Below are 190,888 nucleotides of genomic sequence, written 5' to 3'. Positions count from 1 at the left end.
TCTGTCGGCTGAAATGCCGATCTCACGCCAAAACGGGCAAAAACGCAGGTAAAGACAGACGGGCATCGCAATCAGCCGAGTTTCCACACAGCCTCCGGACTAAGAAGCCGTTCACTGCAGTGCCTTACTTGAAAGCTGGGCTGATACTTAATGTGCGAGCAACAAAACCATTCACGGCGACATCAAAGTATGACTTCTGAAGTTGATGTAACTCGGTTTTCGGAGGCGCAATTGCGATGTGCCCGCCTTGCGTGGATTTGTTTCAAAAATAGTTAGGGAATCGAGCTGTCTGTCGACTAGGGTGACTTATTTCGAAGCACATATTGCGTCTCGGTAAATTTAAAAACGCAACGCTTTTGGTGCGCAATATTTCTTTGGGGGTTAAGGATGACGGACATTTCAGTAATCGGCCTGGGCGCTATGGGCTCGGCACTAGCGAGAGCGCAGTTGAAGGTAGGCCGTTCAGTAACGGTTTGGAACAGGACACCGGAAAAAGCCGCTGCTCTGGTTTCTGAAGGAGCAATTGCCGCTACCACAGTTTCTGAAGCCTTATCTGCCAGTCCTGTCACGATCACCTGCGTTAAATCGCATCCGCAGACGATAGAACTGCTGACGAATGCCGCGAATGCCCTGCCGAGTAAAACCATAATTGAGCTCTCAACCGGAGGCGCCGAAGAAGCGGAAAACTTGGCGCGCCTGCTTGAAAATGCGGGCGCGAAATGGGTGTTGGGAATAATTAACGCTTATCCGCATATGATTGGAGATGGCGAAACTGTGCTCTCCGTCGTTGGAACAGATGAACAATGGGAGACGCTTGGCCCGATCATCAAAGCCATGGGCGGCAGCTCAGTCCATGTGGGTGACCAAGCTGGAATGCTGGCGGCACTTTTCGCGGGCCTTTTTACGGTTCGCCAAGGGTTTATGTGGGGTATGATCTACGGTGCGCTGGCCGCGAAAAAAGCTGGAATTCCCATGCAAACCTTCTCAGACCTTGTGCCTATTTCGATGGGAATGATGAAGCCTTACTATGATTATTTCGCTGCAACAGCACCGCAGGCTACCTATGACGATCCTCCCGCAACGATGCGGACCTATGCAGCTGCCCTGGAGGATGTTCTCGCAAGTTTTGAGGCGCTTGGCGCTCGGGATGAATTGCCTCGCCTGTTCGTTGAGATGGCGCAAAAAGGCATGGATGAAGGCCTTGAAGACAAGGCTCTCACGGCCGTCATAGATGTGCTCGCAGATAAACATTGAACGTCCCTAGAAGGCGAGAAAACAAAGATTTCAGCTTCGCGCTCTGAGTCGTCGTCCCGACCCGTTAGACCTGTAGGCCGCTTCCGGCTTGTGTCCGGCCAGTCTGCGCAGCGCACGTGGCCGCTGGCCATGATGGTAGCCACAAACCAAGTCCTAACCTGCAACTCGAACAGCACGCGTTCAGGACAAAGCTGTCATCGGTGAACCCCTCAGAGATGCAATCTTGATTGCACGCGAATGTCCAATTAACGTTTCTGAAATAATACTTTATGGCGATTTAGTAGGATATTTTGATGACACCTGATGTGCACACAGCCCGTAGCATGGCCCAAAGCCATTGCGATGCATGGACGAACCAGACGCCTGACGTTGTTGCTGGCCGTTATGCAGAGCAAGCAACCATGATCATTAACGGTGGTGACCCAATGGCGAGCCGATCCCAAATTGGCGATATGGTGGCAGGTTTCATGGCTGACTTTCCCGACCTCGTTCTTAGCCTCGACACGGTTCTCGTCGCTGATCATCATATGGTTTACGCTTGGACGTTCGAAGGTCACTACAAAGAGACTGGAAACCACGTTCGCTTCTCTGGTTGGGAAGAATGGGACTTGGATGACAATCTAAACGTGATCAAGTCGCTCGGTTGGTATGATGGTGCGGATTACGAACGCCAAGTTGCGGGAACATGACGGTATGTTAGCTCTCCCAACGTTCTGAAAGCTGCGCTTGTGACTTAGGTCCGATCTGGGCTCAGAGCCGCCATTCAACTCATTTTGTGGCGTTGCAGCATTTCTGACCTCGGGGCCAGCCCAGCCAACCATCAAATTTGCCCTCCCTTTCAGCTAACCATCAAATTTGCCCTCCCTTTCAGCCACCCGACATGGCGGCCTGTGCGCAGGCGCAGGAGGCGCGGACGGTGGTGTCGGCGCGGGCCTCGGCGAGGTCTAGGCGTTGGCGGATCAGGGGCAGTTCCACGGTGTCGCCGCGCGCGACGAGGCAGTCATGCAGGCCGCGTAGCGCCCAGATATTGTCGGGGTGCACAGTGGAGCGGCTAAGCTGACCACCAAGGCCAAGATCTTCGCGATAGGCGGCTTCGGCCTCGGCTATGTGGCCCTGTTCAAACAGCAGCGCGCCAAGGGCGTGGCGCACGGGCTGCATCCAGCCCCAAGGTTCGTCATAGGCAAGGTTGTCCTCGAGGTGCACAGCGCGGCGCAGGTGATCAAAGGCGAGGTCGTAGTTTTCCTTGCGATACTCCAGCTCGCCCAAGAGCATGTGGTGGGCAATAGCGAGCAGGTCAACCCAGGTGTTGTTATGCATCAGCCTGGTTTCGGGCACCTTAGCGCGGGCGTCTTCAAAGGCGCGCTGTTCGGCCTCGGCTTTGGTGACATTGCCGAGGGCGGCATGGGCGACGCCGCGAGCGTAGTAGGTGAAGGCGTTGAGGGTGCAGTAGAGATCAGGGTCTGTTGGCGGGGCGAGCTGGGTCAGTTCGTGCCATTTGCCAAAGCGGATCAGGATGTGTGGGTACATCGTGCAAAACGATTCAAAATAGTCTGCCATGGGCGGGGAGGTGACGCGCAGCATTTCTTCTGGGCAGGTGTCGAGAATGCCTTGGTTGGCGGCCAGGGCTGGTTCGATCTGGCCCAGAAACATCGCTCCGTAGATGACAAAATGGTAATTGTGCAGCCGGTAGCCGGTGTAGATGTTGAACGCGCCTTCACGCTCAAAATACTTCATGTCGGCTACGGTGGCGGCGGTGTTCCAGCGCACCACGTTTTCGTAATGCCCACACAGCACGTCGATATGTGTGGGCATGTGGATCAGGTGCCCGCCGTCGGGCATGAGCGTGCGCAGCGCATCGCCCGCCTTGAGCGCCTTTTCGGGAAAAGGCGACATCTCCATCAGGTGCACATAGAGGTGCAGCAGGCCGGGGTGGCGCATGGCGGCGGTGTTGTTCTGCATCGCCCGCTCCAGAAGGGCTTGGCATTCGATCGTATCGGCCCCGTCGGTGGGCACTGCGGCGGGCAGGTTCCACATGTTCCACGGGTGACGGTTCAGCAGCGCCTCAGCGAAGATAGTAGCGACGTCAAGATTGTCGGGATGGGCCTGATAGGCCGTGCGCATGGCCGCTGCAAAATCATCGTTCCAGCGCACCATGGTCTCAAGGTCGGTGATCTCGGCCTGCGGATAGCGCGAGGGCAGGGCGGCGATCAGAGCAGCCTCGGTCGGGGTGGCGCTATCGATCAGGGCTATGGCGGCCTGCGTGGCGGCATGGCTGGTGGCCAACGCCTCGGTGCGGCCCGCATCATCGAAATGCTGCCATTCCATATTGTAGTTCGGACCCGCCGCATAAGCGACGCCCCATTGAGCCATGGCGCAGCGCGGATCCTGTTCGACCGCCTTTTGAAAGCAGGTCACAGCCTCTTCGTGGTTGTAGTCGAACATCCAGTTCAGGCCACGGTTGAACCAAGTCTGAGCCTGTGCGTTGCTGGTTGTGACAGGCAGAGAATACTGCCCGAGATCATATGCGTAGCCGTCCATTCTGTGCCTCTCCCCGTGGTGCAGAGAGAGGATAGCACATGTTAGGTCGTCGCTTGACCTTGTTCGATGTGTTTCATGCGCAGCATCAGCCAGAAGCCAAATGCCGAACAGATAGTTGTGGACAGCGCAAGTGGCAAAGGTGTGCCGTCAAAGGCCAGACCGATGGGCATGGCAATGGCGGCACCGGCGATGGTGGCGATTGCGCCCATGACGCTGGCAGCGGTACCCGCCATGTGGCCCAAAGGCTCCATCGCGAGGGCGTTCAAGTTGCCGATGGTCATGCCGATAGAGAAGAAAACGGTGAGTTGCCAGAAAACAAACACATAGAACAGGGTTTCACCCAATGGCAGGATCATTGTGGCCAGCACCATGGCTGCGGCAAAGAGGATCTGTGCACCTTTGGTGACGGTAATCAGATAGCGCATCCCCAGTCGCATCACGAGGCGCGCGTTGAGAAAGCTGGCAGATCCAGAGATCAGCGCGACCCCGGCGAACCAGAGGTGGAAGTCGTGGCCATGTTCAAATGAGATATCGTAGATTTGCTGGACCGAGCTGATGACGGCAAAGAGCACGCCAAAAATCAGGCTTTGGACAAGGATGGAGATGCGCACCGCGGGGATGGCCCACATTTCAGAGACCGCTGCGATCAGGCGGGACAGAGAAAAGGGGCGCCGGTTTTCGATGGCAAGCGGTTCGGGCTGACGAATGGCGACCCAGAGCGCAGTGATGATGGAGAACACCATGAATGAGACAAAGATGCTGCGCCAGCCTGCGAAATCAATGATGACGGCGCCAAGTGCGGGGGCGAAGGCGGGAACGATGGTAAAGATCATCATGGCAAAGGACACGATACGCGCCATTTCCCGGCCTGAGAACATATCGCGGATGATGGCCATGGTTACGATGCGGGGGCCAGCGGCACCGATGCCCTGAACCATGCGCGCAATCAGCACGGTCTCTAGTGTCTGGCTGCGCCATGCCACAAAGGCACAAACGGTATAAAGCATGGCACCACCGATCAGCACAGGCTTGCGCCCAAAGCGGTCAGAGAGTGGGCCGGTAAAGAAGGTACCGATCCCCATACCCAATACAAAGCTGGTCAGGATCAGCTGTGCACGGTTGAGGTTTTCAGGGCTGAGTTCCTGGCCGATTTCGGGCAGGGCTGGCAGCATGGCATCGATTGAGAACGCGATTGTGGCAAATAACATCGCGCACATGGCGATGAATTCGGGGCGGGACATTGGTGATTTAGGGGTCGTTTGCGTGCTCATTTGGCGGTTTATCGTCTTTGTTATCGGCCTCGGGCTCTTGTGTGACCTTGTGATGTCCAAGCCGCGCAATGAGCCATTCGGTATGCGTCGCCCGTTTTTCGGCCGCTATGTGACCGATCTGCTGGATCACAAAGGCAAATATGCCAAGGCCCAGAAAAATGTAGATTGTCGTGCCAATCTTGCCCAATGTCGTGGCCGGCACAATCGATCCGTAACCTACGGTTGAAAGCGTGACAACAGAAAAGAAATAGCTGTCGACCCAGCTCCAGCCTTCGACAAAGTGAAAAAACACCGTGCCCCCGATGATAACCGGCGTGAGCAGAAGGAGCAGGGTCAGCAGTCGTTCCCAGGTGGTCATTCGGCGGCCTGTTGATCTCGCAATTCGTTGATCACCTTGGTCCAGAGTTCGGCAGGCTGTGCGCCGGGCACGGCGTGTTGATTGGCGACGATGAAAGTGGGGACCGAGCTGACACCCATTTCGCGGCTATGGGCATCGCGTTTCTGGATGGTGTCGATATCCGCATCCGAAGCGAGCAATTTGCCCACAACAGCCGCGTCCATGCCAACGCCGTCAGCGATGTCGCACAGAACCTCGCGGTCACCAATGTCGCGCCCGTCCTTGAAATAGGCGTTGAACAGGGCGTTTACGATGCCGTTCTGCTTGCCCTCGATCCCGGCCCAGTGGATCAGGCGGTGGGCATCGATGGTGTTGGGGGTGCGCTTGATCGCGGCAAAGTCGATTTCCAGCCCGTCTTCGAGCGCGTGGCGTTCGATCTCGGCATAGACACGCACGGCGTTTTCTTTGCCGCCGAACTTGCGCTCAAGATATTCGCGCCGGTCCATGCCCCCGGCGGGCATGTCGGGGTTAAGCTGGAATGGGTGCCATTCGATGGCAAAGGGGGGTGTCTCTTCGGCGGCCAGCGCCTGTTCCAGACGGGTTTTGCCGATATAGCACCAAGGGCAGATTGGGTCAGAGAGGATGTCAAGTTTGATCATGGGTCAGGCCTTGAATGTCTCGCGCAGGGCGCGGCGGCTGAGTTTGCCGTTTGGGTTGGTTGGCAGGGCGTCGCGCCGTTGAAAGAGTTTGGGCTGCTTGTAGCGGGCCAGGTTCGACGTGGCATACGCGTTCAACGCGGTTTCGTCCAGTTCATCGATGGATGTGTAAAAGGCGGCGATCATGCGCACGTCCTGTTTGATCTCGACGTCGGTGACGGCGACGGCAGTGATGCCGGGATAGCGGGACAGGGTGGCTTCTACCTCGAGCGGGGAAACCCGGTAGCCGCCGGCATTCATCATATCGTCGTCGCGCCCGGCGTAAGCAATAGCGTGTGTCTGGGCCATCACGCCCTGATCGCCGGTCAGGAACCAGCCGCCTTGATAGCGCGCAGCGGTGTCTTCGGGGGCGTTGAGATAGCCGAGCATCAGACCCGGATCGGATTTATGCACGGCAATGGTGCCTTCGGTCCCGATAGGCACTGGGCCGGTTTCGTCGACGATGGCAACGCGACGACCGGGTTGTGGGGTTCCAAGCGTCCCGTCCGGCGCCGGGTTGGCCGGGCTGGAGGAGATGAAGGTGGAACATTCCGACATGCCATAGGCCTCGTAAAGCGATGTGTTGGTGGCAGTTTTCCAATCGTCGCGGATCGTATCCGAGAGTTTCTCTCCGGCGGTGAGGCCGTGGCGCAGAGTAGGCAAGTGCAGATCTGGATGGTCGTGCAGCATTTTGCGGTACACACCGGGGGCGGCGGCAAAAATGCTGGCCTCGTGCTGTTTGAGCAACCGGGGTAATGCAGTGATGTTAACATCTGCACCGGGGATCAGGGCGGTGGCCCCAACCGACCAGGGATCCATAAGACCGGTGCCAAGCGTATAGGTCCAGTTAAAGGCCCCCGCGTGCATCAGACGGTCAGAGGCGGTAAGGCCATACCAACCCTGATGCATCATCTGGCGCGCCCAGATTGCGCGGTGCGCGTGGCACACGGCCCGTGGATTGCCCGAGGTGCCGGAGGTGTAGATGATATAAGCCATACGCTCCGGGTCGCCCATGTCATAGCTGGCGGGTGGCAGGTTGTGCATCTCTGCAAGTTGTTCCGGCAGGATCTGTGGGATGGTTGGCGTTTGCGGGCAGGCGACGGCCGGGTCGCGCAATATCGCGCGCGGGTTAAGATCTGGCAGCATTTTGTCAACTTCGCCGGACGTAAGTTGCGACGAGGTGGGGACAGGGATCAACCCGACGGCGATGGCACCAAGGTAGGCAATAGGAAATTCCACCGTATTGCCAAGGCGCATCAGCACCCGGTCGCCGGGTTTTAGTCCCAGTTCCAACAGGCCAGTCCCGGTGCCCAGCACGGCCTGTCTGAGGTCCGCATAGCTCCAACGCTGTATGCTGGAGAGCGACAACACTGCGAGCGCGGTTTTGTCGGCCTGTGCATCGGCATGGGCCAGCACATGGGCGGCCATGTTGAACGGGTTTGGGCAGGCGGAGGGCGGGCCTTGGTCAAAAAGAGATAGCATGACCCCTAGCTATTGTGGGCACCGGTCGGTTGCAAGTGGACGTGGGGTCGCGTTAGAAGCGCGGGCATGAGTGCACAGAAGTCCAAATCGATGGTCCGTATCGCACGTGAGCGTGGCGATGAAGAACATGTGGAACCGCTTGATCTTGGTATCCGCGTAAGAGAATTGCGAAAGGCGCACGGCTGGACGCTGGAACAGGCGGCCAAACAGGCCGGTTTGGCGCGTTCGACCCTCTCTAAGATCGAGAATGGTCAGATGTCACCCACTTATGAGGCTCTCAAGAAGCTGGCGGTGGGGCTGGAGATTTCGGTACCGCAGCTGTTTACTGCTGCCAAGAAGGATCAGGTGCTGGGGCGCATGTCGGTGGTCAAAACCGGTGAGGGTGTGCATCAGGCAACCACGACCTATGAGCACGAGTTGCTGGCCGAAAGTCTGCGCAAAAAAACGATGCTGCCCTATCGCGCGCGTGTTCGGGCACGGGCGATCGACGAATTCGACGGCTGGGTGCGCCATGACGGTGAAGAGTTTCTGTATGTGCTGACCGGGGTGATCCGGCTTTATACCGAGTTTTATGAACCGGTCGAAATGCGCCGCGGCGACAGCGCTTATTATGACGGCGCGATGGGGCATAATGTGGTGTCGGTCAGCGACGAGGATGCAACGATCCTGTGGGTCACGTCTTTGACGTGAAAATCCTGAACTGAGAATGTTGGCGGGGCAACTTGGTGAGTAAAACGTTTAAGCTAAGTGAACGGTTACGCGTGGCAACGGTTGCTGAAAAGGCTGGTCAGAGCCGTGCCGCATTAGAGGTTTATCAGTCGATCTTGGAGCGTTTTCCGGGGAATGCGAAGGCCAAGGCCGGTGTCAAAAGGCTGAGCGGAGGCTCAGTTGGACTAACGGTCGATGCTGAGATGGACGCGGTAGCGGCTCGCGGTCCGCAGCTAAACGCAGCTTTGGGTAGGATTTCCGGCATTAGCGATCCATTGGCAATGCCGGAGAGCGTAAAACGCGCTGCGCCGGTGGCGCGGGGGGCACACGTGCCCGACAGTTTGTCGGTCAGCCAAATGATGCGCCAAGCCGAGAGCGCCCGTGCGCAAAGGAACTATGCGGATGCTTTGGCGCTCTACCGACGCGTGTTGCAGGTCGAGCCGGAAAATGAGCAGGCAATATGGCTATTGGGCTTGGTGCATCACCAGATAGGCGAAAGTGCGGTTGCCATTTCCACGTTAGAAGGGCGCACCGGCGGAAACATTGGCGCGATCTGCACTTTGGCGCATGCATATCGCGAACAAGGCCGATACGACGAGGCCATCGCCGCATTCGAAAGCGCGTTGGAGCGCGCACCTCATGATATAGAGGCGCGCGTCGATCTTGGTGATTTGCTTGCCGCCATGGGGCGCAAGGAAGACGCTATTGCCAATTACGAGGCCGCGATTGAGTTAAAACCGGAAGCGGGGTTGCCGTATTTGCAGATTGCCGGCGTAAAAACATTTCAGTCACACGAACCGCTTGTCAAGAAGATGCAAAGCGTGGTGCAGACTGAAAAGACGCCGCTGACTGATAAGGCTCAAATTCACTTTGCTTTGGGCAAGGCGCTTGGGGACAGTGGCGCGTTAAGCGAATCCTTTGAAAACTACAGCGCCGCCAATAAGTTGATGCATGACATGCGGCCGTTTGATATGGCAGCGCATCGCGCGTTGCTGACGCAGATAAAACGCCCCTTTGAAGCCGATGGGTTCGCCCGGTTGGTGCTGCCTGAACTACGGAACAGCCCGGTTAAACCTGTTTTCATCGTCGGGATGCCGAGATCCGGCAGCAGTCTGATTGAACAGGTTCTGGACAGTCATTCTGAAGTGCACGCAGCGGGCGAAATTGGGTATCTGTCTACGATCATGCAGCGCGCAGTAAGCGAATTCGCGCAACGACCTGTCATTTTCGACAAAGCTCTGTTGCACGATATCAGGGACGCTTATCTGGGTAAGCTTCAGACTTCGACCAAGGGTGCGCGCGTCATCACAGACAAAAATCTGTTGAATTTCAGGTATCTAGGTGTCGTTCTTGCCGCGTTTCCAGAGGCGAGTGTTATCAACATGGTTCGCGACCCAATGGCGATCTGTTGGTCAATTTACCGCCATCACTTTGCAGGTGAATTGCTGTCTTTTGCCTATGATGCCAAAGACATCGCCGCGTTTTTTAACTCTTACACCGACATAATGGCGTTTTGGCGCAAGAGGTTTCCCGGACGCATCTTTGATCTGGATTATGACGCGTTTACACGCGATCCGGAGCAGGGAACAAGACATTTGCTTGATCGTTGTGGACTTGCATTTGAAACGGGGTGTCTGGATTTTCACGAAAACCGCCGGGCGGCAAATACCGCCAGCATGTCGCAAGTGCGCCAAAGAGTGTACCAAGGCAGTTCGCAGGAGTGGCGGCGATATGAAGCTTATCTGGGTGATTTGAAGGTCGCAATTGGGTACGGGCAATAGGTCGACCCATGAGAGCCGGCTTTGTCGAAAGATTGAGCCAGTCATGCGGCGGAGAAGAGTACGCCTTGTTGGAAGGCGTACTCTGCAAGATCAGTTGGGAGCCAGTCTGGCCAGCTGTTTTCGCTTGAGCACCCATGCGGCAAGGCGTTTGAGGCCAATGCCGGTGCGGAATTCGAATTCTTCGAAGTGGAAGTTGCGCGGGGTCACGCCGTGACGGCGCAGACCAGTTCGCAGCGCTTCACGCAAGGTGGTGGGGCCGCAGAATGAGACTTTGGCGCTTGCGAGGTCGCCATTGACCGCATCCGCGATCATGTCCGCCGAGAGACGTTTGCCTTCGCCGGATGCGATGACGTGCAGGTTGAAGTTGGATTTGGATTTGGCAATCTTTTCAAGCTCGTCCAGATGAGGTGCTGCGCCGCGGGATTTGACGCAGTAGAACAGGTCAACTTGCGGTGCGGATGCGTCCAGCGCGTTGGCCCAAGCCAGGAATGGGGTGATGCCGATACCGCCCGCGACCCAGACCTGACGTTTTTTACCGGCAAGGCGAAAGCGGCCAAAGGGGCCTTGAACCTGGACTTCCTGGCCAGTTTTCAGCGATTTTCCCAAGCCATAGGTGAAATCACCCAAAGCCTTGATCGTGACGCGCAGGGTGCCGTCAGGCTCAATCGCGGAAAAGCTGAACGGGTGGGGTTCGCCCTTGCCTGCGCCGGTAAATCGCAGGACGCCGAATTGACCGGGCAGGGGTTTGATACCCTTTTTGCGCGGTTTCAGAGTGATCGCCAGCGCGCCGCCGGTCTGGTCTAACGCGGCAATCTCATAGCCGCGCGAGGGGCGCAACCTTTCGGGCAAAAGCATCCAGGCATAAGCCGCGATCCCGGCGACGCAGAAGGCCCCGGTGAAGAGACCGGCAGGGTCGGACATGGCAAAGGGTTTCATGATGAACACAAAGTGAAACGCCCCAAAGGCAAAGAGTGCGCCCATGCCTTTGTGGGTCCATTTCCACAGGTGGTAGGGAATGAATGTGGCGATGGAGATGACAACGAGGATCAAAAGGCCATAGAGGCTGATCTCGCCCAGTGTTTCGGCCAGCTCGGTCAGGGCGGTTTCACGGCCCAGCCCGCGCATTTCGGCGTCGATTGTGTCGTGCAGCAGAATAGCGGCCATGGCGATGATGCCAGCCCATTTGTGTAGTACATAGACTCGGTCCAATCCGCCAAACAGCGCCTCGATACCCGGCAGGCGGGTCGAGAGGATCTGGCCCCATGCCATCAGGATAAGCGCAGCCAGCCCGAGATATTGCGAAAACAGCGCAGTCTGGTCGCTGACGTTGGGCAGGGCAAAGAGCTGGAATGCGGGAAACAAAGTGGTCCCAGCAATCAAAATCAATCCGATTGGGTTCATTGGGGGGTCCTTAGATCGCGGTTTTATGAGCGGTTTTTACAAGGTCGTCGGCCAGAAGGTCGTCGAGAAAAACGCTGAGAAGTTGCAGGCGGCCGCTGACGTCGGCCTTTTTGTAAACAGAGGCGCATTGCGCTTTGATCGTGCCCTGTTTGGTGTCGCGCAGGTCGGCCATTTCGGCGATGGAAAAACCTTTGATGGCCAGAATGGCCACTTCGCGTTCCGCGCCGGTTAGCTCCCAGTCGATAAAGCGTGTTTCCAGCACATCGCCAAACGCGCCCGAGGCAACTTTGATCTGGTCTTCCAGATGGGTGTGACGGCTGAGCAGGTGGCGCAATTCGTTGCCCGTAAAGGCGAGGCCAAAGAGCAGGGCGAGCGTGACAAGCGCCTCGAAGAGATCGCTTTCGGCAATGATATTTGGAGAGGTCGGCCAAAGCATGTCCCACGTGGTGTCCAGCAGGAAATAGGCGCAGCAGATTGCCTGCACTGCAAACAGTGACCAGAGGATTGTGGCGCGTGACATGGCTATTCTCCCTTGATGGGCAATGATGCGCCCTTTCTTAGAGGGCGCATCGACAAATTGTTAGAGCAATTTGCGCGTCATCCGCATTTTGCAACGTCGCCAAAGTGGCACGAGGTGGGATGCGGTGCGCATGAGGGCACGCTGCGTGAAGATGACGATCGGTTTAGCTGTCGGTTTCGTCCTCCTCATCTTCGTCGTCATCCTCTTCCTCGTCTTCGAGGTTGATCGCAAGAACGTCGCCGGTTTCGGGCGAAATTTCGATTTCGTATTCCTGTCCGTCCAGCATGGCCTCGACTTCGATTTCGTCGTCTTCGAACTCGATTTCCATGGATGTGTAGCCTTGGGCCTCTAGCGCGGCGAGAATATCGGTTTCGGTTGAACCAACCGTGTCACCCACGTTGATCTGCGCAAATGCCGCGCCAGGGATCAAAAGGCAGGAGAGGGCGAGAGCTTTGACGTTATCTTTCATGGTATTTCCTTTCAGGTTCTTGGGTCCCGCAGTGATTGCGGTTGACCAAACCTGAGCAGGAATGGGGCCGATATGAATTGGACTTTGGGTCGAATTCCGGCGGCTTAGGCCAAAGGTTTATGCCTTATTTTATTGAAATGTCCTGATTTTTCGGATTTTGAGCAACTCTGCGCTCTGGAGGCGGATCACTCGCGCAATTTGGCCAGAGTTGACTCAAGATCACCGTACCCGGTGAAGCGGCGTTCAAAGGCGAGGCCGAGGCGGTCTGCACATGCCTGCGCCTTTTCGGTGAGGGCCTGGTCATCAATCTGAGCCTGATAGATAAGTTTTTCGTAGTTTCCAAAATACATGTCGATCAGTTCGGGGTGCCGGTCCAGCCCCATGGGTTTCCAGATGAAGGCATCAAATTGGCGGACCAGAAAATCCGTCAGGTAAAAGGCGGTGAATTCGGTTTCCGAGATTTCGGCAAAGCGGTCGTTGCCCTCAAAGAAGCTGTAGCAATGCGGGCCTTCGACCATCTCAACACCCAGTTCAGCGCAGGTGGATTGTAATATGCCGCCCGTGCCGCAATCGGCGTAGACCACAAAAATGTCGTCATAAGAGTCGCGGTGTTTTTCGACCGCGGCGCGTACGGCACCGGGGATTTTTTTGGGGTGGATATGGAAGATCGCCGGTAGGCATGTGAGATCCATATGGTCCCAGCCATTGGCTGTCTTGAGGTCGATGATTTCACGCGCCAGCGCACCGCAGGCCAAAAGCAGGATACGGCCTTTTCCAGTGGCCTGAAGACCGTCTTTGGTGAGAGTGGTGTCGCTGGGGATCATGACGCAGGTGTCCATTTGGCGTGGTCGAGGCGATAGGTGCTGAACGGGGCCGGGCCGGGGCCCAGATCAAGGGTGCGCTCATCGATATAGACAGCGCCCAGTTTTTCGGTGGCTTTACGCGAACGGGTGTTGGCGGGATCAACATGCAGCCAGACGGCATCAAAGCTGTTGAACAGATGTGCGAACATCAGGTCTTTCATCTCGCGGTTAGCGGGGCCACCCCAATAGGCGCGCGCCAGAAAGGTAAAGCCGATGGACGCGCAGGGCGGGGATTCCGGGGTGAGGTAAAAGCTGGATGTGCCGATGATGGTTTTTCGGACGCCTTCCATTACAACAAGCGCGGTTTTTCGGGACAACAGGAAATCGAAATATGGGTCGAATACGGACCGGATATGGCGATCATGTGCCGGGTGCTGGCGCCAGATTTCAGGATCAGAGGCCGCTGCGAAGAGTGGTTCGCGGTCGAGAGACGACAAAGGCCGCAGCGTTAAACTGCGGCCCTTTAGAATGGGCTGCGGATCGCATCCGCCCCAGCTCATCCTGCCAATTGGTTGTGTTTGCGCGACACGAATTCCTTGGCGGTTTCCACCGCAACAGCCGCGTCACGGCAATATGCATCAGCACCGATGGCTTTGCCGAACTCTTCGTTCAGTGGTGCGCCACCCACGAGGACGATATAGTCATCGCGAATGCCCTGTTCGACCATCGTGTCGATCACGACCTTCATGTAAGGCATTGTGGTGGTTAGCAGGGCTGACATACCCAGGATATCAGGCTCTTCGCTTTCCAGCGCTTCGAGGTAGTTCTCAACCGGGTTGTTGATGCCCAGATCGACCACTTCGAAACCTGCGCCTTCCATCATCATGGACACGAGGTTTTTGCCGATGTCGTGAATGTCGCCTTTGACCGTGCCGATCACCATCTTGCCAACGCGAGGCGCGCCGGTTTCTGCAAGCAGCGGTTTCAGGATGAACATGCCACCCTTCATCGCGTTTGCAGCCAAGAGTACCTCAGGTACAAACAGGATACCGTCACGGAAATCTGCGCCAACGATTGTCATGCCGCCAACCAGAGCCTTGGTCAGAACATCGTATGGTTGCCATCCACGTTCCAGCAGAATGTTGACCCCTTCTTCGATCTCTTCTTTGAGACCATCGTAGAGATCATCGAACATCTGTTGGACGAGTTCTTCGTCATCAAGTTCTGACAGGATGATGTCTTCTTCTTCTTCCGACATGGCCAAGTCCTTGCTAGCCGACGCGCGCGTCTAAGTTTCGTTTTGTCCCCCCCAATTTGTCGGATTGGGACGAAATGACTGTCTGATAAACGACATAGCCGACGCTGGTTCCGACTTGTAAGTGAAAAAATGCGCCATTGCCGTGAAAGTTTTGCATGTCAATTATGGGGTTTGTTGCGCTCGTTCTCTTTTTGTTCTAAAATGCCGTATGGAGCGCAATGAAATCAACGAAATAGACGTCGGAGCGGGTGACGAACGGGGCCAACGCATCGATCCTGAACGACGTCGAGGGCGCGCGGCAATCAGCAATCGCGCCTCGCGTTACGATTTGCAGCGAGTCGAAGAGAACGACGGTTGGGACATGGCCGAGGAGCGCGCAGTGTTTCGCACCAGCGTCGCGTTGGAAGAACCGCGCAGCGTGATCTCGCGCAATACCTCGCCGGACCTGCCATTTGATCGGTCGGTCAACCCTTATCGCGGGTGCGAACACGGGTGCATTTATTGTTTCGCGCGCCCGACGCATAGCTATCTTGGCTATTCGGCGGGGTTGGATTTTGAGACACGGCTGGTGGCCAAACCGAACGCGCCAGAGGTTCTGGCGCGCGAGCTGAGGCGCAAAGGGTATCGCGTGGCGCCAATTGCGTTGGGCACAAATACCGATCCTTATCAACCGCTTGAGCGGGATCACGAGATTATGCGGCAAGTGTTGCAGGTGCTGCGCGACTTTCGCCATCCGGTACAGATCACCACCAAAGGTACATTGATCGAGCGCGATCTCGACATCCTGTCCGAGATGGCAGATTTGGGATTGGTGCAGGTGGGCGTGTCGGTGACGACGCTGGACAATCGTTTGTCGCGCCTGATGGAACCCCGAGTGCCAATGCCGTCGCGACGTTTGGCGACAATGCGCAAGTTGAGTGAGGCAGGTGTTCCTGTGCGTCTTATGATGTCGCCGGTCGTGCCGTCGATCACGGATCATGAGGTCGAGGCAATTGTTGGCGCGAGCGCCGAGGCTGGCGCGCAGGCGATGAATTGGATCATGCTGCGATTGCCGCTGGAGGTGTCGGAGCTGTTTCAGGAATGGCTGGAGAGCCATTTTCCAGACCGGGCGGCGCGGGTCATGGCGCGGGTGCGAGAGATGCATGGCGGGCAGGATTATGACGCCCAGTTTGGGCGGCGGATGCGCGGCGAGGGGCACTATGCCGAGATGATCGCCCACCGGGTCAAGCTGGCACAGCGCCGGTTTGGTCTGGCGCGAGACATGCCGCGTATGCGGTGCGATCTGTTTGCGCCGCCGCTTGGGACAGCGCAACAGCCGAGTTTGTTCGACTGACGTAAGCCAGATGGCGCATTCAGGCGTTGGCGGTTGTTGGATCGATCATAGTTTTGACTGGCGTGATTGTGGTAGCCGGAAACCCGCTGAGTTCGGCATGTTTGCGAATGTCCGCTTCGCTCTTCGCGAGGTAGACGCAGAACGTTTTGTTGCCCGCGACATAAGAATGCTGCCACTGAATGTTGGGAGAAAGCCGAGCCAGAACGTCATTGGATTTGCCTGCTGCGCCACAGAGTTCGGCTTGTGTCATATCGCCAATGCCGGGTAGGTCGCGTTCGATGATGTATTTCTGCATGTTAAACTCCATAAGAAAAACTTTCGGTAATGAATCTTTTTAGCGTATATTTGCAGGACATTCTCGTCAGTTTACGTTTCTCTTTGGAAAGAAAACCTTGTTTCGATGAAGGTGTCACATCTAAATGCATGGCGCGCGGTTGAGGCTGTTTTGCGTCTTGGGAGCGTGTCCGAAGCGGCGCAAGAACAAGGTGTGACCACCGCAGCGATCGGCGCGCGTATTCGTGAGCTGGAACGCCGTTTGGACCGGCCATTGTTTCGCAGAGAGGGGCGAGGGCTGGTGCCATTGGCGCAGACACGTGACGTTGCGGGCCGCCTGAGCGACGCGATGCACGCCATCGCTAATGTTCAGGATACCTTGTCCGTTAATGCGCGTGGCCGCCGGATTGCCCTAGCGGTCACGCAGACCTTTGCCGAGAACTGGTTGCCGCGTCACATGCCAAGCCTGATGGCGCGTCTTTCTGGTGTTGATTTGCGACTGGATACAAGCTGGGATGTTGTGGATCTGGCGCAATGTGGGTTCGACTTTGCGATCCGATACATGGGCGAAGCGGGTCCGGCGTATGGCCAAGTTACGTTGTTACCTAGCGGAGTTGTGCCGGTATGCACCCCGAGCTTTGCGAAACGGTATGGGTTGCGCCCGGGGTGTGAGACTTTGGACGGTATTCCAGTTGCACATATCGACGTCCCCACGTCTGATCCCGATTGGTGCAACTGGGACCAATGGAGCCTGCGTACTGGTATCGCACTAGGTGATGCGAAGGAGGCTCATTTTACCTTGTCTGGAAGCGGCTTGCGCGTTGCGTCGTCTGGTATGGGATTGGTTCTGGGTGGGATATCCGAAATGTTTCACGAACTTTCGGAGGGGCGTTTGGTGATGCCATTTGGCCCAAAAACCCATGTGACGGGTCAATATTGGCACAAGCTAATCTGGCCGAGAGACCGGCATCACGGTCCGTTGCAGCGTCAGTTTATTGATTGGATAACAGAGCAATCTCGCGCGGACAGGCGCGTGATGCAGGACGTTTTTGAGTGGGCCTGCTGACGCAAGATTATCCGCGGCGGCGGGACCGGCGGCGTTCGCGCACAGGGGCAACATCGTCGCCGGTGCCGTCATTGGCAGATGAAAACGCGCCCAGAGATGCGGTGATCTGTTCGAGACTTGGGCGCACACCACGTGGGCGGTTTTCCAGCGCATCCCGCATCGAAGACAGGTGTTCGGCCATAGTGCCACAGCAGCCGCCGATAATGGTCGCGCCGCAATCGCGTGCCATAACCGCATAGTCTGCCATCAATTCTGGCGTGCCATCATAATGAATGTGGCCATCGACATATTTTGGAATGCCCGCGTTGCCCTTGGCAATGATCGGAGTTTCGGTGCCTTGGGCGGAGAAGCCCAGAACGGTGCGCAGCAGATCAGCAGAGCCGGTGCCGCAGTTTGCACCAAATCCCATGGGCGGGTTGGGCAGATCCTGAACCATTTGTACCATATCGGCGGATGTCACACCCATCATGGTACGACCGGCGGTGTCAAAGCTCATCGTGCCGCACCAAGGCATGTCGGCGCGGGCAAAAGCTTCGGCGGCGGCACGGTATTCTTCGGGTGCGGAGATTGTTTCAAGCCACAACACGTCGGCGCCACCTTCCTTAAGGCCTTCGGCCTGTTCGTGGAAGATTTCGACAGCGTCGGCGTGGCTGAGGGAACCGACGGGTTCCATGATTTCACCGGTTGGGCCGACCGACCCGGCCACGATGACAGGGCGACCAGCAGCGTCAGCCACTTCGCGTCCAAGTTCGGCCGATTTGCGCGAAAGTTCATGGGCGCGGTTGGCTGCATTGTGCAGTTTCAAGCGCGCGCTATTGCCACCAAAGGAGTTGGTCAGGAAAATATCAGACCCTGCATCTACGGCAAGTTTATAGAGTTTTTTGATCTTTTCGGGCTGTTCGTCATTCCACATTTCGGGCGCATCACCCGAGCTGAGACCCATGTTGAACAGGTTGGTTCCGGTCGCGCCGTCGGCCAAAAGCCAATCGCGGGTTTCCAACAATTTGGACAGTGCATTGGTCATAGCGCGCTCCTCGGAATTTCGTGGGGATTATTGTTTTAGGATCGCCGTTTCGCACGGGGGGATTGTGAAGGCAAATGCATATTCCGCAGAATGATTATGAGTTTTGCGCATGTTGGCACGTTTGCGGTGGAGTGGTGGTCGCGACCAGCTGGGTCGGACGGTGGACGGCCAGCGACAGATCAGCGATGGCGCTGACCAGATGCAGATTGGTCGGTGCCGCCATGTAAAGAGGTGCCCAGCGCGGGGCAAAACAGGACTTGAACTGTCTCAATCCGGGGCCGCCGCCGCGCGTAAACACTTGTTTTCGGACGGTGTTTTTGACTGACTTGGCTTCGGACGGGCGCGCCGGAGCGGCGGCAAGCGACACACGTGGTATGGCCAGCATTGCGGCGTCTGAGATGGCGCTTTGAACGAGTAGGTGGGTGGTACCGTCCGGCGCATCAGGAACCACGCGGATCAGGTCGAGGCACCATTCAGGTTCGGATGTATGAAAGCTGACAAAGCCGAGGAGGCGAGCGCCAATATAGGCGCAATAGACACGCTGGCGCGCAACGTAACCCTTTTCAAGCCGTCCCATTGTCAAGCCGCGCGCAATACCATGGCGCGCCTCCCACAGCAGTGAGACCCGCTGCATTTCACCAAAGGGAAGCGGCCCGCGAACGCGGACAGGTTCGACGCCTGCCTTTTGTGCATGGCGCAGTTTGCGGCGCAATTGCCGATAAGGCGGGCCGGTCAGGCTGTGCCGGTTGGGGTCAACAAATGCCTCGTCGGCGATATGGATCACAGACCACGCTGCCGTGCGGGCCAGCGCGGCCTGTCGGGCGGAAATTTTATAGGCGCATGGCACGCGGTTTTGAGCGCGCGCAGCGGTTTGCAGTGGCGCGCAAAGTTTGTCCAAGGTGCCAATGCAGGGGTCAAAAAGCATTGTGAGTGTCTGGGTGGTGCGCAACACGCCGCAAGTGCCGTTGTGGTGGCGAAACATGGTGCCCTGACTTTGTGCCAGTACACCAAGTTCGGCGCGGCCTGGCGTAAACTTTGAGATGTCACCAAGAAAAGTTTGCTGCTCTGGTTGAGCGGCGTGCGGTTGCGTTGTGCGTTTTCCGGTAAGATTGATCAGCAAGGTAACCCCTGCCAACAATGCTGGCAGCGCATAATAAATGGCGCGAAAGCCGAGGATGCCGGCCATAACCTCTGGTGCTGGCACGGCGGGCAAGAGCGCAATCATGCTCAGCTCAAACGGGCCGACGCCGCCGGGCGTGCCGCTGAGGATCGCGGCGCCAAGTGCGATCAGGAAGACGGGCAGCAAGGTTGCGAAGGATAAATCAAGTGTGGCGGGCATAAGGAGGTGCAGCGCAAGTGCTGCAAAGACTGTATCGAGCAGGCAATAGGCGAGGATGGCGGCAATCGCGGGCAGGGTGGGAAGCTGGATTAACAGGTTTCTAAGGCGCAATGTTGGGGTGATCATGGCACGTCCGATCAAGAACAGGGCAGCGCCGAGAATGGCCCAGACCACGAGGTCAGGCACGAGGCGAACAGGTTGAAACATCACGCATACCGAGATCACCACTGCCAGCGCGCCCAAAAAGGTGAGAGCAACAAACGCTGAAACCCGGGCGGCCTGCGCAATTGACAGGTCGGGCATCAGCCGCCAGCGCACAAAGCTGCCCACGAGGGGCCCAGCACCCAGCGTTTGACCCAGCGCAATGGCAATCGCGCCGGTATACATAGCGCGCCCCTGCGCGCGGGAGAGCCCGAAATGGCGCAGTGCAATCACGTCATAGCGCGCAACGGCCAGAAAACTGAGACAAGTACAGAGGATTGCGCCAAGCCAATGCAAGGGCGGTACTTGGGCAAGGCTGTGCGTGACAGTTGCGATGTTCAGCCCGTCAAGTTGTCGCATCAGTATGACGCAGCAAATCCCCCCAAGGATCAGAGGCCAAACAAGGCGCGCGGCACCAATAATGCGGCGGCCGGGGCGCGCCATTGCGCGACCAGCGGATGGTATATTCATGGATGTCTCCCAACTCCGAACCCGAGGATCAGTTTGGGACGTCAGGGTTTCGAGGCCCTTAACAGAGACAATTGAACATAAATAAACCCATTTGGGTCAGGGTGTTGATGCCGTTGGTTGAACAAAAAAACGCGCGGGCCGGAGCCTGCGCGTTTTGTATGTCAGCCTGTCGGAGAAACGATCAGGTTTCGTTCATCAACTGTTCGCGCGCCATTGCCAGAAATTCAGCGCGTTTGGCCCGGATCACGTCGCCGTCGACCTTGCCATCAAGGTCGCCTGCCACTTTGCGGATAACATCCTCGTGCCCGGCTTCTTCGAAATCTGCTATCACGACGGTTTTGGCATAGGCATCTGCGTCGTCGCCGGTTTTGCCAAGCTGTTCGGCCACCCAGAGGCCCAGCAGCTTGTTGCAGCGTGCTTCTGCTTTGAATTTCATTTCCTCGTCATGGGCAAATTTGTTTTCGAAAGCGTTTTCGCGGTCGTCAAAGGTGGTCATGGTCCTGAGGTCCCTTGCAGGTGTTTCTGTTACATCAGATATGCCCTTTGCAAGCAGATGCCGCAAGGGGGGCTGGTGCGCTTGCGACAATGGCGCCCATCCAGTAAGAGGGCGCATGTTTTCCGGGACTCACTCCCGGGTGAGAAGGAATGACAGCCATGGCGCGCGGCAAAAAAATCTATGAAGGCAAAGCCAAAATCCTGTTCGAAGGCCCCGAGCCGGGCACGATTGTGCAGTATTTCAAGGATGACGCGACCGCGTTTAACGCCGAAAAGAAAGACGTGATTGATGGCAAGGGCGTGTTGAACAACCGCCTGAGCGAGTATTTCATGACCGGTCTGACGCAGATTGGCGTACCGACTCATTTTCTAAAACGACTGAACATGCGCGAGCAGCTGGTGCGGTCCTGTGAGATTATTCCGCTGGAAGTGATCGTGCGCAACTTTGCCGCTGGCACGATGAGCAAACGATTGGGGATCGAAGAAGGTACGCAATTGCCACGCCCGATCGTGGAATATTGCTACAAGGATGACAGCCTTGGTGATCCGCTGGTATCAGAAGAGCATATCGCGGCTTTTGGCTGGGCGAGCCAGCAGGATATGGATGACATTCTGGGCCTCGCGCTGCGGGTGAATGACTTTATGTCGGGTGTGATGTTTGGTGTCGGGATCAAGCTGATCGATTTCAAGATCGAGATTGGCCGTGTCTATGAAGGCGACTTCCAGCGTTTGGTTGTGGCCGATGAGATTAGCCCTGACAGCTGTCGTTTGTGGGACATTGAGACCAACCAGAAGCTGGACAAAGACGTGTTCCGCCGAGATCTGGGCAGCCTGACAGATGCCTATGCCGAAGTGGCGCGGCGTTTGGGTGTCCTTCCCAAAACGGGCGGACATCCTAAGCCGACTTTGGTGAACTAAGGCGCTGGGGACGCAGGCGGTGTGCCAATTGGCACATGGTGTGCAGTAAGTATTTTTGGCGAGATGAAGCCGGGGTGCGGCTTTGTCTTCTATCCGGAGAGACAGAAAATGAAAGCACGTGTGTACGTGATGTTGAAAAATGGTGTTCTGGACCCGCAGGGCGAGGCTGTGCGTCACGCGCTCGGGAGCCTTGGGTTTGATGGCGTCGAGGGCGTGCGTCAGGGCAAGGTGATTGAGCTGGATCTGGCTGAGGGCACGACCGAGGCGACAGTGAACGAGATGTGCGAGAAGCTGTTGGCCAACACGGTCATCGAGAGTTATCGCGTCGAACTTGGCTGATATTTGATCTTTTTGTTGCAAGACCGGGTTGCAAGAATTGGGGCGACGCCCTAGCCTTTGAACTGTTTTCAAAGGGCTTGGGGGTCGTTTCATGATCCGGCATGCCGGATTGGTTCTTGTGTTTCTGGGTGTTGCGCTGTTTGGCGCGGCGCCTTTTGTGCGGGCGCAGGATGCGCAGCACAACCCTTTGGCGCTGGCCGATGAGAGCCATCGCGCGGCGGCGGATGCGGGTGATCCTTATGCCGCGTATAGCTATGTGTATCCGATCTTTCTTAATTCGCGCATGAGCGAAGCGACCATCCGCGCGGTTTTGCCGTATTTGGAAATTGCCTATGAAGGCTGGCGCAATGGCACGGACGAAGAACAGGTTTATGCCGCTTATGCCGCGCGCCAGATCGGGCAATCGCTGTCGAATATTTCGGATCACGCTGATGCGTTGAATTGGCTGAGCCGGTGTATCCGTATTGTGCTGCCTAATCTGACCTCGCCCGAGAACGAGGTGCAGCTTGCCTTGTGTTACGAGGATATGGCGATTGCGCTGCAAGCGCTGGAGCGCCATGGCGATAGCCTGCCGTATCTGGGTCTGGCGCGGCGATTGTATCGGGCCAATATCGGCAAGATGCCGGAAATGGAATTTTCGGTCGCAAATACGTTGCTGAACGAGGGTGTGGGGCTGGATGGGTTGAAACGCTTTCGCGAGGCGATTGGCGTTTACGAAGATGCGCTGGAGCTGTTTGAGGCAGTTGACCATCCGAGGGCGGCGATTTCGGCGGCCTATGTCGCCAATAATGTTGGCGTGACTTATTGGAAGCTGAAGGAATATCAATCCGCCGAAGCCTGGATCAAGCGCGCCCTGCCGGTGATTGAAGAGATGGACGGGCCATTGGCCGACACAACCGGCAAGGCGCGGATGAATATTGGTATCGTGATTTCCGAAGAGGGTCGCTATGACGAGGCGATACAGTGGGGCATGTCGGCCATGCCTTATATCGCCGCTAATCGCGTTCAATCCCTTGGCGATCAGAGATGGATGTTCGAAATGTTCTCGCGCGCTTTCGCGGCCAAGGGGCAGCGCGAGCGGGCGATATTCTTTGGCAAGATGGCGGTAAACGCGCAACAGGAGCTGCGGGCGCGTAATGCGTCGCTGAGTGACAGCGGCACCGAGGCGTTGCGGGCCGAGTGGCGCCGACTTTATCGGGATCTGGCGGATTTGTTGATTGAAGCGGGGCGCATCAGCGAGGCACAGGCCGTTTTGAACATGGAAAAGGAGGAAGAGGTTTTTGAGTTTCTGCGCCGCGATGGCGATGCGGGGCTGGAGAGCACGAGGGCCATTCTGACCGATGAGGAATTGAGCGCGGAGGCCAAGCTGGCTGCGCTGGCGGGGATTCCGATCGAGGCCGAACAGGAGCTGCGCGCGCTTTACACCAAGCTGGACAACGGAACGGCAACCGAGGCCGAAGAGGATCAGCTGTTCCTGTTGGAAGACGCGTTGCAGGTAGCAACGGAACAGTTTGATGCGGCGGTGGAGGCGTTTCTGGTTCAGGTCGAGGACGAGGCTGAGCGCGCTGGATTGGAGCAACAGTTTGACGCGGTTGGGGCTTATCAGGATGTGCTGGCTGGGTTGGACCGGTCAACGGCCATATTGCAGGTGGCAGCGTTGGATGAAGCGGTGCATCTGTTCCTGACACTGCCAGGAGTGACGCTGCACGAAGAGGTGGCTGTGACCAAGGGAACTCTGGCGCGGCAGGTGCTGGAGGCGTTGCAGCTGATCGAAGAGCAAAGCCCGGAGGCCGAGGCGGCGTTGGGGCTGTTGCACGATCAAGTGTTCGCCCCGGTGCGCAATGCGCTGGAAGATGCCCAAGTTGAGGTGGTTATGCTGAACCTTGAGGGGTTCTTGCGTTATGTGCCCTTTGCAGCATTACATGATGGCGAAGGGTATCTGGTAGAACGCTTTGCATTTTCGCTGTATTCACCCGCGGTGCCAACACAGTTTGGCCGTGGTGCGCGGGATGCGGACAAGGCCGCCGGGTTTGGCGTGACGCAGGCCCATCCGGGGTTTTCACCGTTGCCAGGTGTCGCCAATGAGATCGAAACGATTTTTGCGGCCAGTGATGGGCAGGGCGTATTGCTAGGCGATGCGGTGCTGGACGAAGGGTTTGATACGCGGTCACTGCGCAAGGTTTTGGCGCGCAAACCGGGGATTTTGCACATTGCCAGTCACTTTGCCTTGATGCCGGGTCAAGAGGACGACTCCTTTCTTTTGTTGGGGGATGGTAGCCACCTGAGCCTAAGTGAGATCCGCGAAAAGCGGGCATTCCGGTTTCGCGGTGTCGATCTGCTGACCTTGTCGGCCTGTCAGACGGCGCGGGGCGGAGATGGGTCCGAGATTGATGGGTTTGGCGCGACGGCGCAGTTGAACGGCGCGAGTGCTGTGATGGCGTCGCTATGGCCAGTGGCGGATGCGGCGACGCCGATCCTGATGCAGGATTTTTATCGCGGTATGATCGATGACGGGTTTGACAAGGCCGAGGCGCTGCGCCGTGCACAGGTAGCGATGTTGAACGGTGATGCCACCGGCACGGGGGCGACGCGGGCGGCCGAAGCAATGGATGAGGATTTTGGCGACATCGGTTTTGCCCATCCCTATTTCTGGTCGGCATTTGTGCTGATGGGCAATTGGCTCTGATTTCGGGGTGGATTGCGCGGGCCAGATGGGCTAGGGGAGGCGCAAATCAGCCACCGGTTTGTGGCAGAGACCTAGGAGAGCCATAATGCGCGCAGCTGTCATCGTATTTCCCGGATCAAACTGTGACCGTGACCTTGCCGTGGCGTTTGAGCGCGCGGGCATGGATGTGACCATGGTCTGGCACAAAGACACCGACCTGCCCGAAGGGTTGGACATTGTGGGCGTGCCCGGCGGTTTCTCGTTTGGCGATTATCTGCGCTGTGGTGCGATTGCAGCCAATTCGCCGATCTGTAAGTCGCTGATCGCCCATACCGAGCGCGGTGGTTACGCACTTGGTGTTTGCAACGGATTTCAAGTGCTGGCTGAGACGGGCATTCTGCCCGGTGCGCTGCGTCGCAATGCGGGGCTGAAGTATATTTGCCGGACTGTTGGGCTTAAGGTGGAAAACAGCGACACCGCGTTTACGGGCGGATATGAAACCGGTCAGGTGATCGACATTCCAATCGCGCACCATGATGGCAACTATTTTGTGACCGACGAAAAGCTGGCGCAGCTGCGCGATGAGGGACGGATTGCGTTCACTTATACCGATAACCCTAATGGCTCGGTTGCGGATATTGCGGGTGTCGTTTCCAAGAACGGTCGGGTCCTGGGCATGATGCCGCACCCAGAGCGGGCGGCGGATGATGGGCATGGCGGCACCGACGGGGTGGCAATGTTCCGCTCGTTGATGGACCAGTTGGCCACTGCCTGACTTGAGGCACGAGGCAGGGGCGCGTAACCTTGGCGCCATGACTGCACCCTCCACACAAGATCCGGACCTGCCCCGTCCCAGCGCTGCCAGTTGGCGCGCGCGGTTGGCGTTGACGGTCCTGTGCGTGCTGGCAGGGCTGACGATCTGGATCACCAACAGCCTGTTGACGGATCGTTTTACGCAGAACACCAGTAATCGGGCCGAGCTGCGGCTGGCGCTTTATTCGGGGAACCTATTGTCGGAATTGCGGCGCAATGCGATTGTGCCCCAGTTGCTGGCAAAAGACCCGGAATTGATTGGCGCGCTGACCACGGGCGACTTTTCGCAATCAACAGCACGTCTGATTTCCTTTGTCGAAGAGATCGGCGCGGCGTCGCTGGTGTTGCTGGACGAAGGCGGGCGCGCAGTGGCAGCGACGGACCGCACGCGATTAGGCACAAATTACCGTAGTGAGAGCTTTTTTGTTGAGGCGTTGAGGTCGAACGCGACGTTGTTTTTTGTCTCCGAAGACGCAACAGGCAGCAATCGGTTCACCTATTCGCGGCGCATAGATGATCAGAGCCAATCGATCGGTGTGATTGTGGTTGAGGTGGATCTGCACAAGTTTGAAAGGGCTTGGGCCGGTATTTCAGATGCGGTCTATGTTTCGGACAGTCAGGGCACGAGTATGTTGGCCTCGGAACCGCGCTGGCGCGGGTTGACTGAAGAGGCGGCATTGGTGCGCCAGCCGGCACAGGGCGCAATTGAGCGGGCGATTCAGGCAACGGCGGACTGGGCGCAATTGCCGGGGGATACCTATTTTCAGGGCGAAGCGGTGATGCGCAAGGATGTGCGTATTCCGTTTCGGGGTTGGCGCATGACGTCGTTCACCAGCTACAACAGTGTGCGCGAAAAGGTGAACGCGGTTCTTGCGTTGGAGATCATGGGATTCGCCATTCTGTTGGCGCTGGCCTTTTACCTGCTGAGTCGTAAAAGCGCGGTCCGCATGGCGTTGTTCCAGCGAGAATCGGTAGAGCTTCGCGCGCTGAACATGCGTTTGCAGCGAGAAATTGCCGAACGCGAGCGGATGCAGCAGAGCCTCGAAGTCGCTGAGCAGAGCCTTGCGCAGAGTTCCAAGCTGGCAGCCTTGGGCGAGATGTCGGCGGCGGTGAGCCACGAGTTGAACCAGCCGCTGGCGGCGATGAAAACCTATCTGGCGGGAGCCGGGCTGTTATTGCGACGCAACCGCCCGGACGAGGCGCTGTCTTCGTTTCAGCGGATAGACGATCTGATCGAACGCATGGGCGCGATCACCAAGCAGTTGAAATCATATGCACGCAAGGGTGGTGACGATTTTGCGCCGGTTGATATGGGCGGTGCGCTGGCGTCAGCCTTGTCGATGATGGAACCGCAATTGCGCCAGCGTCACGTTCAGATCAGCCGGATCGTTCCCGAAGCGCCGGTGAGCGTGATGGGAGACCGGGTGCGCATTGAACAGGTGATGATCAACCTGCTGCGCAACGCGCTGGATGCGACCGAAGGCTTGGATGATCCCGAGATTGACGTAATTTTGGCCGCTGGTGAGACCGCGATCCTTACGGTGCGCGACAATGGTCCGGGTATTGAGAATCTGGACGAATTGTTCGAGCCGTTTTTCACCACCAAGCAGCCCGGCGACGGTGTTGGGCTTGGCCTCGCGATTTCGTCGGGGATTGTAAACGATCTTGGCGGGCGCCTGACGGCGCGCAATGGGCATGACAGGGGGGCTGTTTTCGAAGTGCAGCTGCCCATTTTGAATGAAGATGTAGAAGCAGCGGAGTAAACGTGTGGCTCAGGGTATGAAGATCGCCATTGTCGATGATGAACAGGATATGCGTCAATCGATCAGCCAGTGGCTGGCCTTGTCCGGTTATGACACCGAGACATTTGCGAGCGCTGAAGATGCGCTTAAGGGGCTGGGAGCGGATTATCCGGGGATTGTAATCACCGATATCCGGATGCCGGGTATGGACGGGATGCAGTTCCTGAAAAAGCTGATGGGGGCCGACAGCGCCTTGCCGGTGATCATGATCACGGGGCATGGTGATGTGCCCATGGCAGTCGAGGCAATGCGTGTTGGTGCGTATGATTTCCTTGAAAAGCCGTTTAACCCGGATCGCATGACGCAGCTGGCCAAGAAGGCCACGTCGATGCGTCGTTTGACGCTGGACAACCGTGCGTTGCGGCGCGAGCTGAGCGATGGCGGGCAGATCATCAAGAAACTGATTGGGGCCAGCCCGGTGATGGAACGTCTTAAGGAAGACATTCTTGATCTAGGGCAGGCTGACGGGCATGTGCTGATCGATGGGGAAACCGGCACGGGCAAAACGCTTGTTGCCCATGCGCTGCACGCGGTTGGCAGCCGTGCGGGCAAGAAGTTTGTGCTGGTAAGCTGTGGCGCGTTTGAAGAAGATGCGCTGTCGCGACGGTTGTTTGGGCCAATGATGCCTGAGGACAGCCAGTTGCCCGCCGTTGAGGAAGCGCGCGGCGGCACGCTGTTGCTGGAAGACATCGAGACGCTGAGCGACGGGTTGCAGGCGAAGTTGCTAAACGTGATCAACGAGCAGGGCACCCCGTCAGAAACGCGGATCGTGGCGATTTGCAATATGCAGGAACAGGACCGCACCTGCGAAGATGCTCTGCGGTCTGATTTGTACTACCGGTTGGCGGCTCTGCGCATCACGGTGCCACCTTTGCGCCAACGGGGCGAGGACATCCTGACGCTATTTACGAGGTTGAGCGAGCAGTTTGCCGATGAATACGGCTGTGAAGCACCGCAGGTCAGCGCACAAGAGGCCGCACAGCTGTTGCAGGCGCCATGGCCGGGCAACGTGCGTCAGTTGATCAATCTTGCAGAACGAGCGGTGCTGCAATCGCGTCGTGGCGGCGGTACAATTGCGTCGCTGCTTATGTCGGATCACGAGGAAATGCAGCCGGTTATGACCACCGAGGGCAAGCCGCTGAAGGAATATGTCGAGGCATTTGAGCGGATGCTGATCGACAACACCATGCGCCGCCATCGCGGATCGATAGCCAATGTCATGGAGGAGCTTTGCCTGCCGCGTCGGACGTTGAACGAGAAGATGGCCAAATATGGCCTGCAACGCGCGGATTACCTCTAAATCTAATTAGATTTCGCCATGTAGGAAAACGTGACTGACAAAACAGGGTCGTGGGATTGAGTTCCACTGCCTTGTTTGTCATTGGAGCAGGTAGGTTGCACCGCCATCAGGAGGCCCGCGCGATGACACTGCCTGCTGCATTCTTGTTTGATATGGATGGTTTGCTGCTCGACTCTGAGCGCGTGATGATGAAGGTCTTTCTCGAGTTAACCGATGGGTTGGCTCTGGATCACGAGGCGTCGACCGTATTTTTTCTGAACCTTGTTGGCACGTCCAGCGCAGAAACGGACAGGCGTCTTGTTGATTTCCTGCCGAAAGAAGTCAAACAGGACTGGTTTTTGGCTGAGTTTCGCAATCGATATGACGTCCAATCGCAAAAGGGTATCCCGCTGAGGCCACATGCCATGGAAGTTGTGCGCCACTTGCACATGTTGGGTGGGCGGATGGCGGTTGTCACGTCTACCAAAGGTGTTCTTGCGCGTAGAAAGCTGGAAAAAGCAGGGTTGCTGGCGATGCTTGTTCATGTACGGGCAGGCGACGAAGTGCGTGCGAACAAACCAGACCCGGCCCCCTATATTCAGGCGGCTGAGGCGTTGAATGTGCACCCTGCGGATTGTATCGCATTTGAGGATAGTGATGCGGGCATTACCGCAGCAAGAGCGGCCGGATGTCGTGGATTTCAAATACCAGACCTGCGCCCACCCGAACAGCCATTTCCTGATTTGGGACAAGAGGTTGTCCCAGACTTGCGCGCAGCGCTTGACCGGCTCGGTCTTTGGGCTTGATCTTTGGACAGGCACCCCGCTTTGCGGGCGGTTCATCGGCGCCGTAACGTTTCCCCATTGTAATTTGTCCCTCGCTGGTCTTATGTAGACATATGGTAGGCATGTTAGCGCCTGACCAGATGAGTTTCGCTGAAGCGGTACGCCGAGGGCCACAAGGCCGGGCGCTGTTTCAGACCGATTATGTCCTTGCGGTTGCAGGGACAGAGAGACGCCCGATCCGCACGTCGGAGGGCATGTAACAGGCGCAGATCCACGGGATTTCCGGGTTGGCTGCGTCGGAGAAGAAACGCGATGAAGCGCGCGAACAGATTGACAGACCGAGCAGAGGCCGTACGCGGCCCACTCGGTCGCGCGCATTGCTTCGCACAGACAAGACACCCCACGCAAAACCTCCTCAACGCCCCACCGGGGCGCGGACGATTGCGCAGGTGCATACGGATAACATGGCTAAGAAAATGCTCATTGATGCCACCCACGCGGAAGAGACCCGCGTTGTGGTGGTCGACGGAAACAAGGTTGAGGAATTCGACTTTGAATCTGAAAATAAACGCCAACTAGCAGGAAACATCTATCTCGCCAAAGTGACGCGCGTCGAGCCGTCTTTGCAGGCAGCTTTTGTTGATTATGGCGGAAACCGTCATGGTTTCCTGGCGTTTTCGGAAATTCACCCCGATTACTATCAGATCCCTGTCGCAGACCGTGAAGCGCTGTTGGAAGAAGAACGCGCCTATGCCGAGGCGATGAAGGCGCGTGACGAAGAAGACGAAAAACCCAAATCGCGCTTGCGATCCCGGTCTCGCTCTCGTTCGAAGAAGCCAAAAGACGGGGCAGCAACCGAGGTTGTGGCGGACACAAATGCAGAACAGACTGCTGATGTGATCGAGACACCTCAGGATGTTGACGTTGCTGAGGCGCAAAACATCTCGGGTATGGAAACCATTGATCTGGGAGATGTGGATTCGGAAGATGCCGAAGGCCTGTCGCCTATGGAATTGGTGACGGAAACACCGGTTGAGGAACCCACAGAAGCGGGAGAGGAAGCCGAAACAGACGCACAGCCAGTTGAAGAAGATGCTCCGCAAGAAGAACCAGAGAATGCCGCTGCCGATGCACCAGATGAAGCACCTGTAACCGAGACACCGAAGGAAGAAGTCGCGGCAGATGTGAGTGAGGCGTCAGGCGACGAATCGCAAGACGATGCTATTGCGGTTAAAGAGGCTGAAGACACGGTGCCAGCAAGTGACGGCGACGATACGCCTGAAGGTGGGAAAACCATCGCGGCCAACACCGACTCTGATGATCCGGTGGCGACAAAGGACCCGGAAACAGGCGAAGAGACCGTTACCGAAGGTGGCGAGGCCGTCTCGAAGGATGTTTCGAGCGAAGATGCATCTGCGGAAGACGGCGCGGCTGACGCTGAGCCGGTGGAAGAAGCCCAGACAGAAGACGCTCCGGTTGTCGAAGAAACCCCGGCAGTGGAAGCACCTGCTGAAGAAACCCCGGTAGCGGACGCCCCGGCAGTGGAGGAAACTGCTGAGGCAGCAAAAGCAGAGGACGCACCAGCGAAAGAAGCAGAGGCATCTGAAGCAGATAGCGCCGACGCGGATAACGATATCGAGGACGATGGCACCGAAGCCCCGGAAGCGGATGACGAACCGCGCGCCAAGGGCTCCAAAGCGTCGGCCAAGGACGAGAGCATCGAGTCGGTTGCCGATGAAGATGACAGCGAGGATATCCGTCCTCCGCGCAAACCCCGCCCGCGCCGCTACAAAATCCAGGAAGTGATCAAGGTGCGCCAGATCATGCTGGTGCAGGTGGTCAAGGAAGAACGCGGCAACAAGGGTGCTGCGCTGACGACATACCTGTCGCTGGCCGGTCGTTATTGCGTGCTGATGCCAAACACGGCACGCGGTGGTGGCATTTCGCGCAAGATCACCAATGCCGCCGACCGCAAAAAGCTTAAGGAAATTGCAGGCGAGATTGAAGTGCCGCAAGGCGCCGGCCTGATCGTGCGCACGGCAGGTGCCAAGCGCACCAAGACCGAGATCAAGCGCGATTATGACTATCTCAAACGCATGTGGGAGCAGATCCGCGAGCTGACGTTGAAATCCATCGCGCCCGCAAAGATCTATGAAGAAGGCGATCTGATAAAACGGTCGATCCGCGACCTATATAACCGTGAGATTGACGAAGTGCATGTGGAAGGCGAACGCGGCTATCGCATCGCCAAGGACTTCATGAAAATGATCATGCCGTCCCATGCCAAGAATGTGAAACACTATACCGAAGCGCTGCCGCTATTTGCGCGCTATCAGGTGGAAACCTATCTGTCGGGCATGTTCAACCCGACGGTCCAGCTCAAGTCGGGCGGGTATATCGTGATTGGTGTGACCGAAGCGCTCGTGGCCATTGATGTGAACTCTGGTCGGGCTACCAAGGAAGGCTCGATCGAAGATACTGCGCTCAAGACGAACCTGGAGGCCGCTGAAGAAGTGGCGCGCCAGCTGCGTTTGCGTGACCTTGCCGGTCTGATCGTGATCGACTTTATCGACATGGACGAGCGCAAGAACAACGCCGCCGTCGAAAAGCGCATGAAGGACAAGCTCAAGACTGATCGCGCCCGCATTCAGGTGGGACGGATCAGCGGCTTTGGCCTGATGGAAATGAGCCGCCAGCGTTTGCGCCCCGGCATGATTGAGGCCACGACGCAGCCGTGTCCGGCCTGTCATGGTACTGGCCTGATCCGGTCGGATGACAACCTTGCGCTGTCGATCCTGCGTCAGATCGAGGAAGAAGGCACACGTCGTCGCAGCCGTGAGGTTCTGGTGAAATGTCCGGTGGCGATCGCCAACTACATCATGAACCAGAAACGCGAACATGTGGCCCAGATCGAAGGGCGCTATGGCCTGTCGGTGCGGATCGAAGGCGAACCGCATCTGGTGTCGCCCGACTTTACGCTTGAAAAGTTCAAGACAGCGACCCGCGTCGTTGCCGAAGTGACGACGCCGGTTGTGTCAGTTGATACGTCGATCATGGATGAGATTGACGAGTTGGAAACTGTCGAAGCTGCGCCGGAACCCACGCCAGAGGCTGTCGAAGAAGAGGCAAAGCCCAAAAAGCGCCGTCGTCGTCGTCGTCGTCGGGGAAAATCGTCGGGCGATCAGGAAAATGGATCAGAGTTCGGTTCAGATAGCGGGTCTGAGACGGATGCGGAGACTGGCGATGCCAAGCTTGCAGACGCGCCTGCGGAAGCGTCTGAGGCATCTGAACAGAGTGGTGAAGAAAAGAGCGAGGACAAGCCCAAGCGATCACGCCGTTCGCGCAGCCGGTCTCGGTCCAAGAAACCTCGTGAGGGTGAAGTAGGCGAAGCGGAAACTTCGGCTGAAACGGCAGAAGCGCCTGTGGCTGAGCCTGCGGCGGAACCGGTTGAAGCAGTGGCCGCAGAGGCGGATGCCGAACCGGTTGCTGAGCCAATTGTTGAGCCAGTGGTCGAGGAGACCGTCGAAGCAGAGCCGATGGCTGAAACCGTTGCAGAATCTGTGACTGAGGATTTGGCTCCGGATGCTCCGGTGGAGGAGATTCAGGCAGAGGAAACTCTGGTCGAAGACGCGGCCCCGGAAGCGGAGCCTGTTTTGGAAACCGTGGCTGAGGCTGCACCAGAGCCTGAGGCACCGGCAGAACCACCCAAGCCGAAAAAGCGCGGCTGGTGGTCGATGGGTCGCTAAGAACGAGATCAGGCGCCGGGGCATGTCCCCGGCGTTTTCATTTTGAAGCGTGCAAAATTCTAGGCTTTCTCAACAGTAAAGATCAGCTGTCCGCTCTCTTCGCTCATCCCGATTAGCGTATGTCCGGCTTCATTACAGAAATGCGGAACGTCGACGATGGCAGCGGGATCATCGGCCACCAGACGGATGCGCGTGCCACTGGGCAGCGGCATCATGCGTTTGCGCAGGCGCAGGACGGGCAGGGGGCAGAGCAAGCCACGGGCGTCGATTTCGTGATCCATGTCAATGACATATTCGCGCGAAAATGGCTTGTCCACAGGGATGTGTACTCGCGTGACCGACAAGGTCGGTGACGAGGCCGAAGCAATGCGCTAAGGGAAAGGCATGTTCGGAATCGATATCATAGACGCAGGCCTGATCCCTGCCATGGTGGTTGCGCTGTTTGCTGGTGTGATCTCTTTTTTGTCGCCCTGTGTTCTACCAATTGTACCGCCCTATCTGGCTTATATGAGCGGTATGAGCATGTCGGAGCTGACCGATGAGCAGGCCGCCCGCCGCAAGGCTATTTTGGCGGCGTTGTTCTTTGTCATGGGGCTGTCGACCGTGTTCCTGTTTCTTGGGTTTACGGCATCCGCGTTTGGCGCTTTTTTTCTGCAAAACCAGACACTTTTCGCGCAAATCTCAGGTGTTGTGGTGATCGTGTTTGGCTTGCATTTCCTGGGCGTGTTCCGCATTCCATTTCTGGATCGCGAGGCCCGGATTGAGGCGGGCGATTCTGGTGGGTCGGTCTTTGGCGCTTACATCTTGGGTCTGGCCTTTGCCTTTGGCTGGACACCCTGCATTGGCCCCCAGTTGGGTGCGATCCTGTCGCTAGCTGCCGGAGAGGCGTCTGTGGCGCGTGGCACATTGCTGCTGGGTGTCTATGCTGCCGGGCTTGGAATACCGTTTCTGTTGGCTGCGATGTTCCTGACGCGCGCAATGGGTGTTATGAACAAGCTCAAGCGCCATATGGGTCTGATCGAGAAGATTATGGGTGGGTTGCTGCTGTTTGTTGGCGTGATGCTGGTGACGGGCGCGTTCTCAACCTTCAGCTTTTGGCTGCTTGAGACATTCCCGGCCTTGGCAACGCTCGGTTAGCGGCATAATCTTGCCCCAGATTAAGGGTAGTCTGCCAGCACAGAAAGGGCAGGCAAATGGGCAAGAACGGGCAAATTTCCGTAAAACGGCGCCGGGTGTTTTACATTCCCGGCTATGACCCCATTCATCCGCGCCGCTACCGCGAGCTGTACCGCAAGGAGGGCGCAGCGCAGGCTGAGATTTCCGGTTACGATATTGCTTTGGCTGCGAAAAAGCCGGGGTCTGGGCCGTATGGCTGGCATGTGAATGCCGCCATAGACGGGACAGAGACCGAAGTCGACGTAGAGGTTTTGTTCTGGTCGGATATTGTGCGCTCTAGCATGGAGCAGAGCATTTTTGCCACCTACATGCAGCTGGCGCGCACGGCGTGGATTTATATTGGTAGCGGGTCGATGGCGCGGTTGATGCGATTGCGCAAAGGGCCCGTCATTGCGGCACTTTATCCGTTGTTCTTTATGGTTGGTACATTAGCGTTGGCGCTGTTGCTGGCGTGGTGGATTGCCAAGGCGGTCGCGTTGTTTCTTCCGGCGTGGATGGGGCTGATCGGGCTGGCGGTGGTGCCTGCGATCCTCATGTGGATCCGCAAGAAGGACAACGTATTCTACGCCTATTACTTGTTACATGATTATGCGTATCAGGCGGCGTTCAAGGGAACATATCATCCTGAACTCGAGGCGCGGTTGGCGGAGTTTGGGGAGCGAGTGGCCGCTGCGTTGGAAGATGACGTGGACGAGGTGCTGCTTGTGGGTCATTCCTGCGGTGCGCATCTGGCGGTGTCGATCCTGTCGGATTTGATCCGCGATGGCCGAGTGCCTGAGGGGAGACCAGCGCTTTCGCTGTTGTCATTGGGGCAAGTGGTGCCGATGGTCACGTTCCTGCCCGAGGCGTATCGACTGCGCAGTGATCTGGCATTTTTATCAACACGACAAGAGGTTACGTGGGTTGATGTAACCGCGCCGGGTGATGGCTGTGCCTTTGCGTTGTGCGATCCGGTGTCGGTTTCCGTGAAGGAGCCGGAAGGGAAACGGTGGCCGCTGGTGATTTCGGCGGCTTTCACCAAAACTCTGAGTCCGGAGCGGTGGGCCGAGCTACGTTGGCGGTTTTTTCGGCTGCATTTTCAGTATCTGTGCGCGTTTGATCGCCCCGGTGATTACGACTATTTTCGAATTACCGCCGGGTCGCAAACATTGGGGGAACGGTTTTCAGGGCGCAGTGCGTCGAAGTCCAGAATTGAGAAAACAGTTAATAAATTCAGTGAATTATCACCATGACCTTGCCACCTAAACCGCCGTCGCGAGCGGATAAGGTTTCGCTTCGTCAATATGCCAAGCTGTTTCGCAAGGACATCCTGTCGGCGCAACCTGCTCGGCTTTATCGGGCATGGATGGCCGAGTTCCGCACGCCGTTTTTCCGGTCATACATGTTGAACCAGCCGGATCTGGTGAAGACGGTTCTAAAGGAACGGCCGGATGATTTCCCGAAATCGGATCGGATCGGCGAAGGGTTGCGTCCGCTTTTGGGGGAGTCTGTGTTCCTGACAAATGGGGAGACATGGAAGCGGCAACGGCGGATTATTGACCCGGCGTTTGAGGGCGGACGGCTGCGCGATACATTTCCGGCGATGTGGGCAGCCAGCGAAGCGGCGGTAGCGCGGCTAGAGAAGTACGATGGGGAAGTTGTTGAAATCGAAGGGGAAACCAGTCACGCGGCGGCGGATGTGATTTTCCGAACTTTGTTTTCAATCCCAATTGAGCATGAAATCGCGGCCCAGGTTTTTGACCAGTTTCGCACTTATCAACGTAGTCAGCCGATCCTCAATCTGGCGGCATTTCTGCCACTGCCCCGTTGGATGCCGCGGTTCTTTCGCAAAGATACCAAGGCCACTGCCAAGGCCATTCGAGATCTGATCACGCGGCTGACTGATGAACGGATGCGGGCCATTGAGGACGGGAGTGCGCCTGACGATCTGGCAACTAAGATTATGACCACGCATGATCCAAAGACGGGTGAAAAATTCACGTCTGAGGAGATGGTGGATCAGGTTGCGATCTTTTTTCTGGCGGGGCATGAGACCAGTGCTTCGGCGCTGGCATGGGCGCTGTATTTGGTGGCATTGTTCCCCGAATGGCAGGAGAAGATCGCGGCGGAAGCGATTGATTTAGATGAAGATTTCTCGAAAATTAGCCGGTTGAAAATCAGCCGGGATGTGTTTCGCGAAACGTTGAGATTATACCCGCCAGTGCCGATGATGGTGCGGGAATCGACCTGTCCGGAACGGTTTCGCGATCGCGATATCAAACCCGGTGCGCAGATGGTTTTGTCGCCATGGCACCTGCATCGACATGAGCGATTGTGGGATAATCCGGATGGGTTTGACCCAAATAGATGGCACACTGAGAACGGAAAAACCTGTATGCGAGAAGCGTTTATGCCGTTTTCTTCAGGTTCACGTGTGTGCACGGGCGCGGGGTTTGCGATGGTCGAGGGGCCGCTGATCCTGTCGATGATATTGCGACGGTTTCGGGTGGTGCCGGTGGGACCAGCGCCGGTGCCGGTTGCCTATTTGACGGTGCGGTCCAAGGATGGAATTCGGCTTCGGCTGGAGCGGCGATAAACGGGCAAAATGCAACGTCGGTATTGCGTCGGTATTACGTCGGTGTCGCGTCAGTTACATATTCGCGCGGAGCGGGCAGGAAAAATGCCCGGCACAGGATGCCGGGCATTTGTTTATTTCAGAGATTTCGCGGCAGCTAAATGTCCACTTTATCCAACCAAACCGCCGTCTTCGCGGGTGACGGCGATGATGGCTGAACGTGGAACCGAGGTACCACCTTCGGGCCAGCTGCTGTTGCCGTATTCGCCGGGGTGCTGGATGCCGACAAACATGGTGCGACGATCTGGCGACCATGTGAGGCCGGTGACTTCGCATTCGTTTGGACCGACCAGGAAGCGGCGGATTTCGCCCGTGGCTGGGTCGCCCGCAAGCATCTGATTGTTGCCGTGGCCTTCGAAGTCGCCTTCGTTACCATAGTTGCCATCGGTCTGGATCCACAACAGGCCGTTGCCGTCGAACTTGATGCCATCGGGCGAGTTGAACATGTTGTTGGCCGTGACGTTCTCAGATCCTGCCTTGTCATCGGAGTGCACAACCGGGTTGCCGGCCAGAACATAAAGATCCCAAGTGAAGCCAGATGCGGCGTGGTCGGCGTTTTCAGGCCACCAGCGCACGATCTGACCGTATTTGTTAGCCTCGCGTGGGTTTGGACCACCAACAGGTGTTTCATCACCTCCGGCATTGGTTTTGACGCCGCGGTTCTTGTTGTTTGTCAGCGCGCAATAGATTTCCGCTTTGTTCGGGTTGGCGGTGATCCATTCGGGGCGGTCCATGGTGGTTGCACCCACGGTAGAACCGGCCAGACGGGCGTAGACACAGATTTCCGCAGATGAAGCCATGCCTGTTGTTTCCGGGGTCAGGTCAAGCCATTCGCCAGTGCCGTTGTCGTTGAACTTGGCCACAGACAGGGTGCCTTTTTCCAACAGTTCGTTTGTGTCGGCGCCCGGTGCATAAACACCATCGGAGACAAAGCGATACATGAATTCGCCGCGCTCATCGTCGCCCATGTAAACCACGATGCGGCCGTCATTGTTGACCACAACTTCGGCATTTTCGTGCTTGAAACGTCCCAGAGCGGTCAGCTTGCGTGGGGTCGAGGTGGGATCAGTTGGGTCGATTTCAACGACATAACCGGCACGGTTGGGTTCATTGGGGTTTTTGGCGACGTCGAAACGGTCGTCGATCTTGGCCCAGCTATAGCCCCAGTCCTTGGAAGAGACGCCGTAACGCTTTAGCTCGGCCGACACTTCGTGCGCTTCGTCAGCGGCAGAGAAGTAACCGTTGAAGTTTTCCTCGCACGCCAGATAAGTGCCCCACGGGGTCTGGCCATTGCCGCAGTTGTTCCAGGTGCCTTTGGTCATGGTGCCGGTGGGATCTGCATCGGTTTTTATGAGGTCGTGACCTGCTGCCGGGCCGGTTAGGGCCATGTCGGTCTGGGGCGTGATGCGACGGTTATAGGGGCTGTTTTTGACAACGGCCCAAGCGCCGTTCACTTGGGCGACTTCCATGACCGATACACCATGGGCCATCATGCCCTTGGCGATCTCGTCCTGATCTTCGAGACGGTTTTCACCGGTGACGGACAGGATGGAGCGGTTGGTGTATTCGTTATTGGCAACCAGCAGCATTTTGTCCTCAAAGGCGAAGATGTCCATGCCGTCATTGTTGTCGCCAAAGGCGCGTTCCTGACTGGCGGCGGTGCCGCGTGTGGCGTGGTCAAATTCCGGCGCGTCCGAGAACAAGGGATCGCCCCAGCGTACAACGATATCGGCCTTGTAACCCGCAGGAAGCGAAATGCCGTCTGCGGTGGATGTTGGGATGGCGTCATAAGCAAAACGGCTGGTGGCAGCACGCGCGGATTGGGGCACAAGTGCGCCACCCAGGGTGGCGAAGCTGCCCATGGCGAGTACACCGCCAAGGAAGCCGCGGCGCGACAGCGCGGATTCGACGACACGGTCAAAGTCGGTTGTTTCGGGGCGGGGGTTGTGGGCCTCATCGTAGTCGTCAAACGAGAGGTTGTGGTCGTCTTTCATTGCGCGCTCCAGAGCTGGCTATTCTAGTATTTGATGTGTTCCAATTTTGGGAACCCGGCCTAGTTGCTCTGATTCTATGACAACCGTGTGACTGATGGTGACGCAAATCGTAAAAGCGCTTGCACGAATATGTGAGCGGCCCTAGGTTTGATATAACACGATAATCGAAAGGGCGTGAATGATGGCGCCCAAGCGTCCCGAAGGTGCGGGCGCATTCCTGAAACCGGTCGAAAGCCCCGCGCCAAAACCGCCCGATCCCAGTGCGCTTTATGCTGCGCTGGATCTGGGAACAAATAGCTGCCGCATGTTGATTGCCCAACCAAAGGGCAATCAGTTCCATGTGGTTGATAGTTTTTCCAAATCTGTCCAGTTGGGGTCAGGATTGGAGTCCACGGGGCGGTTGTCTCGGGGGTCAATGCGGCGCACCATTCAGGCGCTGCGAATTTGTCAGCAGAAACTCAAACGTCACAAGGTGCAGCGGATGCGGCTGGTGGCGACAGAGGCGTGCCGACGGGCGAAAAACTCGGCAGAATTTATCCGGCAGGTGCGGCGCGAAGCGGGCATTCAGCTTGAGATCATCGAGACCGAGGAAGAGGCGCGGTTGGCGGTGATTTCCTGTGCGCCGCTGGTCAGCACCAAGACGGAACAGCTGTTGGTGGTAGATATTGGCGGCGGGTCGACCGAGCTTGTGTGGATTGATCTGAGCAAGGTGCCCAAGCTGGACCGGCCCCGCGCGATTATGCGCCTGCATAGCGGGTTTCAGAAGACCGATAGCCCGTTTCCGGCGGCCAAGGTGGTGGACTGGATTTCGGTACCGCTGGGCGTGGCGACATTGCGGGATCAGTTCCGCGATGTGGAGGATGATTCCGCGCGGTTTGCGCTGATGAGCTGGTTCTTTGAGGAGAATTTGGCTGAGTTTGCGCCCTATAAAGATCTGCCGCCCAGCGAAGGGTTTCAGATTGTTGGCACCAGCGGCACGGTGACCACGGTGGCGGCGAGCCATCTGGGGTTGCGTCGCTATGACCGGACCAAGGTGGACGGATTGCGCATGACCAGCGCGCAGATTGATAAGGTGATCCGGGGCTATCTGGATCTGGGCCCCAAGGGGCGGCGGATGGATCCACGGATCGGGCAGGATCGTCAGGCGCTGATCATGTCGGGCTCTGCGATTTTGCAGGCATTGTTGCGGGTCTGGCCGACGGATCGGTTGTCAGTCGCGGATCGCGGGCTGCGCGAAGGGTTGCTCTATGCGCAAATGAGCCGCGATGGGGTGCTGGAAGACGGTCCGTTTTAAGGATATAGCCTGCGGAAACTGGAATTGGCGGCCCCGCATATGTGGTGCCGCGACGGGTGAGATGATGGCGAAGAAACCAAGCGGTAAGAATACTTCGGGACGTGGGCGGCGGGATCTGACGGTTAAGGTCAAGACTGCGCGCGGGCGCAAGCTGAGCTCGACGTTGTGGTTGCAGCGACAGTTGAACGACCCCTATGTGGCGCGCGCGCAGGCCGAGGGCTATCGCGGGCGGGCGGCGTTCAAGATCATGGAGCTGGACGACAAGTTCCGGTTTCTGGTGCCCGGTGCGCGGGTGGTCGACCTTGGCTGTGCGCCCGGTGGCTGGTGCCAGGTGGCTGTGCCGCGCGTGAACGCGCTGGGGGAGAAATCGGGCAAGAAGGTTGGCACCATTCTGGGTGTGGATTTGCAAGAGGTCGAGGCGATCGCGGGATGCGAGCTTTACCAATTGGATTTCATGGATGACGGGGCGGACGACAAGGTTAAGGAATGGCTAGGCGGCAAAGCGGATGTTGTGATGAGCGACATGGCGGCGTCAAGCTCGGGTCACAAGCAGACCGACCACCTGAAAATCATGTCACTTTGCGAGGCGGCGGCCTATTTCTCGTTTGATGTGCTGGACGAGGGGGGCACGTTTGTTGCCAAGGTTCTGGCTGGGGGTGCAGAAGGTGAATTGCAGAAACTGCTTAAGCAGAAATTCACCAAGGTTTCCAATGTAAAACCGCCTGCGTCACGCTCGGATAGTTCTGAGAAATTTGTTGTTGCGCAAGGGTTTAGGGGTAACTCTTAAACCTTGCGACGCAGACTGGCGGTGGCCAGCGCCTTTAAGTGCTCTGTGACCAGCGTATTGGGCTCACGCTCGGGCGCGTGCGCGGCGCGGTCATGGGCGACGTTTTCCTGACGGATCAGTTCAAAAAGGCGGGCGTGTCGCGTGGTCGGCACCAGCGCGCTGGACGGCACATGTTGCAAGGCAGGCTCCATTAGCAGCGTGTCCCCGAGGTGGGTTGCGAGCAATAGGGACACGTAGGTGACCCTGCGGTGCAGAGGTGGCAGCAGTTTTACCGAATTAAGGTGATTTTGGGGATTTGCAGGGTGACAAGTGTGGTGTCAGGTAGGGCGAAAGATTTGCATTTCCTTGCCGGCGCAAAAGTCCGGCCGGGGAGCAGTGATCGTACCACAAGAAAACCTGGTAAAGACGTAGCATATCAGTTTACGAGATTTTCCACCTTGTGAACCCTTGGTTTTGTTCATGCAGAAATGCCCCGGAACACCGCTTGATTAACGGGGACAACTTAGGTCGGATGTCCGGAATGAAGCGGAAGTTCAGTCTCTTAATGTTGAGAGATATGCGATGACCGCCGCTCTGTCGCTTTCGCTTTCGAATCCGAACATAATTTTCGTGGTCCCCGGAACATATTGATAGGGGCTTGCAATGTAATTATTCAACGTATCCTCATCCCAAACCGAATCTAATTCATGCAAGAAACTCGAATATGTGAAATTGGGATCTGATGCGATGGGCCGTCCCAATACTCCCCAGAGATTTGGACCATTCTTGCCGGGCTCCTTCGATGGCGAAGGCGCACCGTGGCAACTTTCGCAGCCTTTCACAATCTCTGCCCCTGTTGCCAAATCAGCGTTCTCAATCAATCCAGAGATGGATGGCAGAGTTATACGTCGCGGCGCGCCTGCTTCTATCAAGAGCTCTGCAACTTCCTTATGTCCACCTCGGAGCGCCTGATGCAGTGGAGTGGCAATATATTGTTCATAGTTGGCCGGGTCGGCACCTGCTTTGATAAGTAACTTGACCACTTCGATGTGGCCATATCCCGCCGCGTGGTGAAGGGCTGTACCGACTGTATAAGCGCCGTCATCCTGAAAGAAGAAGATTGTTGGATCTGCACCGCGTGCGAGGAGTTCTTGCACCAAGTCCACATGCCCAAATTTTGCGGCGACAAACAAGGGCGTTACACCGGGTGCGCTTGTCATACTGGTGCTGCGAATTTCAAGCGGCACGCCCTTGTTCAATTCCGCAACAACGCCTTCGATGTTTCCTCTTTTGGCGTGAAGGTGAATGATTTCAGCGGAAGCTTTCGCAAGCGGAATGAGCAACAAGAGACTGGCAAATGCAATCAATCGGAACATGAAAACCTCTTTGTGCATACAGAAAATTCTATACCTGCTGCCTGCTTCTCGCAAGTGTTGCTACAGGAGGGTCCGACAATGACGTTTGATTTGCATGAACTGCACACCTGACGCAAAAACACTGGCGACAGAGGGCTCGGTGCGGCCATTCTCTTCTTCTGCAAGGGGATCTGGGCCTAGCGAGCTCTCACCCTGTCGGGCTTTCCGCGCTTGGACGCCTTTGGCGAGGGTATTTTGGAACATTGAGAACACATGCGCGTGTGCCGCCGGGTTAGCGCAGTTCGTCAGCCGTGTCGTTGCCTGCGTTTTTCCAGCGGTTGTGGGTCCACATCCATTGTTCCGGGTGATTGCGGACCTCGGCGGCGAGGTGATCGTTAAGCGCTTGGGTCATTTCGGCGGCTGTGGTGTGCGGGATCGGAGCGCCAGCGGTGATGGTGAAGCTGTTATCGGGGTTGCGGATACCATAGCCGGGGATGACCAGTGCGTCGTATTTCAGAGCCATTTCAGCTGCGGACAGAGCGGTGCGCGCGGGTTTGTCCATGAAAGACAGGATAGGCGCGCTGTTGATGCGTTGATCCAGCACAATTGCCACCATCCCACCCGAACGCAGGTGTTTGACCATTTCAGAGAGGCCACGGCGGCTTTGTTCGAACATGGGAAAACCGTTGGCCGACATCGCATCCACGTAATGGGCATTAAAGGCGGGATTGCGCATGGGTTTGTAGAGCGCACCAAGGGTGAAACCCATATCCTGCATTGAGTAGCGCGCGGCCACGTATGAGCCGATATGACCGGTTATGATCATCACGCCGCGCCCAGTGGCCTGTGCCTCTTGCAGCGCGGGCACACCGGGGCCGGTGAGCTGGTTGGTTTTGCAGTGTTCTTTGAGGTCGGCGTGGGAATAGATCTCCATCACCGAGCGGCCCATGTGATAGGGCACCTCGCGAGTGAGGCGTTTGACCTCATCGGCGGGCAGCTCTGGCATGGCGAGGGCGAGGTTGTTGCGGATGCGGCGGCGAGAGCCGGTTAGTGGGGCGAGTATGTTGCTGGTCAATTTGCCGGTCAGGTGCAGGCGTGTTTCCAGCGGCAGGGCCAGCATCATGCGCAGAAAACCGCGAAAGAAGAGGTCTGTCAGGCGATGTCCCAGTTTGGGTTTGGGTGCGGTCATGACGAGGGCCCGTGTAGAAAAAGGGTGTTTTTCACATTGGAAAGACGCCGTTTAGGTAATGACGCCTTGGGTGTGATGCAAGCGCTTTGAGGTTGCAACGCGCGGGGGGGGGCTTTTAACTGGGAAGGCGCGTAAGTGAACAAAGAGACCGGGCGATACATGGTTGATGACGCAGAATGGCAGCTTGTCCTGATCCTTTGGGGGACAAAATACGGTGTTGGCGAGGTGAACCACCTGATCGAGACCGTACGGGCCAGTGCAAGCCGGCCGTTTCGCACCGTTTTGATCACAGATCGTGAACGGCAGGGGTTGGAAACGGGTGTGGTACAGCGCCGGTTTCCGGATTTTTTCCTGCGCGAAGAGATGCGCGGCGGCGGGTGTCAGGCCAAGCTGGTGATGTATGAGGCCGGGGTTGTGCCGGATGATCTGCCAGCGATTTTCATGGATATCGACACGGTTGTGTTTGGCGACATGGCACGGTTTCTGGATTTGCCGAAGAGCGACAAGGCGGTGGTGCTGTTTCAGAGCGCCGTTTTACCGATTGGGCCGCTTGGGCGGCTGGCGTGGCGGATGACTGACAAGCGCAAATATGCGCGTGGCAATTCGTCGATCGTGGTGTTTCACCCGCGTGAATGCGGTCATATCGCTCAGACATTCCGTAAGTTGCAGGCAGAGCATGGTGATTTTGGCGTGCGCCCGATGATTGCCGATGAGCGGTTCATGAGCTGGTGCGCGCAAGAGCATTTGCAGGCCATTCCACGCCGTATGGCGGTAAAGTTCCCTACCGAGTTCATGTTGCACTGGCCGTGGTTGATCCGGCTGCGTGCGGCGATGCCTTGGGTGCGGGCGCGGTGGGCCGGGTTGATTGCGGTGACCTTGCCGGGGGTTGAGGTCAAGAGACAGGTTCTGTTGGAGATGGAAGAGGGCGGTGAAGTGGTTGACCGCAAGGGTCGCAAGCTGATCTGGTCAGAAAAGGCCATTGGCCCGATGAAGGCGCGCTTGATCGCCTATTACACCGCGCTGGTGGCGCGAGAAGGAGACTGAGAGATGATCCTGGGGCATATCGGGGCACGCAAGGGCTCCAAAGGGGTTATTCGCAAGAATTTCAGAGACTTGTGCGGTAAACCGTTGATTGACTGGTCGCTGGATCAACTGTTGGAACATCCGATGGTCGACGGGGTCGTCGTGTCGACGGATGACGAAGAGATTTATGACCATGCGGTGGCGAAGGGTGCACTGGACATTGGCTTGCGCCCGGCGCATTTGGCCACGGATGAGGCGCCTAAATGGGGCGTTTGGCAACATGCGTTGGATGCGGGCGAGGCCGCGTTGGGCCAACCGGTGAGCGCATTTCTGGATCTGGATTGCACGTCGCCGTTGCGCGCGCCTGAGGATATCACCGGGGCGTTGCGCCTGTTTGCAGACGAGCGCCCGGACATGGTGATGAGCGTGTGCGAGGCGCGCAAGAACCCCTATTTCAACCTGGTGGAGCCGGATGAAACCGGAGCGTTGCATGTCAGCAAACCGCTGCCCGGCGGGGTTTGGGCCCGGCAGGCCGCGCCGACGGTGTATGAGCACGCGGCGAGCACCTATGTGGTTGATCCAAATTATCTGCGCCGCGCAGAAACGATCTACGAAGGCCGGGTGATCCCGTTCGAGATGCTGCCAGAGCGCTGCATCGACATCGATTCCCCGTTGGATTTCAAGATGGTGGAGTTCCTGATGAACGACCACCTGAACAACAATCAAGGGCAGTGACATGACGCAGAACCTGAGCGAGCGTACGATTTTTATCACCGGATCCGGGGGCGTTCTGGGCTCGACTTATGTGCGGCGGATGCTAGAGGCAGGGGCCAAGGTTGTGGCCACCGATCTGGAAGGCGCGCGGGCGGATCAGTTGGTTGAGGCACACGGCGACAATCCGGATTTTGGGTTTTACCACATGGATGTGGGCGACGAAGAGCAGGTCACGTCGATCTTTCAGCGTGTGATGGCGGACGGGTGGAAACCCAATGTGGTGCTGAACAATGCGGCCATCACTGGCGAGATGCTGATGGGGGCGGGCAAGCCGTTTCCGGATTTTGCCGACACCAGCGTGCATGATTTTGAGCGAACCATGCGCACCAACTTGACTGGGGCCTTTATGGTCGCGCGCCAGATGGATCGCGATATTGTCGGCAAGTGGCCTAGTGCGCTGGTGAATGTGGCGTCGATGTACGCGCTGAATGGCGCGCATCACCCGATTTATGAAGGGATGCCGTTCAAGAATTTCTCGGCTTACGGTGTGAGCAAGGCAGGCATCCACGGGCTGACTGTGTGGCTGGCGGGTTATTGGGCCAAACGGGATGCGACGGTGAACACGATTTCGCCGGGGGCGGTGTTCAACGGGCATTCCGAAGAGTTCCAGAAACGTGTTGGCGGGCTGATCATGCAGGACCGCATGGCGCAACCCGATGAGATTGCTGACGTGATGCTTTTCCTGTGCAGCCCGCAAGCCGGGCACATGACCGGGCAGATGGTGAATGTTGACGGAGGTTTCTCGGCGTGGTGATTGCGGTCATTGGCGCGGGCTCGATCGGCAAGCGGCATTTTGCGAACCTTGACGCTTTGGGAGAACGGGCCGAGCTGATTGGGTGGCGCGGGTTTGATCGGGCGGCATTTGAGGCGCGGGGCGATATCGAGGCGGTGGTGATTGCCACTTCGACGCCAATCCGGCTTGAGTTGATCAAGATGTGCGCCGCCAACGGTTGGCCGTTTTATGCAGAAAAGCCACTGGCATGGCGGGAGGCACAAGCGCAAGCGATCCATGATGCGGGCGCGCCGGTGGCGGCGCGGTCGATGGTCGGGTTCATGATGCGCTATCATCCGGCTGTGGTGGCCTTGGCAGAGCGCGGGCTGGAGCAGGTTTATCGGTTTTCATTTGAGATCGGTCATGACGTGCGCCAATGGCGCGAGAACTGGTCGTTTGCCGGGAGTTATGCGGCCGAGCCCGAAGGTGGTGGTGTGTTGTTGGACCTGTGTCACGAGATCGATATGGGTGTGGCCCTGTTTCCTGACGCCGGTTTGGTGTCGGTGGATGCTGTAGGGCATGGCGATTTTCCGGGCGTCGATTTTGCCACGCAGTTGGCTTTGGCGGGGGGCGGGGCCGTTGGATCGGTGAGCATGGATTATGTCAGCCCGGTCTCGGTGCGCCGGGCGAGTTTGCGCGGGCAGAGCGAGATCATTGATCTTGATTTCTTGGCACCCGAGATGCGGATTGCGGACGCGACGGGTGAAACTGTTGAGCGGTTTGAGTTTGAGCGCAACGACATGTTCATGGGCGCAATGCGCGACTTTCTGGCGCTGATGCGGGAGCAGGAGACATCCGGCAATCCGTTGCTGCCCCGTTTTGACCGGATGCGCGCAAGCAGCCTGATGATCGCACGTGCCTGGGAGGCGCGGCGGATTTCGGGAACTGTCGATATGGACGTGTGCTGACACCCACGTTGCCGGGTTTGCAACGCTCTGGCCTCTTCACCGGAAAACATCGTTTTCGTAGGGGCGATGGCACATGAAGAGAATATGGCACCTGGCATTTGGGGTCGCGACCCTGCGCCCGTCTTTTAGTTGCCAAATCCGTATTTTAATGTCTGCAACGAGCCCAAAGCAGAGGTGATCCAGCGTTTTCCTTCGCTGATGCAGCAAAGAAATTGCTCTAAGTCGTCAGCTGCCTTGCGGCAGTAAGAGCGGCCGTTCGTATCGGGCTCGGTGAAATCTGGAGAACCTAGGACCCAGATGCGGGCTTGCTAATTATTCGGCGCAGGTTCCACTGTTTTTACAAATTTTGCACCGACGTCATTTCAATGTGGAGACAGCGTTGGTTGTCACTGGGCGAACACTTGCGCGCTGCCCGACCAAGACCTGCCAGAGATTTGCCAACTGACTCAAACGCTTTTTACGCAGTAGTTTTTCTGCTTTGCGTTCGTGAGGGGTGGCGGTTTGATATTTTGCGGCTGTGTGGCTCAGAAGTTCGGTGTGTGGCATCAAGGTCATTTGGTCGGCTCCTCGTTTTTGGTTTGGCTCAGCATCGCGCGAGACAGCAGCCTTTGCTTGAGGACAACCTTTAGAAACCCCTGTGATTTTGCTGATTTTGCGCTTAGGGCTTGTTTAAACCTCATCTCCATGTTCCGATTGCTCATGCAATTTTCATTTGCCGACTGTATTCTGGATGACGTTGCCCATGTATTGAAACGGGAAGGTACTGAGGTTTTGGTCGAACCACAGGTGTTCGACCTGCTTGCCCTGTTGGCGAGCAATCCGGGGCGCCTGATCGACAAGGACGAGATCATCGCGCAGGTCTGGCAAGGGCGGATCATATCCGACAGCGCGATCAGCGCCCGCATCGCAGCGGCGCGCAAAGCGGTAGGGGATGATGGCAAGACTCAGGCCATCATTCGAACCGTCGCCCGGCGCGGGTTACAGATGGTGGCAGACGTCAACGTTTGTGAAGAGACGCTTCAAGAGTCACCGGTGGCCGACGAAATACAGCGCATTCGCTATGTACGCTTGCCGTCTGGGCATTCAATGGCCTATGCGGTCACTGGCTCAGGCCCGCCTGTCATTATGGTTGAAACCCAGAGCACCGATCTGGAAGCGGAATGGCAGCTTTCATTTGAGCGAACTCGATTTCAGAAAATTGCACAGCACAGCACTTTGATCCGGTACGATCCCGTCGGAGTAGGCCAATCCGAACGAACATCCGATCGGCTGACAATTTCGGAAAAAGCCGAAGAGATTGGTTGGCTCGCTGATGCAATGGGAATCGAGAAATTTGCGCTCTATTCTCATTCTGGCGGCTGCATGTCGGCACTGCATTTCGCATCCCAGAATCCCGAGCGTGTTTCGCGATTGGTTATGTTAGGAGGCTACGTAGATGGGCGCGCCATTCGCGACGGTGCTTCCGAAAGTGCCAGTGAGCCATTACGGGCCTTGATCAAAGAAGGTTGGGCTCTGCCTGACAGCGGATTGTTGCATGCAATGATGATGAGTTATCAGCCAGAAGGGCCTCTTGAGTCTGTAAAAGCCTATGCTCGAATGATGCAGAATGGCTCGTCCGCCGAACTGGAAGTTCGCCGCCGCGATATCATCAACACCCATTCCAGTGCGGCTTTACTGCATCTGGTCACTTGCCCGACTCTTATCCTGCATTCCCGCCACGACAGTGTGCACCTGCTGAGCGAAGCGAAGAAGTTGGCAGCCGGTATTTCCGGGGCGGAATTGGTGGTTTTGGATTCTTCCAATCACATCCCGTGGCTGGGCAATCCGGCATTTGAAACCTTGCAATCTGTGTTGACTACATTTCTTTCGGAATAACAGATTTTGTTTCAAACGAGGACGATCAGGATACAAAACGGCCGCATTGACCCGCAAGTGAGACGCCTGACATTCGCGCAGCGGAAGGGAGGATTGGATTTGGAGCAATTTGGCCGAGTTCAATAACCGCTTTTTCGCGGCCGCACTGTGTTGCCAAGGCTTGCTCAGCGATAAAACCGTCGCGTAAGGGCATCTTTCGGTGCAAGAGCATCAGGCGGGTTCGACCGCAAACCGGTCCTACCTGCGGTTTTTGCCTGTGTTTGTCCTGGGTTTACGCGCTTCCGTTGGGCGCGAAAGCTGGTTGTGAAATTGGAAAGCTGGTTCTCAGGTCTGGTCGTGGAAGGCTTTTTGCAGCCCCTGTGTCCAAAACCCTTCGTCCGAGAGCAATTCGACAAACCGATCTGCGGCGCGACCCTCGCCAAAGCCGGTATGGGGCGCGTGGCGCTTGCCCCATTGATTGGTCAGGAAATCGGCAATGCAGGCGCGGTCGGTAGCGTCGCAGGAAAAGACCGATTGCGATTGCGCGCGATTTGTCTGACGAGTGCCAATGTCAAGCGAGGGCAGGCCGAGGAACGGCGCCTCGCGTACACCGGCGGATGAGTTGCCAATCATGCAGGCGGCGTTTTTCATTAACTCGGAAAAATGGTTGAACCGCATGGATGGGTATTGGCGGAACCGGTCGGCGGGCAGATCGGCAAGCGTCGCAAAGATGTCGTCAGAGCCGGGATCGTTATTAGGGGCAATCACGATGAAATTCTTGCCTGATGCGTCGAGTTCACCAAACAGCGCGCGCGCCTGATCACCCATACTGGCCTGTTCGGATGTGACCGGGTGGAAAACCACGATCCCGAAATTATCGAACGGGATGTCGTAATGCTCTTTGACCTCGGCCAATGTCACACCGCTGTTGTCGGCGTGAAAATCAAGCTCGGGGGAGCCGATCACATGCACCGCGCCTTCGGGTTCACCCATGGCCATCACACGACGTTTCGCATCCTGCGAGGAAACAAAGTGATGGCTGGCGAGCTTGGTGTTGCAATGGCGGTAGATTTCATCAATCGTGCCAGAGACTTCGCCGCCCTCGATATGGGCACAGGGGATGTAGTTGGTGGCCGCCACTAGGGCACCGGCCAGCGCCTCGATCCGGTCGCCGTGCACAACCACAAGGTCGGGGCGGGTTTCGGTCGCGTAGTCAGAAAAGCCGACAACGGTTTTGGCCAATATAATGTCTTGCGGATCGCCGGGACGCTGGTTGAGGTATTCGTGCACAGTGATGCCGGGCAAGCGATGCACCTCGATCTTGGTGCGCCCGTAACGGTCAAGCATATGCATCCCGGTGACAAAGAATGACACGTCAAACCCCGCATCGCGTAGCGCCACAGCAAGTGGTTTGAGCTTGCCAAAATCGGCGCGCGTGCCGGTCAGGAAGAGGATTGTTTTGGTCATAATGTGTCCCGCTCTGAACCCAGAACCACAGCAGTATCAATGCGCAAGGTTATTTTCAATGTTGTGGTCAGAGGAAATCGGGCTGGGCTGAGGCAATAGAAAAAACACGGAACTTACGTGCCTGAGTGCCGCCGCAACGATCGAAATTTGTTGCTTTGTCTATTATGATCTCTCGGTGAGCGATGTTGAGCGCGCTTTTGGCCAGAATGCCGCGGGGTGGCCTTTCAGCGAACGCCGTAAGCTTTTGTGGGAATATGCGATAGTCGAAGTTAAATTTCGCACAAGCGCCCATACGCAGGGAGCTCGATTGTAAACTCTATACTATTTTAGTTTTTATCCGGCGAAAGCGCGGGGGGCGAGACGGGAGGCACCCAGACCAGACGCCCCTTTTGCTTGGTTATTCCGATGCAGGAGCGGCGCTGTCGAACGCCTTGGTAAAGCCGCTCAGGGACATGGTGGCGGAAACGAGTTGGTCCGGAGCGATGGCCGGAATGACAGAAAGCGTTGCTGCATTGCCTTTTTTCATGGCGTCGACATCGGCCTGCGACAGCCCAATGCGGGCGAAACACCCGACCTGATTGCAGAAGGAAAACGGGTATTTTGTGGCGTTGGTGCCATCCACGGCCATGGTCAGCTGGCCGGTCAAAAGCGTTTCCAGGGGCACCACGATAGTCGCGCCTGCAACTGCCTCGCCTGCGGGGTCCTTAAGTTTGAAAAGCGTGACTTCGATCACGGCGTTGCCGGATTGGTCGCGCAAAAGCTGGTACATGCGGCAGGGACGAGGCTCGGGGCCAGCGGCGGCGCATTGCAGATCCCAGTCACCGATAATTTCAGACGTGGCCTCTTGCGTGGGCGCGGCGGCCGGGGCGGCAGGTGCCTCTTCCACTTTTTGCCCCATGGAGAGCGAGCCATCGGACAAGGACCCAACCCCCTGAGAAAGCGCGGGCAATCCAGCCATTGATACGACAAAAGAAAGAACGAGGGTTTGAAATTTGGGCATCACAATATCCGTGCTGTGTTTGCTTTTAGGATCGATTACCACGCCTTGCGGGGATTGTCAGGCCGGACCTGACGGGAACTGATCAAATCCTTGCAATATTAGGCGTGAATTAATTGAAAAACGGACAAAAGAAAAAGGGGCCAAGAAGGCCCCTTTTTCGTCTTTTCACTCCCCGTCGGACTGGCCGACTTATTCATTGCCGAAAAGCTACGAGTAATTGAACTAAGCGTCAACAGCAAAAATCCGGCTCCTTGCTGATTTTGCTCAAAAAAAATGGCCGTGCACCTGGCACGGCCCAGTCTGACAGGGAGGAAGTCATCCACAGCCAAGGAGGATATGGCCGCAGAATACACATCAGACTGGCAGAGAAAGGTTAAGAATGTATTCTAGGGCCGTAACGGTCATTCACGATTGGGAGCGATGACATATGGACGGCAAGGTCTTTGTAGGTGGCGGTGGTGAAGAATATGCTGAAAAACAAGGGCTTACCCTGAAATATGCCAATCGGCACGGGCTTATTGCGGGGGCAACTGGCACCGGCAAGACGGTTACATTGCAAATTCTGGCCGAGGGATTTTCGGCGGCTGGGGTGCCGGTTTTCCTGTCCGACGTAAAGGGTGATCTTTCGGGATTGGCGGCGTCGGGCAGTGCCGGGTTCAAATTACACGACGCTTTCACGTCGCGTGCGCAGAAAATTGGGTTTGATGATTACGCCTATGCACCATTTCCGGTCACGTTCTGGGATTTATTTGGAGATCAGGGCCATCCGGTGCGCACGACTGTTGCGGAAATGGGCCCGCTGTTGTTTGCGCGCCTGTTGGAATTGAGCGAGGCACAGGAAGGTATTCTCAATATCGCCTTCCGCCTGTCGGATGAACAGGGGTTGCCGTTGCTGGACCTTAAGGATCTGCAATCGCTGCTGGTGTGGGTTGGGGAAAACCGGGCTGAGCTGGCGTTGCGCTATGGCAATATTTCGGTGAACTCGATTGGTGCGATTCAGCGGCGTCTTTTGGTTCTGGAAAACCAAGGGGCCAACAAGCTGTTTGGGGAACCGGCGTTGGAACTGAGTGATCTGATGCGCACCACGGCGGATGGTCGCGGGCAGATCAACATTCTGGCTGCGGACAAGCTGATGGCGGCGCCACGCCTTTATGCGACGTTCCTGTTGTGGCTGTTGTCGGAGCTGTTTGAGGAGCTGCCCGAGGTGGGTGATCCCGACAAGCCTAAGCTGGTGTTCTTTTTCGACGAGGCGCATCTGTTGTTTGAGGATGCACCGAAGGCCTTGGTGGACAAGGTTGAACAGGTCGCGCGGTTGATCCGCTCCAAGGGGGTGGGTGTGTATTTTGTGACGCAGAACCCGGATGACATTCCCGAGGATATTCTGGGTCAGCTGGGCAACAGGGTGCAACACGCGCTGCGCGCCTTTACCGCGCGTGACCGCAGCGCGCTGCGCCTGGCGGCGCAGACCTATCGCGAAAACCCGCGCTTTGACACCGAAGAGGCCATTCGCGAAGTAGGCGTGGGCGAGGCGGTGACATCTATGCTGATGAAAAAGGGGGTGCCGGGGATCGTGGAACGAACCTTGATCCGGCCACCCAGTTCACAGTTGGGCCCATTGGACGGAGCAGCGCGAACGCAGGCGATGAATACTTCCCCTGTGGCGGGAAAATACGAGGCCGAGGTAGATCGACGCTCGGCTTACGAAATCCTGCGCGAACGGGCGGCCAAAGCGGCAGAGGCCGCAGAGGTGGCGGAACAACAGGAAGAGGAGCAGGATACGGCCCGGCGCGAGTTTAGCGCGGCGCGGCGCTATTCGGGGTCACGCGTGAGCCGATCCAGCTCGCGTTCGATGCGTATCCGGGCCGATGACAGTTTCGGTGCCGCCATGGGTAAGATGGTGATGAAGGAGCTGTCTGGCACCACAGGACGTCGCATGGTGCGTGGCATATTGGGCGGGTTGTTCAAGGGGCGATAACCCCCGTTTGGGGAATTCACGAAACCGTGATAGAGTTCACTGAGCCAAGGGGATTTTGCCCTCTTGGCGGATAACCTGATTGCTCCAAATACCTTCATGACTTGCCGCATAGTTGCAGGTTCTATTGATTTTCAGCACGCGATATTTGGCGTGGGGCAGTGGGAAAAACGTCGATCGCCGCTGGGAATGCGTGACATCAGGGAGGATCGTCACATGCCCCATTATATGTTCCAGGCGAGCTACAATAGCGACGCCATGAAAGCCATGATGGCCAACCCACAAGATCGCGAGGCCCCGGCGCGGGCGTTGATAGAGTCGGCAGGTGGTTCGCTGATTTCGATGTATTTTGCGATGGGCAAAGAGGATATTGTCGCAATCGTTGAAGCGCCTGATGACGAAACTGTTGCTGCTGTTTCGATGATCATTGGCGCCTCGGGTGCGTTTTCGTCTGGATCAACAACCAAACTGATGACACCGGCTCAGGCACTCAAGGCGATGGAAATGGCCCAGAAAGGGGCCGCGGCTTACTCACCGCCCGGCGGATAAAAGCTTGTGACTGCTGTTTCAGTGGTCCTGTAACACGCGCGCCCATTGGGCGTGCGTTTTTGATATATTCGTCCGGGTCTATTTCTCAGGGATCAATCCACGCGGGCTGAATCGCAGCACGAGCAACAGGATCACACCCATCGTGAGCAGCCGCATATGCGCGGCGCTGTTCAAGAGATGAATGCGCAACCCGCTGTCCTCGGCCATGCCGCTGGTGATCGTTTCCATCAGCCAAAGGCCAATTGGTTCCACCTGAATCCAGAAGAACCAGATCAGGAATCCACCAAGCACGGCGCCGAGATTGCTGCCCGAGCCACCTACAATCACCATCACCCAGATAAGGAACGTATAGCGCAATGGCTGGTAGGTACCGGGTGTCAGCTGACCGTCCAGCGTGGTCATCATGGCTCCGGCAATGCCGCAAACCGCAGAGCCCAGCACAAAGATTTGCAAATGGCGGCGGGTGACATCCTTGCCCATGGCTTCTGCGGCGACCTCGTTATCACGGATGGCGCGCATCATGCGGCCCCACGGAGATCTCAATGCGGCTTGAGCCATGATCAGAATGAGGATCAAAACCACCGAGAACAGCAGGGCGTAGTTGAGTTTCACGAAAAGAGTTGAGGCCGTGACCGGGTCTAGGCCAAACCCCTGTGCGCTATCGACAAACGACTGCGAGTTTTGCAGGTCAATCTCATAAGGCACGGGGCGCGGCAGGCCGTTGACGTTTTTGACACCGCGCGCCAGCCAGTCTTCGTTTTTCATCACAGCAATGATGATTTCGGCAATACCCAATGTGGCAATGGCCAGATAGTCGGAGCGCAGGCCCAATGCGGTTTTGCCGATCAACCACGCCGCGCCGGCGGCAAGTAAGCCGCCAAAGGGCCATGCAAATAGCACCGGCAGGCCAAGGCCGCCAAGATAGCCCGTGGCAGCAGGGTCCACCGCTTCGACAGCGGCGACACCGGGATCAAAGATAGCCCGGTAGAGGAAAAAGCCGCCAATCAGGATGACCAGCAATATGAGGTTGCGAGTACGCCCTGCCGCCAGACGTTGTTGCGCCATCACGGCGGCAACGATGGTACCCGCGCCAGCCAACAGCCCAACGATCACTCGCGTTCCGCCTGCGGCCCAAGCTTCGCCAACGGGCGCCATGGATGTGAGCACCACAGCCAGACCTCCGAGTGCTACAAAGCCCATGACACCAACGTTGAACAGCCCGGCAAAACCCCATTGCAGGTTCACCCCCAGCGCCATGATGGCCGAAATCAGCCCCATATTGAGAATGGTCAACGCCGAGTTCCAGCTTTGCATGAACCCGGTCAGGATGATCAGCGCGCCAACTATTGCGAACAAAAGCGTGTTTTTCATGATGTCGCTCATATCGATTTCCCCTGAAAGAGACCGGTTGGCTTAAACAGGAGCACCACGATCAGGATGACAAAGCTCACGGCGAATTTGTAGTCGGTGCTGAGCAGTTGCACGAGGCCCGAGGGTTCGAGTGGTTCTGGCATCAGGTAAACGAGCACTTTTTTCCATGCGTAGGTGATTGTCACTTCGGAGAAGGCAATCACAAAGCCGCCTGCGATCGCGCCCAGGGGGCTGCCCAGACCGCCGACAATGGCGCTGGCAAAGATCGGCAGGAGCAGTTGGAAATAGACAAAAGGTTTGAAGGTTTTATCAAGCCCGTAGAGCACGCCCGCCGTAGTGGCCAGAGCGGCCACGATCAACCACGTGTACATGACCACGCGCTCGGGGTTGATACCTGACAGCAGGGCGAGGTCTTCGTTATCGGAATAAGCGCGCATGGATTTGCCGGTGCGGGTGCGGTTGAGGAACCAAAAGAGTAGCGCCACGGCGATGATCGCAACCACCACGGTCAGACCTTGGGTGGTCTTGATCGCCAACCCTTCGCGCAGGCCGGTCATCGCCTTGAATTCGCGCACCGAGATGATGAAGCGTTCACCATCTGCAAATTTCTGATCATTGGGGCCAATGATAAAGCGCACCAATCCATTCAGGATGAACATCACACCCATGGACACGATCACAAGGATCACCGGTTTGGCCTTTTGCTCTCGGTAGAACCGATAGACCACGCGGTCGGTGATCAGCACCAGCGCCATGGTGCCGAGGATGGCAAAGGGCAGGGCGAGCAGGGCGGTTGGCAGGGGGCCAAAGCTGACGCCCATGCCTTGCAAGGCCCAAGTGACCAGCACCGCAATCATGGCGCCAAAGGCCATTGTGTCGCCATGGGCAAAGTTTGAGAACCGCAGGATGCCGTAGATCAACGTCACGCCAAGCGCGCCAAGGGCAAGTTGGCTGCCATAGGCGATTGCGGGGATTAGAACGAAATTGGAAAGTGCCACGATGGCATTGAGGAAATCCATCAGCGGGCCTCTTGGTTTGTTATTGTCATGTGGCGCATTGGGTCATCCTTCTACACATGTCCCGCGATAGACCAGATGTTCTTTGCCGTTCTTGGCCGCGATATTGGGGGTAGAGATCAGGTAAGAGAAGCTGTCATCCTCGTAGATGCGCAGCTGGTGATCATCTTCGTTGACGCGGAAAATCAGGGTCAACACGCGGTTCAGGCTAAGATAGGTGCTTTCGTGTTTCGGGCCGTCGTCCAGCTGTACGGTGGCTTTGTATTCGTCCAGCGCGGCGATTATGACGCGGCTGGTTGAGGGGGTGCAGGTTTCAGGGACACCTGCGCAGATTTCAGCAACCGCGCAGTAGGGTTCTGCCGCAAAGGCAGGGGCGCTGAGCAATACCGCCGCAAACATCCAGCCGAGGCGCCGGGTCATGACCGCAGGCCGCCACGCATCACCGGGCCGTCCGCAGGCACGGAGTCGCGCAGTTTTGCCGATGAATTTGACAGGACGGCCCAATCTCATCCTCCCAAGAAACTCTTGCGGACTTCCGGGTCTTCCAGAAGTGCTTTGCCGGTGCCGGAATAGGCGTTGCGACCCTGTACCAAAACATATCCTTTGTCCGCGATTTCAAGCGCTTGGCGGGCGTTTTGTTCAACCATCAGGATGGGAATTCCGGTGCGGGAGACCTCGATAATGCGGTCAAACAGTTCGTCCATCACGATGGGGCTGACGCCTGCGGTCGGTTCGTCCAGCATGAGAACCTTGGGCTGAGTCATCAGCGCGCGGCCCACGGCGACCTGTTGGCGCTGGCCACCAGAGAGTTCACCTGCGGGCTGATTGCGTTTGTCGCCCAAGATCGGGAAAAGCTCGTAGACCTGCTGGATCGTCTCGGAAAAATCGTCCTTGCGGATGAAGGCGCCCATTTCGAGGTTCTCTTCGACGGTCATCGAGGTGAAGATATTGTTGGTCTGGGGCACAAAGCCCATACCTTTGACTACGCGGTCCTGCGGCGACAAGTTAGTGATATCTTCGCCATCCAGCCGTACCGAGCCCTGACGCAGATCAAGCATCCCAAAGACCGCCTTCATGGCGGTGGATTTGCCCGCGCCATTGGGGCCGACGATCACGGCAATTTCGCCGGGATCCACCGCAATTGTGCAGTCATGCAGAATGTCAGGGCCAGACTTGCCGTAGCCACCGGTCATGCTGTCGCCGACGAGGAATGCGTTCCGGGTCTGCATTTCCTTGCCCGTCCCGACGGCCGGGGTCATGGTGCCGGTGCCCTTGGGGTTGGTGATAGAGGCGTCTTTGTTGCCGCGGTCGTCATAGGCTCCGTTGCTCATGCACATCCCCAGTTTGTCGCGCTTGATTTCATGATGCCCTCCTAGGACAGGATGCAGTTGCCCAGGTACTGACGTGGGACGAGGCTGCGACCGTCAACGGCGTTTTCGCTGTGCACAGCGTCGCCATTGTCGGTCAGAATGGTGGTTGTCGTGGTGCCGCCAGAGATTGGGCGTTCCAGCACCGTGATGGCGCGGTCGCCGATGATCAGGTCAAAGTCGCTGAGCGGATTGCCCGCGATACGGCTGACCGCGTTGGTTTCTATGTTGATCTTGAAGCGGATGTCTTCGCCTGCGTGATTGCATTTGGTGTTGGGGTCACACACCCAGTCAAAATAGCAGCGGAAGATGTGTTCTTCGGCCTGGGCGGCCAATGGTGCGAGTGCCAGTAGGGCTGTGGTGAGCAGGGGTTTCATACGCCGAGCTTGTCCTTGTTTTTCAAACCTGTGCCCAGATATGCCTCTATCACCTGTTCATTGGCCTTGATCTCGGCGAGGGTGCCTTCGGCCAGAACTTTGCCCTCGGCCATACAGATGACGGGGCCGCAGATTTTGCCGATGAAATCCATGTCATGTTCGATCACCACAAAGGTGTAGCCGCGCTCCTGATTGAGCCGCATAATTGTGTCGCCGATGGTCATGAGCAAGGTGCGGTTTACGCCTGCGCCAACCTCGTCAAGAAAGACGATTTTGGCGTCGACCATCATGGTGCGGCCGAGTTCAAGCAGTTTTTTCTGACCGCCTGAAACCTGACCCGCCTTGTGATCGGCAAGATGTTCAATTGTAAGGAACTCCAGCACCTCGTCGGCTTTGGCGCGCAGGGCGCGTTCCTCGTCTGCGATGCGTTTGCGGCCAAACCATGTGTTCCAGAGCGCCTCTCCGCTTTGGCCGCCGGGTACCATCATTAGGTTCTCGCGGCAGGTCATGGACGAGAATTCATGCGCGATCTGGAAGGTGCGCAGAAGACCTTTGTGAAACAGTTCGTGGGGTGGCAGGCCAGTGATGTCTTCGCTTGCCATCGACACTGTGCCGGAAGTTGGTTCAAGAACGCCTGCTATCACGTTGAAAAGGGTGGTTTTTCCAGCACCATTTGGGCCAATCAGGCCGGTGATCGAACCCTGTTCAATCTCAAGGGAGGCGCCATCAACTGCGCGAAATCCGCCAAAGTGACGGTGCAGGTTCTCGACCTTGATCATTCAATTGTCCCCCATAGAGTCGCCAGTTTGCGCGAAATTTTGCGCGCTCTATAGCGAAAAAGCAGCCCGGGCAAGCCGGACTGCTTGTGTTTTCGTCAAGTCGTAGCGATCAGCGGTACTTTGCCGTGGTGATCTTGCCACCTTCGATAACAATTTCGCGGTAACCGCCAGCCGCTTCGCCGCCACCGATCAGTTCAACACCGGTTGCACCGACATAGTCAATTTCACCGCCATTCGCGAGGATTTCGAGACCTTTTGCCAGCTCGCCAGTGCCGATCTGTTCGCCGGGTGCATTGGCCACGTCCATGATCTTGGCGGCATAGTCGCCGGGCTCTGATGAACCAGCGGCCTGCATGGCCAGCATGATCAGGGCTGCGGCGTCATAGCTTTCGCCGATGTAGGGGCCGGAGCTGTCGTAGCTGTCGGACGCGATGCCTTCGAGGATTGCAGTAGTGTCAGAGGATTCCGCGCCGGGAACGGTGCCAACGGACCCTTCGATTTCGTCACCAAACGCTTCTTCGAGCGATGCGCCGATCATGCCGTCGGGCAGAGCGAACATGTCAAATGCGCCAGTGTCGAGCGAGGCACGGATGATACCAGCACCACCTTGGTCAACGTAGCCAGCCACGATCAGAAGATCACCACCAGCTGAGGCGAGTGCTGCAACTTCGGCAGAATAGTCGGCTTTGCCGTCTTCGTGAGCGGTGGTTGCGGTGACTTCGCCGCCATTTGCCTGGAAGGCCGCAGAGATCGCGTCAGCCAGACCTTTACCATAGTCGTTGTTTGTATAGGTGATCGCCGCCGAGGTGATGCCTTTTTCTTTGAGCACGTCTGCCAGAACCTGACCCTGACGGGCATCAGATGGCGAGGTGCGGAAGAACATGCCGTTGTCTTCTGCCGAAGACAGCGCAGGCGAGGTGGCGGAGGGCGAGATCATCACGACGCCGTTTGGCACGGCCACGTTTGCCAGAATCGCGCCGGTCACACCGGAGCAATCTGCGCCGACAATACCCTTGACGCCGTCAGATGTGATCAGGCGTTCAGCAGCCGCTGTTGCAGCACCCGCGTCAACACAAGTTGAGTCACCACGAACCGGAGTCACGGTCATGCCGCCCAGAAGTTTGCCAGAGTCGCTCACTTCTTTCATGGCGAATTCGCCACCAGCCGCCATGGCCGGGGTTAGCGATTCAATTGGGCCGGTAAAGCCCATGATCACACCCAGTTTAACTTCATCAGCAGACGCAGCACCGGCGAGCAAGGCACCTGCGGCGGTGGCCATTAGGAATTTTTTCATTTGTTTTCTCCCATTATGGTTCTTTTTTCCTGCTTGGAGCCTATGCGCGGGATTTTAAAAAGAAAAGGGGTGAACTGACTGGAATTTGATCACGTAACCCCCTCACTTGCAGAGCGGCCATGATAGGGTCGTGACAGTTGTGATTTGTGGGAGAACGTCATTGATTATGCGCCTGATCGCCAGCCTTGCTCTGATGCTGTCGGCAAGTTTTGCCACGGCACAGTCAATTTCAACGTCACAGGGCCGCGTGGCTGTGGACGCGATGGCTGAAGGGTTAAAGAAACCGTGGTCATTTGGGTTTCTGCCGTCGGGTGATGTTTTGATCACCGAGCGTGACGGGGTGATGAAGAGGCTGGACAGCGCAGGCAAGGTGCACCGGGTGAGCGGTGTGCCAAAGGTGGTGGCGCAAGGGCAAGGTGGGTTGTTGGACGTATTGGTGCCGCGTGATTTTGCACAAACGCGGCAGATTTTCCTGACGCTGGCACATAAGCAAAGCGGAGGTGCGGGCACGGCGGTGGCGCGGGCGCGGTTGTCGGAGGATGGTGGTCGGCTAAGTAATGTTCGGGTGATTTTTGAGATCACGCGGGGCAGCAGTGGCGGGCGGCATTTTGGCTCTCGGTTGGTTGAGGGGCGGGACGGCACGCTGTATGTCACGGTCGGGGATCGGGGCGACCGGCCATCGGCGCAGGATCTGGGGCGGCATAATGGCTCTGTCCTGAGGATTACAAAATCGGGGCAGGTGGCGTCTGGCAACCCGTTTGTGGGCCGCGCGGGCGCAGAGCCTGAAATCTGGTCTTATGGGCATCGCAATCCACAAGGGATGGCCATGGATTTGAGTGGTGGTTTGTGGGCGGTGGAACATGGCGCCAAAGGCGGGGACGAGGTGAACCGGGTGCGCAAAGGGGCCAATTTTGGTTGGCCAGTCATTTCCTATGGCGAGCACTATAGCGGCGGCAAAATTGGCGAGGGCACGTCAAAATCGGGAATGGAACAACCCGCGTATTATTGGGACCCGTCGATCGCGCCGTCGGGCATGATGATTTATTCAGGCAAAATGTGGCCCAATTGGCGCGGGCATATTTTTATCGGCAGTCTGAAATTCGACTACATCTCAAGGATGTCTGGTAACACACTGAAAGAGCGTGAGAAAATAAAATCAAACCGCACCAAAAGGGTGCGCGATGTTCGAGAAGCGCCTGATGGAAGCATTTGGTTTCTGTCTGAAGACCGCGGCGCTCTTTACCGGATGCGCCCGTCTGGTTAACGTCAGCGGGAAGCGAATTCGTTTTGCCAATTTCAGGAGAGCCGATGTTGCGCCCCAAAATTTACGCCTTGTCCGTTGCCTTGTCTGTCGCGCTGTTTGCACCTCAGGTCGGGATGGCCCAGACAAATGACACGTCTAGCGACGCTGAAAGCGCAGAGACAGATGAGGCCGCGACGCAGCCATTGACGATTGAGCGGCGCACCAATCAGCGCACATCGTTCAACGAAGGGCTGGCGCAATTCAATGAGTTTATCATGCAAGGCCAGCTGGGCGAGGCGATTGCGTTTCTCCGGCCTGATATTGAGTTGGGCCAAGACGAAATCGCCACGTTGGACGCGCAGTTAACCGAGCTTTATTCTGACGTCTTCACCGGGCAGGACACGGTACGGTCAGAATCGCTCAAAGGTGGGTTCCGCCAAGAGATGCTGGCCTATTGGACTGACAAGGGTGAGTATTTCTATGTTTATGTGCTGATGCATTCGCAAAACGACAGCCGCCGGGTGCTGCATATTGAATACAACACCGAGTTTCATTCGGTTTTCAGTCTGTTCTAAAGAGACTAGGCCAACGTCAGATAGACAGACGCGCCGCGTGGCTGCCGCGTTCGCGGTAGGGCGTGGTCTCGTAATGCGAACGGTAGCATTTTGAGAAGTGGCTGGGTGAGGCAAAGCCACAGGCCAGCGCTACGTTGATCACGCTCATATCGGTTTGCATCAACAGGTTACGGGCCTTTTGCAGCCGCAGTTCCATGTAATATCGCTTGGGCGAGCGGTTGAGATATCGGCGGAACAGGCGTTCGAGTTGGCGTGTTGAAAGGCCCACCTCTTTGGCCAGTATCGACGGGCTTATCGGCTCTTCTATGTTGGCTTCCATCATCTGGATGACCATCGAGAGTTTGGGATGGCGCACACCAATGCGGGTTGGCACGCTGAGGCGTTGGGAATCCTGATCGGTGCGGATTGAGCTGTAGATTTGCTGATCCGCGACCCAATTGGCCACGTCTTCACCCAGATCGTCAGCGATCAGCTGTAAAAACAGGTCAATCGAAGACGTGCCGCCAGCGGTGGTCATGCGGTTGCCATCGATGGTGAATACCGACTTGGACAGATCGACCTCTTCGAACTCCTCGATAAAGCTGTCCTGATTTTCCCAGTGGATCGTGGCCTTTTTACCGTCCAGCAATCCCGCCTTGGCCAAGGTGTAGGAGGCGGTGCACAAGCCACCGATCTGCAGGCCCTTGCGGGCCTCACGACGCAGCCAGTTCAGCATTCTTTTGGAGGTTGCGACCTGAATATCGATGCCGCCGCAAATCATAACGGTGTCATCGCGGTGCAGTTCGTTTAAACCGGTGTCTGGTTTGAAGGTGGTATTGGTGGAACACTTCACCACCTCGCCATTTTCTGTCGCGAGTTGCCATTCGTAATAATCCCACCCCAACCGGCGGTTGGCCAAACGCAGACAATCGATCGCAGACGCAAACGACAAAAGCGTGAAATTTTCGAGCATTACGAAAACGAACCTACGGGATTTGTTGTCCGTGGTTTCGGCCTGTCGGGTAGCCTTGAGCGACATGCTTTTCTTCCTTTTGCGCCTGACGTTCGAGTCGGGAGCGTCTTGGTGGGTAGATGATTTTAGCGCTGATTATACGCGGCGCGTCAAGGCCGCATATTTCAACTCTGGTCCTCGCTCAAGAGCTTTTGTATAAGGGCCGCTCAACCTGTCCAATCGGAGTAAAGACAATGGCAGAATGGCAAAAATCTGACTGGCGCAATAAGCCCCGGATTCAGATGCCTGACTATACGGATCTTAACGCGCTGAACGCCGTCGAGGCGAAGCTCGCAAGCTATCCGCCGCTGGTCTTTGCCGGGGAAGCGCGCTCGCTCAAGCAGAAGCTGGGAGCCGCATCTCGTGGCGAAGCGTTTTTGTTGCAAGGTGGCGATTGCGCCGAGAGCTTTGAGCAATTCAGCGCGGACGGGATTCGCGACACATTCAAGGTAATGTTGCAGATGGCGGTGGTGCTGACCTATGGCGCCAAGGTGCCTGTGGTTAAAGTGGGCCGCATGGCCGGCCAGTTTGCCAAGCCGCGTTCGGCCCCTACAGAGACCGTCGATGGCGTGGAATTGCCGAGCTATCGCGGTGATATCATCAACGAGCTGGCCTTTACCTCAGGTTCGCGCATTCCGGATCCGTCCAAGATGCTGCAAGCCTACACACAGGCGGCAGCGACGCTGAACCTGTTGCGGGCTTTTTCGACCGGGGGTTATGCGGATGTGCATCAGGTGCATTCGTGGACGTTGGGTTTCACCGAAGGTGAAAACGCGGCCAAATACCGGGATATGGCGAATCGCATTTCAAACACGCTCGACTTCATGAAGGCGGCTGGGCTGGACAGCGATTCAAACCACGCACTGCGCACGGTGGATTTCTACACCAGCCACGAGTCGTTGTTGCTGGAGTATGAAGAGGCTCTGACACGCCTGGATTCGACTTCGGGCAAGTGGCTTGCCGGGTCAGGTCATATGATCTGGATCGGGGATCGTACCCGTCAGCCGGATGGCGCACATGTGGAATTTGCACGTGGCGTGCAGAACCCGATTGGTCTGAAATGCGGTCCAACGACCACAGCTGAAGATCTGAAGGTGCTGATGGCCAAGCTGAACCCCGAAAACGAAGCCGGGCGTCTGACGCTGATCGCGCGTTTTGGGGCGGGCAATGTGGGTGAGCACCTGCCACGCCTGATCAAAACGGTTCAGGAAGAGGGCGCAAACGTGCTTTGGACCTGTGATCCGATGCATGGCAACACCATCAAGTCGGCCACCGGTTACAAAACGCGGCCATTTGAGAGTGTGCTGCGCGAGGTGCGCGACTTCTTTGGTGTGCACAAGGCCGAGGGCACTGTGCCTGGTGGCGTGCATTTCGAGATGACCGGCCAGGACGTGACCGAGTGTACCGGTGGTGTGCGCGCGGTGACCGAAGAGGATCTGTCGGATCGTTACCATACCGCGTGTGATCCGCGTCTCAACGCATCGCAGTCGCTGGAGCTTGCGTTCCTGGTAGCGGAAGAGCTGTCGAGCCTGCGGGATATCCGGACGGCGGCGGCAGTTTAAGTTTCTGCGATAAGCTGCTCTTAAAAAACAAAAAAGGCGGGGTGCCATGTCCAGTGGGCCCCGCCTTTTCTTTGACAGATCGGTTCTCCTATCTGCCGGTGATTACACCCTTCTGAGTGTTATCCGTCCGTCACGACCAACCGTAGATGTGGATGCCGGGTTGGTTTGGTGACGGGGACAATTGCTGCTGCTTCAGGCGCTTTTGGCGTCAATGTCCGCTTTTCTTCGCCGCTGTCGATCTGACGCAGGAAGCTGCCTGTCATATCAAGTTTTGCCGGACCGCGCCCAACGTGCCCTTCGACCACGATCGCGCCAAGCGCGCGGGTCACGGTGCCGTTGTCACCCCGCAAGGGTAACAAGAGCATCTGGGCGTCCAGCCCCGGACGGCCAAATTGCCCATCGGCACGCAGGCGCAGGCTGGCTGTCGCGGGGCCTTCGAAGACGTCTTTGAGCGACCGGCGGAACGCCTCACGGGTTTCAGTGGATATCAGGGCGGACACCGGCATTCCGCGCATTTCCATACCCATCAGGTCCGACAGGGTTTGTCCGGCCACGCGGAATTTGGCCATGCCCGGCGCGATTTGTTCCAGTATAAAGGAGTGTTTCAGCGCCCGTTGAATGCCGCGCGGGTCTACATCGGAACGATAGGGCAGTTTGCCGTTGTCGCGTAATGCGTCCCAATAGGCCTGCACCTCACCCAGCACAGGATGGCTGCGCAGGTCCGTAATATTTGATTTGTTTCCCCGTAAAATGGCCACACCACTCACCCTTACCGTTTATACATCCCCAAAAAACGGTCTCTACCGGCGTCTTAACCTTTGGACCATCTTTCTTACCACCTCGTTAATATGACAAATTTTCCCCAAAATGGGAGAAAATACGCCTCAATTGGTTAACTCATCGGTGTTATGGCCGCGCGGTTTGCTTGCTCTTGCTGTGTAAAACCCCCTAGATACTGACAGAATTTGAAGTAGGAGAGGCGTCATGCTGAACTCGATGACCGGATTTGCCGCGCTTAAGGGTGCGCACGACGCCTATAGCTGGACTTGGGATATGCGCGGGGTCAATGCCAAGGGGCTGGATATCCGCCTACGAGTGCCCGACTGGATCGAGGGGTTGGAACCGGCCGTTCGTACCGGGATTGGTCAGGCGCTGAATCGTGGGTCGGTCAGCCTTGGGTTGCGGGTGCAACGCGACGAGAGCCAGGGCACGTTGGCGTTGAACAAGGTCCAGCTGACCTCGGTGCTCAATGCATTGAACGAGGCCGAAACATTGGCGGCAGAGCAGGGGATTGCCCTGTCGGCATCGCGCAGCGTGGATATTCTGGGATTTCGCGGAGTTATGGAAACGGCCTCTGAGGAGCAGGACATCCCGGCGTTGCGCGCGGCGTTGACGGCGCAATTGCCGGAGTTGCTAAGCGCCTTTGTGGACATGCGCCAGACCGAGGGCAAAGCGCTGGAGGCTGTGCTGAGCGACCAGTTGAGCGAGATTGAGCGCCTGACGGCGGCGGCAACGACGGCGGCAGAGGCGCGGCGCGCCGAGGCGGCAGAGACGTTGCGAGCAAATCTGGCGCGGGTGATGGAGAACACAGATGGCGCAGATGAGGCGCGGGTGGCACAGGAGCTGGCAATCCTTGCGGTCAAGGCGGATGTCACCGAAGAGCTGGACCGGCTGCGCGCCCATGTTGAGGCCGTCAGAGAGCTGTTGGCCAAGGGCAGCCCTGTGGGGCGCAAGCTGGATTTTCTGATGCAGGAGTTCAACCGCGAGGCCAATACGCTGTGTTCCAAGGCGCAATCTGTCGCGCTGACTCGGATCGGGCTGGACCTCAAGACGGTGATCGATCAAATGCGCGAACAAGTTCAGAACGTGGAATAAATCATGACATCAAGACGTGGCCTTTTGATCATTTTGTCTTCGCCTTCGGGTGCTGGAAAGTCGACGTTGTCCAAGCAGTTGCGCGCCTGGGATCCGACAATCGCGTTTTCAGTGTCTGCCACGACGCGCCCCCCCCGTCCCGGTGAGGTGGACGGGCAGGATTACCGGTTCATGAGCGAGACGGATTTCAAACGTGACGTGACCAACGGCGATATGCTGGAACACGCACACGTGTTTGGGAATTTCTATGGATCCCCTAAGGGGCCGGTGAAATCGGCCATTGAGGGCGGGCAGGACGTGTTGTTTGACATTGACTGGCAGGGCGCACAGCAGGTCCGTAATTCGGATCTGGGGCAGCATACTTTGTCGATCTTTATTCTGCCGCCGTCGATCACCGAGCTGCACCGACGTCTGGTTAGCCGTGCGCAGGACAGCGAAGAGGTGATTACCAAACGGATGCAGAAAAGCTGGGACGAGATTAGCCATTGGGGCAGTTATGACCATGTGTTGATCAACGATGATCTGGACACCACTGAGGCTGATCTGATCTCTATCGTCACCGCCACCCGTTTGCGCCGTATTCAACAGCCCGCGCTGGTGGATCACGTGCGAAAACTGCAAGCTGAGTTTGAGGACATGCAATGACCGTTTATGCACTGGACAATATCAGTCCCAAAGTTGCCGATACCGCGTGGATTGCGCCGGATGCCAATGTGATTGGGAATGTGGTGCTGGAAGACAAAAGCTCAGTATGGTTTGGGTGCACGCTGCGCGGGGATAACGAGGCGATCGTGATTGGTGCCGGCACTAATGTTCAGGAAAATACGGTGATGCACACCGATCCGGGCTGTCCGCTGACCATCGCGCCGGGGTGCACGATTGGGCATAAGGCGATGCTTCATGGCTGTACGATTGGCGAGAACACTTTGATCGGGATTGGCGCGATCATTCTGAACGGGGCCAAGATTGGCAAAAACTGTCTTATCGGGGCAGGGGCGTTGATCACCGAGAACAAGGAAATCCCCGATGGGAGTCTTGTGATGGGCGCACCGGGCAAAGTGGTGCGCACCTTGGATGAGTCGGCAATCGGCGGCCTGCGCCGTAGTGCGCGACATTATCAGGAAAACGCGGCGCGGTTTGCCAATGGAATGCAGCCGGTAACTACCTATTGATCGGTGATTATTGGCGCAGACGTGTGATGTCTTCATGAAACTGTCACGTCGGCAGGATTTGTGTCCGAATAATGAGTCGGCGGTGATCGGTCCTGAGGAAAAGACAGTATGATGACACAAGACGGTTTTGATAATTCTTATCTGGATGCGATTCCGTTGCCTGCCGTGTTTGTTGGCGTTGATGGACGTGTTCGAGGCGCGAATGAACGGGCGGTGTCTTTGCAGCCGCGTGCACGTCAGGATTTGCCGTTTATCCTGGTGTTTCGCCAGCCGGGTCTGAACACAGCCGTGGAAAACTGTCTGGAGACGCGGGCAAGACAGCGGGCTGTTTATTATCAGAGCGAAGGCCCACAGGAGCATCGGTTTGATGTGACCTGTGGCTATGTCGACGGTGGAATGGGGCGCGGTGTGCTGGTGTGTTTCCGTGATGTAACCGAGTTGCGCCAGCTGGACCAAATACGCCGCGATTTTGTTGCCAATGTCAGTCACGAGCTGCGTACGCCGCTGACGGCGATACTTGGGTTTATTGAGACCATTCAAGGGCCTGCGCGTAATGACCCGGAGGCACAAACGCGGTTTCTGGCAACGATGGCGGGCGAGGCCAGCCGAATGAACCGGCTTGTTGGGGATTTGTTGTCGCTAAGCAAAGTGGAAGAAAATTCGCGCCTGCGGCCCACGGATCAGGTGGATATTGGAGGATTGCTGAATTCGGTTGTGCGTAACCTGACGCCCTTGGCAGAAGAGGCGGGATGTCGGCTGTTGCTGAGCGGGCCGGACGAGGCGGTGCACATTCCGGCGGATGCCGATCAGTTGACCCAAGTGTTCACAAACCTTGCCGAGAACGCGGTGAAATATGGCGGGCAGGGCACGGATGTCAAAGTGACACTTACGGAGGTGCACCGGGACAGTGCGTTGCGTGGTCCCGCGGTAGTGGTGAGCGTTGCGGATAATGGGCCGGGCATTGATCCGGTGCATATTCCGCGCCTGACAGAGCGTTTTTACAGAATCGATTCCCACCGCTCACGCGAGATGGGCGGTACGGGGTTGGGCCTTGCGATTGTGAAACACATCGTGAATCGCCACCGTGGGCGTATGTCGATCACAAGTGAGCTGGGTAAAGGCAGCAGTTTTCAGGTGGTTTTGCCAAAAAAGTGACGGAATTTGTGTCTCGGTCCAGCGTTGTCATAAAAGCGTTACATACCTGTCACAAAAGCTTAGCCAGCACGACTTAGGTCACGCTCCAAGACTGCTAAACAGCAGTCAGGATAAAATGGAGAATTACATATGTCCGTCAAACTGACCGCTTCCGCTCTGGCCATTGCTGCCGTTGCCGCCACCTCTGCTGCTGCTCGCGACCAGGTTCAGGTTGCTGGGTCTTCGACCGTTCTGCCTTATGCCTCGATCGTTGCCGAAGCGTTTGGCGAAAACTTTGATTTCCCAACACCGGTTGTTGAATCGGGCGGCTCATCCGCTGGCCTTAAGCGCTTTTGCCAAGGTGTCGGCACCGAGCACACAGACGTTGCAAACGCATCGCGCAAGATCCGCGAAAAAGAGATCAAGGCCTGTGCCGAAAATGGCGTGACCGAAATTATCGAAGTCCGCATCGGTTATGATGGCATCGTATTTGCCAGCCAGTACGAAGGCCCGGCCTATAACGCCTTTACGCAGTCTGACATCTTTAATGCGCTGGCGCCCAAGGTGATGGTTGACGGCAAGCTGGTCGACAACCCTCACAAAAAATGGTCCGATTTTAACTCTGACCTGCCAAGCGAAGACATTCTCGCGTTTATCCCCGGCACCAAGCACGGCACACGTGAAGTGTTTGAAGAGAAAGTTGTTGCAGCGGGCTGTGAGGCCACTGGCGCCATGGAAGCCATGATCGCGGGCGGTATGTCCGAAGACGACGCGGAAGACGCATGTCTGGCAGTAATGTCTGACGGTCGCGCCGTAGACATCGATGGCGACTACACCGAGACGCTGGCGTCGATCGACGCGAATGCAAACGGCATCGGCGTGTTTGGCCTCGCATTTTACGAGAACAACACCGACAAGCTGAAAGTGGCAACGATGGCAGGTGTTGAACCCACCACCGAAACCATTTCGACCGGTGAATACCCAGTGTCGCGCCCATTGTTCTTTTACGTCAAGAAAGCGCATATCGGTGTGATCCCCGGTCTGAAAGAATATGCTGAGTTCTTTGTGGCAGACGAGATCGCAGGCCCCGATGGCCCGCTGGCTGAGTACGGTCTGGTATCTGACCCCGCTCTGGTCGAGACACAGGACGCAATTGCGGACGAAAAAATCATGGGCGGCGATAGCTAAGCCCAACTGCACGATCCTGATCGGGATCGGCTGACAAGATCAGAGGCGGCGCTTGTTGCCGCCTCTTTTTTCACTCTTGATGCGTCGAGAAATCTCTGGGGGACCGATGTCCGTTTTCTGGCTTTGTATGATTGTGCTGGCGATTTGTGTTGTCGGCTTTCTGTTTGGACGGACCCGCGCGCTGAGCAGTGCAGCGGGTGAAGCGCGTCAGTTGCATTCTCTGCCGAATTACTACGGCTGGAATGTGGCCATGAAAGTGGTGGTCCCCGCATTTGGATTGATGGCGGTCTGGTTGATCGCTCAACCCATCGTTCTGGAAAGTCGCGTGGCGGGTATGATCCCGCAAAGCGAGATCAAGGAAGGGTCTTCGGTTGGCCTTGTGATGGCCGAAGTGCGCCGCGCTGCATCTGGTCTTGAAAACGCAGTTGCCTCGGGAGCGCTTGAGGCGGGGCTGGCGCGGGATCCGGAGGCGGATCCGGCGATGATCAGCGAACGCCTGAAAGAGGCGGGACAGGTTGTGACGGCCGAGATCACGCAAACCATTCTTCAGGCCGCACAAGCGTTTAGCGCGATGAGCGCGACTGCCAACTGGGTTATGACGGTGTTGGTCATTGCCATTGCACTGGGCGCTGCCGCGATGGCAGTGCGTCAGAGTGACAAAGAGTACAAGGCGCGCAACGCAGTTGAGCAGGGCATTCTGGCGCTATTGATTGCGGCCGCGTCGGTGGCCATTTTGACCACGATTGGCATTGTGCTGTCGCTGATATTCAACACGGCCGAGTTCTTTCGGCTCTATCCGGCGCTTGATTTCTTTACGCTGTTGGAATGGGCACCGTCCTTTTCGGGCCGGGGTGGGACATCGCAGCTGGGCATTCTGCCGCTGCTTTGGGGTACGTTGTATATCTCGTTCATTGCCCTGTTGGTGGCGGTTCCGCTGGGGCTGTTTGCCGCGATCTACCTGTCTGAATATGCCACGCCCCGCGTGCGTGGCATAGCCAAGCCACTCTTGGAAATCCTCGCTGGGATCCCGACCATCGTTTACGGTCTGTTCGCGTTGTTGACGATTGGGCCGATGTTGGTGTCGGTGTTTGGTCAGGACGGGCTGGGCTGGATGAGTGGCGGGCGTGCGGTGATGACCGCCGGGATCGCCATGGGGATCATGCTGATCCCGTTTGTAAGCTCCCTTTCGGATGACATCATTAACGCCGTCCCGCAAGCGATGCGCGACGGATCGTACGGTTTGGGTGCGACACAGTCGGAAACCATCAAACAGGTGATCCTGCCCGCCGCACTGCCGGGCATTGTGGGGGCCATCCTGCTGGCCGCGAGCCGCGCGATTGGTGAGACAATGATCGTGGTTATGGGGGCAGGGGCCGCCGCGCGCCTGTCGCTGAACCCGTTTGAGGCCATGACCACCGTGACCGCCAAGATCGTCAGCCAGTTGACCGGCGACAGTGACTTTGCCTCACCTGAGGCGCTGGTCGCCTTTGCGCTGGGGATCAGCCTGTTTGTTATCACTTTGGGCCTGAATGTCTTTGCCCTTTATATCGTTCGCAAATACCGGGAGCAGTACGAATGACCGATGCAAGCCTTCCTAATGGTGGTGCAAAATCGCGCCACGGCTCGCTGACTTCGGTTGATGCGCGCACCAAAAAACGCAACACCGCCGAAAAACGGTTTCGCGCCTATGGGGTTGTTGCTATCGCGACGGGGATCCTGTTTCTGATGGTACTGCTTTATGCGATCATCACCAGCGGCGCGGGTGCGTTTCAACAGACCTTTATCAAGGTGCCGGTCTATCTGGATCCGGCCAAGCTGGACAAAAAGGGCGAGCGCAACATTGACGACATCAAGAAGGTGTCGACCTTTGGCTATAACCCGTTGATCCAAAACGCCGTTCTCAAGGCGGTTGAAGATGCCGGTATCGAGACGCCGCTGAAAAAGTCCAAGGACATGAAGGCGTTGATTTCGGCCTCGGCGGCGGCGCAGGTGCGCAGTTCAGTGATCGAGAATCCGGCGCTGATTGGTCAGACGGTGGACTTCAAGTTCCTCGCCTCAAGCCGGGTGGATGGCTACCTCAAGGACCGCGTGAAGCGGGAAGATTTGGCGCGGGACAAGAATATTGATGCCGAACACCTCGACATCGTCGACGGTCTGATGGAGGCGGGAGTTCTCAAAAAGACCTTTAACCCGGCCTTTATCTTTGGCGCGGATGCCTCTGAAAGCCGGGCCGAGCAAGCCGGGATCGGCGTGTCGATGATTGGCTCGTTTTTCATGATGCTGGTGGTGCTGTTTCTGGCGTTGCCGATTGGGGTGGCTGCCTCGATCTATCTGGAAGAGTTTGCGCCAAAGAACCGTTGGACTGACCTGATTGAGGTGAACATTTCAAACCTCGCCGCGGTGCCGTCGATTGTGTTTGGTATTCTGGGTCTGGCCGTGTTCATTCAGTTCATCCACCTGCCGCAATCCGCGCCATTGGTGGGTGGTCTGGTGCTGACACTGATGACGTTGCCAACGATCATTATCTCGACGCGCGCTTCGCTGAAATCCGTGCCGCCGTCGATCCGCGACGCGGCGTTGGGGGTAGGGGCATCCAAAATGCAGTCGGTGTTTCACCACGTGCTGCCGCTGGCCGCGCCCGGTATTCTGACCGGCACGATCATTGGTCTGGCGCAGGCGCTTGGGGAAACCGCGCCATTGCTGCTGATTGGGATGGTAGGTTATATCGCGTCGAATGCACCGGACGGCATTGCCAGTGGCCTGCTTGACCCGAATTCGGCCATGCCGGCGCAGATTTATGAATGGGCCAAGCGCGCCGACCCGGCCTATTACGAACGCGCCTGGGGTGGGATCATCATTCTCTTGATCTTCCTCGTAACGATGAACACTCTCGCAGTTTTCCTGCGTCGCCGGTTTGAACGCCGCTGGTAAACCAAGGACAGTAATCCATGTATGATGCACCAAACACGCTGGGGGACACCGTGGACCAGACAGAAACCAAAATATCCGCACGCAATGTGCAGGTTTTCTATGGGGACAACCACGCCATCAAGGACGTGAATGTCGACATTGAAAACAAATCAGTCACCGCCTTTATCGGCCCGTCGGGCTGTGGCAAGTCGACGTTCCTACGTTGTATCAATCGGATGAATGACACGATTGATATCTGCCGGGTTGAAGGCGACATCCTTTTGGATGGAGAAGACATATGTGACAAGAAGGTCGACCCGGTGCAGTTGCGCGCCAAGGTGGGGATGGTGTTTCAGAAACCCAACCCGTTCCCCAAGTCGATCTATGACAACGTGGCCTATGGCCCACGCATTCACGGGCTGGCCAAGAACAAGGCCGATCTTGATGAAATCGTTGAGAAATCTCTGCGACGCGGGGCGATCTGGAACGAAGTCAAAGACCGGCTTCATGCGCCGGGCACCGGGTTGTCGGGCGGTCAACAACAGCGCCTGTGTATTGCGCGCGCGATTGCGACCGAGCCAGAAGTACTGTTGATGGACGAGCCGTGTTCAGCGCTGGACCCGATTGCTACCGCACAGGTGGAAGAGTTGATTGACGAGCTGCGCCATCAATATGCGTTGGTGATCGTGACCCACTCGATGCAACAGGCCGCACGGGTGAGCCAGAAAACAGCGTTTTTCCACCTGGGCAACCTTGTGGAATATGGCGACACCTCGCAAATTTTTACCAACCCGAAAGATGAGCGCACAGAAAGCTACATCACCGGGCGGATCGGGTAACAGGAGACGGACCAATGAACGAGCAACATATCGTTACGGGCTTTGACCGCGACCTGGAGGCGATCCAGGCGCAGGTCATGAAAATGGGTGGACTGGTCGAGGCGGCCATTCTGGATGCCTCGAAGTCCTTAAAAAATCAGGACGAAGAGCTGGCCGAGCAGGTACGCAGCGCGGACAAGCAAATTGATGAGCTTGAGCTGTTGATCAACGACGAATGTGCCACGGTACTTGCCTTGCGCGCGCCGACGGCGGTGGATCTGCGGGTGGTCCTGTCGGTAATGAAAATTGCCGGCAACCTTGAGCGGATTGGCGACTATGCCAAGAACATGGCCAAGCGCACAACGGTTCTGGTGCATATGACGCCAGTTGATGGCGCGCGCGGCGCGTTGCGGCGTATGGCGCGCGAAGTGCAGCTGATGCTGAATGACGTGCTGGACGCCTATATTCAGCGTGACGCGGAGCTTGCGCAGAATGTACTGGAGCGCGACAAAGAAATTGATCAGATGTACAATGCGCTTTTCCGTGAGTTCCTGACGTTCATGATGGAAGACCCGCGCCACATCTCGCCGTGTATGCACCTGCATTTCATTGCAAAGAATACCGAGCGCATGGGCGACCATGTAACCTCGATCGCTGAGCAGGTGATTTACCTTGTCACCGGCGAGTTCCCGGACGAGGCGCGCCCAAAGGCGACCAAATACGAAGTCGACTGATCCAGACATTTTTCGGAGCAAGATGGCCATGGCCAACGATCTTCCTACTGTTCTTGTTGTTGAGGACGAACCGGCACAACGCGAGGTGCTGGCCTATAATCTGAAGGCCGAAGGGTTTGCGGTCGAGACAGCGGCGGATGGCGACGAGGCGCTGCTGCTGGTCGAAGAAGTGAACCCCGATGTGATTGTGCTCGATTGGATGCTGCCGGGTATATCGGGCATTGAGATCTGTCGCCGTCTGAAGACCCGAACCGCCACAATGGGTGTTCCGGTGATTATGCTGTCGGCGCGCAGCGAAGAAGTGGACCGGGTGAGGGGCCTTGAAACCGGAGCGGATGACTATGTGGTCAAACCGTATTCGGTGATGGAACTGATGGCGCGTGTGCGCAACCAGTTGCGCCGCGTACGCCCGGCTGCTGTGGGGCAGCGGCTGGAGTATCAGGATATCTTGCTGGACGCTGAAACCCATCGGGTGACCCGTCAGGACAAACCACTGAAACTGGGCCCGACAGAGTTCCGGTTGCTGACAACGTTCATGGAAAAGCCCGGACGGGTCTGGAGCCGAGAGCAATTGCTGGATCGTGTCTGGGGCCGCGACATCTATGTCGACAGCCGCACAGTGGATGTTCATATTGGACGACTGCGCAAAGCGTTGTGTTCGCAAGGCGGAGACGATCCGTTGCGTACCGTGCGCGGTGCAGGATATGCTCTGGGGTGAAATTGTTTTAGGTAAATAAAACAAAATATTATGCATTTATCTTAACGCAAATCTCCTTGCGGTATTCAACACAAAAGCATGAATGCGTATTGCCTGTTGGCTGCGTGTACATAATACGCATAATGATGATTATGTTAAATATACCTTACGCTTAGAACGAAAGCTGGCCAGCCTTTGCGTTTTGCACCGAGGTTAGCTAGGTGCACTGGTGTTCAGTGTCACCCGGTGTAACCTCAAAGGCTGAACAGCTCATTCGCGCCAAAGTACGGCACTGAAAAGTAGATCCTTATCAGGCCATTCAGCCCTGCAAGAGAGTCTCGATGCGCCGCAAGGTCTTTGTCCAGAATAACGCGAACGTTTCGCTGACCCGCAGAATAATTTGGTTCGGGCTAAAATACAGCACCCGATGTGGCAGAGAAATCCAGATGCTGGTCAAAAACGCATCGGTCAGACCTGATGATACCGTGACATGAAAATTCCTCGAGGCGCTGAAAGTGGCGTGTTTCCCTTAGACAAACAGGGATTGTGTGACGGCGTTGGGTTTCTTTGGGTCGACCTGTGTGAACCTCGTAAACCGGAGATGCGGCCGCGGCGTTGGCTCGGAAAATCTAGTAGACTTTATCGTGTGGAAAAAATTTGCGGGCCATCTCACGAAGAACTTAAGCAAGCAACTTCGAACGCCGTTGAATTGCTGGCTCTGTCGGGTAGGATAATCCCCTACCCCGTTGGCCCACTTGGCGTGATTGCTGAAGGCACTTATGCCGACATTCTGCTGGTCGATTGTAACCCGGTCGAAGATGCGATGATCATGACAGGCTACAAAAACGACTTTGATCTGATCATGAAAGACGGCGTGATCTACAAAAACACACTCGACCGAGTGTCGCATGGGGTGACAGAAAATCGGCGCACCGCGCAGCGATTTTCGAAACCACAGGAGGAGAATAAATGATTGTATATAAAAGAATTTTTACGGCGGTAAGCGTTGTTGCCCTCTCGGTGTCCGCGTCCTTTGCGCAGGATGGCCCTGCTCAAACCTTGTTCACCAATGTGCATGTTTTTGACGGGATTAGCGAAGACCGTATCGAAAACGCCAGTGTTCTGGTCGAGGGTAATCTGATCAAGCAAGTTTCGATCGGCGCAATTGACGCGCCCGGCGCGACAGTTATCGATGGCGGTGGGCGCACGCTGATGCCCGGGCTGATCGACAGCCATGTTCACCTGAACCTGACTGGGCTGTTCACAAGCTTTGGCGGTGCGGAGTACGCCAATTGGGACGGTGTGGGAGCAATGGCGGTCGCAAATGCGCGCGACTATCTGATGGATGGTTACACGACGGTTCGGGATGCCTGTGGCCAAGGCGATGAAATGAAGAAACTTATTGATCAGGGTATCCTTGCCGGTCCGCGGATTTATCCGAGTGGTGCATGCATCGGTCCGCAATCCGGTCACACCGACTGGCGCAGCCCCCGTGCTCGAGCTGAGGGCGGCCCAGTCGCTCAGGTAGAGCAACTCAATCTTGCAGTCGTTGCAGATGGAGTAGACGAAATCAGAGCGGCTGCACGACGGAACCTCAGCTATGGGGCCACTCAGATTAAACTCACGGTTGGCGGCGGCGTCTCTTCAGAATTGGACCCGCTTTGGTCCATCGGTTACGGTGTGGAAGAGATCAAGGCAGCTGTAGAGGTCGCTGCATTTTATGACACTTACGCCTTCACACACGCTTACACGGACGAGACCGTCCAAATGGCTTTGGATGCTGGCGTGAAGGTCATTGAACACGGCCAGATGGTCACCGAGGAAACCGTGAAACGCATGGCCGATGAAGGAGTATTCTGGTCCCTCAACACCGCTGGTTTCTCTCCGATCTTGTTTGAACATCCCAACTTTGCAAAGGGCACTCCGGCAGGCGACAAACTGACAATTGCGCAGGACCAAAGCAAAGATCTCATCGCGCTGGTCAAGAAGTACAAGCCCAAAGTCGTGCACAACGTTGATACAGTTCTGTCAACGATCGATCAGGGGCGCGCGCATCGCGATTTCGAAAAGTATCAGTTTGCCGACTGGTTCGGTAATCATGCAATGCTGGTTTCTGCAACTTCGACGGCGGGCGAGTTGGCCCAGCTAACGGGGCAACGCAATCCTTATCCTGAAAAACTGGGAGTGATTGAAGCAGGAGCTTATGCCGATATCTTGATTGTTGATGGAAACCCACTGGAAGACCTTTCTGTTCTGGGCGCCCAGTCAAAGTGGTTTGACGCAGAGCCCCGCGAAGAAGGTTTCGACACCATCCGCGTCATTATGAAAGACGGCAAATTCTACAAGAACACGCTGGGCTAACCGGCTTTCGGGGCGGGTCGATCCCCGCCCCGAATCTCCTTTACCCACCGATCTAACTCGCACTTTCCATTCCAGATGCCCCCACCTTTATCTGTGCATACGCTCTCATTCGTTTTGGCGACGGGGTATTGGATGATTTCCAGGTGATCGAAAATATGAGCCGCGCGGCGTCCGCATCAGGATCAAGCGCGCTCTGCAAAACTCTCGGTCAAATTGCGTCGCAGAATACCTAAATGCGGAGAGATCAGAATTTTAAACAACCAAAGACAAATTTGATCTAGGCTGATTTTGCAACCATCTGAAAACAAGGGAGAGGCCCATGCGGCTCGTGGCAAAAGGTTTCGCAGTATTGGGCATCGTTGCCGTAGTCTTGGTCTGTTTTGCTTGGCTCCTCCTGTCGTCAGCCTTGTTCTCATCCATGAGGACAGCTTTCATTGAGAACCTGATAGCCAAAAACCTAGGCCAGCCGGTTTTGATAGAAGATGGGGTGCAAATAGGCATTGGTAAAAACCTTGCAGTGTCCGCGGGCAGCTTGCGTCTTCCGAGCGCAGCAGTGGATGGCGTTGACCTCGCTGTCATAAACACATTGGATTTCGATGTTTCAGTCAAGAACTTGTGGAATGGTCGCTTATCTCTCAGCGGCTTCACAGTGTCTGGCGTTCATCTCAATCTCCTTACGGATGAGAATGGCACATCCACTTGGCAGGGAATGCCCCCACAAACGGGCGGCCCATCGAACCCTTCCAAGACACCTGAGGCTATGACCCGCAAAATACTCTCAGATCAAAAAATTGATGTGGCCGACGTAACAGTCCTTTACCAAAATGCCATAAACGGTCTGGATTTGGATCTGAAACTTTCGGAACTGACTGGGAACAGTGGAAACGCCAGCCAAGACGCTTCTTTTTTTGGAGCGGGATCATTGAATGGCGAACCCTACGAAGTGCAGGGCCGTTTTCCATCTGATGCCCCATTCCAGGTGCTGGTCGAGTTTGAGCATTTCTCTATCGCCGCAAATCAAGTCGCTGAAGTCAGCGAAATGGAAGTAAAGACAGCGATTGAGATTGGCGAACTTGGGCAGTTGCAAAATGTACTGAAGCTGAACCGCGTTTTAGAGGGGACTGGAAGTATCAGTGCAACCTATAGGATCAAGGACGACGTAGCGCGCATCGATGATGTTGATGTAGGCGTTCAGCTGGCTGGAGGTCAAAGCCTTGCTGTGACAGGGCACATCGGTGAGCTTGGAAACCCGGCCGATGTTTCACTCGCGACTCGCATCAGACTTTATCCCGAAGATGCGGAACCCGCACCGACTGAAAAACGGAAGGATCTCAAACTCATTGCTGTTGATATGGTGATCGACAGCGTACCGGGGGAAACCCCGCAGCGCCAAATGGTCATAAAAACCAATGGATTTACCCTGGATACCTCTGGCGAAGGACCACCACCAATTGCATTTTCGGGGATATCCAGAACACCAAATGGAGCCTTGCGCGTCGGCAACGTCAATCTGCGTATCGGGGTCCCCTCGAATCCGATCATCATTTTGAATGGATCCGTCGAGGACGCATTACAGGTACAAGGTATTTCGGCAGAGGGTGTATTGGACATTCCGGCAAGCAGTTTGATTTCGCCAGAGCTGTTGGGGCCGGATGATCAACTTGGAAAGTTTTCGGGCGTCTTCCACATAAATGGAGACCTCAACCAGCTTTCCCTGACCGATTTGGACGGTGAAACAAGCGAAACAGATATCTGGAGCCTCGATGTTCATGGAACGGTGAGCAACGTTCTCAAGTTTGAGGACATAGATTTAGGAATTGAAGTCAACGTGCCTTCTGGAGCCGAACTTCTACAAGCCCTGTCGCTGGAGCCGGTACAAACCGGGCCAGCCAGTTTTGCGGTCAATTTGCGCAGTCAAGGGGCAGATTGGAATGCGGACGCTGACGTTTCCGTTGCTGACTCAGCCCTTAAATTTTCCGCCGACCTTGATGATGCCACGACCAACCCTGTGTTGTTGGGAAGCATCGAAAGCGACTTGATCAAAATTGAACAAATTCGCACAATCATTCTGGCCGCAATGCAATTAAGAAATCTTGGGAACTCGGACACGGGCGATACAGCTCCTGAAGAAGTCGTAAACGCCCAGAATGACGAAACCTCTGGCCCGTTGCGCGATGTGTCACTCAAACCGATCGGACGTTCCGTTCTCTTGTCGGGCCTAAACATGGATATCGGCGTTGACCTACGCAAAATCGAAGGTGCCAAAGGCATCAGCAGCTTACAAAGCGAACTTACGCTGGACGAAAGCGATCTAAGAGTTGGACCTTTGGAGTTTGAGTACGGAGGCGGGCATTTCCACGTAAATGGGCACATGGACCTAAATGATGATGCACATCGTCTTGCCTTGTCTGGCAAAGCGGGAGGCTGGCAACTGGATGATATCTTGCACAGCCTGAACTTTCAAAAAGGCGCAAGCGGCACAATTCATGCCGATTTCGACCTTACCGGCGGGACGGAGACCGTCAAAGATTTTGTGCGATCTATGGCGGGAGATGTTACGGTTTCGCTCTATGATGGGTCCATTGAAACCCAACTTCTCGACCTAGCCGGTCTGGGGCTATTGCCATGGGTTTTTTCTAAAGAAAAACAAAAAGTTGCGCCCATCGTATGTTTGCGTGCGCCGTTTAGTGTCTCTAACGGAAGTATCTCAACCAAAACGACCACGCTGGAAACCGATCAGGTGCAAGTAGTTGTTTTTGGACAGGTAAATTTGACCAGCAAAGAACTGGACTTGAGCTTGCAGCCCCGTAAAATTGGAGATCCGCTGTCCAGGAGCCCTTGGCCGGCGACAATAAAGGGGCCACTGGCCGACCCAAAGATCAAAGTCAAAGACGGGCCGAAGCGGCTTAAGCGGTCAGATGGTGCGGACCAAATGCCTGCCGAAAGGCAGCTCTGCGTTCCTGACATTTTGCAACTTCAGTGAGTTGAACGGCAATCGTAACGGAATGGCTTTGCCTGAATTGCCCTCGGCGAGCGCTGTATCAAGATGCATTCGGTAGCAAGCATTCATGTGGCAATCGTATGCCCGATAGAGCTGACGCCGACGATAAGCGCAAACGGTGAGCTGACTTTGGGAATCGCAGAGGCGAGTTACGGGCCAAATGTGATTGGCCCGTGCGCTTTGAAGCGGAACTTGGCGCGCAACAAGCGGATAGTCATTGTTAATTAACGGATACTGACATACGACCAAAGTATTGCACTCTCAGACCTTCAATCCGTTGTAGACAGTCAATTAACCTTTCAGATACTGAGAGCCACCGGACACAGAGATTACTCGATCGCAACGCGCACTAAAATTGACTATTGGTTGGGTATGCAAACCACACTTGATTACATTGAAGCCATAATGAATGTCTCTAGCCTTGAGGCTTTGTGGGACATGCATGTTCTGCGCATGAGCGAATATGGGTTTGACAAGATCATCTACGGCTATACCAATTTTCGCGTTGGGCAATCGCTTGGCGATGTCGAGGATTTCTTCATTCTTTCCAATCACCCACGGGACTACCTTGATCGGTTTTTGGGCGACGGGTTGTATTTTCACGGGCCGATGATGGAATGGACACTGGACAATTCCGGCGCCCAAAGCTGGAGCCTCGTGCAGAACGCTGTTGATCGTGGTAACCTGACACCGATGCAGCGCAAAGTGTATGATGTTAACCGTCAATTTGGGCTGGTTGCCGGTTACACGATCAGCTTTCCGGCGGTGTCGTCGCGGACCAAGGGAGCGATCTCTTTGGGGGCTCGCGCAGGGTTGAGCCAAGCCGATGTGGATGATATTTGGCGCTATGATGGGCGCGATATCGAGCTTATCAACAACATAGCTCATCTCAAGATACACTCCCTTCCCTATACCTACCCAGAGCGCGCGCTGACCAAACGGCAGCGAGAGGTTCTGGAATGGGTTGGCGATGGCAAGACTATTCAAGATATTGCAACATTGATCGGTCGCAAACCTGCAACAGTGGAAAAGCACCTGCGACTCGCCCGTGATGCAATGAATGTCGAAACAACGGCGCAAGCACTTCTCAAAGCATCGTTCATGCATCAGATATATCAATCCGATACGACCACTTGACGCAGATCAGCGTCAAAAGTATGGTAAACCCGACTTGTTATGTTGGGGTAAATTTTAGCATATTAGGGTTGTTCCGTGAGTGGTGGCTTTGGCCTTGGAACATATTCGGTGCTTATCTCTGCTATAGAGGAGCTCTTGGTGCTGACCGGTAATCAATCCGGACGTCAGCGCGCACCTATTTTGGTGTGTTAGCTGACACCTTTATTCGGTCTCCCCCATCCCCATGTAATGGAGGCCGCGAAAAAGGGGCGGCGTCGCATTTATTGCGGCGCAGTTTATTTTGTTGGACGGCAATATCAGTTACATGAAATGCGCGCTCTTATTCTTTGATTAAAAAAAGAAAAGGCCGTTCGTGATCTTTCACGAACGGCCCAAACTTTCGTCAAAAAAGAAATTAGCCTTGAGCTGCCTTTGCAACTTCTGCTGCAAAATCTTCTTCTTTTTTCTCGATGCCTTCGCCAACTTCCATGCGGACGTAGCCAACGATTTCGGCGCCCGCTTCCTTTGCCGCTGCTTCAACGGTCAGGTCAGGGTTGATCACGAAGTCCTGACCCAGCAGGGTCACTTCGGCGAGAAACTTTTTCATGCGGCCGATGATCATCTTTTCGATCACCTGCTCGGGCTTGCCGGATTCACGCGCGATCTCGATCTGAACGTTACGCTCTTTCTCGACGATGGCTGGGTCCAGAACCTCTTCGGACAGTGCCTGTGGGTTGGCTGCTGCGATGTGCATGGCAACCTGCTTGCCAAACGCTTCGTCGCCGCCTTTCAGCGCCACAAGAACACCGATTTTACCCATGCCTGCGGTGGCCGGGTTGTGGACGTAGGACACAACAGTGTCGCCCTCGGCCACGGCCATGCGGCGCACGGACATGTTTTCGCCAATGGTGGCAACCGCGTCGGTGACAACTTCTGAAACGGTTTTACCGCCCATGTCAGCCACCAACAGCGCGTCGGTGTCAGCCACGGTCAGGGCCACGTCAGCGATACCGCCAACCATCGCCTGGAAATCCGCGTTTTTACCAACAAAGTCGGTTTCAGAGTTCACTTCTACGGCAACGCCCTTGTTGCCTTCAACTTTAACGGCCACGAGACCTTCGGCTGCGATGCGGCCGGATTTCTTGGCGGCTTTGGCGAGACCTTTGGTGCGCAGCCAATCGATTGCTGCTTCCTGGTCGCCATCTGTTTCGGTCAGGGCTTTTTTTGCATCCATCATGCCTGCGCCGGTCATTTCGCGCAGTTCTTTGACCATAGCTGCTGTGATCGCCATCTTGGCTCTCCTCGTCAAAAAATTGGGTCCGGGGGCGGGACTACCCTGCCCCCGTATCAGAATTATTACGCTTCTGCTGGTGCGTCGGCGGCAGGTGCAGCTTCTTCGGCCACAACTTCTTCGACTGGTGCTTCTTCAAAAGCACCCAGATCAACACCGGCAGCACCCATCTGAGCGGTCATGCCGTCCAGAGCAGCGCGCGCCATCAGGTCGCAGAACAGCGAGATCGCACGAGCGGCGTCGTCGTTTCCGGGGATGATGTAATCAACACCATCAGGCGAGCAGTTGGTGTCAACCACGGCCACAACCGGGATACCCAGCTTGTTGGCTTCGGCAACGGCCAGTGCTTCTTTTTTGACGTCGATAACAAAGATCAGGTCAGGAACGCCGCCCATGTCACGGATACCGCCCAGCGAAGCCTGAAGTTTGGTCTGGTCACGTTCCATGCCCAGACGCTCTTTCTTGGTCAGGCCTTCTGCGCCGCCTTCCATCTTTTCGTCGATCTCTTTCAGACGGTTGATGGATTGCGAAACGGTTTTCCAGTTGGTGAGCGTGCCGCCCAACCAGCGGTGGTTCATGTAGTACTGCGCCGATTTTTCGGCAGCGTCTGCGATCGGGCCTGCGGCCTGACGCTTGGTACCAACGAACAGAACACGGCCGCCCTTTGCGACGGTTTCACGAACAGCGTTCAGAGCCGCGTCCAGCATTGGAACGGTCTGTGTCAGGTCCATGATGTGGATGCCGTTGCGCGATCCGTAGATGAACGGACCCATGCGAGGGTTCCAACGCTGTGTCTGGTGACCAAAGTGTACGCCTGCTTCCAGCAGCTGGCGCATGGAGAACTCAGGAAGAGCCATGCTTGTATTTCCTTTTCCGGTTTACGCCTTGGCGGAGCTGAGTGATCCCGAATGAATTCGGGACAACCGGCGGACCGACAGGGATGTCTCCCCTGCCCAAGCCCAAACCCCGCCTGCGGGTTTGAATGGCGCGCGTATAGTAGAAAGGGTTTACATGTGCAAGCGTCTAATGCGCCTGCTGATGCATATTGCTTCAACGGCCGATCAGGCGCCGACTTAACCTATGTGTTCCAGCATCGGCTCGCGCACCACATGTTCGCAATATGCGGCCAGCGCCTTGCGGTTTTCAAAGTCGCGCACGGCCACGGGGGTATGGTAGGTCAGCACCACCCTGCCCTGTCTGGACGCGGCCAGAACGTGCAACAGATGCCGGCCAAAATCCATGTCACCCCACCAGCCGTAAAACCGTTTATCCTGATGTTTGGGTGCGTGGTAGATCACTGTGACGGGTTGAACATTTAGTTTGTCGCGTAATTCAGGCGCAAAAAAAGCCGCAAAGAGAGTTGGCTTAAAGGGCAGCACGCGGGTGGAATCGGTGCTGGTGCCTTCGGGAAAAAATAACAGCTTGTGCCCGGCCAGCAGACGCTCTTCGAACACGGTTTTTTGGGTGCGGGCTTCTTTTGGGTCTCGCTTGATAAACACCGTTCCGGTGGCGCGGGCCAGCCAACCGATGCCGGGCCAGTTGGCCACCTCGGCTTTGCTGACAAAATAGATGCGTTTGCGCGCATTCAGCGCAAAGATGTCCAGCCATGACGAGTGATTAGCCACGACCGCGCCGCGTTCGGTCATCAATGTGCCCGTGCTGGAAAAGCCAAAGCCCATAATGCGAAATGCGTTGCGACAGACAAATTGGGTGATGAAGGGCGTCCATGGACGTTGTACGCCAAACAGAGGCCGTTCGATCAGACGCACCAGCAGCAGAATCCCCAGGCAACCAAAGACCAACGTGGCGAGGGTAAGGCCACGCAATACCACGCGCACCCAGCCCACGGCAGTGATTTTGGGCATCTCAGGGTAGAGTTCTGGTGCATCCCACGGCAGGCTCACAACGCACGACCCTTGGTATAGAGTGCCTTGTTCTTGGCGTTCATCCGCTGGGTGTCCATGATCAGGCAGACGTCGGTAGTATTGAACGGTCTGTCAATATACGCGCCCTCGCCCACAAATCCACCCAAGCGCAGGTATGCTTTGATCAATGCAGGCACTTGCAGCATTGCGGCACGCCTGTCGATGTCCGGCTCTGGGACCAAGTCCATGCGCTGGAAGTGCGTGTCCTGAGCACGCACCCGCAGATCGCTTGGCGCAAGGTGGCGTGAATGCAGCAGCGAGAGAGGTTGCGCCAGTGCGTCAATGTCAGTGCCGTGAAAACTGGCCACACCGAACAGAACTTCGATCTCGTGATCAGCCACATAATCTGCAAGACCATTCCAGAGGTGGAACATGGCCGCTCCGCCGCGATAGTCTTTGTCCAAACAGGAACGGCCCAATTCCAACAGCTTGCGCCCACTGGTCTTGAGCACGGTGAGGTCATACTCGTCTTCGGAATAGAACTGTCCGGCGCGATTGGCTGGTTCCTGACGCAACAATCTGTATACCCCGACCACACGGTCAATTTTGGCTACGTCCAGTGCGTTGTCGATCAGGATAAGGTGGTCAAAAAACGGGTCAAAGCGGTCACGTTCCAGTCGGGTATCGTGATCCACCAAGGCCCCGGAGCCGCCAAGTTCCTCGACAAATACCCTATATCGCAGACGCTGTGCCGCTTGCAATTCGACCTCGGTTTCAACGAGTTTCAGTTGGAAGTCTGGCTCGGGTCTGGTCATGCGATCCGCCGGGTTTGTCAAGTGTGGGCCTTTTAACAGGGAAAGCGGTAAAGGCAACTGCGCACTCAAGTCGAATTGCTTGACCTTTTGGTCAAGAACAACCTAAAGACGTGTGCACGAAATATTAATCTCTTTACAGCTCACTGACCGGAAATAACATCACACGGGTCCCATCAATGACTACTTTGCCAGCCTCGCGAAAATTCACCGTCACCTTGCCACCGATATTGGATTGCACCTGGCCAATGCCCCAGTCATCTTGGTCTGGATGCTTTACGAGCATGCCCGGTTCCAGAAATGAGTTCAAATCATCCATTGCCTTACCTGTTGCTGGAGGGTCGTTACGTGACCAATAGTACGGAATTCGCCGCATTGGTAGGGTCGCGCATTTGTCATGATCTGATCAGCCCGGTTGGGGCCATTGGCAATGGTCTTGAGCTTATGGGAATGACCGGGGCATCAAATGGGCCAGAGCTGGAGCTGATTTCGGAAAGTGTTGAAAATGCCAATGCGCGCATTCGGTTTTTCCGAATTGCCTTTGGCGCGCCGGGAGAAGGCCAGATGGTAGGGGCATCCGAGATACGCTCAGTTCTGTCGGCAATGTCCAAGGGTGCGCGGTTTCAAACAGAATGGACAGAGAACGGAGACGTCAATCGCCCGGTGCTGCGTATGGTTTTTCTGGCCATTCTCTGCGCCGAAACCGCGTTAACCTATGGCGGAACACTGACCGTTCGCAACAGCGCGGGAGAGTGGGTTCTGGATGGGCGCGCGCATAAGATACGTGTGGAACCCACCTTGTGGGAGCCGCTGTCTGTGCTGCGTGCGCCAGCTGACATTACGCCTGCGCATGTGCAATTCGGGTTATTGCCGCTTGTTGCGCAAGAAACGGGTTACAAGATCTCGTTTGACAGCCGGGACGATCAGCTTACTTTGCGTCTACAGAAACTTTCTTAAAAAATCCGACAATGAAAACAAATCGTTGTCGGATTTTCTTAATGTTTTTCTTAGCTACGAGTAGTGCCGTTGCCTTCGACCAGATATTTGAAGCTGGTCAACTGAGCCGCGCCGACTGGGCCGCGGGCGTGCATTTTTCCGGTGGCGATCCCGATCTCGGCGCCCATGCCAAATTCACCGCCGTCGGCAAACTGGGTTGAGGCGTTGCGCATGAGGATTGCGCTGTCCAGACGCTGAAAGAACCGCGCGGCGGTATCGTCATTATCGGTCAGGATACAGTCGGTGTGGTTGGAGCCAAATTCACGGATATGAGCGATCGCACCGTCGACATCACTGACCACGCGGGCGGCGATATCCATGTCGAGGTATTCTTTGCCCCAATCCTCTGAAGTGGCTGGAATCGTGCCTTCGATAAATTGCAAACGCTCATCTGCGTGAACGGTCACACCTGTGTCGATTAGCGCGCCAATCACCGCGCGCCCCAGCGTGTCGATAAGGCTTTCATGGATCAACAAACATTCCGCCGCGCCGCAAATTCCAGTGCGCCGGGTTTTTGCATTGAGGATTACATCCAGCGCCTTTTGCGGGTCGGCCTCGGCGTCGACATAAATATGCACGATACCCTCAAGATGGGCGAAAACCGGCACGCGCGCTTCGCTTTGGACAAGGCCAACCAAGCCTTTACCACCGCGGGGCACGATCACATCCACGGTGTCGACCATGGTCAAAAGTTCCTGAACCGCCGCACGGTCGCGCGTGGGGATCAGTTGCACAGATGTTTCTGGCAACCCGGCAGCTTTGAGACCTTCGACAAAACAGGCATGAATGGCGCTGGAGGAATGAAAGCTCTCTGAGCCGCCACGCAGGATCACCGCATTACCGGATTTCAGACACAGCGCACCCGCATCTGCCGTCACGTTGGGGCGGCTTTCGTAGATCACGCCAATCACACCCAGCGGGGTGCGCACGCGTTTAATATTGAGGCCGGTGGGGCGATCCCATTCAGTGATCACTTCGCCAACAGGATCATCCTGATCTGCAACAGCGCGAAGGCCATCAACGATACCCTGTATTCGCGCTTCGTCCAGCATCAGGCGGTCCATCATTGCGTCAGACAACCCCTTGTCGCGGCCAAATTCCATATCCTTGGCATTGGCGGCGATGATCTCGGCGCGGCGTGCCCAGACGGCATCGGCGGCTGCGTTCAAGGCAAGTGTCTTAGTCTCTGCCGGGGCAAACCCCAACTCTGCGCTTGCGGCTTTGGCATTCGCGCCAATGTCTGCCATCAGGGCGGGGATATCTGCGATGTCTTTCATCGGGTCAGTCCTTTGAGTTGGAGGTGGTTTTCAGATTTTAGCAAGATGACTGTCAGAGCGCCATATCATCGCGATGAATGAGAGCTGTGCGCCCCGGATGTCCCAGAATGTCTTCGATGCTGGAGGAGTGGCACCCTTTGATCGCGCGGGCCTCGTCAGCGGAATAGGCGGAGAGCCCCTGCCCCAGCTTATGCCCGTCCGGGTCCAGAATGGCCACCGGATCACCGCGCAGAAAGATGCCGGACACGCCCCGCACTCCGGCGCTGAGCAGGCTGTTGCCCTTGCTGAGCGCACGGGCGGCCCCTGGATCAACCGTGATCTCGCCCTTGGGCTTCATCGAGCTGATCCAGCGTTTGCGCGCCTGTTGCGGCGTGCCGTGCGCGGTGAACCACGTGGCATTTGCCCCGTTTTCCAGTGCAGAAAGCGGGCGCAGGACGCTGCCTTCGGTGATGGCCATGGCGCAACCGCCAGCGGTGGCGGATTTGGCTGCGAACAGCTTGGTGATCATACCCCCTTTGGAGAGGCCGCTTGTGCCCTCGCCCGCCATGGCTTCAATATCGGGTGTGATTGTGTCGATGACGTCATAGCGATGCGCGTCGGGGTTGGTCATGGGGTTGTCAGTGTAAAATCCATCAACATCCGAGAGCAGGATCAGGCGGTCAGCGCCTGTGGTCAGCGCAACTTGGGCAGCAAGCCGATCGTTGTCTCCATAGCGGATTTCATCCGTCGCGACAGTGTCGTTTTCGTTCACGATGGGCACTACGCCAAAGCCGATCAGCGCCTCAAGCGTGGCGCGTGAATTGAGGTAACGGCGGCGATTGGCGCTGTCCTCCAATGTGACAAGAACCTGTGCGGTCTTTATGTCGTGCGGCGCCAGAACCTCTTCATAGGCGCGCGCAAGGCGGATCTGACCCACAGCGGCCGCCGCCTGAGATTGCTCCAGCGGTAAATCATTGAGCGGCAAGCCCAGAACACCACGCCCCAGCGCGATCGAGCCGGAAGAGACCAATACCACATCAGTACCGCGCGACTTGAGCATAGCCACATCTGCGGCCAGCGCCATCAGCCAGTCACGACGCAAATCGCCACTGGTCCGGTCGACCAACAAGGCCGACCCGATTTTGATCACAACGCGCTTTGCCCCTTTTAGGGTTGCCACGCCTCGTCCTCCTCGTCGGTGATTTGATAACGCAGGCGATCTTCGTCAATTTCACGACGCAGGGCGCGCAGCACGTCCACGGTGCCCTCTGTCGAGGCCCCGGACATCAGCAGAACAGGGTGGCCGGTCACGGCCTCCAGCTCTTCCTTTAGGAAGGTGCGTTCTTCGGCGTCCAGAGAATCGATCTTGTTGAGCACGGTAACACGCGGTTTCTCAGCAAGGATTTCGGCGTAGTTCTGAATTTCACGCACGATTGTGGCGTAGTCCTCCAGCAGTGTGCCAGAGGTGCCGTCAACCAGATGCAGAAGCACCGCGCAGCGTTCCACGTGCCCCAGAAACAGGTCACCAAGCCCCCTGCCCTCGGACGCACCTTCGATCAGGCCGGGAATGTCCGCGACGACAAATTCCACGCCATCGACACCAACAACTCCGAGATTGGGGTGCAGCGTCGTAAACGGGTAATCGGCAATCTTGGGACGCGCATTTGACGTGGCCGCAAGGAAGGTGGATTTGCCAGCGTTTGGCATTCCCAACAGTCCTACGTCCGCGATCAGCTTGAGCCGCAGCCAAATGGTACGCTCGACACCTTCCTGACCGGGGTTGGCCCGGCGCGGGGCCTGGTTGGTCGATGATTTAAAATGCAGGTTGCCAAAGCCGCCATTGCCGCCCTTGGCCAACAACACGCGCTGGCCAACTTCGGTCAGGTCGGCAATTACGGTTTCCTGATCTTCGTCGAGAATTTCAGTGCCTACGGCGACGCGCAGCACAATGTCGTCGCCACTGGCGCCGGTACGCTGTTGACCACGACCGGGCTGACCGCTTTTGGCAAAGAAATGTTGCTGATAGCGAAAGTCGATCAGCGTATTCAGGCCGTCAACAGCCTCGGCCCAGACCGAGCCGCCATTGCCGCCATCCCCGCCATCGGGTCCACCATATTCAATGTATTTTTCACGGCGAAAGGACACGCAGCCGCCACCACCACCGCCCGAACGGATGTAGACCTTTGCAAGGTCGAGAAATTTCATAGCTCATACATCCTTTTCAGCGCTCGCGTGCCGCGTGATAACGCGGCACGTCCGGCGGCTCAATTCATTTTCCGCCCAAGTTGAGCGTATAGGTCCAGGTGGGCACAGTTGCATCGCGCGCCACCGAGAAGCTTTCGGCGTCCCCTAGATACTGAAAACCGCAATTTGTCAGTACACGGGCCGAAGCCGGGTTGTCCTGCAAAACACTGGCAAAGAGTGCGCGGTTGTTCAGCGGATTGGCGTCGATCAACGCGCGTACGGCGTTTGAAGCAAGCCCTGTGTTCCAGAACGCTTTGCCAACCCAATAGCTGACTTCGCTGACGCCGCCCTCAAGGCGTTTCAGGCCGATAAGGCCCATGATTTCCGGCTGGCCCTCGATGCTGCCATCCATCGCCCAGACGTCTTCGTCCCGGTTTTCTGCCTGCACGCGGGCTATGAATGCCTCAATCGCGCCAGGTGGCAGTGGGTGCGGAATCGACGATGTCATGCGGGCCAGCTCCTCTTGGCCTGCATAGAATTCGATTAATCCTTGGTCAGAGCGACGCAGCGGACGCAGAACAAAGCGTTCCGTTTCAATTATCGGCTGGTTCACGATCATATCCAGTTTCATGCGTGTCCTCCTCAAAACACAACATAAAGAACCGAAGCCACGGTTAACGCGGCCAGAGTTCTCATTAAATATCGTTCCGCAGGACGTCCTGCGACAAGGCGGGCGATCCGGTCACCGGCAAGGGTCCAGATCGGGTGAAATAGCGTTTGGCAGGCCAGCAAACAGATGGCGATTGTTGCCGTTGCCTGCAAGGTGGGTGTTTCCGGACTCACAAAATTGGTAAAACCCGTGACAATCATCGCCCACGCCTTGGGGTTTAGCGGATGCACCCAAAGACCGGCGACAAAACCCGGCGCGGTTTCCACAGTAGCCCCGGCAGGATCAAGGCGAAGGTTCGCGACCTTCCAGGCCAGCCAGCAGATATAGAGCGCAGAGGCCCATTTCAGGGCCTCAAATAGACCCGGAACAGTGTCGGCAAGGCTCATTAAGCCATAGCCAACGGGCCAGATCACCAGTTGTTTGCCAAGCGCAACGCCAGCCACAAACGGCAATGCTGCGCGAAACCCAAACCGGGCCCCCGTTGCCAGCAACGCCATGTTCGCCGGGCCGGGTGTGCCCACCTGGCTCGCCGCGAAGACGCTAAAACTGACAATGGCGACGCTCATGGCATGTCTCGCTAAATTGTGTTCAATGAAAAAAGAAAGAGGGACCGGCTTGCTGCCGATCCCCCTTTTGTTCGAAAACCTTTAAGGTCGGCTTACTCAGCGGCCTCCGCCACTGGGAGAACCGAAATAAAGGTACGGCCCTTGAGGCCTTTGTGGAACTTTACGTTGCCGTCAACGGTTGCAAAGATGGTGTGATCTTTGCCCATGCCAACGCCTTCGCCCGGCCACATTTTTGTGCCGCGCTGACGCAGGATGATGTTGCCGGAGATGACGTTTTCGCCACCGTATTTTTTCACGCCAAGGCGGCGACCTGCGGAGTCGCGACCGTTACGGGAACTACCACCAGCTTTTTTATGTGCCATATCGTTGTTCTCCTAATCTCGGGGCCTTAGTTGGCCAGTTCCTTGGCTTGCTCAACCCAGCCTTCACGCTCGATACGGCCTTTGAACGACAGTTTTTCGTCGAAATCAGCAATATCGGCTTCGGTCCAGGCAGCGATCTGGGCAAACGATGTCACGCCAGCCGCCAGCAGTTTCTTCTCAAGTGCAGGGCCAACGCCCGACAGCTTTTTCAGATCATCCGCGCCAGCAGGTGCTTCGGCTGTATCAGCCTTCGCAGCTTTCTTTGGTGCGGCTTTCTTGGCAGGAGCAGCAGCTTCTACAGCAGCGCCCGAAACCGAGCCAGAGCCGATCGCAGCTTTGACACCGGATGCATCCGCGCCAGAGGCCAGAATGTCGGTGATTTTGATCAGAGTCAGTTTCTGACGGTGACCAACGGTACGCTTGGAGCTGTGCTTACGACGACGTTTGACAAACTTGATCAGCTTTTCGCCTTTGATCTGGTCGATCACGTCGGCCTGTACGCCGGCACCTTCGACGAACGGAGCGCCAACAACGGTGCTCTCACCGCCCAGCATCAGAACGTCGTTAAATTGAACTTTTTCGCCAGCGTCTGCAGCCAGTCGTTCGACACGCAGGATATCACCTGCCTGTACCTTGTACTGTTTGCCGCCGGTCTTCAGGACTGCGAACATGTCCTCTTTCCTTTGATCTTACCGCGTTCTGTGGCCCCCTTGCGGGTGTTTCGGCCAGATTTTGCAATCATGGCCACCTCGAACAGCGCGCCCTTTTCGGGCTGTGTTACAACAAAACACGGCGCAAAGCACATGCCCCACGCCGAGATGCGCGCTTATCGGTTGGATTTAGGGGGAAGTCAAGAGGTAGTCGCGTCATTCGCAGCGTGAAATTGACTGCACCCGGTTTATAGCATCCACTCTACCGGCAACAAGCGCACAATTGCCGCAAGGGTGCGTTGCAGCAGGCTGGTGTGGGGGTCTTGGTCGAACTGAATTGTGGTGCCGTCGGGTTGGTATTCGGTCCAGATCATGGAGCCATTGTTAATCGTCACACGATAGGCAAATCCGGGCTTATCTAACTGCGCGGCCAGTGACTGTGCCAATGTCGGGCTTTCGATCAGAAGGCCCATTTCGGTGTTGAGTCGTGCCGAGCGCGGGTCGAGGTTGTAAGAACCAATCAGTACACGTTTGCCGTCGATGCCAAAGACCTTGGCGTGCAAGCCAGAGGCCGACCCGGCCAGCACTTCGGGCAGGCTGCGGGTTTTGTGCTCTTCGCGCAGGGCGCGTAGTTCCAGCAGTTCAACTCCGCTTTCAAGCAGACCAGGACGATAGCGTGCATAAGCTGCGTGCACCGGCATAACGTCGGTGGCATCCATCGAGTTGGTCAAAACGCGCGTTTTCACACCAGACCGCGCAAGACCCTCGAGAATGTCGCGCCCACCCTGCCCCGGAATGAAGTATGCCGACACGATATCCAGCGACACTTCGGCCTGTGTGGCAAGCGCAGCAAGTTGGGTGCCCATAAGGTCTGCATCGTCGGCCTGGCCCAAGCCCAAGGCGGGATCATCGACCAAGAGCTGAACATCGCTCCATTCAAAGGTCATGTTGCGCGCTGCAATCTGTTCGACAATCTCGTTCTGCTCGATGGCTTTTTGGTACCCGGCCCCCAAGGCGCTGTTACGAGCCGCGTCTGCGCGCTGTTTTATGGTTTCGCTCGTTGCTGCTGGCAGAATCAACGCCGCGTCATATGCCGATCCGCTGTTCCAATAACTGTCAAATGAGCCGGACACCTCGGTCACTATGGGGCCTATCGCGATGGTGTCGACATCAAGGTAATGCGTGCCTGCACCATAGTCGAAATAGATGTCACCGATGTTGCGCCCACCGACAATGGTGGCCACACCGTCGACTGTCATGGACTTATTATGCATCCTCCGATTGAGGCGCGGAAAATCAAAGGCGTAAGACAGGAGTTTTGGGGAACGCAATGTAAATGGATTAAATATCCGCACTTCAGCGGCGGCCATTGCATCCAGCTCGGCGATCACATCATCCATGCCGGGAATGCCGTTATCGTCCACCAAAAGGCGTACACGCACGCCACGTTCGGCGGCTGCGCGCAACTCTTCCAATAGCATCAAGCCGGTGACATCATCCTGCCAGATGTAATATTGCGCATCGATGGACGAAACCGCCTGCCGCGCCAATATGGCCCGTGCGGCAAAAGCCAGGCGCCCGTTGCCCAATGGGTGCACCCCATCCAGCCCCGAATGTGTTTCAAGCGCGGGTTTGATGGTTTGTCCAAGCGGGCCATCCCAATCGGGCGGCAATGCCCGGCCTTCGGTTGCAAAATTCTGTTCGGGTAACGGATAGATCAGGCGCGCGCTGAAAATGGCGGCGGTACCAAGCAGAACCAGAAAGATGGTCCATCTGACAAAGCGCATATCGCCTCCATTACCTTGTTTTGGTTGCAAGACACTCTGTCAGAAAGATCAGGGGTTTCAAGCGGCTCGTTTTGATCAAGTAGATCTCAATTGACACCGCGGCGCGTAATCGGAGTGCGGACGCCAGAAATAGAGGGGTCGTCCATCAGAGTTCCTGCTCTGGCTGGACCTGTCCCATTCGCAGCGCAAGCGCCTCAAACCGGTTCGACATCACCTCAAAATGCACGGCATTCATCAGTTCATAAACTGTCATCATGTCCGGGTGTTCAAGCGCCTCGGTGTAGGCGATTAGTTCATCAAGCGAGAAATCCTGATAGGTGTAAGCAGCATTTTCCAGAGACGAAATCTCGGCCTGTTCTGCCACTTCGTCGGCATTTTCGGCCAAGGCGGCACGTAGCCCCTGCTCGTCCACCGAAAGGCTGACCACGCCGGCATAAGATGCTGCCAGAATGAAACGCACCTGAATTTCTGTCATCGCCTGAAGGCCGACATTCTGAGGGTCAATTGCGGTACTCATACGTTTGAAAAGGTCAATGCGCGGATCGTCGTTGGCCTGCATTTCTGCAATGAGCCGCGCGCCTTCGGTGTATTTTTCTTCGTCATCAGCTAAATGGGCGGCATTTTCGACCTCGACCAATCGCTGCCCGAGATCCGAGGCGTAGAAAGCCGCGGCATGGGCCAGTAAATCCTCTTCCAGAGTTGCCTCAAGAATATCGGTGGCCCGGTCTCTCATGAATTCGGGGTCAAAAACGGAACGGGCCAGCAAGGTCCACTGGCTACCAAAGTCACCTTCTTCAAGCCCGAGCATATTGGGCGCTGCGGTGGCGGTTGTGGCAATCGAGTCGATGGCAACGTCAAAACCGGTGACTTGTAGAAAAGCCTCAACCTGTTCGCGATCAGCCGCCCGCGCTTGTGTTGTCAAAAAGCTCAGAAAAAGGGCCATCAGACTGGCCGTCAGAGCGGGGAAAAGCGCCTGTGCGCCGAGTTTGGAAAAAGAAATCATACGCATGAGACCAAGCTAATCACTTTCGGGCGCAAAACAATGCAAAACACTCTTGCGCCCCCTATCAAACCCCATTAAACGACGCCCTCACCATGACCATGGTTTATGCGGACGGAGAGGTGCCGGAGTGGTCGAACGGGGCGGTCTCGAAAACCGTTGTCCCTTCACGGGGACCCAGGGTTCGAATCCCTGTCTCTCCGCCACATTACCCCGCGATCAGCAGACATTTTGCACGGAAGTTCACAGTGTCCTTAGCGATAGATGCGCTACTTAAATGCGCTGCGTGTCCTGTTCCGTTAAGAAATATTCAATTTCCGCCTTTGCAAGCATGACTGTAGCGGCAAAAGCCTCTTTCGACAGGGCTTAATCAGTTTGGAAAAGCCTTTCGTTAGCTAACAATAGGCAAGATAGTTTTCCTATCCAATTCTGCTGTTCTGTAGGTGCTCCATGAACAATCTAAGCGGCATCATGGAACGGTATTCGCGCGGAAAGTAAAAAAAGATACCAGGGGTCGCGCCCAATTGTTTTTCAAGGATTGGAACCAGAGTTCCTGCTTGGATTTCTTGCGCGACATACCCCTGAAAAGTTTGGATCAGCCCCAAGCCCTGTTTAGCGAGATCGACGGAGGAAGGTAGCGTATTGGTCACCAATGTGCCTTTTACATCGACAGTAAATCCCCCGCCTGCCGCTTCAAAATCCCAAGGAGCGATACGACCTGATGATTGGAACCGGTAGCGAATACAATTGTGGTTCAACAGATCCTTAGGGCTTTGAGGCGTGCCGTGAATCGCGAAATACTCAGGACTTCCCACGACGGAAAGAGGGAGCGGCTGGGTCAATCGGACAGCGACCATATCCTGTGCTATGCGATCGCCCAACCGAAAACCGGCGTGAAGCTCCTCTCCCAGAATATCCGACAGAGCGTCAGTGAGCGACAGTTCCACCTCGATTTCGGGGTAAGCGGCGCAAAATTTCTTAAAAACCGGGCCGACAAACAAGTGGTAGACAAATTCCGGCAACGCCAGTTTCAGGGTGCCTCGCGCCGCGTGCCCGGTCGTGCGCGCGCTTTGTACGGCTTCGCCAAGCTGATCAAAAGCGGGGCCGGCACCCCGGATCAATGCGCGCCCTGCTTCGGTCAGGCTAACTGACCTTGTCGTGCGGATGAACAAGGCAGTGCCGAGCTGATCTTCTAGGGATTTCAACTGTTGACTGACAGTGGATGGCTTGACCCCCAGTACATCAGCCGCAGCGCGAAGGCTGCCATGACGCGCGATGGCGGTGAACACTTCAAGCGTGGCTAATGGCAATCGCATGGTAGATCCCGATTTGTTTATTATTCGATATCATAAATGAAAGTAGTGGAGAAAGGGTCAATTATCACAATTTGACGAATGAACTAAATGTGTCTCATCACAGTATCGCCTGTTCATAAAGGACCAACTTATGACCATCATTTCTCTGCAAAATATCCCAAGCCGTAAGGGCGTTGTCAGCCGTTCTGTTTCCTTTGAAAACAACGGAAACACGCTGAAGCGCACTCTTTACACCCCAGAGACATCCGAAGGCGCGTTGCCTGCGGTGATCGTTACCGGTGCCTGGACCACAGTAAAAGAACAGATGGCAGGTACATATGCCCGCGAATTGGCCGCCCATGGCTTTGCCGCGCTGGCCTTTGACTTTACCGGATGGGGCGAAAGCGGTGGCGCACCCCGTTATGTTGAAGATCCGGTTGTGAAAACCTCCGACATTCACGCGGCTGCGGACTTCCTCAACTCTCTGGACGAAGTCGATAGCGCTCGCATCTCTGGGCTGGGCGTCTGCGCATCGTCGGGCTATATGGCCGATGCCGTGGCTGACAATGACAAAATGCAGAAAGTTGCTCTTGTGGCTCCTTGGTTGCACGACGCGGCAATGGCCGAAGGCATTTATGGTGGACCAGAAATGGCCGCGAGCCTGATCGCAGCTTCGGAAGCCAAAGACGCAGCGGACACCGTGTTGCTGGGCGCCTCGGCGACCGATGAGAACAGCGTTATGTATCAGGCGCCCTACTACACCGAAGAAGATCGGGGTCTGATCCCAGCTTATGACAACAAGTTCTCGGTTGCGTCGTGGAAGCCTTGGTTGACTTATGATTCTCAGGCCAGCGCGGACCGTTTGTCCAAGCCAATGCTGATGGTGGGTTCGCCCTCAATCGCATTGCTCGCCGGTGCCACAGCTTACGAAGCCCGCACCAAAGCGCCGCTTGAAAAACTTTGGCTGGGCGACGACGTGACCCAGTTCGATTTCTACGACCGCAAAGATGCCGTGACCACGGCTGTCGACGCTGTAGCCGGCATCTTGAACGCGTAATTTTTCAACCATCCGGTGGGGTCAAAAAAACACCCACCCAGAAAAGGACTATGACATGACAAAAGACTTCAACGACAGCGCACCAGACACCACCAACCGCCGCGCCTTTTTGACCGGAGGTGGCTTGGCCCTGGCTTCCGCTGTCGCCGCGGGTGCCGCCACTGCTAACACATCTGACACCGAACTTTCTGGTCAGGCAAACCCAAACGGCCGTTTTTCCGGCAAAGTTGTGGCGATCACTGGCGGCAACTCGGGTATCGGAAAAGCAACCGCCGAGGCGTTTGCTATGGAAGGCGCAAAAGTGTTCATCACCGCACGTCGCGATGCACTGGGTAAGGAAGTTGAATCTGCGATCCGCGCCAAGGGTGGCGACGTCACCTGGATGGTGACTGACGTACGTGAAGCCGCGCAGGTCGAGCGTTTCATAAATGCTGTAGTTGAACAGGGTGGAAAGCTGGACGTGCTGTTCAATAACGCCGGTATTTTCATGACCCCGGCATTGGTAGAAGACATCTCGGTTGAAAACTTTCAGGACATGATGGCCACCAATGTCGAAGGTGTCTTTTACGGTATGAAATACGCGTTGCCACAGATGAAAAAGCAAGGTGGCGGCTCGATCGTGAATATGGCTTCGGTTGCTGCCCATCGTGGCTTTGGCTTTACTGGCCACTACAGTGCCTCCAAGCACGCGGTGCGTGGCCTGACCAAAGCAGCGGCAAAAGTCTCGGCCAAAGACAACATCCGCGTCAACTCGATTTCACCTCTCGCGGTTGATACGCCGATGTTGGAAGAAAGCTTTTCTTATCAAGGCGTAACTTACGAACAAATGGCCCCCAACTTCGTCACTCCACGCATTATGGACGCGCATGAAATGGCTGTGGGCGTGATGTTCCTGGCCTCGGACGAAGCCAGCGCCATCAACGGCATGGATCTGGACGCCACAGGCGGCCAACTGGCCTAATAGTAGGCTGCCCGGCCCCAACGTAGGGCCGGGCAACGACCCTGAGGAATGATAATGACACAAGAAATCACGAACGCTGTTCAGCGCTTCTTTTCGGCGGTCGACGGGCGCGACTGGCAGGCCGTTGAGGCGCTGATGAGCAGTCCATTTCACCTAGACTATTCCAGCTTTGGCGCAGGGCCAGCCGCGGAATTGACGCCAGCGGATATTCTGACGGGCTGGCGCACGGTTTTGCCCGGGTTCGATGCCACCCAGCACCACCTTGGTCCGCTCGATATCCAGATCACTGGCAACACCGCAAAGGTGAAGGCCACGGTTATTGCCACCCACTTTATCGCAGGTGTTGAAAATGGAGATACTTGGACAGTGCATGGTGACTATGTTTTGCGACTGATCGACGACGGCGAATGGAAGCTGTCTGCGAACACCTTCAATTTTAGATTTCTGACCGGAAACACCGAACTCCCTGCGCTTGCCCAATCGCGCGCCGCCACCTGAAGTTAAGGAAATTGGCAATGAAAAACTATCTGACTGCCGCCATTTTCTTTGTTGGCACAACCTCCATCGCTGTTGCTGAAATCTCTGACGAGCAACAGGTTCTGAACACGATCAACAATGTGGGCTATTACGCTGACCAGTTGAACTGGGAGGCCGTTGCAGACCAATTTCACCCCAAAGGTGCCGTTCTGGACTATGCGTCTTATGCCAACGCGTCGGCAGGAACCTCTGCCGATCTGCCCACCTTGTTGCCGGAGCAAATTGTAGGCGCTTGGCAGACGGTTTTACCGGGCTATGACCGCACACACCATCTGATGGGCACTGAAAGCGTACAGGTTAAGGGCGACGTCGCCACCACGACCGCCAATGTTTATGCCACACATATTCTGGAAAACGAAGGCGAGGATATCTGGGTATTCATCGGTGACTACCAGCACGAGCTGGTAAAAACTGACGACGGTTGGAAAATCACCTTCATGCGGGCCAACTTGCGTGCCCAGCTTGGCAACGAAAACTTGCCAACCCTCGCAACAGAACGTGTCGCCGCAGGCGGCAATTAATTCGGTCAGAGGTAGATCCCATGCTTAAACAAAGTCTTATTGCACTGGCCATTCTTGCGCAGCCTGTTCTTGCAGAGGATCTGCCGACCGCCATTACGTGTTACGAATCCAGCACCAACGCCAAAGATATCGACGCGTATATGGCGTGTTTTACGCAAGATGCCGAGATGATCGATGTTTCGCGGACGTTCAATGGTCAGGACGCGATCCGCGCCTGGGCCCTGCGCGAGGTAATTCCACAGGGCGAGAATTTTGCCCATCGCAAGATTCTTGAATCCGATAGCGGCTATGCCAAGACCGAGGTGAATTGGCTGAGCTGGGTGGTTCACTATTCTTATTGGTGGGATGCCGAAGGCAAGATCACCACCATGTCCCTACAGTACGCAAACTAAGGAGGCCATCATGAAACGTGCACTTGTGACTGGTGGCAACCGCGGCATCGGCATGGCTATCGCCAGCAAACTGGTTGATCATGGCCATGATGTGGTGATTGGATCGCGTGATTTGGCAGCTGGTGAAAAGGTCGCCAACAAGCTTGGTGCCACCGCCGTCGAACTTGACCTGTCCGACCCTCAATCCATTGCCCAAGCTGCGAAACAGGCTGGGCCGGTTGATATCCTCGTGAATAATGCGGTCATTCTTGGCTCCGGCAGCCTGTTAAACGACCCGAAGGATTTTGCCGACAGCATGGCCATCATGGTGCATGGCCCCTATCTGTTGATGCATCATCTGACCCCTCATATGGTCTCTCAGAGGTTTGGTCGGGTCGTGAATGTTTCGTCCGGTTGGGGCGCATTTTCAGATGGAGTGGCCGGTCCGGCGGGATATGGCGTTGCAAAGGCTGCGTTGAATGCGTTGACGGTGGCCACCGCTCGGACACTTCCAAACAGCGTCAAAGTCAACGCGATGTGCCCGGGATGGGTACGCACCCGCATGGGCGGAATGGGGGCCAGCCGCTCGCCTGACCAAGGTGCGGACACCGCCATTTGGCTCGCCACCCTTCCGGCCTCCGGGCCCACTGGCGGCTTTTTCAGAGACCGTAACCCCATCAACTGGTAGTACACATGACAGATACTTATCAACAGATCGTCCGCGCTTTCATCGCGGATTGGTTCTCTCGTTTTGATCGGTTGGAGCCGATTGACGCCTTTCTGCCGGACCTGCATCCCCAAGTGGACTGGGACATGATGGATGTGGATCGCTCACTCTTTGGTCATGACCGTGTGCGCGCTTGGTACGTTGGCGTGTTGCAGACTTTGAAAGCGCCGACGGAACATCATGTCAGTGACATAGAAGTCGGTGACGGGGAAGCTTCCTTTAACGTTCTCTTTCGCGCCAAAACCTATGATGGCGCCACCATACAAGCCAATGTGCACGAACGTTGGTGCTTTGACATCCGCGCCGATGGCCGTCCCCTAATCACAAAATACACCGCACAAATGATCGAAGACACAGACAAATGAAAACCCTCGTACTGACGGCCCACACTGATCTGGGCAACTCACGCATCAACCGCACTTGGTTTAACGCGCTGTCTGAAGCTGATAGCGTGACCACCCGCGACCTCACGGCCGTTGGAGGGGCGGAGATGCTTTTTGATATTGAAGCGGAACAAGCGTTGCTTTTGGCGCACGATCGTATCGTGTTCCAGTTTCCATTCTATTGGTACTCTGCACCCGCCGTATTAAAAGCCTGGACGGACCAGGTGCTCAGCTACGGCTTCGCACATGGACCTGGCGGTGACGCGCTAGAAGGGCACGAGTTTCTAATTCTTGTTTCCACCGGAGGCCCGGCGGACAGCTATCACGCCGGAGGCTATAACAGTTATTCGATGGATGAGTTTCTGAAACCGTTCCAGCAGACCGCCAATCTCACCGGAATGGTCTATCTGCGCCCCTTCGTTTTTCATGGTATGGCGTTGGCGACAGATGAGCAAATCGAGGAAAGCATTCCAGCAATGTTGGCCCACCTGACCGACCCAGAGTTGGATCCGCGGGTGAAAAAGGCGCGGCTTTTGAAGTTGCTGGAAGGCGATGCCGCGAAAACCGCTGAGAATAGCTTGACCATGTCGACGAGCGCGGCCCCCACGTAGAATATTCTTTTGAACTGCGGCCATTCCAGCAATATTTTGAGAATGGCCGCCTTCCACTGTTTCGAACCAATACCGCATTCCAAATGGGCGTCTGGTTAGCGCGCATTTGTGAAACGGTCATAAAAGAGACAGTGAAAGACTGTTTCACAAATGATGGTTGGGGCTGATGGTGACCGCGCCGATGTCACTATGGCACTGTGATTGAATGGCAGAACACATGTGATCCTCCATCTCTTGAGAAAAAGCACTGTAGGATGAGTTTCATCGGTTGGCCATTTGGAACTCTGTTGCTGGATCAGACCGAGCGGGTAATACCGCCGTCGACACGGATGTTTTGGCCAGTGATATAAGCACCGCCTTCCGAGGCTAAAAAGGCGACAGTCGCCGCAATTTCCTCGTAAGATTTTCCGTAACGTTCCATTGGAATTTTCGCCATGAAATCAGGGTTTTCAGGCAGGCTATTAATGAAACCCGGCAACACGTTATTCATGCGCACATTGTCGGCCGCGTATTTGTCCGCAAACAGTTTGGAATAGGCCGCAAGGCCCGCTCGCATCACACCCGAGGTCGGAAAAACCGGGTCGGGTTCAAACGCGGCGAAGGTTGAGATGTTGATGATTGTGCCGGATTTCTGTTCAATCATGATAGGAGCTACAATTCGGGTGGCACGCACCGAATTCAAGAAATAGACTTCCATGCCTTCATGCCAGTCGTCGTCGCTTATCTCGAGAATAGGCGCGCGCGGGCCATGCCCAGCTGAATTGACCAGCACATCCACGCGGCCCCATTTCTCCATGGTCGCATCGACCAACCTTTGCATGTCTTCGCTGGATTTGTTGGTGCCGGTCAAACCGATGCCGCCGAGTTTTTTTGCCAAGGCTTCGCCTTTTCCAGACGATGACAGGATGGCCACGTTAAAACCGTCGGCGGCCAAACGGCGGGCACTATCGGCACCCATTCCGCTACCGCCGCCCATGATGATTGCAACTTTTTGTTCGGCCATTTTTGTTTTCCTCAAATGCACGAGTGTTTTGTCTGCTTTCAACATGGGACATTGTCGTTGGTTTGACTAATCAGTTATTCTGTCTTTAACGTGTAGAATTCCTACAGTCTAAAAGGAGATTTCATGCGTGACATACCCCCTCTCAATTCATTGAAGGCCTTTGAGGCGTCTGGTCGGCATCTAAATTTTCGTTTGGCAGCAGAAGAATTGGGGGTCACTCAAGGAGCCGTCGCACAACACGTCCGATCCCTTGAAAAAATGTTGAAAATCAAGCTATTCGAGAGGATGCCACGAGGGCTGTCTCTGACCAACGAAGGGCGGCGCTATCTGCCACCACTGCGCCGAGCCTTTGACATGATAGCCGAGGCCACCGAAAACCTTGCGCCAAGAGATGCTGTCGTCACGATAAGCGCAACACCATCGTTTGCAACAAGATGGCTGGTGCCGCGCCTGGGTGATTTCGCTGCTGAATTTCCAGATATACGGATCCGGCTGGATGCCTCGAACGCCTTGGCAAACTTTCAGAACGACGGGATCGACATTGCTATTCGGCAAGGTAAGCCGCCTTTTGGGCCGGGTCTTGTTGCTGATGCGTTATTCGACACCCGGATCATCGTTGTTTGTCATCCCGATTTGCTGGTGGGCCCCTACCCGATCCGGTCGCCAGAGGATTTGCGCCATCATATTCTGTTGGAAGACGCACATGGCCAATGGCCTGTGTTTCTTGAGGCCGCTCTTGGCGATGCCCGGATGCCGGATATCAAAACCATGAACTTCAGCCAAACGTCGTTGGCCATTGATGCGGCAATTGCGCGGCAAGGCGTAGCGCTGACCAATCCGGCGCTGGTAGACGACGATTTGCGCGAAAACCGGTTGTGCCAACCATTTTCGTTTTCTCTGGAAACGAACGAAGGGTTTTATGTTGTCTCGCCTCGGGAGCCCCGCAATCCGTTTTTGGTTTCCATCGTCGGAGAATGGTTGCGGAAGCAGAGCTGATCTCGGATTGGATCGCCAGTTAACCTGGCTTTGGCGACCCGGACTGCCACAATTTCGCAGACTGTTTTTCGGACGTAACGCAACTTCCTTTTTTGAAAAAGCAATGCATCTGCGCGTTTAAGTCACGTAATTGAACGTTCTTACCGCAGGGCTTCACAGCTTTTTGTGGCTGAGACTGTTTTCGCTCGTTTCAGGCATTTGAAAACGCGACGCCGCCGTCGACGATAATGACCTGACCGGTGATCATGCGGCTCATATCAGAGGCAAGGAACAGCACGCTGCCAACAATATCCTCCGGGACCAGCGCGGTGGGAATGCATTGTTGTTTAAGGTGTTCCTGCACGCTTTCGGGTGTGAGCCAGAGTTCTTGTTGGCGCGGGGTTATAACCATGCCAGGCGCGACGGTGTTTACCCGAATTCCATGCGTCCCCAGCTCTCGGGCAAACCCGCGCGAGAGAGAGGTGATTGCGGCGTTTGATGCGGTGTAGATTGGAAATCCACCCAGTCCCATCATATAGGCCACCGACGAAAAATTTATGATCGCGCCACCGCGAGCGGCGCGCATTGCAGGCATAACTGCCTGACAGGCAAAGAAATATGACTTCAGATTGATGTCACTCGACCATTTCCAGAATGCTTCGTCCACGTCCTCGGTGGCATGGCGGCTATCATTTGCGGCGTTGTTGACCAGCACCTCGATCTCTCCATGCGCCGCTGACGCTTGCCCGATCGCGTCGCGCAAACCATCAGTGTCGGTGATATCGCAGGGAATAAAGAGCGGACGCTCGCCGTGCTTGGTGGCCATTTCTTCGACAAAGGGCGTCGCGTCTGTTCGCTGAACAAACGCGACCTTGGCGCCTTGTCGCAAGAACCCCTCGCTCAATGCGGCGCCGATGCCTGAGCCACCGCCGGTGATAAACACCGATTTCCCGGCCAGATCTGGCAAAACCGCCACAGGTTCTGGGCGGCTTGTGCCCCCCCAATCCTGCATCAGCCCAGTTTGACCCACGCGCCGTTTCGCGCGGATGACGTGACACATGCGTTGACAAAATGCATACCCTGAAGCCCTTCGGTGATACCGGGCAGGTCCTTGCCGTCGGCTGTGCCACGGATCAGCGCGGCGGCGTCAGAGTAAATGTTGGCAAATCCCTCAAGATAGCCTTCGGGATGACCACCGGGGGTGCGGGTCAGGTGCGCCACACTATTGGACATGCCAGCCCCACCGCGCGTGAGCAACCGGGTCGGCTCGCCAAACGGGGTAAAGGCCATGACGTTTGGATTTTCCTGAGCCCATTCCAAGCCGCCCTTGCTGCCATAGACCCTGATCCGCAAACCGTTTTCATTGCCTGGTGCAACCTGACTGCACCACAGCATTCCGCGCGCGCCGCCCTCAAAGCGCAGCATGACATGGGCATTATCATCAAGGGCGCGGCCAGACACAAAGGACTGAATGTCAGCTGCCAGACTGTCCGGGGTCAGTTGGGTGATGAAACAGGCAAGGTTAAACGCGTGCGTGCCGATATCCCCGGTTGAACCACCCGCCCCCGAACGTGTCGGGTCTGTGCGCCAAGCAGCCTGTTTGTTGTCGTCATCTGCGGCTTCGGTCAGCCAATCCTGAGGGTATTCGACCTGCACAACGCGTAGTTCACCCAGATCACCCGCTGCCACCATCTCGCGCGCTTGGCGCACAAGAGGGTAGCCAGTGTAGTTGTGGGTCAGAATGAACTTGGCATCGGACTTTTCCACGGCGGCTGCAAACTTGCGCGCGTCTGCCAGCGTTGACGTTAGGGGTTTGTCGCAGATCACATGAATGCCGCGCTTGAGGAACTCGCGCGCGGCGGCAAAATGAACGTGGTTTGGCGTGACAATCGAAACGGCCTCGATCCCATCCTTAAGGCGCGCCTCGCGGATCGCCATGGCCTTAAAGTCATCATATGTCCGGTCAGCGGCCAGCCCCAACGCCACGCCCGAGGCTTGGGCCTTTTCGGGCGTGGATGACAGGGCCCCAGCGACCAGTTGATATTCTCCATCAATGCGTGCGGCGATGCGGTGCACCGCGCCGATAAAGGCGTCATTGCCGCCGCCCACCATGCCCAATCTGATTGGTGCCATGTCGTTCTCCTCCGTAGGGGGCCGCCCCCCGTTTTCTTCATACTAGCTTAAGTCAGCTGATCCCAAGCATCCGGCGATTGGCTGCTTCGTCGGTGCCGCCGCCGGCAAAATCATCAAACGCGCGTTCGGTGACACGAATAATGTGATCGTTGACAAACTGCGCACCTTCTCTGGCCCCGTCCTCTGGGTGTTTCAGACAGCATTCCCATTCGACCACGGCCCAGCCATCAAAATCATTGGCGGCCATTTTCGAAAAGACGGCGGCAAAATCGACCTGTCCATCGCCTAACGAGCGGAACCGCCCTGCCCGATCGACCCATGATTGGTAGCCCGAATAAACGCCCTGCCGCCCGGTTGGATTGAATTCTGCATCTTTGACGTGGAACATTTTGATGCGGTCTTTGTAGATGTCGATATTATCAAGATAATCAAGGCATTGCAGCACATAGTGGCTGGGATCGTAGAGCATGTTGCAACGGGCATGACCGTCCAGACGATCAAGGAACATCTCAAACGTTACACCGTCATGCAGGTCTTCGCCTGGATGGATTTCATAGCATACATCGACACCCATATCCTCGGCGTGATCAAGGATTGGCTTCCAACGGCTGGCCAACTCGTCAAAGGCGGTTTCGATCAGTCCGGCGGGCCGCTGTGGCCAAGGGTAGATAAAGGGCCAGGCCAGCGCACCGGAAAAGGTTGCATGTTCTGTGATGCCAAGGTTTTTGGAGGCACTTAGTGCCAGTTTGACTTGCTCAACTGCCCACGCCTGACGGGCCGTTGGGTTGCCGCGCACCTCTTCGGCAGCAAAGCCGTCAAACGCCTCGTCATAGGCCGGGTGTACCGCGACCAGCTGGCCTTGCAGGTGGGTCGACAATTCGGTGATCTCAACGCCATTCTCTCGGGCGACGCCGGTGATTTCGTCGCAATAGGTGGTAGAACTGGCCGCCTTTTCCAAATCAAATATCCGCCCGTCCCAGCTTGGGATCTGCACCCCCTTGTAACCGCACTCAGCCGCCCATTTTGTAATGCTGTCCCATGAGTTAAATGGCGCTTCGTCCCCCGCAAACTGCGCTAGAAACAGCGCCGGACCCTTGATCGTTTTCATCTTTATCTCCCAGTTATGTGTTTTGTTTCAGTCCTACCGCATCCAAAGAAGTGCGGATATGGCGAAACCCCTCGCGGTAAACGTCTTCGGGGCTTTCGGCGAAATCGCGCCAGACTTTGGTCGCGGCGGCCAAATCTGGTAGCCCACGGCCAAAGCTCTCGATTGTCAGCCAGCCATCATATCCGATGTCGCGTATGGCCGCGAAGGTTTCATCCCATGGAATATTGCCGCGCCCCGGCACGCCTCGGTCGTTTTCTGAAATATGAATGTGAGAGACATGAACCGCATTGCGAACAAGCGCACCAATAGGATCGGCTTCCTCGATATTGGCGTGAAACGTGTCATACATGGCGCAAATTCTTGGGTGATTTATCTCATCCAGATGGGCACAAAGTGCATCCATTGTGTTCACCAGATAGCATTCAAACCGGTTCAGCGCCTCAAGCCCAACGGTGATCCCCAAAGATGCGGCATGATCGCCAATCTCGCGCTGACATTCGATCGAATACGCAAATTCCGTTGCCGTCGGGCCGGTTCCCGTGAAATGCCCAAGAGTGGAATGAAGTGGCCCGCTGACCTGGGTCGCGCCAAGAGCTGCGGTGTTGTCGAGCGCCCATTTCATGTAATCGACACCTGCTTGTCGCTCGCTCCTTTGGGGCGAAATCAAGTTCATTGCCGGATCCCCAATCGCGGTAACGGCGGTGCGCTCAAGACCGATATCATCTAGTAAATTCGCAAGATCTTTGTAGTCGTTTTCCACGCCTTCAAACACTGGAATTTCGACCCCGTCAAATCCCGTATCGCGTATGTCGCGCAGCAACGCCTCGAATGTTGGATCGATTTTTGTCGCCCACAGGAACATGCACATTCCGATTTTCAACGGATCCCCTCCTAAAATGCATATCTCGCAAAATACGCAATCTGGTATTACCAATTAGTATCCTGCGTTCGTCTTTATGTCACGAAAAACCTATCCATGCTACCCGCGTCAACGGTGAAACACCTCGAATTTTGCTGCATAACTGTAAGATTACTTGGTGTTTTGGCGTTTTTTGCATCGGGGCTTGACCCGATAGGAACTTATCGTCAATCTGGTCTAACCAGTTTGCCGGTGGATTCGAGCGCTGAAATGGATCGGGTTACGCCAGCTTGTTTGCCGAGGAGGGGCACATGCATCTTTCAACACACAACTGGATGCGGGCAGAGCCGTTGGAAACAACCGTGCGCCGGATCAAGCAATATGGATACGAAAGCATCGAGATTTCGGGCGAGCCCGAGCAGTATGATGTGGGCGACACACGGGCGTTGCTCAAGGACACAGGGATGCGGTGTTGGGGGGCGGTGACGCTGATGCTGGAGGAGCGCAATCTGGCCGCGCGAGACGAAGGCCAGCGCGCCGCGTCGATCCAGTACGTTAAGGACGTAATCACCATGGTGTCTGATCTTGATGGAGAGATCATCACGCTGGTGCCCGCCACTGTCGGCAAGGTGGTACCAGATGGCACACCCGAAGAAGAATGGGCCTGGATGGTTGAGGCAACCAAAGAATGCTTCGATCATGGCTGGGCCAAGGGTGTCAAAATCGCCATTGAACCCTTGAACCGGTTTGAAACCTATTTCTTCAATCGGTGCGCGCAGGCGCTCGCCCTTGCAGATGCCGTGTCACCGCATTGCGGCGTGTGTCTGGATGCCTTCCATCTAAATATCGAAGAGGAAGACATGTATGATGCGATCCGTCTGGCCGGAGATCGCCTGTTTGATTTCCACGTTGCCGACAATAACCGGTTCGCCGCTGGTCTTGGCTCGCTGGATTGGCCCAAAATTGTCGCAACGTTGAAAGAGGTCGGATATGACGGCGCATTGACCAACGAGTTTGTGGCGCCTGTCGACAGAACCCCGGCGGCCCCCTACCCCGATATGGTCGAAACCGATCCGGTCGATATTTCGCCTGAACAGCTCAAGTTCATTGAAGACCACGGATCGAGCGTGCTCTCAGAGAAATTCTATGCCGATCAGATGCGGATCACCGCAGAAACGCTTTTGCCGTTGATGAAGTAACGCTCTTTCAGCGGATAAGACCCCCGGCGCTTTCTCTCCCAAAGCGCTGGGGCGAAAGGAAAAATATGCGTGTCAAATCTGTTCAGGCCTGGTGGATCCAGTTTCCGATTGAAACCCTGCGCCAACATGTGAGCGACTTTGGTCGCTTAACCACCTTTGACGCCGCCATTGTTCGGATCGAAACCGATGACGGGTTGATCGGCTGGGGAGAAGGCAAAAACGCCGCCGGAAGCGCCGGGTTTTACGGCACGCTTGTCCATATGATCAATACCGAGTTTGGGCCGAAAATCATAGGTCGTGATCCGGCAGATGTGACATTTATCTGGGAAGATCTTTACAATGGCGTGCGCGCGGATAAGGCAAAGGCGCACGGGCATTCGATGCCCGATCTGGCGCGTCGCGGTTTGAGCGTTGCGGCAATCAGCGCGATCGATATCGCGCTTTGGGATATCCTTGGAAAATCGCAAGGCGCACCGGTCTGGAAGCTGTTGGGCGGACGCAAGGCCGACCGCCTGCCTGCCTATGCTTCTGGTGGTTGGGAAAGTGCTGAGCATATTGGCGAACAGTTGACCTCTTACATCGACAAAGGCGGGTTTCGCGCCGTCAAAATGCGTGTCGGTGCGATGGATGCCAATCCGCACGCCTCTGCGGAACGGGTTAAGGCGGCACGACGCGCAATTGGACCTGATGTTGAGCTAATGGTCGACGCACATGGGACATTCTCGGTTGGCACAGCGCGGCGTTTTGCCGAAATGGTGCGCGATTGTGATCTGGCGTGGTTCGAGGAACCTATTAGCGGTGACGACAAACAGGGTATGGCCGAGCTCAGGGCTTCGACCCGGATCCCAATTGCCGCAGGTGAATCCGAGGCAACCCGGTTTGATTTCCGGGATCTAGCAACACTGCGCGCGGTAGACATATTCCAGCCCGATCCGGGCTATGCCGGTGGCATCACGGAATGTATGCGCATTGGCACACTTGCAAGCACATTCAACCTTGGGTTTGCGCCGCACTTATGGGCGGGCGCGCCGTGCTTTTTTGCAGGCTTGCATATTTGCGCGGCCAGCCCGGCCAGCTTCACCGTCGAATACTCGCTGGGCGCTAATCCAATGATCCATGATCTGGCTGAGGAAACGGTTGCGGTAAGTGACGGAATGATCCAAATACCGGAAACTCCCGGCTTGGGTTTGAGTATCAGTGACAAGACCATAAAGGATTTTGCGGTTCAGGGATGACGCTTCAGGAAAAAACATTTCTTCCCGCTCTTGCGGTATACCTTTTTTCAGCGGCCAAGGAATCCGGTGGGAAGGCACCTTCTGAGCGTGAGTTGGCCGAGCATTTTTCAGTAAGTCGCGGGCAGGTACGCGAAGCGCTTGCCATTCTTGAGGCCATGCAGGTTATCGAGCGACGCGCTAAATCGGGGATCTACCTTCAGCCAGAGAACTGGGGGCTCGAAACCATGGCGTTTTACGCCCGCGCCGGGATCGCACTGGAGCCGCAGCAGATTTTTGAAGCGGTGGAAGTGCGCCGTATCCACGAAACATCAGCCGCAGAAATGGCGGCAGAGCGGGCGACGGATGAAAACTTTGAGCGGATCCGCGATATCCTGTCGCGCTCAGAGGCCAAGATTGCTGTCGGTGAGGGGCTTGAAGAGCTAGATCACGAATTTCACCTCGAGATCGTGCGCGCGACGCAAAACTCGGTGTTTCTCAAGATTTGCACGTCGTTTTACGCGCTGAGCGAACAACGCTTGAAGCTGTATTTCAACACGGTTGAACGCAGCCAGAAATCTCATATGGATCACTGTCAGATCTTTGATGCGTTGGTTGCGCGCGACGCGCGGTTGTCCAAAGCTTTGATGAACTCTCACTTGCGCGGAGCCGCCAGTTACTGGAGCGAGATTTTGGAGAGCTCGCAGGAACAGGGCTGAGCGGATGCGGATTTTTTCGACGCATTCCCTGGATCCCGGCGTGACACAAGACCTGCGCGATCTAGGCGACTATTCCATTGCTAAGTCCCCTACTCCGGCGGACATTATGCAGGGTAGCCAAGGCGCGGATATCATTGTGGTGCGCGCGCCAATTGATCCCGCGATCATCCGGCGCGAGCCGCAACTGCGGGCCTTGGTTCGGCACGGGGCCGGGCTTGACATGATCCCGGTTGAGGTGGCGACAGCAGTTGGTGCATTGGTTGCCAATGTGCCCGGCGCAAATGCCGTGACGGTTGCAGAGCATGTCATTTGGTCAGCGCTATCGCTGCTCAGACGCAACCCGGAAGTGACAGTTGATCTGCACCGCAACGGGTGGGAGGCCGGCCGGCAACATTCCGTTTCTGGGCGCGAATTAAGCGGCAAGACGCTGGGTATTATTGGGTTTGGCAATATCGGCCGCCAGATCGAGAAGATCGCCACACATGGCTTTGCCATGAACGTTGTTGCAGCAACACGGACACCTGCACGCCTGCCCCCTTCGGTACCCGCAGTATCAATAATCGAACTGTTGCAAGTGTCTGATGTTGTGGCTTTAACTTGCCCGTTGACCGATGAGACGCGGGGGTTGATTGATGCTGCCGCCGTGCAAAATATGAAACCACGAAGCATATTGGTAAATGTTTCGCGTGGGCCGGTGGTGGACGAGACTGCCCTGATTGACGGTTTGCAGTCCGGGCATCTGGGTGGAGCTGCACTGGATGTGTTTTCCACACAGCCACTGGCGCGCGATCATCCTTTCATGTCGCTCAACAATGTGATTTTGACACCCCATATGGCAGGAATTACCGAAGAAAGTATGCGCCGCATGGGCGAAGGAGTGGTGAAAGAAGTTCGCCGGATCATCTCGGGCGAACTTCCTGAAAATTTTTGCAACCCCGAGGTCGAAAGCGCCTATCGGGCAAAGTTTGGCTAGGCCGATACCGCGAGGTTGATCCCGGTTCCGCGATCAAACATCAGCACCTTCTCGGGTTTCCATCCAAAGCGTACGCTGTCATCCAGTTTCACTGACATTTGCGCGGGCACAGTTGCGTGTAACCGGTTTTGCCCCACATCCAGTGTCAGGATTTTGATCACACCATGATCCTCGATGTCAAACACACGTCCCTCGACAGGCGCACCGGATTCGAGTGTCACATCCTCGGGGCGAATACCAAAGGTTAGCTCTCTGCCGTCCTTACCGCTGTTCGCGACCACCGGCAGAGTAAACGCGCCGGCCCCAATTTGCGCGCTACCTGCCGACAATTGGCCGTCCAACAGGTTCATCGGCGGCGAGCCAACCGCGCGGGCGACAAAGGTGTTCACCGGGTTAGAATAAACTTCGGCGGGTGTGCCAACCTGGACCAGCTTGCCCCTGTTTAAAACCCCGATCTTGTCACCCATCGACATGGCCTCAACCTGATCGTGGGTTACAAACAGAAACGTCGCGCCCAGCTCATTATGCAGCTTTTTCAACTCCACCCGCAGCACTTCGCGCAGCTTGGCGTCCAGCGCTGAAAGCGGTTCATCCATCAAAAAGACCCGCGGTTCGCGCACAATCGCACGGCCAATCGAAACGCGCTGCATCTCACCCCCGGAAAGGCGCTCGACCTTGCGATCCAATAACGGGGTGATGTGCAGTGTTTCCGCAGCCTGATCAACGCGTTGCTTGATCTGTTCCTGGGTCATATTGCGGATTTTTGATTTCAGCGGGAATTCCAGATTTCCACGAACGGTCAAACGTGGGTAAAGCGAATATTGTTGCAACACCAACGCCACATCTCGTTCAGCGGCATTCCAGTCAGCAACATTCTGACCATCAATTAACACTTGGCCTTCATTGGGTTTTTCCAACCCGGCAATGATGCGCAACGTAGTTGTTTTTCCCGCACCCGTCTGGCCCAGAAGAACGAAAAACTCGCCGTCTTCTATCGTCAGGTCCAGCCCGCGCAGCGCTTTGTTTACGCCAAAGGTTTTGGAGATATTCTGAAGCTTAATCTGTGACATCAGTTTGTCCCTCTGAGTGCCTGCCCGCTGTCGCGGTCAAAGAAATGCGCCTGTAGCGGGTCAAGTCCGACCCAGACTTTTTGACCTTCGCTCTTGATGAAGCCGGCCTCGGTGCGGGATCGCAAAACAGTATCGCCAACCCGAACATCCACGATGTCGTGGCTGCCAAGTGGTTCGACATTTGTGGTTTCCACTTCGATGGCGCCGTGGGCCGCGTCATGGCTGAGCAGAACCGCCTCGGGGCGGATCCCAAGCGAGAGTGGCGCGCCATTCAGATGGCTCACCACTTGCCCCGGAAATTGAAACCCTTGCTCGTTTCCACCGATCACCACACGGGCATCGCCACTTAGGGCGACATCAGTAACGTTCATCACCGGGCTGCCGACAAACTGAGCCACAAAAAGGTTAGCGGGGCGCAGATACACTTCCTCGGGCGCGCCGATCTGTTGCAGAATACCGTCATTCATAATGACAATGCGGTCCGCCAGCGACATCGCTTCGATCTGGTCATGGGTGACATAAACCGAGGTCGAGCCGCGCGAGATGTGCAGACGCTTAATCTCGGCCCGCATTTGTTCGCGCAGCTTGGCATCCAGCGCACCAATCGGCTCATCCATCAACAGCGCCTTGGGGCGGCGCACCAAGGCACGGCCAATCGCCACCCGCTGCATATCACCGCCAGAAAGCGCAGAAGGTTTGCGGTTCAACAGCGGTCCGATTTGTAAAATATCGGCCACTTCCTTAACCGCGGCCTCGCGATCACTGGTGTTCATCCGCACGGCACGCAGAGGGAAGGCGATGTTTTCGTAAACACTCATATGCGGATAAAGCGAGAAGCTCTGGAACACGAAGGCAATATCACGATCAGATGCTTTCTTGTCCTGCACTTCCGCTCCGTCGATCAGGATCTGCCCGGATGTGACACTTTCCAGCCCGGCAATAGAGCGCAGCGTCGTGGTTTTACCACAGCCGGATTCACCCAGCATCACCACAAATTCTCCATCAGCAATGGTCATGCTGACGTCTTTGAGCACCTCGACCGGACCAAAGAACTTGCCAATATTTCGTATTTCAATTTCAGCCATCAGACCAAATCCTCTGGTTCATCATCCGCGACCTCTGGTTCGGGCGGAATTTTGGATGTGATCATGAACGAAACCAGCCCCGTTAATGTCAGGATCAGGCCGTTGTTATGCAGCCAGAAACTCCAGGGTTGGCAAAGGGCGATGATACCAAAGATCATCAGGCCCTGCGCGCCCGGTTCGAAGTATTTTTTGTTGAGCTGTTTAAAGGTCATTTGCGGATCGCTCCGAAGGACATGCCGCGCAGGAGATGGTTCCTGAGCAGGAAAGTGAAGATTGCAACCGGCAACAGGAAGAGAAATGTCCCGGCTGCAATCACCGTCCAGTCAGGCAAGCCTGACCCAACTTGGCTCGGGATAAACGGAGGTGCGGTTTGCGCCTTGCGGTTGGTCATGATCAGCGCAAACGCATACTCGTTCCAGGCTGTGATGAAACAGAATACCGCTGTTGCTGCGATGCCGGTCATCGCTTCGGGGAGCACGATCTTGAAGAAGGCCTGAATACGGGTATAGCCATCGACCAGCGCCGCCTCTTCGTATTCTCGCGGGATCTCGTCGATGAACCCTTTCATGATCCAGACCGAGAACGACAGGTTGAACGCCGTGTACAGGATTATCAGCCCCAGATGCGTGTCGTTTAGCCCCACCGTTCGATACATCAGGAACATCGGGATCGCGACCACAACAGGTGGCAGCATCCTTGTCGACAAGATGAAGAACAGCAGGTCGTCTTCCCCTTTCACCTTGAAGCGTGAAAACCCGTAGGCCGTAAGCGTGCCCATACTGACCGCAAGCGCGGTTGAGATTATCGAGACAATCAGCGAATTGCGGAACCTCTTGCCATAACCCGAGGGTCTGACTTTCTTGGTTTTTCCGGACCGCACCACCTTTTCGCCGCCATCCAGAACCATTTGCTCCCACCAGGGGGCCGCATCGTAGGTTTCCTGATCTACCGGCTGGCGCAGTTGAGAGCGTTTGACAAACAGCTTAACAAAGGGCGCAATTGTCGGCTCGAACACCACTGTCGGAGGGATGGTCGTGGCGAGGTTGCGCGGCTTAAACGCGGTTGACGTGATCCAGTAGATCGGAGCCAGCATGACAACCAGAGCCACCAATACAGCCGCGATTGCCGCCCGGTTGACCCAGACTTCGCGTTGAGAACGAACAGCGGCCATCTCAGCGCTCCTTCACTTTGTTTAGGTATTTCACGTAGATCATGGTGATCCCCACGACCATAACGAGCACGATGTAGGCGAATGCCGAAGACAGCCCGGTCTGCCATTCAAGGAACGCCATCTTGTAAAGGCGGATCGCGATCAGCTCGGTTGTTGGCTGGCTCGACAGGATGTAGGCCAGATCAAACGTCTTAAACGCTTCCATCGTGCGGAAAATGATCGCGATCATCAGGATCGGTGCGACCAGCGGGAGCGTGATGCGGAAAAATGTGTAAAACGTGCCCGCCCTGTCAATCTCGGCCGCCTCATAGAGGTGCTTGGGAACCGCCGAGAGACCGGCAAGCGACAGCAGCATGACAAAGGGTGACCACATCCAGATATCGGTGATGGCCACGGCCCACAGCGCCATATCCGGGTTGGCGAGCCATTCGAACTTACCAAGGCCGAGCGAGTGATTGATGATGCCAAAGTTGGGATCGTATAGCAGCTTCCAAAACAGGCCGACGACGGCCATGGACAGCATCATAGGCAGTAGCAAAAGGGTGGTGATCAACCCCTTGAACGGCATGTAACGGTTCAAGAGCAAGGCCAGCCCAAACCCGACAATCACCTGACCGCTGACCGAGATCAGCACGTATTTGGCGGTAATGGTGAAATTGCGCCAGATGAATTCGTTGGTCAGCAGGTACGAGTAGTTCTCAAGCCCGACCCAGTTTGCAGGCGCGTTTGTCGACGCCCTAAAATCGGTAAAGCTGGTGTAAAGCGAGAACAGCAAGGGGAAAATATTGAAGATGATGAGGAAAGCAATCGTTGGAAAAATAAACAAATTCCTGATCGATTTGTCGCTCAACCCTCGTGCAGCGGAATGTCCGGCGCGTGGTTCGCTATGTGTCATGACGTCTACCTGTGCCACTGGCCCGGTCCCGTTGTTTTTTTATGTGAGTTGAAATCTGATGGTCCGGGGGCCGCATTGTGCCCCCGGAAAGTGGTCGGTTATTGGGTCCGGCCATATTTCTTGAACGTAGCAGCCCAATCTGCGGCCAGAGCATCAAGCGTCTCCTGTGCTGTTCCTTCATCGCCCACGATGAATGGATACAAACGCTGGTTTGCTGCGGTCAGAAGCTCTGCAAATTCAGGCACGGCCCAGAAGTCCTTGACCTTGAACATGGTCTGATAAAAGGCCTCGTTATAGGGCGTTGCCTGACGGAACTCTTCGCTTTCCAGCGTGGCGGCGTGTGCGGTGTAGCCACCCAGCTCTGCCCAACGTTTTTGGACATCTTCCCGAATGAACCACTCAAGAAACGCGAAAGATTCTTCCTGATTGTCCGAGTAGCTCACGACGGAGATACCCTGCCCGCCCAGTGCTGCGTGCTGAGCACCAGTTGGTCCTGCCGGATTGGCAAAAAAGCCGGTATTGGCCGCATGCGGGTTAGTGGCCTCGTTCAAGAGCGCCGGGAAGAACGCGAAATAGTTCATCGACATGGCCGCAAGGCCTTCGGTGATCGCTTGGTTGTTCTCGACGAAGAAGGTTTTGGCCCAACCCGGAGGTGTATAGCCGTAGAGCTTTTTGTAGTCCTCTAGTGCCTGAACGGCTTGAGGCGAATTCAGGATGCCTTCGACCTCATAGGTTTCGAAGTCGCCCAGTTCTGCGCCGTATGAGAAAATTGCGTTCTCGACGCCCATAACCAACGCGTCATACGAGTTGTCAGTGTAGATCGCGACACCGTAGCGGTCTTCGTCTGGACGGTGAAAGAATTCTGCCATGTCCAGTAGCTGGGCCCATGTAGCTGGCGGCGCGAGATCATAGCCATACTTGGCCTTAAAGGCTTCCATTTCGGCGGGATCTTCAAACCAGTCTTTGCGGTAGGACCAGCCAACCGCGTCACCTTCGGCTGGGATCGACCAGTATTTGCCCGAGTTGCCCGGATATTCCGCGTAATACTTGACTGTCGCAGGCGCCATCACGCCACCGACATTATGCTCGGCAAAGAAATCGGTCATCTCGACATAGTGCCCGCCTTCAGACGCCGCGCCCAACCACTGGCTGTCGCCGACAATCATGTCATAGGCAGACCCGCGCGCATTGAACTCGGTAAAGGCTTTGGTCTGAAAGTCCGACCACGGCGTGGTCTCGACTGTGACCGAAATTCCAGTTTCTTCTTCATATTCATTTACGAGTTCCTGCAAGAAGTTCGCTGGATCCCATTCCGCCCAGAAGATCACGAGATCCTCCGCGTTTGCGGCTGTTACAGCCATTGTGGACATTGCCACACCAGCGAACAGGCCTTTCAGTTTGGTAGACATTTGTAACTTCCTCCCAGTTTTATGTCTGTTTGTCCGACACGACTGGTCGGACCATTCACAAAGAAGCGGGCGATTATTCTTTTATTATTCTCCCGCGTCACCTCATTTTGGTACTACCAGTTTTAGCCATGTGTCAACAAAAATAACTATTCGCACATTTTTCGAAGCAAATTTAAAACCTTAAAATACAATAAGTTAAAAATACTCAACGCAAGAACTTTGTCAAAATGAGTTACAAGGTTGCAAAAAATTCGATCCAAAAATTAAAACAATGCTACTATTCTGGTATGGCCAGATTGCAGATTCGAAATTCAGGTATCTTCCAGCGTCACTCGCGTCAGCGCCTCGGCTGCCCAGACGACCACGTCTTCGGCCTGTGCACCATCAAGGCCACAAATGTCATTCAGAACGGTCAGCGCCTCAACACCAAACAGAACGGCAAGCACCTGCGACAGTCGTTCTTTTTCTACCGATGGCGGAACGCCTTCAAGCGCACGCCCTATCAGCTCCATACGATGCCCACGGATCGGCGCATTGTCGTCTGCTTGGCTTCCCGCCGCTCCCGCTTCGAGCTCGACACGCAGAGCCGCCTTAAAGGTTGCTTCGTTGCGCACGATACGAGGAAAGGAAAACCGGATCAGATCACTGACCCGCGCGTCAGCTGCGGTCAGCTCGGAACGCCATTCCAAAATGGGCCCCAATGTTTCCCCTACAACGGCGCGCACCATCGCTTCCTTGGTTGGGAAGTACCGATAGGCGGTCGAACGCGAAACCTCCGCCGCTTCCGCCACCTCGCTCACCGACGGCGACAACCCGTCCTGCATCATGTGCCGTGCAGTGGTCAGCATCAGCTTGCGGGTTCTGGCGCGGGCCCCTTTCAGTGGGGCTGGGTCGCTTTGTTGACGTGGTACGTTCATGTCAATATGGTACGGCAGTCTCATAATGATATCAATATCCCATTTTTGGACACTGCACGAGACCCGGTTTTCGCAAGAGGAACAATCAGTTGACCGCGATATATGTTGTAGGAACAGCAGACACCAAGGGCGACGAACTCGCGTATTTACGTGCGATTCTCGAACCAAGTGGCACACCGATTAAGGTGGTGGATGTCGGCATTCGCAGGCCCAATTGCGCCGTGGATATCACCGCACAAGAGGTTGGCGCGGCGATGCCGAACTTTGATTCTTCGGTCTTTGAGAGCGACGACCGCGGCGCAGCTGTAAGCGCCATGAGTACGGCATTTTCCGCATTCTGCACCATGCACAAGGAAGACATCGCCGGAATACTTGGCATTGGGGGCGGCGGTGGGACGTCCATCATTTCCGCCGGTCTGCGCGCCCTGCCCTACGGCATTCCCAAGATGATTGTTTCAACTCTGGCGTCGGGCGATACATCTGCCTTTGTCGGAGTTTCTGACACGATCATGGTGCCTGCGATCACAGATCTGGCTGGGCTAAATAGAGTCAGTCGCCAGGTTTTGCACAATGCGGCTCATGGATTACTGGGAATGGTGCATAACCCTGCACCTGTGACCAAAGACACGAAGCAAGCCGTCGGGCTTTCTATGTTTGGCGTCACGACACCCTGCGTCACACATGTCGCCGACCTGATCGCGGGCACTGTCGATCCTCTTATTTTTCATGCCACGGGGACAGGCGGGCAAACGATGGAGCGGCTGGCCGAAGAAGGCAGTCTGTGTGGTTTGATCGACGTGACCCTAACTGAGCTTTGCGACTTTCGGGTGGGCGGCGTGTTGCCTTGTCTTCCTGAAAGGCTTGATGTGGTGGCGCGCGGGCAAATCCCTTGGGTGGGTGCCCCCGGCGCGCTGGACATGGTCAACTTCTGGGCACCAGACACGGTTCCGGCAATTTTTGCGGACCGAAAATTCTATCACCACAATCCGAATGTCACACTGATGCGGACAACCCCGGCTGAGAATGCCGATTTTGGCCGGTGGATCGGGGAAAAGCTGAATGCCTGTGGGGGGCGAGTTACCCTATTGATACCAGAAAAGGGCGTCTCTATGCTCGATATTGAAGGCGGAGAATTTTGGTGGCCCGAGGCAAACGCCGCCCTCTTCAACGCATTGGAAGACACCATCCAAATCACCAAATCACGGCAGGTCACACGCCTGCCTTATCACATCAACGACCCAGAATTTGCCGCCGCCTTGGCCGCAACATTCCAGAAGCTCACTGAGGACTGAACATGCCAGCCATTGCCCGCGCCACAATCCTGAAAAACTTACAAGCCTTGATCGATGACGGTCGCCCGATCATCGGAGGGGGTGCTGGAACAGGTCTTTCGGCCAAATCAGAGGAAGCCGGTGGGATTGATTTGATTATCATATATAATTCAGGGCGTTACCGGATGGCTGGGCGTGGTTCTGCTGCCGGTCTGTTGGCCTATGGCAACGCCAATGAGATCGTCAAGGAGATGGCGGTCGAGGTATTGCCGGTCGTGCAGCGCACCCCGGTTCTGGCCGGTGTCAATGGAACCGATCCTTTTGTGCTGATGCCCCAATTTCTGGCCGAGCTAAAGGCGATGGGGTTTTCCGGTGTCCAGAATTTCCCAACGATCGGCCTATTTGACGGCGCAATGCGTCAGAGCTTTGAAGAAACCGGCATGGGATACGCGCTCGAGGTCGACATGATCGCACAGGCGCACACGCTTGACCTTTTGACCACACCCTATGTGTTTACCCCCGACGAGGCCGTCGCCATGACCAAGGCGGGCGCAGATATCATTGTCGCCCACATGGGTGTGACCACCGGCGGCACCATTGGTGCCACATCCGCCAAAACGCTGGACGATTGCGTGGTGGAAATTGATGCGATTTCGGCAGCGGCACGTTCTGTACGTGAAGACGTTATTATCCTGTGCCATGGCGGCCCGATCTCGATGCCCGACGATGCAGCCTATGTTCTGGCGCACTGCGACCGATGCCATGGTTTCTATGGCGCAAGCTCGGCCGAGCGACTACCCGCTGAAGTGGCCATTCACGAGCAAATTCAAACCTTTAAATCCATTTCCATGCAGGGGAGCTGACATGCCTGACACAGACACCTTCTTTAACTATCCCAATGATGTGGACAATTATGGGTTTGATTGGGGGCGGCTGGCGGTCACGCTGGCCCCACAGGTGAACGGGGCCAAAACGTTCTCAGCAGCCGTAGTACATGTGCCCCCCGGCAAAGGTCATGACCGGCATAATCACCCCGGTTCAGAGGAGATTATATTTATCGTTAAGGGCACAGGCGCCCAGATGGTCGAAGACGAAAACGGTGTACCACACACAAAAACTGTGGGCCCCGGTTGTACCGTTTTTATTCCCGAAAGCAGGTTTCATTCGACCCTGAACACTGGTGACGAGCCGATGGAAATTTTTGTAGTCTACTCACCCGCAGGCCCCGAAGAACTTTTAAAAGAACTCCCTGATTTCCACGTTATCCCTAAATCCGCCCTCGGAGGTTGACCATGTCCTACCATCTTGCCAGCTCAGTTGAAGATCTGCCTTACAGCTTCGCCCATCTTGATGATCTTATGGAAGCGGCGGGGCTTGATGTTTTGATGATCACGTCAAAGCACAATGTGAAATACCTGTTGGGCGGGCATCAGTTCATCTTTTTCACGGCGATGGATGCCATCGGTCACAGCCGGTATTTGCCGTATCTTTTGTATTTCAAAGGTGCTGTCGACAAGACCGGCTATGTTGGCAATGTCATGGAGGCGGGCGAGCATCGGAACCACCCGTTCTGGGTGCCGCATTTTATGCCTGCCAGCTGGGGATCAACGGATGCAACACAAGCCGCTTTGGCACATCTCAAGGAGATGGGGGTTGCATCACCGAGGATTGGTCTTGAGCGCGCGTTTATACCGTCAGATGCGCATGACATGATTGTCGACGCCTACCCCAACGCAATGCTGTCAGACGCTGGCGATATTTTGGAAACTCTGCGCGCGATCAAATCTGAAAAGGAACTGACGCTGCTGCGCCGTGCGTCAGACGGTATTACCGACGCGATGCAGGCAACCATGGCTGCAACGCGCGCAGGCGACAGCAAGACCGACATCATCGAGCGTTTGCGCCGCGAAGAGACAAACCGCGGTCTGGCCTTTGACTATTGCTTGTTGACCCTTGGCAGCAGCCACAACCGGGCCGCCGGTCCGCAAACGCTGGCCGAGGGTGAAATCATCTCGATGGATTCAGGTGGAAACTTGCACGGATACATCGGTGATATCTGCCGCATGGGCATCCTGGGAGAGCCGGATAGCGAACTGAACGACTTGCTGAACGAAGTCGAAACCGTCCAACAAGCCGCCTTTGGTAAGGTGCGTGCAGGCACCACGGCTGGTGATGTTATCGCCTATGCGCAATCCGTGATGCAGGCAAACCCCAACAGCGCCTGCACAGATTTCTTTGGGCACGGCATGGGGTTAATCAGTCATGAGGCACCATTCATCATGACCAACCACCCGGTGCGTTATGATGGCACCGACGCAGACAAGCCCCTGCAAACGGGCATGGTTCTCTCGTTGGAAACCACGATGCTGCACCCTACACGTGGTTTCATCAAACTCGAAGACACCGTCACCGTGACAGACACCGGATATGAGATGTTTGGCACCACGGGGCGTGGCTGGAACGCTGTTGGTTCTGCTTCTGTTTGAATAATGCACACAGGTGTTTGCGCTGTGTCAAATCTTTAGGGCCTCCCACGGTGGGGCCCTGCCAATTTCCGTAATTAGGAAATCCATAAAGACCCGCACTTTGGGCGAAACCACGTTGGATTTCGGGTAGATCAGCCAGAGAACATTCGCCTCTGCGCCTTCGTAATCCGGCAGCACGCGCACCAGATCTCCGGTGCGGAGTTCTTCGTGCACGCTCCAGAGCGCGTTTAGCGATATTCCCGCTCCTGCCAGGGTGGCCTGTTTCTGGCTAAGGCCGTCATCCATGATCAACTGGCCTTGCGCGGCACCGGGGTTGAAAGTCGCCGTTTCACCAGAGCTCGATTTTAGTGGCCGCGCCCCCGGATGCCGAAACGCAATAAGCTTGTGGCTGGTCAGGTCGGAAGGTGTTTCAGGCGTGCCTTGCGCATCCAGATAGGCAGGCGCGGCGCACAGGATTCGCGTATCATCCGCCAGCTTGCGCCCCTTGAGGCTGGTATCCACCAAAGGCGCGTTGCGCAGCGCAAGGTCATAGCTGCCCTCGATCAGGTCAAACTGAACATCCGACAGTTTAAGGTCCAATGTAATGTCCGGATACTGATCCAGAAACTTTGGCAGGATCGGTGCGATATAAATCTGCGCAAAACTGCTGGGCGCGGCAAAACGCAGGGTGCCGCTGATATGCGTCGCACCCTTTCCCAATGCAGCAAGCGCCGCATCCTCTTGGGCTATCATCTCTCGTGCAAAGGGCAGAAAATCGGCACCTTCCAAGGACAGAGAAACCTTGCGTGTTGTGCGGTGCAACAGCTCGGCACCGACACTGTGTTCCAGCTTTGCCAATTTGGCGCTGGACACGGCAGGCGCCATACCCAGTTCGCGCCCGGCTGCGCTGATATTCAGCATATCAGCGGCCAGAATGAACAGGCGCAACCCGTCTGTGTCGATACTCATTATATTCGAAACCCGAATTTTTATTCCCGACATAGGTCGTTTATTCGCTGAATGCCAGCATATATGTCTAGCTTCATCGAAGGACGCAACATTCAGGAGCGCAGCCAGATGGCACGCACAGCCACAGTCAACTACCATGTTCATAAAGCCGAACGCCAAGCGTTTGAGCTGGACGCGGGTGGTGTCGTTGGAACTTTGATCTCACCCGAACTTGCACCGACACATGTGCACCTGACTGATCTGCGCGGGTCGGCAAGTGACGTTCGATTTGAACAGGACGCGGTCGAGTTCGTGACCCTGCCAAGTTCGGTGAATGCGTTCACCTCAGACCATTGGCAAAAGACCTATGACCGCGAGCTGACGCAGTTTCTGACAAATCGGTTGAACACCCGCGAGGTCGTGATCTTTGACCACACCATGCGCGAGGATAACCCAGATGCGACCCGTAAACCGGCGCGCAATGTGCACAGCGACTATAGTGAAGATGGTGCAAAACAGCGGTTGGTTAGCCTGCTTGGTGCGGATCGGGCCAAGGAATGGAGCGACGGCCACTATGCCTTCATTAACATTTGGCGACCGGTTGAGGCAGTAATCAACAGCGCACCACTCGGGTTTGTGCGACCCTCAACCGTCGATCCGACAGACTGGATTTTGCTCGACCTGATCTATCCCGATCGCAAAGGCCAATTCATGGGGCTTGCCGGCAACCCCGGCCATGAATGGCTGTATCAGTCCAAAATGACGCCGCAAGAGATTGCGTTCTTTAACATTTATGACAATCGCGGGCTGCCTTCGATTGCGCTTAGCGCGCTGGACATGGTCGAGGACCCGAACGTCACCACCATTCGCAAGAGCATCGAAAGCCGCACGCTGGTACGTTACTAATCGGAGGGAAGTATGTTGGCGAATACACAATCCGGGTCATTTGCCCCGATCAACCGGGCGTATAATCAGGTCTATCAACCCAATCGTCTGAGCATCGGACTTGTCCTGCCGCTCGAGGCGTATTCGGTTGGCGCCACACCTACCATGTGCAACCACATTCAGGCCGCGCAATTGGCGGAAACTTTGGGTTTCACAGCACTTTGGCTGCGTGACGTGCCGTTTAATGTGCCAAGCTTTGGCGATCCCGGTCAGATGTATGATCCGTTTGTGTACTTAGGCACATTGGCGGCGGTGACGGAAAAGATCGCGCTTGGCACGGCCAGTATCATCCTGCCTTTGCGCCATCCCGCCCATGTGGCAAAGGCGGCCGCGACGGTGGATGTTCTGTCTGATGGCCGGTTGCTGCTGGGCGTCGCATCTGGCGACCGGACAGAAGAATACCCCGCAATGGCGCAAAGCTACCCGGATCGAGGAGAGCGGTTTCGCGACAGTGTGGCCTATATCCGCGCAGTTGGTGCGCCCTACCCTCAGCACACAAGCGCGCATGGGGATCTGTCCGGTGGTATCGACCTGTTGCCCAAACCCAATGGGCCCCGCCTGCCCTTGCTGATCACCGGTGGCAGCCAGCAAACACCTGAATGGGTGGCCCAAAACGGCGATGGCTGGATGACCTATCCGCGCGATGCAACCTCGCAAGGGCACGTGATTGGCGACTATCGCGCGCGTCTTGTGGCGGTGGGACAACCAGACAAACCTGTGATGCAGTCGCTATACGTCGATCTTCTGGACACCGCAGATGCACCGGCGCGTCCGATCCACTTGGGCTTTCAATCCGGCACACATTTCCTGCGCCGTTACCTCCAAGAGATTGAGTCACTTGGTGTAAACCACGTGGCCCTCAATCTGCGTTTTAACGGCGGGTCAATTGACTCCACACTCAAACGGTTGGCGGATGATCTGCTGCCCGATTTTTCTTAAGGGAAATCCATCAATGACCAAGACCATTCTTATCACCGGCGCGACCGACGGTATCGGCCTGCTAACGGCGCAAAAACTGGCGGCTGACGGGCATCACGTATTGCTGCACGGGCGCAGTGTGGCCAAGCTGCAAGCGGCGGCCAAGCAGGTTGGCGGCAATGTCGAGACATTCAACGCTGATCTGTCTGACATGTGCGCGGTGACATCGCTTGCCACCGATATCCGCGCCAAACACGACCATATTGACGTACTGATCAACAATGCCGGGGTTTTGAAAGCGCCGCAATCCGTGCTCGAAAACGGGCTCGATATTCGCTTTGTGGTTAACGCGTTTGCCCCCTACCTGCTGACACAGCTGCTCTTACCAATCCTGCCTGCGGATGGCCGGGTGGTGAACCTGTCCTCAGCGGCACAGGCTCCGGTCGATATCAACGCCATGCATGGTAAAACACGCCTGTCGGATATGGATGCCTACGCCCAAAGCAAGCTGGCCATCACAATCTGGACCCGCGAATGGGCCAAAGAGTTGCCAAATGGGCCGGCCATGATCGCAGTCAATCCCGGTTCCCTGCTTGCCTCAAAAATGGTGAAAGAAGGGTTTGGCGTTGCGGGAAGTGACCTCAGCCAAGGCGCAGATATTCTGATCGACGCAGCGCTTAGTCAACGGTTCGCACAGGCGTCGGGCGCGTATTTTGACAATGACGCCGCCGCGTTTGCCAACCCGCATAGCGCGGCGCTGAGTGCCAAGCACAGCAGCGACGTAATGGCGGCAATCAAAGCCTTCGCTCAGCAACACACATAAACAGGCACAAATCTCAATCAGCAATACGTACTTCCTCGCATCCGTGATGCCGAGGACCAAGAAAGGACTGCCCAATGAAATACGATAACTTTCAAACCTTTGACGTTCACGTTGAAAACGCCATTGCTACGGTGACCTTTGATTTCGGGACTGTAAACGTGCAGGGTCAGCAAATGCTGGCTGATCTCAACAGCCTTGCCATGCGGCTTGAGCGGGACAGCAACACCAAGGTTGTTGTGTTCCAATCCGCCAACCCGGAAATCTGGGTCTGCCATTACGATACGGAATTGCTCAAGGATATGTCGACTGAGGCTGTGTCACGTGAGGACGCGCAATTGCTGGACTTGCAGGTGGTTTGCGAACGCCTCAGCAAGGTGCCGCAAGCCACCATTGCCAAGCTCGAAGGGTTCGCACGCGGCGGTGGCCACGAGCTCGCGCTGGCGCTGGACATGCGGTTTGCCGCGCGTGGCAAGTTCAAGTTCATGCAGATGGAAGTTGGCATGGGCATTCTGCCCTGTGGTGGCGGCGCGGCGCGTATGGCGCGTCAGACCGGTTTGGGCCGGGCGCTGGAAATCATCCTCAGCGCGCAGGATTATGATGCGGACGACGCCGAACGCATGGGCACAATCAACAAGGCACTGGAGCCGGATGAGATCGGACCCTATGTCGACGCGCTCGCACAGCGCATTGCGCAATTTCCGGCCGCCTCCATCAACGCATGTAAACAAATGGTCTATGAATCCATCGACAAACCGATTGATGCAGCACTCAAGGCAGAGGCGTATTGGCTCTATCAAGCCACCAGCAAAACCCCTGCCATCAAACGTTTTACCATCGCAGATGAGCAAGGGCTGGAGCATGACATCGAAAACCAGCGCAACTGGAATGAACTGGTCATGAAGGTTCAGGACATCAACGATTGAGCCTCGATCGACAAACACGGGCTGCTCTGGTGAGTGGCCCGTTTTGTATCAGATGACAGACAATCCGGCATTGGTGTTCAAAAGGAACTGTCGAAAGATCGGGCTGCTGGCCGCGCCAATGCCTCTTGCATTCTCGCCAACGGACCCGTCCTCGACCTTTGGTGGAATGAGCCCGCGTTTGTCCTGATTGAGCAGATAACGACGCACCCGCGCCACCAGTTCTTCGCGCACATCTTCTGGAAACGCGCCATCGATAAAGATGGCTTCAAAATCGATCACTGCACAGATCGACAGCGCCGCCTTGGCCAATTCCTGTGCTGTGGTCCCGATCCAGGGGTCGACATAACGCGCGATGCTGCTCCAGTCTTGGGGCTTTTTCCAGAGTATCGCGGGATCCAGCCCGGATTGAACCAACCTGTCCTCCAGAAGATGAAGCGAAGCGACATCAATCAGCTGTTGGCTTTCCCCAAGCGGACCGGTGGTGCGCATTGCCCCCAAGGCCCCGGCATTGCCCTGATTGCCCTCAAATACCGTGCCGTTCAGAACAACACCCCCGCCAATCATGGAACCGATGAAAAAGTAGAAGTAGTCTCGATACTCACCACCACGGCCATAAAGGTGTTCCGCATGACACGCGGCTGTTGCATCGTTCACCACAAAGACCGGAAGATCGCTAAATTTGGCGACCTCGGCCATAAAGTTCACGTCCTTCCAGGACCGGAATTTCTCCGCGGCGACCCCGGTCAGGTCATGCCATTTCCACAACTCAAACGGTGTGCCGATGCCAATGCCACAAACGCGCGAGCGCAGCTTTTCAGGCTCACCCGCAAGCAGTTGTTCGATCCCATTTTCAAGGAAACCGAACACCGTGTCGGGAAACGGATAATCGTAGGCAATGGAAAGCTGCCGGCGCGGTTTGCCGGTGAAATCGATCAACAACAGGTCCGCGCTGCGTCGACCAACCTTCATTCCGATGGACAAAACCCCGTCAGGATTTAGCTCCATCGGGATCGAGGGTTTACCAACTTTCCCGCGAATGGGCGTACCGCGACGAAGAATCTCGTCTTTCTCCAGCTTGCGCAGGATGATGGATACCGTTTGCGGAGACAGTCCGGTAAGACGCGCAACATCTGCGCCCGGTGTTGGTCCATGTCGTTGTAATACCGTTAAAATCAGGCGCTCATTGTGGTCACGAACACCACTCTGGTTCACGCCACCGGTGAATTGTACCAACGTCTCTTTATCCATGGATCTGACCATAGACACCTCCTATCCCTTTGGAAAGATGGCATCTCTAATTAATAAATCAAGTTTATTTATTTATTGACAGGCGAACCAGAATCACAAATGCTTAGGACAGACCCGCAGTGGAGGATTGTTGTGGGCCATGGCCGGACTGACCGGCTGCTAAAAGTCATTTTGGGAGGAACCAATGAAGAAACTTCTTACTATTGCCGTCTCGGTAGCTGCACTGACAGCTGGTGCAAATTCGGCGATGGCGGCGGGTGAAACCGTTTGCCTTATCACCAAGACCGACACCAACCCCTTCTTTGTGAAGATGAAGGAAGGCGCCACAGCCAAGGCGGAAGAGCTTGGCATGACGCTCAAGGCGTTTGCCGGTAAGATTGACGGCGACCATGAAACTCAGGTTCAGGCAATCGAAACTTGTATTCTCGATGGGGCAAAGGGCATCTTGCTGACCGCGTCTGATACAAGTTCGATTGTACCAGCAGTGCAACAGGCCCGCGATGCGGGGCTTTTGGTTATCGCGCTCGACACACCCCTTAGCCCGATTGACTCTGCAGACGCCACTTTCGCGACGGATAATTACAAGGCCGGATTGCTGATTGGTCAATGGGCCAAGGCAAAAATGGGTGATGCCGCCGCCGATGCGCGCATTGCCACACTCGACCTGAACGTCAGCCAACCGACCGTGGACGTGCTGCGCAATCAGGGCTTTCTTGAAGGGTTTGGTGTTGACCTTGCCGATCCGAATGTGATTGGCGACGAAACAGACGCCCGTCTGGTTGGTAGCGACGTGACGGATGGCAACGAAGAAGGCGGTCGACGCGCCATGGAGAACCTGCTGGCCAAGGACTCAACAATCAACGTCGTGCACACCATTAACGAACCAGCTGCAGCAGGCGCTTACGAAGCGCTGAAATCTATTGGCCGTGAAAACGACGTGCTGATTGTTTCGGTCGATGGCGGTTGTCCCGGTGTTCAAAATGTCGAAGCAGGCGTCATTGGCGCAACCAGCCAGCAATACCCACTGCTGATGGCGTCTTTGGGTGTCGAGGCGGTCAAAGCATGGGCTGAGAGCGGTGAGAAACCCGCCAATACACCAGGCAAAGACTTTTTTGATACGGGAGTTGCCCTGATAACGGATCAGCCCGCAGATGGTGTTGACTCGATCTCGGTTGCCGAAGGTCTGAAACTCTGCTGGGGATGATAAACACCTCCATCACAGGGGTGCCTTCGGGCGCCCCACCAATCTCACCTCGGAAAAAAACAATCTTCTTGTAGACTAATAACGCGGACCGGGCGGTATCCACCGCGAAAAGGGGGAGAAATGTCTGAACCAAATCCAACTTCGCAAGAGTTCGAAACAGCGGTCAATCGCACCGAAAAGGTCGCTGAATTTGAAAGTAGCCGGCGTGGCTTCGTAGGTGGCCTGCAACATATTCTGCACGTGAATCCTTCTTTTGTTCCGCTGATCGTTCTGCTTGGAGCGATGCTCATTTTTGTCCTGCTATTGGGGTCAAAATTCTTGTCACCCTTTGCGATGACACTGATCCTGCAACAGGTACAGATTGTCGGCATTGTGGCTGCCGCCCAAAGCCTTGTCATTCTGACCGCAGGAATTGACCTCAGCGTTGGCGCAATCATGGTGTTTTCCTCTGTGATCATGGGGCAATTCACATTTCGCTATGGCATTCCCGCGCCGGTGTCGGTCGTTTGCGGCCTTGGCGTTGGGGCGGCGATTGGCGCCGTGAACGGCTGGCTTGTCAGCCGCGTAAAGCTGCCGCCGTTTATCGTGACACTTGGGATGTGGCAGATCGTACTGGCGACCAATTTCCTTTATTCGGCCAATGAAACCATCCGCAGTCAGGATATCGAGGCAAACGCGCCATTCCTGCAATTCTTTGGCACAAAGTTCAGCATTGGCGGCGCATCTTTTACCATTGGTGTGGTCTTTATGCTCGTCCTGATCGCGGTGTTGTCATATGTGCTGCGCCACACGGCATGGGGGCGGCACGTCTATGCCGTGGGCGACGATCCAGAGGCGGCTGAGCTGTCTGGTGTCAACGTGCACAAGACGCTGATGTCGGTTTACATGCTCTCTGGTCTTATCTGTGCTTTTGCGGGCTGGGCTTTGATCGGTCGCATCGGGTCCGTATCGCCAACCTCCGGTCAGCTGGCCAATATCGAGAGCATCACCGCTGTGGTGATAGGGGGCATTTCGCTCTTTGGCGGGCGTGGTTCGATTATGGGGTCGCTGTTTGGCGCTCTCATCGTCGGAGTGTTCACTCTGGGTCTCAGGTTGCTTGGCGCTGACGCACAATGGACGTTCCTGCTTATCGGACTTCTCATCATTACCGCCGTCGCGGTGGACCAGTGGATCAGAAAGGTATCGGGCTGATGTCGGACAATACTCCAGTCGTGCAAGGGCGCGGAATCGTAAAACGCTATGGCCACGTTACCGCAATCGATCATTCAGACTTTGAGCTGCGTCAGGGCGAGATCCTGGCCGTCATCGGAGATAATGGTGCTGGCAAATCGTCAATCGTCAAGGCGATCTGCGGGGCTACCATCCCCGACGAAGGCGAAATCCTGATCGAAGGCAAAAAGGTCAACTTCACCTCTCCAATTGATGCGCGCAATATGGGGATCGAGATTGTGTATCAGCAGCTCGCCATGTCACCTGCCCTGTCGATTGCAGACAATATGTTCATGGGCCGCGAAATTCGCCGGTCTGGGTTTATGGGCAAATACATGCGACAGCTGGATCGCCCCGCAATGGAGAAATTCGCGCGTGATAAGTTGACCGAGCTTGGGCTGATGACGGTTCAATCGATCAATCAAGCCGTCGAAACGCTCTCTGGTGGTCAGCGGCAAGGTGTCGCCGTGGCCCGCGCGGCGGCGTTTGCGTCCAAGTTCATCATTATGGACGAACCCACCGCCGCGCTGGGAGTTAAGGAAAGCCGCAAGGTTCTGGAGCTGATCCAGGACGTGCGTGCACGTGGTATCCCCATTATCCTGATCAGCCACAACATGCCGCATGTGTTCGAGGTGGCAGATCGTATTCACGTCCACAGGTTGGGTAAACGGCTGTGCACCATTGATCCCAAAGATTACACCATGTCTGACGCGGTGGCCTTTATGACAGGTGCCAAGGAACCTCCAAAAGAGGGCACGGCGTGATCGAAGAAGATACCAAACGGGTCTGCGACCTGATCAAGGATCGACAGCGGGTGGGCACGCGCACAATCATTGCGATTGCGGGCCCACCAGCATCAGGTAAATCAACTTTGGCCGAATCCGTTGTTCATACTTTAAACACGCAAAACCAATTGCGCGCGCCCTACTCTGCCCTGTTGCCGATGGATGGGTATCACCTTGACAACCGGCTCCTTGAATCGCGTGGTCTTTTGACGCGCAAAGGTGCTCCCGAAACATTCAATGCAGCGGGGTTTTGCGAGGCGGTGCGGCGTCTGACGACCACCAAACGAGAGACATTTCACCCGAAGTTTGACCGCCAAATGGATCTGTCGATTGCAAATGCCATCGCGATCCATCCAGACACACCCGTTGTTGTGGTCGAAGGCAATTACCTTTTGCTGAAGACCGCGCCATGGTCCGCAATGCGCGATGTTTTTGCCGCTACGGTTTTTGTATGCCCGCCAATGGACGCGCTGCGAAATCGGCTTCTTCAACGTTGGATCCGGCACGGATTAGACACCGACGCCGCGCTGACAAAGGCCCTGCGAAATGACCTGCCAAACGCCGAATTGATCGTGCGCGGCAGTGATGATGCGGACATTTTAATTGACCAGGACGACAACCATATTGGCGCGCGCTTCGCCTGATAAGCCCCAAAGTTGGCGCGTAAGTAGGCGCAAGTGGGTTTCGGGGCACCCAAAACACCCGACCAAAATCTGAATTGAAAATGCAACTTTTCCCGTGCCTGCAAGGCTTGGGCCGGTTGCGTGACGCGTCTGTGCGCGCCTGCCAAACGTATGTTTGAAATCGAGAAAAGGATACGACAATGAAGTTTTTTGTAGACACCGCCGAGGTAGAAGAAATCCGCGATCTGTTGGACACAGGTTTGCTGGATGGGGTCACGACCAACCCTAGCCTGATTGCCAAATCGGGACGCGACTTTAAGGAGGTTATTGCCGAGATTTGCGCGCTGACTGACAATCCCGTCTCTGCCGAGGTCGCGGCACTTGATACAAATGGTATGATTGCCGAGGGCGAGCACCTCGCGAGTATCGCCAGCAACGTGGTGGTCAAGCTTCCACTAACGATGGACGGCCTTCGCGCCTGTGCCCATTTTAAACGCGTCGGAATCCACACCAATGTCACGCTTTGTTTCTCCGTAAATCAGGCGCTCTTGGCGGCGAAATCCGGCGCGACCTATGTGTCGCCTTTCATTGGGCGGCTGGATGACATCAACCTTGATGGTGGCGCGCTGATCCGCGACATCCGTACGATCTATGACAATTTTGGCCTAGAAACCGAGATTATTGCCGCATCGATCAGATCAGCAAATCACGTGAGCGAGGCCGCGCTTGCCGGGTCTGACATCGCGACCATTCCGCCCGGTGTCATTCGCACGCTGTCACACCATCCGTTGACCAATTCGGGGGTCGCTCAGTTCTTGAAAGATTGGAAAGATACGGGTCAGTCGATCTTCTAAAGTGGTTCAGGCAGGGTTGCTCGAATGGCCAATGCTCCGACAACCCTGACTTGCAAAACTTGGACCAGACTCACAGTTATATGGAAGGACAAGACACACACAGCGAAGGACAATGCCATGAAGACAAAAGACATTTCCGCGCTTTTGAGATAGATTGCCCCCATGAAAACACTTAGCAGAAGAGCAGCCCTATTGGCGGCTGGGGCATTTGGCGGCTGGCATTTGTCGCGCTGGTTGGGGCCGGGTCTGCCGGTTTATGATGGTACGCGCGCGCCCGATGCCATTCAAACCGGGACCACCCTGAATGACGCCAGCGGTCTATCGTCAACCCCGGTTCACAAGCACCTGACATTGACTGCGTCCGCCGATGAAACGTTGATTGCGGCAATCCGGCGCGAACTGGCCGAGGCGCGCGCAGAAAGGCGTGCGCTCAACGTGGGCGCCGCCCGTCATTCGATGGGGGGACAGGCCATTCCGCGAGATGGCACCGCTCTGACATTTGCCAACGGTGGTGTTGAAATCGACAGCACAACGCAGACCTATCGTGTGCATGCTGGTGCCCGATGGTCCGAGGTGATCGCCGCACTTGATCCGGCAGGGTTTTCTCCCAAAGTGATGCAATCCAACAATGATTTTGGCGTGGCGGCGACATATTCTGTCAATGCACATGGCTGGCCAGTGCCTTTTGGCCCTATGGGCTCAACAGTGCGCTCGCTGCGCATGATCCTGCCATCGGGCGAGCTTGTCACCTGTTCACCAACCCAGAATGCCGACTTGTTTAACCATGCGATGGGTGGATATGGGCTGATCGGGGTTATTGTTGATCTTGAGGTCGAAATGGTGCCCAACACCCGCCTCGTGCCAACATTTGACGTGCTCGACGCCAGCGCCTTTGCCACCCGGTTTCGCGCCGCAGTCGACGACCCGGATGTCAGCATGGCCTACGGCCGCCTCAACGTCGAGCGCGCGCAGTTCTTTGAAAAGGCGCTGCTTGTCACCTATCGCGAAACCGCAGATCAAACTGATTTGCCTGCCGCCGCCGGATCAGGGTGGATGGCCCATGCAGCCAGCCGTATTTATCGCGCGCAGTTGGGGAATGAGGCGATGAAATCGTTCCGCTGGTGGAACGAAACCCGGCTTGGCCCGGCGCTTGGTTCGGGTGAGGCCACACGCAACGCGCTGATCAACGAACCCGTTCGGACGCTGGATGACCGCGACCCCGCCCGCACCGATATTCTACATGAATACTTCATTGGTTTTGATGCGTTTGACGATTTCCTGATCGCTTGTCGCGAGGTGATCCCCGCCTCATATCAAGAATTTCTCAATGTCACACTGCGCTATGTGGCGCAGGACACTCAAAGCACGCTTGCCTTTGCTCCTCAGCCGCGTATAGCCGCCGTTATGTCATTCAGTCAGGAAATGACACAACGTGGCGAGGCTGACATGGCGCGCATGACCCATGCGCTGATCGAACGGATTGTGGCGATTGGGGGGGCGTATTATCTGCCCTATCGGCCACACGCGACACTGGACCAACTGACCGCGGCCTATCCGCGTGCAGTTAAGTTTACACAGGCCAAACGCGCGTTGGACCCTGATCTGGTGTTGCGCAATAACCTTTGGGACAGTTATCTGGAGCGCCTATGACAACTTTGCAAAAAATCTGCATGGGCTATTTCGTGGCACTGATGATTGCCGCGTCGCTGAATTACATTCCGGGTCATACAGACGAAAACGGGCTGGCCTTTGGCATCTTTGCGCTCGACATATTTGACGACGCGCTGCATGTCGCCTCGGCCCTTTGGGCGCTGATTGCCGGGATCATCTCGCACCGCGCCGCGCGCACGTTTCTGATCCTGTTTGGATTGGCCTATCTGGGTGATGGCGTGTTCGGGTTCTTCACCGGCTATGGCTATCTTGACCTTGGCATCTTTACCAATGCTTCGGCGGGCATCGATATCTCTCTACCCCGATTTCTTGCCAACCTGCCACATCTGGCGCTGGGTGGGTTTGCCGTCTGGACCGGGTTTCGCAAATGAAAACGCTGTGGCGCTGGGTACGGCGGCTGGTTCTGGTGCTGCTGGTAGCGGTAATCGGGCTGGCGTCACCGGTGATCTATGTCGAAACCATGTGCCGGGGTGATGGGGATGTTACCCTATATGCGCCGCAACTCGCCGCCGAACATCACCGCCCCGAGGCGCGCACACTGATGACCTATCCGGAATGGCATATTGTTCATGCGTACGAGGATTACGCCAAAGTCATTGAAACCGGCGATCCCCACGAATTCGGGTATCTGCGCGCTATTGGCGGGTTCTGGTCCTCTTTGTGTGTTTTGTCCAAGGCGTCCGCTGATCTGGGTCCGGTCGATGGCGGGACCAAACAGATGGTGCATGTTATCGGGGTAAGTTTCACAGCTGAGCTGTTGATGAAGGCAGCATATGAGGAAACACTGGGTCGTATCGCTGCCGCGCTGCGTGGCGCACCGCGTGCCCCATTGGACGACCTGTCGGCTGATCAGGCGGCAAAATACGCCCGTTTCTTACAACAAACGCCTTGGTACCAATGGCCCTTCGAAACCGATGCCACTGACTTGAAATCAAACAACACGGGCAGCCTGCGTGATCGCGAACGCGCCATTGCTCTGGGATTGGAATACAGCGCCAAGGCCGCTTATGCCCGCGCCATTGCCCAGGCTGTGGCGCAAGTCGGGCCAGATGAACTCACGCTGCGCATGATTGTAACCGGACTGGACGCGCCCTTGCCAGAGACGCGCATTATGCGTCAAACCCCGTCAGTGACCGAGATCGAGACACCGCGATATCGCACATTGACCCATCTCATGGTGGGCATGGCAATGGACGATGTCGATTTTGTAGAAATCGCCGGCAATGACGACATCCTTTTCACGGCCCTTTCAGGTCAGCCAACGGTCGAACAGGCGCTATTGTCCCTGCCGCGGCAGGGGTTTGGCGATTATCGCCATCTCATCATGATCAAGGTCACCGACCTTGCCGATCAACTGCGAAATTTGGACGCCAGCGGCCTGACGCTGGAACATGTCCATGACTATTAGGGCGCTGCTCCTCGCCCTGCCCCTGTTGTTTCTGGGCTGGGTTAGTGTGCTTTTGTCCGTCGCAGTTCTCAGCGACGCCGCCCCGGCGCTCGTGGTGCTGTTTCCAAGCAACGCGTTCCTTGCGGACCTGCCCGCGAATGTTGCCGTGCTTGGCAGCGCACCTTCGACGATCACGCTGGCTTCTGAAACGGAAAATTTCGCGCTCAGCCTTTATCAAAGCGGCGCGCGATTGGTTCTTCCGGCGGGGTTGCCCGGATGTCTGCCTTTGCCAAACTGAGATCCGCCCGCGTCTGGTGTCATACCACTTGGCGCTTAGGTACTCAGATCTGGAAGCTCCTCCGCCATCCGCGAAATTCCTGGTGCCAGCGGGAATAATGTTGCCTGCAAGGCATGGTAAATATCCGGCTTGCCCATAAATTGCGCGCCCGTGGGTTTGCCCGCATTGTCAATCTCGGGGAACCAGCCGCCCGCGTCGTGATCAATAAAATGCGCCTCGGCAAAGGCCCAGACACGGGCATACCATTTTTCGTCTTCGGGGCGCGGTGCATGTTTGATCAGCGCGGCCAATACTCCGATGGCTTCAGTCACCGGCCACCAGTACCTGTCGCGGATATCTGGGGTGCCGTCGAAGTCGAGCGTATAGAAAAACCCACCCCGCACTTCGTCCCATGCGTCTTCCAGAGCGCGATAGGCCACACGGCGGGCAATTTCGGGAGCCTCCCGCCCGTTGCGACCTGCCAAATCCCAATGTTGCAGCAACAACCGGGCGAGTTCAAACGAATGGCCGGGGGTGGTGCCGCGTGGGCGGAACATAGGGTTTTCGGCATAGTCCGGCGTCACCTGCCAGTCGGAATCATAGTGTTCTGGCAACCGCCACCCATGCTCAGGCGCAATCTGCCCCATGAAGAAGTCCAAAATGCGCCCCGCGCGGCTCAGATAAATGTCGCGCCCGGTGGCCTCGAAAGCCGTGAGATGCGCTTCAACCCCGTGCATGTTAGCATTCATGCCACGATAGTTGGAAAACGGCGTCCAATCTCGATTGAATTCATCCGCCAACAGGCCGCGATCTTCGTCCCAAAAATGTGTGTCCAGCTCGGCTGTCACCTGATCAATCAAAGCATCCGCGTCGGGGTGCCCGACCATCCGCGCACTTGCCCCTGCCAACAGCACAAACACATGCCCATAAGCCAGCTTGCGCCCGTCATGCACCGTTTCGCCATCCAACGCCCAAACAAAACCACCGTGGGCTTTGTCGTGGTGGTGGCTCTGCAGATAGCGCATGCCCTGATCAATGATCGCGTCGCACCCGTCGACATTTGCCAGCTTGCCCAAAGCGTAGGAATGCACAAGGCGGGTTGTCGTGTGCAGCTCTTGCACGGTGTCCGCCAACGGCGCGCCATCCCAACCCAGAACATGAAACCCACTCCCACTGCGCAGGCTCGGGCGAAAAAAAGCAAGATTGTCGCGTGCATTTTGCTTCAACATGTCGCGATGCTCGGCCTCAGCCAACAGCCCGACGGGCGCTGAATGCGAGGAGTTTTTCATGGGTTTCTCCAAGGATATCATGGATTTACAATGTAACGCTCATCTATGATCGCGGGTTGAACATACTGTAGATCAGCCGCAGGTTCACCAGCGATCTGGCGCAAAAGAAGTTGTGCCATCAATTGCCCGGCTTCAAGCAGATTTTCACCAATACTGGGTGTGCGCGGACGTATGGAATCAAAGATGCCAGCAGTTTGTTTGACAACAATCCGTACGTCTTTTCCAGGCACCAGACCTAGATCCTGAATCGCTGCCAATGCAGCAATTCCTGAGGTTTCTCCCGGCAAGACAAGCCCATCTGGTGCGTCTTCCTGCGTGAGCAATGTTCTGAGTTCAGATTCCAGAAGCTTGGCGTCACTGTCGATATTGACCCCGTTAATAACGGCGTGGGCCACTCCGCTTTCGCGCACCGCAGTCATGAAACCTTGTTGCAGATGCGACGCAAAGGTAAATTTGCGCACGGGCAACAATAGCGCCAGCTTGCGCGCGCCGCTATTGATCAACATGCGGGCCGCATGACAGGCAAATTGCGCATTGTCGTAATCGACATAGGAATGCGGCGTCGCCAATTCAGAGCGCCCATGCGTGACAAAGGGAAACTCCGCCTCGAGCAAGTACTTAATCCGCGCATCCTGTGGCTGTGTCCGAGACAGGATCACTCCGTCCGCCAGTTGATTGCGCACAACACGGCGAATTGTGTCGTCTGCGCCGTCGCCCGAAAAATCCGGCATAACCACCAAATGATACGGGGAATCCAGCAGCGCTTCGCTGATACCGCGCACAATGGAAGTACCAAATTCCAATATTTCGTCATGCGGCGGCAGGATCAGTCCGATGACATTGGTCCGCCCTGTGCGCAGTCGTTGGGCCGCGCGATCCGGTACATAACCTAGATCTTGGGCAATGCGGTGTACAAGGCGTCGGGTTTCCTCTGCCATCATCGGATCATTGGCCAGCGCCCGTGACACAGCACCGACGCTGACCCCCGCCTTTTCGGCGATGGTGCGTTGCGTTGGTCGTTTATTCTTTGGCTGTCGCACGGGTTCGAATCTCAGCAATGGTGAGCATTGTCGATCACCGTAACTTTTTTCGATTTAACCTGCAAGTTTTTGTGTTTGAGGTGCTGTAAATTCTACCATTTTTTATCTTTTTTGTTTAATTTCATGTTCTTATGAGGTTTAATATTTCTGAAAAAACCAGTTGACACACCCACTACTTAAAACGTTATAAATTATGCAGGTTTATCTCAAGGGAGGAGAAACTATGACAATCAGAAAACTTTTGGGAGGCGCCGCCGTCGCCGCCATGATTTCCGGCGCTGCTTACGCCGAAGATGTTGAGGTGCTGCACTGGTGGACATCCGGTGGCGAAGCTGCTGCGCTGAACGTTCTCAAAGATGACCTTGCAGGTCAGGGTATCGGTTGGGTGGATATGCCCGTTGCCGGTGGTGGCGGTGAGGCCGCAATGACCACTCTGCGCGCTCGTGTAACAGCCGGTGACGCACCAACTGCTGTTCAGATGCTGGGCTTCGACATCAAAGATTGGGCCGCCGAGGGCGCGCTGGGTAACTTGAATGCCGTTGCTGAAGCAGAAGGCTGGGACGCTGTGGTACCAACTGCGCTTCAGAACTTCTCCAAGCACGACGGCAACTGGATCGCCGCGCCTGTAAACGTACACTCGACCAACTGGGTCTGGATGAACAAAGCGGCGTTGGATGCAACCGGACTGGGCGAACCCACCACATGGGAAGAGCTGGTCGCAGTGCTGGACGCAATGCAGGCCAATGGCATCACCGCGTTGGGCCACGGTGGTCAGGCATGGCAGGACGCAACCATCTTTGATGCGGTTGTGCTGTCGCTGGGCGACGATTTCTATAAATCGGCCTTCATCGACCTGAACCCAGACGCTCTTGGTGGTGCTCAGATGGTCGAAGCGTTTGATCGCATGGCCAAGCTGCGCTCCTATGTGGATGACAACTTCTCCGGTCGTGACTGGAACCTGGCCTCGGCCATGGTGATCAACGGCGAAGCTGGCATGCAAATGATGGGTGACTGGGCCAAGGGTGAATTCCTGCGCGCAGATCAGGTGCCCGGCGAAGATTTTGTCTGCATCCGTTTCCCAGGCACACAGGGTTCCGTAACGTTTAACTCGGACCAGTTTGCAATGTTTGACACTGGTGGCGACTCCCCTGCTCAGCAGGCGATGGCGGCTTCGGTTATGAACCCAAGCTTCCAGTCTGCCTTTAACGTTGTCAAAGGCTCAGTACCTGCGCGCACAGACGTACCAAACGACGCGTTTGATGCATGCGGCAAAAAAGGCATGGCTGATCTTGCAGACGCCAACGCCAATGGCCGTCTGCACGGTTCGGCGGCCCATGGCCACGCAAACCCGGCCGCTGTCAAAAACGCGATCTACGACGTTGTGACGGCGCACTTCAATGGCGAGTTCGACTCTGCGACCGCCGCTGAAGAAATGGTGAACGCTGTAGAATCAGCGATGTAAACCATCCTCCCGGGGAGATGGGCGTCCGCCGCCTGTCTCCCTTTTTAACTAGCACCACGCTGTCCCACCTCGCCTGCATGAACGGCCTGCGAGATCGGGATGCGTATGTGCATCACACACCCGTCCTTTCGGGGTGACTGATCCAATGGCCGAGGGGCTCTCTAATGGCGCATCACTCAACCGAAGTCGACTTCAAAACCAAGCTGCAAGACTGGATACCCAAACTGGTCCTGTCCCCATCCGTGGCGATGGTGCTTGTGTTCGTATACGGCTTTATCATCTTCACAGTTTACCTCAGCTTTACCGACTCGCGGATGTTGCCCAGCTATGAAATGGTCGGCTTTGCCAACTATGACCGGCTTTGGGGCCTGCGAGCGTGGTGGACAGCAATTGACAACCTGTTTGTCTTTGCCAGCCTTTATATCGTCATCTGCACCATCATTGGTCTGACGCTTGCGATCCTGCTCGACCAGAAAATCCGCGGCGAAGGTGGTTTGCGCCCGATTTACCTCTATCCAATGGCGCTTAGCTTCATTGTAACCGGCACCGCATGGAAATGGTTCCTCGATCCGGGCATTGGACTGGAAAACACCATGCATCTCTGGGGCTGGGAAAGCTTTAAGTTCAACTGGATCAAGGATCGGGATTACGCGATCTACACGGTTGTCCTTGCTGCCGTGTGGCAGACCAGCGGTTTCGTAATGGCCATGTTCCTCGCCGGTTTGCGCGGCATCGACAACGAGATCCTCAAGGCGGCCCAGATCGACGGGGCATCCAACTGGAGCCTATACCGCCGGATCGTGATTCCGCTTTTGCGGCCCGCGTTCCTGTCGGCATTTGTGATCCTGTCTCACCTCGCGATCAAATCTTATGACCTTGTCATCGCGCTGACGGGCGGCGGTCCGGGGCGCGCCACGGAACTGCCCGCAACCTTTATGTATTCCTACACATTCACCCGCAACCAGATGGGCACCGGTGCTGCCAGTGCCGTGATCATGCTGACGACAATTGCCGCCATCATGATTCCCTATCTCTACGCCGAACTGAAGGAGAAGCGCTGATGTCCGTTGCAACGCAAGACACCGCCATTTCCACCGGCAAAATCACCCGCGCGCTGATCTATCTCGTGCTGCTGCTGTTTGCGCTGTTCTACCTGCTGCCGCTGTTCGTGATGGTGGCCAACTCTCTGAAACCGCTGGATGAAATCACGGGCGGCAATATGCTCGCCCTGCCCCAGACTTGGACAATCGAGCCTTGGCTCGCTGCATGGTCGACCGCGCAGATCGGTGTCGAGCCGACAGGCCTGCGCCCTTATTTCATCAATTCGATCCTGATGGTTGTTCCTGCCGTGGCAATCTCAACCATCCTCGGGGCGATCAACGGCTATATCCTGACGAAATGGCGTTTCAAGGGGGACAACATCCTCTTTGGTTTGATGCTGTTCTCGTGCTTTATCCCGTTCCAGATCGTGCTGATCCCAATGGCCACCGTGCTGGGTAAAATCGGCCTCGCCGGATCCATTCCGGGGCTGATCCTTGTGCACGTCGTATACGGTGTCGGCTTTACCACGCTTTATTATCGCAACTACTACGCCGCTGTACCGTCCGAGCTGGTGCGCGCTGCGATGATTGATGGTGCTGGGTTCTTCCGCATCTTCTGGCGCATCCTGTTGCCGCTCTCTGGCCCCATCACTGTTGTGTCGGTCATCTGGCAATTCACCAATGTGTGGAATGACTTTCTCTTTGGCGCGTCCTTTGGCGGCACGTCCCAACCGATGACAGTTGCGCTCAACAACCTTGTGCAATCCTCGACCGGGGTCAAAGAATACAACGTCCACTTTGCAGGCGCCATTCTGGCCGCCCTTCCCACCCTTATCGTCTACATCGTCGCTGGCCGCTACTTCGTGCGCGGGCTGATGGCCGGCTCTGTGAAAGGATAACCCCCATGGGCTTTCTCGATATCACCAACGTTACCAAATCCTACGGCAATGTCGAAGTTCTGCACAAAGTGGACGTCGAAGTTCAGGAGGGTGAGTTCCTTGTGCTTGTTGGCCCGTCGGGCTGTGGCAAATCCACCCTGCTCAATATGATTGCAGGGCTGGAGGACATCACCTCGGGCGATATTTCGATCAATGGGCGCGTCGTCAGCGGCGTGCACCCGTCCAAGCGTAACATCGCCATGGTGTTCCAGTCCTACGCGCTCTACCCCAACATGACCGTGGGCCAGAACATGACCTTTGGTCTGGAAATGCACGGTGTTCCAAAACCCGAACGGGAAAAGGCGCTAGCAGATGTGTCCAAGCTGTTGCAGATCGAACAGCTCTTGGATCGTAAACCCGGCCAGCTTTCGGGTGGTCAGCGCCAGCGGGTTGCCATGGGCCGCGCGCTTGTGCGGGACCCAGACGTGTTCCTGTTTGACGAACCACTCTCAAACCTCGACGCCAAACTGCGCGTCGACATGCGCACCGAGATCAAGAAACTGCATGAGCAGCTTAAAACCACTGTGGTCTATGTGACCCACGACCAGATCGAGGCGCTGACGCTTTCAACCCGGATCGCCGTGATGAATGGCGGCTATATTCAACAGTTGGGCACGCCGCGTGAAATCTATGACACGCCCGCCAATATTTTTGTGGCGACATTCATGGGCTCGCCTGCGATGAACATCGTTCCGGCCAAGATCAAGGTCGACAATGGCGTGGTCTTTGCCGAACTGACCGACGCTGAGGGGCAACCCAAACTGCTGCGCACGGTTCAGTCTAATCTGGCAGCTTGGGATGGCCGCGAGATCCTGTTGGGTATTCGCCCAGAGGCAATTACCGACCCGGACGGTGCAGATCGCAAATCGACCCATCTGGAACGTCTCGACAACCGCATAACAGTAACGGAACCAGCAGGGTCTGACACGTTTGTCACCATGACATTGGGCGGGCGTGATGTGATCGGGCGAATGCGTGCAGACGCAGATGCTGCCGCCGGGCAGATGTTCGAATTTGCAATTAATATGGAAAAAGCGGTCGCCTTTGATCCGCAAACCGAAGACCGTATCCGCCCGGACTAATCAAATGGTGCGTGCAAGGGTGCCTTGTGTAACGCCAAGTGGACCCAAAAGAAACTCCGGCCTTGTGCCGGAGTTTTTTATTGCAACCGCAACACCCCTTGCCTCCACCAATCCTCTGCGCTTAGGCTGGGTGAAACACCAGTAGGAGTTTCCCATTGCAGTCAGTCATTTACACGCCCGTCCACTTCGTGCGCATCTTTTTTCTGACCCTCACATTGGTGGCCTCATTGGTCACCAATGCATTGGCCTCTGACGCATTGATGGCCAGTGCCTCAGACGTCAATGTGCCACTTGCAGATATCGAGGTTATGGTCGTGCCTTTGACTGTCGAAGAGCTCACGTCACTTGCTGACATCTGGCAGGGGCATCAGGCGTCAGCAATGGAACTCTATGTGACCGAAAACCTTAAGCTGCGAACGCTCTCCGGGGCAGCGGCAGATGCGGTGCGTAACCAGATCGCTCAAAATGCCGAACGCGGTGTGGCCATCCGCGATAATTATCAGGCGGTTTTGCGGGCATGGGCCGCCAAAGGGGGCGTTGCCGAAGATATTGCCAAACATCAGGATTATATCAATGCGCTGTCGGTTGCGGCGCTGAAATCCTCCGACACCCAAACCCTGGTGTCCATCGCAATGGATTGGGTTTTCTCGCGTGATGGTGGATTGGGGCTGCTGATACAGATCGCAGTCTTTTTTGTGGCGCTGTTGGTCCTGATCGCGCTGGCCCGCTTTGTGCGCCGCATGGCGGAGCGGGGCCTACTTAAATTGCCGTCGGTCTCAAAACTGCTGCGCGGTTTCATCCTGACCGTGGTCTATTGGATTACCATCGTACTGGGCCTGATGATTGCCCTGGGCATCGCCGGTGTGAATGTCACACCTTTGTTTGCTGTCTTTGGCGGGCTGAGTTTTATCCTGGGTTTCGCGCTACAGGACACGCTGGGCAATCTGGCAAGCGGGTTGATGATCATGGTGCTCAAACCGTTTGATACAGGCGACTACATTGAAATCGCCGGAACCGGTGGTGTCGTCGATAGCATGTCCGTTGTCTCGACTCAGATCCGGACATTCGACAATCAGATCATCGTTGTGCCCAACTCAAAAATCTGGGGCGACGTGATCACCAATGTCTCAGCCGCCGACACGCGACGCGTCGATATGGTGTTCGGCATCGCCTATTCCGACAGCGCACCCCAAGCCATCGAGGTGCTCAAAAAGGTGGTCGCCGCCGATCCCCGTTGCCTCCAAGATCCACCACCCGAGATTTTTGTCGGAGAGTTGGGTGATAGCTCTGTAAACGTGTTCTGCCGCCCATGGGCCGCAACCGAGGATTACTGGGACGTCTATTGGGGCATCACCGGCGTGGTCAAAGAAACCTTCGACGCCGAGGGTATCTCGATCCCATTCCCACAGAGGGATGTGCATCTGATCAAAGAGTGATTTCCCTGACGGATAGAGCGCTGTTTTTTCTTTAATGACACATTGACCCGTGGCATTTGACGGGCAACTCACTGCGGCAATGAGAACATCATGTCTTCAAATACTCCTACCCTTCATCTCGTTTGTGGCAAGATAGCAGCGGGCAAATCCACGCTAACCAAGCAGCTTGGGCAAGCGCCGGAAACGATTGTCATCAGCGAAGACGCTTGGCTCAGCGCTCTTTATGGTGACCAAATGAAAACCTTACGTGACTACGTTCTATATGCCGCCAAACTTCGCGGGATTATGGGCCCACACGTGGTGTCTTTGTTAACCCGAGGTCTTTCGGTGGTGCTCGACTTTCAAGCAAACACGGTACAGGCGCGCACGTGGATGCGTGATCTGCTAAACCAGACCAATGCCGATCACATCCTGCATTATCTCGACACGCCTGATGGTGTCTGTATCGCGCGAATGCACGCCCGCAATTCATCTGGTGAACACCCTTTCACTGTGACCGAAGCAGAGTTTCATCAGGTAAACAAATACTTTGCCCCACCAACCCCCCAAGAAGGTTTCATGGTAAAGCGCCACGTACCGCCGGAAACCGCTTAGGCAACTTTACACACTCCGCCATAGCCTTTAGCACTCTCCTACAATATCCAAAGGAGACGCCTTTCATGTCCAACCGCTCCATGACCATCGCTGGCCGCAAAATTGGCCCCGATCATCCGCCGCTTGTCATTGCCGAGATCGGCATAAACCACGGCGGTGATCTGGAGGTGGCCAAGGAAATGGTGCGCCGTGCCGCCGGGTCCGGGTGTGAGATGATCAAACACCAGACGCATTTTGTCGAAGACGAGATGACAGACGAGGCCAAGCAGATCTTTCCGCCCAATGCGGACGTATCGATCTGGGACGTGATGGCGCAATGCGCGCTCTCAGCAGAGGATGAGCTGGAGCTCAAGCGTTATACCGAAGAGTTGGGCATGATCTTCATCTCCACACCGTTTTCGCGCAAAGCGGCGGATTTCCTGAACGAGGCAGATGTGCCCGCGTTCAAGATCGGCTCTGGCGAGGCCGACAACCTGCCCCTGATCCGCCATATCGCGCGCATGGGCAAGCCGGTGATCATGTCGACCGGTATGCAGACCATCGACACCATGCGCCGTTCGGTCGCCATTCTGGATGAGGCTGGTGTGGATTATGCGCTACTGGAATGCACCAACCTCTACCCCTCACCACCCGAGATTGTCTCGTTGCGCGGTGTCACGGACCTGAAAGAGGCCTTTCCAAACGCCTTTGTCGGTTTTTCCGACCACTCGATTGGCCCGGAAATGGCACTGGCCTCGGTGGCGCTTGGGGCCTGCATTCTGGAACGCCACTATACCGACACGCGTTATCGCAAGGGGCCGGATATCATCAACTCGATGGACCCGTCTGAACTGCGCCACCTGATCGAACGGTCTCGTGAAATCTGGATCGCCGCCAACAACCCCAAACAACGCACCGAGGCCGAAGAGCCGGTCTATGCCTTTGCCCGCGCCTCTGTGGTGGCCGATGCGGACCTGCCCGCCGGCCACGTAATCACCGAAGCCGACATCTGGGCCCGCCGCCCCGGTTCGGGCGAAATTCCGGGGTATGAGTTTGACACCGTGGTCGGAAAGACGCTGAAAACCGCGGTGACCCGGAACCAACAACTCAAGTGGTCGGATCTGGCGGGTTAACACTACGTCATTTCGTCCACAGATATAAATGAGACATCGACATGATAATATCTGAAGAGTACGGCTTTATCTTTGTGCATATCCCCAAGACCGCAGGATTGTCTGTAACAGACGCTTTTGGAAAATATGGCCGTCCCAAAAACCGCAGCGTCTTGAGGTCCTTGTCTCGACGTTTACCATTCAGAGAAAAACCTGCGCAGGCACATTTCCGAGAACATGAAACAGCCTCGAAAATGATAGCAAAACTTGGTAGACCAGTTTTTGACTCTTTCTGCAGTTTTTCGGTGGTTCGCAATCCATTCTTGCACGCTGTCTCGCACTACGAGTACATGAAGCAGTTCAGAATTGCGTCCACTGCAAAAAAAGTGGGTCAGATGTCCTTTGTGGAGTACTTAGAAAACAGAACAAAGCAGCCCTTTTGGAACCAGACGATCTTTTCGAGACTGCCTGATCAGACGTATTTTCTGACTGATGACACTGGTGCGGTGGCTGTTGATCATCTGATAAAGTTTGAATCGCTTAACTCTGAGTTAGAACAACTAAGCCAGAGTCTTAAACTTCCTGAATTCAAACTCCAGCACGTCAATAAGACAAAGTCGCAAAAGAAATCTCTCGACAGTTATTACGACGAACAAGCCTATAATTTGGTGCGTCAGATTTATCGCCGGGACTTTGACCTAATCGGTTACTCTGAAAATCTTCCTGAAAGCCTCTAAATTGGATCACGATATCCGTTATCCAGCCAATACTTCCGAACCCACGATATGGCGCCCCTACCGTACCGGGGAAATCGTGCCCAGCTTGACCTGTCTGAACGGACCACGTCAATCGGGCGCGGATCTCCGTGGAACGCTACGATCTTGGTGCCATCATCGGGAAGACGTGGAGGCAAAATCCGATCGACTAAGACTGGTCTGCGAAGATGGCGCTTGAAACTGATTACCCATTCAGCCGCCCAGGGTTTCCAGCTTGATACATGTGCCTCTATAAAGCGCTGCTCGAGCTTGAACTCATGGAACGCCCCCATAGGGTCTTCTCGAAAATTCGCAGCAATTTGCGGTTGAGACCCGAGAGTAAAGCTAAACACACCGCTGGCCAAGGTTGGGTTGGGGTTCGGATTGCCACGGCGCCAGTCCACCCCCCCCCCAATCGAAACAAAATCACCTGGAACCTCAAAAAAGGGTGCCAAATCATCCAGGACAACCGAGTCCAAATCAATAAAAAGCGCGCGCCCCCTCAATCCGTACAGATCGTCTACGAACACAGACAGCTTAGGCCAGGCTCCTGAAGCCCAGTGTTCCGCTTGATAACCAAGATCCGGAATTGGGAAGACTTCGATCCCTTCTTCGTAACCTTCCGTGTCATTTGCCAAACATACAAACCTGAAATCTTGTTGCAAGTTTGCGCGGCACGCCGAATGCAGCACGTTCACGTAACTTGCAGGATAGAGTGACCCCCACTTCATGCACAGAACAACCAGCGGCTCGCATTTCATTGCACTCTTCCTTTGTGTTTGTGCGCGGTTTTAGTTATACCGCCCTCCCGTGTCTACAGCCACCGGCACTGCTTGAGAACTAATGTGAGATACGGTAGTGTCGAAGGGCTGTAATCAAGCAGCCAACGCACCCATATTAATACCCAGTTTGGCAAAAACCAGAGACGTTAAGATGCTGAAATACATAAAACAAATACAAAAGAAAAGAAGCATTAAACGGCTGTCTCAGGAAGACGCCGAACAGACGTTCACAAGGTACTACAAACGCAACAAATGGGGCGACAAAGACAGCGCATCTGGCAAAGGATCCAACTTGGAGCAAACTGCCACGCTACGTCAAGAACTGCCAGGATTTCTCGAAGAACTCGGTGTAACAACGCTGCTAGATGCGCCATGTGGCGATTTCTTTTGGATGTCAAAGCTTGACCTTGGCCAAATCACCTACATTGGTGGTGATATCGTGCCTGACCTAGTCAAGGCAAACAACGAGCGTTTTGGCACAAAAGGGCGAGAGTTCCGCGTGATGAACCTGATGGAAACGCAACTGCCTAAAGTTGATTTAATTTTCTGCCGCGATTGTTTGGTACACCTTTGTTTTTCTGACATCGCCGCTGCGATTAAAAATATCAAAGCGAGTGGCTCAACGTGGCTGTTGACGACGACCTTTCCCGAAGTACCGAACAATGATGACATTCTAACGGGTCAATGGCGTCGGCTTGATATGTGCAAACCACCATTCAATTTTCCGGCCCCTGACAAGGTCATAGATGAGAAGCTAACAGCAGAGGGAACGCGCAACACGGATAAGTCGATGGGGCTCTGGCGTATTGCGGACTTACCGGAACTGGATTTACCGAACTAACTGAGAAACGCGCTTTGATTTCAGTTCAAAAGGCCAAATCCCTGCTAAACTCGCCCTGCTGCTTCCCAATTTTGCGATCACACACGTCGCAGCGCCAGGACTGCGTTCAGGCCACCAAAAGCAAATGCGTTGGAAAGTGCCACTTCGACATCGGCCTCGCGCGCTTCGTTAGGTACGACGTCTAACGCGCATTCCGGGTCTGGTTCCTCATAGCCGATTGTAGGCGCTATCACACCGTCGCGTACCGCCATAATGCAGGCCAACAGCTCTACCGCACCGGTGCCGCCAATCAAATGCCCATGCATTGATTTGGTCGAAGACATCATCAGACTGTCGGCATGCGGCCCAAAAACATCCGCAACGGCGCTGCACTCGGTCTTGTCATTGGCGGCCGTGCCGGTGCCGTGTGCGTTGATATAGCCCACGTCTTCTCGGTTCAGACGCGCATCGGCCAACGCCCCGGCTATGGCCCGCGCCGCGCCCTGTTTGGAGGGCATCACGATATCCGCTGCGTCCGAGCTCATCGCGAACCCAGAGATTTCCGCCAAAATCTCGGCACCGCGTGCCTTGGCGTGTTCCATCTCTTCGAACACAAACACACCCGCGCCTTCGCCCTGCACCATGCCATTGCGATTGGCGGAAAACGGGCGACAGGCGTCCTTGGACATCACACGCAGTCCCTCCCATGCTTTGACACCGCCAAAGCACAACATGGATTCCGTGCCACCCGTGACCATTGCCGTCGCCATGCCCGTGCGCACCATCTGGAACGCTTGCGCCATCGCGTGATTAGAGCTGGCGCAGGCCGACGCCACAGTAAAGCTTGGCCCCTTAAGGTTAAACTCCATGCTGACATGGCTGGCAGCAGCATTGTTCATCAACTTGGGCACAACAAACGGGTGAACCCGGTTCTTGCCGTCCTCATAAACCGTGCGATAATTCTCATCCAGCGTCTGCATGCCGCCGCCGGAATTGCCCAGCACGACACCGGATTTTGCCGCCAGTTCGCCCGAAAACTCCAGCCCCGCCTGCGCCATCGCCTCGCGCGCGGCAACCAGCGTGAATTGCGTAAAGCGATCGAACAACGCCATCTGCTGGCGATTAAACAGCGCTTCAGCCTCAAAGTTCTTTACCTGCGCGCCAATCTTGACGGCAAGCCGATCCACATCGCGCAGATCCAGTTCTCCGATACCACAACGCCCCTCACGCATGGCGGCCAGCGTGTCGGGCACGTTCTGCCCCAGCGCGTTGATGGTTCCCGCCCCGGTAATGACGACCCGTTTCATGAATTCATGTCCGTTCAGGCTTGCTCGGCGATCAGCTTTTCGATCCCGGCGATAATGGTCGCAACGGATGAAATGTCAAAATCGCTCTGAGTGGGTTCATTGGCGTTGAAAGGCACCGAGATGTCAAAGGCTTCTTCTATGGCAAAGATACTCTCGACCAACCCAAGGCTGTCGATGCCCAACTCTTCCAAAGTGCTATCCAGTGTGACGTCAGAAGGCTCCAGCACGGCTTGTTCCGCGATGATCTCAATAACCTTGTCTTTGACGCTCATGTGATCGTCCTTTCCCGTGATCCGTGGCTTGATTTAGTCATTGGATCCGTCTTTGGAAACAGATTTTTGACGGTTTTTAAGCTGTGCTAACGTTCGAGGCAATCTGCGCAGCGCTTTGTACATATCCAGATGGGTGTCCATCTTGACCGCCGGGTATCCTAATACGACCTGCCCAGCAGGAACTTTGCTCAGAATTTTTGCGCCGCCCCCGGCGATGACATTATCTCCGATCGTCGTGTTGTCCGTCACGCCAACCTGCCCGCCCATTACCACGTTATTCCCGATCTTGGTTGATCCGGCTATGCCGACCATTCCCGCAAACAGACAATCTGTGCCTATGGTCACGTTGTGGGCAACATGGCATTGGTTGTCGATCTTGGTTCCACTGCCCACTACCGTATCGCGGATGGTGCCATAGTCGATACAGGTGTTGGCGCCAATCTCGACATCGTCGCCGATTGTGACCGCACCCAGTGAATGAATGCGGGTCCAACTTTGTGAAACAAGCTCGCCTTGATCGCCAAGCGATTCCCGCGCCTTTTCCACGCCAGACGCCTCGGGCGTGACAAAAGACATACCGTCCGCCCCAATTCGCGCGCCGGGTTGTGAAATGAACCGCGCGCCAATGGTGACACGCGCCCCAATGGACACGTGATCCCTCAGAAACGCGTCCGGTCCGACACTGGCTTCCATGCCGATATGACAATATGGGCCAATCACGCTATTGGCTCCAACGCGCGCGCGTGGACCAACAACCACAAACGGACCAAGTGCAACGTTTTCACCCAGTTCGGCGGTGTCGTCTATGATTGCGGTTGGGTGAATACCCTGCGCAAACCCCTGCCCCGGGTCCATCATCCTGGTCAGCGCAGCCATGGCATAACGCCCGCGCGGCGCAATAATCGCTGCCTTTAGGCCAAGTGTTTGCCAATCGGCCCCGGGCCACAAAAGCGCGACGCGCGCAGACCCTTTTGCAAGGCCGTCGGCAAATTTGGGATTGGTCAAAAGCGCCAGATCATCTTCGGTGGCCGAGGCTGGCTCGGCCACTTTTTCGATCAACAATTCAGTGTCGCCTAAAGCCTCGGCATTCAAAGCCGCCGCGATCTGCCCAACAGTATGTGCCATGCGCTTCCCGAATGTTGTTTCGGGGCGTGTTTAGCCCTGATAGGCGCGCAGCACCACCCCTTCATTGGCCATCGCATCCCAGATCTTGGCGTCGCGCCCATAGACATCGCGACGGTACTGAACCGGGCCTTTGGCTTCGGTAAAGGCGGTGCGGTACGTAATGTGAACCGGAATGTTCACTTCCAGATCAACCTTGGTCTCACGCCCCGTTTTCAGGCGGGAATGAAAATAATCTTTTGGGTTGTCGACCTGTTTGGCCAACAGCTCATAGGCAAACTCAAACGGCTGTTGCAGGCGAATACAGCCGTGGCTATACGCGCGCACTTCGCGCGAAAACAGCGCCTTTTGCGGTGTATCATGCAGATAGATATTATGGCGATTGGGGAACATGAACTTCACCAACCCCAGCGCATTACGGTTGCCGGGCGACTGTTTCATATCAAATGGAAAGGTGCGCGCACTGTATTGCGCAAAATTCACATTGGCCCGGTTGACCGTGCGTCCGCGGGAATCCACCAGCCGCAGATAGCTGACCGCATTGGGGTTGCGCTTGAGCTGCGGCAAGTATTCTTTTGTCGCAATCGAACGTGGTACGTTCCACGTTGGATTGATGACCATATGTTCCATTACGTCCGAAAACTCGGGGCTGCGGCGATCACTCTGGTCCTTGCCAACAACAGACCGAGTGCGGAATGTCATCTTGCCATCGTCGTAAATCTTGGCCGAAAAATCGGTCAGGTTCACAAGGATCTCGCGCCCTTCAAGGCTGCGATCCAACCAGCGTTCCCGCTCCATTGCCACCATGATCGACTTAAGCCGGTGCTCTGGCGTCCGATTGATTTCCTGCACGGTTCCCTTGCCCGCAACGCCATCAACCTCCAGGCCGTTGGTTCTCTGAAACGCCTCTACCGCTTGTTCCAGTGCCCGGTCATAGGTGGCCGTCGCGCTGCGCTGCATGAAACCCATGCTGATCAGGCGGTTGCGCATCGCCACGACCCGTTGGCCACGATCGCCGGGTTCCAACTTGCCCGCAGGCACCTTTTCGCCCCAACCTCCGCTCGCAATCAGCCGCTCAAGCCGCAGTTTTTCCTTCATCAGACGGACATATTCGATGGTCATGGGGGGCAAGCTGCGCACATATCCACGCGGATCGGCACTTGCCGTGAATTCCTGCATCATGATCTTGCGATCTTTGCGGGGAATTTCCCGCACAATATCACTGTCGATTGTCTTGGGGATCAGCATCCCGCTTGATACATCGCGTCCGTATTCCAAAAACGCTTTGGTCAGCGCCACTTCGACTTTGCCCAAATCACGCGCCGAGCGCGCATTCGCCATCATCGACACAAGCCCATCGGCATCATAACGTGCAGCTGGGAGCGCATGGTCATCCACCCGCGCCAGCGCCTCAGTCAGCGCCTTGCGTCGTGCGCGGTCCATGTCACCGGGACCGGTCCACACCGGTTCATACCCGTTTTCGCGATAGAACGCCGCCACATCCGCATCCCGCGCTGCGGATTCGGCAACGGCCTGCTTGAACGCCGTAAATGCATGGGCAGTGCCAGACGATAAAGTCAGCACAACAGCAAGCACCACAGACATCATGAGGCGCGCGTTGTAACGAAACGGATGATACATATGAATTTTCCTAAACAAGGACGAACCGGTAGCCCGTATTTTCAAAGCCATGGCAAAGGCTGTCCAATCACAAATTCTCTATCGAATAACTCGGTTGGCCACTGTTGCACAGGGACCGCGCAAGAACAAAGTTGACCCAGCGGCACCTGCTGTCGGCGGAACTATGTCGTCAATCTTCTCACATTAAGCAAATATTTGCCTAAATGGGTTGAAATGCTTTGCAAGTACAAAAACAGAGCTTGGTTGACGAATCTATGTATGCAATAAAATGCCCACATCTGGGGATGTTGACACAACCACGTAACATCCACGTAACATCGTGGTGGCAGGTAGCGACGGGACAGGCGCTGAAACTATGACGCATGACAGCTCTTTGAGCATGACACGGCGCGGCCTATTGGCCGCATTTGCAGCAACCACAGTTGCAGCCGCACCAACCTTCTCCAATGCAGCAGGGTTCCTTCGCGGTGGTGGTGATATCCGCCGCATTCGCATGTATTCGGGCCGCACAGGCGAACGCCTCGACACGATTTATTGGGTTGAGGGAAAATACATCAAGGACGCGGTCAAGGAAATCAACGCATTTATGCGCGATTGGCGCACGAACGACGCTATTTCGATCGACACCCGAACAATCGACATTATGGCCGCCGCGCATAACCTGATGGATGTGAACGAGCCCTATATGTTGTTGTCCGGCTATCGCAGCCCGGCGACCAACGCCATGTTGCGCTCGCGCTCGCGTGGGGTCGCAAAAAATTCTCTGCACATGAAGGGCCAGGCGGCCGATTTGCGCGTCTCGTCTCGCTCGGTAGGCCAGATCGCTCGCGCTGCTGCTTCCTGTCGCGCAGGTGGTGTTGGCCGCTATTCAGGTTCAAATTTTGTGCATATGGATTGCGGTCCAGTCCGCACCTGGGGGCGCTGAAAAGCCGCCATTCTAACGCAAAACGAACGGTTCCACGTAGTAGCGCCCAAAGCAATCCTTGGGCGCTTTTGCTATTATACACCAATAATTATTTGCTATGCGGAGAGCGTCGTCTCACATCGGAACTTTAGAAAAGTTACCCCGTCAAAGGCAACCTCGCCAACGCGCCGCGCCCATAGCCGCGCCAATGCCCCAAGGTGTGTTCGCGATGGCGGTAGCAGAAACGTTACATATGGGATGCGCTCATCTGCGATTGCGAATTTGATTGCCCGCCGCGCGATACGCACGCCCAGCCCAAAGGCATCGGGTCTCAGAACCAGCCCAAAATCCCATTCGTCCCCCTCTTTCTGAAACCCACCCCAACCGACATATTGACCATTGTTCAAAATCGCCCAATGCCCAAGCCCATCCTCAGCCCAGCACGCTTCCTTTTGCGCGACAAAGCTCTCAACAGTCGCCGCGTCCCATCGCCCTGTCAAAAGCGGCATGTGCTCCGCCACCCGCGGGTCAGACATATGTGCCAGTATCTCAGCCGGATCGATGTCAGCCAGCCGCCCAAATTCAATTTTATGTACCAACAAGCAAGCTCCCTCAGGCGCCTGATTTTGTACCGACACGAACCGGCACCACGGGTCCTGCCCCGACAATCAGGTCAAACTTGACCCGGACCGAGCTCAATTCTTTGTAGAAATTCAATAACTGCCGCCACGGATCGCGGATTTTATCTTGCGCGGCAATCGCCGTCACCACGGTGCCAACATCGCTGCGCCCGTCCATCATCAAGAGTCCACCAATGAACAAAATCCCAACAAGGCCAAAGCCGTTTAACAGGTTCATTGCGAATTTCATCGACAATTTTAGCCGGAAAATCCCGCGCCGGGTCAGGTAGATCTCGTCAAAATCATCCAAAATCCCCTGTTGCGCCGCCTTTAGCTGCTCCACATCCTCCTTGGAAATTTCAGACGTCGCACCGCGCAACGTCAGGGTGCGTTCCTTGACCCGTCGATTGACCCGCTCTTGCAGGAACAGCACAATCACCAATTGCGGCAACACGATTAGCATCAGGAACACGCCCAGATAGGGCTGTGTCGCCATCACGTAACTGATGACAGACACCAACGTGCCCACCTGCAACAGCGGGTTGGCAATTGCCGCGCCTACAAAACGCCCAACTTCCTCGGCCTCGGCGGCGATGATGGTGGACAGGGTACCTGTGTCGCGTTTAATCCGCGCCTCCGGGTCATATCGGCTCTGATAGATGCGCGTGCGGATCATGCGGATTGTCGCTTCTCCCAACAGGGAACTGCGGTAATTCAACATAAATTTAAAGATGTTAGACAGGGTGATCACACCAAGATAACCGAGGCACAGCATCAAAAGTTGCTCGACCACAAGGTCAGGGCCAAGGCTGTTGATAATGTCCTTTTGAAACTGCAAAGGAGCGGCAGCCAACGCGGCAACGATCAGCGACAATATGATTAACAGGATCTGAGAGCGACCTGTATGCAACCAAATCTGTTTATAAAAATGCAACATGCGCCATCGCCCCCGCGCCATCAAAATCCACTGGCACAACTGAAATCAGGTCGCGGCCCCTCGCGCAAGGTGTCAGGGGATCACGGCAATGTACCGTGATCCCCAATCGTTCACTGCCAGCTCATGAATACTTCGCGTGTTTCAAGGCTCTCAGGGCGCAGGTTTTCGATCCCCTCATAGGGTGTGCCCTTTCCCAGCGGCAGGTGAGGGTATTTTGCGATCATCTTGTGGTGACGTTTGATCATGTCCTGAAAAGACGCACCGGACCACAAAGAGTACCCAACCAGCGGGTTCTCTTCGCGCGGATCACGATACACATTGAACACCGGCGCAGCGGCCCCCGGCACACCCGGAGCGGCCACATGCATCTTGAACTCCTGCTTGACGACTGACCGCATTGTCAGACCTTCGTAGTTATAAACATAATCGCGCCGTGAGTTGCCCTCGCCTTCCAACAACAAAGCCGTCTGGTCGATACCGTCGATAACCCGGTCACGCGGGATATGATCGGTGGCCCCAGCGATGCGGGCAAAGGTGGTGAACAAGTCCGAAACGTGAATGATATCACCGGCGGCACTTCCCGGCTCAACCACACCGGGCCAGCGCACAAAGGCATCGGTGCGCACGCCACCCTCTAGGTGCTGCGTCTTGCCTCCGCGATAGATCAATTGGCTTAGCCCCGATGTGCCTTCGTAATGATACATCAGGCCATTGTCGGCCATGAACACAACAATCGTATTGTCCGCTGCGCCAACCTCGTCAAGCTTGGCCAGAACCTCGCCAAACCAGTCGTCAATCACTTCAAGTTTGTCGGCCATAAAGCCGCCATTTCGTGAAGTCGACTGGTCAGGATAAACAAAGTTCAAAGGGTAAAGCGGCCAGTATTGCATGAAAAACGGCGCGTCTTCTCCGGCCAGCCGCTCCAGCTGCTCCAGTGTCTGACGTTGGTAGCGCTCATTCATCTCTACATAATGTGCCTGCGTCCATTCCTCGCCCGGCGCCAGATCAACCTCGCGTGCCATGCCGCCAGCTTCGCCTTCGATACCTGTCACCAGCCCATACGGTTTGAACCGCTGGTCCAGCGCAAACTGGTTTGACTGGCCGCTACTATGAAGTCCCAACATATTGTTGGCCTGCATCGCCTCGCGCGTCATCAAGCTTAGCTGGACCTGCTGATGCAGCGGAAATGCCGCCCAATCGAAGCCCTGATTGTGGGCGTATGCCTGTTCGATGTCGCCTTGGTGCCATTTGCCAACATGGGCAGTGTTATACCCGACTTTTTTCAGGATTTCGGCAATTGTCACTTCCTCGGCGGCCAGCCCTTCGCCTACCAACGCGACTTTCACTTCCTCAACACCTGCACGATAGGGCTGACGTCCGGTCAAAAAAGCGGTGCGCGTCGGGGTACAGGACGGTTCTGTGTACATCCGCATCAGCGACATGCCTTGGGTGGCAAAATCGTTGATGTTCGGTGTGTCGATACCCGTGACGTAATTCATCGCCCGGTTGCCCATCTGGCCAAAGCTGACATCGTCGATCAGTACGTAGAGGATGTTGGGCGGCGTGCCGCCGTTTGCCTCGTAAATTTCGGCAAGGCGACCGTCAATCTCAAGGTCCTGCGCATCCCACTGTTCGCCAAACTGTGCGCGCAGATAGTTGTATTCCCCGTCGTGAATGATTGGTTTGTCTTCGGCATATGCCGACGCGCCCATCAGTGTCACCGCCGCGCCGACTGCCGCGACCCAACTAGTTTGTCTCATGATTTATCCTTTCCCGGATGGTCATTTGTCATTTCTTTGCCGCCAACAATGCGAGAATTTCCTGTTCCAACCCAGCCATGCTCGCACGGATATCTGCACAGTAACTAGCGTCACCTGCACCCTGAGCGCCTTTTATGTCGTTCCAAGCGACAAGTAGTGTCCTGAAATCTGCAAGCAGTTCATTCAATTGCGTTGAAACTGGCGCGCACGAACGCGCCTCTTCGGCGATAGCTTCGTAAAAACGCATTGGGTCATTTTCGGGTGACAACATTGTGAAAGCATCACCAAAATTTCAGACCTTGGAAGGTATCTTTGCGCATGCTACCGTAGCATCTGCTACCTTTGGCGTTGATTTTTCAGGGATTTTCTCGACATTGCTAAACACGGAAAACCAATCTGATAACGCGGTATCACCGTCTCAGATACAGGCAGCACTGGCCGATCTGCTAGCGTCAGAACGCTTTGCAAACGCGGATCGGCTCTGCAAATTCCTGCAATACGTCATCGATGAAACTCTTGAGGGTCGCAAAGAGATGATCCGCGCAAAATCTATTGCGCTGGACGTTTACGGCTATCGCCCGGATGAGGTGGAACAGCGCGAAAGTGTTGTGCGTGTCGATGCCGGACGCGTGCGCCGCAAATTGTACGATTATCACACCAATGAGGGCAAAGACGCTGCCGTTCGGATCGAACTGCCCAAAGGTGGGTATGTCCCAACATTTAGCCAGCGCCCCGACAGCGTTCAGACGCATGTAGAAACACCACCACGCAAAAAATGGCCGTGGGGGATTGGATTGGCAACCGCCTGCATAGTGGTCGTACTCGCTTCGGTCTTCCTCGCGGAGCGAACCCCACAAAACACCGCCCGCAACATTCAGGACGAAACCGCGTTGCGCCTTGCCTTATACGATACCGCCCCTCACCGCCTTCAGGCGATGAGGCTTGCCCAAGAGGGGCGCGATTTGATTTTCCCGGCGACCAGCCAAGAACAGCTAGAGGCCGCCGCCGCTGTGTTCAATGCTGTCCTGAAATTAGACGACACTTACGCCGGCGGGCATGCGGGCCTGTCCCAGGTGCTTGCCATGTTTTCCCTTTTGTCTCCCGATACGGTGACAGCGGAACCCCTTGCCGGCAAAGCGAATGCCCTCTCTGATAAGGCGCTCGAACTGGCCCCAAGCGCAGCTTGGTCCATGTCCGCCAAATCCTGGAGCGCGCTGGCCACCAAAGACTATGCCGCCGCTCGATTCTGGACAGACAAAGCGCTGGACCGGGCACCTGACGACCCACATATTCTAGAGTTTGCCGCGCTTGTGCTGCTATATAGTGGTGCCTTTGACGACGTTTTGCAGCGCACCGGCACCGACGTGATCTCTGCAAACCCAAAACAGGGATTTGTATTCCACAATGCACGCGGCTCGGCCCTTTTTCACCTGAAAAACCATGAGGCTGCGGCGCAAGCTTTTGAAACATCCATTGCAACTGGCGGACCGCTTGGTCCGGTCAGTGTCGCCTATCTAATGGCGTCATATCACTATTTGGGCCAAGACGTTCGCGCCGCAGAGTTGGTTCGGCTCTTTAATCAGCACTGGCCTCAAAACCGGATCGACCTGCTCCTGATGCGCCTGTTCCAAGACGCTGTGCACGGTCAGTACCTTTCTGACGGTATGACAGGCGCTGGATGGATACCACCAAATTAACCTTGGCCGCGTTACTTCAAAATAGAGAGAAATGGTGCACCCGATAGGATTCGAACCTATGGCCTCTGCCTTCGGAGGGCAGCGCTCTATCCAGCTGAGCTACGGGTGCCTGATGCGGGGTATAGCCAGCCCCGCGATCCGCCGCAATCGGAAAAATTCCGATTAGCCAAACAGATCGTGGGCAAGCTCTAGGGCGTCCACCAAAGCGTCCACCTCATCCGTTGTATTATATAACCCAAAGGATGCACGCGTCGTGGCTGTGACGCCCAAATGCTCCATTAGCGGCCCGGCGCAATGGTGGCCCGCACGCACGGCGATGCCCTTCTTGTCCAGTATCGTCGAAATGTCATGCGCGTGCCCTGCCCCGTCCAACGTAAAGCTAAATATGGCGGCTTTGTCCGGCGTTGAGCCCTGCACCTGTAGCCAATTCAGGCCGCCCAGCTTGCCGATGGTATAGTCTCGCAATGCCGCCTCATGAGCCGCGACATTATCCATACCCAGCTCCATCAGGTAATCCAGCGCCACACCAAAGCCAATTGTCTGCACGATGCCGGGCGTCCCCGCCTCAAACTTCATCGGCGGGTCATTATAGGTAACCGCGTTTTTGGACACGTCCTTGATCATGTCACCACCGCCCAGAAACGGCTGCATCTCGGCCATGCGCTCCGATTTTACATAAATCGCGCCAGACCCGGATGGACCATAAAGCTTGTGTCCGGTAATCGCATAGAAGTCGCAGCCAATGTCAGCCACGTTCACCGGCATGTGTACCGCCCCTTGCGAGCCATCAACCAATACTGGCACACCTTTGGCATGGGCCCCTTGGGTGATGGCTTTGACATCCACCACCGTGCCCAGAACATTGGAACACTGTGTCACAGCGACCAGCTTGGTCTTGGGTCCAATCGCGTCGATTACCGCTTGCGGGTCCAGCGCGCCGCTGGCGTCCACATCGACCCACTTCAGCACCACGCCCTGACGTTCCCGCAAAAAGTGCCACGGCACGATATTGGCGTGGTGTTCCATCACGGACAGCACAATCTCGTCGCCCGCCTCAAAGCGCGGCATAGCCCAGCCATATGCGACCATGTTGATGCCCTCGGTCGTGCCCGAATTCAGCACGATCTCGTCTTCGCTGGCCGCGCCGAGAAACTTGGCGATCTTACCACGCACGGCCTCATACTGATCCGTTGCTAGGTTAGAAAGGTAATGCAAGCCTCTGTGAACATTCGCATATTCATGAGAGTAAGACCGCGTGATCGCGTCAATCACCACCTGCGGTTTCTGCGCCGATGCCCCGTTATCCAGATACACCAGCGGCTTGTTGTTCACTTCGCGCGACAGGATGGGAAAGTCAGAACGAATTTTTGCGACATCATACATTTATTGGATTCCCACAGGGACAACGCCCAAGAAAGACAAGAGTACAGAGATTACGACAGAGAGCGCGATCAGGGTGAAAATAAGCAAAACCACAGCTTTACCCATAGAATTGAACCCATGGGCAACGTTCATGAAATTCAGCACTATCCACGCACCATAAAGCCCTGCCGCCATAACAAAAAACGACGCCAATCCGGGCAGGAACAGCATCAGCACAATCGACCCGGCTTGAACCAATAGTCGCAAGTATTGCAGCCATCCCATCAATAGCAGGATTTGGTCAAACTCAGCTGTGCCGCCCATGATCCGGCCAATCGAATGAAAGCCGAAAATAAACGCCAGCACCACCGCGCCCAGCATTGTTGCAACACTTACGGGCGACATCAGAAATGATAACGTCAACTCTCCGGGCGGCGGGAATAGCGTGATCGACACAAAATAGGCCAGCGTGTTCAGAACTACGGCCAAGGCCAGCAATAGCCACGCGACATTTCGCTCAATGCGTTGCGCAATCAGAACCTGCGCCGCTTCAGACGGGCGTTGCAGGGTCATCACAAAGAGCTGTTTCAGAAATGCGCTCATGCGTCGACCTTACCTGCTTGCAACAGCCCTGAAATCCAGAACCACAAGAACAATATCAACCAGATCAGACCGACCGCGCTTAGTCCCGCACCGGGCCCGATGAAACCGGCAATTAACCCATGCAACAGCATCAGTGGCGACGCCGCCAGCAAGGCCCAAAACAACGCCACCCGCGCGCCATATGACGTCTGTCGACGTCCTACTGCCCGCAGGATCAGATGCGACATGAACGACAGGATGTAGAGCAAAAGTGGCGCGATGAACAACCACGCCAGCAATGTACCGCCCAGCAACGCGTTCAGCTCTTGGCCCGTCAGATGCGCCTCACGCGCCAGACGCGGCCACTGTGCGATGAACACCACCCCACAGCCCGCCATTAAGTAGACCAGCGCGCGATCTTCGCGCTGGCCCATACTCAGTAACCGCGCCACAACGCGGTGAGGCCCCCGATAGGTGGCCACCATGTCGCGTGTCACAGACATCAGCCGCGCCGACGCTCCAACCAGCCTTCAAGACGTCCGATGATCTCGTCGCGCAGGTCTTCGCGTTCAATCTCTTCCACCGCTTCCGCAAGGAATGAAAGCGTGAGCAAATCTGTTGCAATATCCTTGGGAATACCTCGCGCGCGCAGATAAAACAGCGCATCTTCGTCAATCGCGCCACTGGTCGAACCGTGCGAACAGGCCACGTCATCAGCATAGATTTCCAACTCAGGCTTGGCGAGGAACTGGCTGTCATCATCCAACAAGAGCGATTGGCTAATCTGATAGCCATCCGTCTTTTGCGCGCCGGGTTTGACAAGGATCTTGCCCTGAAACACGCCGGTTGCACCGTTGCGCAACACCTTTTTAAACACCTGGCGGCTCTCGCAATTTACCGCGTCATGGGTGATGAATACCGTGTCGTCATGGTGGAAATCACCGTCGCCCAGAGCCGCACCGGCGACATGCGCAATCGCGTCGTCCCCAGTCAGCTCGATCACGCATTCATTACGCGTCAACACGCCATTTACAGTGGTGGTAAAGGATTTGAATACGCTTTCCGTGCCCAACCGCGCAAACATATGCGTCACAGCGCGGCGCTCGTGGTCGCGCCCTTGCGCGCGCACATGGTGGAACGCGCCCGTGTCTGCAACATCGATTTCCATCAGCTTGTTGAACCGCGCCGCTGCCGGTCCGTTTTCCAGCAGGGTCAGCTCGGCCCCTTCTTCCACGCGGATCACGTGGTGCAGGATCGCGTCTGAAACGTCAGAGGCATGTTTATAGATCAGGCTGACAGGGCGTTCCACTTTGCCAGTGACCCGGATCACCACGCCATCGGTGGCGAAGGCAGAGTTCATCGCCGCAAACGGGCGCTGAACCGGATCCTGACCCGCCGCTTCTAGCATACCGTAAACATCACGCGCCCAATGGATATCACTCTGAGCGGCCTCGGCCAGACGCTCAATGCTCAGCCCTTCACCGCTCAGGTCATCCGAAAGATCGGCATCAAAAACACCATCCACAAAAACAACCTTGATCCGCTCAAACCCATCAAAAAGCGGCGCTTCTTGTGTATCCAGCGTGTCGGCAACAGGCGCTTCATGCTGATTCAGCGTATCGGGCCGGGTAAAGCGCCAGTATTCATCGCGCCGTTCGGGCAGCCCCATTTCGCGCAATCGCGCAAGCGCCGCGCCGCGCGCCTCGGTGATCCATGCGCCCCCTTCGGGCACGGCCATGGCGCTCAACCGCGCCTCGGTGGCCTCCTGTTTGCGTTGTGCGACGGCCATTACGCCACCTCCGCCAGAATGTCGGCGTAACCGTTCTGTTCCACTTCCAGCGCCAGCTCGGGGCCACCGGTTTTCACAATGCGGCCATCCGCCATAATGTGCACAACATCGGGTTTAATATGATCAAGCAGACGCTGATAGTGTGTGATCACAAGGAACCCACGCCCCGCATCGCGCAGCGCGTTCACACCCTCAGACACCAGCTTCATCGCGTCCACATCAAGGCCCGAGTCCGTCTCGTCCAGAATGCACATCTTGGGCTCCAGCAGCGCCATCTGTAGAATTTCATTACGTTTTTTCTCGCCACCGGAGAAACCAACATTTACCGGACGCTTAAGCATATCCGCGTCGATCTTGAGCGATTTTGCCTTCGCGCGCACTTCCTTAAGGAACTCTGCTGCTGACATTTCTTCTTCGCCACGTGCTTTGCGCTGTGCATTAACAGCCGTACGTAGAAACGTCATGTTGCCCACGCCGGGGATCTCAACAGGGTACTGAAACGCCAGGAACATGCCCGCCGCGGCGCGCTCTTCGGGTTCCATCTCCAGCAGGTCTTCACCCTCAAGCGATGCCTCGCCGCCGGTCACTTCATATCCGTCTTTGCCGGACAAAACATAAGACAACGTTGATTTACCCGAGCCGTTCGGCCCCATGATCGCGTGGACTTTGCCCGCTTCAACTTTCAGGTCCACACCCTTGAGGATCTGCTTGTCTTCTTCTTCAAGTTTGACCTTCAGGCCTTTGATTTCCAACATGATTCATCCCTTCATGTATATTCACAAGGCGGTTCGCGCACCGCCAGTTATCTCATTATTTCAGGGTCACTGCCGTGCCGCTGGCCGAAACCATCAGCATCGAGTCCCCCACAACTTCGTAATCCAGATCAACGCCTACAACCGCATCCGCCCCAAGCGCGGCTGCGCGCGCCTCAAGCTCTTGCATTGCCGTCTCGCGGGCGTCCTGCAACTTGGTTTCATAGGCACCCGAGCGTCCGCCGACGATATCGGTGATCGAGGCAAAGATATCGCGCATCACATTTGCGCCCATGATCGCCTCGCCCACAACCACGCCTTTGTAGCCAGTGATCGTATGCGTCTCGATGCTAGAGGTGGTTGTGATGATCATCTCAGAAAATCCCCAGCCAAAGCACCAACGAATAAGCCATCATGCCCACAATCCCGACCACAGCCGAGGTCACAAACACCGAGTCCGCCAACAGGCCCTGCGTGTTGCCAGACCGCTTGCGCATGTAAAAACCGACCGCCGAGCCAAGCGCGACGCCCGCCCCGACACCGGCAGATTGCTGCATCAATTCATGGATCGTTTCCATGGATTAGCCCACTGAGCCTTCCAACGAAATCGCCACAAGCTGTTGCGCTTCCATGGCAAATTCCATCGGCAGCGCCTGAAGCACTTCCTTGGCAAAACCATTCACGATCAGCGCTACGGCTTCTTCCTCGTCCATACCGCGCTGGCGGCAATAGAACATCTGCTCGTCATCCACCTTGGACGTCGTGGCCTCGTGCTCTACGCGGGACGAGTTGTTCTTGACCTCAATATAGGGCACCGTGTGCGCCCCGCATTTATCGCCAATCAGCAAACTGTCACACTGGGTGTAATTACGGCTGTTCTTGGCCTTGGGGTGCATCGACACCAGTCCGCGATAGGTGTTCTGCGCGAACCCGGCGCTGATGCCCTTGGAGACAATCCGCGATTTCGAGTTCTTGCCCAGATGGATCATCTTGGTGCCGGTATCGGCCTGCTGATGGTGGTTGGTGATGGCAATCGAATAGAATTCGCCCTGGCTGTCATCCCCGCGCAGAATGCAGGACGGGTATTTCCACGTCACAGCCGAACCTGTCTCAACCTGCGTCCACATCACCTTTGAGCGATCGCCCCGGCAATCGGCGCGTTTGGTCACAAAGTTATAAATGCCGCCCTTGCCGTTCTCATCACCCGGATACCAGTTCTGTACCGTGGAATATTTCACCTCGGCGTCTTCCTCAATGATGATCTCAACGACCGCCGCGTGCAGCTGGCTGGTGTCGCGTTGCGGCGCGGTACATCCCTCAAGGTACGAAACATACGACCCCTTGTCGGCAATGATCAGCGTGCGTTCAAACTGCCCAGTGTTTTCCGCGTTGATCCGGAAATAGGTCGACAGCTCCATCGGGCAACGCACACCGGGCGGCACATAAACAAACGAGCCATCCGAGAACACGGCCGAGTTCAGCGTCGCATAAAAGTTGTCCGACACCGGCACGACCGAGCCGAGGTATTTTTTGACCAGTTCAGGATGCTCGCGGATCGCCTCAGAGATAGAGCAGAAGATTACGCCCGCTTCCTTGAGTTCCTTCTGGAACGTCGTGCCCACTGAAACAGAGTCAAATACCGCATCCACAGCCACCTTGCGCCCCTCAGCCGGAGCATTTTCCGCGCCTTCGACACCGGCCAGGATCATCTGCTCACGCAGCGGAATACCAAGCTTTTCATAGGTCGCCAGCAGCTTTGGATCGACCTCGTCCAGCGACTTTGGCTTTTCTTCCATGCTCTTAGGGCGGGCATAGTAGTACTGATCCTGAAAATCGACCTCGGGGTAATCCAGCATCGCCCAATCGGGTTCGTCTTTGGTCAACCAGCGCTTATACGCTTCAAGGCGCCATTCGGTCATCCATTCCGGCTCTTCGTTCTTTTCCGAGATCAGGCGAACGATGTCAGGCGTTAGCCCCTTAGGGGCGTACTCCATCTCGATCTCGGTTTCCCAGCCGTACTTGTACTTGCCACCAACTTCGCGAACGGCGTCCACGGTTTCCTGATCGACGCCTTCCTTGACGTTCGTTGTATCCGCGGTTTGTTCCAAAATCGCCATCCTGTTCTCCTGTTCGTCCGCTGTCACGCCGCACCGGCAAGGGTGCGTGCATGGTGTTTCCTTTTCCGGGCCAGCCAGCTTTTGGCAAAACCCAGAATATCCTGTTCTGTTGTCTCCGGCCCCAAACTGACCCGGATCGCACTTGCAGCTGTTGCCTCGTCAAAGCCCATTGCGCTCAGAACGCGACTGGCGCGTACTTTGCCCGATGAACAGGCCGACCCGGCAGAAATCGCGTATCCTGCAAGGTCCATCTGCATTACTTGCGTTTCGCCCTTCCACCCCGGTGTGGCGATGCAACTGGTGTTAGGAAGGCGCTTGGCACCCTTCCCGACAAAAATGGTATCTTTTTCCTCTGCGGCAAGGGTGTCTTCAAGCAAATCACGTAGTTTTTCAACGCGATCCCATTCGCCATCCGCCACGTCCTGCACTGCCGCCGTGGCTGCTGCTGCAAACCCTGCTGCGCCAATCACATTCTCGGTGCCCGCGCGGCGGCCCATTTCTTGGCCGCCACCCAGCAATTGTGCGGCAATATCCGTGCCCCTCTTAACCACAAGCGCGCCGATCCCCTTGGGACCACCCAGTTTATGCGCCGAGACCAGCGCCATCTCCGCGCCGCTCCAGTTAAACGCCAGCGGCAGCTTGCCAAAGGCTTGGGTCATATCGCTCACGGCGAGCCCTTGTGGCAAATCCTGCACAATTCCCGTCTCGGAATTGGCCAGTTGCAAAACGGTCTGTGCCGGATCAGATACCGCGACACGTCCCTGCGCATCTACCGTCAGATCTGCGCTAATCCACGCTGCCACGGCGTCATGTTCGATGTCACCTGCAACCAACTTTCGCCCACGCAACGCCAAAGCGGCGGCTTCGGTCGCACCCGAGGTGAAAATCACATCCGCTCCGTCCGCACCCAAGGCGCTGGCAATCGCCGCGCGGGACTTTTCGATCAGCGCTTTGGCTTTGCGCCCTTCTCCATGCACGCTGGACGGGTTGCCGACCACTTCCATGGCCGCAATCATCGCTTCGCGTGCTTCGGACCGCAGGGGGGCCGTTGCATTATGGTCGAGATAAACGCGCATCAGGCATCAACACTCGGCGTTTCTTCGTCGACAACTGAGAAAATTGTCGGAACCGCTGGACATGGTGCAAGATCGTTTTTCACAACATCTGAAAGCCGTGTCTGATGCAGAAAGACATAGACATGTGCCGACAGCCCTTCCCACAAACGGTTTGCCATGGATTGTGCCCGCGAGCCGCTCGATCCGCCACTCGCTCCGGCACCCGTATGCAGCGCGGAAACCGTTTCATCTACTGCACTCAGAATATCAACTACGCGAATGTCAGAACTGGACTTGGCCAGACGATAGCCACCGCCAGGTCCGCGGACCGAATCAACAAGCCCGGCGCGGCGCAATTTCACAAACAACTGCTCCAGATATGGCAGAGAAATATCCTGTCGTTTAGAGATTTCGCTCAGGCTCACCAGACTATCAGCGGGTTGCAACGCAATATCAGCCAAAGCAACCAGCGCGTAACGCCCTTTCGTTGACAGTTTCATGACCACCCCTTGCGAATAGATTGACCTGAGCGCTCAACACGCTTAAGTCGCTTAAGCCCTATACGGTCGCCTGACGTGACCGGATTTAGAATTGTTCTAAAGTGCCAGAGCAAATTCGTCAAGAATTGCTTTCGCCCTTATCAGGAGACGAGCGAGACATCATGCCCGAGGTGATTTTTCCAGGACCAGAAGGCCGCCTCGAAGGCCGCTACCACCCTCAAAAAGAACGCGACGCGCCAATCGCCATCGTGTTGCATCCGCATCCGCAATTTGGCGGAACTATGAACAACAAGGTTGTCTACAACCTGCATTACGCATTCTTCAACATGGGCTTTACCGTGTTGCGCTTTAACTTCCGTGGCGTGGGTCGCTCTCAGGGCGAATACGATCAGGGCGTTGGCGAACTTTCGGATGCGGCATCGGCGCTCGATTACCTCCAGTCGATGAACAACAACTCCAAACATTGCTGGGTTGCCGGTTTCTCGTTTGGGGCGTGGATCGGTATGCAGCTTTTGATGCGCCGCCCGGAAATCACCGGGTTTATCTCGGTTGCGCCCCCCGCGAACATGTATGACTTTTCGTTCCTTGCCCCCTGCCCAAGCTCTGGTTTGGTGATCAACGGCACCAATGATCGCGTCGCCCCGCCTGCGGATACGCATTCGCTGGTGAACAAGTTGCACGAGCAAAAAGGCATCACAATCACACACACCGAAATCGACGGTGCGGGCCATTTCTTTGAAACCGACGAATATATGGACACAATGGTAGGTAACGTCAGCGACTATGTGAAACGCCGCCTAACCGAAACATCTCGCTGATGGGAACGATCGACACCCTGGCGGCAAAGCTCGCCGAAGATACACTGAAAGCACAGCGTATCACCGGGGATGATCGTTTGTTTGTCGAGGTAGGCACTGTTTTGGCCGCAGCCTCACAATCCTTGGAAGAGGCCTATCTGACAGAAATCCGCGTGCGCCTTGCCGAAGAAAAGGCGCGCGCCTTTCTGGTCAACAAAGTAAAACAATCACGTGCGGAAAAACCTGAATGACCGACCGTCTTGAGGCACAGTTCGCCTTTCTGAAAGAGGCTGATCACCTCAAATCCGTTCTGCGCGCCTCTCGCCTGATTGATGACAGCCGCTTTGAAAACTCTGCCGAACATTCGTGGCACGTGATGCTCTACGCTCTGGTCCTCGCAGATCAGGCGGAGCCAACAGTCGATATCAATCGCGTTCTCAAGATGTTGCTGTTGCACGACATTGTCGAAATCGATGCCGGTGATGCGCCCATTCACGGCAATGTCGACTATGCCGCCAAAGCCGCTGAAGAAGAAGCTGCCGCTGAGCGCCTGTTCGGCCTTTTGCCGGATGATTTATCGCATGAATTCAAAGATTTATGGCGCGACTTTGAAGCAGGGGAAAGCGCCGAGTCGCGCTTTGCAAAATCCATTGACCGCATTCCCACACCGATCACCAATCTGGAAATCGGCGGCGGGTCTTGGGTGGATTACAACGTGACCCTCGACCAAATTGACGCGCGTGTCGGCACTCCGATCAACACTGGTACGCCCGGTATCTGGTCATGGCTCCGCCCCAAGCTCGCCACGTGGTTCGCGCGCAACGCGGGCTAATCTACCAACATTGCGGCCTGCCATAGCCCCAGCGCCATGGCAGGCCGCTGCACGGCGCACCACCAATGCGAACCGCGTCAAACATGGCATCCGCTACGGTTTCAAAACCCCATATAACCTGTTGATCCGTAAGGTTATATTCTGCCTGCAACTCCTCGCTTTTCCCGGATACGCTCCCGGCCACGCACACCCGCAGCGCCTCATCGGCTTTGAGTCGCGCCAAGAAACCCGCCTCTGACGAGGGCTCCGCACCACCTGCGTGATATGCTTGATCATGGGTCACACAGCAACCTTCCCAAGGTGGCGTCCGATCATGCACATCCTCAAAGTCTGGAAACAAGCTGGCCACCGTTTTCCACGCCGCTGACATGCCGCCCGAACAGCCATCAGTGGTAAACGGTGACAGCTTCGCGTCGTCGACCGTCTTTTGCAACCGCTCGTGGCGCCACATCTCAAGGCGGGCCGTAGGCCCATATTCCTGCGCCAACACAGTTTGCGGCGCCAAAACCGATGCCAGTACCAGAATCTTACGGAGAGTCGTCACGATAGCTCTCCGTCTTCAGGTCCAAACCAATAGAACCCGCAAGCCCCAGAACCATGCGCTCGATCAGGTTCAGTTCGCGATGCTCTGCAATGGTTTTGCGGGCCAATGCGGGTTCGTCCGTGATCAAACCATCCACCCCTTTAGAGATCATCTGCGACATCGACAGCGCGTCATTGATCGTCCAGACAAAGGTCTCCTTGCCCGCTGCCCGCGTCTCTCGAACCAATCGATGAGACGTGGTCGCACCGTTCACCGCCAGAAAATCCGCGTCCAGCTCCCACATCCGCCCGAGCGATGCCGACGCCAAAAGCCCGATATTCCAATCAGGCCGCAGCGCGCGCATCTTTTGAACTGCCGAGTATTTTAGCGACATGATACGCACATGCTCGACCATATCGGCCGCCTCGACAAGATCAGCCACACGCTGCTCCAGCATCTCGTCATGCCCGTAATATTTCAGCTCAATCACCACTCCCGCACGGCCTTTGGCCAGGTCCAGAACCTCTGACAAAAGCGGTGTCCGCTCGTCACTGAATGCAGGGTCAAACCAACTGCCAATGTCGATCTCGGCCAGATCGGGCATGGTCGCGTCCCAAACCCTGAGGTTGACGCCAGCAATTTTCATGAAGTCGCTGTCATGGACAACCACCACCTTGCCATCAGCCGTCTCCTGAACGTCAATCTCAATCCAGTCAGCCTCATCCTCAATGGCGCGCAGAATCGACGCCATGGTGTTTTCCGGTGCTGCCCCAGCTGCGCCGCGATGGGCGATCACTTGAACCTCTGGGTTCGCCTCAACCCGTGCCAGCTGCGTCAAAGCAATGCCGGTCAAAACGACCGCCGCCACCGCAACGCCCGCGATCGCGGGCTTGGCCCAACTCGGAATGGGCGGCACGCTCGGCGCATCTTTGCCAGGCCACCCGGCACGTGCCACAATCAACGTCGCCAACGCCCCGGTTGTCATAGCTGCGATAGAAAAGTTCACCACTGCACCCAGCCCGGCAAACAACAACAGAAACAAAACCAACGACTGCAAGCCACCGGCAAAGCTGGCAATCGACAGATTTGTCACCACGCCAAGCACGGCAACAGCACCGGCATTTACAACAAAGCCAACAGCGATCCACACCAAAATACGTGACCCAAACCCAATTTCCTGGCCACGCATTTCTTCAGCACTCTGGGCAAAACTCTGTTTTGGCGCCACTCCGCCAAAAACAACAAGCGGCAGGGTCAAGGTCCAACGGATCAGCGATCGCAACAACACAATCGCCATCACAGCCAGAACCGCACCCGCCACAATCAATGTCCGTGTGAATTCCTGCGGTTTATTAGAGAGATAATAGTTGATGTCGAATTCTGTCATCCAGGCAAAGTAAGCCGCTCCTGCCACTGCCAGAAACGGCAGGCAAATCGCCAACACCCGCAGGGTCAGCCGCATTCCCAGCTCAACAATCACCCGCATTCTGGGCACGATCAGCATGATCGTCTCCAACACCCGCGTCTCGCCGCTGTGCCGCTCGCGCAGGACGATCGCCATCATAAAGGACACATCCAGCACGAAGAGGAACAACGCAAACCCGGCGAGAAACAGGAATGCCACAAACCCCACCGGCGACAGCAGGAAAACCGCGATATCAAAATCTGCCAACGCAGGCTGCCCAGACAGCTTGAGCGCCAATCGCACCGCCAATGCCATCACCGGCACCAAGACCGTGCCCAACACCAGGCTGAACACAAGGTGTGCAGCCAAAACCGGCCGCCTCAACCGCCATGCATTTGCAAAAGCTGCCCTCACATCTGAAATGATTGCCGACACGTCAAATACTCCCCTTCAATGGCTCCGACCCTACGGTGTTTGCCGTCCCAGATCGACCCATATCTCCCGCCAATCACTCCGCATAACGACTGGGCTGGACAAAACTGACACAGAGTGAAATGCACAAACCATGGTTAGCTTTCTTGAACCGCCCCACGCGGAACGTCACAGCGCATTCGAAGATTTTCAAGGCATCGTCGTAGGCACGGTTCTCATGGCGCTCTGCGTTCAATTCTTGCAAGCGAGCGGCTTGATCACCGGCCAGATCGCGGGACTATCTCTAACCTTGTCCTACGCAAGCGGGATAGGCTTTGCGGCTGTGTTCTTTGTGCTAAACCTGCCGTTCTATGTCATCGCTCTGATCCGCATGGGGTACAGATTCACGCTCAAAACATTTGCAGCCGTGGGCCTTATGTCGCTATGGACCTACCTGCTGCCAAGCGTCATGCGCATTGAAACATTGCATCCGCTCGCTGGCGCAGTGCTGGCCGGGATCACCGCCGGGGCCGGATTGATCGTGCTCTTTCGCCATGGCGCCACACTTGGCGGAGTGGGCATTGTCGCGATGTGGCTTCAGGACAGCAAGGGCATCAAGGCAGGCTGGGTTCAGCTTGGCTTTGACCTTTGTGTTTTTGCCCTTGCCGCGTCGCTTTTCGACGCGGCCACTGTCGCCTATTCGCTCGCCGGGGCTGCTATAACCAATATCATGATCGCAACCAACCACCGCCGAGACCGCTATATCGCCCGCTAAGGAACTGCCATGCTGCGCACGTACATTCTCCTATTGATCGCCGTGATGTTTGAAACCGTCGGCACCACCGCGTTGCAAGCCAGCCAGCAATTCACCCGACTGGTTCCTTCGGTTATCGTAGTTATCGGCTATGCGGCCGCGTTCTACTTTATGGCCCTCACGCTCAAGGTGCTGCCAGTTGGTATCACTTATGCCATATGGTCCGGCCTTGGCATCGTCCTGATTGCGATCATTGGCTATGTCGTGTTTGGTCAGCGCCTTGATCTTCCGGCAATGCTTGGCATGGGGATGATCCTTGCTGGTATTCTTGTGATACACTTGTTTTCCAACACAGCCGCGCACTGAACCAAATAAGGGGCTGGCCTTTTCTGCGTGCGCATTATAGGGCGGGCGCGAACACAAAAAGGCATATCCCAATGGATCTTCGTAATATTGCGATCATTGCGCACGTTGACCACGGCAAGACCACTCTTGTGGACGAGCTGCTGAAACAGTCCGGCGCATTCCGCGAGAACCAGGAAGTGGCGGAGCGCGCCATGGACTCCAACGACCTTGAGCGCGAGCGCGGCATCACCATCTTTGCCAAGCCCACCTCGGTCGAGTGGAAAGGCACCCGCATCAACATCGTTGACACCCCTGGCCACGCTGATTTCGGCGGCGAGGTTGAGCGTATCCTGTCGATGGTGGATGGCGTTGTCTTGCTGGTGGACGCTGCCGAAGGCCCAATGCCGCAAACCAAATTTGTGACCTCCAAGGCCCTCGCCCTTGGCCTGCGTCCCATCGTGGTTCTGAACAAAGTTGATAAACCCGATGCCGAACCTGATCGCGCGCTGGACGAATGCTTTGACCTGTTTGCCTCGCTGGACGCTGACGACGATCAGCTCGACTTCCCGCACATGTATGCCTCTGGCCGCAACGGCTGGGCAGATTCCGAGCTTGACGGCCCGCGCAAGGATCTGCACGCGCTCTTTAACCTGATCGTCAACCACGTGCCCGCGCCCAAGCAGATTGCCCAGCAAGACAATGATTTCCGCATGCTGGCGACCACGCTGGGCTCTGACCCGTTTGTTGGCCGCCTGCTTACAGGCCGCGTTGAATCCGGTCGCCTCAAGGTGGGCGCAACGGTTCAGGCGATCTCGCGCATTGGCCAGAAAATCGAACAGTTCCGTATCACCCGTATTCAGGCATTCCGTGGTTTGGCGCAGCAAGACATCGAAGAAGCCGCCGCAGGCGACATCGTGTCCATTGCAGGTATGTCAAAGGCCACCGTGGCCGATACGATCTGTGCCCTCGCTGTTGACGAACCGCTCGAAGCACAGCCCATCGATCCCCCCACCATCACCGTGACATTCGGCATCAACGACAGCCCTCTTGCGGGCCGCGACGGCAAAAAGGTTCAGTCGCGCGTCATCCGTGACCGGCTGATGAAGGAAGCTGAATCCAACGTAGCCATCAAGATCGCAGACACCCCCGGCGGTGAAGCGTTCGAAGTGTCAGGTCGCGGCGAACTCCAGATGGGTGTTCTGATCGAAAACATGCGTCGCGAAGGGTTCGAGCTGTCGATCTCTCGCCCGCAGGTGATCATGCGCGAAGAAGACGGCCAGCGCATGGAGCCCGTCGAAGAAGTCACCATCGACGTGGATGACGAATATTCCGGTGCCGTGATCGAAAAAATCACCGGTGCACGCAAAGGCGAATTGGCCGAAATGCGCCCCGCCGGTGCTGGCAAAACGCGCATCATTGCGCACGTCCCGTCACGCGGACTGATCGGTTATCACGGCGAGTTCCTCACCGACACGCGCGGCACGGGTGTTCTGAACCGTGTCTTCCACGGCTGGACCGCCTACAAAGGCTCGATCCCCGGCCGCCGCGCCGGCGTTCTGATCTCCATGGAAAACGGCGAGGCCGTGGCCTATGCGCTCTGGAACCTCGAAGATCGTGGCCGCATGTTCCTCGGGGCTCAGGCCAAGGTATATACCGGTATGATTATCGGTGAACACAGCCGTGAAAACGACCTCGAAGTGAACCCACTCAAGGGCAAGAAACTGACCAACGTGCGCGCCAGCGGCACCGACGAAGCTGTCCGCCTGACCACGCCGATCACGCTCAGCCTTGAAGAGGCCATCGCCTATATCAACGATGACGAATTGGTCGAAGTCACGCCAAACGCGATCCGCCTGCGCAAACGTTTCCTTGACCCGCATGAACGCAAACGCATGGCGCGCGCTGCGCAATAGATCAAAAAACTCAAGAGGGTCGCCAATTTGGCGGCCCTTTTCGTATCAACGGGGTTGTTTGCTAACGTTTTCTGTTGAAAGCTCGGTCCAAAGCCAGCCAAAATAGATTTTAAACCTTATGCGATTGCCCATTTTCCACTTCATTGCCGCCCTGTGCGTCGCCCTTTGGGGCGCCGTTGCCTCTGCCGAAGGGTTTGGCGATCAGGGTTTTATGGCCATCAAATCCGACGTCAGCGAACCAATCAAGGTTGGCGTCGGCATCAAGATCGACCAAATCACCTTTGTCGATCAGCAATCGGAAAACTATGGCGCTGTTGGCAATTTTGTCATGCGTTTCACCCATCCGGACCTCGCCTTTGACGAGGCCGAACATGGTGGCAGCATTCTCAGCCTAACGGTGGACGAATATCGAAAATATTCCCGTGATCGCTCAGTAATCGTGCCGTTTTTTGTACTGCAAAACCAACAGGGCCGCCGCTTTACACAACAGGCCCAGATCATTTTGCGCGCTACCGGAGAAGTAACGTTCCTTGAACGCTTCACCGCCACGCTTCAGGCGCCATACTTTAACTTTCGGAAGTACCCATTTGATACGCAACGTTTTTTTATGGAAGTTACATCCGTATTTCCGTCAAGCCACGTGGAATTTCACCCGTTGGATAACCTTTCGGGCCTAGGTGAACTCTTGGGCGAAGAAGAGTGGATCCTCAACAACCCGCGCATGCTGTCCCATGACATCGAAGGCATGACCGGCCTGCCATCCTCCCAAGTGGTGCTCGCGTTTGAGGCGCACCGCCACATGCAGTATTACATGCTGCGGATCCTTCTTCCCCTGTTGATCATCCTCTTCGCCTCTTGGGCAACGTTCTTCCTCGAGGAATACCGCCGTCGCATCGACATGGCGAACGCCAACCTTTTGGTCTTTGTCGCCTTTAACTTTGCGATCTCTACCACCCTTCCAAAACTGGGTTACCTCACATTCCTCGACAGCCTTTTTGTGGGCATGTTCATCATCACCGGGTCTATGGTGCTGGTGAATATCGGCCTGCGACGCTTGAAAATCGTTGAAAAAGAAGCGCTTGCCCGCAAAATCGACCGATATCTGGTGATCTGGGTCTACCCGATCATGTATGCCGGATTCCTGTTCTGGGCCGTACGTTTTTTCCTGATCTGACGGATCACATGGGCGGTGCAAACCGCTCGACTTGCACCTCACGCCCACGAAACGCACAGAACGAACCGGGCGGAACGGCAACCCAATCCTCTTCGTCATGCGCCAGCGGCTCGCTCACCACGGCATAACCTCCCCTGCTCTCGCTCCACCGATAATACACGGTCGGTGCCAGATGGTCCGACGCATAGCGAATAGCATAAAGTGTTTCGCCATCCGCAAACGCCGCGCCAATGCGCACATGTGGCGCCGTACCCCATTCCCGGCTTAACCGGTAGAGGATGCCCACGGCCAATTCCATCGCCTCTTTCGGGGTCTCATCGAGTCCCTCAACCAACGCCAATAGAAACAGGATTTCGCTATCTGTCGCACCCTTGCGCTCATGATAGAGCCGATCCGGGATCAACATATCCGCCCGGCGGCGAAACGCATCAAACCCGCCGATCTGACCATTATGCATGAAAGACCACCGCCCCACCGCAAAGGGATGGCAATTATTGCGACTGGTCGCTGTCCCGGTCGAGGCGCGCACATGCGCCAGAAACAGTCCGGATTTTACCTGCGCAGTCAAAGACTTGAGGTTGGGATCCGACCACGCTGGATAGGTATCGCGATAAAGGCCCGGTTCGGGGCGTGACCCGTACCAAGCAACACCAAAGCCGTCGGCGTTGGTTGTGGTTTTGCATTCGGTCGCTTGGATACTTTGCTGGATCAGCGAATGATCTGGCCGGGTGACGACATCTTCGAGATAAACGGGGTGCCCGATATAGGCGGCCCAACGACACATTTGGCCAGACTCCTGTCTTAGGTAAAACTACTCACTGGTTTCAACTACCATCAATTCACGTTCCGACGCGCCGCGCGCATGGCTCAGCGCCTCCTGGTATTCTGGGCTGTGATAGCAGGCCACCGCCGCATCAACATCCGGAAACTTGGCAACCACATTGCGGGGGCGCTCTTTGCCTTCAAGCTGAACGAAACGCCCGCCGCGGGCGATAAACTCGCCCCCGTGTTTGGCAATCGCCGGTCCAGCCAGTTCAGCATATTTTCCATATGCATCCGCGTCAGTCACCGTCACATGTGCAATCCAGAGAGCACCCATCTCTTATCCTCCGATAACGGCTTCGGCGGCGGCAATCGCGGCCTCGGCATTGCTGGCATCCTTGGCGCCACCTTGCGCCATATCCGGGCGGCCACCGCCGCCTTTTCCGCCCAGAGCCTCTACCGCCGCGCGCACAAGGTCAACCGCCGAAATGTCTCCCTTTCGGTCCTCGGTCACACCTGCGGCCACGGCCACTTTGTCGCCCGTGTCCGCAATCAACAACACCGCGCCGCTTGCCAGCCGCGACTTGTGTTCATCAATCAGCGCAGGCAGATCCCGCCCCGAAACGCCTTGCAGTACTTGCGCAAAGAATTTGACGCCCGCGACCTCCTTGGCCTCCGTCGCGCCACCTTGACCCGCACCACCGGCCATCGCCAGCTCGCGGCGCAGCTGCGCCACTTCGTTTTGCAGCGCTTTGCGCTCATCCATCATCGCTTTCAGGCGATCCATCACGTCGTCGGGCTGTGCCTTAAGCGCGACCGCCACGTCGCTCATCCGCCGCGCCTCGCGCTCTAGATGCTCAAACGCCGCCGCGCCCGTCAACGCCTCGATCCGGCGCACACCCGCGCTGGAGGCCGAGTCACCCAGAATGACACAAACCCCGATATCGCCGGTCTGTTTCACATGCGTCCCGCCACACAGCTCCAGCGAATAGGTGTTGCCATCCATGCCCTTGCCGGTATCGGCACGGCCCATCGACACAACGCGCACTTCGTCGCCATATTTCTCGCCAAACAGCGCCTGCGCGCCAATGCCACGTGCATCATCTGGCGTCATGATCCGAGTTTCAACTGGCGCATTCTGACGAATATAGGCGTTCACATCACTGCCCACCTTTTGCAACTCTTCGGCGCTCAGCGCTTTGGCGTGGCTAAAATCGAACCGCAGACGATCCTCTGCATTCAGCGATCCACGCTGTGCCACATGATCGCCCAACGCCTCGCGCAGCGCCTCGTGCAACAGGTGCGTAGCCGAGTGATTGGCCCGGATTGCCGTTCGGCGCGCATGGTTCACCTCAAGCTCAACCGGATCACCCTTGCTCACTGTACCGCTCTCAACTGTCACCTTGTGGGCAAATACCTTGCCATCCGCAAACTTGCGCGTGTCCTCAACAATCGACACGTCATCGCGATTATCCAACCGACGCACCACGCCCGTGTCACCGACCTGACCGCCGGACTCCGCATAAAACGGCGTCTGGTTAACCACGATCCAGCCCTCAGACCCGGCTTCAATCGCATCCACCTGCTTGCCATCCACGATCAGCGCAACAACCTGGCCCTCGGCCTTTTCAGTGTCATAACCCAGGAAATCTGTCGATCCGGCCGCATCAGCGATGTCAAACCAGATCGCCACATCAGCTGCCTCGCCGGTGCCAGCCCACGCCGCGCGCGCCTTGGCCTTTTGCTCGGCCATCGCCGCGTCAAACCCGTCGGTATCTACCTCGCGGCCCTTCTCACGCAAGGCATCCTGCGTCAGATCGAGCGGGAACCCATACGTGTCATAAAGCTTGAACGCAGCCTCACCTGACAGCGGCGCATCCTCAGACAACCCATCCAACTCGTCATCCAACAGCTTCAAGCCGCGATCTAGCGTCTGCTTGAACCGGGTTTCTTCCAGCTTCAATGTTTCTTCGATCAACGCCTGCGCCTGTCCCAATTCCGGGTACGCAGCCCCCATCTGGCTGACCAGCGACGGCACCAGTTGGTGCATGACCGGGTCTTTTGCTCCCAGCAAATGCGCATGACGCATCGCGCGGCGCATGATCCGACGCAACACATATCCACGCCCATCATTCGATGGCATCACGCCGTCCGCAATCAGGAATGAGGTCGAGCGCAGATGGTCCGCAATCACGCGATGATGCACGTTTTTGTCACCAAATGGCTCACTCGATGTCACATCGGCGGATGCCTCGATCAATGACTTGAACAAGTCGGTATCATAGTTGTCATGTGACCCCTGCAACAGCGCACCAATCCGCTCCAGCCCCATGCCGGTGTCAATCGATTGCATGTCCAATGCCCGCATCGAGCCATCTTCGAACTGCTCGTTCTGCATGAAAACGATGTTCCAGATTTCGATAAACCGATCACCATCTTCTTCCGGCGAACCGGGAGGGCCACCCCAGATGTGATCGCCGTGATCATAGAAAATCTCGGTGCAAGGGCCACAAGGTCCAGTTGGGCCCATCTGCCAGAAATTGTCGCTGGTCGCGATGCGAATGATCCGCTCTTCCGGAACACCAATCTTTTTCCAGATCTCAAACGCCTCATCGTCGGTATGGTAAACCGTCACATAAAGGCGGTTCTTATCGATCCCAAATTCCTTGGTGATCAGCTCCCAGGCAAACGGGATCGCTTCTTCCTTGAAGTAATCGCCAAAGGAAAAGTTCCCAAGCATCTCAAAGAAAGTGTGGTGGCGCGCGGTATAACCGACATTGTCCAGATCGTTGTGTTTACCACCGGCGCGAACGCATTTCTGCGACGTCGTCGCACGCTGGTAGTCGCGCTGTTCAACACCTGTGAACAGGTTCTTAAATTGCACCATGCCCGAATTGGCAAACATCAGCGTCGGGTCGTTGCGCGGCACCAGCGGGCTCGAGGCAACAACCTCGTGCCCCTGCTTGGCGAAATAGTTCAAAAAAGTCGACCGGATGTCATTCAGACTGGGCATGTGCGGCACTCTCGCGGCAAGTTTTTTCAGGTTCCGCACGGGTTTAATACCCCTGCCCGCGCCTGTCCACATGTCAAAACACCGGATGCCGCCTCAGCCAGAAAAACCGTCCACTTTTCGCAAAACATCGCCCTTCCGGATCTCTCCATCCCGCTCAATGCTGCACAAAATGCCGCGCAATCGCAGTTCGGGATGCCCTGGCGCGGTGATCCAATCCTTGGCCGCCGTACCGTATCGGGCTTTCCACTTGACGCAGCCGTCATTAAAAACGTCCGACACCTTCAATATTGCGCCGCCCACTTCCAGATATTGCCCGGTTGGCAGATTGACTAAGGACATATCCATATCCGCGACAAAAGTATCGCCAGGATGAACTGTGTTATCGCGGTCCAGCCACACCAGATCCAACACGCGTCGTGGCAGGATCGACACCTGAATACCCGGATGTGGCGCGCCGTTTTCGGTGCGCAACCACGGTTGTTCTAGCCACCGCTCCCCCGGAATCCCTTGATCGCAGGTCAGGGAAATCTCGTCGACGAATTTGCGAGTATTCCGTTCTGGGCGAAGACATAGCATATCAATGGCCGCCTCATCCTTTGGGGCGGCCATCACATGGGGTAGTGCCTCGTTCAGTTCCGTTTCAGAAACCGGCAAGCCACGTCATCCTTCGACTAGCGCGTCGTCATCATCCGCATCAGGTGGCGGCATATCGAAATCAAGCCCGTGCGCTGCCCGGATCTTATCCTCAATCTCCAACGCAATGCGTTTGTTCTCGGTCAAAAACGTCTTGGCGTTTTCACGCCCCTGCCCAATCCGCTCATCACCATAGCTGAACCAAGAGCCAGATTTCGCCACCACACCGGCCTTGACCCCAAGGTCCAGCAATTCGCCGGTTTTTGAGATGCCCTCGCCATACATGATGTCAAATTCCACCTGCTTAAAGGGCGGCGCCACCTTATTCTTTACAACTTTTACACGGGTCGCGTTGCCCACAATTTCGTCACGATCCTTGACCGCGCCAATGCGGCGGATATCCAACCGGACTGAGCTGTAGAATTTCAACGCGTTACCACCGGTTGTCGTCTCCGGGCTGCCAAACATCACGCCAATCTTCATCCTGATCTGGTTGATAAAGATAACCATACAGTTGCTGCGCGCGATTGAACCGGTCAGTTTACGCATCGCCTGGCTCATCAGGCGGGCCTGCACACCAACGCTGCTGTCACCCATGTCGCCTTCAAGTTCGGATTTTGGCGTCAGCGCTGCAACCGAATCGACAACCACCATGTTAACCGCACCGGACCGCACCAGCGTATCGGTAATCTCCAGCGCCTGCTCGCCAGTATCGGGCTGCGAAATCAGCAACTCATCCAAATCCACGCCCAGTTTCTTGGCATACTGAGGGTCCAGTGCGTGTTCCGCGTCAACAAACGCACATACGCCGCCCTTTTTCTGCTCTTCCGCAATGCAGTGCAGCGTCAGAGTTGTCTTGCCAGAGCTTTCGGGGCCGTAAATCTCAATAATCCGACCTTTTGGCAATCCGCCAATCCCCAACGCAATATCCAGGCTCAACGACCCGGTCGACGTCGACTCTATCTCTTGCGCCGGATTGTCTGCGCCAAGTTTCATAATTGACCCCTTGCCGAACTGCCGTTCGATCTGGGCCAGAGCGCTGTCGAGCGCCTTTTGTTTATCGGGTGTAGATTTGCTGCTCATCGTCAAAAGATCTGCCGTTGCCATTTCGCTTGCTTCCTTATTCCACACCCACGTCGGGGCGGCAATCACTGCCTGTGTTCACCTCTTGTTCTAAAACTATATGAGATCAAAAGGAGAACATTTCAACAAGAATTTTACGAAACTACTTTTTCACCTGAAGGTTAAGGACTAGTTTACAAATTCAATACACCCTGCCCTGGGCCTTGCAAGGAGTTGAAGATGCTGGTTTTTTGGAATGCGCGACTTGTCTTTCTCTCCGTTCCCAAGACCGGAACCACCGCCATAGAAGGGGCATTTGCGCCACATGCGGACATGGTCATTTCACATCCACCAGAGCTGAAACACGCGCCACTCTATCGGTATAATCGCTTTTTTCGCCCAATGTTTGAACGCGCCTGCAAAGTCGAAGACATGGAAACACTTGCGGTCATGCGCGAACCAATCAGTTGGCTGGCGAGCTGGTATCGATATCGACAACGAAATTTTATGCAAGGTCATCCCAACTCCACTCACAATGTGAGTTTTGATGAGTTTGTGAATGCCTACATGCGCGGCGACAAACCTGCATTTGCCAATGTCGGCAGCCAAGCAAAATTTCTGGAACCGCGCCCAAACGGAACTCGGATTAACCATCTTTTTCGCTACGAAGATCAATCTCGTTTGCTCAACTTTCTGCAAGATCGGATCAAACAAAAAGTCAGCCTGGAACGTCGCAATGCTTCTCCGCGAACGCAACTAGACCTTTCGCCTGAAACGCTGAAAAAATACCAGCGCAAATTCAGCGCAGAATTCGACCTTTACAACAGTATTTCTTGATAAGATCCTGCTCGAAAACCTATCGCGCTGCCAGATTGATTTGAACAGCGTCAGTCAAATCAGACAGCGAAAACGGTTTGGGTAGAAAACTGGAGTGCTAAATTCGCGCCTGATCGTCTGCGAAACTGTCCTTGGCATAGCCGGATACAAAGATCACCGGGATTGTTGGATATGTTTCGCGCGCGACGCGAACCCAACTTGGTCCATCCAGATTCGGCATAATCACGTCAGTCAAAAATAGGTCGATATGAGGCGCATCCTCGCCAGCCAGGATCTCCAGCGCTTCCTCTCCCGAGGCCGCTTCGAGCACGGTTAATCCCTTGAGCCGCAACGCGCGCGATGCGAATGACCTGACCGGCGCTTCATCTTCAACCAACAGAATTACGCCATCCTGATCATCAACCGCGGGCACCTTCGGGTGTTCTACTACAGAATCGTCGGTCACGAGAATGGTCTGCTCATGCACAGGAAACATCAATGTGAAAACAGTGCCCACACCCAGAGTGCTGTCCACAAAAATATATCCACCAGTTTGCTTAACGATCCCATATGCCGTCGATAGACCCAAGCCGGTTCCTTCGCCTGTACGCTTGGTCGTAAAAAACGGCTCAAACACTTTTTGTAGTTTGTCGGATGGAATGCCGATGCCGTCATCAGAAACTCGAACCGATACATAACGCCCGGTCGCGACAACAACACGATCTCGCTCCAGCGGCTCGGTCAGTTCTATATCTTCAGTCTGGATGCGAATCTCTCCGCCATCGGGCATGGCATCACGCGCATTGACCACCAGATTCATCAGCACCTGCTCTAACTGCCGCTTGTCCGCACGAATCGAAGGAAGAACCGGATCATTGTTCAGCACCAGTGACACTCTCTCGCCCACCAGCCGGTTCAACAAGTGTGTCAGGTCTGCTAGAGTATTACGCAAATCGAGCACTTCCGGGCGCAAGTTCTGCTTACGCGAGAAGGCCAGTAACTGCCCAACCAATGCCGCGGCGCGGTTGGCATTTTGGTTGATCTGTACCAAGTCACCGAAATCAGGATCGCCCTGATCATGCCGCAAAAGTAACAAGTCACAATGCCCCGAAATGGCCGTAAGCAGATTGTTAAAGTCATGCGCCACACCGCCCGCAAGTTGGCCAATCGCCTGCATTTTCTGGCTTTGGACAAACTGCGCCTCAAGAGTTTTTAACTCCGTTGCATCGCTCAGCACGGCAATCAAAGACGGCGCGCCCCCTTCGACAACCCGGTTCAGGCTCACTTGAACATAAACTTCCTTGTCTTCGCGTTTTAGGCGCAAAAATTCGGTCTGATTCACGCCCAAACCCGTGGCCGCTTCGCTCATCCAGTCCCGGATCGACCGGCCCAACCCTTCCATCAAATCGCTCACCACGACGTTCGAAACGTCTTTGCAATTCAACAATATACGCGCCGCATTGTTGGCCAATTCAACGCTGCCATCCACTCGTATTTTCAGTAATGCAACTGGCAGCTCATCAAACTGCACAGCCCCGTCGCGTACTGTCGGCACTTCAGTTTGCAGGAGGTAAATCTCGCGCATGCCAGAGTCGGTTTCGTATTCGGCAACCAAGCATTGGCATTCACCTTCGCGTGCCGTCACGGTAACTGCATCGCCTGCATTTGTTCCCGGCACCGCAATCACATCGCTCAAGTGGGTCCGACTTTCACCTAATAGACCCCGCGCAGCGCTGTTCATGAATAGAATTTGACCGTCTTCCTGCGCTGTCATCATTGGAATACGCGTTTTCTCACCTGGTTGCTCAGATGCTTGGGCCAATATCTGAGTCTCAAACTCCCAAAGCAGGTATCGCCCCCCAACACGGGACACAGTCAAATTCAAATTTCCAGCCAACAGCGGAATATCCCGCCTTATCCGAGGTTGTGTCCGCAAATCAGACGAAACTTCGGACACAAGTTCTTCAGCACTTGCATAAGTATAACCCAGCGCCAGCGACAAAGATTGCTCAGCGACCGCGCTTGGAAAACTGTCCTGCGCGCCTTTACTGAAGTGAACCAACGTCCCGTCGCGCCGTGTTAGGAATAGCGTTTGATCTCGATCTTCCAGAAATGGAATCAATACCTTACGCGCGCTTGCGGATGTAAACAGTGCAGGCAGATACCGCACACCCAGAGCCGCTCCAACCCATCCCGCCGTAGCAAGCAATACCAAGAACAAAAAGCCCAGATTTCCAGAGTGCGAAACAACGTAAACCGACAAACCAGAAACCACAAACAATCCGACCAGGGTTGCCCAATGGCGCGCGCCGCTGCGCCCACGGCTCAAGGGCAGTGATGCAGTTTCAAGCTCAGAATCCAAAGACGACACGTGTGGTTCCCCTGAACAGGCCGATACAGCCAAAGTACATGGAAACTATTAATACAGTCTTAAATGAACTTCTCCAATAGGTTGAATATCACAATCGACTTTCACGCCACCTCAAGGACGGCAAAACAAAACCCATCGGTTTCCTGACCCAAGGGGATTTGCTCTGTCGACACCAATTTCACACCTGAACTTACATCCATAAATTTTTGAATTTGAAGGATATTTTCGTCATCAAGAAGTGAGCATGTCGCATAAACCAACACCCCCCCCGGTGCCACCAACTGCGCCGCATCAAACAGAATACCAGCCTGCACCTGAGTCAGCTCATCAAGATCAGCTTTGGTGAACCGCCACTTTGCGTCTGGCGTTCTCCGCCATGTGCCACTGCCCGAACAAGGCACGTCACAAAACACCAGATCATAGGGCGCATGTTGCGCCGGATCGGTAATCACCTGAATATCAGCACCGGCGCGCTCGGCGCGATTGGGCAGATCCCGCAGCCGCGCTTCAATCGCGTCACACGCAAAATATTGCGCTGTCGCCCGGCCGGCCATGCCAAGCACCTTGCCGCCGCCACCTGCGCAATAGTCCAGCACTTTCATATCACTACGCAGTGGTATTGCCTCAATTGCCATTTGGCTTGAGACATCCTGCAATTCCACCAATCCAGTCTGGTAAGTCTTGGACTGCGCAACTTTGCGCGCGCCGGTGGTGGCAATCAATGCGGTACTGGCTTGTGTAGGCGAATAGGTTTCAATCCCGTCCTCAAGCAATGCACGACGTGCGCTGTCACGATCGGTTTTTTGAAGATTAACCCGCAAGGCAACCGGAGCTCGCGCGCTCATTGCCGCAATGCCGGTTTCAAAATCGCCGCCCATACTATCGCGAAGCCGTGGCACCAGCCACTCCGGGATATCCAAGGGCACGTCCCCCGACGGGACAATCTGTTCAGCGACACTCAAAGCGGCTGGTCCGTATCCCTGACCAGAAAACAGTGCGTCCAAATCCGCGCCATCCTGACGCAGTATGCCCAACATAATGCCGCGCCCGCTCAGATCGCCCCCCAGAAACGAGGCTGAATTGCGCCGCCTCAGGCCGTCATACACGTGATCTCGTACTGCCGCGCGATCCTTGGAACCGGCAAACCGACTGCGCCGTGCCCATCCCGTCAAAGCCTTTTCGGCAGGGGTGCCTGACAAAATCTCATCCAGCACTTCAATTGCGGTTTGCACACGTGCAGCAGGTGTCATCAGCCGATCCGATAATTTGGGCTTTCCCGCGTGATCTGCACGTCATGCACATGGCTTTCCTTAAGCCCGGCACCGGTGATTTTCACAAAGGAACAATTTCGGCGCATTTCTTCGACCGTGGCACAACCGGTATAGCCCATCGCCGCGCGCAAACCGCCGACCAATTGGTGCACAACCGTGCCCGCAGGACCCTTGTAAGGCACCTGCCCTTCGATCCCCTCGGGAACCAGCTTGTCGCTTGCCGCGTCCTTTTGGAAATATCGATCCGCCGAGCCGCGCGCCATGGCGCCAAGGCTTCCCATGCCACGGTAGCTTTTAAAGCTACGGCCTTGATATAGAATGACTTCTCCGGGGCTCTCATCGGTGCCTGCGATCATCGATCCAACCATGGCACAGCTGGCACCTGCCGCAATTGCCTTGGCAAAATCGCCCGAGAACTTAATGCCGCCATCGGCAATCACCGGCACGTCACCTGCGGCCCGCGCACAATCGTCAATCGCAGTCAACTGAGGCACGCCCACGCCAGCCACCATACGTGTCGTACAGATCGAGCCGGGCCCGATTCCCACTTTGACCGCATCCGCGCCAGCATCAATCAGGGCTTTGGTAGCATCCCCGGTGGCCACATTACCGGCAATCACTTGTACTTCGTTCGACAGTTGCTTGGCGCGTTTTACCGCGTCGATCACACCGGCGGAATGCCCATGCGCCGTATCAACCACAAGGATATCCACACCTGCATCCACCAAAGCGCCTGAGCGTTCGTAGCCGCTATCCCCTACGGACGTCGCCGCCGCGACCCGCAAACGACCCAATTCATCTTTGCACGCCGTTGGGTTCAAAACGGCCTGTTCTGTATCTTTGAGCGTCAGCAGCCCAGTCAGCTTGCCCTTACCATCATGCACCAACAGTTTTTCGATCCGGCGCGCGCGCATCAGGCTTTTGGCCTCTTCTAGATCAGCAGGCTCTGCCAGCATCGCCAGATCATTGGTGGTCATCATTGCGTGCACGGGCGTGTCATCGCTTTGAGCAAACCGCATGTCACGATTGGTCACAATTCCCACCACATGGCCGCGCTCATCCACCACTGGAAAACCAGTGAACCGATAGCGCTCGATCAGCGCCTTTGCATCGGCCAGTGTCTGATTATGGGTCAACGTGACCGGGTTATAAACAATCCCGCTCTCAAAGCGTTTGACTCGGCGCACTTCACGGGCCTGATTTTCGACATCAAGGTTCTTGTGAATAACCCCTATACCCCCGGCCTGCGCCATGGCAATCGCCATACGGCTTTCGGTCACGGTGTCCATGGCCGAGCTCAACAGAGGTATATTGAGCGCAATTGACTTGGTCACAAACGTGCGCGTGTCCGCCGTCGAGGGCAACACAGCCGACGCAGCCGGAACCAGCAGAACATCATCGAAAGTAAGAGCCTCACGAATCTCCATCACACATCTCCTTGGGGAACCTCGTTTGGCACGTCCCTATTGCACGACAGCGACGTTCGCGAAACCCCTAATCGGTATGCGCCCGTCGAACTTGCGCCGCGATCTCGTAAGTCGGACAAATTTGTCCGACCTACCCGGCCACAAACGCGCGCCATGCCGCCTCTGGGACAGTTCATGCCGCTCCTTGCATCTCGTTGCGCCACACGCCAGTTATGGTGCCAGCACGCGAACAGTTTTGAGGCAGCCATGAGCAGCGACCCCCTAGTGATCTTCACCCCCTCCGGCAAGCGCGGCAATTTCCCCGTTGGTACGCCCATCCTGACGGCTGCGCGCCAGCTTGGTGTTGACCTCGACTCGGTCTGCGGCGGGCGCGGCATCTGCTCGAAATGCCAGATCACCCCGTCTTACGGCGAATTCCCCAAACACGGCGTGACCGTGGCCGAGAACGCGCTCTCAGACTGGAACAAGGTCGAAGAGCGCTACGACCAGAAACGCGGCCTGGCCAAAGGCCGCCGTCTGGGCTGTCAGGCCACCGTTCAGGGCGACATCGTCATTGATGTCCCGCCCGAAAGCCAAGTCCACAAACAGGTCGTGCGTAAACGGGCCGAAGTGCGCGAGATCACGCTCAATTCAACAATGTCCCTGTCCTATGTCGAGGTTGAACAGCCCGACATGCACAAACCCTCCGGCGATCTAGAACGGCTCATGACCGCGCTCAAAGCCGCGACGGGACATGACTATATCGAGATCGACACGCATCTGCTGCGCCCCTTGCAGCCGATCCTGCGCAAAGGCGACTGGACTGTCACAGCTGCCATCCATCAGGGCCGCGACGGGCGCGCACCGCGCATTACCGCCCTCTGGCCCGGCTATTTCGAAGGCCCCCTATTTGGTCTTGCAGTTGATCTCGGCTCTACCACCATCGCCGGACACCTCTGCAATCTTTCCACCGGCGAGGTTGTCGCCTCGTCCGGCCTGATGAACCCGCAGATCCGCTTTGGCGAAGACCTGATGAGCCGCGTTTCTTATGCGATGATGAACAAAGGCGGCGATCTGGAAATGACCGCCGCCGTGCGCGAGGGGCTGAATCAACTGGTCAAGGACATCTCAACTGAGGCAGGCGTGGAACCGGCCCAGATCCTCGATGCAGTCTTTGTGATGAACCCGGTCATGCACCACCTCTTTATGGGCATTGATCCGTTCGAGCTGGGTCAGGCACCCTTTGCGCTGGCTACCTCCGATGCGCTCGATCTGATGGCCAGCGAGATCGGCCTCGACATCGCGCCCGGCACGCGCGCTTATCTTTTGCCCTGCATCGCAGGTCACGTTGGCGCGGACGCAGCGGGCGTGGCCCTCTCCGAAGCACCGGACAAGTCTAATGACCTCGCTCTGATCGTCGACGTTGGCACCAACGCCGAAATCCTGCTGGGCGACACCAATGGCGTGCTCGCCTGTTCTTCGCCCACCGGCCCCGCTTTTGAGGGCGCGCAAATCAGCGCCGGACAGCGCGCCGCGCCCGGTGCCATCGAGCGTGTCGAGATTGATCCCATCACCAAAGAGCCACGCTTCCGCGTCATCGGCAGCGAACTGTGGTCCGACGACGAGGGATTTGAAGCCGCTATCGCCACCACCGGCGTCACCGGTATCTGTGGTTCTGGCATTATCGAAATCATCGCTGAAATGCGTATGGCGGGGCTTGTTGACACGTCTGGTCTCATCGGGTCAGCCGAGCAAACCGGCACATCCCGCTGTTTTCTGGAGGGGCGCACCAATTCCTATCGCGTCTGGGATGGCGATGCTGACCAAGGCCCCATTACCGTCACCAATGGCGACATCCGCGCGATCCAGATGGCCAAGGCCGCGCTTTATTCTGGCGCACGCCTGTTGATGGACAAGCGCGGCGTGGATCAGGTGGATCGCGTGGTGCTGGCCGGTGCGTTTGGCGCGCATATCTCGGCCAAACACGCCATGGTGCTGGGCATGATCCCGGACTGCCCACTGGACAAGGTCACATCCGCCGGCAACGCCGCAGGCACCGGCGCGCGTATCGCCCTGCTCAATCGCGAGTCCCGCAGCCAGATCGAAACCCTCGTGCGCCAGATCGAGAAAATCGAAACAGCCGTCGAACCCAGCTTTCAAGAACACTTCGTCAACGCCTCGGCCCTGCCAAATTCATCCGATCCGTTCCCGATCCTACGCTCGGTGGTCGACCTGCCCGAACCCAGCTTCAACACAGGTGGCGGAGACGCCTCAGGTGGAGGCCGCCGCCGCCGCCGTCGCAGCGCCTAAACGAATCAAATACTCACGGGGATCAAACCTCGTGAGTCCGCTTCACATTCAGCCGTTGACCCAACTTCTCTGCGCGGCGCAGGTACGGTGATACCGCAACACAAGGCACCGGTATCATTGCCAGAAACGTTCTGAGCACTCCAACCACTGTTACCGTTCTCAATTTGCGAGCGCACCGCGCCCGACTAACGTCAAGCGCGCTGAACACATGATCGCTATCGGCCAACTGGCCAGAAAACCTCCCGCGCATGACGTACGCGGCGCTGTCACTGCGCCGCAATAAACCCGCTATACGATAGCCTGCATTCGGCAATTACCCGCAAACCGGGAAAATGTGATATACTCCCTGCATTCATTTCAAGGAGAATACAATTATGGCTGTTCGAATTTGCATGACGAGTGGACGATGCTTCACCTGCAACACAGGCACATTTGACGATGTGAGCTCAGCGGTGTCTGGATCCGGAAAATGGTACTGTTGCCCTGCCGTGGTGACAGATTATTCGTTCTGTGTCCGCGTCAGCGACATCTCTTCTTTCGAAGTTGTTCCCAAACGCCCGGACCCAGAACCAGGCAAACCAAATGATCCAAATATCAGCTACGGCGGAAGCGATAACGTCGTCGCCCATCGCTAGAAAACAACACCCACGGCATCGATGGCGGCACCTTTCGTGGCGCACATGTGTTGAAGGCTTGTTCGCTGGAGCGGGTAACGGGAATCGAACCCGTAACTTAAGCTTGGGAAGCTCTCAAAGAGGGATTGATATCCCTATTTTTATGGGAAATGCCTTGAGTTTCTCCATGTTTTCTCCAAAGATCCTGCCGGACGGAAATGGACAGATGTAACGTTGCGTCCGATGCAGTGAATTGGCGAGGGCCGACCATTTCGTATAGCGGCGGTCCGAGTTGGCGTTCCCGGTTTCAGTCTGAAACCAATGGTCGTCAGAGTTAAAGCTCAACTCCTTACCAGCCTTACACTGGTTGTCTTGTGGAAATGTTTTGATTGAGCCTTTACCAGCTTTGGAAGTGGAATAGACGCCCTTTTTCCCCGTCATCGTGGAGCCGTAGAACTATCTCAGAGTCCAACACGGTCGGTTCAGAACTGTCGCTTTTTGGCAAATCGAAATCCATCACAGTGATGATCGACTGGATGCCAAGTTGCGTGTAGCCGCGGATTGAATTCAAAAGGTTCTGCTTGGGTCGCGGATCCAAAAGTTCGAAAACCCCATCGTGGAAAACAAACCTTGGAAACGCTCCGTCGAGGTGCGCCCGCGCAATGGCAAGGTCAAATGCGACGCAGAGTAGTTTTTTGAAGGATGTCCCGTCTGCTTCACTGGTTGACAGTTCATTGCCATCGACGAAATCAGTTCGAAACTCCAAGTTGCCTTCGCCATTCAGGGTAACCGACAGAATGGCATCCCGACGCAGAATGTCTTTTATCTGGCCGCTGAAATACTCCCGCGTTTTGAATAGCAGGCTTGAGCGGTCTTGACCGGCTTCTCGTAGTGCCTCTTCTGCTTTTCCTTGTAGCTCGGCATAATGTGCTTTGGCCTCACGAAGCTCTCGTCGCTTATTTTGGATGTTGGACAACGTGTTGTGCTGGCGATGGAGCAAATCTACTTCCGCCGCTGTCTTAGCAACTTCGGCCGACAGGGTACGGTACTTCTCAAAAACATCTTCGCTGCGCAGATATTGGAGGTTCTCTTTTCGCTGCGCGTTAAGATGTCTCAACTCTTCGACAATGTCTGCGATCTCTTTCTTTGTGGAGGTCAGTTCCTCTCGGATATAAGAACTTCGCTCTTCCGTGATGGCTCGATTGAACGCGATCAACTGATCGAAGTCGACTTTGACCTGTTCCGGAAAACTGACGCCAGCTTCCTCAAATAGAGTTTCTGCCTTTTGTGGATCAAAGCTAATGCTATCCACTTTCAAACCGCGTTCCAGTTCTGAAACTGTATGTGAAAGCGTGTATCGCGTTTGATTCAACTCTGCGATACGGGCATCAATTCGATCGACGATTGCCGATGTTTTGTCGGCGTCGAAACCCTCAAAATCAAAACTGTTAAGTTCGTCTTGCATACGCCGAACTTCCAACTCGCGGAGTTGGATCAGAGCGCCGATCTTTTCAGGATCTTCTTCGCTGTCTTGAGCGTCTCTTTCGGCAGCCGCTAGAAGGGCTGCTTTCATTTCGATATCAGCCTTTAACTCATATCGTTCGGTGAAAATCGCATCGTCCAGTCCAAGTATGCGCGCGAGTATTGGTTTCCAGTCTTTGTCTCCACCGGCGTGCCGTTGGAGCTTGAACACGTTGTCATAATCACCTTGCATCCGAAGGAAATAACCAATGACGTTTCGGAATTTCCAAGGATCAATATCGCGTAGGTCGAGATATCCATCCAAAAGCGACTTTGCCTTGGCGAACGGAAGCTCGTAGTGGGACCAATCATCTTCCTCAAGACTGGTCAAGTCAGGCTGAGTTTCGGACGAAATAAAGAAGCTCACCTTTGAAGGGTTTGCCGCTGCTCGACGTGTGGTCAGAAACGAGCCATCGAGCAACTCAATCTCGAGAAAGAAAACAAACTCGCCAAAAAGATCCTCCCTCTTTTTCAAGAAATGATCCCTAGGCTCTGGACCTATAAACGGGTCCCGGCGTCAACAGCTGCTTTGACTCAGACCAGACACTGGCGAAAAACACGGCTATGACCGAGTTGCGGAGAGGCTGTGTGGAAACTCGGCTGATTGCGATGCCCGTCTGTCTTTACCTGCGTTTTTGCCCGTTTTGGCGTGAGATCGGCATTTCAGCCGACAGA

General features: G+C 56.0%; 185 protein-coding genes, 2 tRNA genes and 1 pseudogene. 95 read left to right on the top strand and 93 right to left on the bottom strand.

Annotated elements, in window-relative coordinates; all coding sequences use genetic code 11:
• Nucleotides 1-366: 366 nt before the first annotated feature.
• A complete protein-coding gene (locus CLV88_RS12150) occupies nt 367-1,254 on the top strand; it encodes an NAD(P)-dependent oxidoreductase (RefSeq protein ID WP_279338348.1) in 888 nt (295 codons plus the stop codon).
• Nucleotides 1,255-1,547: 293 nt separating this feature from the next.
• On the top strand, nt 1,548-1,943 hold the full coding sequence (locus tag CLV88_RS12145) for a nuclear transport factor 2 family protein (RefSeq protein ID WP_106608663.1): 396 nt from the start codon (nt 1,548-1,550) through the stop codon (nt 1,941-1,943).
• Between the two features lie 178 nt (nt 1,944-2,121).
• Here the strand turns inward: CLV88_RS12145 and CLV88_RS12140 are convergent, their stop codons facing one another.
• From CLV88_RS12140 to CLV88_RS12120, 5 genes are read right to left on the bottom strand one after another with little or no spacing between them, the layout of a single operon-like run.
• Nucleotides 2,122-3,792 carry a tetratricopeptide repeat protein gene (locus CLV88_RS12140; protein WP_106608662.1) on the bottom strand — a complete coding sequence of 557 codons (1,671 nt, stop codon included), beginning with the start codon at nt 3,790-3,792 and terminating at the stop codon, nt 2,122-2,124.
• 41 nt (nt 3,793-3,833) lie between these two features.
• Complete coding sequence (locus CLV88_RS12135; protein ID WP_243403649.1) at nt 3,834-5,063, bottom strand: multidrug effflux MFS transporter; 1,230 nt, start codon at nt 5,061-5,063, stop codon at nt 3,834-3,836.
• Nucleotides 5,041-5,421, bottom strand: a complete 381-nt coding sequence (locus CLV88_RS12130) for a potassium channel family protein (protein ID WP_106608660.1) — start codon at nt 5,419-5,421, stop codon at nt 5,041-5,043. The genes CLV88_RS12135 and CLV88_RS12130 overlap by 23 nt, the downstream gene beginning before the upstream one ends.
• Nucleotides 5,418-6,059, bottom strand: coding sequence for a DsbA family oxidoreductase (locus CLV88_RS12125; RefSeq protein WP_106608659.1), 642 nt, complete (start codon nt 6,057-6,059; stop codon nt 5,418-5,420). Before CLV88_RS12125 ends, CLV88_RS12130 begins: the two co-directional genes overlap by 4 nt.
• A 3-nt stretch (nt 6,060-6,062) precedes the next feature.
• Nucleotides 6,063-7,577: a class I adenylate-forming enzyme family protein gene (locus tag CLV88_RS12120; protein ID WP_106608658.1), complete on the bottom strand. Its 1,515-nt coding sequence runs from the start codon at nt 7,575-7,577 to the stop codon at nt 6,063-6,065.
• A gap of 66 nt (nt 7,578-7,643) precedes the next feature.
• Here CLV88_RS12120 and CLV88_RS12115 point away from each other — a divergent pair, with 66 nt between their 5' ends.
• Both CLV88_RS12115 and CLV88_RS12110 read left to right on the top strand, forming a co-directional pair.
• Nucleotides 7,644-8,267, top strand: coding sequence for a helix-turn-helix domain-containing protein (locus CLV88_RS12115; protein ID WP_106608657.1), 624 nt, complete (start codon nt 7,644-7,646; stop codon nt 8,265-8,267).
• A gap of 35 nt (nt 8,268-8,302) precedes the next feature.
• Complete coding sequence (locus tag CLV88_RS12110) at nt 8,303-10,066, top strand: sulfotransferase (protein WP_165798880.1); 1,764 nt, start codon at nt 8,303-8,305, stop codon at nt 10,064-10,066.
• A gap of 90 nt (nt 10,067-10,156) precedes the next feature.
• Here the strand turns inward: CLV88_RS12110 and CLV88_RS12105 are convergent, their stop codons facing one another.
• The 6 genes from CLV88_RS12105 to CLV88_RS12080 all read right to left on the bottom strand — a co-directional run bounded on the left by CLV88_RS12105 (nt 10,157) and on the right by CLV88_RS12080 (nt 14,517).
• A complete protein-coding gene (locus CLV88_RS12105) occupies nt 10,157-11,467 on the bottom strand; it encodes a ferredoxin reductase family protein (protein WP_106608655.1) in 1,311 nt (436 codons plus the stop codon).
• A gap of 10 nt (nt 11,468-11,477) precedes the next feature.
• A complete protein-coding gene (locus CLV88_RS12100; protein ID WP_106608654.1) occupies nt 11,478-11,987 on the bottom strand; it encodes a helix-turn-helix transcriptional regulator in 510 nt (169 codons plus the stop codon).
• Nucleotides 11,988-12,150: 163 nt separating this feature from the next.
• On the bottom strand, nt 12,151-12,456 hold the full coding sequence (locus tag CLV88_RS12095; protein WP_106608653.1) for a PepSY domain-containing protein: 306 nt from the start codon (nt 12,454-12,456) through the stop codon (nt 12,151-12,153).
• Nucleotides 12,457-12,641: 185 nt separating this feature from the next.
• A complete protein-coding gene (locus tag CLV88_RS12090) occupies nt 12,642-13,280 on the bottom strand; it encodes a DUF1638 domain-containing protein (RefSeq protein ID WP_106608652.1) in 639 nt (212 codons plus the stop codon).
• Entirely contained in the window at nt 13,277-13,819 is a 543-nt protein-coding gene (locus CLV88_RS12085; RefSeq protein WP_106608651.1) for a GNAT family N-acetyltransferase, read from the bottom strand. The genes CLV88_RS12090 and CLV88_RS12085 overlap by 4 nt, the downstream gene beginning before the upstream one ends.
• On the bottom strand, nt 13,816-14,517 hold the full coding sequence (locus tag CLV88_RS12080) for a corrinoid protein (RefSeq protein WP_106608650.1): 702 nt from the start codon (nt 14,515-14,517) through the stop codon (nt 13,816-13,818). Before CLV88_RS12080 ends, CLV88_RS12085 begins: the two co-directional genes overlap by 4 nt.
• A 208-nt stretch (nt 14,518-14,725) precedes the next feature.
• On the opposite strand from CLV88_RS12080, the gene CLV88_RS12075 reads away from it, so the two are divergent.
• Entirely contained in the window at nt 14,726-15,850 is a 1,125-nt protein-coding gene (locus CLV88_RS12075) for a PA0069 family radical SAM protein (RefSeq protein WP_106608649.1), read from the top strand.
• 19 nt (nt 15,851-15,869) lie between these two features.
• Here the strand turns inward: CLV88_RS12075 and CLV88_RS12070 are convergent, their stop codons facing one another.
• Complete coding sequence (locus tag CLV88_RS12070) at nt 15,870-16,145, bottom strand: DUF4242 domain-containing protein (protein ID WP_106608682.1); 276 nt, start codon at nt 16,143-16,145, stop codon at nt 15,870-15,872.
• 105 nt (nt 16,146-16,250) lie between these two features.
• Between CLV88_RS12070 and CLV88_RS12065 the strand changes: the two genes are divergently transcribed.
• On the top strand, nt 16,251-17,189 hold the full coding sequence (locus tag CLV88_RS12065) for a LysR family transcriptional regulator (protein WP_106608648.1): 939 nt from the start codon (nt 16,251-16,253) through the stop codon (nt 17,187-17,189).
• Between the two features lie 7 nt (nt 17,190-17,196).
• On the opposite strand, the gene bmt is transcribed toward CLV88_RS12065, so the two are convergent.
• The 3 genes from bmt to CLV88_RS12050 form a co-directional block, all read right to left on the bottom strand.
• Entirely contained in the window at nt 17,197-18,213 is a 1,017-nt protein-coding gene (bmt, locus tag CLV88_RS12060) for a betaine--homocysteine S-methyltransferase (protein ID WP_106608647.1), read from the bottom strand.
• Nucleotides 18,214-18,307: 94 nt separating this feature from the next.
• Nucleotides 18,308-20,224: a phosphatidylglycerol lysyltransferase domain-containing protein gene (locus tag CLV88_RS12055; protein WP_106608646.1), complete on the bottom strand. Its 1,917-nt coding sequence runs from the start codon at nt 20,222-20,224 to the stop codon at nt 18,308-18,310.
• 181 nt (nt 20,225-20,405) lie between these two features.
• A complete protein-coding gene (locus CLV88_RS12050; RefSeq protein WP_106608645.1) occupies nt 20,406-20,720 on the bottom strand; it encodes a DUF1476 domain-containing protein in 315 nt (104 codons plus the stop codon).
• Nucleotides 20,721-20,878: 158 nt separating this feature from the next.
• On the opposite strand from CLV88_RS12050, the gene purC reads away from it, so the two are divergent.
• The 8 genes from purC (at nt 20,879) to CLV88_RS12005 (ending at nt 33,066) form a co-directional block, all read left to right on the top strand.
• Complete coding sequence (gene purC, locus CLV88_RS12045; protein WP_106608681.1) at nt 20,879-21,637, top strand: phosphoribosylaminoimidazolesuccinocarboxamide synthase; 759 nt, start codon at nt 20,879-20,881, stop codon at nt 21,635-21,637.
• Between the two features lie 108 nt (nt 21,638-21,745).
• Nucleotides 21,746-21,976, top strand: coding sequence for a phosphoribosylformylglycinamidine synthase subunit PurS (gene purS / locus CLV88_RS12040; protein ID WP_106608644.1), 231 nt, complete (start codon nt 21,746-21,748; stop codon nt 21,974-21,976).
• A gap of 91 nt (nt 21,977-22,067) precedes the next feature.
• The gene (locus CLV88_RS12035; protein WP_106608643.1) at nt 22,068-24,662 is read left to right on the top strand and encodes a CHAT domain-containing tetratricopeptide repeat protein; all 2,595 of its coding nucleotides are present in this window, start codon (nt 22,068-22,070) and stop codon (nt 24,660-24,662) included.
• An 85-nt stretch (nt 24,663-24,747) separates the two neighbouring features.
• Nucleotides 24,748-25,416: a phosphoribosylformylglycinamidine synthase subunit PurQ gene (gene purQ, locus CLV88_RS12030; RefSeq protein WP_106608642.1), complete on the top strand. Its 669-nt coding sequence runs from the start codon at nt 24,748-24,750 to the stop codon at nt 25,414-25,416.
• 37 nt (nt 25,417-25,453) lie between these two features.
• On the top strand, nt 25,454-27,217 hold the full coding sequence (locus tag CLV88_RS12025) for a sensor histidine kinase (RefSeq protein WP_106608641.1): 1,764 nt from the start codon (nt 25,454-25,456) through the stop codon (nt 27,215-27,217).
• 4 nt (nt 27,218-27,221) lie between these two features.
• Nucleotides 27,222-28,556: a sigma-54-dependent transcriptional regulator gene (locus CLV88_RS12020; protein ID WP_106608640.1), complete on the top strand. Its 1,335-nt coding sequence runs from the start codon at nt 27,222-27,224 to the stop codon at nt 28,554-28,556.
• Nucleotides 28,557-28,678: 122 nt separating this feature from the next.
• Nucleotides 28,679-29,341: an HAD family hydrolase gene (locus tag CLV88_RS12015; protein ID WP_106608639.1), complete on the top strand. Its 663-nt coding sequence runs from the start codon at nt 28,679-28,681 to the stop codon at nt 29,339-29,341.
• 443 nt (nt 29,342-29,784) lie between these two features.
• Nucleotides 29,785-33,066: an Rne/Rng family ribonuclease gene (locus CLV88_RS12005; RefSeq protein ID WP_165798878.1), complete on the top strand. Its 3,282-nt coding sequence runs from the start codon at nt 29,785-29,787 to the stop codon at nt 33,064-33,066.
• A gap of 59 nt (nt 33,067-33,125) precedes the next feature.
• On the opposite strand, the gene CLV88_RS12000 is transcribed toward CLV88_RS12005, so the two are convergent.
• Complete coding sequence (locus tag CLV88_RS12000; RefSeq protein WP_423827735.1) at nt 33,126-33,383, bottom strand: sulfurtransferase TusA family protein; 258 nt, start codon at nt 33,381-33,383, stop codon at nt 33,126-33,128.
• A 67-nt stretch (nt 33,384-33,450) separates the two neighbouring features.
• On the opposite strand from CLV88_RS12000, the gene CLV88_RS11995 reads away from it, so the two are divergent.
• From CLV88_RS11995 to CLV88_RS11985, 3 genes are read left to right on the top strand one after another with little or no spacing between them, the layout of a single operon-like run.
• Nucleotides 33,451-34,203: a cytochrome c biogenesis CcdA family protein gene (locus CLV88_RS11995; protein ID WP_106608637.1), complete on the top strand. Its 753-nt coding sequence runs from the start codon at nt 33,451-33,453 to the stop codon at nt 34,201-34,203.
• 56 nt (nt 34,204-34,259) lie between these two features.
• Complete coding sequence (locus tag CLV88_RS11990; RefSeq protein ID WP_106608636.1) at nt 34,260-35,474, top strand: RBBP9/YdeN family alpha/beta hydrolase; 1,215 nt, start codon at nt 34,260-34,262, stop codon at nt 35,472-35,474.
• Nucleotides 35,471-36,817 carry a cytochrome P450 gene (locus tag CLV88_RS11985; RefSeq protein ID WP_106608635.1) on the top strand — a complete coding sequence of 449 codons (1,347 nt, stop codon included), beginning with the start codon at nt 35,471-35,473 and terminating at the stop codon, nt 36,815-36,817. Before CLV88_RS11990 ends, CLV88_RS11985 begins: the two co-directional genes overlap by 4 nt.
• Nucleotides 36,818-36,966: 149 nt before the next feature.
• Here CLV88_RS11985 and CLV88_RS11980 read toward each other — a convergent pair whose 3' ends face one another.
• Nucleotides 36,967-38,850, bottom strand: coding sequence for a PhoX family protein (locus CLV88_RS11980; protein WP_106608634.1), 1,884 nt, complete (start codon nt 38,848-38,850; stop codon nt 36,967-36,969).
• Between the two features lie 181 nt (nt 38,851-39,031).
• On the opposite strand from CLV88_RS11980, the gene CLV88_RS11975 reads away from it, so the two are divergent.
• On the top strand, nt 39,032-40,144 hold the full coding sequence (locus CLV88_RS11975) for a Ppx/GppA phosphatase family protein (protein ID WP_106608679.1): 1,113 nt from the start codon (nt 39,032-39,034) through the stop codon (nt 40,142-40,144).
• 64 nt (nt 40,145-40,208) lie between these two features.
• Nucleotides 40,209-40,931: an RlmE family RNA methyltransferase gene (locus CLV88_RS11970; protein WP_106608633.1), complete on the top strand. Its 723-nt coding sequence runs from the start codon at nt 40,209-40,211 to the stop codon at nt 40,929-40,931.
• Here the strand turns inward: CLV88_RS11970 and CLV88_RS11965 are convergent.
• The 3 genes from CLV88_RS11965 to CLV88_RS11955 form a co-directional block, all read right to left on the bottom strand.
• Nucleotides 40,928-41,164: a hypothetical protein gene (locus tag CLV88_RS11965; protein WP_133169956.1), complete on the bottom strand. Its 237-nt coding sequence runs from the start codon at nt 41,162-41,164 to the stop codon at nt 40,928-40,930. The two genes, CLV88_RS11970 and CLV88_RS11965, sit on opposite strands and share 4 nt — an antisense overlap.
• Before the next feature lie 300 nt (nt 41,165-41,464).
• Entirely contained in the window at nt 41,465-42,286 is an 822-nt protein-coding gene (locus tag CLV88_RS11960) for an ankyrin repeat domain-containing protein (protein ID WP_165798877.1), read from the bottom strand.
• 271 nt (nt 42,287-42,557) lie between these two features.
• On the bottom strand, nt 42,558-43,454 hold the full coding sequence (locus CLV88_RS11955) for a lysophospholipid acyltransferase family protein (protein ID WP_106608630.1): 897 nt from the start codon (nt 43,452-43,454) through the stop codon (nt 42,558-42,560).
• Nucleotides 43,455-43,589: 135 nt separating this feature from the next.
• Between CLV88_RS11955 and CLV88_RS11950 the strand changes: the two genes are divergently transcribed.
• From CLV88_RS11950 to CLV88_RS11925, 5 genes are all read left to right on the top strand, one after another.
• Complete coding sequence (locus tag CLV88_RS11950; protein ID WP_133169954.1) at nt 43,590-44,498, top strand: hypothetical protein; 909 nt, start codon at nt 43,590-43,592, stop codon at nt 44,496-44,498.
• A gap of 3 nt (nt 44,499-44,501) precedes the next feature.
• Nucleotides 44,502-45,212 (top strand): acylneuraminate cytidylyltransferase family protein, encoded by a 711-nt coding sequence (locus tag CLV88_RS11945; protein WP_106608628.1) that lies wholly within the window; start codon nt 44,502-44,504, stop codon nt 45,210-45,212.
• A 1-nt stretch (nt 45,213) separates the two neighbouring features.
• Entirely contained in the window at nt 45,214-46,005 is a 792-nt protein-coding gene (locus CLV88_RS11940) for an SDR family NAD(P)-dependent oxidoreductase (protein ID WP_106608627.1), read from the top strand.
• Entirely contained in the window at nt 45,999-46,931 is a 933-nt protein-coding gene (locus CLV88_RS11935; protein WP_106608626.1) for a Gfo/Idh/MocA family protein, read from the top strand. The genes CLV88_RS11940 and CLV88_RS11935 overlap by 7 nt, the downstream gene beginning before the upstream one ends.
• A gap of 699 nt (nt 46,932-47,630) precedes the next feature.
• Nucleotides 47,631-48,806, top strand: coding sequence for an alpha/beta hydrolase (locus CLV88_RS11925; protein WP_165798876.1), 1,176 nt, complete (start codon nt 47,631-47,633; stop codon nt 48,804-48,806).
• Nucleotides 48,807-49,130: 324 nt separating this feature from the next.
• On the opposite strand, the gene neuC is transcribed toward CLV88_RS11925, so the two are convergent.
• On the bottom strand, nt 49,131-50,252 hold the full coding sequence (gene neuC, locus CLV88_RS11920) for a UDP-N-acetylglucosamine 2-epimerase (RefSeq protein ID WP_106608623.1): 1,122 nt from the start codon (nt 50,250-50,252) through the stop codon (nt 49,131-49,133).
• A 397-nt stretch (nt 50,253-50,649) separates the two neighbouring features.
• Nucleotides 50,650-51,252 (bottom strand): invasion associated locus B family protein, encoded by a 603-nt coding sequence (locus CLV88_RS11915; protein WP_165798875.1) that lies wholly within the window; start codon nt 51,250-51,252, stop codon nt 50,650-50,652.
• 427 nt (nt 51,253-51,679) lie between these two features.
• Between CLV88_RS11915 and CLV88_RS11910 the strand changes: the two genes are divergently transcribed.
• On the top strand, nt 51,680-53,227 hold the full coding sequence (locus CLV88_RS11910; protein WP_106608622.1) for a helicase HerA-like domain-containing protein: 1,548 nt from the start codon (nt 51,680-51,682) through the stop codon (nt 53,225-53,227).
• Between the two features lie 213 nt (nt 53,228-53,440).
• Nucleotides 53,441-53,773 carry a GYD domain-containing protein gene (locus CLV88_RS11905; RefSeq protein WP_165798874.1) on the top strand — a complete coding sequence of 111 codons (333 nt, stop codon included), beginning with the start codon at nt 53,441-53,443 and terminating at the stop codon, nt 53,771-53,773.
• A 78-nt stretch (nt 53,774-53,851) separates the two neighbouring features.
• Here the strand turns inward: CLV88_RS11905 and CLV88_RS11900 are convergent, their stop codons facing one another.
• The 7 genes from CLV88_RS11900 to CLV88_RS11870 all read right to left on the bottom strand — a co-directional run bounded on the left by CLV88_RS11900 (nt 53,852) and on the right by CLV88_RS11870 (nt 59,977).
• The gene (locus CLV88_RS11900; RefSeq protein ID WP_106608620.1) at nt 53,852-55,156 is read right to left on the bottom strand and encodes a branched-chain amino acid ABC transporter permease; all 1,305 of its coding nucleotides are present in this window, start codon (nt 55,154-55,156) and stop codon (nt 53,852-53,854) included.
• On the bottom strand, nt 55,153-56,163 hold the full coding sequence (locus CLV88_RS11895) for a branched-chain amino acid ABC transporter permease (protein WP_106608619.1): 1,011 nt from the start codon (nt 56,161-56,163) through the stop codon (nt 55,153-55,155). The genes CLV88_RS11900 and CLV88_RS11895 overlap by 4 nt, the downstream gene beginning before the upstream one ends.
• Nucleotides 56,164-56,205: 42 nt before the next feature.
• A complete protein-coding gene (locus CLV88_RS11890; protein ID WP_133169953.1) occupies nt 56,206-56,580 on the bottom strand; it encodes a hypothetical protein in 375 nt (124 codons plus the stop codon).
• A gap of 86 nt (nt 56,581-56,666) precedes the next feature.
• Nucleotides 56,667-57,491 (bottom strand): ABC transporter ATP-binding protein, encoded by an 825-nt coding sequence (locus CLV88_RS11885; protein WP_106608617.1) that lies wholly within the window; start codon nt 57,489-57,491, stop codon nt 56,667-56,669.
• Between the two features lie 41 nt (nt 57,492-57,532).
• On the bottom strand, nt 57,533-57,904 hold the full coding sequence (locus CLV88_RS11880; protein WP_106608616.1) for a hypothetical protein: 372 nt from the start codon (nt 57,902-57,904) through the stop codon (nt 57,533-57,535).
• Nucleotides 57,901-58,683, bottom strand: coding sequence for an ABC transporter ATP-binding protein (locus CLV88_RS11875; protein WP_106608615.1), 783 nt, complete (start codon nt 58,681-58,683; stop codon nt 57,901-57,903). The genes CLV88_RS11880 and CLV88_RS11875 overlap by 4 nt, the downstream gene beginning before the upstream one ends.
• Before the next feature lie 109 nt (nt 58,684-58,792).
• Nucleotides 58,793-59,977, bottom strand: coding sequence for an ABC transporter substrate-binding protein (locus CLV88_RS11870; protein ID WP_106608614.1), 1,185 nt, complete (start codon nt 59,975-59,977; stop codon nt 58,793-58,795).
• Nucleotides 59,978-60,143: 166 nt separating this feature from the next.
• Here CLV88_RS11870 and CLV88_RS11865 point away from each other — a divergent pair, with 166 nt between their 5' ends.
• Entirely contained in the window at nt 60,144-61,241 is a 1,098-nt protein-coding gene (locus CLV88_RS11865) for a PQQ-dependent sugar dehydrogenase (RefSeq protein ID WP_106608613.1), read from the top strand.
• A gap of 44 nt (nt 61,242-61,285) precedes the next feature.
• Nucleotides 61,286-61,795 (top strand): hypothetical protein, encoded by a 510-nt coding sequence (locus tag CLV88_RS11860; protein ID WP_106608612.1) that lies wholly within the window; start codon nt 61,286-61,288, stop codon nt 61,793-61,795.
• Nucleotides 61,796-61,811: 16 nt separating this feature from the next.
• Here the strand turns inward: CLV88_RS11860 and CLV88_RS11855 are convergent, their stop codons facing one another.
• On the bottom strand, nt 61,812-62,813 hold the full coding sequence (locus CLV88_RS11855; protein ID WP_106608611.1) for a GlxA family transcriptional regulator: 1,002 nt from the start codon (nt 62,811-62,813) through the stop codon (nt 61,812-61,814).
• A gap of 167 nt (nt 62,814-62,980) precedes the next feature.
• On the opposite strand from CLV88_RS11855, the gene CLV88_RS11850 reads away from it, so the two are divergent.
• Complete coding sequence (locus tag CLV88_RS11850) at nt 62,981-64,348, top strand: class II 3-deoxy-7-phosphoheptulonate synthase (protein WP_106608610.1); 1,368 nt, start codon at nt 62,981-62,983, stop codon at nt 64,346-64,348.
• Nucleotides 64,349-64,467: 119 nt separating this feature from the next.
• Here the strand turns inward: CLV88_RS11850 and CLV88_RS11845 are convergent, their stop codons facing one another.
• Nucleotides 64,468-65,106, bottom strand: coding sequence for a PAS domain-containing protein (locus tag CLV88_RS11845; protein ID WP_165798873.1), 639 nt, complete (start codon nt 65,104-65,106; stop codon nt 64,468-64,470).
• 226 nt (nt 65,107-65,332) lie between these two features.
• Between CLV88_RS11845 and CLV88_RS11840 the strand changes: the two genes are divergently transcribed.
• The 14 genes from CLV88_RS11840 to CLV88_RS11775 all read left to right on the top strand — a co-directional run bounded on the left by CLV88_RS11840 (nt 65,333) and on the right by CLV88_RS11775 (nt 81,375).
• Nucleotides 65,333-66,223, top strand: a complete 891-nt coding sequence (locus CLV88_RS11840) for a YicC/YloC family endoribonuclease (RefSeq protein ID WP_106608608.1) — start codon at nt 65,333-65,335, stop codon at nt 66,221-66,223.
• Between the two features lie 3 nt (nt 66,224-66,226).
• On the top strand, nt 66,227-66,868 hold the full coding sequence (gmk, locus tag CLV88_RS11835; protein ID WP_106608607.1) for a guanylate kinase: 642 nt from the start codon (nt 66,227-66,229) through the stop codon (nt 66,866-66,868).
• Nucleotides 66,865-67,395: a gamma carbonic anhydrase family protein gene (locus CLV88_RS11830; RefSeq protein WP_106608606.1), complete on the top strand. Its 531-nt coding sequence runs from the start codon at nt 66,865-66,867 to the stop codon at nt 67,393-67,395. The genes gmk and CLV88_RS11830 overlap by 4 nt, the downstream gene beginning before the upstream one ends.
• Before the next feature lie 111 nt (nt 67,396-67,506).
• Nucleotides 67,507-68,550 (top strand): ATP-binding protein, encoded by a 1,044-nt coding sequence (locus tag CLV88_RS11825; protein ID WP_106608677.1) that lies wholly within the window; start codon nt 67,507-67,509, stop codon nt 68,548-68,550.
• Between the two features lie 129 nt (nt 68,551-68,679).
• Nucleotides 68,680-69,717 carry a substrate-binding domain-containing protein gene (locus tag CLV88_RS11820; RefSeq protein WP_106608605.1) on the top strand — a complete coding sequence of 346 codons (1,038 nt, stop codon included), beginning with the start codon at nt 68,680-68,682 and terminating at the stop codon, nt 69,715-69,717.
• Between the two features lie 106 nt (nt 69,718-69,823).
• Complete coding sequence (pstC, locus tag CLV88_RS11815; protein WP_106608604.1) at nt 69,824-71,296, top strand: phosphate ABC transporter permease subunit PstC; 1,473 nt, start codon at nt 69,824-69,826, stop codon at nt 71,294-71,296.
• Nucleotides 71,293-72,648: a phosphate ABC transporter permease PstA gene (gene pstA, locus CLV88_RS11810; RefSeq protein WP_106608603.1), complete on the top strand. Its 1,356-nt coding sequence runs from the start codon at nt 71,293-71,295 to the stop codon at nt 72,646-72,648. The genes pstC and pstA overlap by 4 nt, the downstream gene beginning before the upstream one ends.
• A 17-nt stretch (nt 72,649-72,665) precedes the next feature.
• A complete protein-coding gene (pstB, locus tag CLV88_RS11805) occupies nt 72,666-73,466 on the top strand; it encodes a phosphate ABC transporter ATP-binding protein PstB (RefSeq protein WP_106608602.1) in 801 nt (266 codons plus the stop codon).
• Nucleotides 73,467-73,480: 14 nt separating this feature from the next.
• A complete protein-coding gene (phoU, locus tag CLV88_RS11800) occupies nt 73,481-74,179 on the top strand; it encodes a phosphate signaling complex protein PhoU (protein WP_106608601.1) in 699 nt (232 codons plus the stop codon).
• Nucleotides 74,180-74,207: 28 nt separating this feature from the next.
• Nucleotides 74,208-74,897, top strand: a complete 690-nt coding sequence (phoB, locus tag CLV88_RS11795) for a phosphate regulon transcriptional regulator PhoB (protein WP_106608676.1) — start codon at nt 74,208-74,210, stop codon at nt 74,895-74,897.
• Between the two features lie 625 nt (nt 74,898-75,522).
• Nucleotides 75,523-75,849: a hypothetical protein gene (locus CLV88_RS11790; RefSeq protein WP_207797053.1), complete on the top strand. Its 327-nt coding sequence runs from the start codon at nt 75,523-75,525 to the stop codon at nt 75,847-75,849.
• Nucleotides 75,846-77,237: a metal-dependent hydrolase family protein gene (locus CLV88_RS11785; protein WP_106608600.1), complete on the top strand. Its 1,392-nt coding sequence runs from the start codon at nt 75,846-75,848 to the stop codon at nt 77,235-77,237. The genes CLV88_RS11790 and CLV88_RS11785 overlap by 4 nt, the downstream gene beginning before the upstream one ends.
• Before the next feature lie 319 nt (nt 77,238-77,556).
• Entirely contained in the window at nt 77,557-80,220 is a 2,664-nt protein-coding gene (locus tag CLV88_RS11780) for an AsmA family protein (RefSeq protein ID WP_106608599.1), read from the top strand.
• A gap of 423 nt (nt 80,221-80,643) precedes the next feature.
• On the top strand, nt 80,644-81,375 hold the full coding sequence (locus CLV88_RS11775; protein WP_243403648.1) for a LuxR family transcriptional regulator: 732 nt from the start codon (nt 80,644-80,646) through the stop codon (nt 81,373-81,375).
• A gap of 394 nt (nt 81,376-81,769) precedes the next feature.
• Here the strand turns inward: CLV88_RS11775 and tsf are convergent, their stop codons facing one another.
• From tsf to CLV88_RS11750, 5 genes are all read right to left on the bottom strand, one after another.
• Nucleotides 81,770-82,645, bottom strand: coding sequence for a translation elongation factor Ts (gene tsf / locus CLV88_RS11770; protein WP_106608597.1), 876 nt, complete (start codon nt 82,643-82,645; stop codon nt 81,770-81,772).
• 65 nt (nt 82,646-82,710) lie between these two features.
• A complete protein-coding gene (rpsB, locus tag CLV88_RS11765) occupies nt 82,711-83,502 on the bottom strand; it encodes a 30S ribosomal protein S2 (protein WP_106608596.1) in 792 nt (263 codons plus the stop codon).
• Nucleotides 83,503-83,718: 216 nt separating this feature from the next.
• On the bottom strand, nt 83,719-84,549 hold the full coding sequence (gene olsA / locus CLV88_RS11760; protein ID WP_243403647.1) for a lyso-ornithine lipid O-acyltransferase: 831 nt from the start codon (nt 84,547-84,549) through the stop codon (nt 83,719-83,721).
• A complete protein-coding gene (olsB, locus tag CLV88_RS11755) occupies nt 84,546-85,325 on the bottom strand; it encodes an L-ornithine N(alpha)-acyltransferase (RefSeq protein WP_106608594.1) in 780 nt (259 codons plus the stop codon). The genes olsA and olsB overlap by 4 nt, the downstream gene beginning before the upstream one ends.
• 133 nt (nt 85,326-85,458) lie before the next feature.
• Nucleotides 85,459-85,641, bottom strand: coding sequence for a DUF3553 domain-containing protein (locus CLV88_RS11750; RefSeq protein ID WP_106608675.1), 183 nt, complete (start codon nt 85,639-85,641; stop codon nt 85,459-85,461).
• Between the two features lie 29 nt (nt 85,642-85,670).
• Between CLV88_RS11750 and CLV88_RS11745 the strand changes: the two genes are divergently transcribed.
• A complete protein-coding gene (locus CLV88_RS11745) occupies nt 85,671-86,279 on the top strand; it encodes a histidine phosphotransferase family protein (RefSeq protein WP_243403646.1) in 609 nt (202 codons plus the stop codon).
• Nucleotides 86,280-86,329: 50 nt separating this feature from the next.
• Here CLV88_RS11745 and CLV88_RS11740 read toward each other — a convergent pair whose 3' ends face one another.
• From CLV88_RS11740 to CLV88_RS11700, 9 genes are all read right to left on the bottom strand, one after another.
• A complete protein-coding gene (locus CLV88_RS11740; RefSeq protein WP_106608592.1) occupies nt 86,330-87,595 on the bottom strand; it encodes a glutamate-5-semialdehyde dehydrogenase in 1,266 nt (421 codons plus the stop codon).
• Nucleotides 87,596-87,647: 52 nt separating this feature from the next.
• Complete coding sequence (gene proB, locus CLV88_RS11735) at nt 87,648-88,754, bottom strand: glutamate 5-kinase (protein WP_106608591.1); 1,107 nt, start codon at nt 88,752-88,754, stop codon at nt 87,648-87,650.
• The gene (gene obgE, locus CLV88_RS11730) at nt 88,742-89,779 is read right to left on the bottom strand and encodes a GTPase ObgE (RefSeq protein WP_106608590.1); all 1,038 of its coding nucleotides are present in this window, start codon (nt 89,777-89,779) and stop codon (nt 88,742-88,744) included. The genes proB and obgE overlap by 13 nt, the downstream gene beginning before the upstream one ends.
• A gap of 64 nt (nt 89,780-89,843) precedes the next feature.
• Nucleotides 89,844-90,389 (bottom strand): GNAT family N-acetyltransferase, encoded by a 546-nt coding sequence (locus CLV88_RS11725; RefSeq protein WP_106608589.1) that lies wholly within the window; start codon nt 90,387-90,389, stop codon nt 89,844-89,846.
• 11 nt (nt 90,390-90,400) lie between these two features.
• Entirely contained in the window at nt 90,401-90,994 is a 594-nt protein-coding gene (locus CLV88_RS11720; RefSeq protein WP_106608588.1) for a LysE family translocator, read from the bottom strand.
• Between the two features lie 92 nt (nt 90,995-91,086).
• A complete protein-coding gene (gene rpmA / locus CLV88_RS11715) occupies nt 91,087-91,356 on the bottom strand; it encodes a 50S ribosomal protein L27 (RefSeq protein WP_106608587.1) in 270 nt (89 codons plus the stop codon).
• A gap of 26 nt (nt 91,357-91,382) precedes the next feature.
• On the bottom strand, nt 91,383-92,027 hold the full coding sequence (locus CLV88_RS11710) for a 50S ribosomal protein L21 (protein ID WP_106608586.1): 645 nt from the start codon (nt 92,025-92,027) through the stop codon (nt 91,383-91,385).
• Nucleotides 92,028-92,254: 227 nt separating this feature from the next.
• The gene (locus CLV88_RS11705) at nt 92,255-93,793 is read right to left on the bottom strand and encodes a phospholipase D family protein (RefSeq protein ID WP_106608585.1); all 1,539 of its coding nucleotides are present in this window, start codon (nt 93,791-93,793) and stop codon (nt 92,255-92,257) included.
• 145 nt (nt 93,794-93,938) lie between these two features.
• Entirely contained in the window at nt 93,939-94,802 is an 864-nt protein-coding gene (locus CLV88_RS11700) for a DUF2059 domain-containing protein (protein WP_106608584.1), read from the bottom strand.
• Nucleotides 94,803-94,909: 107 nt separating this feature from the next.
• On the opposite strand from CLV88_RS11700, the gene CLV88_RS11695 reads away from it, so the two are divergent.
• Nucleotides 94,910-94,999 (top strand) — tRNA-Ser (locus CLV88_RS11695).
• 213 nt (nt 95,000-95,212) lie between these two features.
• On the opposite strand, the gene CLV88_RS11690 is transcribed toward CLV88_RS11695, so the two are convergent.
• The gene (locus CLV88_RS11690) at nt 95,213-96,109 is read right to left on the bottom strand and encodes a LysR family transcriptional regulator (protein ID WP_106608583.1); all 897 of its coding nucleotides are present in this window, start codon (nt 96,107-96,109) and stop codon (nt 95,213-95,215) included.
• A gap of 130 nt (nt 96,110-96,239) precedes the next feature.
• Here CLV88_RS11690 and CLV88_RS11685 point away from each other — a divergent pair, with 130 nt between their 5' ends.
• The 8 genes from CLV88_RS11685 to CLV88_RS11650 are packed head-to-tail and all read left to right on the top strand — an operon-like array spanning nt 96,240 to nt 101,256.
• Complete coding sequence (locus CLV88_RS11685) at nt 96,240-97,145, top strand: alpha/beta hydrolase (protein WP_106608582.1); 906 nt, start codon at nt 96,240-96,242, stop codon at nt 97,143-97,145.
• Between the two features lie 55 nt (nt 97,146-97,200).
• Nucleotides 97,201-98,106: an SDR family NAD(P)-dependent oxidoreductase gene (locus CLV88_RS11680; protein ID WP_106608581.1), complete on the top strand. Its 906-nt coding sequence runs from the start codon at nt 97,201-97,203 to the stop codon at nt 98,104-98,106.
• 54 nt (nt 98,107-98,160) lie between these two features.
• Nucleotides 98,161-98,604, top strand: a complete 444-nt coding sequence (locus tag CLV88_RS11675) for a nuclear transport factor 2 family protein (protein WP_106608580.1) — start codon at nt 98,161-98,163, stop codon at nt 98,602-98,604.
• Between the two features lie 17 nt (nt 98,605-98,621).
• Nucleotides 98,622-99,164: a nuclear transport factor 2 family protein gene (locus CLV88_RS11670; protein WP_106608579.1), complete on the top strand. Its 543-nt coding sequence runs from the start codon at nt 98,622-98,624 to the stop codon at nt 99,162-99,164.
• Between the two features lie 20 nt (nt 99,165-99,184).
• Nucleotides 99,185-99,556, top strand: a complete 372-nt coding sequence (locus CLV88_RS11665) for a nuclear transport factor 2 family protein (protein WP_106608578.1) — start codon at nt 99,185-99,187, stop codon at nt 99,554-99,556.
• 10 nt (nt 99,557-99,566) lie between these two features.
• Nucleotides 99,567-100,223 (top strand): SDR family NAD(P)-dependent oxidoreductase, encoded by a 657-nt coding sequence (locus CLV88_RS11660; RefSeq protein ID WP_243403645.1) that lies wholly within the window; start codon nt 99,567-99,569, stop codon nt 100,221-100,223.
• A gap of 5 nt (nt 100,224-100,228) precedes the next feature.
• Complete coding sequence (locus tag CLV88_RS11655; protein ID WP_106608577.1) at nt 100,229-100,627, top strand: hypothetical protein; 399 nt, start codon at nt 100,229-100,231, stop codon at nt 100,625-100,627.
• Nucleotides 100,624-101,256, top strand: coding sequence for an NAD(P)H-dependent oxidoreductase (locus tag CLV88_RS11650; RefSeq protein WP_106608576.1), 633 nt, complete (start codon nt 100,624-100,626; stop codon nt 101,254-101,256). The genes CLV88_RS11655 and CLV88_RS11650 overlap by 4 nt, the downstream gene beginning before the upstream one ends.
• A 295-nt stretch (nt 101,257-101,551) precedes the next feature.
• On the opposite strand, the gene CLV88_RS11645 is transcribed toward CLV88_RS11650, so the two are convergent.
• On the bottom strand, nt 101,552-102,259 hold the full coding sequence (locus tag CLV88_RS11645; protein WP_106608575.1) for an SDR family oxidoreductase: 708 nt from the start codon (nt 102,257-102,259) through the stop codon (nt 101,552-101,554).
• Between the two features lie 123 nt (nt 102,260-102,382).
• On the opposite strand from CLV88_RS11645, the gene CLV88_RS11640 reads away from it, so the two are divergent.
• Nucleotides 102,383-103,255 carry a LysR substrate-binding domain-containing protein gene (locus tag CLV88_RS11640; protein WP_106608574.1) on the top strand — a complete coding sequence of 291 codons (873 nt, stop codon included), beginning with the start codon at nt 102,383-102,385 and terminating at the stop codon, nt 103,253-103,255.
• A 190-nt stretch (nt 103,256-103,445) separates the two neighbouring features.
• Here the strand turns inward: CLV88_RS11640 and CLV88_RS11635 are convergent, their stop codons facing one another.
• From CLV88_RS11635 to CLV88_RS11620, 4 genes are read right to left on the bottom strand one after another with little or no spacing between them, the layout of a single operon-like run.
• Entirely contained in the window at nt 103,446-104,246 is an 801-nt protein-coding gene (locus tag CLV88_RS11635) for an SDR family NAD(P)-dependent oxidoreductase (protein WP_106608573.1), read from the bottom strand.
• Nucleotides 104,246-105,367 carry a Gfo/Idh/MocA family protein gene (locus CLV88_RS11630; RefSeq protein WP_106608572.1) on the bottom strand — a complete coding sequence of 374 codons (1,122 nt, stop codon included), beginning with the start codon at nt 105,365-105,367 and terminating at the stop codon, nt 104,246-104,248. Before CLV88_RS11630 ends, CLV88_RS11635 begins: the two co-directional genes overlap by 1 nt.
• Before the next feature lie 52 nt (nt 105,368-105,419).
• On the bottom strand, nt 105,420-106,475 hold the full coding sequence (locus CLV88_RS11625) for a sugar phosphate isomerase/epimerase family protein (RefSeq protein ID WP_106608571.1): 1,056 nt from the start codon (nt 106,473-106,475) through the stop codon (nt 105,420-105,422).
• Nucleotides 106,476-106,488: 13 nt separating this feature from the next.
• Nucleotides 106,489-107,355 (bottom strand): sugar phosphate isomerase/epimerase family protein, encoded by an 867-nt coding sequence (locus CLV88_RS11620; protein WP_106608570.1) that lies wholly within the window; start codon nt 107,353-107,355, stop codon nt 106,489-106,491.
• A 290-nt stretch (nt 107,356-107,645) separates the two neighbouring features.
• On the opposite strand from CLV88_RS11620, the gene CLV88_RS11615 reads away from it, so the two are divergent.
• The 4 genes from CLV88_RS11615 (at nt 107,646) to CLV88_RS11600 (ending at nt 111,436) form a co-directional block, all read left to right on the top strand.
• Nucleotides 107,646-108,533 (top strand): sugar phosphate isomerase/epimerase family protein, encoded by an 888-nt coding sequence (locus CLV88_RS11615; RefSeq protein WP_106608569.1) that lies wholly within the window; start codon nt 107,646-107,648, stop codon nt 108,531-108,533.
• Between the two features lie 65 nt (nt 108,534-108,598).
• Nucleotides 108,599-109,768, top strand: a complete 1,170-nt coding sequence (locus CLV88_RS11610) for a mandelate racemase/muconate lactonizing enzyme family protein (protein ID WP_106608568.1) — start codon at nt 108,599-108,601, stop codon at nt 109,766-109,768.
• Complete coding sequence (locus tag CLV88_RS11605; RefSeq protein ID WP_106608567.1) at nt 109,765-110,463, top strand: FadR/GntR family transcriptional regulator; 699 nt, start codon at nt 109,765-109,767, stop codon at nt 110,461-110,463. Before CLV88_RS11610 ends, CLV88_RS11605 begins: the two co-directional genes overlap by 4 nt.
• Before the next feature lie 4 nt (nt 110,464-110,467).
• Entirely contained in the window at nt 110,468-111,436 is a 969-nt protein-coding gene (locus tag CLV88_RS11600) for an NAD(P)-dependent oxidoreductase (RefSeq protein WP_106608566.1), read from the top strand.
• Here CLV88_RS11600 and CLV88_RS11595 read toward each other — a convergent pair.
• The 7 genes from CLV88_RS11595 to CLV88_RS11565 form a co-directional block, all read right to left on the bottom strand.
• On the bottom strand, nt 111,433-112,506 hold the full coding sequence (locus tag CLV88_RS11595; protein ID WP_106608565.1) for an ABC transporter ATP-binding protein: 1,074 nt from the start codon (nt 112,504-112,506) through the stop codon (nt 111,433-111,435). The two genes, CLV88_RS11600 and CLV88_RS11595, sit on opposite strands and share 4 nt — an antisense overlap.
• Nucleotides 112,506-113,591: an ABC transporter ATP-binding protein gene (locus CLV88_RS11590; RefSeq protein ID WP_106608564.1), complete on the bottom strand. Its 1,086-nt coding sequence runs from the start codon at nt 113,589-113,591 to the stop codon at nt 112,506-112,508. The genes CLV88_RS11595 and CLV88_RS11590 overlap by 1 nt, the downstream gene beginning before the upstream one ends.
• A complete protein-coding gene (locus CLV88_RS11585) occupies nt 113,591-113,803 on the bottom strand; it encodes a hypothetical protein (protein ID WP_106608563.1) in 213 nt (70 codons plus the stop codon). The genes CLV88_RS11590 and CLV88_RS11585 overlap by 1 nt, the downstream gene beginning before the upstream one ends.
• A complete protein-coding gene (locus tag CLV88_RS11580) occupies nt 113,800-114,762 on the bottom strand; it encodes a carbohydrate ABC transporter permease (protein ID WP_106608562.1) in 963 nt (320 codons plus the stop codon). Before CLV88_RS11580 ends, CLV88_RS11585 begins: the two co-directional genes overlap by 4 nt.
• A gap of 1 nt (nt 114,763) precedes the next feature.
• On the bottom strand, nt 114,764-115,657 hold the full coding sequence (locus tag CLV88_RS11575) for a carbohydrate ABC transporter permease (protein WP_165798872.1): 894 nt from the start codon (nt 115,655-115,657) through the stop codon (nt 114,764-114,766).
• A 98-nt stretch (nt 115,658-115,755) separates the two neighbouring features.
• Nucleotides 115,756-117,066: an ABC transporter substrate-binding protein gene (locus CLV88_RS11570; RefSeq protein ID WP_106608560.1), complete on the bottom strand. Its 1,311-nt coding sequence runs from the start codon at nt 117,064-117,066 to the stop codon at nt 115,756-115,758.
• A gap of 311 nt (nt 117,067-117,377) precedes the next feature.
• Nucleotides 117,378-118,007, bottom strand: a complete 630-nt coding sequence (locus CLV88_RS11565; protein WP_207797051.1) for a TetR/AcrR family transcriptional regulator — start codon at nt 118,005-118,007, stop codon at nt 117,378-117,380.
• 65 nt (nt 118,008-118,072) lie between these two features.
• Here CLV88_RS11565 and CLV88_RS11560 point away from each other — a divergent pair, with 65 nt between their 5' ends.
• Genes CLV88_RS11560 through CLV88_RS11545 form a run of 4 tightly spaced genes read left to right on the top strand, consistent with a single transcriptional unit; the run spans nt 118,073 to nt 121,740 of the window.
• Nucleotides 118,073-119,275: a Tm-1-like ATP-binding domain-containing protein gene (locus CLV88_RS11560; protein WP_106608558.1), complete on the top strand. Its 1,203-nt coding sequence runs from the start codon at nt 118,073-118,075 to the stop codon at nt 119,273-119,275.
• A 2-nt stretch (nt 119,276-119,277) separates the two neighbouring features.
• Nucleotides 119,278-120,117 carry a phosphoenolpyruvate hydrolase family protein gene (locus CLV88_RS11555; RefSeq protein WP_106608557.1) on the top strand — a complete coding sequence of 280 codons (840 nt, stop codon included), beginning with the start codon at nt 119,278-119,280 and terminating at the stop codon, nt 120,115-120,117.
• Nucleotide 120,118: 1 nt separating this feature from the next.
• The gene (locus tag CLV88_RS11550; protein WP_106608556.1) at nt 120,119-120,544 is read left to right on the top strand and encodes a cupin domain-containing protein; all 426 of its coding nucleotides are present in this window, start codon (nt 120,119-120,121) and stop codon (nt 120,542-120,544) included.
• Nucleotides 120,545-120,546: 2 nt separating this feature from the next.
• On the top strand, nt 120,547-121,740 hold the full coding sequence (locus CLV88_RS11545; RefSeq protein WP_106608555.1) for a M24 family metallopeptidase: 1,194 nt from the start codon (nt 120,547-120,549) through the stop codon (nt 121,738-121,740).
• Nucleotides 121,741-121,767: 27 nt separating this feature from the next.
• Here the strand turns inward: CLV88_RS11545 and CLV88_RS11540 are convergent, their stop codons facing one another.
• Nucleotides 121,768-122,682 (bottom strand): LysR family transcriptional regulator, encoded by a 915-nt coding sequence (locus tag CLV88_RS11540; RefSeq protein ID WP_165798882.1) that lies wholly within the window; start codon nt 122,680-122,682, stop codon nt 121,768-121,770.
• A 114-nt stretch (nt 122,683-122,796) separates the two neighbouring features.
• On the opposite strand from CLV88_RS11540, the gene CLV88_RS11535 reads away from it, so the two are divergent.
• The 4 genes from CLV88_RS11535 to CLV88_RS11520 all read left to right on the top strand — a co-directional run bounded on the left by CLV88_RS11535 (nt 122,797) and on the right by CLV88_RS11520 (nt 126,276).
• Nucleotides 122,797-123,573: a CmcJ/NvfI family oxidoreductase gene (locus CLV88_RS11535; RefSeq protein WP_106608673.1), complete on the top strand. Its 777-nt coding sequence runs from the start codon at nt 122,797-122,799 to the stop codon at nt 123,571-123,573.
• Between the two features lie 12 nt (nt 123,574-123,585).
• The gene (locus CLV88_RS11530) at nt 123,586-124,551 is read left to right on the top strand and encodes an LLM class oxidoreductase (RefSeq protein ID WP_106608553.1); all 966 of its coding nucleotides are present in this window, start codon (nt 123,586-123,588) and stop codon (nt 124,549-124,551) included.
• A gap of 13 nt (nt 124,552-124,564) precedes the next feature.
• Nucleotides 124,565-125,353 (top strand): SDR family NAD(P)-dependent oxidoreductase, encoded by a 789-nt coding sequence (locus tag CLV88_RS11525; RefSeq protein ID WP_106608552.1) that lies wholly within the window; start codon nt 124,565-124,567, stop codon nt 125,351-125,353.
• Between the two features lie 74 nt (nt 125,354-125,427).
• The gene (locus CLV88_RS11520; protein WP_106608551.1) at nt 125,428-126,276 is read left to right on the top strand and encodes an enoyl-CoA hydratase/isomerase family protein; all 849 of its coding nucleotides are present in this window, start codon (nt 125,428-125,430) and stop codon (nt 126,274-126,276) included.
• 48 nt (nt 126,277-126,324) lie between these two features.
• On the opposite strand, the gene CLV88_RS11515 is transcribed toward CLV88_RS11520, so the two are convergent.
• On the bottom strand, nt 126,325-127,536 hold the full coding sequence (locus CLV88_RS11515) for an ROK family transcriptional regulator (RefSeq protein ID WP_243403644.1): 1,212 nt from the start codon (nt 127,534-127,536) through the stop codon (nt 126,325-126,327).
• Nucleotides 127,537-127,708: 172 nt separating this feature from the next.
• On the opposite strand from CLV88_RS11515, the gene CLV88_RS11510 reads away from it, so the two are divergent.
• From CLV88_RS11510 to CLV88_RS11470, 9 genes are all read left to right on the top strand, one after another.
• Nucleotides 127,709-128,728 (top strand): sugar ABC transporter substrate-binding protein, encoded by a 1,020-nt coding sequence (locus tag CLV88_RS11510; protein WP_106608550.1) that lies wholly within the window; start codon nt 127,709-127,711, stop codon nt 128,726-128,728.
• A 120-nt stretch (nt 128,729-128,848) separates the two neighbouring features.
• Nucleotides 128,849-129,919, top strand: coding sequence for an ABC transporter permease (locus tag CLV88_RS11505; protein ID WP_106608549.1), 1,071 nt, complete (start codon nt 128,849-128,851; stop codon nt 129,917-129,919).
• Entirely contained in the window at nt 129,919-130,701 is a 783-nt protein-coding gene (locus tag CLV88_RS11500) for an ATP-binding cassette domain-containing protein (protein WP_106608548.1), read from the top strand. Before CLV88_RS11505 ends, CLV88_RS11500 begins: the two co-directional genes overlap by 1 nt.
• A complete protein-coding gene (locus CLV88_RS11495) occupies nt 130,698-131,366 on the top strand; it encodes a nucleoside/nucleotide kinase family protein (RefSeq protein ID WP_106608547.1) in 669 nt (222 codons plus the stop codon). The genes CLV88_RS11500 and CLV88_RS11495 overlap by 4 nt, the downstream gene beginning before the upstream one ends.
• A 179-nt stretch (nt 131,367-131,545) precedes the next feature.
• The gene (fsa, locus tag CLV88_RS11490) at nt 131,546-132,199 is read left to right on the top strand and encodes a fructose-6-phosphate aldolase (protein ID WP_106608546.1); all 654 of its coding nucleotides are present in this window, start codon (nt 131,546-131,548) and stop codon (nt 132,197-132,199) included.
• A 162-nt stretch (nt 132,200-132,361) separates the two neighbouring features.
• Nucleotides 132,362-133,849: an FAD-binding oxidoreductase gene (locus tag CLV88_RS11485; RefSeq protein WP_106608545.1), complete on the top strand. Its 1,488-nt coding sequence runs from the start codon at nt 132,362-132,364 to the stop codon at nt 133,847-133,849.
• Nucleotides 133,846-134,241 carry a DUF4383 domain-containing protein gene (locus CLV88_RS11480; protein WP_106608544.1) on the top strand — a complete coding sequence of 132 codons (396 nt, stop codon included), beginning with the start codon at nt 133,846-133,848 and terminating at the stop codon, nt 134,239-134,241. The genes CLV88_RS11485 and CLV88_RS11480 overlap by 4 nt, the downstream gene beginning before the upstream one ends.
• Nucleotides 134,238-135,278, top strand: coding sequence for a hypothetical protein (locus CLV88_RS11475; RefSeq protein WP_106608543.1), 1,041 nt, complete (start codon nt 134,238-134,240; stop codon nt 135,276-135,278). The genes CLV88_RS11480 and CLV88_RS11475 overlap by 4 nt, the downstream gene beginning before the upstream one ends.
• Entirely contained in the window at nt 135,268-135,555 is a 288-nt protein-coding gene (locus tag CLV88_RS11470; RefSeq protein ID WP_106608542.1) for a hypothetical protein, read from the top strand. Before CLV88_RS11475 ends, CLV88_RS11470 begins: the two co-directional genes overlap by 11 nt.
• 35 nt (nt 135,556-135,590) lie before the next feature.
• Here CLV88_RS11470 and CLV88_RS11465 read toward each other — a convergent pair whose 3' ends face one another.
• A complete protein-coding gene (locus tag CLV88_RS11465) occupies nt 135,591-136,823 on the bottom strand; it encodes an AGE family epimerase/isomerase (protein WP_106608541.1) in 1,233 nt (410 codons plus the stop codon).
• A 17-nt stretch (nt 136,824-136,840) separates the two neighbouring features.
• Nucleotides 136,841-137,863 carry a LacI family transcriptional regulator gene (locus CLV88_RS11460; RefSeq protein ID WP_165798871.1) on the bottom strand — a complete coding sequence of 341 codons (1,023 nt, stop codon included), beginning with the start codon at nt 137,861-137,863 and terminating at the stop codon, nt 136,841-136,843.
• A gap of 223 nt (nt 137,864-138,086) precedes the next feature.
• Between CLV88_RS11460 and CLV88_RS11455 the strand changes: the two genes are divergently transcribed.
• The 8 genes from CLV88_RS11455 (at nt 138,087) to CLV88_RS11420 (ending at nt 146,243) form a co-directional block, all read left to right on the top strand.
• Nucleotides 138,087-139,325 carry an ABC transporter substrate-binding protein gene (locus tag CLV88_RS11455; protein WP_106608539.1) on the top strand — a complete coding sequence of 413 codons (1,239 nt, stop codon included), beginning with the start codon at nt 138,087-138,089 and terminating at the stop codon, nt 139,323-139,325.
• 164 nt (nt 139,326-139,489) lie between these two features.
• Nucleotides 139,490-140,386 (top strand): carbohydrate ABC transporter permease, encoded by an 897-nt coding sequence (locus tag CLV88_RS11450; protein ID WP_106608538.1) that lies wholly within the window; start codon nt 139,490-139,492, stop codon nt 140,384-140,386.
• Nucleotides 140,386-141,264, top strand: coding sequence for a carbohydrate ABC transporter permease (locus CLV88_RS11445; protein WP_106608537.1), 879 nt, complete (start codon nt 140,386-140,388; stop codon nt 141,262-141,264). The genes CLV88_RS11450 and CLV88_RS11445 overlap by 1 nt, the downstream gene beginning before the upstream one ends.
• Before the next feature lie 5 nt (nt 141,265-141,269).
• Nucleotides 141,270-142,385 carry an ABC transporter ATP-binding protein gene (locus CLV88_RS11440; protein WP_106608536.1) on the top strand — a complete coding sequence of 372 codons (1,116 nt, stop codon included), beginning with the start codon at nt 141,270-141,272 and terminating at the stop codon, nt 142,383-142,385.
• Nucleotides 142,386-142,540: 155 nt separating this feature from the next.
• Nucleotides 142,541-143,821: a mechanosensitive ion channel family protein gene (locus tag CLV88_RS11435; protein WP_243403643.1), complete on the top strand. Its 1,281-nt coding sequence runs from the start codon at nt 142,541-142,543 to the stop codon at nt 143,819-143,821.
• A gap of 90 nt (nt 143,822-143,911) precedes the next feature.
• Nucleotides 143,912-144,415, top strand: coding sequence for a P-loop nucleotide/nucleoside kinase family protein (locus CLV88_RS11430; RefSeq protein WP_106608535.1), 504 nt, complete (start codon nt 143,912-143,914; stop codon nt 144,413-144,415).
• Nucleotides 144,416-144,480: 65 nt separating this feature from the next.
• Nucleotides 144,481-145,527, top strand: a complete 1,047-nt coding sequence (locus tag CLV88_RS11425; protein ID WP_243403642.1) for an N-acetylneuraminate synthase family protein — start codon at nt 144,481-144,483, stop codon at nt 145,525-145,527.
• Nucleotides 145,528-145,568: 41 nt separating this feature from the next.
• On the top strand, nt 145,569-146,243 hold the full coding sequence (locus tag CLV88_RS11420; protein ID WP_106608534.1) for a sulfotransferase family 2 domain-containing protein: 675 nt from the start codon (nt 145,569-145,571) through the stop codon (nt 146,241-146,243).
• On the opposite strand, the gene CLV88_RS11415 is transcribed toward CLV88_RS11420, so the two are convergent.
• A complete protein-coding gene (locus tag CLV88_RS11415; protein WP_106608533.1) occupies nt 146,240-147,022 on the bottom strand; it encodes a hypothetical protein in 783 nt (260 codons plus the stop codon). The two genes, CLV88_RS11420 and CLV88_RS11415, sit on opposite strands and share 4 nt — an antisense overlap.
• A gap of 172 nt (nt 147,023-147,194) precedes the next feature.
• Between CLV88_RS11415 and CLV88_RS11410 the strand changes: the two genes are divergently transcribed.
• The gene (locus CLV88_RS11410; RefSeq protein WP_106608532.1) at nt 147,195-147,884 is read left to right on the top strand and encodes a class I SAM-dependent methyltransferase; all 690 of its coding nucleotides are present in this window, start codon (nt 147,195-147,197) and stop codon (nt 147,882-147,884) included.
• A gap of 77 nt (nt 147,885-147,961) precedes the next feature.
• Here the strand turns inward: CLV88_RS11410 and CLV88_RS11405 are convergent, their stop codons facing one another.
• From CLV88_RS11405 to CLV88_RS11390, 4 genes are read right to left on the bottom strand one after another with little or no spacing between them, the layout of a single operon-like run.
• Nucleotides 147,962-149,170, bottom strand: a complete 1,209-nt coding sequence (locus CLV88_RS11405; RefSeq protein WP_106608531.1) for a beta-ketoacyl-[acyl-carrier-protein] synthase family protein — start codon at nt 149,168-149,170, stop codon at nt 147,962-147,964.
• A gap of 14 nt (nt 149,171-149,184) precedes the next feature.
• The gene (locus tag CLV88_RS11400) at nt 149,185-149,442 is read right to left on the bottom strand and encodes an acyl carrier protein (protein WP_106608530.1); all 258 of its coding nucleotides are present in this window, start codon (nt 149,440-149,442) and stop codon (nt 149,185-149,187) included.
• Between the two features lie 33 nt (nt 149,443-149,475).
• Nucleotides 149,476-150,567, bottom strand: a complete 1,092-nt coding sequence (gene lpxD, locus CLV88_RS11395) for a UDP-3-O-(3-hydroxymyristoyl)glucosamine N-acyltransferase (RefSeq protein WP_106608529.1) — start codon at nt 150,565-150,567, stop codon at nt 149,476-149,478.
• A 30-nt stretch (nt 150,568-150,597) separates the two neighbouring features.
• Nucleotides 150,598-152,205 carry a L,D-transpeptidase family protein gene (locus CLV88_RS11390; RefSeq protein WP_243403641.1) on the bottom strand — a complete coding sequence of 536 codons (1,608 nt, stop codon included), beginning with the start codon at nt 152,203-152,205 and terminating at the stop codon, nt 150,598-150,600.
• Between the two features lie 355 nt (nt 152,206-152,560).
• Between CLV88_RS11390 and mepK the strand changes: the two genes are divergently transcribed.
• The gene (mepK, locus tag CLV88_RS11385; RefSeq protein ID WP_106608528.1) at nt 152,561-153,130 is read left to right on the top strand and encodes a peptidoglycan L,D-endopeptidase MepK; all 570 of its coding nucleotides are present in this window, start codon (nt 152,561-152,563) and stop codon (nt 153,128-153,130) included.
• A gap of 95 nt (nt 153,131-153,225) precedes the next feature.
• Here mepK and CLV88_RS11380 read toward each other — a convergent pair whose 3' ends face one another.
• The 4 genes from CLV88_RS11380 to CLV88_RS11365 all read right to left on the bottom strand — a co-directional run bounded on the left by CLV88_RS11380 (nt 153,226) and on the right by CLV88_RS11365 (nt 156,697).
• The gene (locus tag CLV88_RS11380) at nt 153,226-153,708 is read right to left on the bottom strand and encodes a GNAT family N-acetyltransferase (RefSeq protein WP_106608668.1); all 483 of its coding nucleotides are present in this window, start codon (nt 153,706-153,708) and stop codon (nt 153,226-153,228) included.
• Between the two features lie 13 nt (nt 153,709-153,721).
• Entirely contained in the window at nt 153,722-154,666 is a 945-nt protein-coding gene (locus CLV88_RS11375; protein WP_165798870.1) for an ABC transporter ATP-binding protein, read from the bottom strand.
• Nucleotides 154,667-154,776: 110 nt separating this feature from the next.
• A complete protein-coding gene (locus CLV88_RS11370) occupies nt 154,777-156,426 on the bottom strand; it encodes a sulfatase-like hydrolase/transferase (RefSeq protein ID WP_106608526.1) in 1,650 nt (549 codons plus the stop codon).
• 28 nt (nt 156,427-156,454) lie between these two features.
• On the bottom strand, nt 156,455-156,697 hold the full coding sequence (locus CLV88_RS11365; RefSeq protein ID WP_106608525.1) for a hypothetical protein: 243 nt from the start codon (nt 156,695-156,697) through the stop codon (nt 156,455-156,457).
• A 1-nt stretch (nt 156,698) separates the two neighbouring features.
• On the opposite strand from CLV88_RS11365, the gene CLV88_RS11360 reads away from it, so the two are divergent.
• The gene (locus CLV88_RS11360; protein WP_106608524.1) at nt 156,699-158,123 is read left to right on the top strand and encodes a tetratricopeptide repeat protein; all 1,425 of its coding nucleotides are present in this window, start codon (nt 156,699-156,701) and stop codon (nt 158,121-158,123) included.
• A gap of 32 nt (nt 158,124-158,155) precedes the next feature.
• Here CLV88_RS11360 and CLV88_RS11355 read toward each other — a convergent pair.
• From CLV88_RS11355 to iscR, 11 genes are all read right to left on the bottom strand, one after another.
• Nucleotides 158,156-158,232, bottom strand: a tRNA-Arg gene (locus CLV88_RS11355).
• Nucleotides 158,233-158,285: 53 nt separating this feature from the next.
• The gene (locus CLV88_RS11350; protein WP_106608523.1) at nt 158,286-159,506 is read right to left on the bottom strand and encodes a cysteine desulfurase; all 1,221 of its coding nucleotides are present in this window, start codon (nt 159,504-159,506) and stop codon (nt 158,286-158,288) included.
• Nucleotides 159,507-160,088, bottom strand: a complete 582-nt coding sequence (locus tag CLV88_RS11345; RefSeq protein ID WP_106608522.1) for a Yip1 family protein — start codon at nt 160,086-160,088, stop codon at nt 159,507-159,509.
• Entirely contained in the window at nt 160,085-160,570 is a 486-nt protein-coding gene (locus CLV88_RS11340; protein WP_106608521.1) for a YIP1 family protein, read from the bottom strand. The genes CLV88_RS11345 and CLV88_RS11340 overlap by 4 nt, the downstream gene beginning before the upstream one ends.
• Nucleotides 160,570-161,856, bottom strand: a complete 1,287-nt coding sequence (locus CLV88_RS11335) for a SufB/SufD family protein (RefSeq protein WP_106608520.1) — start codon at nt 161,854-161,856, stop codon at nt 160,570-160,572. The genes CLV88_RS11340 and CLV88_RS11335 overlap by 1 nt, the downstream gene beginning before the upstream one ends.
• The gene (sufC, locus tag CLV88_RS11330) at nt 161,856-162,611 is read right to left on the bottom strand and encodes a Fe-S cluster assembly ATPase SufC (protein WP_106608519.1); all 756 of its coding nucleotides are present in this window, start codon (nt 162,609-162,611) and stop codon (nt 161,856-161,858) included. The genes CLV88_RS11335 and sufC overlap by 1 nt, the downstream gene beginning before the upstream one ends.
• Before the next feature lie 55 nt (nt 162,612-162,666).
• Entirely contained in the window at nt 162,667-162,981 is a 315-nt protein-coding gene (locus CLV88_RS11325; RefSeq protein ID WP_106608518.1) for a heavy metal-binding domain-containing protein, read from the bottom strand.
• Nucleotide 162,982: 1 nt separating this feature from the next.
• Nucleotides 162,983-163,186 (bottom strand): hypothetical protein, encoded by a 204-nt coding sequence (locus tag CLV88_RS11320; RefSeq protein WP_106608517.1) that lies wholly within the window; start codon nt 163,184-163,186, stop codon nt 162,983-162,985.
• Nucleotides 163,187-163,189: 3 nt separating this feature from the next.
• The gene (gene sufB / locus CLV88_RS11315) at nt 163,190-164,725 is read right to left on the bottom strand and encodes a Fe-S cluster assembly protein SufB (protein ID WP_106608516.1); all 1,536 of its coding nucleotides are present in this window, start codon (nt 164,723-164,725) and stop codon (nt 163,190-163,192) included.
• Nucleotides 164,726-164,748: 23 nt separating this feature from the next.
• Nucleotides 164,749-165,804 carry a cysteine desulfurase family protein gene (locus CLV88_RS11310; RefSeq protein WP_106608515.1) on the bottom strand — a complete coding sequence of 352 codons (1,056 nt, stop codon included), beginning with the start codon at nt 165,802-165,804 and terminating at the stop codon, nt 164,749-164,751.
• On the bottom strand, nt 165,801-166,280 hold the full coding sequence (gene iscR, locus CLV88_RS11305) for a Fe-S cluster assembly transcriptional regulator IscR (RefSeq protein ID WP_106608514.1): 480 nt from the start codon (nt 166,278-166,280) through the stop codon (nt 165,801-165,803). The genes CLV88_RS11310 and iscR overlap by 4 nt, the downstream gene beginning before the upstream one ends.
• A 161-nt stretch (nt 166,281-166,441) precedes the next feature.
• Between iscR and CLV88_RS11300 the strand changes: the two genes are divergently transcribed.
• The 3 genes from CLV88_RS11300 to CLV88_RS11290 are packed head-to-tail and all read left to right on the top strand — an operon-like array spanning nt 166,442 to nt 167,909.
• Nucleotides 166,442-167,098 (top strand): alpha/beta hydrolase, encoded by a 657-nt coding sequence (locus CLV88_RS11300; RefSeq protein WP_106608513.1) that lies wholly within the window; start codon nt 166,442-166,444, stop codon nt 167,096-167,098.
• On the top strand, nt 167,098-167,328 hold the full coding sequence (locus CLV88_RS11295; RefSeq protein WP_106608512.1) for a hypothetical protein: 231 nt from the start codon (nt 167,098-167,100) through the stop codon (nt 167,326-167,328). The genes CLV88_RS11300 and CLV88_RS11295 overlap by 1 nt, the downstream gene beginning before the upstream one ends.
• Nucleotides 167,325-167,909 carry an HD domain-containing protein gene (locus CLV88_RS11290; protein WP_106608511.1) on the top strand — a complete coding sequence of 195 codons (585 nt, stop codon included), beginning with the start codon at nt 167,325-167,327 and terminating at the stop codon, nt 167,907-167,909. The genes CLV88_RS11295 and CLV88_RS11290 overlap by 4 nt, the downstream gene beginning before the upstream one ends.
• A 1-nt stretch (nt 167,910) precedes the next feature.
• On the opposite strand, the gene CLV88_RS11285 is transcribed toward CLV88_RS11290, so the two are convergent.
• Nucleotides 167,911-168,453 (bottom strand): hypothetical protein, encoded by a 543-nt coding sequence (locus tag CLV88_RS11285; protein ID WP_243403640.1) that lies wholly within the window; start codon nt 168,451-168,453, stop codon nt 167,911-167,913.
• Complete coding sequence (locus CLV88_RS11280) at nt 168,437-170,206, bottom strand: glycerophosphodiester phosphodiesterase family protein (RefSeq protein WP_133169951.1); 1,770 nt, start codon at nt 170,204-170,206, stop codon at nt 168,437-168,439. Before CLV88_RS11280 ends, CLV88_RS11285 begins: the two co-directional genes overlap by 17 nt.
• A gap of 196 nt (nt 170,207-170,402) precedes the next feature.
• Here CLV88_RS11280 and CLV88_RS11275 point away from each other — a divergent pair, with 196 nt between their 5' ends.
• The 4 genes from CLV88_RS11275 to CLV88_RS11260 all read left to right on the top strand — a co-directional run bounded on the left by CLV88_RS11275 (nt 170,403) and on the right by CLV88_RS11260 (nt 174,434).
• Nucleotides 170,403-171,023: a YitT family protein gene (locus CLV88_RS11275; protein WP_106608509.1), complete on the top strand. Its 621-nt coding sequence runs from the start codon at nt 170,403-170,405 to the stop codon at nt 171,021-171,023.
• A 12-nt stretch (nt 171,024-171,035) separates the two neighbouring features.
• Nucleotides 171,036-171,368: an SMR family transporter gene (locus tag CLV88_RS11270; protein WP_423827736.1), complete on the top strand. Its 333-nt coding sequence runs from the start codon at nt 171,036-171,038 to the stop codon at nt 171,366-171,368.
• A 71-nt stretch (nt 171,369-171,439) separates the two neighbouring features.
• On the top strand, nt 171,440-173,260 hold the full coding sequence (gene typA / locus CLV88_RS11265) for a translational GTPase TypA (RefSeq protein ID WP_106608507.1): 1,821 nt from the start codon (nt 171,440-171,442) through the stop codon (nt 173,258-173,260).
• Nucleotides 173,261-173,378: 118 nt separating this feature from the next.
• Nucleotides 173,379-174,434, top strand: coding sequence for a ligand-gated ion channel (locus tag CLV88_RS11260; protein ID WP_106608506.1), 1,056 nt, complete (start codon nt 173,379-173,381; stop codon nt 174,432-174,434).
• Between the two features lie 4 nt (nt 174,435-174,438).
• On the opposite strand, the gene CLV88_RS11255 is transcribed toward CLV88_RS11260, so the two are convergent.
• The 5 genes from CLV88_RS11255 to recA form a co-directional block, all read right to left on the bottom strand.
• Entirely contained in the window at nt 174,439-175,218 is a 780-nt protein-coding gene (locus CLV88_RS11255; protein WP_106608505.1) for a class II glutamine amidotransferase, read from the bottom strand.
• A 27-nt stretch (nt 175,219-175,245) separates the two neighbouring features.
• Entirely contained in the window at nt 175,246-175,533 is a 288-nt protein-coding gene (locus CLV88_RS11250) for a DUF1330 domain-containing protein (RefSeq protein ID WP_106608504.1), read from the bottom strand.
• A gap of 3 nt (nt 175,534-175,536) precedes the next feature.
• A complete protein-coding gene (alaS, locus tag CLV88_RS11245; protein ID WP_106608503.1) occupies nt 175,537-178,209 on the bottom strand; it encodes an alanine--tRNA ligase in 2,673 nt (890 codons plus the stop codon).
• Between the two features lie 93 nt (nt 178,210-178,302).
• Complete coding sequence (locus CLV88_RS11240) at nt 178,303-178,863, bottom strand: hypothetical protein (protein ID WP_106608502.1); 561 nt, start codon at nt 178,861-178,863, stop codon at nt 178,303-178,305.
• Between the two features lie 6 nt (nt 178,864-178,869).
• A complete protein-coding gene (recA, locus tag CLV88_RS11235; RefSeq protein WP_106608666.1) occupies nt 178,870-179,949 on the bottom strand; it encodes a recombinase RecA in 1,080 nt (359 codons plus the stop codon).
• A 387-nt stretch (nt 179,950-180,336) separates the two neighbouring features.
• Here recA and CLV88_RS11230 point away from each other — a divergent pair, with 387 nt between their 5' ends.
• Nucleotides 180,337-180,741: a hypothetical protein gene (locus tag CLV88_RS11230; RefSeq protein ID WP_341477158.1), complete on the top strand. Its 405-nt coding sequence runs from the start codon at nt 180,337-180,339 to the stop codon at nt 180,739-180,741.
• 100 nt (nt 180,742-180,841) lie between these two features.
• Here CLV88_RS11230 and CLV88_RS11225 read toward each other — a convergent pair.
• The 3 genes and pseudogenes from CLV88_RS11225 to guaB all read right to left on the bottom strand — a co-directional run.
• Nucleotides 180,842-182,995, bottom strand: a pseudogene (locus CLV88_RS11225) (hybrid sensor histidine kinase/response regulator); the annotation flags it as partial.
• Nucleotides 182,996-183,192: 197 nt separating this feature from the next.
• The gene (locus CLV88_RS11220; RefSeq protein WP_106608500.1) at nt 183,193-184,341 is read right to left on the bottom strand and encodes an RsmB/NOP family class I SAM-dependent RNA methyltransferase; all 1,149 of its coding nucleotides are present in this window, start codon (nt 184,339-184,341) and stop codon (nt 183,193-183,195) included.
• Nucleotides 184,341-185,789 (bottom strand): IMP dehydrogenase, encoded by a 1,449-nt coding sequence (gene guaB, locus CLV88_RS11215; protein WP_106608499.1) that lies wholly within the window; start codon nt 185,787-185,789, stop codon nt 184,341-184,343. Before guaB ends, CLV88_RS11220 begins: the two co-directional genes overlap by 1 nt.
• 246 nt (nt 185,790-186,035) lie before the next feature.
• Between guaB and CLV88_RS11210 the strand changes: the two genes are divergently transcribed.
• A complete protein-coding gene (locus CLV88_RS11210) occupies nt 186,036-188,078 on the top strand; it encodes an ASKHA domain-containing protein (protein WP_106608498.1) in 2,043 nt (680 codons plus the stop codon).
• A gap of 1,011 nt (nt 188,079-189,089) precedes the next feature.
• Here CLV88_RS11210 and CLV88_RS11200 read toward each other — a convergent pair.
• A complete protein-coding gene (locus CLV88_RS11200; RefSeq protein ID WP_133169949.1) occupies nt 189,090-190,580 on the bottom strand; it encodes a DUF2326 domain-containing protein in 1,491 nt (496 codons plus the stop codon).
• Nucleotides 190,581-190,888 lie beyond the last annotated feature (308 nt).

The sequence above is a fragment of the Shimia abyssi genome (genome assembly GCF_003014475.1).
Taxonomy (GTDB): domain Bacteria; phylum Pseudomonadota; class Alphaproteobacteria; order Rhodobacterales; family Rhodobacteraceae; genus Shimia; species Shimia abyssi.
This window is presented reverse-complemented; position numbering and strand designations above follow the sequence as displayed.

What these genes read in the sequence shown, in the direction of transcription:
- CLV88_RS12145 (WP_106608663.1), top strand. Translation starts at nt 1,548, where the DNA reads ATGACACCTGATGTGCACACAGCCCGTAGCATGGCCCAAAGCCATTGC.
- CLV88_RS12140 (WP_106608662.1), bottom strand. Translation starts at nt 3,792, where the DNA reads ATGGACGGCTACGCATATGATCTCGGGCAGTATTCTCTGCCTGTCACA.
- CLV88_RS12135 (WP_243403649.1), bottom strand. Translation starts at nt 5,063, where the DNA reads ATGAGCACGCAAACGACCCCTAAATCACCAATGTCCCGCCCCGAATTC.
- CLV88_RS12130 (WP_106608660.1), bottom strand. Translation starts at nt 5,421, where the DNA reads ATGACCACCTGGGAACGACTGCTGACCCTGCTCCTTCTGCTCACGCCG.
- CLV88_RS12125 (WP_106608659.1), bottom strand. Translation starts at nt 6,059, where the DNA reads ATGATCAAACTTGACATCCTCTCTGACCCAATCTGCCCTTGGTGCTAT.
- CLV88_RS12120 (WP_106608658.1), bottom strand. Translation starts at nt 7,577, where the DNA reads ATGCTATCTCTTTTTGACCAAGGCCCGCCCTCCGCCTGCCCAAACCCG.
- CLV88_RS12115 (WP_106608657.1), top strand. Translation starts at nt 7,644, where the DNA reads ATGAGTGCACAGAAGTCCAAATCGATGGTCCGTATCGCACGTGAGCGT.
- CLV88_RS12105 (WP_106608655.1), bottom strand. Translation starts at nt 11,467, where the DNA reads ATGAACCCAATCGGATTGATTTTGATTGCTGGGACCACTTTGTTTCCC.
- CLV88_RS12100 (WP_106608654.1), bottom strand. Translation starts at nt 11,987, where the DNA reads ATGTCACGCGCCACAATCCTCTGGTCACTGTTTGCAGTGCAGGCAATC.
- CLV88_RS12095 (WP_106608653.1), bottom strand. Translation starts at nt 12,456, where the DNA reads ATGAAAGATAACGTCAAAGCTCTCGCCCTCTCCTGCCTTTTGATCCCT.
- CLV88_RS12090 (WP_106608652.1), bottom strand. Translation starts at nt 13,280, where the DNA reads ATGATCCCCAGCGACACCACTCTCACCAAAGACGGTCTTCAGGCCACT.
- CLV88_RS12085 (WP_106608651.1), bottom strand. Translation starts at nt 13,819, where the DNA reads ATGAGCTGGGGCGGATGCGATCCGCAGCCCATTCTAAAGGGCCGCAGT.
- CLV88_RS12080 (WP_106608650.1), bottom strand. Translation starts at nt 14,517, where the DNA reads ATGTCGGAAGAAGAAGAAGACATCATCCTGTCAGAACTTGATGACGAA.
- CLV88_RS12075 (WP_106608649.1), top strand. Translation starts at nt 14,726, where the DNA reads ATGGAGCGCAATGAAATCAACGAAATAGACGTCGGAGCGGGTGACGAA.
- CLV88_RS12070 (WP_106608682.1), bottom strand. Translation starts at nt 16,145, where the DNA reads ATGCAGAAATACATCATCGAACGCGACCTACCCGGCATTGGCGATATG.
- CLV88_RS12065 (WP_106608648.1), top strand. Translation starts at nt 16,251, where the DNA reads ATGAAGGTGTCACATCTAAATGCATGGCGCGCGGTTGAGGCTGTTTTG.
- bmt (WP_106608647.1), bottom strand. Translation starts at nt 18,213, where the DNA reads ATGACCAATGCACTGTCCAAATTGTTGGAAACCCGCGATTGGCTTTTG.
- CLV88_RS12055 (WP_106608646.1), bottom strand. Translation starts at nt 20,224, where the DNA reads ATGAATATACCATCCGCTGGTCGCGCAATGGCGCGCCCCGGCCGCCGC.
- CLV88_RS12050 (WP_106608645.1), bottom strand. Translation starts at nt 20,720, where the DNA reads ATGACCACCTTTGACGACCGCGAAAACGCTTTCGAAAACAAATTTGCC.
- purC (WP_106608681.1), top strand. Translation starts at nt 20,879, where the DNA reads ATGGCGCGCGGCAAAAAAATCTATGAAGGCAAAGCCAAAATCCTGTTC.
- purS (WP_106608644.1), top strand. Translation starts at nt 21,746, where the DNA reads ATGAAAGCACGTGTGTACGTGATGTTGAAAAATGGTGTTCTGGACCCG.
- CLV88_RS12035 (WP_106608643.1), top strand. Translation starts at nt 22,068, where the DNA reads ATGATCCGGCATGCCGGATTGGTTCTTGTGTTTCTGGGTGTTGCGCTG.
- purQ (WP_106608642.1), top strand. Translation starts at nt 24,748, where the DNA reads ATGCGCGCAGCTGTCATCGTATTTCCCGGATCAAACTGTGACCGTGAC.
- CLV88_RS12025 (WP_106608641.1), top strand. Translation starts at nt 25,454, where the DNA reads ATGACTGCACCCTCCACACAAGATCCGGACCTGCCCCGTCCCAGCGCT.
- CLV88_RS12015 (WP_106608639.1), top strand. Translation starts at nt 28,679, where the DNA reads ATGACACTGCCTGCTGCATTCTTGTTTGATATGGATGGTTTGCTGCTC.
- CLV88_RS12005 (WP_165798878.1), top strand. Translation starts at nt 29,785, where the DNA reads ATGGCTAAGAAAATGCTCATTGATGCCACCCACGCGGAAGAGACCCGC.
- CLV88_RS11995 (WP_106608637.1), top strand. Translation starts at nt 33,451, where the DNA reads ATGTTCGGAATCGATATCATAGACGCAGGCCTGATCCCTGCCATGGTG.
- CLV88_RS11990 (WP_106608636.1), top strand. Translation starts at nt 34,260, where the DNA reads ATGGGCAAGAACGGGCAAATTTCCGTAAAACGGCGCCGGGTGTTTTAC.
- CLV88_RS11985 (WP_106608635.1), top strand. Translation starts at nt 35,471, where the DNA reads ATGACCTTGCCACCTAAACCGCCGTCGCGAGCGGATAAGGTTTCGCTT.
- CLV88_RS11980 (WP_106608634.1), bottom strand. Translation starts at nt 38,850, where the DNA reads ATGAAAGACGACCACAACCTCTCGTTTGACGACTACGATGAGGCCCAC.
- CLV88_RS11975 (WP_106608679.1), top strand. Translation starts at nt 39,032, where the DNA reads ATGGCGCCCAAGCGTCCCGAAGGTGCGGGCGCATTCCTGAAACCGGTC.
- CLV88_RS11970 (WP_106608633.1), top strand. Translation starts at nt 40,209, where the DNA reads ATGGCGAAGAAACCAAGCGGTAAGAATACTTCGGGACGTGGGCGGCGG.
- CLV88_RS11960 (WP_165798877.1), bottom strand. Translation starts at nt 42,286, where the DNA reads ATGTTCCGATTGATTGCATTTGCCAGTCTCTTGTTGCTCATTCCGCTT.
- CLV88_RS11955 (WP_106608630.1), bottom strand. Translation starts at nt 43,454, where the DNA reads ATGACCGCACCCAAACCCAAACTGGGACATCGCCTGACAGACCTCTTC.
- CLV88_RS11945 (WP_106608628.1), top strand. Translation starts at nt 44,502, where the DNA reads ATGATCCTGGGGCATATCGGGGCACGCAAGGGCTCCAAAGGGGTTATT.
- CLV88_RS11940 (WP_106608627.1), top strand. Translation starts at nt 45,214, where the DNA reads ATGACGCAGAACCTGAGCGAGCGTACGATTTTTATCACCGGATCCGGG.
- CLV88_RS11925 (WP_165798876.1), top strand. Translation starts at nt 47,631, where the DNA reads ATGCAATTTTCATTTGCCGACTGTATTCTGGATGACGTTGCCCATGTA.
- neuC (WP_106608623.1), bottom strand. Translation starts at nt 50,252, where the DNA reads ATGACCAAAACAATCCTCTTCCTGACCGGCACGCGCGCCGATTTTGGC.
- CLV88_RS11915 (WP_165798875.1), bottom strand. Translation starts at nt 51,252, where the DNA reads ATGCCCAAATTTCAAACCCTCGTTCTTTCTTTTGTCGTATCAATGGCT.
- CLV88_RS11910 (WP_106608622.1), top strand. Translation starts at nt 51,680, where the DNA reads ATGGACGGCAAGGTCTTTGTAGGTGGCGGTGGTGAAGAATATGCTGAA.
- CLV88_RS11905 (WP_165798874.1), top strand. Translation starts at nt 53,441, where the DNA reads ATGCCCCATTATATGTTCCAGGCGAGCTACAATAGCGACGCCATGAAA.
- CLV88_RS11900 (WP_106608620.1), bottom strand. Translation starts at nt 55,156, where the DNA reads ATGAGCGACATCATGAAAAACACGCTTTTGTTCGCAATAGTTGGCGCG.
- CLV88_RS11895 (WP_106608619.1), bottom strand. Translation starts at nt 56,163, where the DNA reads ATGGATTTCCTCAATGCCATCGTGGCACTTTCCAATTTCGTTCTAATC.
- CLV88_RS11890 (WP_133169953.1), bottom strand. Translation starts at nt 56,580, where the DNA reads ATGACCCGGCGCCTCGGCTGGATGTTTGCGGCGGTATTGCTCAGCGCC.
- CLV88_RS11885 (WP_106608617.1), bottom strand. Translation starts at nt 57,491, where the DNA reads ATGAGCAACGGAGCCTATGACGACCGCGGCAACAAAGACGCCTCTATC.
- CLV88_RS11880 (WP_106608616.1), bottom strand. Translation starts at nt 57,904, where the DNA reads ATGAAACCCCTGCTCACCACAGCCCTACTGGCACTCGCACCATTGGCC.
- CLV88_RS11875 (WP_106608615.1), bottom strand. Translation starts at nt 58,683, where the DNA reads ATGATCAAGGTCGAGAACCTGCACCGTCACTTTGGCGGATTTCGCGCA.
- CLV88_RS11870 (WP_106608614.1), bottom strand. Translation starts at nt 59,977, where the DNA reads ATGAAAAAATTCCTAATGGCCACCGCCGCAGGTGCCTTGCTCGCCGGT.
- CLV88_RS11865 (WP_106608613.1), top strand. Translation starts at nt 60,144, where the DNA reads ATGCGCCTGATCGCCAGCCTTGCTCTGATGCTGTCGGCAAGTTTTGCC.
- CLV88_RS11860 (WP_106608612.1), top strand. Translation starts at nt 61,286, where the DNA reads ATGTTGCGCCCCAAAATTTACGCCTTGTCCGTTGCCTTGTCTGTCGCG.
- CLV88_RS11855 (WP_106608611.1), bottom strand. Translation starts at nt 62,813, where the DNA reads ATGTCGCTCAAGGCTACCCGACAGGCCGAAACCACGGACAACAAATCC.
- CLV88_RS11850 (WP_106608610.1), top strand. Translation starts at nt 62,981, where the DNA reads ATGGCAGAATGGCAAAAATCTGACTGGCGCAATAAGCCCCGGATTCAG.
- CLV88_RS11840 (WP_106608608.1), top strand. Translation starts at nt 65,333, where the DNA reads ATGCTGAACTCGATGACCGGATTTGCCGCGCTTAAGGGTGCGCACGAC.
- gmk (WP_106608607.1), top strand. Translation starts at nt 66,227, where the DNA reads ATGACATCAAGACGTGGCCTTTTGATCATTTTGTCTTCGCCTTCGGGT.
- CLV88_RS11830 (WP_106608606.1), top strand. Translation starts at nt 66,865, where the DNA reads ATGACCGTTTATGCACTGGACAATATCAGTCCCAAAGTTGCCGATACC.
- CLV88_RS11825 (WP_106608677.1), top strand. Translation starts at nt 67,507, where the DNA reads ATGACACAAGACGGTTTTGATAATTCTTATCTGGATGCGATTCCGTTG.
- CLV88_RS11820 (WP_106608605.1), top strand. Translation starts at nt 68,680, where the DNA reads ATGTCCGTCAAACTGACCGCTTCCGCTCTGGCCATTGCTGCCGTTGCC.
- pstC (WP_106608604.1), top strand. Translation starts at nt 69,824, where the DNA reads ATGTCCGTTTTCTGGCTTTGTATGATTGTGCTGGCGATTTGTGTTGTC.
- pstA (WP_106608603.1), top strand. Translation starts at nt 71,293, where the DNA reads ATGACCGATGCAAGCCTTCCTAATGGTGGTGCAAAATCGCGCCACGGC.
- pstB (WP_106608602.1), top strand. Translation starts at nt 72,666, where the DNA reads ATGTATGATGCACCAAACACGCTGGGGGACACCGTGGACCAGACAGAA.
- phoU (WP_106608601.1), top strand. Translation starts at nt 73,481, where the DNA reads ATGAACGAGCAACATATCGTTACGGGCTTTGACCGCGACCTGGAGGCG.
- phoB (WP_106608676.1), top strand. Translation starts at nt 74,208, where the DNA reads ATGGCCAACGATCTTCCTACTGTTCTTGTTGTTGAGGACGAACCGGCA.
- CLV88_RS11785 (WP_106608600.1), top strand. Translation starts at nt 75,846, where the DNA reads ATGATTGTATATAAAAGAATTTTTACGGCGGTAAGCGTTGTTGCCCTC.
- CLV88_RS11780 (WP_106608599.1), top strand. Translation starts at nt 77,557, where the DNA reads ATGCGGCTCGTGGCAAAAGGTTTCGCAGTATTGGGCATCGTTGCCGTA.
- CLV88_RS11775 (WP_243403648.1), top strand. Translation starts at nt 80,644, where the DNA reads ATGAATGTCTCTAGCCTTGAGGCTTTGTGGGACATGCATGTTCTGCGC.
- tsf (WP_106608597.1), bottom strand. Translation starts at nt 82,645, where the DNA reads ATGGCGATCACAGCAGCTATGGTCAAAGAACTGCGCGAAATGACCGGC.
- rpsB (WP_106608596.1), bottom strand. Translation starts at nt 83,502, where the DNA reads ATGGCTCTTCCTGAGTTCTCCATGCGCCAGCTGCTGGAAGCAGGCGTA.
- olsB (WP_106608594.1), bottom strand. Translation starts at nt 85,325, where the DNA reads ATGACCAGACCCGAGCCAGACTTCCAACTGAAACTCGTTGAAACCGAG.
- CLV88_RS11750 (WP_106608675.1), bottom strand. Translation starts at nt 85,641, where the DNA reads ATGGATGATTTGAACTCATTTCTGGAACCGGGCATGCTCGTAAAGCAT.
- CLV88_RS11740 (WP_106608592.1), bottom strand. Translation starts at nt 87,595, where the DNA reads ATGAAAGACATCGCAGATATCCCCGCCCTGATGGCAGACATTGGCGCG.
- obgE (WP_106608590.1), bottom strand. Translation starts at nt 89,779, where the DNA reads ATGAAATTTCTCGACCTTGCAAAGGTCTACATCCGTTCGGGCGGTGGT.
- CLV88_RS11725 (WP_106608589.1), bottom strand. Translation starts at nt 90,389, where the DNA reads ATGAAACTGGATATGATCGTGAACCAGCCGATAATTGAAACGGAACGC.
- CLV88_RS11720 (WP_106608588.1), bottom strand. Translation starts at nt 90,994, where the DNA reads ATGAGCGTCGCCATTGTCAGTTTTAGCGTCTTCGCGGCGAGCCAGGTG.
- rpmA (WP_106608587.1), bottom strand. Translation starts at nt 91,356, where the DNA reads ATGGCACATAAAAAAGCTGGTGGTAGTTCCCGTAACGGTCGCGACTCC.
- CLV88_RS11710 (WP_106608586.1), bottom strand. Translation starts at nt 92,027, where the DNA reads ATGTTCGCAGTCCTGAAGACCGGCGGCAAACAGTACAAGGTACAGGCA.
- CLV88_RS11705 (WP_106608585.1), bottom strand. Translation starts at nt 93,793, where the DNA reads ATGCGCTTTGTCAGATGGACCATCTTTCTGGTTCTGCTTGGTACCGCC.
- CLV88_RS11700 (WP_106608584.1), bottom strand. Translation starts at nt 94,802, where the DNA reads ATGCGTATGATTTCTTTTTCCAAACTCGGCGCACAGGCGCTTTTCCCC.
- CLV88_RS11690 (WP_106608583.1), bottom strand. Translation starts at nt 96,109, where the DNA reads ATGCGATTGCCATTAGCCACGCTTGAAGTGTTCACCGCCATCGCGCGT.
- CLV88_RS11685 (WP_106608582.1), top strand. Translation starts at nt 96,240, where the DNA reads ATGACCATCATTTCTCTGCAAAATATCCCAAGCCGTAAGGGCGTTGTC.
- CLV88_RS11680 (WP_106608581.1), top strand. Translation starts at nt 97,201, where the DNA reads ATGACAAAAGACTTCAACGACAGCGCACCAGACACCACCAACCGCCGC.
- CLV88_RS11675 (WP_106608580.1), top strand. Translation starts at nt 98,161, where the DNA reads ATGACACAAGAAATCACGAACGCTGTTCAGCGCTTCTTTTCGGCGGTC.
- CLV88_RS11670 (WP_106608579.1), top strand. Translation starts at nt 98,622, where the DNA reads ATGAAAAACTATCTGACTGCCGCCATTTTCTTTGTTGGCACAACCTCC.
- CLV88_RS11665 (WP_106608578.1), top strand. Translation starts at nt 99,185, where the DNA reads ATGCTTAAACAAAGTCTTATTGCACTGGCCATTCTTGCGCAGCCTGTT.
- CLV88_RS11660 (WP_243403645.1), top strand. Translation starts at nt 99,567, where the DNA reads ATGAAACGTGCACTTGTGACTGGTGGCAACCGCGGCATCGGCATGGCT.
- CLV88_RS11655 (WP_106608577.1), top strand. Translation starts at nt 100,229, where the DNA reads ATGACAGATACTTATCAACAGATCGTCCGCGCTTTCATCGCGGATTGG.
- CLV88_RS11650 (WP_106608576.1), top strand. Translation starts at nt 100,624, where the DNA reads ATGAAAACCCTCGTACTGACGGCCCACACTGATCTGGGCAACTCACGC.
- CLV88_RS11645 (WP_106608575.1), bottom strand. Translation starts at nt 102,259, where the DNA reads ATGGCCGAACAAAAAGTTGCAATCATCATGGGCGGCGGTAGCGGAATG.
- CLV88_RS11640 (WP_106608574.1), top strand. Translation starts at nt 102,383, where the DNA reads ATGCGTGACATACCCCCTCTCAATTCATTGAAGGCCTTTGAGGCGTCT.
- CLV88_RS11635 (WP_106608573.1), bottom strand. Translation starts at nt 104,246, where the DNA reads ATGCAGGATTGGGGGGGCACAAGCCGCCCAGAACCTGTGGCGGTTTTG.
- CLV88_RS11630 (WP_106608572.1), bottom strand. Translation starts at nt 105,367, where the DNA reads ATGGCACCAATCAGATTGGGCATGGTGGGCGGCGGCAATGACGCCTTT.
- CLV88_RS11625 (WP_106608571.1), bottom strand. Translation starts at nt 106,475, where the DNA reads ATGAAAACGATCAAGGGTCCGGCGCTGTTTCTAGCGCAGTTTGCGGGG.
- CLV88_RS11615 (WP_106608569.1), top strand. Translation starts at nt 107,646, where the DNA reads ATGCATCTTTCAACACACAACTGGATGCGGGCAGAGCCGTTGGAAACA.
- CLV88_RS11610 (WP_106608568.1), top strand. Translation starts at nt 108,599, where the DNA reads ATGCGTGTCAAATCTGTTCAGGCCTGGTGGATCCAGTTTCCGATTGAA.
- CLV88_RS11605 (WP_106608567.1), top strand. Translation starts at nt 109,765, where the DNA reads ATGACGCTTCAGGAAAAAACATTTCTTCCCGCTCTTGCGGTATACCTT.
- CLV88_RS11600 (WP_106608566.1), top strand. Translation starts at nt 110,468, where the DNA reads ATGCGGATTTTTTCGACGCATTCCCTGGATCCCGGCGTGACACAAGAC.
- CLV88_RS11595 (WP_106608565.1), bottom strand. Translation starts at nt 112,506, where the DNA reads ATGTCACAGATTAAGCTTCAGAATATCTCCAAAACCTTTGGCGTAAAC.
- CLV88_RS11590 (WP_106608564.1), bottom strand. Translation starts at nt 113,591, where the DNA reads ATGGCTGAAATTGAAATACGAAATATTGGCAAGTTCTTTGGTCCGGTC.
- CLV88_RS11585 (WP_106608563.1), bottom strand. Translation starts at nt 113,803, where the DNA reads ATGACCTTTAAACAGCTCAACAAAAAATACTTCGAACCGGGCGCGCAG.
- CLV88_RS11580 (WP_106608562.1), bottom strand. Translation starts at nt 114,762, where the DNA reads ATGGCCGCTGTTCGTTCTCAACGCGAAGTCTGGGTCAACCGGGCGGCA.
- CLV88_RS11575 (WP_165798872.1), bottom strand. Translation starts at nt 115,657, where the DNA reads ATGACACATAGCGAACCACGCGCCGGACATTCCGCTGCACGAGGGTTG.
- CLV88_RS11570 (WP_106608560.1), bottom strand. Translation starts at nt 117,066, where the DNA reads ATGTCTACCAAACTGAAAGGCCTGTTCGCTGGTGTGGCAATGTCCACA.
- CLV88_RS11565 (WP_207797051.1), bottom strand. Translation starts at nt 118,007, where the DNA reads ATGAGACTGCCGTACCATATTGACATGAACGTACCACGTCAACAAAGC.
- CLV88_RS11555 (WP_106608557.1), top strand. Translation starts at nt 119,278, where the DNA reads ATGCCAGCCATTGCCCGCGCCACAATCCTGAAAAACTTACAAGCCTTG.
- CLV88_RS11550 (WP_106608556.1), top strand. Translation starts at nt 120,119, where the DNA reads ATGCCTGACACAGACACCTTCTTTAACTATCCCAATGATGTGGACAAT.
- CLV88_RS11545 (WP_106608555.1), top strand. Translation starts at nt 120,547, where the DNA reads ATGTCCTACCATCTTGCCAGCTCAGTTGAAGATCTGCCTTACAGCTTC.
- CLV88_RS11535 (WP_106608673.1), top strand. Translation starts at nt 122,797, where the DNA reads ATGGCACGCACAGCCACAGTCAACTACCATGTTCATAAAGCCGAACGC.
- CLV88_RS11530 (WP_106608553.1), top strand. Translation starts at nt 123,586, where the DNA reads ATGTTGGCGAATACACAATCCGGGTCATTTGCCCCGATCAACCGGGCG.
- CLV88_RS11525 (WP_106608552.1), top strand. Translation starts at nt 124,565, where the DNA reads ATGACCAAGACCATTCTTATCACCGGCGCGACCGACGGTATCGGCCTG.
- CLV88_RS11520 (WP_106608551.1), top strand. Translation starts at nt 125,428, where the DNA reads ATGAAATACGATAACTTTCAAACCTTTGACGTTCACGTTGAAAACGCC.
- CLV88_RS11515 (WP_243403644.1), bottom strand. Translation starts at nt 127,536, where the DNA reads ATGGTCAGATCCATGGATAAAGAGACGTTGGTACAATTCACCGGTGGC.
- CLV88_RS11510 (WP_106608550.1), top strand. Translation starts at nt 127,709, where the DNA reads ATGAAGAAACTTCTTACTATTGCCGTCTCGGTAGCTGCACTGACAGCT.
- CLV88_RS11505 (WP_106608549.1), top strand. Translation starts at nt 128,849, where the DNA reads ATGTCTGAACCAAATCCAACTTCGCAAGAGTTCGAAACAGCGGTCAAT.
- CLV88_RS11500 (WP_106608548.1), top strand. Translation starts at nt 129,919, where the DNA reads ATGTCGGACAATACTCCAGTCGTGCAAGGGCGCGGAATCGTAAAACGC.
- fsa (WP_106608546.1), top strand. Translation starts at nt 131,546, where the DNA reads ATGAAGTTTTTTGTAGACACCGCCGAGGTAGAAGAAATCCGCGATCTG.
- CLV88_RS11485 (WP_106608545.1), top strand. Translation starts at nt 132,362, where the DNA reads ATGAAAACACTTAGCAGAAGAGCAGCCCTATTGGCGGCTGGGGCATTT.
- CLV88_RS11480 (WP_106608544.1), top strand. Translation starts at nt 133,846, where the DNA reads ATGACAACTTTGCAAAAAATCTGCATGGGCTATTTCGTGGCACTGATG.
- CLV88_RS11475 (WP_106608543.1), top strand. Translation starts at nt 134,238, where the DNA reads ATGAAAACGCTGTGGCGCTGGGTACGGCGGCTGGTTCTGGTGCTGCTG.
- CLV88_RS11470 (WP_106608542.1), top strand. Translation starts at nt 135,268, where the DNA reads ATGACTATTAGGGCGCTGCTCCTCGCCCTGCCCCTGTTGTTTCTGGGC.
- CLV88_RS11465 (WP_106608541.1), bottom strand. Translation starts at nt 136,823, where the DNA reads ATGAAAAACTCCTCGCATTCAGCGCCCGTCGGGCTGTTGGCTGAGGCC.
- CLV88_RS11455 (WP_106608539.1), top strand. Translation starts at nt 138,087, where the DNA reads ATGACAATCAGAAAACTTTTGGGAGGCGCCGCCGTCGCCGCCATGATT.
- CLV88_RS11450 (WP_106608538.1), top strand. Translation starts at nt 139,490, where the DNA reads ATGGCGCATCACTCAACCGAAGTCGACTTCAAAACCAAGCTGCAAGAC.
- CLV88_RS11445 (WP_106608537.1), top strand. Translation starts at nt 140,386, where the DNA reads ATGTCCGTTGCAACGCAAGACACCGCCATTTCCACCGGCAAAATCACC.
- CLV88_RS11440 (WP_106608536.1), top strand. Translation starts at nt 141,270, where the DNA reads ATGGGCTTTCTCGATATCACCAACGTTACCAAATCCTACGGCAATGTC.
- CLV88_RS11430 (WP_106608535.1), top strand. Translation starts at nt 143,912, where the DNA reads ATGTCTTCAAATACTCCTACCCTTCATCTCGTTTGTGGCAAGATAGCA.
- CLV88_RS11425 (WP_243403642.1), top strand. Translation starts at nt 144,481, where the DNA reads ATGTCCAACCGCTCCATGACCATCGCTGGCCGCAAAATTGGCCCCGAT.
- CLV88_RS11420 (WP_106608534.1), top strand. Translation starts at nt 145,569, where the DNA reads ATGATAATATCTGAAGAGTACGGCTTTATCTTTGTGCATATCCCCAAG.
- CLV88_RS11415 (WP_106608533.1), bottom strand. Translation starts at nt 147,022, where the DNA reads ATGAAATGCGAGCCGCTGGTTGTTCTGTGCATGAAGTGGGGGTCACTC.
- CLV88_RS11410 (WP_106608532.1), top strand. Translation starts at nt 147,195, where the DNA reads ATGCTGAAATACATAAAACAAATACAAAAGAAAAGAAGCATTAAACGG.
- CLV88_RS11405 (WP_106608531.1), bottom strand. Translation starts at nt 149,170, where the DNA reads ATGAAACGGGTCGTCATTACCGGGGCGGGAACCATCAACGCGCTGGGG.
- CLV88_RS11400 (WP_106608530.1), bottom strand. Translation starts at nt 149,442, where the DNA reads ATGAGCGTCAAAGACAAGGTTATTGAGATCATCGCGGAACAAGCCGTG.
- lpxD (WP_106608529.1), bottom strand. Translation starts at nt 150,567, where the DNA reads ATGGCACATACTGTTGGGCAGATCGCGGCGGCTTTGAATGCCGAGGCT.
- CLV88_RS11390 (WP_243403641.1), bottom strand. Translation starts at nt 152,205, where the DNA reads ATGTATCATCCGTTTCGTTACAACGCGCGCCTCATGATGTCTGTGGTG.
- mepK (WP_106608528.1), top strand. Translation starts at nt 152,561, where the DNA reads ATGACGCATGACAGCTCTTTGAGCATGACACGGCGCGGCCTATTGGCC.
- CLV88_RS11375 (WP_165798870.1), bottom strand. Translation starts at nt 154,666, where the DNA reads ATGTTGCATTTTTATAAACAGATTTGGTTGCATACAGGTCGCTCTCAG.
- CLV88_RS11370 (WP_106608526.1), bottom strand. Translation starts at nt 156,426, where the DNA reads ATGAGACAAACTAGTTGGGTCGCGGCAGTCGGCGCGGCGGTGACACTG.
- CLV88_RS11365 (WP_106608525.1), bottom strand. Translation starts at nt 156,697, where the DNA reads ATGTTGTCACCCGAAAATGACCCAATGCGTTTTTACGAAGCTATCGCC.
- CLV88_RS11350 (WP_106608523.1), bottom strand. Translation starts at nt 159,506, where the DNA reads ATGTATGATGTCGCAAAAATTCGTTCTGACTTTCCCATCCTGTCGCGC.
- CLV88_RS11345 (WP_106608522.1), bottom strand. Translation starts at nt 160,088, where the DNA reads ATGAGCGCATTTCTGAAACAGCTCTTTGTGATGACCCTGCAACGCCCG.
- CLV88_RS11340 (WP_106608521.1), bottom strand. Translation starts at nt 160,570, where the DNA reads ATGTCTGTGACACGCGACATGGTGGCCACCTATCGGGGGCCTCACCGC.
- CLV88_RS11335 (WP_106608520.1), bottom strand. Translation starts at nt 161,856, where the DNA reads ATGGCCGTCGCACAACGCAAACAGGAGGCCACCGAGGCGCGGTTGAGC.
- sufC (WP_106608519.1), bottom strand. Translation starts at nt 162,611, where the DNA reads ATGTTGGAAATCAAAGGCCTGAAGGTCAAACTTGAAGAAGAAGACAAG.
- CLV88_RS11325 (WP_106608518.1), bottom strand. Translation starts at nt 162,981, where the DNA reads ATGATCATCACAACCACCTCTAGCATCGAGACGCATACGATCACTGGC.
- CLV88_RS11320 (WP_106608517.1), bottom strand. Translation starts at nt 163,186, where the DNA reads ATGGAAACGATCCATGAATTGATGCAGCAATCTGCCGGTGTCGGGGCG.
- sufB (WP_106608516.1), bottom strand. Translation starts at nt 164,725, where the DNA reads ATGGCGATTTTGGAACAAACCGCGGATACAACGAACGTCAAGGAAGGC.
- iscR (WP_106608514.1), bottom strand. Translation starts at nt 166,280, where the DNA reads ATGAAACTGTCAACGAAAGGGCGTTACGCGCTGGTTGCTTTGGCTGAT.
- CLV88_RS11300 (WP_106608513.1), top strand. Translation starts at nt 166,442, where the DNA reads ATGCCCGAGGTGATTTTTCCAGGACCAGAAGGCCGCCTCGAAGGCCGC.
- CLV88_RS11295 (WP_106608512.1), top strand. Translation starts at nt 167,098, where the DNA reads ATGGGAACGATCGACACCCTGGCGGCAAAGCTCGCCGAAGATACACTG.
- CLV88_RS11290 (WP_106608511.1), top strand. Translation starts at nt 167,325, where the DNA reads ATGACCGACCGTCTTGAGGCACAGTTCGCCTTTCTGAAAGAGGCTGAT.
- CLV88_RS11275 (WP_106608509.1), top strand. Translation starts at nt 170,403, where the DNA reads ATGGTTAGCTTTCTTGAACCGCCCCACGCGGAACGTCACAGCGCATTC.
- typA (WP_106608507.1), top strand. Translation starts at nt 171,440, where the DNA reads ATGGATCTTCGTAATATTGCGATCATTGCGCACGTTGACCACGGCAAG.
- CLV88_RS11260 (WP_106608506.1), top strand. Translation starts at nt 173,379, where the DNA reads ATGCGATTGCCCATTTTCCACTTCATTGCCGCCCTGTGCGTCGCCCTT.
- CLV88_RS11255 (WP_106608505.1), bottom strand. Translation starts at nt 175,218, where the DNA reads ATGTGTCGTTGGGCCGCCTATATCGGGCACCCCGTTTATCTCGAAGAT.
- CLV88_RS11250 (WP_106608504.1), bottom strand. Translation starts at nt 175,533, where the DNA reads ATGGGTGCTCTCTGGATTGCACATGTGACGGTGACTGACGCGGATGCA.
- alaS (WP_106608503.1), bottom strand. Translation starts at nt 178,209, where the DNA reads ATGCCCAGTCTGAATGACATCCGGTCGACTTTTTTGAACTATTTCGCC.
- recA (WP_106608666.1), bottom strand. Translation starts at nt 179,949, where the DNA reads ATGGCAACGGCAGATCTTTTGACGATGAGCAGCAAATCTACACCCGAT.
- CLV88_RS11230 (WP_341477158.1), top strand. Translation starts at nt 180,337, where the DNA reads ATGGAAACACTTGCGGTCATGCGCGAACCAATCAGTTGGCTGGCGAGC.
- CLV88_RS11220 (WP_106608500.1), bottom strand. Translation starts at nt 184,341, where the DNA reads ATGACACCTGCTGCACGTGTGCAAACCGCAATTGAAGTGCTGGATGAG.
- guaB (WP_106608499.1), bottom strand. Translation starts at nt 185,789, where the DNA reads ATGGAGATTCGTGAGGCTCTTACTTTCGATGATGTTCTGCTGGTTCCG.
- CLV88_RS11210 (WP_106608498.1), top strand. Translation starts at nt 186,036, where the DNA reads ATGAGCAGCGACCCCCTAGTGATCTTCACCCCCTCCGGCAAGCGCGGC.